This is a genomic window from Enterococcus sp. AZ063 (assembly GCF_051715045.1).
GTDB lineage: Bacteria > Bacillota > Bacilli > Lactobacillales > Enterococcaceae > Enterococcus_D > Enterococcus_D casseliflavus.
On sequence record NZ_JBIOTA010000001.1, the window covers coordinates 2,336,030 to 2,566,715 of the forward strand.

A 230,686-nucleotide genomic window follows, 5' to 3' on the forward strand; every position below is an offset into this window, starting at 1 on the left:
TTGTTCGAAAATCGCTTGGCGATTGCTGCGAATCTCATCTGTCAATTCTTCTTTTGGTTCTTCTGGTTGTTGTGCGGCGTTGAACATATTCATCATTTGTTCATAAGGATTGGTGTTCTTTTTCTGTTCCTTTTTAATACCGGGAACTAAGACTTTTACTAAACGACGATTGGCTTTTTTCTCCGCTTGGATGCGCACGTTTTTATATTGTTCTTTTTTCACGATTTGGATCGCGTTTTCTACAAGGTCACGAACCATCGATTCTACGTCTCGACCGACATAACCGACTTCTGTGAATTTCGTTGCTTCTAGCTTAACAAAAGGCGCATCAACGATTTTCGCTAGCCGTCGCGCAATTTCCGTTTTCCCAACGCCCGTTGGTCCAATCATCAAAATATTTTTTGGTGTGACATCTTGCTGCATTTTTTCATCTAATTGCAGACGGCGGTAACGATTTCTTAAAGCAACCGCCACTGATTTTTTGGCATTGGTTTGTCCAACGATGTATTCATCTAATTCTTTCACGATCTCTCGTGGTGATTTGTTTTGGTTTGTCATATCGTCATCCCTCTTTAAAACTCTTCTACAATGATATTGTGATTTGTAAAGACACAAATGTCTGCTGCGATATTCAAGGCACCTTCAGCGATTTCTTTGGCAGATAGTTCACCGCCATAACGTTTCATCGCACGGGCTGCCGCCAAGGCATAGTTTCCACCTGAACCGATAGCTAAAATCCCTTCATCTGGCGAAATGACCTCACCTGTCCCTGAGACTAAGAGCATCTCCTTGTCATTCATGACGATCAGCATCGCCTCTAATTTTTGCATCGATTGCTGCGTCCGCCATTCTTGTGCCAATTCTACTGCAGCTCGTTGCAAGTTTCCGTTGTATTCATTTAGTTTTCCTTCAAATTTTTCTTCCAAGGTAAAGGCATCTGCCACACTACCGGCAAAGCCAACGATCACTTCACCGTTGTAAATTCGACGGACTTTCCGAGCGGTTCCTTTCATAACGACCTGTTCTCCCATCGTTACTTGTCCGTCACCGGCCATGGCAAACTTGCCATCTTTTTCAACCGCACAGATGGTGGTTGAATGAAATTCTGACTTCATTTACGTTCCTCCTGTACCAATTTTACGCACGTGGATGAAATTGGCGATAATTTTTTTGTAAACTGTCTTTGGTGACATGCGCATAAATCTGTGTCGTCGATAGATTGGCATGCCCCAACAATTCTTGAACGGTCCGCATATCGGCGCCGTTGTTTAATAGATGGGTCGCAAACGTATGCCGCAGCATATGAGGATGGATTTTACTGTCTAAACTGCTTTTTCGGATGATTTGATTCAATACATACTCGATCCCAGTTGCAGTGATCCCATCACCAAGATGATTCACGAAGAGAACCTCGTGTTCCTTGTTCTGCTTTGCCATCAGCTGCTTGCGTCCTGAGGTAAGATAGCGCTTGACTGCCGCTTGTGCGTAACTGCCGAAAGGAACATAGCGATCTTTGTTGCCTTTTCCGTGGATCAGCAAAACGCCGCTTTCCCAATCGATCGCGCCCAGCGTCAGACTGCTACACTCGCTGACCCGCAGACCTGAACCGTAAAGGACTTCTAACAATGCTTGATTGCGCTGTTGTAATGGCTCATCACCAGCCACACTTTGAAAAAGAGCATCCATTTCCTTTTCATAAAAAAAACGCGGCAATTTAGCGTTTTTCTTTTTTAAATGAATGTAGGCGAAGGGATTCTCTTTGACGATCTCATGCTTGGTTAGAAATTGGTAGAATGAACGCAAGCTAGCCATTTTCCGACTGATGGAATTACGGCTATACCCTCGTTCCGTCAAATAGCTCAAATAGACACGAACATCACGATACTCCACCGCTAACGGGTCTTCATTGCCAGACTCTTTCAAGAAGTGAAAAAAATCGCTCATATCTTCTTGATACGCTTTTTTTGTCTTTTCCGAATACCCTCTTTCAACAATAAGATAACGAAAAAACTCTTCTTGTAATTGATCCGTTTGCAAAGTAACCCCCCTTTTCATGATTCGAAATAACTTTAGCATAGACCACAAAAAAAAACAAATGAATTGTCAGAATTTAATCAATATTTCAAAGTTTAGACATAATTGTGAAAACTTTCTAAGAATCTTCGTAAGATTCTTATCATTCTTCAGAAAGATCCGTTAAATGCGCCAGAAAAACGTACCAGCCCCTCTCCTCAAAAGAAAGAGGGACTGATACGTTTCCACTTATTTGCTTTTATTCGATTGGACCAGTTGTTGGCTGAGGCGAACCATTGCTTTTTGAAACAGCTTGAACTAGCTCATTGTTTCCTTGTTTTGTGGACATCGTGTCATTGATCAACGCCACTAAGTCTAATCCGGTGGTTTCTTTGATCGTATCAAAGGTTCGCGCTAAACCAGCTTCCCCCATTGATTGAAGCCCATCGTTGCCGCCAAAGCTGACCACTTTATCGATATTGCTAAGGGGCGCATTGACTTCTTTTGCGATTTCAGGCAGCACTTTGATGAACTCCATCAAAATACCAGCTTCGTTCAGTTTGGTCAAAGCAATCGCCATCTTTTCACGGCTTTCCGCTTCGGCTTGACCGACTTTTGCGATTCGTTCCGCATCGGCACTACCTAATTTTTCAATTCGTTCCGCTTCCGCTTGTGCAGCCAATTTGACTTTTTCCGCTTCGGCTTGTGCTCGGGCGATTTCACGGGCTTTGTCTGCTAATGCGTTTTGTTCAACGACATATTTATCTGCTTCGGCTTTTTTACGGACAGTTGCATTCAATTCTTTTTCTGTCAATTCCGCTTGTTTCTCTTGAATCTCAATATTTTTTTCTTGCTCGATCAATTGCACTTTCATTTGTTCACCGACCGCGATTTGCTCCGCTTTCGCATCCGCAACTTCACGTTCTTGTTTGTACTGCGCTTGTTTCAACGCCATATCTTTTGTCGCTTCCGCGATTTCTGTTTGGCGACGGATCTCTTCATGCTGTGCCAATTGCTCATTCTCAGCTTGCTTGATCCGCGTTTCTCTTAAGGCATTGGATTCTGCTACTTCAGCGTTCTTCTTCACTTCAGCAATCTGGGGACGCCCTAAAGCATCCAGGTAACCATTGCTGTCGCTAACGTCTTTGATCGTAAATGATACGATCTCCAGCCCCATTTTTTTCAAATCCGTAGAGGCAACTTCTTGTACTTGTTCCGCAAAATCATCGCGATTTTTGTAGATGGCTTCCACCGTCATCGTTCCTAGAATTGCCCGTAAGTGACCTTCTAAGACTTCTTGCGCTTCATCTTCCAGTTCACCAGTGGATTTGCCTAAGTATTGTTCAGCGGCTGTCTTGATCGACTCGGTACTGTTGCCGACTTTCACTAATACCGTGGCACTGGCTTTGATCGGTACGCCTTGTTCTGTATAAACTTCTGGTGTCCCAATCTCTAACTTGTGGGTCAGTAAACTTAATTTATGTGCCTTTTGAACAATAGGAATCACAAACGTCCCACTGTTTTTCAAAATCTTGATGCCTTCTTTTCCTAAAAACGACCCCGTAACGATCAATGCTTCATCGGGTTTCCCAATGCGATAGCGTATCATCAAAAAAGCGATCAATAAAACAACGAGGACAACGCCCCATAAAATCGGATTACTTAAAAAATCAACTGCTGATCCTGTATCCACCATAACCTAACACTTCCTATTCTATAAAATTTTTACTTTCAACCACCAACGCGATCCCTTTTTTATCAAAATCGACAATGATGACTTTGGTGCCGACTGGCAATCGAACATTGTTTTCACGATCTTCTTCCCGAAAAAAACGAGCAGGATAAACAGAACGTGCACCTTGACTCCCTATTTCCATGACTTCGCCGATTGTGTCTCCGACAATCTTTTCCGTCAGTTCGCCGATCACAAACTCATTGCGGCTAATGACATTGCTGCGGTTTTTGTCTGTGATGCGATTGTAGAGCCACATAAAGGGGCCCAACAGCAAACTAAATGCAACAAAGACAACGAAAATGCCCCCGACCAAGAGGATCAGCCAACCTAAAAATTGGATCACTGTAGGAAAACGCTGTAAATAGTTTTGAATCAAATGAATCCAATCTCCGATCACCATCTTCACCACCTTCTGTCATTGTTACTGTCTATCATAAGTCACCTTGATTAAAGTTTCAAGACAAATTAAAAAAAAACTTTCTTACCAATTATCAGTAAGAAAGTTTTCGATCATCGTTTTTATAGTTGTTCCTTGGCTTTTTCTAACGCAGCTAACGCTCGATTTGCCAATGCTTCATAACGGGATTTCTTGTCTCTGATTCGCTCTGGAAGTTCTGGTAACAACCCAAAGTTTGCATTCATTGGTTGGAAGTGTTTGCCTTCAGCATGGGTGATATAATACGCCATACTACCAATTGTCGTTTCTTGTGGCATAATGATCGGTGCTTCGCCTTTTGCAAGTTTGGCAGCGTTGATGCCGGCCATCAATCCGCTGGCTGCACTTTCGACATACCCTTCGACCCCTGTCATTTGACCAGCAAAAAAGAGGTCCTCACGTTTTTTCGATTGATAGGTTTGTTGCAAAAGCTCAGGTGAATTCATAAAACTATTCCGATGCATCACGCCATAGCGCACAAATTCAGCCTCTTCCAATCCAGGGATCATCCGGAAAACCCGTTTTTGTTCGCCCCATTTCAAATGTGTTTGAAAGCCAACGATGTTATAAAGAGAAGCCGCCGCATTGTCTTGACGCAGCTGAATCACTGCGTAAGGGCGCTTGCCGGTTTTCGGATCTTCCAATCCAACTGGTTTCATCGGACCAAACAACATGGTTTTCGGACCACGACCAGCCATGACTTCGATCGGCATACACCCTTCAAAGAATTTTTCTTTTTCGAATTCTTTCAAAGGAGCCACCTCTGCATTGACCAAGGCCTCACGAAACGCATAAAACTCCTCTTCATTCATCGGACAGTTCAGATAGGCTGCTTCACCTTTATCGTAACGAGATTTCAAATAAACTTTATCCATATTGATGGTTGATTTGTCAACGATTGGAGCTGCGGCATCATAGAAATAAAATCCTTCAGATCCGTTAAACGCTTGGATCGCTTTTGAGAGCGGTTCAGAAGTCAATGGACCTGTTGCGATCACAGTGATGCCTTCTGGAATTTCAGTGATCTCCTCTTCGATGACTGTAACTAAAGGATGCTCCTTGACACGTTTGGTGACCAACTCTGAAAAATCATCGCGATCCACAGCTAAGGCACCACCTGCTGGAACCGCTGTTTTGTCTGCAGAAGTGATAATCACTGAATCCAAGCGACGCATTTCTTCTTTCAAGACACCGACCGCATTCGTTAAATTGTTGCCTCGTAGTGAATTGGTACAAACAAGCTCGGCAAAATTATTTGTGTGATGGGCTTCTGTCGACTTCTTAGGACGCATTTCATAAAGATTTACTGCGACACCTGCTTGCGCTGCTTGCCACGCAGCCTCGCTTCCGGCTAAACCGGCACCAATAACATTGATTTCTTTCATAGTGCTCTCCTTTTAGTTCAAAAGCTCGTCTCTTTTCATAAGAAACAGCTTGTATTAATCAAAAGGACCGGCGCTTTCTTTTGTCAGCCAACGATGAGGCTGACCGTTCAAGAGAATACGCCGATTCTTTTTTAACAGGATATCCTGCTAGTTATTTTTGCACATTTTCTTCATAGTCGCCTTTGATACAAACGACTTGTTTCCCACCTTTGACTTTCTTTTCGACTAAATAATTATCACACTTCGGACAATTACGACCCACTGGTTTGTCCCAAGAAGTAAAGTCACATTCAGGGTAGCGGGTACAACCATAAAACAACCGGTTTTTCTTCGATTTGCGTTCAACGACTTGCCCTTGATGACAGACAGGGCACTCAACGCCGATTTCTTTCACGATTGGTTTTGTGTTGCGGCAATCTGGGAAATTACTGCAAGCATAAAACTTTCCGTAGCGGCCTAATTTGATCACCATCGGATGACCACAAAGATCGCAATCAAAGCCTGCAGGTTCATCTTTGATTTGAATTTTTTCGATACTTTCTTCTGCAGTCGTCAATTCTTTTTCAAATGGGCGATAAAACTGATCGACAACTTTGACCCATTCTTCTTTCCCAGCTTCAATGCTATCCAAGCTATTTTCCATTTCAGCAGTAAAATGCATATCAACAATTTGCGGGAAGAATTCCTCGATCAACGAATTGACGATCTCACCAAGTTCCGTTGGCTCAAAACGTTTTTGCGTCAATTTCACATAATAACGCCGCTGAATGGTTTCTAACGTCGGTGCATAGGTTGAAGGACGACCCACACCGTTTTCCTCAAGGGTTTTGATCAACGTTGCTTCGCTGTAACGAGCAGGTGGTTGGGTGAAATGCTGTTTCGGTTCGATCGATACGGATTGAACGACATCTCCTTCGACTAACTCTGGCAAGATGTTCTCTTTGTCTTCTTTGCCATCATCGCGACCTTCCACATAGACCTGCATAAATCCTTTGAATTTGATCTTTGAACCATTGGCAATAAAGATGACACCATTTTGATCCAAAGTAACTTTCATCGTATCCAAAATCGCCGGCGTCATTTGACTAGCCACAAAGCGAGACCAGATCAAGCGATACAATTTTAATTGGTCTTTGTCTAAGAATTTCTCCATGGCTTCTGGCGTACGCAAAACACTGGTCGGTCTTACTGCTTCATGGGCATCCTGCGCCCCTTGTGCATTGGCGCGTTTTTTGCCACCGTGAGCGGAGAACTCTGAACCATAGGTGTTTTCGATAAATTCGGCTGCTTCCCCTTTGGCTGTGTCAGCGATTCGCGTCGAGTCGGTACGCATATAGGTAATCAAACCGACAGTCCCTTGTTTGCCAAGGGCGATCCCTTCATAGAGCTGCTGTGCGACCATCATGGTTTTCCGTGTTCGAAAATTCAGTTTGCGGGCTGCTTCTTGTTGCAAACTACTGGTGGTAAATGGTGCAGATGGATTCCGTTTGCGTTCTTTCTTTTCAACCTTTGTCACTTGAAAGTCTTTACCAGAAAGGCGATCGGTGACTTCTTTAATACTTTCAGCATTCGGTAATTTTTTCTTTTTGCCATCTAAGCCCCAAAAATTGGCTTTGAATTTCTTCGTGGCTTTTTTAAAGTTTCCATCAATGCTCCAATATTCTTCAGGAACAAAATCACGGATCTCTTTTTCACGATCAATAATGATCTTAAGCGCCACCGATTGAACACGTCCAGCACTTAACCCTTTTTTGACTTTGCGCCAAAGGATCGGACTCAATGAATACCCGACTAAACGGTCTAAGATCCGCCGTGCTTGTTGAGCATCGACGAGATCCACATCGATCGTTCTTGGCTCTTTGAAGGCTGCTTTGACCGCATCTTTAGTGATTTCATTAAAGACGACACGATTTTTATCTTTTAAATCTAGTCCAAGTAGAAAAGCTAAATGCCAAGCAATAGCTTCTCCTTCTCTATCCGGGTCACTTGCGAGGTAGACTTTTTCAGCTTTTTTCGCAGCAGAACGGAGACTTTTGATCACGTCACCTTTTCCACGGATCGAAATGTAATGAGGCTCATAATCATTTTCGACATCGATCCCCATCTTACTTTTAGGGAGATCACGAATATGACCGACACTTGCGACGACTTTGTAATTTCGTCCAAGGTATTTTTCAATGGTTTTCGCCTTTGCGGGCGATTCCACGATTACTAAATATTTATATGCCATATAAAGAATGGCTCCTTCCTGAATTTTTCCTACTATATATATTCTATCAATCAGTGAACCTATCGTATGCAGATGAAACATACAAATCGTAGCTTATCATAGCTTTCAAGAAAAGGTTTGTCAAGGAAGGTTGATTGGAAAAATCAAAAAAAGGCTAACTCTTGTAAAATATCCGACACGCTAATCGTACATTTTGCACCATCTTGAATCAAGCGGTGACAACCTTTTGACTGATCCGAAATCATTTCACCAGGCACTGCAAAAACTTCTCGTCCATTTTCCATCGCTAACTGTGCCGTAATCAAAGAACCGCTTCTTTCCTTGGCTTCAATTACGCAGACCCCTTTTGAGATCCCCGCAATAATGCGATTGCGCAGCGGAAAGTGGTATCTTTGCGGTTTGGTATCGTGCGGATATTCGCTTAGCACCAGATGTTCTTGACGGATCTGCTCAAACAACCGGTAGGACGATGCCGGATAACAATGGTCCATCCCAGAAGCAATCACGGCAATGGTTTGTCCACGATTTCTGATGGCTGATTCATGGGCAAAGCTGTCGACGCCATTTGCTAATCCACTGACGATCGTATAGTTTTCTGTCACTAAAGGCGGGATCAGCTTTTCGCAAACTTTACGCGCGTAGCGAGAAGCTGTTCTTGCACCAACAAACCCAATCATGGTCGTTTGTAGCAAATGCAAATTCCCTTCATAAAAAAGCATCAATGGTGGGTCTGCAATTTGCCTTAAAAGCATCGGATACTCCGCCGAAAAGAAGGTGAGGTAGTTCTGTGCGCCCATCTTTTGTGCGACGTGTTCGTCCGTCAATTGCTCCCATGATCGCCGAAAAACCGCACGGTGCTGTGGAAGGACCCCGATGGCAATCATCTCTTCCAGCGAACAATTCATCTCTTTTGTTTCCAACCAGTGCCAAATGATCTTCCAACAACCTTGCAGACCAATTCCCTGACAGTAGTACAGTTTTATCAACTGTTTTTCAAAATCTGTTGCTTGTTGATACTTCATAAACAAAGCCCTCTTTTCTTAGTAATCTTACTTATAAGATTCGCTAAAAAAAGAGGGATGGATGAAATTTATAGATATTGTTTTACTGGCGCAAATGTTTTTCGATGAATGGGACAAATTCCATGGGCAGCTAGCCCTTCTAAATGGACTCTGGTTCCATACCCAGCATTTTGATCAAACCCATAAAAAGGATAGACTTCATGAAAATCTTTCATTAAATTGTCTCGATATACCTTGGCGATGATACTTGCTGCGGCAATGGAAATGGAACGGGCATCTCCTTTGATCAAGCTTTGTTGAGGGATTTCCGTATCGATCGTCATCGCATCGATCAGTAAATATTCGGGCTTGACTGCTAAGTCGATCAAGGCTTCTTTCATTGCTAGACGACTGGCTTGATAGATATTGATCCGATCGATCTCTTCTGGACTGACCACACCGATACCGACAGCAACGGCTTTGTTTTGAATTTCGATAAACAGCTCTTCTCTTTTCTTCGCAGAAAGCTGTTTGGAATCATTTAGACCTAAGATCTGACATTCCTTAGGCAAGATGACCGCAGCTGACACAACGGGTCCTGCTAATGGTCCGCGCCCCACTTCATCTAAACCAGCAATAAAACGGGCGCCTTGCTGAAATGCTTCGTTTTCAAAACGCATCATTTCTTCGTATTTTTCCTGCAATAGCTGGTGTTTCACTCGCTGCTTCTCGTATTGTTGCAGCAGCTTTTGGACCCCCGCTCGTTCATCTGCTTGCAGCGCCTGCAAATACGCTTGGTCATTGAAAGCTGGATCAAATAATCGCTCTTTGATTGTCTTAATCGGTTGTTTCATCTTGGCTTTCCATTTCCTCCACTCGATCTAGTGTATATCGGCCCATTTTCCCTTGCCGAATGTCGAAGACAACGAGTTCGCTTCCTCGATCGTAATTGTCTTTATAGCCACGTTTTTCCGTGATTTTCATCAACAGATCGGGCGCTAACAACGCCTCTTCTTCCGCTTTTAGTTGGTAACGATTCGCGATTCTTTCAGGATAATAGCGGGCAAAAAAATCAAGTCCATACAATGCGATATCATCCAAATGGATCAGCTGGTCTTTGATCGCTCCGGTCAATGCTAGCTTCTTGCCGATCTCAGGATCTTCAAATTTTGGCCATAAGATCCCAGGCGTATCTAGAAGCTCTAGATCAGTCCCAAAACGCAGCCATTGCTGCCCTTTCGTCACGCCGGGTTTATTGCCCGTCTGAGCGATTTTCTTCCCTACTAAGCGGTTCATCAAGGTCGATTTTCCGACATTCGGGATGCCAATCACCATTGCTCGAATCGCACGAGGCTTCAAGCCTCTCGCTTTGTCGCGAGCAATTTTTTCCTTCAAGACTTGTTTTGCTGTAGGAACAATGGCTTTAACCCCTTGATTGTCTTGGGCGTTGATTGCCAGTGCTAGATAGCCTTGTGCTTGGAAATAATGCTCCCATTTTTTGGTTTGAACGGGATCTGCGAGATCCGCTTTATTGATCAAGATCAATCGTGGTTTTTGTTGTAATAATTGATCTAACATGGGATTGCGGGATGAAATCGGCAAGCGTGCGTCCACGAGTTCAAAAACGATATCCACGAACTTTAATTTTTCACTTACTTCACGTCTGGCTTTCGCCATATGGCCTGGAAACCATTGAATGGTCATTTGAACGTTTTCCTCCTTGGTACTTCTTCGAATTGATAAAAAAGACAGTCGTTTTTATATTCGTGTAGTCTATAGGTGACAAGAACGAAGGCTACTTGCTTTTTTTGAGTCTGAAAAACCCATCAGTGCAGCAAACTAGCTGAACTGTTTGCGGATCAAGGTTCTTTTTCCAACCTGATGCATAGGAAAAGCTTCGAGCGCGTTTGTTTCAGCGCTCCTTGACTTTTAATTTTGGGGAAGTGGTTGAATGAAGCATCCTTACCGCTTTATTTTGGTTTTTCCTAACACACTCACAATAGTCTGACTGCTTTTTTGCTATCTTTTATCTTAGTTATTGTACCATATTTCACACGACATGTTTCATTCTGACTTAGGTTAAAAAGTCATTTTCTTCTACTTAGTGAGAAAAACAAACGATCCTTACTTTTCATCAATGGAAGTATTCGAATGAAGACGTTTTTTCCGCTGAATCCTATTACTAATCAACAAGAGGAGGATAAGAACAGTGATCACGCCTAGCATCAATCCTACTTTTTGCTGCTGTGCTTTTTTGGCGGCGGCTGTTTCTTTTTCTTCAACATAAGGAATTCTTTTGCCCCGTACCAATAAACGATGGCTATTGACCATATAGGGGGTACAGGTCAACAGCGTGACATAATCGTTGCCTTTCACAATTTTTAATGCCTGAGTATCATCAGGGTCGACCGTTTTTATCTGATCTACTTGATACGCCAATGTATCATCAAACGTTTCGATATAAAACTCATCACCGATCTGCAGCTTAGGCAGATCCGTAAAGAGCGTTGCACTCGTTAACCCACGGTGCCCGCACAGAACGGCATGGGTATCTTCACCACCAATTGGATACGAAGCGCCCTCCAATAATGTTGCGCCTCTTTTTAACAGCGTATCGGTGGTTTGATCAAAAATCGGGAGAACGACACCAATCACCGGGATCTTTAAAACGCCGATCGTATGTCGTTCATAGTAATCAGGTGTATCAACTGATTCTGAGTCCCTTGTTTCTGATAAATCTTGCGTTTCTTTGATTCCAGGATTGCTGGGCTGCTGGGCCAGCTCTTGATTTGCTCGTTCCAACTGGTTCCTTTTTTGTTGTTTTTCTATTTCACTCATTTTTTTGGCTTGGCTTTGGTAGAAACTGATCAACTGTTGATCCAAAAATGTGTTGAGCTGATTACTTACAAAAGGATAACTGATGATCAAAACCCCTAGCAGCAGCAGAACACCCATCAGAAAATCCAATAAAGTTACTTTTCTAGTTGGTGCTTTTACGCCATTTCTTCGTCTGATACTCATCGTGCTTTTTCATCTCATTTACTTACCCTTTCCGTTTTACAAAATAACCCCCTGCTAAACCAACGATCATCACTCCGATTGCGCCCATTAAATACGTGCCGACACCACCAGTTGCTGGTAAGGTTCCTTTGCGGCGGTTAGGAACTTTTTCGGGCTCTCCCAATTGCTCTTTCGTTCCATAAGACGTTTCATGCACTTCAAAAGCGATGCGATTTGTTAGCAGCACGTAATTTTTCGGTGCTTTTACTTCTTCCAAATAGTACGTGCCAAATTTCAACCCGATGATATCAACCAATCCATCTGTACCTGTGGTAAATTTCGTCGCTTCATCCGCTGTTTGCACCCAAGATACCTGTTTGGTTCCCTCTTCGATTTTCAAGTAGTTGGCATCATCACGGTCTTGATCTCGTACAACAAAAACTGCATCTGCCAATGCTTCGGTAGCGGTCACAGCCCCATCGACTTTTAAGAAGCGTTTGCCCCCTGTCAAAACTTCCACGCTTGGGGGCGTTTGATCCGTCATGAAATCCGTTTCTACATTTGCTTCATTCGTAAAGCCATTGATAGGCATAGCCTGTTCATTTAAATACATATAATACACAAAGCGCAATTGATTTCCCGGCGTTAATTGCGGCACAAATTCTGGATTGATGGTTAACGTAAAGCCATGCTCTTTTTCCGTTACTTGATAGTTCGTTGAATCGATTTTCTTTTCTCCATCATACAACGCATAGCCAGTTTCTCCCTCTGCTGTATTTTCAAAAGTCAACGCTGGATCGTGCGCATCGATCAATTGGAACTGTTTGTATTTGTTTTCTGCTCCTACTTTGTCTTGGATACCTAATGGGATATTGACCGTTAGGTGATATTGGATTCTTTCGCCGATTTCCACGTCTTTGCCGTCTAATTGTGGTGTTGTTTTGGTAACATTTGTCGTGTCATTCTTGACTGTTAGCTCAACCGTGACGTCATTGCCTGCTGCGATCGAAAAATCCTTGATGGTTTCTTGTTCGATCAAGGCGGCTTGACTTGGGGCTTTCGTTTCTTCTAATTGATAGGTGCCTGCTTCTAACTGCTCAACTTTTAACTGTCCTTTTTGGTTTTCTTCAACATCGATGGTCGTTTCTCCAGCAGCATATTGTTTACCTGTTAAAAAGCGGTACGCTGCTTGTTTGTCAGTCGTCCACGTATAAAGTCCATCGGCTGCACTTAAAATATATTTCTTGGTCTGTTGGTTTCCTTCTTGCTTTGAGATAACAAATTCCGCATCATTCAGTGGTTCGTTTTCCCCCGTTCCTCGTTTATTCACAAGGAGCGTTCCTTCATTTGTGACAGTATTTTTAGGATAAAGATGAATCGTGTCTAATTCTTCTCCCCCGTAAGCATACGACCCGTCTGCTTGTTGGATCATTTCGTACACAGGAAAGGCGATCACCATGTTCTCAGCAGTGGTAACACCGTCTTTAGGGTCTTCTACAATGGTGTAAACTGCATCCCGATCGGCTTGTTTTTTCGGCAATTCAAGAACCAAATCACCGGCTGCATCTGTTTTCCCGCTAGCTACAGGGGAACCAGGCGTCAAGGTTTGGACTTGACGTTTGGCTTCTTCAACGGATGCCCCTGCAGATCGTTTTTCATAAAATGCTGCGGTCACATCATAGACCGAAAAAGTGACATCGGCTAAGCCTTGGTATTGATCAAACTCTTCCATCTCAGTCCCACTATTTTGAATCAATGAACCTGGCAAATTGACCATTTTCTTTTTATGCAGATGGACCTGTGCCAAATTGCTCTCTGCGGATACTTGCTGATTTTTTGTTCCAAAAAAGACAAATGGCAAAAGTAAAAATAGGAGCCAAACCATTTTCGTATGATTAAAAATCTTTTTCATTGTTCTTTCCTCTCTTCTAATTTTTTTTTCGTTTTTCATTCGCTAATGGAAAAATTACTTTAATGAAGGCTTATCTTTGCGCGTAACGTACAGATAGCTACCTGTTAAAAGGACTAGTAGACCTGCTGAAAGAATCGCCAGCCACCCATGCCAATTCCCTCCTGTTTCAGGAAGAGACACTTTTACTTGATTGGTGACGATCAATTCTATTTGATTGTTCTTTTCTCCAGAAACAAGAAGATTCGGCTGCAATTTTCCGTCAATCAAGACACTGCCATCCTCTTCAATCCTAATTTTCACAGGTGCTGTTAAACCAGCATAGCCTGTAGGCGTAACAATTTCTTCTAAGGTATAGCTGCCTGGTGTTAGATCATGGAAATGAAATACCGCTAGCGATTCTTGGGATTCTGGTAATTCTATCGTCTGACCGTTTCCGCTTAAGCGGAATTTGGCTCCCTCAAGCGCTTGTCCCAGTTCATCCTGTTTATTGACCACCAAATCAAAAGGTTTTAACTGATTACCATGGGTAAGAGTCCAACAGTTGGCATCTGCAGCGACGTTTTCCCCTTGATACTGGATCTTTCCGTCTGAACCAACGACAAACTCATAATCACCAGCAATCGTATCGTATCCAAGCGGACCAGCTGTTTCTGAGATGCGATAAGCGCCCGGCTCAAGGATCGTAAATTCAGCCATCCCCACGTCATTCGATGTTTCTGAGGCAATTTCTTGATAATCCCCCGCTGCTGTTTTTTGTTGCAGAGAAAAGACAGCCCCAGCTAACAGTACTTGCTGCTCTTTTTGTACCGTATATTTTCGAATAGCAACTGGAATTTCTGTAAACGGATTGGTGATCTCCAGCGTAATCGTATGATCGTCCACTGTGACGGGTTGCCCATCGATCGTCGTATTCCCTTGCGCATCGATATGAATTAGCCACTCTGTCTGCTTAGACAAATGATGTCCCGCCGGTGCAGTGACTTCCTCCAAACGATAGGTCTGATCTTTTTGCAACACAGTATCTGCTGGCAGCTCATACGTTCCATCCCCTTGGTCCACAAGGGTCACTGTCTCTCCTGCCCCCGTTAATTCAAAAACGGCACCTGTCAGCTTCACCTCTCCTACAGCGGATTTTTTGATCAGGTTTAATGCCAAGGGCACAAACGCCTTTGTGTTTTTCCATGTATAAGCGTCCACTTTTGTCGCTTCATAACCTGCCACTGCTCGCTCATTTGTGACTTGATAATCAAAAGTTTCTCCTTGATTGTTATACAGCGGTAGTAAACGGGTTTCTTCGTACTCCGTCCCATCCTTTTCAGAAAGCGCGTAAACTTTGCTTCGTTCCCAAGTTGTCTGATCTTGGGCATCGGTCTCAGTAAGTTTGAGATACCCTGTTTGCCAGCTATTCTCATTGCTGACAGGACTCCTGCTTATTTCAAAATAGATCGTTTCAGGACGACTGGAGGTATCGCCATCGTATTCTTCCCAGTGCTTTTTGATCGTCACCTCCTTCCCAGGTGCTTTGGCAGATGGCACACCAAACAATGCCTTTTGATCGGACTGATGATTCGGATAAAACACCGTTTCGCCATTCATTTGATACCAAGTATCTGGTTTAAAATCCGCTGCTTCTGTTTGAATCCGCACTTGATAATGAATTTGCAGTTCTTGCCCTTCGCCTAAATAAAGACCCGAAGCATGGATTGTATTGTCAGACATCGAAATGTCAGGATGCACCGTTAGAGCAGCAGACCCGACACTTTTGACGGACAAGCTATTTTCTTCGTAGACAAATGGCTGCGAAATGGGGTCAGTAATCTCGCCATCGGTGACTGTTGCCGCAATGTGAAGGGCTTTTTTCTCGAGATAGTCGGCAATATCCGCTGCTTCATTGGCTGACTCATAATAAAGATGGCCATCTTCATCAGCAGAAACCATCTGTCTCATTTTTTTCTCGACATCGGCCTTTGTATACCCAGCGGTTTGATCTCCTTGCAGTTGAATCCCCAACCCATGAATCTCGATACCACGTTCTTTTAACGCCATCGCTTCACCAATCGTGGCGATAAAGGTATTGTTGATCCATTTATAATTGTTCTGTTGATCAAACGCAAAATAGCCATTGTAGAGAAACGATGTATTCATCGGCTGGTCTTGAGTAAGAGAAAAGGCGGTTCCATAATAACTGCCGTCTGCCTGGGTATGCACTTTAGACACATGATAACTGTAAGTAGGAACGCCATCCGTTAGCAAAACGATGACTTTCTTATGTCCATTTTGCGTCGATAGCATATCCCCTGCTTGACGTAGCCCCCTTTGTGTAAAGGTTCCCCCAGCTGCTGTTTCTGGCGTCATCGATCGGATCGTCTCTTTGACTTCAGAAAATTTTCCTAATTGGCAGGTTTTGTTTTGATAATTGCTGCCATCACTGGAATAACCGACATAGCCCATGTAGACACTATCCTGAATGCCGCTTCCTTCAATTTGATTCAAAAAGCGATCCACGCCTTTTTTCACTTCTGCGATCCGTCCCATCTCATTCATACTGCCTGACCAATCCACTACCAACACGACATCGATGGGATCAATTTGACGTTGAACATTCCCTCGTACATTTAGGTAGACATCAAATAGTCCTGGGGTATTCGTCTCTTTGGCAAATTTTCGTAGCGCGAAATCTGCTTCGTCTCCTACACCACCATATTCAATATATGAATGGGTCAAATTTGCTGGATCGCCATTCCATGTAGTTATGCCGTCCCACGTTTCGCCTGCATCCTTGTTCCCCTGATGATTTAAGACGTTACTGTTCTCATCAGTTTTCCAGTTCGCCGCAGGATACGTCCCGCTTTGGTCTGTCGTATAATCTGGTTCAATCGAAGCAAAAGTTTGTGAAACAGTCGTTTTTTGATAAAGACGTTCTTGTTTAAATGGTTCAATGAGCGTTTCCTCTTCAGAAGCACTTGTCGCCGTTCCTGTCTCGTTTGTCTCTTCCTTCGTTTCTTCGTTCGAAACTTCTTTTGAACTTTCAGTCGCCGCTTGCTCCGAGGTCGACTCACTCACGGCTTCTGAAGAGGATCCAGTGCCAGAATTGACTTCTGATGTTTCTGAAGAAGCAGAATTTGTGGCAAGTGGGATTTCAAAAACTGATTCATTCGAAGACAGTAGGTTGTACGATTCTTCACCTTCCTTGTCATATTCTTCGATCTGAATCATCAATTTTAGCTTTTTCGTTTCTTCAGGCAGCTGAAAGATTAGTTCTTGTTCCGTTGGTGTTTGCAAGAAATCTTGGGTTGTAAGCCAAGACTGTGCGGAATCATCCTTGACTTGAGTCATCTCTTCATTGCTTGTTTTTAGTAACAACTGTTCCTTCGTTTCATCGATCGCGTATAGTTGTACCCAGAGACGCTGCTGTTTGTTTTTTTGTGGTAGCTGATAGCATAAAGAAAATTGAGTGCCCTCTTGGTGACCAGTCAGCTTGATTTGCTTCGTTTCAGCAATAGTGATCGTGTTTTCTTCTTGTGCACTTGCTGTCCCGTTTATTTGCAAACTCGAATAAATGAAAAATAATATCCCCCCTAACATACAGAAAATGAATGAGAACCAGTGGTGTCTCTTTGTCAAAAACATAAAAAGACCTCCTTTCAAAGAATCAAAAATTACAAGCTGATCATACAAGAAAGAAGCAAAAGACACCTCTTTTTTTTATTTTCTGAAAAATAGAACTAATTGGCACACCTGTAGTTATTCATAATGAAAAAAAGCTGGTTATTTTAAAGTTAATTCATTATCGATATGTTATTTAATAATGTAAAAAAACTATTGTTTTTCACCTGCGATTTCTATTTTTGTTCTTTATGAGACAGTTCTATGAAAAATTTGTCTCAATTTTTCTAAAAAAAAACAAAAGTTTTGAGACGTGTCTTTACACCGTTATATAAATACGTTATTAATAAAACAAGAAGGTGATCATTTGATTGAAAAAATACTCTTAGATACCCGAGCGTTAGACAAAATCGGACTCTACGGAAAACTATTATCAATTGCTCCGGGTGAATACAACCTAGAGTTCGTGAAAAATCTGACCCACTTAAGTGCAACACGATTGAAAAGTTTACTTTCCTCGATCCAAATCGACTTGCAAAACCTCTCCTCAGTGAATCTTTCATTACATAAAAACACCCTGAATCTTCCTAAAAATTTGATTGAATACAACCAATATCAGCAATTTTTAGCGCAAGAAAGTATTTCTTACAAATTATTGTTAAGCATCTTGACCAATCAAGATGAAAGTTTACTGGCATTTTGCCAAAGAAACTATATCAGTCGTTCGACTTGCTTTCGGCAAACAAAGAAGCTGCAAGACCATTTGAAAGAATTCAACGTGACGTTAAATCAGTCCGCTATGGCACTTACAGGTTCGGAGATGGTGATTCGCATCTTATTGTTTAATTTTATCTGGCACATTTCTTTAGGAGATAGTTTGGCGCGGGCATTTGATCAAGAGATCGAAGAACTTTTTGTGACTTACGAAGGAACGAAGTACAAAAGCAAGTATGAGATTGGCAAAAAAGAAGCCTTGCTTCATTGCAAAATCTGTCTATTTCGTATCAAGAATGGCCACGCGACAAATCTTTATCAGTTAACGAACCAGTCCTTTATTCCTAGTGGTGAAAATCTTGATTTCTTTTCAGCGTTTTTTGAAATCATTGATTCAGCGATAGATATTCTTGAGATCAATGCTTTGTTTTTCCTTTTTTATTACTGGCCGATGCTAACTTCAGCGGCAGACGTGCGCCTTCCGATCGTTCAAGACTGTTACAAGCATGAAAAATCGGAGTTAAAGGAACTGATGGCTGAATTTGAAGCACACTGCCAAAAATTTCTCTGTGATTTTGATTTCGACCATCAATCGTTTCTTTATATGAATACATATCTTACATTGCTGAAGTTCTGCATATTCAAGCAAAAAGTTCCTCTTTTAAATTTTTTCGAAGCAACTATAATCAAAGATAAGTACCCATTACATACGGTTTTGACAAATACGATTCAGAGCTTTTGGCGTAAAATAGCAAACCGCAAAGGCTACGAGTGGTTAAAAGCCTGTTATACGGATCTTGCTTTTTATCAAGCGTGTTTGCTTTACCCCATTTACATCGAAAAGGAACAGAAATATAAGCTTAAAGTTGCTTTTGTCTATGTATCCAATTACTTGGTCTCAATGGAAGTGTTTAATATATGTGAACGGTTGCCCTATGTTGAAATTGAACGGATCACGCTGCCAACAGAAGAACCTTTTGACTTTTATATTCTGAGTTCCCCACAGCTTTTACCTCCTTTTACAACCGAGGAAAACACGGCGATCATTGATTTTTGCCGCTACCGTGATTTTGAAACGAATCTATGTCAGAAACTCTTGGCTGCTTTTAATGAAAAAATACAAAGAATAACTGCCAATAGCGCCTAAGTCCACCCTTTTCTCGATACAAACCACATCCTTTTGAAAAAGGATCATTGCTATACAAAATCCCCCCTTGAAATCAACAGATGATTCCAAGGGGGGATGTTTATTAAGAATATTCTATTTTTCTCAGTCTAAATCAGCCGAATATGAGTCAGTGGATAATAAACAAAGCGGGCATTGCCTAAAATCGCATCGCCTGATATAGGACCAAAGGAGCGGCTATCTTTAGAGGCACGTCGATTATCACCAATGACAAAATAACTGTCTTTGCCTAATTTCTCCACGCCTAATAAAGATTCCAAATCAAAATCATTGGTATAAGAGGCAGACTCATGATCGTTGCTGCGGTTTTTCACTAGAAAATCTTCATCTACCGGTTCATTATCAATGTAAAGCTGATCATTGACATATTTCACCGACTCACCCGGCAAGCCAATCACCCGCTTGATATAGGTCGAACCATCTGGCAGCTGGAAAACAACGACATCAAAACGCTGGATCGGTGAAATCTTTTCGATGACTACCATATCTCCTTGTTGCAACGTTCCTTCCATGGAGTTCCCTTCAACAGGAACCGGAATCAGTAAAAATGCCCGAATCAAGAAGGCTGTTGCAAAGGCGATCAAGGCATATTTTACGACTAGCCAAAAACGATCGATCCACTGTTTCTTGGCATTCACAAATCTACCTCCTCTCCGATTTATTCCTTACTTATTTTTCTGAAAGCAAGGACAGTGCTTTTAAGTACGCTGGGTCCTCTGCTTTGAGTTTTTCTGCTACTTCTTTTTCAATTGCTTGGGCAGTGTCGGCATCGACTTCACCAGTTGCCTTTAGGTCATGAGCTTCTTGGAAGGCTTTCACAGCTGCAGTCGTCTCGTCATTGAAGGTATCGCCGCTCGTGGCATACCCTAACGCTTCAAGAAATTGATTCAGATTGTTGACAGCCGTTGACGATTGTCCAGCTTTTAAGGCATTATCACGAGGTAATGGCGGGAAATACGCATATTCTGGATAATCCTCTTCATAGTCTGGCATCACACCTTGATCGTTGACCCAATTTTCATTCGGTGTCAGCCATTTCATGACCGTCATTTTTAATTCACTATTATCCCCCAAATCCTTCACATTTTGAACGGTCCCCTTACCAAAGGTTTCCGTACCAACGACTGGGATATCCGCTGATTCTTGCAAGGCTGCGGCAAAAATCTCAGCTGCGGAGGCACTGCCGCCGTCGACTAAAACAACGACTGGCTCTGTGACTTTGAATCCTTCATCCAATGCTTCGCTCGCTTTGGTCTCACTGACAACCCCTTGATTGTTGGCAAACTTCACGATCGTTTGGCCGTTTTCTAAAAACATACTTGCCATGATCTGGACTTGATCCAGCAATCCACCAGGATTTTGTCTTAGATCAAGAACAAACGACTTCGCACCGTCTTCCCGCAACTCGGTGATCGTTTCTTTCAACTCAGCTGCTGTGTTTTCGGCAAAGGAGGTAATATCAATTCGACCAATCGTATCATCATTTTCAACCAGTTCACCATGGACCGTTTCGATTGGGATCACGTCCCGAGTGATTTCCACATCAAAGGTATCTGCTCCACGCTGAATCGTTAACGTCACCTGCGTGCCTTTTTCCCCTCGAATCTTACTCACGACTTCAGACAATTCCTGTCCTTGCGTATCTTCCCCATCAACTTTGACGATTCGATCATTCATGCGCAGACCACTTTTTTCTGCAGGGGTGTTTTTGATTGGCGCTTGTGCGACCTCGGGATAGTCTTCCACGATCGACAAAGTAGCACCGATCCCTTCAAAACTTCCTGAGAGGGACTGATCCAAGTTATCCGCATCTGATTGGTTCAGATACGTCGTGTAAGGATCGTCAAGCGCATCGGTCATCCCTTGAAGAGCACCCTCAATCAATGCATCCTCATCGACTTCTTGGTAATAATTCGCAAGAATCTGGTCATACAACGACTGGATTTTCTCCATCCCGCTGGCTTCTGTCGTCGTTTCTGTCGCAGGTTGTGTCGTCTGCTGATTTTGCTGGGCTGTTTGCCATAAGTAGACACCGCCTCCCGACAAAATCGCGACACAGACAAGAGAAACGATATATCGGCTTGTCGTTACATTTTTCATTCACAACACCTCTCTGAGAAAAAACAACTTCGTTCTGAGCATTTGTGCAGGCAAAACGAAGGACGTTTTTATTTGTTATTTTCGAGATACTCTGCCCAGATACGATCAAAAATATCCATGGATGGCAAATAATCAACGTTTAGTTCCAGATAAGAAGAGACTTCATCATAATCATCACTGTGCTTTGGAAACTGAATATCATGACTCGCATGAGTGGCAAAGATCTGAGCCTCATCTGTATGACTCGGACCTTTGACTGCCATTAAATAGCTATAAAAACTTTTACGCATGTTCTTGCTCCCAATGATCTTCTAAAAAGGTTGCTCGACGGGCATGATTGCGAGCAAAATTTTCAGGATTCTTTTTGTAGTACTCTTGATGTTCTTCTTCCGCTAAATAAAAGGGTTGCGCTGGTTCGATCGTAGTCACGATCGGATCGGTAAAGCGACCGGAAGCCTGAAGTGCTGCTTTGCTGGCTTCGGCTTTTTTTCGTTGCTCATCGTTAAAATAGAAGATAACCGGACGATAATTGTCGCCGCGATCTTCAAATTGGCCAAAAGCATCCGTTGGATCTGTTTGCTGCCAATAAATCGTCAAGAGCTCCTCAAAACTGATTTTTTCTGGGTCGAAAATGATTTCTACTGCTTCGGTATGCCCTGTTTGATGGCTTTTGACTTCTTCATAGGTTGGATTTTCGGTATGTCCTGCGGTATAGCCAGAAAAAATCGAATGCACCCCTTCGAGTTCATCAAAGGGCTGGATCATACACCAGAAACACCCACCTGCAAAAATTGCTCGTTCCATTATTCATCCTCCGTTTCAGCTGGTAAATATAAGCTCATTTGAATTTCATCATCTACAAGATTGATTTTGTTTGCCTTGATGAACAATCCGTTTTGCATGCGGAATTGATCCAATCGTATCAGTATAATTTGTTCATCGGCATTGACATCGATCCATTCGGGAAATTTAAAACTACGTTTGATCATTTTCATTACTTCACTGGTGGGCAAATCCAAGGTGCCAATCGATAAACTTTTGGCTTTTAATTGGACATTGCCTTCTTCTGTCACATAAGGATCAAAATAGAGATAAAACGTGATAGGAAACCCTAATACTTGAAACTCGCCTGTTAAGAGTGCTTCGTTTCTCAGCTCAAAATTATATTTTACCTCTTGATCCTTTTGAAAATCAGATAGATAAAAATCAATCAATTGATTGACTTGGCTTTTGTTGCTGTTAACGGTCAGAACAGGACTGCCCTCCCGTTGAACAAGTTCAGCACTTTCATTTAAGCCAGTTTCTCGCTGCTGAAAAATTCTTGAAGCAAAGAAAACCGTTGTCCCCAAAAGGATGCCGACCAGAACTAGAAAAGCAATTTTCCAGTAGTTGATCGATTTTTTAGTGCTTGCAGCTGTTTTTTCCGGCTGCTTCTTTGATTCGCTTGGTTTCATTTTGCTTCCTCCTCTAGCAACCAATAGTTTTGTGTTTTGATCACTTCATCGCGAACGGCATTCGCCATCAGTTGATACCCAAGATTATTGGGATGGAAGCGATCGCCTTCATACAGAACATTGTTGGTGATATTATTCCCGACAGCTTGCGATGAGTCGGTAGTCGCCGACGTGCTGCTTTGTGTCTCATCAGCATTTGGCGCCGATGACTCAGGTAAACTTCCAGTGTCGGTTGTTTGTGTTGTTTCCTCAGTTGCGTCTTCTTCTGTATCCGCAATACCGACCTCATCACTTAACCCTTTATAGAGCAAATCGTTGATAGGAATAAAAAAGGCATTTTCTTGCTGATTGACGAACGTTTCCGTCTGTTTATTCCAGTTATCAATGATCGACTGCATGTCGGTGATCTCTGGAAAGTTCAGATAAAATGGATTGTAAATACCCAAAACATAGATTGGGGCATCGCTATTTAGTTCACGGATTTGAGCGAATAAATCTTTTAAGCGTTCATTATATTCTGCCATCGGTTCCGTAAACGTCTCGATACTCAGACCGAAGAAATTGCTTTGGATCACTTTTAAGACGTCATTTCCGCCGACGGTCAAAGTAATCAGGTCCGCTTGACTAAGGTCTTGGCGCAAGTCTTCATCATTTTTGACTCGTTTTAAAATCTGGTCGCTTCGTTCACCAGCGACCCCATAATTTTTGGTTACTAAATTGCTCAGATCATAGCGGTCCTCTAGATCTCCTGCCAAAATAGGCACAAAGCCGCCCCGAGCTGTTTCATCCCCAACCCCCTCTGTCAATGAATCCCCAAGTGCGAGGTATTCAATGGCGGATTTTTTCGAATCATTGGCTGCTAGCTTATCCACAGGGGTCAGCAGTGGTTGCGCTTTGGGAACGGCTAAATGAAACAGTACACCCGTTCCAACGGCTATCAGTCCCACAACGATCAAATAAGTTACTAATTTCTTCCATTTCACAGGTATTCAAACTCCTTTGTAATCTTTGCTATTTTAACAAAATTCTCATAAAATTCCTAGTCGCAATCCTTCAAACTTAAGAAAGAAAACAGCTCCCTACTCTCTGAATAGACAAAGAATCGCAGCTTCATTCTGCTTTTTCTTCCTTTCAGCTTTTCATACACCAAAAAGCGATTCGTCGTCAAACGAATCGCTGAAAGGAAGCACCTTTTTTATTCCGTACTGTAAGTGATCGCAAACGCACCTCTACCTGTATGAGTGGCGATGATCGGTGTTGTGTGAAGCAATGGGATCTCCAAGTCAGGAAACAATTCTGCTAGTTCTTTTTGGAAACGTTCCGTGATTTCTAACCCTTCTGCATGAGAAATACCAATTTTCGTCACTTTTGGCATATTCTTCAATTCTGCTTTTAATTCCTCAAACCATTTATTGAACGTCTTGACGCCGCGTCCTTTGACGACTGGAATCAGTTCTGAATGATCAAAATCCATGATCACTTTCATGTTCAATAAGCTCGATAAAAGACCTTTGGCGCGACTGATGCGACCACCTTTTACTAAGTTTTCTAACGTTGAAACGCCGATAAATAATTTTGTATGCTCACGCACCAGATCCACTTCTGGTAAAACTTCTTCTAGTGTCTTACCGGCTTTAGCCAATTCTGCTGCCCGAATCACTTGAAAAGCCAACGCTTGGTCTGTCGTGTCGCTATCGATCACGGTGACTTTGGCTTTTGATAAATGACTGGCTTGACGAGCCGCTTCCACAGTTCCACTAAGACCTTTGGTCATATGGATCGATAGTATTTCACTGCCATCTTTGCCTAATTCGTCATACAGTTCTACAAAATGACCGATCGGCGGCTGACTAGTTTTAGGTAATTCTTTGGCTTGCGCCATCATTTGCATAAATTTTTCTCCCGGCAGCGTTTCATCATCTGGATAAACGACACCATCGATCATTACAGATAAAGGCACGACATGGATAGCCAAAGCATCACGGACACTTGGTTCCATCGTACTGGAAGAATCTGTCACAATTTTAAGATTTGCCATCATATATTCACTCTCTCTTTAAATCAAGTCTTTTTTCGTGGTAAAATAACCACAGACCATTTATACTAAGTATAACAGAGAGAAAATTTTTTTTCATCTAATTTCGATTCGAAAGGACGGTGCCGAATGCAGCACATGAAGTTTAGTCGCAGATATTTGATCGTCAATGAAGTATTAAATGCAGTAACCCACGGGATCGGATTAGGACTGAGTATCGCAGGACTGGTCATCCTCTTAATCAAGGGGGCAAATCTAGGGTCACCTATCCACATCGTTTCCTATGCCATTTATGGGTCGATGATGATTTTGCTCTTCCTCTTTTCTACCTTATTTCACAGTTTGATTTTTACCAAAGCAAAAAAGGTCTTCCAAGTCTTTGATCATGCCTCCATTTTCTTGCTGATCGCTGGAAGTTATACACCTTTTTGCTTGCTTAGTATCCAAGGCTGGCTTGGCTGGTCACTCTTTGTCTTGATTTGGCTACTAGCAATTAGCGGCATCGTTTATAAGTCACTGACTCTTCATAAAAAAGAGACCGTCTCAAAAATCTCCACCCTGATCTACATCATCATGGGCTGGTTATGTGTTATTGCCTTTAAACCTCTGATCGAACATTTAGGCTACTGGGGAACCTTTTTACTAGCAAGCGGTGGTGTTTCTTATACTGTAGGTGCGCTATTCTATAGTTTAAAATCCGTTCGGTTCATGCATGTGGTTTGGCACTTATTCGTTATGTTAGGTGCTGGACTGATGTACTTTTCCGTCTTGTTGTATACCTAAAAATGAAGCCTGCTTACAAAAAAAGAACAGGAAACTTTCGCTGCAGAAAGCTTCCTGTTCTTTTATTTTCTACGATAAAATTCAAATTGATGGGGATAATGGTTCTTTTCATCGACGATCCCATCGATCACATGATCAAGTTTCCATTGCGTCCAATCAATCTCTGGGAAATACACATCTCCGTTAAATTCCGCAGCGATCACTGTACGGTACAATTGATCACAATCGTCAATCATCGCTTCAAAAACACCTGCTCCACCAGTTAAAAAAACGGGATGCTCTTGCTGCTTCACATACGCCAAAATTTTCTCACGGTCATGCATCACTAAGGCGCCGTTGGCTTGATAATCCCGATCACTCGTCAAAACGATCGTCGTACGCTGTGGCAGTAATCTTTTTCCCATGCCTTCAAAGGTTTTGCGCCCCATTATAATCGTATTATTGATGGTTTGCTCTTTAAAAAATTTCAAATCATTCGGCAAATGCCACGGCAGTGTACCATCCGCTCCGATCAACCCCTTTTGATCTTGTGCCCAAAGTGCGATCAACATAAAAATTACATCCCTTCTGTATAAAATGATTCCGAAATAATAGCAGCAACCTGCAGCCGCTGCATCAGCTGAAAAGCTGATTCATGCTCAAATGGATCTTTGTTGCGCTCCTCAAAGCGCAAGCCATCACAGGCTTGGTAAACAATTGTGCCGGCGCTTCTTTGGACATTTCGCGGCCATTCCCCATCATTTAAATGCGCGTTGTTGTTTTTCAGCAAGGTCGGTATCAGGGAGATTGGAAAGAGAGCACTGCCAGCTGCGACATCAACTTCTTCTATTTGAAAGAAGTCAGCAGCGATCTCGTTGATCAGGCGCTCCGTTCTTTGCCACGTTTGCGGATGACTCGCAAATGCCCTTTCAGTTCGTCCTAGGATACAATACGTATTCGTAGGTAAAGGCTTTTTGCTTATAGCCACTAGTTCTTCTGGATAGGTCTTCATCCACGTCACCACGCGATCAAAATCACAAATATGCAGCGAATCCAAAGCTGGCAGGTGATGCTGGGCAGCAAAAACAAGCCTTCTGCGGGCATCCGCTGCTCCTTTTGCTGGTATAAAAATGGCAGTACACTGCTGATTTGATCGAATGGCTTCCTTTAGCTCTGGCACTGTTTCTTCGGATACGGATAGCCAAACTGCATCATAGTGCTGATGCAAGAAATCGATGACTTGCTCAATGAGCGATGCAGTAATCGATCCAGCATGTCTCTGATGAAAGGTCGCCGCAAAGCCTCGCTTGTGGGTATTTACCATTACGCCTCATTCCTTTCTTTATGAAATGAAACCCAAACAACCACTTAAACTGCGATCGGTGCTTTGATCGTTGGATGCGGATCATACCCTGCCAAGGTAATATCTTCCATTTCAAAATCAAAGATCGACTGTTTTTCAGGATTTAACTGTAAGGTTGGCGCAGGACGTACCGAACGAGACAACTGTTCCTTCATCTGTTCCATATGATTGCTGTACAGATGAGCATCGCCTAATGTATGGACAAAATCCCCGACTTCTAGTCCAGTTTCATGAGCAATCAGGTGCGTTAATAGCGCATAACTAGCAATATTGAAGGGAACGCCTAAAAAGACATCGGCACTGCGTTGATACAGCTGACAGCTTAAGCGACCCTCATGCACATAAAATTGAAACATTGTGTGACAAGGTGGCAACGCCATCGTCGGTACATCTTCAGGATTCCATGCGGAGACGATCAGACGGCGAGAATCCGGCGTCGTTTTGATCATGTCGATCACTTCTTTGATTTGATCGATAAACCCGCCCGTACTTTTTTCCCAATGACGCCATTGATACCCATATACATGGCCCAAATCGCCGAAAGTTTCAGCGAAAGCATCATCGGCTAAGATTTTTTCACAAAATAGTTTCAACTCATGTTGATACTGTTCATTGAAAGTTTCATCCACTAATGAACGGCGACCAAAGTCTGTCATATCAGGACCTGTATAAGCATCACTTTTAATATAGCGTTCAAACGCCCATTCATCCCAGATGTGGTTATTATGTTCCAGCAGGTAGCGGATATTGGTATCTCCCTTTAGAAACCACAGTAATTCGCTTTTGATCAAGCCAAAAGGAACTCTTTTTGTTGTCAGCAAAGGAAAGCCTTGGGACAGATCAAAACGCATTTGATGACCAAAGACACTGCGTGTTCCCGTTCCTGTACGATCACTTTTATCATTGCCTTCTGCTAATATTTTTCTTCCTAGATCTAAATATGCTTGTTCCATCGTTCTCTCCTTTACTCTATACAAATTCGCTCAGATATTCCCAGCGATCCATTTTTTCTGCCAGTTGCGTTTCAACTTCGCTGATTTCTTGCTGTAATTTTTGCAGCTTAGTAAAGTCCGCGCCTTGATGATTCATTTCTTCGGTCAAAGCGGCTGCTTTTTCTTCTAATGCCGCGATATCATCTTCAATCGTCGCCCACTCTTTTTGTTCCATATAACTCAGTTTCTTTTTGACAGACGCTGCAGCAGACGCCTCACTTTCAGCAGAAAGTGAATCGGTTTTTGTTTCTTTTGGCTCTAGTACAATCGAACTAGCTTTATTGGTATTGGCTGCTAGATATTCATTGATGGAACCAAAGTAGGACGTAATCCTGCCATTTCCTTCGAAGATCAGCAATTTTTGGGCAACTTTATCTAAAAAGTAGCGGTCATGGGAAACAGTGATGACTGCACCTGGAAATGTTTCCAAATAACTTTCCAAAATCGTCAAGGTATCAATATCCAAATCGTTGGTCGGTTCATCTAACAAGAGAACATTTGGCTGTCCAATCAATAGCTTGAGTAAAAATAGTCGTCGTTTTTCCCCACCAGACAGCTTGCCGATCTTGGTGCCATGCATGGATCGCGGAAACAAAAACTGTTCCAGCATTTCTGCGACACTGACTTGTGAGCCATCCACTTTTTGCACTTCCTCGGCTGCTTCTTGCAAATACGCAATCATTCGCTGATCAGGGTTCATTGCTTCAATCGTTTGCGTATAATAAGCCATTTTCACAGTCACGCCCATCGTACGCTCCCCTTCTTCTAAAGGTAGGCGACCAGCTAAAATATTGAGCAACGTTGATTTGCCCGCACCGTTTTCTCCTGTGATCCCTAATCGTTCTCTTGATTGAATCAACAAATCAAAGTGAGACAAAATCGTTTTGTTTTCAATCTGGAAACTCGCATCTTTTAGCTCTAAGACTTGTTTGCCTAAGCGTGTCGTAGCAACATCAATGGCCACTTCGCCGTTCCGTTTTACTTGGTGTAGGTTTTCTTTTAAATCATCGAAACGATCGATCCGGGCCTGTTGTTTCGTTGTACGGGCCTTAGCTCCAGTGCGAATCCAAGCCAACTCATGTTTGTACAACTGCTTGCGCTTGTCTTCTTGCGTCTCCTCCACACGTTCTCTTTCTGCTCGAGCATGAAGATACGTCTCGTAATTGCCCTGATATTCATGCAGCTTGCCAAAAGACAGTTCAAAAATCCGATTAACGACTCGATCCAAAAAGTAGCGATCGTGGGTCACCATCAGTAACGCACCCCGATAATTTTTTAGATAGCCTTCCAACCATTGGATCGCATCATAATCTAAGTGGTTAGTCGGTTCATCCAATAACAACAAGTCTGGTTCATCGATCAATACTTGAGCCATAGCCACTCGTTTCTTTTGACCTCCAGATAACTCACTGACCTTTTTTTCTAACTCATTGATCCCAAGTTTTTGTAAAATGATCTTGGCAGTTGTATCTGTATTCCAAGCATCGGCTTTATTCATCGCTTCTTCTGCCAACTGATAATTCCGTTGCGTTTGTTGATCCAAGCCATTATTCTCTAAGGCAATCAGCGCTTTTTCATAGTCACGAACAACGCGAATCAGCGGACTGGTGCCTTGAAAAACAGCATCTACAACAGATAATTCTTCTTGTAACTGATTGTCTTGAGTCAAGAAACCGATGCGATAATCTTGGGCGGCAAATACCGTTTGGCGATCGCCATCACCGCGATCCAAACCGGCCAAGATCCGTAACAAACTCGATTTACCCGTGCCATTGACACCGATCAAACCGATTCGATCTTTTTCATGTATCAGAAAAGAAAGCTGATCAAACAGTGTTTTTTCACCATATGTTTTGGTTAATTCACTTACTTTTAATTCTTTCACAGAATCCCTCCTGAGTTTTTTCTTCGCTCATTGTACCACATTTCATCAGCGGAAACGATGAGAGAAAAAAATCAATTTTTGCAAAAAAAGAATGCCTTCGTCAGTCTACTCCCTCGGATCATCGATGTTGATCATCTTTTAGGAATAACCTGACGAAGACACTCCATAAAACGTGCCTCAAGTTGTGCGCCTCTTGAGACGTATTATCGGCGAAACATTCGCTGCTTCGGCTGTTCTTCTGCTCGAGACATCGCATACGATTCTAACAGATTGACATTGCGTCGGTATTCATTTGCAGAAATCGTTGAGATTTTCTCAGCCACTTCATATTCATCGATCGTCTTGCGCTCAAGGTAATAGCCCCAAAGGACTTTCTTAACAAAAATCGGATCTTGCTCGATCATGATCGTTTCAATGAAATTGCTGTGTTCAAATCGTTTGATGCTCATTTCTCGTTGACGAATAAAGAAATTGATCAGCGAGGAATCATAGACATCTTCTAAATTGCTCAAACTGTGAAAAATATATTCACTGTTCTTTAAGTAGATTTTTTGTACTTCAGAAATGTCTCGTTGCTTCAAGGCAGCTTTTAACTGCTGCTGTCGCTGTAAAAACAAGCGAGGATGAATCAAAATACGGATAAATCGCTGAATAAAGAAGAGCCAAAAACTAAAGAATGAGAGAATTTGTTTTGCGAGGGAATGCTGCTGCTGAGAAATAAACCGTGAATAAAAACGGTAGCCATTTAAGCTGACTTTCCCATTTCGATAAGCTTCATCCAAGCCGTCTTGTTCGATCGATAGGATCAATCCTTGAATTTCTTGGATTTCTTGTTTTTCTGAATCAGTCAAACTATTGCGATACAACTCCCAGCGCCGATTTTCATAGGAATTGATGACAGCATCGATCGCTAAACGGCCTTTATCCGATAGTTCCTGCTTTTCTTCTGCTTCCAATTGTTCGATGACGTCTTCTAAGATCAGCAAGTGATTGAAGTCGACGCTTTCGGCAGCTTCCCCATCTGCCAAGTATGGCAAGACCATCACGCTGATGATCAATGTCAGTAAGATCACACAAGCGGTCAAAAACAGAAGCAAGCCTCTTTCATGAAAAGGTGCATCATGCACCATCACTGGCAAAATAAAGATGGCTGCCAAACTGACTGTTCCCTTGACTCCACCAAAAGTCAACAAGGCGACTTGATTCATAGATACTTGTTTTTTTGACTGTAAAAACCAATAGTAAAACAACAAAAAGAGAAAACGAACGAGGAAGATCACCGCCGTGACCACCAAAATCGTAATCACTAGATGCCAGTTTGCATAATTATTGCTCTCCCAGATTGGTGAAAATACTTGTGACAACTCGATTCCTAGAAAAAGAAACACCAATGCATTCAATGTAAAGACAATGGTCGACCAAGTACTTTCTGAAATGTTCGCCAGCTCTGCATCAAACAACGAGATCCGTCGTTTTCTTTGGGCTTGGGCTACACCTGCCACAACGGCTGCGATGATCCCTGAGACCCCGATCATTTCGGCCAGCAAATAGGCAGCAAATGGCAAGAGCAGCTCGATCAATAAGTATACTGTGACATCTTGTGCCGAGATTTTTTCAATAAAGCGCAAAATTCGACGTTTCAGCCACACGATCAAGTAACCGACAAGCCCGCCGCCGATACTAGAGAATAGTAGCTGGAACCCTGCGTTGGCTGCTGAAAAGCTCCCGGTGGTCAAAGCTACGATAGCAAACTGCAATGCGGTAACCCCTGAAGCATCGTTCAGTAAGCCCTCGCCTTCCAGAATGTGCATAATGTTTTTGGAAATTTTCAAACGTTTTGCTAATGAGGAGACTGCCACTGCATCAGTTGGTCCTAACGCAGCACCAAAAGCGAAACAAGCAGCCAGAGGAATCGTGGGCATCAACCAATGGAGCGTTCCGCCGACAGCAAACAGTGTCATTAAAACGCCGCCAAAAGCCAAAAACAATACGATCTTGCTGTTTTTGAGGATTTCAGGTACATCTGCTCGTTCTCCTTCACGAAACAGCAATGGTCCAATGATCATTACTAAAAACATTTCCGGTTCAAAAGCGATTTCCTGTCCCATTTCTGTTAAACCTAGTAAAATTCCTAAGATGATTTGAATAAAAAAGATCGGTACCGAGGGTAATATTTTGCTCGCCACATTTGATAACGTGACGAGAATTGCAATGATAATGACGAGTTCAATAAATTCCATCCATTACCCTCTTTTCTTTCGAATAGCTAATAACAGCTCAAGAAAATCTTCTTTTTTCAAAAGGATCTTATCGTTTAAAAGATCTAACTCCTTTTCGTTATTTTCAATTTCGCATTGGACACGCCGTGATTCCAAGCGGTAAAGATCGTGTTTCATTCGCTCAAATTTACGAAAAAGCAATGGATTTTTCCGTTGCAAGTATTCACGAATCTCTTTTTTTTCAGCAGGTGTAAATTGTCCCAACTGTTTCATCAGTTCTTGTTTGCTTAAACATTCCTTGTTCATGATTGTGCTTTGGGCCCCTTTTATTATCAGTTTATCTTTTTATTTATCGTATAAATCAAAATTATCTCTTGACCGCTAGTATTCTAAGCCAATCATTCAAAAATAGCAAGTCTTTCTCACTAAAAGGTGGTTTTCTATCAATTTTCTTATAAAACAAAAAAACCGCAGTCTTCACTGCGATTTTTAATGCTTATTTCATATATAAGTCGTAGTAAGCATCCATGATTTCTTTGGCAATTTGAATATTTGGATGCGTATCGGTATCCCCTTTTAATTGAGGCATCACGATCGCAATCGCAATATCCGCATCACTACTTGGCCCGTAGGCAACGATGTTTAAGTTAACTAAGCTGATGGTATTGCCATTACTATCCACGATGGGTGTTTCGGCAGTACCTGTTTTGGCAGAGACTTCCATTTTCGCAGAAGCCAAGCCTTTGGCAGTTGCCCAAGCATCCGTTCCATGAACCGCATCGTAAAAACCATTTTGGATAATTTGCATTTGCGCATCTGATAAACCAACCTCGTTCAATACCGTTGGTTCGATGTCCTCAATCAGCGAACCTAGTCCGCCTGTTTCATCATTGTCGTAGATTCCGTCAACGATGTGAGGCTGCAATCTTTTGCCACCATTAGCAACAGTTGCTGCATATTGTGCCAGTTGCAGTGTCGTATAAGTATCAAACTGGCCGAATGCCAAGTCGAGGATCTTTCCGCCATCACTGACAGGGTCCATGTTCTCAATGGATGTGCTGATACCAGTTGCTTCTCCTGGTAAATCGATCCCTGTTTCAGTTCCCATACCAAAAGAGGCAAAAGAGGCACGGAGTTTTTCGTAGACATCCCCTTGACGATCCACTGTTGGAATCGAGATGCCTGACTGATAATTGATGCCCATCAAACGTAAAGCGACTTGCATCATATAGGAGTTAGAAGAAACTTCCAATGACTGCTCCGCAGAAAGATTGCGATTATTTGCCCCAGTAGGGTTGAAAATAGAAGCTTTTACATCGGAGCCGATTCTGATTGGTTGATCCAGCAGCACTTCGTTGCCGTTTAAGACGCCGTTTTCCCAACCGGCAGCCAAGGTTCCTGCTTTGACGACGGACCCTGGTACAAAGGAATTAATAAAGGTACCAATGGCATTTTCCTGCATTTCATTTGATCCCGTGTCATGATGATACCCGGACATGGAAAGGACACCGCCGGTTTTCGGATTTAACGCCACTGCGTATACCCCTGGGGAATACTCTGCAGCACCAGAATCAATCAGTTTTTGAAAATTGTCTTGCAAAATCTTGTCAACTTTCGCTTGAAATTCAGCATCGAGTGTTAGAACCAGATTATCCCCCTTTGCGCCTGCAAAGGTTTCTTTTTGACTTTCAATATTGTTGTTGTTGTCAAGCGATATTTCAGAGATGGATTTTGTTCCTTGTAAAACTTCTTCATATTGCTGTTCTAAATAACTACGTCCAACGCGATCATTACGTGCGTAACCTTTTTCTAAGAATTCGTCTAGAACTTCTTCAGGTATTCCTTGTTCTTCACTGGTCACCGTTCCGATCAAACTAGCCAGAGAACTTCCTTCAACGATCTTTCGTGTCCAATCGGTCCCGGTGGAGATTCCTGGTAAATCGACCATGTTTTCAGCAACAACTGCCAATTCTTGGTCAGACACATCCGACGTCTTAATAAAGACCGTACTCAAGGATTGTGCGCTGTTCATCCGCTTGAAAATCGTGGCTGCTTCTAATTCGGCATCGGAAAAATTGATTTCTTCTTCAGTCACTTTCTCAACGGTTGCCGCATATTGTTCAGAAGTACCTAAAGAACGCTCTTCATCACTCAATCGTTCAGTTGCTTTTTCAAGATTGTCTTCATCTGCCAACCAAAAGTCCTTAAGATCTCGATCAGACAAGTTTTTGTCGACTGGCATTTCGATCAACTCGCTCAATTTTTTGGCCGTTTCTAAAAGATCTTGAGCGGTCATTTTGTTTCCACGGGTAAAAGTGATTGCTGCATTGGCTTGATTTTCCACTAAAGCTTTCCCAGAAGCATCGTAAATCATACCCCGAGGGGCACTTCCTTTTACTTCCACTACAGATGAAGCTTTCAATTGCTGCTCAATATTTTCGCCATTGACGATCTGTAGATAGCCTAATTGGACAATCAATGATACAAACAAAGCAAATATAATAAAAAACAAAAAGTTCAATCGAAATGGAACATGAGATTTGCGATACGATTTGGCCTTTGGTTCTTCTGGCCCCTTACGTATCCCTTGGACAACTTTATCTTTCAAATTCTTCATCTCATCTATCCTTCCAATCTATAATGACTACTGTCCTATTTTACCAAAAAATTCGATCTGAAACAGAAAAAACAAAAAATATCCATTAATCCTTAGAAAAAACTATAAAAACTCAACGATATCTGCCTGAATGTTTCACAGATAGATTGTTTCATTTTCACTCTTTCATGAAAAAATTGTTTTTTTAAGCTTTCTTCTGTTTTTTCATTTGTTGATTTCGTGAAACAAGATATACATTTCAGTTTTTGTGGAAAACTAGATCGATTGAAGCGATGGGATCTTTCATATAAACGAAAAATCGACACACAAGCAGTTGCCCATGTATCGATTCCGCTATCCTATCAAACAGTTGAAGGAGATGTGTAAAGCGACACACCCTCAAATGATCGAAAGACAGCTATATGGTTTTATTCACTCGCATCCTCACCATCGGAAAACACTGCACTGTCATCATAGAACTGATAGTTCACATAGCCTTGCGTATGTTCATCTCCTTGTGAAAGCTGATTGTTTGGAGGGAGGGCCAGTTGTTCTCTGAGTGTATTTTGCATGTGTAAGAGCTGATTGACCCCTAAAAGCTGATAGTAGACATCATTCAACATTTGCCCTTCCCCTTGCAGCTGCTCTTGATGAATCGTCGTAAAAGCCGGTAAATAGTTTTTTCCGATATCCAGCATATCGTCCCATGTCAGATCCGTCTTTGAATTTTTCTCAACTGCTTTTAATATTTTCTGATAATTATTGACTCCGTCCAAACTCATTATTTTTTTTAGAATTTTTGTTACGACCTCACGTTGTCTTTTCTGCCGACCAATATCTCCTTCTGGGTCTTCTTTACGCATGCGTGCATAAGCTAGACCAGTTTTCCCATTTAAAGTGATTTTTCCTTTTGGAACATGAACCCCCTCTAGCGTAAAGTCGATATCATTCGTTACTTTGATCCCACCAACTGCATCAATCAAATCTCTCAGGCCTTGCATGTTGATTGTCACATAATGATCAATCGGTATATCCAAAAGATTTTCCACAGAATCCATTGCCATGGCTTCTCCGCCAAAAGCATATGCGTGATTTAACTTATCTAGCGTTCCATACCCGACGATTTGAGTAAATATATCCCTATCCAAGCTAACAATCGTAGATTGCTTTTTTTCTGGATTTACTGTAACAACCATCATGCTGTCTGAACGGCCTTGTTCGGTCCTTCCTAAAGCTCCGGTATCAATTCCTAGTAACAAGATGGAAAAAGGTTCTCTTTTTTCAATGTTGACAGTTTCTGAACGCCTTTTTGTTTTTCGATCTACTGGTTTAGAAATATGTTCAAAAGTTGAACTTGTATCTTTATAAACTTGCAAGCCGTACACAGTTAATCCGATAATTCCCAGGACTAAAATCCCTAATGTTCCTATTACTATTCTTTGATATTTTCGCATCTTGCACCTCGTCCGATAAAAATAACAATCGACTAAATTTTCGCATAATTTATATCATACAGCAATCTCATTTGTTATAAAACTTTTGTTTTAATAAAAATGTAATGTAAATGAAACAAAACGAAAGTATCCCTCACTTGAAGGAAAGAAATAATTTTCTCATTCTTTTCCTTCATGGTTTTGCCAGAAACTAGCTAGGACGAAAAAAACCTTGCTTAGCTGCAAGGTTTTCAGTCGATTCTGTAATTAAGTAATTAGACTTTGGTTACTTCCGCTGCCTGCGGTCCGCGGGCACCTTCAACGATCGTAAATTCAACTTCTTGTCCTTCTTCAAGCGATTTAAAACCATCTCCTTGAATGGCAGAGAAGTGAACAAATACATCATCGCCACCGTCAACTGTAATAAAACCAAACCCTTTTTCGTTGTTGAACCATTTTACTTTCCCATGTTCCATAGTGTGTAAAGCCTCCAATAATTATAATCCGACGATTCCGTCGATTTCATTATAGCGGAATATGTAAGCGTTAGCAATAACGAAATTTCTTTCCATCAACAAAAAAGAAGCCCTTAGACAGGCTTCTTCCTAATAGTTTGATTAAGCTTTTGCGAAATATTCGTTCACTTTATCCCAGTTAACAACACTCCAGAAAGCATTGATGTACTCTGGACGAACATTTTTATATTTTAAGTAATACGCATGTTCCCAAACATCTAAACCTAAAACAGGTGTTTGACCATCCATCAATGGTGAATCTTGATTCGCTGTTGAAGTGATTGCTAGTTTACCGTCTTTAACGACTAACCATGCCCAACCTGAACCAAAACGTCCAGTTGCAGCAGTTTTAAATTCTTCTTTAAAGTCTTCAAAGCTGCCGAATGTTTCTTCAATTGCCTCTTTGATTGCCCCAGTAGGTTCGCCACCAGCATTTGGGCCTAAGATTTCCCAGAAGAACGTGTGGTTAGCATGGCCGCCGCCATTGTTGCGAACCGCTGTTTGAATATCTTCAGGTACAGAAGAAAAGTCTGCTAATAATTCTTCAACTGTTTTTTCACCTAATTCAGGATGTTTTTCAATCGCTGCATTTAAGTTTGTTACATAAGTGTTGTGGTGTTTATCATGATGCAAATGCATCGTTTCTTCATCAATATATGGTTCCAATGCATCGTATGCGTAAGGTAAATCTGGTAATGTGTAAGTCATAAAAAAATCCTCCTCAATGATAATGTTTACATAAGTAACATTATCAGACTATCAGACTTTGTTCAAAAAATATGCTTACTTTTTCTCACTTTTTTTCGTATTGAAAATCAAAAATTTACTAAATACATAATTTGCCAAAACAACAACGACTTGGGTGACCAGCTTGGCAACAAGATCGCCGGTAGCTAAAACTGAGATAAAGAAATACATACAGAGCATGTCCAAGCCTAATGATATAACGCGAAAAAAAATGAACTTTCCAAATGCCGCCCAAGACTCTTGCTTCGTTTTTGTTTTTGCTTCGAAGACCCATAACTTATTTGTAAAGTAAGCGAATAAAACTGAAGCGATCCAAGAAATCACATTCGCTGTCTGGTAATAAAAACCAAACCCTTCACGAAAAATAAGATAGACGACAATATTGACTACGGTGGTCAAACCACCAAAAAATAAATACGTGAGTGGCTCCCACAGTTTTTTTTGTTGTAAGATTTGTTTGTATTCAATTAACTTTTGCATACATATGCCTACTTTCATTACTTTATTTACTTATTCAATAGATATTTGGCTCTTTTTTTGTGAATTCCTTGTAATCCTAAGAACCCTTCGTTACAATTACTCTAGTTATACCACAAAGGAGTTTATCAGCAAATGACTATCGTCCAACTATTTAAAATTGCTTTTTTTCGAATACCAGAACTAAAATTCGTCAAAAAAGCAGAGTTTTCCAAAGTGATCGTTTTTCTATTAGGTGCAGCCGTGATGATGGCTTTGCCAATTACCATCAATGTCTTAGGCGTCTTTCGTGATGTGCAAGCAGATGGACAAAAAATCGGAGAAACAATTCCTGATTTCACGATCGAAAATGGACAGCTTTCTGCCGCTCCAAATACGCAAGGATTCATCTATCAAACCGATTCGATCATCTTTACTTTTGATCCTGATGGCAATCGTACACCAGCGGATATTGCATCTGATGTCACCGGCTCGGTGATCGCAGTAGGTTTGTTAAAAGATCAGCTGGTCATTCGTATCCCTTCTTCTGGTTTCTCAACGTCTATGTTAGACTCAAACCAATTAGAATTTGATTATAGTGAACCAGCACTGCGTAATCTTAACGGTCAGGCGATTCGTGAAACCTTATCCAACCAAGCGATCCCATGGCTGATAAAAATCATTGTCTTTTTTGTCGCCTTATATCCCACGTTTGTCAGCTTACTGATCACCTTAATCATGGGAACCTTTATTGCAACGATCTATACGAAATTGAAGCTATTCTCTTATACCTTTTTCGAAAATTTAAAGATTCTCATTGTCTGTGCTGCATTGCCTACACTCATTAGTGTTATTGTACAACTAGCGCTGCCTTCCTTTGATGCTACCACCTTTATTTTGTTTGGTTCCCTATTCTTATTTACACAAGGTGTCAAAGATTCCCCAAAAATACAATTAAAAAAATGATCTATGCCATGTTCAATTCATTGAACATGGCTTTTTTCTCATTCTTTGCTACACTTAAGATACAAGGAGGCTTGGCAATGAAAAAAATAATCTTAGCCACTCGCAACTTTCGCGACACTTATGTGGAACAAATGGAAAAAGACTATCAATTTCTCGTGTACTCAAAGGACCAAGCAATTGATTGGTCACAAGTAGAAATCACTATCGGTTGGAGACCAGCATGGAACGAACACCTGTTAACCGAAAAAACAAATTTGAAATGGGTCCAAGCGATTTCGGCTGGTGTGGACACCTTGCCATTAAAAGAGTTTGCAAAATACGACATTCTCTTATCAAATGGCAGTGGCATCCACGCAGAATCGATTACAGACCATTTATTGGCTTTGCTCTTTATGGAAAACCGCGGGATTTTCCAAGCAATCCAACAACAAAGAAAACAACAATGGGCACCGGATACGATTCCTTATGCAAAGCTATCTGATCAAGAGATTTTGATCGTTGGTACGGGACAAATAGGCCAAAGATTAGCCAAAGCATTAACCTTTTTTGGTGTACATCCGATTGGCATTAATACAAGCGGCCATGAGGTGGCGGGTTTTGAAAAAACGTTTGCGTTATCTGACTTACACGCTTGCGCAAAAACCGCCGATTGCATCATCAATATTCTTCCACTGACAGAAGAAACCACACATTTGTATGAGGAAGCCTTCTTTGCACAAATGAAGCCTTCCGCTTCATTTTATAATGTCGGTCGCGGTCCTAGCGTGGATACTGCCGCATTAACAAAGGCTTTAGAGAAAAAGCAGCTGGCATTTGCCGCACTAGATGTTTTTGAAGAGGAACCTCTACCAGAAAATGATCCGCTATGGCATACCGAAAACCTGTTGATTACTCCTCATATCTCAGGACACACGCCCCATTTTCAAAAGGCATTTATGGATATTTTCTTAGCGAATTTCCAACAATTTTTAACGAAACAAGAACTTGTAAAAAATGAGATAAACTTGAATAAGGGATACTAACAAATTCTTTCCACAAAAAAAGTGTACAGTTGAAGGCAGCCCCTTCAGATTGTACACTTTTATTTTATCGTAGTTTTTCTTGGTCTTTTTCGGTTTCTTTCAAGAAGTACAAAGGTCTATTTTTAGTCTCTAAGAAAATTTTTCCAATATACTTGCCGATGATCCCTAAACAAAGCAATTGCAAACCACCAACAAATAAGAAGATACTGACCATTGAAGGCCACCCTGATGTCGGATCTCCAAAAATAAAGGTTCTTATCACAATAAAGATCAAAGCAATCAGAGAACCAAAACAGGAAAGCGCACCAATAAACGAGGCGATATTCAAAGGCGTATCTGAAAAGTTGACGATACCGTCAATCGAATATTGGAATAACTTCCAAAATGACCAGGACGTCTCACCCGCTACCCTTTCCCGATTCTCATAGGCAATGTATTCAGTGTCAAACCCAACCCAGCTGAAGATCCCTTTTGAAAAGCGATTGTACTCTGACAGCTGTAAAACCGCGTCAACCATATTTCGACGCATCAAACGAAAATCTCGCGCACCGTTTACCATTTCGGTATCGGCAATCTTATTGATAATATTGTAAAAAGCATCTGAGAAAAAACTGCGGATCTTCGGTTCTCCTTTGCGATCTGCCCGTCTGGTCCCCACACAATCAAGTTCCGGTTTTGCTTCTAGCATCGCAAACATTTCCGGCAGTAGAGTCGGGGGATCTTGCAGGTCTGCATCCATTACAGTGACAAAATCGCCTCTAGCAGCTTGTAGCCCCGCATAAAGAGCAGCTTCTTTGCCAAAGTTTCTCGAAAAAGATAGATAGCGAACACTTTTAGGGTGGGCGTGATACAAGTCTCTTAAAACAGACAGAGTTTGATCTGAAGACCCGTCATTAACAAAAATATATTCAAAAGGCATATTTAAGTGTTTCTTCACTTTTTCTGTTTCTTCAAAGAAAATCGGCAAGCTTGCCTCTTCATTAAAACAAGGTACAACAATTGATAACATCGGTTTCATCTCCTAGAGCCAATCGTGGGAAATCGGTCAGCTGTGACCGAATCCACATTATTTTTTATCTTCGCTAAAATCATATTTCGGTTCATCTAACGTTTCATCATAATCTACAGTTAAATCATAGCCTTTGAAAAACCATTCGTCTGCTTCATCAATAAAAAAAAGCAAGCCATCAATGGTTTGTTCGACGATCGGACGTTCTGGTTTATCCACTGACATTCCCACGGAAAATCCGTCATGCACTTGTGTTTTGCCATAAATTTTTCCGAAAAAACGAATCCCGCTTCCTTGGTCTACCACCAATTCTTTTTTAAACCATTGCATTGCTTCAGGACTTATTGTTAAGTTCATTTTCTTCACTCCTAATCATTCATATGTTCATCAAGTATATCTACATCATCTGTATTGCCGATCACGAGTAAATTGTCATTTTCACGCACGATCGCCTCTGCATCAGGCGAAACGATCACTTGTCCTGGTCCCCGACGAATCGCAACGACTGTCAGACCATACTTTTGTCGAAAATTCAGCTCAATCAGGGATTTATTGAAAAAGCGTGGATTGGACACGCGAATCTCTGCTAGAGAAAATTCGTCAGATAGTTCAATATAATCTAAAATATTTTTGGAAACTAGATTATGGGCGATGCGAATCCCCATGTCACGTTCGGGATGAACGACACGGTCTGCGCCGAGTTTTTCCAGTACACGGGCATGGTATTCGTTTTGGGCTTTCGCTAAGATATTAGGAACACCCATTTCTTTGACCATCAAGGTCACCAAAATGCTGGCTTGAATATCCTCACCGATCGCAACAATGACATGGTCAAAGTTACGGATACCCAATGAACGTAACGTCATCTCATCTTGTGCGTTGCCGACCACCGCATGGGTGGCGATATTCATGTACTCATTGACACGATCTTCGTTGCTATCGATCGCCAGTACTTCTTGTCCAGATTCAATCAACGTGCGACAAATACTGCCACCAAAACGGCCCAGACCGATTATTGCATAATTTTGCTTCACCACAAACGCTCCTTTTTTACCAGATCATAATTTAGTATAACAAAAACCTCCTCTGCTTGCCATGAGGAGGTATGATTATTAAGATTTTATTTTATCAAGCCATGTTTAAAAGCATATATCGTAGCTTGTGTACGATCTTCTACTTCTAATTTTGATAAGATATTTGACACATGTGTCTTCACTGTTTTCAGCGTAATGAAGAGTGAATCCGCAATCTCTTGATTGCTCTTTCCTTCGGCGATCAACAGTAACACTTCTTGTTCCCGATTGGTCAAATCTTCATGTAGGATCGGTGTCCGATTCGTCAAACGATCCATCATTTTCGTGGTGACTTCGGGTTCTAAGACCCGCTCTCCTCGCTGGGTTGCACGAATGGCTTCCGCAATCTCATGAGCAGTAGACGTCTTTAACAGGTAACCTGCCGCACCCGCTTCAATAGCAGGATAGACTTTTTCGTCATCAATAAAACTAGTGACAATAATGATTTTTGCTTCGGGCCAATCATTTAAAATCAATTTCGTAGATTCGATCCCATCCATTTCATCCATCACCAAATCCATTAAAATCACATCTGGATGTAATTCCAATGCCTTTTCATACCCGACTCGACCATTTTCCGCTTCCCCAATTACTTCTATATCGTCTTGAATCGACAGATAAGAAGAGACCCCCAGACGAACCATTTCATGGTCATCAACTAACAACACTTTAATCATACCTTATGCCTCCTTCAACAGTGGAACTTTAATTTCAATACTGGTTCCTTGATTTTTAAAACTAATAATTTTCAACGTTCCGCCAACGGCACTTACCCGTTCTCGGATATTCATCAAGCCATAGCTGCCGGCCTTTTGATCTTGTGGATCAAAGCCAACACCGTCATCGATCACCCGCAATAACACGTTATTATCAATACGATGCAAGTAAACTTCCAACTCATTGGCCTTGGCGTGACGCAGTGTATTAGATAAGAGTTCTTGGATCACACGAAAGAGTTGATCTTCAATCGAACTAGGCATCGTAAAGTCTTCAATATCCCAAGTCAATAGAATTTTGATTTTGGTCTCTAATTCTTTTAACAATTGCTCGATTCCTTGCTTTAGACTCTTCCCTTCCAAAGTAACAGGTCGTAGATGAAGCAAGAGCGCCCGCATTTCAGATTGCGAAGCATTGATAATGTCTGTGACCATAGCTAACTGTTTCTTTTGGCTTTCTGGCGCATCTGTTCGAATCGCTTGCTCATTTAGTGCAGACATCATCATCATGGCGGCAAACAGCTGTTGAGAAACAGAGTCGTGCAATTCACGAGCCAGACGCTGCCTTTCTGCTTCTAAAATCTCTTCTTTTGTCTGACCATCAACAAACTGCGGTTTCGCATTCAATTGCTGTAATTCCATCGACATCTGTTTCATCTTCGATTGGATACTGGCAATATCACGATCCACATTCGCAATCAAATGGTTTTCAGACGCATGGGGGATTTTTGTTTCCAATAAAGGGCTATCGATATAGCCGCTGGCTAACAGTCTTAACTTTTCTTCCACCGGACCGTATTGACGGTTGCGAAAAAAAGAAATCAGTAAAAAGACAGCTAAAGCAATCAATGCAGATATTACAAGTAAGTGAAAGACGATTGGGATAAAGAAGAGCTTGATTTGAAAGACTTCTATCAGCCAATTATTTTTCCCACTGGCATACAAATAGGAAAACAGCATCAAAATCATGGTGAAAAAACTTGCTAATCCTGCATAAAAAGCGATCATGCCTCTTGAAAATTTCCCGATCATACCCGAATCACCTCAACATCACCAACAAGGGTATTCGTCAAGATTTTCAAACGCCGACTATTTTCGCCATAATCAGGGCTGTAGATCGTCACTTTTTCATTTTTCAAGCTCGTTTCTTCGCCTTCAAAGATAACGGAGCCAATAAAAGTACTGTGCTCTAATTTGATTGCTATACCAGCAGGCACTAAAATACGAGTTCTGCCAAAGCCTTTTCGTACGATCACGACGTTTTCTTTCTTAGGCAATAAAGTGTTGCCTAAATCGATAAAAGTGTCCCCCGTCAAGATATCTAAATTGATATCGTCCCATTCATAGACTTGACTGCCGATCCGTTCATTACCTAACCATTGCTGCTTTTGTTTCAGTGGATGATCAGCTTTGGGTTCTTCAGTTTCAACGATAATCATTTGTTTTTTGCGCCAGAATGAATTTTTAGTTAAGTCGATTCCGGTAATCTCGACTCCTTTTAAACCAATAAATAAAATCGCAAAAATCAGCATCAGCCACAGTGCTGGACTATTTAACAAACTGATCAAAATAGCAATGGAACTTGAGACCATCAAGAAATTTTTAAAATTGCTCTTGCGCTCACTTCGGTTCACAAGGACCAAGCACGTCACACCAAGTATTAATAAAAATAATAATGGCGGATTAGATAAAATTTGCCATACCGCAAAAAGCAGTAAGAGCGCTTCAACAATAAAGAAAAAACGCCAAGGACTTTTCATTCAAGCTCCTCCTCCTAGTAATTCTACTCTATCATACCTGAAAAAAATGGTTTGTCCATCCGTCGCTGGTCCGAAAAAAGACCCTGTTTGATCAAATTCCCTAAAGGAGAATGAACAACAGGGTCAACTAGATTGATCGAGTGATCAAGCAATTAGCTTTTCTTTACTTCTGTGATTCTTACTTGCATATCTCCGCCTGGCGTTGAGATCGTCACTTCATCATTGACTTTTTTCCCAATCAAGGCACGAGCGATTGGTGAATCATTGGAAATTTTACCAGAAAATGGATCTGCTTCAGCACTACCGACGATCATGTACTCTTCTTCGTCACCATCAGGCAACTCAACAAAAATAACTGTTTTTCCGATGGAAACTTCATCAGAGTCTACACCCTCATTATCAATGATCTCTGCAAAACGAATCATATTTTCTAAAGTAGTGATTCGGCCTTCGACAAACGCTTGTTCATCTTTAGCAGACTCATACTCTGAGTTTTCGGATAAATCGCCAAAACTGCGGGCTACCTTGATACGTTCAATGATTTCGCCGCGTTTTACCGTTTTCAATTCTTCTAATTCTTGTTCTAGCTTTTCTTTTCCTTCAAGTGTCATTGGGTAAACTTTTTCTACCATAGTTCTTTTCTCCTTTTAGTAACTTCTAATAAATCGCAAAAGGTAATCTTTTGCGATGAGTCCACAAAAGATTACCATGCTTTTTTTTAAATGTAAACTATAAACCTATGAAAATTTAATTTGAGGTATTGTTTACATATTGTTCCACTAATTGCATATGCTGTTCATAGGTTTCCGCAAAGTAAACTTCTTGGGTTTGAATGTCAGCAACGAAATAATAGTAGTTGTTCGGTGTTGGATCTAAGACCGCTTGGATCGCTGCTTCACTTGGATTGTTGAATGGTCCAGGTCCGTAGCCAGTATGCACATAGAGATTATAAGGAGAGTCAACTTGAGTGTCCTCATAAGTAACTAGCTCTTTGTGCTCACCTAACGCGTATAGAATCGAAATATCCGATTGCAGCGGCATATCAATCGCTAAGCGATTGAAGAATACCTGTGCGATATTTTTACGATCTTCTAGCTTACTACCCTCTTTTTCAACAAGTGAAGCCAAAGTAAGGACTTCTTGAACCGTCATTTCTTTTTGAGCAATTTGATCGAAATATTTCGACAAGACTGAATTTGATTTATCCACCATTTGGGTAACGACTTCTTCTAGGGTATTCCCTGTATAGTAGTCATACGTCGCTGGGAACAAGTATCCTTCTAGTCGGTAACGCACACCTTGCGCATCGCCGGCACTTGCTAAAAGCTCAGGATAGGTTTCTTTCATTTTTTCAAAGAACTCATCGCTTTCCATCAAAGCTAAGAAATCGTCTTTCGAGATATTCGTTGCTTCCGCTAGAGCATCACCGATTTGATCAACATCAAATCCTTCTGGAATCGTCACTTTTGCATCAGAGGTGACCGAGCCTTCGCCATTTTGCAACTGCTCACTTATCGCTTCCAGTGTCATATTTGGTGAAAAATGATATGTTCCTGCTTGAAAGCCCGTCAGATTATTAAATTTTGTGTAATAATTAAAAATCATTCCACTTTTAATAATGTTCTCATCCTCTAAGATTTCACCAATTGCTTTATTCGAAGAACCGCTTGGAATAACAATCGTCACCTTCTCAGTATCATCGGGATCTAATGGCTGCAAACTTGAAGTAACATATCGATAAGCTGAGAAACCTAATATTCCGCCGATTACTAAGAAAACAAGAACAACAATCAACACGATCTTATTAACTATTTTGTCTTCCTTGCTGCGCTGCAATCTGCGTTGGTTTTTTTCAGAAACAGTTTCTTGCAAACTTTCTGAAGAAGCAGAATGATTTTGTTTCTCTTCTATATGTTTACTTTTATTTAGATGATTACTACGAGATCCCACAGAATCGTCATCCAAGAAGCTGTGTTCAGATATCGATTCTTTTTTTGAACTTGATTCTTTTAAAGACTCCATAACTTTCTCTTTAAAAGAATCTTCTGGATGTTGTTTAGACAAAACAACTCCTCCTTAATTTCTTCTTTTTGACTTGTATCATTATACATGAAAACTCATCAGAAAGAAATGACATTCTTTTTTTTACTTAAGCATTCTGCTCATTTAAAACTTTTATAATTTTTCACCGGTCACGTTTTGCACAATGTTTTTTGCGATATTGTCCAAATTGTTTCTTATTCTCGCAACATCTGAAGGATTGGAGATAAAGCCAAGTTCCATTAAGCGATACTCAATCCCTCTAGATCTGAAAATATTTAAATTCAATAAGTCTTGTCTAAAACTCAACCCATTCGAATTAACAAATGAAGGATGCCAGCCGACATAGGTCCGAATGGTATTCGCTAGCCCGATATTAACTGAATTGGATCCCCCTGGTCTCACTATGACGTGCCCCCCAGAAGCTCCGATACCTCCGCTATCTAGATGAAATTCTGTAACTGAAGTGATTGCATTACTTACAAGGTGTGCTCCTTGTCCGTTTCGAGTGTCAGTAAACATATCGCGTGACACATCATAAAAATTAATTCTGCTTTCTTTCAATTGATTGGCATACTTCCGCAAATATGGAAGCAATTCATTTCTTGTAAAGTCTCGCTCATTTGTCCCGCTTCCCACTGCTCCCGGGTCAATCCCTCCGTGTCCCATTACAAATAGAAACTCTTGCATTTCGATATACGGTTTGGTTGTCGATCCTGGTGCCGGTTGATTTTTAGGCACAAGTTTTATTTCGAGAGACTCAACACGTTTTGCTAACGAACTCGTTCCAGCCCGCTGATCATTTCGAGCCCAATCAAGCCAACCATAAGTCTGGGAATGCACTCGATAATAAATATCATAAAGCAATGAGATATTGCCGGTCAGTCGAATTTGGAGTGCTTCGATCCGTTTCGCCTCACCTGTTGTACCGGCTGTACTCCCATTAGATTGATACCCTTGCCAACCATAGGTTTGGACATGCGTACGATATTCTATTCCACCTGTAACTGGTGAGTTTTCTAAACTTAGCTGGATTGCTTCCAGTCGTTTTGCCTGACCAACTGTTCCAATACTCGCTTGGCCCGGATTAATCGTCGTCGACCATCCAAAAGTCTGAACATGTGCACTCAAATGAATACTTGGTGTTTCAATTGTTTCGTAGGAGATAAACGGCATCGTACTATCTCCTGGCGGCGCCGTTCCTTTTTGCACAAGTTGAACTTCAATTGCTTCTACTCTTCGTGAGAGCGCGACACTTCCCGACATTTGATCGTTTTTCGCCCACCCTAACCAGCCAAACGATTGAATGTGAACCCGATAATAGACATCAAATAATTGAGACAAGGTTCCTGTCAAGCGGATCTGAATTGCTTCTATCCGTTTAGCTTCATTTGTTGTACCTGCAATTGCACCATTCGTTTGGTAGGATTGCCAACCATAACTCTGAACATGTGCACGGTATTCGATATCTCCATCATAAATATTATTATCTAAACGAAGCTGAATCGCTTCTAGTCTCTTTGCTTCTCCAGTAACACCTCCAGAAACAAGACCGCTCGATTGGGACTCTTGCCATCCGTAAGTTTGAACATGCGAAGATAAATGAAGCGAAGGTTGGGTTACATTGTCAGTTGAAACATAAGGTTTATCAGTGTTCCCGGGTGCTGGACTACCTTTTTCCACTAGCTGAATTTGGATAGATTCTAGTCTTTTAGCAAATCCAGAAGTACCCGCTTCATTCCCGTTTTTCGCCCATCCAAGCCAACCAAACGTTTGTGAATGGACGCGGTAATAAATATCATAGTCCTCCTCTAACTCATCGGTCAAATTAATTTTGACTGCCTCAAGGCGCTTAGCTTCACCAATCGTTCCAGAAAATTCGCCATCTCTTTTTTCGCCTAAATCCCAGCCATAAGTTTGAACATGCGTGGAATAAACGATACTACCTTTAAGTTCTGTGCTGTCTGGATCAATAGCGAGCGACATTCCCTCCAAACGCTTCGCCTGTCCAACTGTACCACCAGTAACATTACTAGCTGGTGGTACTTGTGTTTCCCCATCTGTTTGTATATGTACCATTAGTTTCAAGTTGGGTAAACCTTTTGCGGATTTTAATTCAATATCATCCTCTTCACTGGAAGAAGACGTCGTCTGCTCTGTCGTAGAATCAAACGTACTTGAAGATGATTCTGTTATATCTTGCGTACTTGAGTCACTTACTGAAGTTGAACTTGTACTTTCACTATTTGTTGTAGAAGTACTATCCGACATTTCCGTCGTTTCTGTAGATTCGCTTTGATAATTTGAATCAGTACTGCTGGTTTGCTCATTTGTCAAACTCTCTGAAACGTTACTTGTCATTTCTTGTCCTACAACGTTCGTTTCAGCAAGTCCAATGATTGGACTGAAACTGCTCGCAAGGATTACTAGAACCAGAAAGAAATTAGCCAACCTTTTTTTCATATGAATTACTCACTCCTTTTTAATTAGATGCGATTTTTTATTTGAATACCACAAGATTTTCTTGAGTATAGCAAATCTAAAAGACAGATTTTATTTTTTTAACTTCCCCTGTAATCAACAAACATGAAACCAATAGAATTAACCATAAAATACCTTTGATTACCAGTAAGACGAAATAGTTCGTGTCGATCGTGATGAAATGATCGAACAAAAAGAGAGCAGCTGCTAAAACGACACTGATACATACTGGGCTGATCAGCTGCTTCAAAACATCTGAAAGTTTTCCTTCTAAGACTTTTGTCATTAAAATCCAGTAGGAGGTGAAAAAATTTAAGATATACGCTGCACAAACAAAGGCAGCCACATAAGTTATCTTCGAGAAACTGATTCCAACCAATGTTAAACTAAGAATCAAAAAAGTTGAAATCATTCCCGTTTTCAATAATGTTTTTGAATGGTTTCTTGCCATAAATATGCTTCCAGTTGCAGAAGTAAGCATCTGCGCCCATATACTAAATGCCAATATTGAAAAAGGAACGACAGCGGCATACCAGCGAGAACCAAAGAGAAATAGGATAATTTCCTCAGCATTCATTACCATAAAAATAGTTAATGGAAATGCGATTAATCCTAGGACATGGACAATTTTTAAAAACGTTTCTCGTATCAACTTCACATCATCTTGATGATGTGACAAAACAGGTTGCAGAACTGGGGAAATAATACCTAAAAATACCGTATTGGGCATAGTAATCATTTGATAACTCTTTTGATAATTTGCTAAGGGCACGGGACCTAAAAATCGTCCAATTAGTAAATTATCTGAATTACGGGAAAAATAATTTAATATTGTAAAACCTAATTGGTTTTTTGCGAATGACCATAGTACTTTAAAAGGTTGCGGGTCTAAACTTTTTGTGTACTTGATCTTAACTACAGCAAAATTAGCAAACAGCGTAGCAATTGCAGGAATAGCGGCACTTAAAATCAATGCATAAACGCCAAAGCCAGCAAAAGCTGAGGCAATACCAAAGATTGCACCAAAAAGATTACAGAACAAGAGCCTCAAATTAAGGGTTCGAAATCTCAATTCTTTATTTAAAATTGCCGTTGGTACAACGTTCATTCCTTCTGAGAATACAATGATCGACATAAACCAAAATAGCGATTTATAGATAGAATTATTATAGATAATCGCAACAAAATGGCCGAACAACCCAAAACCGACAGCTAACAGAAACGCAAACAGAACTGTATAGTTAAAAACAATGCCATAATCTTCTTCCTTCATCTCTTTGTTCTGAATGATCGCCGGACCTAGGCCAGCTGTCACAAACATTTGGAAAAATACTAGGAAAACTTGAACATTCGCTACCACCCCAAATTCTTCAACTGGTATTAATCTTGACAGTACAACGTTTATCAGCAATTGGATCAAAACATTGCTGTACTGTCCGATTGCTGTAAAAATCATACCTGATCTAAAAGCATTTCTCATCTAGATACTCATCCTTCTCTTTAAGTCTTCATTTGATAACGAAAACAATCCGCTCATTAATGATAAGTTCTTTTTTGAATATCTTAACTTAAAAAGATATGATTTCTTCAGATTGTCATTATATAATAGGTCACTCGAAGCATCTTCTTTGTGGTAAATACTCAACGCTGGTATATACAGTTGCTTGTATCCAAGTCGCTGACAAAGGATTGCCAAAAAATCTTCTTCAAAATAAAGAAATGTTTCCGGGTAAAAGCCAACATAGTTTCTCAAATAATTTTCGGTAAAAAAGATTGCTGCACCATGAAGTGTCTTCTCGTAAGGATCTAGTATTTCCTGGGGCTCTTCCGAAAAAGAAGCTGATTGATTCGTGCTGTTCTGATCTGGCATCAATTTTTTGAGGTGTTGATAGATATTTAATTTCAATGAACTTTCCAACAAAAATAACTTCAATCTAGGGAGAATCAAATCCGTTTTCTTTTTTAGGTTGACATTTAACGTATTTTGGTTCTTTCCGTCTCTGGTGATAATTTTTGTTCCAATCATTCCAATATCCTCGTTGTATGATATTGAAGCTAATCTTTCTAAATAAGTTCTATCTTCAAGGAGAGTGTCACCATTAATAACCAGGACCCTTTCAATTCCTTTCTTTCTAAAAATTGATAGACCAAAATTATTTCCTCTTGCAAAGCCAAGATTTTCTTTCGTCTGTACAACGGTTACCTGTTCTGAATCTTCATAGTTATCTGATAAACGTTTGAAGGAATCATTCGGAGAATCATTATCAACGATTAGGATATCTATCTCTTTAAAGGTTTGATTCATTAAAGATTCCACACACTCAATTGTATCTTGAAAAGCTAAATAATTCAGAATTAAGATTCCTATTGTTTTCTTCATTTCACTGATCCTACTTCTATATGATTTTTTTTATTATTCTTGCCAAAATACTTTTTTTCCCATTCTCTTTATTCTTATAAATCATACTTACTGCAGTGAGAAAGACTTTATAAAGAAAATAGTTTTTATAGAGAATCTGTCTTACGGCATTCTCTTTTGCATATTCTTGATTCATCGAAAATATTTCTCTAATCAACTGATTAGAAAGAGGGGTTTTATCCTGGATACATTTTACTGCAATAAAATCATTCAGATTCAGTGCTTTTTGATAAAAGTGCCCTAATGCTTCAGGATGTTTCTCTTTAAAAAAGTTCTCAGTTAACCTGTTTTTCTTTAACACATCAAAATTCTTCTTGCTTATCTTACTCGTTAAAGTTGAATTTTCTGTTGTTCGGTAATAATAGCTTTTACTATCAACCAATGCAATCTTCGTTATCCTGTCAATCAATTCATAGAAAAACAACCCATCCTCATAAATGATTCCTTCAGTGAATGAAAGGTCTTTGAAAAGTTCCACGTTATACAGTTTTACTGTTGGAGAAACTGCTGGAAAATCAGAATCGTACAATTCGTCAATTAGTCTTAAAAATGTCCCTTCAACAATTTTAGGAGGATTGACCACAGCAAAGTTCAACTCGGTTTCTTCTTTGGTAAACTTGCACATAGCAACTTGAACATCACATGTTTTAATCGCATGCATCAATTCTTCACAATAAATCGGCGTAACAAAATCATCGCAGTCAATGAAAGCAATAAATTTGCCACTGGCATACGAAATTCCTGCGTTTCTAGCGCTTGATTGGCCACCGTTACTCTTACTGACTAATCGAATAACTCTGGATGTGTTTTTCTTTATGACTTCATTAACTACCTCTATTGAATCGTCTGTTGAGCCATCATCAACAACGATGATCTCTATTTTTTTATAGGTTTGATTCATAAGACTAGTGAGACATTCACCTATATATTTCTCTCCGTTATACATTGGAATTATTATACTGATTTTCTCATCCATTATTTTGTACTCCTCAAATAGTCAATTACAGGCTTAAAGGTTTTTTCAAAAGTAAAATGACTAACACCATATTGAAAAATAGCTGCGCTTAATTCCTTTTTTGAAGAATTTTCAAGCATCGAATCGTACCACTCAATTAAGCTTGGAATATCGATTGGTGTATCATCGCTCGGTACACGATAATAAAACGGAAGATCACAATTATCCAAATCAGTTTTCACTCCAGAAACAATCGGTAACCCTTTCGCCAAATACTCTTTTCCTTTTAAACTACTATTATAAGTCACTCCAGATCGATGACGGGCTAAAGAGTCAATCCCAATATCTGCATTCTGATAAAACTGATCCAATTGAGAAAATTCTACTCTGCCTAATAACTTCACTTTTTCTTCTAAGTGGTAATCAGAGACCAGCTTTTTATAGTCCTTTAAGACAGGACCATCCCCGACTAAAGTGAACATGACGTTTCTCTTAACATCAGATGAATTATAGTATTCGTGCAGTCCCTGAATGACGCGATCATATCCATGGTAGAAACAAAGTGCTGCGACCCCTAGTAATCGGATTGCACCATCTCCCTCATTACTGCCTTCAATCGGACTAGCAAAGTCGTATGCATTCGAAAGATTGATACATGGTACATCAAAAATTCTTTCATCATCCGAAAAAGTCAGAACTCGATCAACGTAGTGTTTTAAATATGGTGTCCAGAGATGTTCTTTGGCTTGAATGTCCCATTTTACAATTCCTTTAAATTCATTCATATAAGGATATGTTGGAATTTCTAATAGGACAATAATTGATGGATTCATTCTCTTGATTTTTTTTAATAAATCGATAACACTTTTATCAAAAACCGCACTTTTTCTAATGTAAACGAAGTCGTACTCTTGCCAATTTATTTTCTCTTTTAAAAAAAACTGTCTTGAAAAAAAAGGAACTAGGTTTACAAACAAATGACCTATATTCCTTTTTGGGTTTATTAAGGGTTTCATGGAAAAACCATTTTTTTCAAACTCTTCAATTTGCCGACTGATCTTCTTTTGAATTCCACCAGCATGCGTTAAATCTTGGGAAAAATAAATACCCTTCATTTTTCTCCTTCTTTCATTTCTCTAATTTCCTTTTTCAAAAAAGATAACTCTTGTGTTAAAGTTTTGACTTGTCTTTGCGTATTTATCAATGCAATACTAGTTGTTAAAGTGATAAACAATAAAAAGGCAGTTAAACTATATAATGCTAAAGAAGTGAGTGTACTGATCCCTAGAAAGTGGGCAATCGTCGTCCCTACTTTGGGAAATAATGCACCGATCAACATTATTATTCCCAGTAAAAGCCATTTGTTCATTTGACGTACTTCTGCATGATCTTTACGAATCAAATAAACAGTTAAGACAAAAAAACCTAATGCTAAAAAAATAGCAATAATTTGTAATTGAACAGGCATTAGGATTCCTCCTTTTTGATCAAAGATGCAATCAGAATAGCCAAAGAGACATTAACCATATACGCTGCCGAGTCGAAAAAATGAATACTCGAGCGACCAGTCGTTCTTTCGAACATGTTTACCCCAATCTCTTTCACCCGGATGTTTTTGGCTACTAAATGCATGTAGCTTTCAGGTTCCGGATACTGGCTCGGATATCGATGGGCAAATTGTCTGATTACTTGCCGGTTTCCTGCTCTGAAACCACTCGTTACATCTTTGACGCGCATTTTTGTCAGAAGGTAAATAAGTCCTGAAAGAAGCTTGATTCCTAATTGTCTTGCACCAGTAGATTTAAACGTCGACGTGCTGTCTTCTACAAATCTGGATCCGACGGTAAAATCAGCCTGATTATTGATAATCGGTTCAACCAACTGACTTAAACTTTCAATATCGTGCTGACCATCGCCATCATATTGAATTGCGATATCATAATCGTGTTCTAATGCATACAGATATCCCGTCTGCACAGCTCCTCCAATACCTAAATTGTTCACCAACTCGACATGATGAATATTGTTTTCTAATAATACCGCTTCCTCATTGTCTGTAGACCCATCATTGATAACAAGATAATCTAAATTATATGGTGTTTTTTTTCTATACTCGAGTACCTTGTCGATTACTTGGACAATACCTTCTGCTTCATTATATGCTGGAATAATCAGTAAAATTCTTGGATTCACGATTTACACCCTAACTTTTCTTATAATTGATTGCTTTTTTGATTTTTCACGTAAAATTTCATGAGAAAAGAAGCAATGGTTTTCCCCCAATAACGTTTGTACATTTCCAATTCTTCTGCTTCTCTCGTTTTATCCAGGGTTGTTGCAGTTGTTTCAGATTCTTCGTGAATTCTATGATACATTGCATTTTTTGAGATGTAACAAATGTTTTCCGGCCGCTTCATGATTCGTTCCCATGCATCCCAATCTACTGCCATTCGCATCTGTTCATTAAATTTGAAGTCATTGAGCACCCGCAAATTATATGAAACAGCTGGACAACAAATAAAGTTCCCAAACGCATATATTCGCCTTTGATACCACTTTGATTGTAATAACCCCATTGTTTTTAAACCGAACGTTTTAATTTTAAGATTTATTGATCTTTTTCTAATTTGACTTTCTTGATCGATTTCCTTATAATCCGTAAACACAATACTTGTTTGATTATTATTTTCGAACGCATCAATGACGCTTTCACCATACTCTTTTAAATAGATGTCGTCTTGATGAACGATCGTCGCATATGGCGTATCAACAAAAGACAATGCATTGTTCCAATCTCGTCCGATACTTCCGCCTGAACTAGTAAACATAGGTATCTCATAAGAGTTGGCAATATCTGTTATATAAGTATTTGGTGTACTTGTGTACAAAATCAGCTTGGACTTTCCTTTTTTCATACTTGTCTGATTTAAACAAGAAAGTATACATTCTTCTAAAAAAGAAGACTCTTTATAAGCGCAAATAACAAATGTATGCATGAATATCCCTTTCCATGAATTGTTAAGAGTTTTAAATATCCAATTCTAAAAAATTATACTCGACTTTTTAGTAATTCTCAACAAAAATTAAAATCCCGAAAAAAACTTAAAGAAGACAAACTCTCATTAATTGGCAAAAAATGAAAAAAAATAAGGATTCCACGCCTTTTTTTAAGTTTTTCTTTTGGAGACTTGTTATTATTCTAGTATACTATATATAATATGTATTTGGAGGTACAGGATGCTTTTTTCAATCTTACTTTTTATTCTCATACTCTTTTTAACAGCAAATAGAAGCTTTTATCGGCGAATTTCGCTTTCTCTATTTTGTGCCGTTTCTCATCTCTCATTCACGGCATTTATTGCACGATCACTCGGCTTAACTGAATTAAGAAAAAATCTCTTATCTTTTAGTTTCCTTTCAACCAAGTCCGCTGTCACTGGTGTAAGTATCCTTGTTTTTCTTTTTCTCTTATCAACGGTACTGATTATCAAAAAAACAGGTCTGATTGACAGAATATTTCAATCCTTGACCTGGCGTCTTCAACTTTCTTTTTTTATTTTTTCATTACTAGTATTCATTGGAGCACTTGCGGGAAACAGTGCCGTTTGGACGAAAAATTTTTTTGGTAATGTAGGCATTAGTGAAATTCTATACACTTTGTCTCAACCCTTGACAGGAACAGATGCGGGCCAAATTTATACGTTCATTTTGGGTCCTTTATTAAATTCTATTATTCTCACACTTAGTTTTCTAGTAATCCTATACTTGCTACTCTGTGCTCTATCTTACAAAAAGTTTCAGAAAATTAAGTTAACCAAAAAGACGAGTTTCTTTTTTTCCTTCATTAGTGTAAGCCTCACTATATACGGTTTTTTCTTTGGTATACAAACATTGGGCTATGCAGAACTAAAAGCATATTTTTTTGAAAAATCAACGATTTACGAAGATTTTTATGTGGACCCGAATGATGTTGCGCTTACCTTTCCAGACCAAAAAAGAAACCTTATCTATATTTACGTCGAATCATTAGAATCAACGTACTTATCCATTGACCTTGGCGGAATGCAAGAAGTCAATCTATTACCAAATCTCACAGAATCAGCTTATGCAGATGGACTAAATTTTTCGCACCAAAGTACTTTCGGCGGTGCTCGTCAAGTTCCTGGTGTTGGTTTTACAGTAGGAGGAATGGTTGCCCAAAGTTCTGGGGTTCCTCTGAGAGTCTCTGGTGGCTATAACGAAAATGAATATGGCAATACTTCATCTTTTATGCCTGGTGTCACCACAATCGGTACCATTTTAGATCAAGAAGGATACAATCAAACACTGTTAATCGGTTCCGATGCAAGCTTTGGCGGCAGAGATAAATTTTACTCTCAACATGGAAATTACCAAATAAAAGATTATCAATATGCCATCGATAATCAATGGATACCGTCTGACTATAAAGTCTGGTGGGGATATGAGGATGAGAAACTTTTTGAGTTTGCTAAAAACATACTTATAGAAGATTCACAGTCAGAAGAGCCCTTTAATTTAACGCTTCTAACAGCTGATATGCACTTCCCGGATGGTTTGATGACCGAAAATACACCTAAACTTTTTGAACAGCAATATAGTAATGTCATCCACTATTCAGATTATATGTTAGGTAATTTTATACGATGGGTTCAGCAACAGTCTTTTTATGATAATACTACTATCGTAATTGCCGGTGACCACCTAAGCATGGATCCCTCTTTTTTTAATGGTATCCCTGAAGACTATGAGCGAACTGTCTTCAATCTCTTTATTAACTCACCGGTAACAACCTTGAATAATACCAATCGTTCTTTCAGTACATTGGATTTGTTTCCGACCACTTTATCTGCATTAGGTGTTTCCATTGAGGGAAATCGATTAGGCTTAGGAACAAATCTATTTTCAGAAGAAATGACTCTAATGGAAAAATTAGGGTTTGATGAATTCTCTAATGAACTTAGTAAGACATCAAGCTTTTACAATCAGCAGATTATGCAAGGATCAGACCTTGAAGTTAAATAATAAATTGCTAAATCACACCAATCACTACGATAAATTTTTACTATATAATTGAATATACTAACCAGTCTTTTAGTAGTGTCAGTAAAAACTCAATTATTTTTTACTGACACTATTTGATATGGTCGAGGAAACAACTCAACAATAAATATATCGTAAAATCTGATCATTTTGTTTATGATAGCATTAAATCTCTGACATATTCACCTATCAAGCTATTTTTATTGCTAATAGAATTAAACAACTTTTTAAAGCCTTGTTTGTATTTTTTGCTTTAATACTCGATCCCTACTATCTCTAGGGGTAAGCGGTCCGTGAAATAGTAAACTTTTAACTGAAAAAGTAAAAAGGACAAGGTTGCCATTGTGATATGCTCCCCCTATATAGGACACTGAAATATAAAGTGGCTTATATAGGGGGAGTTTGTATGTCTAGAGGAAAAATGAAATTAAGTTCAGAAGAACGGCTAGCTTTTGTAGAAAGAGCTTTAAAAAATGAAGCTAGCATACACAGCCTGGCCAAAGAAGCACAAGTAAGTTTCAGTACGATAGAAAGGTGGATCACTCTTTATGAGAATGAAGGACCCACAGGTTTACTCCCTACAAAAAGGAATCAATCATACTCAACAGAGTTGAAACTGAATGCGGTCCATGATTATTTAGCTGGAACACACGGTAGCTTAAGAGCTGTCGCCAAGAAATACGGGCTTCGTAACAAAAAACAATTAGAAGACTGGTTAAAGATATATAATACTCATAGAAACTTCAAATCAGAAAGTGGTGGAAGTAGAATGAGTAAATCCAGAAAAACAACATTGAATGAACGAATTAAAATTGTGCATGACTGTATTATCAACGGTCGAGACTATGGGAAAACCGCGATTCAGTACCAAGTCTCTTACCAACAAGTTCGGAACTGGGTGTTGAAATACGACGAGATGGGAGAAAAAGGCTTAGAAGACCGTCGAGGGCAACGAGCGGGAAGTAAACCTGCCAGAACACCCGAAGAAGAAATGCGCGATAAACTGGCTCAACAAGAACGACGGATCAAGTTGCTTGAAATGGAAAATGACCTGTTAAAAAAAGTCAGTGAGTTAGAAAGGAGGCGGGATTTGAATTAGTTCGTCATACGTTTGAATACCAATCGATCAAAGAGCTGCACGAGACAAAAAGCTATCCAATTAACACCATGTGTACCCTGCTCCATGTCACAAGATCGGCCTATTATCGTTGGTTAAAAAATCCCAAACTGCCTGAAGTGGTATTGAATGAACAGTTGGCAGACCTTGTTCGTTATATTTATGAAGCAGACAACGATAAAGGATATCGCAGAATCTGTGAAGATCTCGTGAATGATTATGGCTTTCAAGTGAATGACAAGCGTATTCTTCGAATCTGTCGCAAACTTCAAGTCCAATCAACCATCAAGCATTCAGGCAATAGTATCACTAAGGCATCCAAGACTCCGTATCATATTGCGAAAAATTATTTGAATCGAAAGTTCTATGCGGATCAACCGAATCAAAAATGGCTAACAGATGTGAGTGAATTCAAGTATTATGAAGGGGCCGAAGTGAAGAAAATCTATTTGAGCGCTATTCTCGATCTCGCCGATCGTCGCATTGTTTCATTTGTCATCAGCGACAAAAATAACAATAAATTAGTCTTTGATACCTTCGATCAAGCAGTCGCCGCCGAACCAACCGCTCATCCGCTATTTCAATATACAAGTAAAGTTTTTTGCACAAAGCTAAAGAAAGCGAAAATGAAGCAGAGTATGTCTCGTGTCGCCCGTTGTACCGATAATGGTCCAATGGAAGGCTTCTGGGGAATGCTTAAGCGAGAAAAATATTATCGGCGAAAGTTTATCAGTAGAGAAAGTCTCGTTGAAATGATCGAGAAATACATGAACTATTACAACAATGGTCGCTATCAACGATGTTTGAAGAGCAAAACACCGATCCAAGTTCATCAAGAATTATTAATGGCAGCTTAATCACTCCCCCTCTTGGACAAGCGAATAGAATAAATCCGCTTAACCAAGAAGGAGGCCAGTCGAGCAAAGTTGAGGTTAAACAAAGTAAAAAACATAAAAACTGCCTACCGAATTTCGGCTCTTTGTCAATAAGGACTGATGAGTTGTGCAAAATCAAATCTGGGTCAGAATGAACCACATTCTGGCTCAGATTTTTTGTTATCTTACATTGATTAATTTATTGATCAAAAAGATTCTAATTCTCATGTTCTCGAATGATTTAAATCCGTAGGATACTCGTTTCATTGTCTTTATGTGGGTATTCTTCGCTTCTATTTTTCCATTGGAATAAGGATAGATCATTGCGTTGGTGATGCCTTCTTCATAGGTCAGAAGGTTTTGAAGCTTCTCCCGAAAGCCGTCATCTAACGTTTTGGGAAGTTCTGCCAATATGCAGAAAAATAAGTCAGGGTCTTTGTCTCGAAAGGCTTCAACTAATTCATGAAAAAAGGGATACGCCTCCTTCAGGGGCGTAGAAAACTCAAGCAATCGATCAATCATCATTGCTTCAGTAAGAAATGGGTATTTTGGTGCTCGGAAACTTTTCCATGTTTTGTATTCATAATGGTTGATGTTTGCACGATTTTTTAGCAAAAAGCGCCAGTTCTTTTTCAGTTTTTCTGCCTGGCTTTTCTGTCCTGCTTTACGAAGTTCATTCATTTCACGGATACGCAACTCATTGAACGCTTGATTCATGTGTTTGACAATATGAAACCGATCAATCACTACTTTCGCATTTGGCAGAACACGTTTGGTGAGCTGGAAGTAGGCGGCGTTCATGTCTGTCACCAAGAATTCTACTTCTTCTGGATTGGTACAACCTAAGAAATAGCTTGTTAATCGAGGTAATTTACGCGTAGGCAAAACATCTATTAATTTTCCTGTTTCGCCATCTGCGCAAATAAAGCTCATTTTATCTTCTATGGAAGCATGCGAACGAAATTCATCAACCATCAATACTCTGGGGAGAATCTTCTTGGATTGCTTTGGTAAATAGCTTTTAAACTCTTTCAATGTACGAATAACGGTGGTCAAAGATACCTGACAGCTTTTCGCAATAAAAGATAAAGATACTTTTTCAGTCAGTAAAGAAGCAATTTTATATCTAACATGATTTGCGATTGAATGTCTGGGTTGGACAAAATAACTTTGAGCAGTCCAATGGGTTCGGCAGTTTTTACAGGTATAGCGCTGCTTTTTTAGGCGCATAACCAAAGGCATATGATTGTATTGTTCAAAACGGACAATCGTTTCCTTCTTCCCATTTTTCACTATAATTGCTTTCCCGTTTCCATCTACCACAGTAGAACCACAACTTCTACAAGCACGAGGAGTAGGCGAGAGAACAGCATCGACGACCAACGTCTTTTTCTTCTGAAGGGTCTCGTAAGAGACCTCTGTAATCATCAAATCTTTCTCTATTATTCTCAGCATTTTTTTGATAGAATCATTCATATAGCATATCGTCCTCTCAGTTGTTTATTTTGTGGTGATTTAATCATACTAGAGAACGATATGTTTTTTAATACCTAAAATGAAAATGGGACTGAAGAATCAATTCTGATTCATCAGTCCCATAAATTATAGAGCCCGAATTTCGGTAGACAGTCGTCAAAATAATTTTATTCTATTTCATTGTCCACTTGACGGGGAGCCCAGCATTGTTGCCGGCCTTGTCTTTTTACTTAGAATCATTTGAACTTTATTTAAAGCTTTTCCTTATTTTATACTTAACTCTTTGCAGGAAACTTCTCGTTTGATACTCAAATTGCGCCAGTTTGCTCTTTTTTTCATTTAAGGTCAATAAAGATTTTATATGGCGAATCGCTTTTGGCGAAGCAGTTACGGAATCGATCGCTTCGATTAAGTCTTGATAAACATAATAAATCTGGTACTTCTCTTTTGCTTCAACGGAGAAATTGACTGTTTCGCTTTTGAAGTCATCGAAGTTATCTAATCGATCGCGGATCATTTCTACTAATTTATCTATATCACCTAATGGATAGACACAACCGTGATTAAAAAAATCATATGCTGACATGTGCCCTGGATTATTGGATATAATAACTGGTACACCGTTTAAAAGAGCCTCAACATAAACTAAACCGAATGTTTCCATTGCTGAAGAAAAAACGCATATATCTTTCGATGTCACATGCTCCCATGGATTGTCTACATTTCCTAGAAAAGTTATATTTTTTAAACGATTTTTTTTGATATAATCGAGACATTTTTCTTTATACTCATCATCCCATGCACCAATAAAAACCAACTCAATGTCGTACCTGTTCAACTGATGATATGCTTTTATTAGTTCTAATTGATTTTTTCTTGGGTTGATACGTCCTACTGAAACGATTCTTTGAACATCTCCATTTTTAAGGGAAACTTGTTTTAACTCTGTGTAGGGAGCGAATGACTTGATTTTTTTCCTTGTAAACAGCTCTTGCAAATTATTGCTCAACTCGCCTCTAACAGCAAAAATCTCATCAGAAAATTCTTCTATAAACTCAATTTTATCCTTGTAGTAAGCAAATTCGCCGGAAGGAAATTCATGAATTAACCAGATATGAGAAACGTCTTGAACAGCCGCCGCCATCGCACCTTGGAACATGTTTGCTGTATTTGTGATTACCAACTCAATATCAAACTCGTCTATCTTTTTTGTAATGAGATCGATAGTATTTCTAAAAGATGCCGCTCGTTGTTCTTCACTTCCAAATAACATTCCTGGTGCATCCTCCCACCACCACCGTTGATTTGAAACTAAAAAACATTTGATCCCATTACTTTCAAAAATTCGAGAGTAGTCATTTACTTCGACGTCTCCACTAACCGGTGCAATATTTACTACTTCATATCCTTGCTCAACTAGATATTTCATTAAATTGAATATTGAAATTTCTGCCCCGTTGTCCATCGTGCCAGTTGGTGAAATGAACATAATTTTTTTCATTATAATCCCCTTTTGTGATTTTTATAGAAACCCGTATATTGCAATACAAGAATTCAATACTGTTATAACAAAAACAGATTTAACTATAAAATTAGTTATTTGCTCTTCATTGAGAAATTGAGCAATATTCTCGTTTCTAAATGAAGTCCTTTCTGTAAAGGACTTTATATAAAGAGGAAGAAAGGCCATAAGATAGAAATGATACCTACCTTGTACACCACTCACGTGCAAATCTCCAATATTAAAGACGCGAGTATCTCCAGAAATTGCATAAATTGTACCCAATGTAATAGTTAAAAACAAAATTAATGACCATAAAATCATTTTTTTATCAAGAACTATTTTTAACAAAAAGCTTGCTAAGATTATTAGTAATATATAACTTATACTATTTACATTTCTTAAAACGCCTGTAGACATGATATCAATTTGAGGCATTTCAATGAATTCTATTATATTCTTTGGTATTTCCAGAATCGACCGTAAAAAAACCTCTATCGTGTACCCTATGTTATCCAAAAAATATGAAGTTCGTGATATTTCAGTTGTAGATTCAATACTGGATAAAGAAGCTTGTGCTGTTTGAGGAGTTATGAGCATCGATATCTTTTCTCTAAATATCCAAAGGGAACTTGTAAGTAATGTAAAAAACGAAAGCAGTAAGTAACTATAAAAATTTTTCCGAGTTTCCCACCTTTTAGATGGTATAAAAACAGGTAAAAATATCAATACTAACATTGGGGCTTTACAAAATACTAATCCTAAACAAGTAACACAATATGCTACTATTTTTTTTATCGTTATTTTATTGTTATCTTTAATTAGATTTGTAAATTGGGCAAATAGAAGGAGAGTCAAACCATAGTACAAGTTATCATACGTGTACCCTGCTGAAATCCATAATGTAAAAGGTAAAGTAGAAGTCAAAAACAGTTGAATCTTGTAATACCTACTGACTCTAACAGCTAACCATGCCAGAAATGCATAAAACAATACATTTCCAATACGACCTAAATAATAAGAGACAGCAACTCTATCACTGATTTGTCTTCCTAGAGAAATTCCCAAAGCACTAGGTATATATGCAGGATTGGCTAACGTCTCTGATATATCAAGCAACTCTGATCGATAGTCGGACGGAACGTGTCTTATGTTTATGAATTCTTTGTTATAGAGATTTGTCGCTAATCCATCTAATTTCTTCATTGGAACGCTTGAAATTGCCTGATAATCAGGAGAAACTTCTCGAAAATTTTGTTGCGAAACACGTTTTGTCAATTCACCATCCGCTAGATTAAGCGCATGATAATAATGACTGTATTCATCCAGATTTCCATTTACCGGAAAAATCAATGAATTTAATGAGCCCATAATTGCAATCAAAAGAAAGGTATTTCTAGCAATTTGCTTACTTTCATTTAGTCTGCTAAAAGATAACAAAATTAACAAGGCAGCAGCAGCTATTAAAATATAGAGCTTAGGCCAAGTAGAATCTTTATATTGAAGAAGATATTGGCTTAGAAGGAGAATAATCAAGAAACCTATTCCCATTTTCCAATTCCCCTTCAATTCGGCAATATTTCTACTTATGAACTTCAATTCTCTGCCCCCTAAAGTAATTTGTTAACTCATCTTCTTTATTATTTGTGATACAATTTGATAATACAAACTTCTCAGCACATTTTGCCACACTCTGTACTCGTTCTGGATGCTCAATAATCCATGACAGTTTTTCAAACCATTCATCATCTTTTGCTAAGAATCCTGTTTCATAGTCAATGATCATTTCTTTAAATGCACCAATATTACTTGCTAATGTAGGTACTTGAACCAGAGCTGCTTCCATCCATTTAATTTCTGATTTTGCTTCATTAAAAACTGATGGTACTAGTGGAGCTAAATTTACATCTACGTTTGAAATCAGTTTCGGCAATTCTTTCCAATCAACAAATGGATGAATGACCAGTTGCGATTCTACCCTTTCCATTTCTTTCGGGACATCTAAATGCCCAACTAAATGCAATTCCACTTGCGGAAAAGTTTCTAAGATTTCTAGAATAGCAGGCTTAATCAATTCGAAATTCTCATTATGGGTGATAGATCCCGAAAAGTACCCGATTTTCACCTTTGTACTATCTTCCATCTTATTTTCAACTGCATCATGACTGATCGCCACCAACTCTTGGTTCGCAAGATTTCGATTAAGCAGTACGTTCTGGTGATAATTCAGAAGTTCCTCTTTTAAGACACCTGTGGAAGCTATTGCCCCATCACACATAAGCATCATTTTTTTGTAACTGATAACGCCGCTATCGTAATTGTTTTTTTCAACTTTTGTAAGATTTTGGACGTACGTCAACTGATCCGTGTACTTGGTATCGATCACTAAATCGTCAATATCATACAGCACAGGTTTATGGTACTTTCTTGCTAAACGAATCAGTTCTGCTAATCGCTCATCATATGGTGCACGGTAAATAATGATATGACTTGCGTGTTCAGCTAATCCCATTTGAAATGTAGAAAGATTAACATGCCAGACATCAAAGCCTAGGTTTTTTAACTGTTCAATCTTATTTTGTACACGGTATTTTGTTAACTGCGGAATTGCATTTTCGACACCATCTATTATGAGAATATGTTCTTTGTGCTTTTTATTTTTGATATCCTCCATGATTTGATCGATCACAGCACCTGGATACTCCGTTTCATTTCTAATATATTCAATTAATTCAGGAACTTCTGTTTTCCTCTGAAGTCCTTGCCAAGCAAATTTCTCGTCTGTATCGTTTGCAAAAGCTGTGTATTTAACGATAGGTACACCCTCTCGAACCATTTGAAGGGGATGGATATACATTGGACTATCCGTATTCTTTTCGGTTAAAGCCCCGTGTTTAAAGCCCAAGTCGCTGAAATGTTTTGTAAAAACCGTTTCATGCTTTCCGATTGCTTTTTCTCTTGAGTTTGTATCTCCAAGATTTTTCCAATAGTCATAAAATGATGGATCGTGGAACATTGATTTCTCAATTACTAAAAAATAGGACTGTAAATGAATAGGGATATATCCATACTTGTTATACTTGGTAAAATCAGGTTGCTCTTCTCCATAAGAAATTCCCCAGAAATCAAGTTTTTTAGCTGCCATTTTATTAAATGCTTCTGTTAAATCTGAGACTGGACCAACATTTGTATCATTCACCAATAACAATTCATCATACTTACTTAATTCCTTTTCGCCAAGAAAATCGATACCGTGTTTAAAGGCTGCCGTATCATATCCATCATTAGATCTAAGAACGACCTCCCCAAACTTACGAAGCTTTTCTAAGTCAGACTCCGGTAATTTACCATTCACTACGATTAATACTTTTTCTGAAAAATCTGCTAAAGAGGAAAGAAAAATGAGTTTATACTCTTGCAGCTGGGATTGGCTTTCATAGATAACATATACCAATACTCTTTTTGGATTTTGATAAACATTTCTTTTGCGTGTTGCTTTTCGTTTGCTAGATAAAACTAAAAATTGCAAATTAGGGATTTTTCTGAGTTTAACCAATAACTTTTGTTTTGCTTTATCAACAAGTACTAATCCTTTACTAGGATTTCTTAAAAATCTTAGTCCATAACTGAAAGGCTTCACAATAAGTTTACCAACCCTGTATGACTTAGATGACATCAACGCTTGTTTATCGTTTTCCAGCAACTGAATTAATTGCGCCATAGATAAATTCTGATTTTGCAAGTCATTTTTTTCAAGATTTTCTTCAAGTAATCGCTGATCTATCGCCTGTTTTTCATTGTTTAAGTCTTCCACTGATACTTTTAATTCATTAATTTCTGCAAGCAATAATTCATTATCTTTGTTTTGTTGTTTTATATAATTAGTCAAATCTGCAAGATGATTGATTAATTCTTCGTTTCGGTCTTCCAGTTGCATGATATTATTCTTAATTGCTGAAAGAACCAGTTGCGGATATTGTTCCTGATGCTTGCTCAGGAGATAAAGATAAATCTCATAATAAAATTTTTCGGTCCCATGCTGCCCTTTCCTTGATATTGATTCTTGTAGCACTCGATAATTTAATTTTGTGGAAGAACATTTAACAGCTTTCGCATGGTTGGTAAGAATCAGTCGCATAAAAAAGTCATAGTCGACTAATTTTTTTCTATTTAACGCTAAATCATATGTTAGCTGACCAACAATTTCTTTTCTTATCAACGAGCAATTATCAATAAAGTTACTAGAAAGAAACTCTTCCAATTGGAATGGTTTGGCTTCCATAAACAGCTCACCTGTTTCAACATTTACAAGATCAGTATATACAATATCTGCTTCTTCTTTTTCGGCAGTTTCAACTAGCTTTTCAATATATTGATTATCTAGATAATTATCACTGTCGACAAATAATAGGTATTTTCCGACAGCTCGCTCAAGTCCTTTATTTCGTGTCACACAAACGCCTCGGTTTTCTTGAACCAAATACTCATGTTTTAGCGAAACATGTGATAAATAATCTCTAATAATCTGATCTGAATTATCTGTCGATCCATCATTGATAATCACTAATTCTAAATGTTTATAGGTTTGGGAAGATACACTTTCCAGACACTGACCAACATATTTTTCATGATTATAACAAGTTATAATCACAGAAACTAATGGTTCCAATACGACTCACCTTTTTCTATAAATAGATTTTTCTGATCACTTAAGCTTCTGCCAGCTTCCATTGCTTGTCAAAATACCGCTTGAGGCGATCCGCTCGCTTTTTGATCGATTTTTTCTTGGGGAAACGATTATTACGGGTGAATTTTCTTGATCTGAAAAAGCAAATGGTTCGTCCGCGGCGTTTCGAATTGATACGCCTAACCTTAATTTGCATTCATTGATATGATTTAACTCGCAAGCATATTTAAAAGTCTTTTTACCGATACCTTTTGTCATTTCATCATATGAATTGTCGTTGTACATCCAAATGTTGCGATCGATATCTGTCATTGAAAAAGCAATATACGTCTCCATATCTTTTAACACTTCATAAGAAATCAAAAACTCTACTCGTCGATTCTCATCGGTAAGCATTTCATCAGATAATAAATCTACTGTAAAGTTTCGAATTGTTTCCTCTTCTTTACTTTTTGTTTCAACTTCTTGTGGTTCTTCTATAACCTCTTCCTTTTCAATAACGGTGGAGGTCCCCGTCTGTGTAACATTGTCTAAAGAATATTGATTTGCTACATCATCTGGGGTCCCGATGATTTTTACTTCCCCTTTATCGATCATCAGTGCTTTATTACAGTATTTACGAACAGATTCCATTGAGTGAGTCACGAGGATAATGGTCTTGTTCTCATCTTTGGCCTTCATGAAATAGTCATTGCATTTTCTTTGGAACGCTTCATCCCCGACAGCCAATACTTCATCTAAGACTAAAATATCGCTTTTCGCTTGAATCGCTACAGAAAACGCAAGCCGAACCTGCATGCCGCTTGAATAATTCTTTAATTTTTGATTCATAAATTCAGTTAATTCCGCAAACTCAACGATATCGGAATACATTCCATCCACTTCTTTTTCGGAAAAACCAAGCATAGCGCCATTCAAATAGACATTCTCTCTCCCAGTTAATTCTGGATTGAATCCAACGCCTAACTCGATGAAGGAAACCAATTTTCCGTTCACTTCTACAGACCCTTTTTCAGGTGTATAAATTTGGGAGATAATTTTTAATAAGGTTGATTTTCCACTCCCATTTCTTCCGACAATTCCAAAGAAATCTCCTTTATTCACTTCAAACGAAATATCTCTTAGGACTTTTTGCTCATTGTATCCTTTGATTCCTTTAAAATAATTAACGATCGTTCTTTTTAAACTCGTTGTACTTTCTGTAGGAAGACGAAACGATTTTCCTATATGATCAACTTTCACTGCTATTTCATTATTCATATTAAATAATCTCCGCAAATTTTTTCGAATTTTTATTAAAAATCATGTAGCCAGCAACTAATACGATCCATGGCAAAACATATGGAATTGCGACGATCCAATTCGTATTTATTAATTGCCATACCGTAATATTGCTTGTACTTGTTAAGATATGCCGCATATCTTGAATAATTTGAGCCATTGGATTCATCATCAAAAGTTTGGCAATGTTCACGTCCATATTCATTACAAGTGTCAATGGGTAAATTAACGGTGTAAGGTAAAAACCCGCTTGAAGGACAACCTCCCAGATCGGTCCAATGTCCCGAAACCTAACATAGATTGTTGCCAAAATAAAAGACACGCCCAATGAAAAGGCATAGAGTTCAATCAGAAGCAGCGGTGCTAAAAAAGCATAGATTGAAATATCCGCTCCATTGATCATCGCAAATAAAAGAACGATCACAAGGCTGATTACTAGATTGATTAAGGCGTTGATCGATACAGCAATAACAATGATATGTGTAGGAAAGCTTAGTTTTCTAAGCAGATCGCCTCGTGTGACGATTGATGACATACCTAAATTTGTCGTTTCGCTAAAAAAGCTCCATAGAACGGTTCCCAAAAGTAACGCCACTTCAAAGTGAGGAACATCTTGTCCAAATTTAAGAAAACGTACAAAGACCACATACATGACAGTAAACAGCATCAAGGGCTTTAAAACAGACCAAACATAGCCCATAATACTTCCTTGATATCTTAGTTTAAAATCGGTTTTTACTAATTCTTTCAATAAAATTCTATTTTTACGCTCGAACATCATTTTCTCCTTTAAGGTTCCACTAATCTTTTTTACGGTAAACTTTTTAAAGCTATCCTTAAAAAGTATACTCGACATTCCCCTCTTTCTCAACCTCTACCAGATCATTTCAAAAATTGAGAAAAAAAATTAATGTTTCATTGACAGATTAAACGAAAAAAAGAAAGCCGCATTCAACGAACGAAATTTGGCCTCCTTTTTCTCAAAGTTTTTAGTCTCTTTCAAACAAATCTCTTGTGTATACTTTGTCTTCTACGTCATGCAGTACATCTTCCATACGATTTGCTACAATAACATCAGAGATCTTTTTAAACGTCTCAAAGTCATCAATAACTTCAGAGTTATAGAAGGAGTTCTCTTTTAAAGAAGGCTCGTATACTACTACGTTGATTCCATGGGCTTTGATCCGCTTCATAATTCCTTGAATGGAAGAATAGCGGAAATTATCAGAATGAGCTTTCATAGTCAATCGATAGATGCCCACAACTTTCGGTTGTCGATCAAGGATCTGCTCCGCGATGAAATCTTTGCGGGTCGTATTTGCTTCGACGATCGCTTGAATGATATTATTCGGAACCTTATCATAGTTAGCTAGGAGCTGCTTGGTATCTTTGGGCAGACAGTAGCCACCGTATCCAAAAGACGGATTGTTGTAGTGGGAGCCGATTCTAGGATCCAGCCCGACGCCTTCAATGATTTGTCGTGAATCAAGTCCCCTCACTTCCGCATAGGTATCTAATTCGTTGAAATATGCCACGCGCAGCGCCAGATACGTGTTAGAAAACAGTTTTATTGCTTCAGCTTCAGTCGGATTTGTTAAAAGCACGGGAATTTCATTTTCCCATGCATTTCGCTTGAACATCTCGGCGATCTCTTTCGCTCGCTCACTGCATTCTCCAACAACAATTCTCGAAGGATGCAAATTGTCGTATAAAGCTTTTCCCTCACGCAAAAATTCAGGTGAAAATAAAATGTTCTCTGTGTTAAAACGTGCTTTAAGATCTAATGTATACCCTACAGGAACTGTTGATTTAATAATAAACACAGCATCTGGACGCAACTCCAGCGCTTTTTCAATCACCGATTCTACAGTCGACGTATCAAAATAGTTTTTATGCTCATCGTAATCTGTAGGCGTCGCAATAATTAATACATCCCCAAAGTCAACAGCTTCATCAAAAGCTTTGGTGAAATGAACGGACAAGTCTGTCCGCTCCAAAAATTGGTGAATTTCTTTGTCTTCAAGAGGTGAGATTTTCTTTTGCAATTGATCGATTTTTTCATCCACAATATCATAAGCAAGTACTTCTTCTTTTTGCGCCAATAACAAAGCGTTTGCTAATCCTACATAACCTAAACCAAAAACGGAAACTTTCATCATGATCCCTCTTTTTCTAGTTTTCTTCTTTCTCTAAAGATGCAGTCATATCAGCCAATGCTTCTTCCCAAGTAGGAATAACAAAACCGGTATTCTTTGCTTTTGTAAGATCCAACACCGAGTATTGTGGTCGTTTTGCTTTTTGCGGATATTCTGCTGAAGTGACAGGTGCAACCTCAACATCCGTTTCTTTCAGAATTTCTTTGGCAAATTCGTACCATGAACAGCTATTGTCATTTGATAGATGGTAGATCCCATAGTCTGCATTGTTTTCGATAATATAGACCATAAATTCAGCTAATGTTCGGGTCCATGTTGGACGGCCATATTGATCATCTACGACGGTTAAGCGCGGGTGCGTTTGCGCTAAACGTTTCATTGTATATACAAAATTATGTCCATATTTACCAAAAACCCATGAAGTTCGGATAATGAAGTATTCATCTAAAAGATCTTTCACTGCTTGTTCACCCAACAATTTTGTACGACCGTATTCATTTTGAGGATTCGGCTTATCTGTTTCTTTGTAGACCCCCTCTTTTTTCGTTCCATCGAACACATAATCAGTACTGATGTAAACAAACTTTGCTCCTACCGCTTTCGCCGCTTTCGCCACGTTTTCCGTCCCGTTGACATTGATTTTCTCATCAAGTTCCTTGCCTTCATCTTCCGCCTTATCTACTGCTGTGTATGCAGCACAATGATAAATAACGGTCGGTTTTAATTCTTGAATAAAAGCAAGAGTTGCTTTTTCGTCCGTAATATCCATTTCCTGGGCATCCGTTGAGACATATTTTAATCCTTTTTCATCTAATAGATGTCGCAGCTCCGTGCCCAGCTGCCCATTTCCGCCTGTCAGTAAAATCATATTTCTCATCCCTTCAAAAAAAGCAGGTTTCCCTGCTTTTATTTATTGTCCATTCGCAGCATAATTTTTCTCTACCGCTTCTTTTTCTGTCTTCCACCATTCTTCGTTGTTGCGATACCACTCAATCGTATCGGCTAAGCCATCTCGGAAATTGGTGAATTCCGGTTGCCAGCCCAATTCTTCTTTCAATTTTGTCGAATCAATTGCATAGCGTAAATCATGACCTGGTCGATCATTTACGTGCTCATACGCGTCTTTGGGCTGATCCATTAGTTCTAAAATCAGTTCAATTACTGCTTTATTATCCTCTTCACCATCGGCACCGATGAGATACGTTTCACCCATTTGTCCCTTTGTTAAAATCGTCCACACAGCTGATGAATGATCATTTGTATGAATCCAGTCACGGACATTTTTCCCGTCACCGTACAATTTCGGCTTGATGCCGCTCAAAATATTGGTAATTTGTCGAGGAATAAATTTCTCAATGTGTTGATAAGGTCCATAATTATTAGAACAATTGGAGATCGTCGCTTGGAGACCGAATGAGCGCACCCAAGCTTTTACCAAAAGATCGGAACCAGCTTTTGTTGAAGAGTAAGGACTTGATGGGTTATACGGCGTTTTGTCCGTGAATTTTTCTCCCGCTCCTTCGCCATGTCCCGGAAGATCTTCTCTCAAAGGAAGATCGCCATATACTTCATCGGTTGAAACATGATGGTATCTTACATTATACTTTCGGCATGCTTCTATCAGCGTATACGTTCCAATAATGTTGGTTTGAACAAACGGAAAAGGATCTTTCAACGAGTTGTCATTATGAGATTCTGCAGCATAATGAACGACAGCGTCTGTATCCTGAACCAATCTATCTACCAGCTCCTGATCAGCAATGTCGCCGACAACTAATTCGAAGCGATTCTTTGGAAGACCATTAAGATTGTTCTTATTTCCCGCATAGGTCAGCTTATCTAAAACTGTTACAAAAACATCAGGATGATTATTGATCACATAATGAACAAAGTTAGAGCCGATAAATCCTGCTCCACCGGTTACAATAATTTTTTTCATCACTTTCACTCCTTATACTTCACCATAGACAAATGTATTTTCTATTTCAAATTCTTTCAGTGTTGGATGTTTTTTATCTTTTTCTGATAGAATCGCTTTTTTCACATCTATAGGCCAAGTAATCGCCAAATCGGGATCATCAAATGCAATGCCGCCATCAGCTTCAGCATTATAATAGTTGTCACACTTATACAAGAAGTTCACATTTGGGGTCAGTGTCATAAACCCGTGAGCAAATCCGCGAGGTACTAATAACTGACGATGGTTGTGTTCGGTTAACAAGTACCCTTCCCACTCTCCATAGGTCGGGCTGCCTTTACGAATATCTACGATAACATCAAGTACCGCACCAGTCACCACACGAATCAATTTTGTCTGTGCTGCTTCACCTTTTTGAAAATGCAGGCCTCTTAACACACCTGCTTCAGCAGATAATGAGTGGTTATCTTGAACAAAATCAAAGTCAATTCCTTGTGCTGAAAATTTTTCTTTTGAATAGCTTTCAGTAAAAAAACCTCGATGATCGCCGTAAACGTCCATCTCTATTAATTTTACATCTGTCAATTTTGTTTCTATAACTTTCATCAAAGCGTCTCCTCTTTATTCAGCAGCTAGTCGTAATAAATATTGACCATACTGATTTTTTTTCAATGGCTCAGCTAAAGCAACCAACTGCTCTCTTGTGATATAGCCCATTCGGAATGATATTTCTTCCAAACACGCAACTTTCAAGTTTTGCCGTTTTTCAATCGTTTCAATAAAAGTAGATGCCTCAAGCAATGTTTCATGTGTTCCTGTATCAAGCCAAGCGAAACCTCTTCCCATGACTTCAACAGAAAGTTTATTTTTTTCTAGATAAACTTTATTGATATCGGTAATTTCTAATTCTCCACGCGCAGACGGTTTGATATTCTTGGCTATTTCGACTACTTCGTTATCATAGAAATACAGACCTGTTACAGCATAATTTGATTTCGGCTTCTCAGGTTTTTCTTCAATAGACAAGGCGTGCATATCGTCATCAAACTCCACTACACCAAATCGTTCAGGATCATTTACATGATAGCCAAAAACAGTTGCACCTGATTCTTTTGCAGCAGCTCGTTGAAGCATTTTTGATAGACCGCCGCCATAATAAATATTGTCTCCTAGGACTAAACAAACACTATCAGTGCCGATAAACTCTTCCCCAATAATGAATGCTTGAGCGAGGCCGTCAGGACTTGGCTGTACTGCATAGTCAATTTGCAGTCCTAAGTCTTTGCCATCGCCAAATAACTCTTGAAAGCGAGGAGTATCTTGAGGAGTGGAAATAATTAAAATTTCTTTGATCCCCGCCAACATCAATGTAGACATTGGGTAAAAAATCATTGGTTTGTCATAAATAGGCATCAATTGTTTAGAAGTTGCTTTTGTTAATGGATAAAGGCGTGTTCCTGAACCGCCTGCTAAAATAATCCCTTTCATTCATTACGCTCCTTAAATAATTTACTTGTATTTCTCACCACAGCATTATCTCATTTCTAGAAAGCTTTGTCATTCAATTCAAAGTTTTGAAATGAAAATGTAACTTTTATTTATCAAATACCTTTCTCATGAACAGGCTTCTTATTAAACCCCAGCGCCACACGAATTGCTGGCCAAATGAAGCGGATGTTTTGATTTCACTGGCATTTTTTTCATGTCTTCGATACAACGTTAACTGCTTATCAATAAGTTCGATACGGTTGCCTGCCATTGCACCGATCCACATATCATGCATTGGAATTGCTTGCGGAAACGGAAGAATAGCTGGCTTCAACTCTCTTCGAAAAGCCATGCCTGCTCCGATGTATTTATTTTTAAGCACATTTCGTAAAAATCCGACTTTTACATTCCGATAGTCAAAATAGGAGGGTTCAATCACTTCAAGCTGCTCATCGACAATTCTCAAATCAGAAATGACTACCTGTGTCTCTTTTTTTTCATCAAATTTTGCTTTTGTATCAGCAACTTTATCGGGAAGCCACACATCGTCTTGGTCGGCCAAAAAAATCAGATCGCCTGAAGCCTGCTTAATTGCGTGTTCAAAATTCTTGATAATGCCTTTTTGCGGTCCTTCCAAAAGTTTGATTCGGGGATCTGCGCGATAAGAATCGAGGATATTTCTTGTCTTGTCAGTAGAGAAGTCATCCGAAATAATCAGCTCATCATCAGGTGCAAGTTGAATTAGAATGCTGTCCAGCTGTTCTTGAAGATACTTTTCTCCGTTATAAGTGGCTACACATACTGATATCATAAATGATCCTTCCTAAATGACAAGTATTCTTTCCATGTTCTTCGACTGAATCGGCACATTTTGGGTGAAAGTGCTTGTTTTATTGTTCGAAAAAAAAGCTGTTTTTCATGTTCCTTTTTCTTTTCTTTATCGAAATCCCTATAGAATTTCGATTCACTGGTAAGAATCTGCTCATATCTTTCCCTAGTCATCGTTTTATAATGCATGACTGAAAGATCATGATTCAGCTTTTGGTTTGCGATCAAAAACCGAAAGCCTTCTTGATGTAAGCGAAGAAAAAGCCAATGATCTAAAAAATCCAGCGGAAAAGCATCATTGAATCCGCCGATTTTTTTTATAGCCGCGAGAGTGACTGCGGTGCCGGAATTGATTGCCATAATCCGCTGTTTTTGCTCACCGATAGCAGGATATGCCAGATTTCGATTGATGTAACGATCAGCTAAGACCGGTGATACCTGTGTTGTGCCACTGTAAATCAGCGGCACAACAGCACCTATTTCAGTTCCGATCGTCTCAGTCATAAGAAAGTTTAGGTAGGCTTTTGTCAGCTCCGTATCTTGATCCAAGAGAAGCAGCAAATCAAAATCGCCGCTAGACGCAGACTTAAACCCTTTATTGTATGCTTTGGAGAGGCCGGGATTGGCTGGATCATGGAAATAGGTCACTAATGGATGCTGAAAAAAAGGCTCATCATGACTTTGTGGACTGTTATCATAAACCAGCAATTGGATTTGCTGGTTCTTCACCGCTTTTTCCAAAAGCGGTGAAGCCGACGCTTCTTGCCAGCTTCTTTCATACATTACGATCGTCACAAATAAACGGTTCATCAAAACAGCCTCCAACCCCATTTATTAAAAAATTTCATCATCGAATGCATAAACACCAAAAAGAGTTTTGCACTTCTATGAGCTCCTTTACCGTATAAGTGCACGACTTTTTCAAAGGGCGTATACAAAATGCGGTACCCCGCTTTTTCATATCTCAAACACAAATCATTGTCTTCAAAATACATAAAGAACTGTTCGTCAAAGCCGCCGATTTCTTTAAAGCGAGCGATTTCTACCAACATAAAACAACCAGAGCCCATTCGGATATAACTGGTTTGATCTTGTGGAAGGTCACGGCACTCATAAGCAGACAGTCTTTTTTTAAATACTTTTTTTACCCAATGAAACGGAATAAATCGCAAGAAATAATCGAATACAGCTAATCGTTTTCTTACTAAATACTGAATAGAGCCATCTTCGTTCAAAACCTGAGGAACTACGACAGCTGCTTCATTCTCTTGAATTCTTTTTAATAATCCTTCAATTGATTCTTTCGTGACAAGAATATCAGGATTGCAAATAAATCCGTATTCTTGCGTTGCATTCATTAATAATTGATTGTGTCCATGACCAAATCCAAGATTTTCATTGGCTGAGATGACAGTGACAAATGGATAATCTTGCATTTTAGCAATGTATTCTGCTTTCGAATTATTATCAAATATTTTCACTTCAAAGCGTGGATCCTCTCCTATCTCTTTCTCCAGATGATCCAATGTTTTGAATATATCACGACTATTATGTGTCACAATACTGATGATTATTTTATTCGTTTTTCTATTATCCATAGTGTATTGTCCTTAATGTTATAAAATGAGAGATACTAGTCAATTTGTTATTATATCACATCCCCGCGCGTAAAAAAAGCACACTCGAGCAAGCAAAGCGATTTCTTCTATTCAGTCCCAGCCGCCCGTTGGATTGCTGCTTGCTTCTTTTCTGAAGTAATCCCTCATCATCAAGAGCAGATAAAAACACCAGCCCCGCTAGAGACTTTCTAGCAAGGGATGGTGTGATGAGTGAATCGTTTACGCTTTCGCACAAAATCTTTTTAAATTAAGGATAAATCCGATTCAACAACCGTGGAAACGGAATGGATTCTCTTACGTGCTCGATTCCTGATAACCAGGTAACGGTCCGTTCTAATCCAAGACCAAAGCCGGTGTGAGGAACTGAGCCGTACTTGCGTAGATCTAAATACCATGAATATTCATTTTCATCCAAGCCGTGGGCGCGGATTTGTTCTAGCAGGTATTCATGATCGATGGCACGTTCAGAACCGCCTATGATCTCGCCATAGCCTTCTGGTGCGATCATATCGGCACAGATCACGACATCTTCTCTCGTTGGATGTGGCTTCATATAGAAAGGTTTGATGGCTTTTGGATAGTTTAAGATAAAGACGGGCTGATCGAATGAATTGGCAATAAAGGTCTCATGTGGTGAGCCAAAGTCATCGCCCCATTGAATATCATCAAAGCCGTTCTTTTGTAATAATGCCACTGCATCATCGTAAGAGATTCGTGGGAATGGTAATTTGGTGTATTTTTTCAAGACTTCACGGTCACGGCCTAAGACGTCTAATGCATAGTCACAGTTATCGAGCACATTTTGCACTAAGAATGCCACGTACTGCTCTTGGACTTCCAAGCTTTCTTCTTGGTGCATAAAGGCCATTTCTGGTTCAATCATCCAAAATTCAATCAAGTGACGACGTGTCTTTGATTTTTCGGCACGGAAAGTTGGTCCAAAAGAAAAGACTTTGCCAAACGCCATAGCGGCAGCTTCCATGTACAATTGACCAGACTGAGACAAATATGCTTTTTGATCGAAATAGTTGGTTTCGAATAAATCAGTCGTTCCTTCTGGTGCTGATCCGGTTAGGATCGGTGGATCGATTTTGATGAAGCCATTCTTGTTGAAAAATTCATACGTTGCCCGAATGATTTCGTTTCGGATTTGCATGATGGCGTGTTGTTTTGAGGAACGCAACCATAAATGACGATGGTCCATCAAGAAATCTGTTCCGTGTTCTTTTGGTGTGATTGGGTAATCATGGCTTTCCCCAACAACCTCTAAACCAGAGATACCAATTTCATAGCCGAATTTTGAGCGGCAGTCTTCTCTGATTTCCCCAGTGACCAGTACGGCAGTTTCCTGATTTAGATTTTTCGCTAATTGGAAAACTTCTTCCCCTACTTCACTTTTTACAACGATTCCTTGAAAATACGCTGTTCCGTCACGAAGTTGTAAAAAGGCGATCTTGCCGCTAGAACGTTTGTTAGCAACCCATGCTCCGATTTGAACGGTTTCGCCAACGTGTTTTTTTGCATCTAAAATTTGAATAGATTCCACTTGATTCTCTCCTATCTAATTAATAAAGGCACCATAGAGCATTTTAAGCTTTTTGGCGTTTCTTTTCAACAAAATCATGGATTCGTTTGGTAGCTTCCGCTAACGTGTCCCAATCAGTTGCATAGCTGATGCGTAAATAATCTGGTGTACCAAAACCAGCACCAGTCACTACTGCCACGTGGGCTTCCATCAGCAAGGCCTCCACGAAGGCATCAATGGTTTGATAGCCGCACATCGTCATGGCTTCTTTGACATTTGGGAACAAGTAAAACGCGCCTTGGGGTTTCGTCACCTGAAAACCAGGAATAGCGGCAATTAGCGGATATAGTTTGTTCAAGCGCTCTTCGAAGGCCTGACGCATCACTTCGATCGATTCTTGATTCCCAGTCAGTGCCTCAACTGCTGCGTATTGGCTAGCAGCCGGCGGGTTGCTAGTAGCTTGGGAAGCGATATCGATCATCGCTTTGATGATTTTTGCATCGCCGACAGCAAATCCGATCCGCCACCCAGTCATAGAATAGGTTTTAGAAACGCCATTGATCACGATGGTTTGTTTGCGGATCTCTTCTGATAAGCTTGCGATCGATGTAAAGGTATTGCCGTTATAAACCAAACGACCATAGATATCATCGGCAATGATCCAAATATTATTTTCCACTGCCCAGTTGCCGATTGCCGTTAACGCTTCTTTTGAGTAAATCGCCCCTGTAGGGTTGGCAGGCGAGTTTAAAATGATGGCTTTCGTTTTCTCTGTACGAGCAGCTTCTAATTGAGCCACGGAAACTTTAAAATCGGCTTCTTGCTTGGCTTCAACAAACACAGGTGTCCCTTGCGCTAAACGGACTTGTTCCGCATAGCTGACCCAATAAGGCACTGGAATGAGTACTTCATCCTCTTCATCAAGGAGCGCTTGAAACAGCGTATAAAGGGCAAACTTCGCGCCATCTGTCACGATCACTTGGTTTGAATCATAGTCAGCACCATAAAACTCTTTCATATAAGCAAGAATCGCCTGTTTTAACTCAGGAATCCCCGCAGTTGCTGTGTAAAAACTAGCCTTGCCGCTCTCAATCGCTGCGATCGCTGCTTGGCGAATGTTTTTCGGGGTAATAAAGTCGGGTTCACCGACAGTTAGACTTAATACGTCTACACCTTGGTCCGCTAACGCTTTTGCCTTAGCAGATGCCGCTAACGTTGCGGAGGGTTCCAATTTTTCTGCTCTTTTTGAAAGTACCATGTTTATCATCCTTTCTACGATCCAAAATTCATTCTATCATAAGCGTCTTCCTATAGTTCAGTGATCGCTTTGATTTCTTCGCCATCTTTGAAACCAATCAAATAATAGTTCAAACGACCATCGCCATCTTTCGTCATGACTTCCCAAGTTGGCTCGCCTTCAAAAATACCCAATGCGGCCTTTTGGATTTCCTGACCTTGATGATTGTCGCGAACAAATGCCTTAGCTTGTGCTTCCGTCAGCCCATCCGCTTGATTAAAAACAGAAACCTTCTCACCGCTTTTTGGGATGATCACAACGATCTCATTGTTATTCGTATCCTTTCCAACAATGCTAAAGGAGGTTTCCTCACGGGTAAACCAATAAAATTGTTCGACCTCTGCTAAATCGGTGTATCTTTCTGCTATTTCGATTGCTTCGTTTCTTGCTTGTCGCATTGGACGAGAAGAACGGAGATAGAAAATAGAAGCGAAGAGAATAACGACCAATAAGACTGTGATCGCACTCAGCAAAATAACCACACGCCGATGTTCTTTGTCTTTTGTTTTCACACTTCGTACTCCAATCTTAAATAAAATCCATTATATCAGATGTTCAACTCATTTTTCAAAATCGGCTGCTGCTTTTTCCTCTTGCGCAAAAAAATGTTGGATGTCTTCGGCGATCTCAGTTGGACTTGCTTCAATCAGAGGTAAGTTTTTGGGTAAGCCTTTGACCATTCGTTTGCCATACTTTGTCGATAGCAAGCGTCGATCAAGGACGACCATCACGCCGGTATCCTCCTCGGAACGGATCAAGCGCCCCAATGCTTGGCGCAGCCGTAAAATCGCTTTAGGTAAGGCATCTTCTTTAAAAGAATCAATGCCTTCTGCTTCCAAAAAGGCGTGCCGTGCTTGGACCATGGGTTGTTTAGGGTTCTCAAAAGGCAATCGGGTCACCACAGCGATCTTCAGTGCCTGTCCTGGTAAATCGACCCCTTCCCAAAAACTGCTAGTCCCTAATAAGATACCATTTTCCGCTAATAAAAATTTCTTTAAGATTTTCTCACGGGTTCCGCCAGTCCCTTGAGCAACGATTTCTCTGCCATAATGCAGGGCTTTTTTATTCAATCGATCATAGACATTTTTCAAAGTCTCGTGTGCCGTAAACAACACAAGCGCTGGTTGCGGATTGTCAAACAAAATCGGGACCAACGCTTCGACTAAATAATCCGCGTATTCGGCAGCTGATGCTTGTTGGACCGAGAGACCTTTTTTGATTACATACAGTCGCGTTTGCTTGCTGTAATCATAAAAGGCAGGAATCGTTTTGACTGGCACATCCGTCAAGCCGATCTGATGGGCAAAATATTCTTTGTTGCCTGGGATCTTCAATGTCCCCCCTAGATAAATGATGTGCTGATAGCGTTGGTACCATGTGCTCTCCACGATCGAATGTCCTTCTAGATCAGCTAACTCAATCAAAGCATTTCCTGACTGGGGATGCTTTTTCAGCCAATGAACGTAACGAGGATGCCACCAAGTCAACCACGCGGTCACTGTTTGTTCCTGTGCGTCCATTTGACTAAAGAAATCAAATAAACGGGCAATCACGATCCGTTGTCTTGCATACCACCGATCATTGGTCAACTCGAATCGCTGACGCAGCTGCTTTTGAATCTCATTGATTTCCTGATAATAGAGGCTCAATTTTTGATGTAGCTTGTCCTGCTCTAATGACCCATCATAGAGGTCACGATGCTGAACGACTTGTAATTCTGGGGCATCGATAGATAAGGTGCGAAAATACTGTTCTTGTGTTTCGACCAAAACCGACAATGCATTTCGATACAACGAGAACATGCGTTGCAAAAAATCGTCCTCGGTAATGATCTGGGCAATTTCTTCAAATAGTCCTTCTTCATTCAGCTGTAAAAACTGCCGCTTGAAATGAGCAGAGTCAAAGACATGTTGACTAAAGCCTTCTGCTTGCTGCGGCAACTGTTGGGCTTCATCGATCAACAAATAATCACTCGTTGGCAACAGTGGCTGCGCCCGTCGGTTTTCCTGCATTAAAAAGGCATGATTGACGATCAAAACATTGCTTTGCGACATCCGCCGATATAAATGTCGAACAAAATCTTGTTCATAGAAGGGTTGATCTTTGGCTAAAAAGTCGACCCCGCGATGGCGAATGTCGGCAAATAAAGGATGATCAAGACGAACTAAATTCAATTCATCAAAGTCACCTGTTTCTGTTTTGGTCAGCCAGACTAAGATCCCCATTTGATATTGGGCGTATTGCTTCTGTTCTACCGGTTGATCCAGCGTCGCTTTAAAACGCTGCAAATCAATGTAATGACGATGACTTTTGACCAAAACTGCTTGCAAAGGCTGCTGCAGTACTTGGTTTACCAAAGGAATGTCTTTGTTGATGATCTGATTTTGTAAAAGAATCGATGAGGTGCTAACGATCAATGGATTTTCTGGCGTCGCTAAATAAGCGGCTGGAAACAAGTAACCGATGGTTTTTCCCATCCCCGTTTCTGCTTCAATAATCAAATTTTTCTCTGATTGGGTGTAATGCGTATACACCGCATTCATCAAACGTGCTTGTTGTTTCCGATAGATCAAGTGCTCGCCAAAGCGCTGTTCTTTTTCCGTTTTTACTTTCGGATACGTTTCTTGAAAATGCGTGGCTTCAAAAAGCGGAACAGTTTTTTTTCGCAGGACGACGCCGTCGATCACTTCGAAATCTTCCGCCAACTCTGGTCCTTTTTCTTTCAAAATTCCGTGAATATACTCACTCGTTTGCATCCCCATCTGACCGCTTAAAAGCGCAATCTGTTTAAGAGTCGTCCGTGGTAGCTGTCGCATGATTGCTTCAATGTATAAAAATAATGCTGCGGTCACTTCTGCATCACTATCGGCTTGATGCGGGTTGTCATGACGAAAGCCGATGCTGTCTGCCAGATCACCTAAGCGAAAGCTGCTTTCTGTCGGCAAAAACACTTGCGCCAATTCCACCGTATCGATCCCTGGAATCGATAAAGGCGGCAGACCGCAACGAACAAATTCATTGCTTAAAAAATGATAGTCAAAATAAATGTTATGCGCCACAAAAATCGTATTGCTGAGTAAGTTGTAGATCGTGTCAGCTATGTCTTCGAAATAAGGCGCTTTGCTTACTTGCTGGTTTGTGATGTGTGTCAATCGTTGAATTTGCTTAGAAATTCTGCGGTCAGGGTTGATATCTGCGGCAAAACGATTAATGATCTTGCCATCTTGGACTAAGACGCAGCCAAATTGAATAATTCGATCAATCGTCGAATCGGTTCCTGTTGTTTCAAGATCCACCACAGCGTATATGGGTTTCATTGTATTCCTCCTTGCACACTGTCTGCATTATACTACAAAATCAATGGCGATTACATCTGTTTTCCCATCGGATACGAGGGTTCGCAGGAAGAAGAACCTTACTATCTAGTATCCGTATTTATCAGCTAAAGGAATTTGTCACTCGTCGCTGATCGCTTTTTTCGACAAAAAAAGGGATCTTTTTTATAATTTACTATAAGGAGGCGAAAAAAATGAATGATTTCAAAAACAAACGAGTGATTGTAACGGGGGCTGCTTCAGGGATTGGAAAAGCGGTGGCAGAACAATTTCTAGCCCAGGGTGCTCTTGTTGGGTTGATTGATCGCAACGAGGAGGAGCTGCAGGAGTTTCTTGCTGACTATGACGCACAAGCCCACTATCGTGCCATTGACGTCACTGAAGCAGAGAAGCTGCAAGAAGCGATGAGTGGTCTTGTGGAAGAACTAGGCGGTCTCGATGTACTCCACGTCAATGCCGGCATCAACGGTACTTGGACACCGATCGAAGAATTGACGGTGGCAGAATGGGACCAGACGATCAACACAAATTTACGCAGTACCTTTATTACCGTCAAAGCTGCGATCCCATTTATGAAAGCAAACGGCGGCAGCATTGTCATTACGAGTTCGGTCAATGGAAACCGCATCTTCAGCAATTTTGGTGCGACTGCTTACAGTACATCTAAGGCAGGTCAAGTCGCCTTTACAAAAATGGCTGCGCTGGAACTTTCTGGTTATAATATTCGGGTCAATGCTATCTGCCCTGGGGCGATCGCAACGAATATCGATGCCAGCACAGAAATTGAAGAAGAGGTTGCTCGCGTTGAGATCCCCGTCAAATATCCAGATCGTTCTCGACCATTAAAACAAGAAACAGGCGTGCCAGAACAAGTCGCCAACCTTGTGCTTTTTCTATCTTCAGAGGCTGCGGGCAATATTTCTGGAACGGAAGTCTATATTGATGGAGCGGAATCTTTGCTTTAATACAACAAAAAAACGAAAAATCAAACCTGATCCCCTCACTTGTTTCAAGTAAAACCTGTGAGATGGATCATTTCTTGATTTTTCGTTTTTTCTTTTTGTTTATTTTTCCACCAAAGCTGCGATTTCTTCTAGAAAAGCAGTCTTGCCATAAAAATCTGCATTCAATAACTCGGGAAAAATGGCTTCAAAGAAATAGGTCACACATGGACGATGCTGAAACGCTTTGACCGTCAAAACCGCTTCACGAAACATTTCTTTGAACACTTTGTCGGGGTTGCTTTTTGAGATCTCTTCAAAAGATTCATACAAAAGATCGATCTTATCCGCAATTGCCAAAAGTTGTCCTTCAAGCCTGTTGTCTTTGCCATCCGCCAAGCGTCTGCGATACGTCGTTTGAAAGCTTTGGGGGATTTCTTCTTCGATGAAGGCATCGGTCATTTTTTCTTCAACGGTTGATAACATCGCCCGCAATTCTTTGTTTGCATATTTGACTGGCGTTTTGATGTCGCCGATGAAACGTTCCGTGTAATCATGGTTCAAGGCTTTTTCATAAAGAATTTGCCAATTGACTTGATTTCCTGCTTGTTCTTCGATATCGGCTAAGGTCTGGGCAATCATGGTTACTCGAAACGAATGAGCGGCCACGCTGTGCTCGGTAAACTTAAAAAATCCAGGTGCGCGTTGGATTTTTTCTAAATTAGCCAATCCAAGAATAAATTCATTCAATCCCATCAGTCTGCCTCCTTTTTTTCTAAGAGTATAACAACTACTTTCTCCGCAAGCAAATATCACGCGCACAAAAAAAAAGAGCAGCTAAGCTGCTCTTAAAAGGCATTCACAAATTACGCTTTGTTAACGTTAGTCGCTTGAGGGCCACGTTGTCCGTCTTCGATATCGAAAGTCACTGCTTGACCTTCTTCTAAAGTTTTGAAGCCTTCGCCTTGGATAGCTGAGAAATGAACGAATACATCGTTACCGTTTTCTGCAGTGATGAATCCAAAACCTTTGTCTGAGTTAAACCATTTAACTGTACCTGTTTCCATAATAAAAATCCTCCTTGTGTTTATACACATATTTTGCAATTACTTGTATAAGGTGAAAATGTGGAAGATGTTTAAGATGAAACAAGCTACCATAATTTACCGTAACAAAAACTACACTTTGTATTATAGCACATTATCTTCTTTATGACTAATAGAAAATCAAAAAAAATGAAAACGCCTTTATTTTTTTATGATTCGCAAAAAGACTGCTGCACTAAAGATCTGCAACAGTCTTTTCTTTTTTGGAAACGATTTATTTACGAAGGACACAACTGCGTTTAGTAGCGCAAAATCGCAGTCAAACTTTTTTCTCCTGGGGCATCTTTTTGTTCCAAAATAGATACCTCGCCGCCGTTTTCTAAAACATCGATTGCCAGCGTATTTAACACTTGGCGACGATCGTATTCCGTGTCAGGATCTTCTCCAAACCCATCAGCGAGATTGGAAGTCGCTACAAACAGATTGGCGATCCTGCCTTCTTTAGCTGCAGGTACGATATCAACCAATTGGTCAATAAATTTCCGATCCAACAGCTTGCCGTATTCCCCAACTTCTTTTTGTGTCAACTCCACAATCAGCTTTTGCGTACACGTTTGGATCTCTTTCAAAGATAATGATGCTGGTGAAGAGGAAATGCTTGGTTCTGCTTTGAAAAAGTTCGTTTTTGCCACTTTTTTAAACAGCGTTTGATTTTCTGGTAAAGCAAAAAGATACATTGGTAAATGCTCTTCGTTTGAAAAGTCATTCTTAAAAAATGCATCAACTGCTTGATAGTAGTTGACGTGATCGATCTCGACTTCTTCATCTTTGGCACTAAAGCCGTGATAAGCGACGCCTTCTCCTCCTGAGTTAGGGCCACCTTGGGCACTGTAATTAAAGTTGCCGCCGCCAGTGATTTCTTCCCCCAGCGCTTTTTCGATCGTTGTCGGTGCCTCTTCTGGCAACTCGACTTCACGCACTTGATTGTTTTCAACTTGATAGACTTGCATTGAATCGCGATTCAACGCTAAGAGATAAAATGGGTAATTAAATTGTGCGTTTTTGATGACAGCTAATACATACGGGGTTTCCCCTACGTAATATTGATCATCCACACGAATACTTAACCGATGAACTAGTACATCTTCTGGTGTGATAATCACCGCCACACTCGTTGTACTGTTACGCCAAAATGATTGATCTGCAAGCAGTTCATCAATTTTCGTTTGAAAAAGATCCCAAGAATGTTCTGGGTATTTCTTTTCAAAGCGGCGCTTCGCATCTTTGGCAAAGTTCTTAAATTTGATTTGATCCTTTTCGACATTCTGGTGGCCGACATGCGTATTGAGCATGATCGTGACAAATGGTCCTTTGATTCCGTCAGATATTACCTGCGATAAAAAACTTTTTCCAAATTTTCCCATTCCACATTACCTCCTGCTTAATCAAATACAAATAAAGTGTACCATGCTTATTTTCTTCCATAAAGTAAAACGATTGCACGCGTTTATTTCCTCATTCGTTTTTCTGATTACTCACTATACTGGCTATTTTTCAGCGGATCAGCCAAGGTATTTCTGGTGGCCCATAGAAAGCCTCGTTTGGTCCAAGTCTGAATGGTAGGCTCTTCTAGCTCTTTTAGACTGTGTCCAACGGATTGGAAAAAGACTCTGCCCTTGCCCCATTTTTTGATCCACATCATTGGCAGTATGACTTCTTGGTTAGCTGCATTCGGATGATCTTTAGCGGCAAATGTTGAGGTAGCTAACACAGTGACGGCTGGATCAACCAGACAATAGTATTGCTCCGTCGTCAACTGAGGGATCGATTGCGTATTTGCCGTAATATAGTGATCTGTCGTAAGATCGATGCTATAGGTCGTTTCCAATCCACCAGGATGTGCCAAAAAACAGCCGCCAGTCAGAAACAACCAGCCTTTACTGGCTTGAAAAGCCGAGGCAAAGCCGCCATGAACGCCTGCTAATCCTAACCCTTCTGCTACAGCCTGAGTGACATTTTGCAGCGGCTCATCAGGCAATTCTCCTCGCGTCCAATTCATGATCAACAGATCCAGCCTTTTTAATTCTTCTTTATGATAGAGAGGTTCAAAATCTGAGGCGAGTGTCACCTGATATCCTTCTGACTCCAGCAACGTTTGGTAAAACTGACTGGTTTCTTTTGGGGCGTGTCCTTCCCAACCTCCGTAAATGATCAATGCTTGTTTCATTTTGTGTTTCCTCCTTTCTTTCTAACTTAGCGAAAAAAATGCAAAAAGCGAAGCAGAACGATTCTCCGTTTTCCTTCGCTAGTAATTTTTTCTGATTTAACGGTTGATTGAACGCCCGACACGATTGATCGTATGGCGCATGCCTCTAATTGCAACTGATGTTTCGAAAATATTTTCGGTCGGTGCCATGCCGCCATAGCCAGCATCACCGATATGCTGCAGATCGACCCCACAAGTTTTGTTGATAATGGCTAATTGTCGCAACGTTTCTGGACGCGCGCTCTCTTGACTCGTTCCGATCGCTGACATCGTCAATAAGTCATATTGTTTGGCAATTTGAACAGCTTCGATCAGATCCTTTTCTAGAAAGCCTTGAATCGAGCCCACGGAAGGCAGTAACAAAATATCTGCCCCAGCTTCAGCGTAAGAAATGATGGCTTCTCGATCAACCACAGGTTCATCTGAGCCGGCACTGTGCATTTTTCCAGCGATGATCAAACCAGAGAAATGTTCTTTTGCCAATTTTACTGCTTTAGCGATTTCTCGGTTGGTCACACCCGTTCCAGGATTGCCTGTAAAGCAGAGAAAGTCCACCCCGAGTTCTTGGGCTTTTTTGATGGTGTCCACCGAACTTGTTCGGCCTTGACTGATGCTGATCTTTTCACTCATCATTTCCGTCGTAGCTGGGATCGGCTCAAGATTGATGCCGACAGGTCGTCCAATCAGTTGTTTTAGTTGAGGAATCGGATTTTCAATGGGCTGTGTAGGATCAAGCAGCTGCTCCAATGTGATACCAGGCATCCCAAAAATAGCTGGACGATAACAATCAAAGCCATTCAACAAAATCAAGTCAGCCCCAAAAGCTGCCGCGACTTCTGCGTTGGTGATGTCGCCAGCTTGCGGCATGGTTTGAACCACCGTTTCACAGACGATCACTCGTCCTTCGCTCGCTTTAATGGATTGTTTCAATTCTTGCGCCGACATTTCTTTGATTTCACTATAGTTTGCACTTATCAATCGTTTGACCATGTTTTTCTTCCTTTCTTTTCCTTCTCATCTTGCGAGAAACACGAATAACAGGTAAAATATAGCTATTGTGTTCCCTTAGTTAAATGGATATAACAAGTCCCTCCTAAGGATTAGTTGCTGGTTCGATTCCGGCAGGGAACGTTTAATATATACTTAAATCCCTTATATTATAAGGGATATTTTTATTTCGTGCCAAACATGTGCCAAATATTTTTATTTTGTATCGAATACCATCCATATAATAGTAGTAATCTAATTATACACAAAAATATATGTAAGGATAATTATTTCTGATACAATAAAGATATAAAAATTAATGAAAAGAGGAGTATCATGGAAAGCAAGGGTCAACGCATCGTCACTTGTCCAAATTGTGGAAGCAATAAAGTGAAAGTGACAACAGCAGGCGCAACGGGTTGTGCTGGTTTCGGAATGGGTTTTCTTTTAATCTGTACAGGCATTTGGATACCAGTCATTGGGTGGTTTGTAGTAATTCCACTTGGAGGAATTATAATGTTAGCTTCACTTATTGCTCCTTTGTTCGCCAAAAATGCTTCGGTGACATGTCAAGAGTGCAACCATAAATTTAGCATCAGTAAAGAAAAGATGAAAGAATACAATAGATCAATTTCTGGAAAAGGATGATCAACATGCAAATACCACTTGCAGATAAACGGACGTATGCACTAGAAAGATACTATTACGAGTTCATTCAACGAATGGGACCAGCACATTTTTTTTACGATCAATTCGTGCAAACTATGGAAAACTTCGGTAAGCCTTATTTCACCGTTCCCTCAAGCTACAGCGGCTATCCAGAGGAAATAGCGTTTGTCTTCAAAATCGAAGGCGAAAACTATATTTTTGATCATGTTAGGACACAAGACAAAATATTACGTAAATATGATCCAAGCATTAATTATAAGCCCGGTGGAAATTAGAGCAACAAAAAAGCCCTCCTACTCAACTAAGAGTAAGAGGGTATTTGTTTACCAAGGAAGCTTGTTGTTGTTCAATGCTCGTTGTAATGCTTTGACCATGTCAGATGTTGAGCTGATAATGCCGTCTTGTGTGGTACCCAATCGTTTCTGCAATGCTTTGATTGTTGCTTGACCGAGCAACCCATCTTGCGTAACGCCCAATGTTTTTTGCAACGCTTTGATTACGTTAGACCCTTTTAGAGTCTTATCAAATTGTGCAGCATAAACATTTTGATTGTACTTTTGCTTATACTGGTGGCTGATAACACCATCTTGAGTGGTCCCAAAATATTGCTGCAGCCGTCTTGCTGTAGCTGGACCAAACTTGCCATCTACTGACAAGGTAATATAACTTGGCTTAGTAGCTGGCGTACTTGGTTTTGCAGATGGCGTACTAGGTTTAGCTGCTGAATTAGAACCGTTAGTCTTGCCAAATACCGCATCCTTGAAACGTTCTAGCTCACTCGGTTTGGCTACCCATGGAGCTGGGCAGTTCTTGCCAGTAACATCATAATGGCGCCAAATCTTGTTTCGAGCGACATTTGGATATTTTGCAATCAATTCTTTGACAGCTTTAACGGTGTTCTGGAATGTTTTTTCAGTGATATTTCCATTTCTATCCAAGCACATCTCCACGCCAATAGCCCCATAATTAGCATTGCCGATTTGCGAATACAAAGGTTTGTAGATAGATCCATCAGAATTGTATCTAACCGTATCGTTTGCATGGTAAGCGACTTCGTCTAACGGAATGATACAAATAGCTTCATTGTCATCTACAAACAAATGAGCGGAAGCATAAACGCCATTCAGATTGTTGAAGTAGTCTTTGTGATTTCGGGCAGTACCGCCATTGTTAGCCGTGTAATGCATGATAATTCCTTTGATACCATAGTTCTTGATTCCTGGACGAGAAAACTTGTTGATTCTGATATATTCGTATTTGATGAAACTCATTTATATCATCCTTTCTAAATTAAAAAAGAGCGGCTTATTCAGCCACTCCTTGGTCAACGCCATCTTTCATCCCTTTTACTGCTGATTCGATTAATAGATTCAGCTCGTCTTCAGTGAACTTGATCCCGTTCTTGTTAAACAAGTCTACTAACTGAGCCTTGGCTTCTTGCAACTTAGCATCTCCATTTGCTTCTGCGTATACTTGCTGAACTGCTGATACAACGATCGCCACATAGTTTTTCTTGCTTTCCAACTGAGCTAAGACACCTTTCTTCTTCAAGTACTCTGAACCCTTTTGGCCAATAAATGCTGCCACCAAACCAACCACAACAATCAACAAGTTTAACAATGCTTCTTGTAATGCTTCCATCTAAATTCCACCTTTCAATTGTATCTTCAGCATTTCGTTTTCTTCTTCTAACTCATCACACTTAGTTTCCAACTTTTCAATTTGCAACAAATAACCTTGCTCTTTTTCGGCAAATGTATGCTCAATTGTATCAAGTTTGATTTTCAACTTATTGAATTCATCTTGCAGAGTAAAAACTTGTAGACGTGTTTTTTCATACTCTTCTTTTAGTGTGATATTCTCTTTAAGTTGCGCATCGTATAAAGTCTTCCAACCAGCATAGACATCATCTTTGTTTTCAATCTCAGCCTTCTTATTCTCTAGTTCACCTTTTCGAACCACACTTCGGAAGTCTATTCTATTCGCAATAGTCGTTCCTATAATACCGATCACCCCTGTTAAAACAGGCAACCAACTATCCAACCAACTATCCTTCATTCCAAAACCTCCCTAACTGCGATACCTAGGGCAATCCAAGCATACCCAAAGGTTAAGATCCCCACTGTATTAGGAGGGCCATTGAAGAAGAAAGAAGTACTGAATACTAGCCATAGTCCGACAAGAAGCGAAAGACTAACTCTTTTAATTACTCGATTATTTGTAAACACACCAAACAACTTCATTGCGCCAAGAATCATGAAAGAGCTGCTGATTATACGCTGATCAAATATTTCATTTAACGTCTCATACATTTCATAACTAATTAATATTTCTGGGTTCTTAAACAGAATCAAACCGTAGCAGAAACTCACTACGGCTAGTCCGATGCTATACCACTTCAGAATCACAATCCTTGCAAATCTAAGCCACAAACTTCTGGTTTTATCCCACATATGCCACCTACTTCCCTAAAATATAATCCACAACACGATTAGCCAAAAAAGCGGACAACCAAAATAAGAGCAAGCCTAAACAGCCTACTCTCATGACATTATGACGTTTCATTATTCTCCTTTCCGCAAGTTAAAAGAGACCAACCGAAGTTAGTCTCTAGCTTTCATTGATACTTTCATTTACCGCGCCTTATGGTTCAATGAGCGCTTAAAATTTCTGGTACATCAACAAGCATTTTGCTAGCCAACTGTTACGTTAGCACTTCCCTTTATTTAGCAATCAATAGTATAATTATTGAAAAAGGAAGTGGGGAAAATGAAAACTTTTTTAATATTAATTTTAACTTCTATTATATTGGGCATAATAACTTACTTATTGAATCTTGACTTTTTCGATAGAGCTTGGAATTTTTACAAAAGCCTACTCGAAAGTGATCCTACTTCTGAGGAAGACGATGACGATGACTATCCTCCGAAAGACAGTTGGTAACGTATTAACCGTTCCAAATATGTGAACGAATTTATGCAATTTTCGTAATACTCTCGTTTGATTTTTGTCTTTCGTTCCTTATCAGTTCTTTAATAAAAAATAAAGTCAAGGCAGTCCAAATGATTGATGATGAATTAAAATAAAATATTTCAAACATAGCATGTACTACTACGGATAAATAAGCTAATAAAGCAGCAATTATCCGTCTATTATACATAAAAACTCTTAAATTCAAAAAACTAAACAAAGGCTTTATAAGGATAAACATATATATTAACCCAAATAATATACCTAAATCTCTAAAAGATTTTAATACTAAATTATGAGGATCAAAATTCGTAATAACGCCAATACCAAATGGGTTATCCTTAATTTGTTGAATTGCCATACTCCAGAGAATGTTTCTACCTGCTGTGTTACCGCTTGTTAATGCATATTTTACACCGTTAATTAATTCCATTCCTAACGTTGAGTTGTTTAAAAAATACCAAACCGAAACTCCCATTGTACTTAATATTATTATTGATTTTGTCTTCTTTAGATTTCTATTGAAAAGAAGTAAAATCATATATACTATCAGAGAAATAGCGATTGAAAGAAATGCGGCTCTGGACAAGGTAATGAATATTCCTATAAAACTAATGACAGAAAAAATGATCCATTTCTTTTCACGAGCAATTATTTCATACAAAAAAACAAATGAAAGATAAATAGAAATATAGTTAGAGTTCCCTAATAGTGTAGATGCTTGTTCTTTTATAGCATAAAACCCCACCAAAGAAGTATCTGAGTTAATAAATCCATTAAAAAATAACTGAATAGCCAAACTAAGCATAAAAACCCTATTGCCTATAATATACCCTTTAATATAATTACCTTTATATTGAGTAGCTAAAAAGTATGTCATTAATCCCACTAATATACTTAACGCTCCTGGAATCGTTGATATCCCATACTCTGACCAATAGAAAATCGATAAAGAGTATAAAAAGCAAGTATACCATATAAACAAAATATTAATATCGTTTTTTTCGATTTTAAAACTATTATCGTGAGTTGATACTGCTTTTAAAAAAACCATTAAATATCCAATTACTAATGCAATTTCAGAATATTGAAGGTTATAACTACTCGAACCAAAAGGAATTTGAAATATTGTACCTAAGCTTAGCGAAAACATAATTAATATAATAAATCTCATTGAGATAACCCCCATTATAAAACAATATCATTTATAATGGGATTTATCAATATTTACTTTTTTCCGACAGTATTAGCTTATGTTGCTAAATCACCAACTCGAATGTTTATGACAACACGAAGGTTATAACGATACATACTCAACTTGAACTACAACTTCACCCGCACCAATTTTTCCGCCAGGTGTAGATACAAATATAGGGTTATTTGCATTAAAATTTGTCAATGCTGGAGTAAAGCTAACTACTGAGTTTATCGTTTTATTTGTTTCGCTAATAGTATCAAGGTATGTTGTGATGTATGGGGCTACTTCACTCATAACTTTTATTTGCACTCCAACATCAGCACTTGTTGCTTCAGTATATATTAGCTTTATATTTGTAATCCTACCATTGTTATTTGGGCAGAATAAAAGTTGCTTTTGATAATTTCCCGATAAATCAATAACTTTGCTTACTTCAAAGCGTTCCTTAGATGGATTTATAATTTTACTTGTTGAACCAGAACCACTTTTGTCAACAACAGATTGCGGAAATGACCCGTCTAAACTAATGACTTTTGTCCCGCTCGTGATCCCAACGTGTTTTATGTTAGATAGTGATCCACCTTGACTACAAGATTCAAATGTTACACTTGCTGTATCTTTAACGAAAACTTCAAACCCTTCAACATCACCTACCGTTGAAGTGGGGCCGAATCCGCAACCAATAAACTTAACTACGCTTCCTGATCGGATTAAAATTGGCGAATTAAGCAAAGCGTCAGTAGGAGATAATATACTTTCAAAATTACAACTATCAAAGATAATCTGTCTACAATTTGAATCTAATGTCATATATCGAGCGGTTCTGTCGTTTCTCCCCCCAAAATTACAAGATATGCAGTTCAATCTTGTAACTCCCGCCAATTGAAAACCTAAATCAGATGCGTTGCTATATACATAAATGAATGTGTTATTAATGGATTGACCGTTTGATTGTATGCTTACAGATGTATTACATTCATTTATTTTCACATTTTGAAGAATGTTACCCCACCAAACATTCCCAGCTCTTATCCCATAGTAAAACTGATTGATTTTAACATTTAAAAATAGTTGTTCTGCTCCACCGTTTGATAAATTCAGTGAAATAGCAGTGTTAGAAGTGCCTATACCTTTTAAAGATGTGATATCCAAATCCATTATTTGTACACCACGAGCATTTGAAACTACTGTTATTGCGTTAAAAGTATTTTCGTTCGTTATTATAGACGTAACGTTCATACCTAATCCAACAAGGATGACATTATCATATAATGTTAGTGTAGATGATATTAAAAATTTAAAACCATTTAAAACAACTTTACCTCCACCTATTGAATTCACATAATTTATAGCTGACTGTATAGCTACTGTATCATCAGCGACTCCATCTCCTTTGGCATTGTAGGGTTTCTCAGTTACATCAACCCATCCACCTAACTTTTTCGCATTTTGTGCCAATTGCGCGTTAAATTCCTGTTCTTTATCATCTAATCTTGCTTTTAAATTAGGATGAGTGACCCCATCGGCGGAATCTCGTGCATCAATTAATTCTGTCAAAATTACACCGCCGGGGTCAACACTTTCCAATATTTCGCGGTTTTGTTCCACGAACTCTTCCCAAGAAATTTTTCCCGAATCTTGGTAATCCAAAAACTTACGATACAATTCTTTAAACGTCCACCAATAGTTTGAATCTTTAAATGGCTGTGTATAAATAGATTTCTCAACTGTATAGAAAAATGATCTAGTACTAAATTGTTCGATCCATTCGCCGTTAGAAAGTTCTTTCCTGAAACTGAAGTAAGCTTCATTTCGTCCTACCATCTGCATTGCATTCGCTGATAATGTGTATTTTAAAGCGCCTTTCGCACCATCGTATGCGGTTACCGGTTCTTCTGATACTCCTTGCCCTGTAATTTCTCTTGCCATAAGACAAAAAAATGGTTTTAACCCTGCGAAATTTTTAATTGTTCCATTCTCTAGCACAGTTACCTCAAATAACTGTGTTTCGTCATCAGCTTGTCGTACTTTAACTTCACCAACTAAATTATCTTCTGTTGTCGATAGCATTAATTTGTATGTGATTGTAGCCAAATCCATCACTCCTAAAAATTATTTCGGCGGAATAACGATAGATGAAATACCTGCAGGGCTTGTGTACTGCCGGTCGAATTTCCCTATAATCATTCCTTGTTCCGTGTTTTGTTCATACGTTTGAATGCGTCCATTTTCTAAGTCACGAATGATTCCAGTATGTCCATAGGTATCATCTACTGTTGGCCAGTTTGCCCACAATGCTCCTCTGGTGATATTGATAATCGCACCGACAACTAATTGATCGTAGGTTGGGTTAAGAATCACAGACCAACCAACAGCTGCCCAGTCATAGGCTATCCCGATATCACTTGCAGCACTTGTATTGCCGATAACATGAGTTAATCCATAGCGTGTGCCTGCGCCTAAGCCGCAACCGCCAAGGAATCCGCTATACTCTGCTGAAGCGGCGTAACACTGACCGTTCCCGATTCTTCGACCAACTAATGTTTCTAAATGCGCTAAACCAGCTGCGCCGACTTCTTGCGAAGCTTTTAGCCCGTGTAATTTGTTGTACCATGTCCTTGCAAAGCCTTGTCTTTCGGGATGTGCTGCGGCTGGTCTTTCAAAGTTTAATTCGAATGCTGTAGCGGCTTGTTCTACATTAGTGATAGCTTTAAATCCGGCAACGCTAGTTGGTGGAACTTGTCCGATCCATTGTCCGTTGTACATACACCACTCAATCAATTTTGCTTGTGCTAACGAAGATGTGTAATCATCTTTGATATTTGCGGCAACCATCAAGCGTTGCACGTATTCTCGTCCGTCATAGGTTGGTGATCCAACTAATGGATATGCCGAGCCATCCCATTGGACCCAACCAAAAGCAGGACCGCCTACTTGCGCAGTGTTCGGATTCATTGAAGCGCCAACTTCACCTTGGATATTGCCCAAAATACCGGCTGTGGCTTCTTCTGAGTATCCGTTTGCCAATGCGTAACTCCACCAATCCCAAGCGAATTTCTCAGCATCGGTTGTTAGTTCAGGAGGATAGCCGCCAGTGCCTGTTCCACCGCCCGGTGAAGGTCCACCATTTTGACCAGGGATAACCTTTTGACCGCCGATATAGATTTCTTTTGCATCGACACGTCCTTTGAATTCAACGTTTGCATTAAATACCACATCGTCTTCAAACGTAATTTTCCCATTACGAAAAGTCCCTTCACCGCTAAGTCTATATAACGGTGCGTCAGGTGTACTTTCTTTTGGAATTTGAAAGACTGCAACTGATTTTCCATCGCCATCGCCAGTATTGATTGAAAAGATGTAATTCGGTTCTTTCCAAATAGCAAATCCATTGATATTCTTGTTAGCGCCATAAGTAGCAGTAATCGCTCCTAATGATTCTCCATGAACATCATCTAATCCAGTAGAAACAACCTGTTTTTCAAAAGAAACCTTTCCACCTTCAACCACAACTTGGAAGTCTTCATCATCTAATGTCTTCAAAGCCACCCCTTGAACGAGGATGCCTGATAGAATACCTGCAGTGATAAAGTCAGCCACAATCGCTCCGTCTTGAGTCATTGCCAATCCATAAGGACCATTCACACCGTTTTTCGAATATCCTAGTCCACCTAAGTTCCATCGCCAAACTTTTTGAGCATCTGCAACAGACGGCTTATCCATGATTAAGATTTCACTAGGCGCCTTTTCAGGTCGCATACGAACGTAGCCACCTTTTGTTCCAGTGATCCAACTAGAAGCATTTCGAACGGCTTCAACCAGCAATTCAGTGCGACTTTCAACCTTTTGACGAAGCTTTGCCGTCTCGGTTGCCGTTGCATTGGTGTAGAACTCGATATCATTGCCTAAAGTCACGCTCTTGTATTTGCCAAGCGTTGGGTACCAAGTGTACTCAATCATTCGTTCGGCTACTTCAATGCCTAATTTTGCAACCGTACAATAGCAAGTATCACCGAAATGAAGTTTAGCTATTTGTTCATAAATGTTTTCTTCCTGACTTTTCTCATCGTTACCGTCTTCGGCATCTTTTTTGTATTCCAATGTATGCTCAAGTTGGACCATTGAAACCGTATGAGTGATTGAAGGCTCATGTACCCGATCGACATCAAATTTTGTTTGACCCCATTTTTTCAAATCTGCAACAGTGGTTAGTTCTGAATTTTCGTATTTACCAATGCGGCGGTTTTTGTCAGTTACTCCTGTCAATTCGAGATATTTGTACGTGATAGGCTCTTTATCTTCATCGTAATCGCGTTCTGGCACCCCGCCGATTAAATACAAGCTATTGTAATAGTTGCCGTCTATCTCTTCCTCAATCGATTCTAGGTTCACTCCTAAATCAACACGATAGCCATTGTCTTTCCCGATTCGAGATAGCAATCTAAAACGATAGTTGTCCATATCCAATTCGCCAGCAGTGATACTCGCTAGATTCTCGTTACCATTGTTTGAACCAATCACAGCATCAACTGGATTAGTCTGTTTTACAGTGAATTGGTGGACAGTTTGAATATCTGATTCAAATGAAAAAGGCTGCTCAAATGCTAGGGCAGCCTTTAATCTACTCATGATAATTGATCCAGTACCATTTTGAGTGAAACTACTCTCAATGAAATTCCGACTCAACATGTAACCGATCGCTCGTCCAGTAATAGAGAAAGAATTGAGATTTTTTGTTACCTTTTTAATCTCAAAGTATTTCATCTTGCCGTCTTCATCTTCTGCACGAATGAAGTTATCTTCTTTGAGATATTCCACATTTTGACCATCTAATGAATAGTTGCCATAAAAAGTATAGTCACCATTTAGAATACGGTTGATTTCAGGTAAATCAGCCCAATCGATCAAAGCGTGACCGTTCGTTTCTAAGTCCGCTGGCATTTCTTCATAAACATAAACTAAACTCACAAATACACGCTCCTTCTTAAAATTGTGCCGCTAGAAACACCTGTGGTAGTCAGTTTGTTTTCTCCCGGACGAACCAACGGCCATTCTCCTTTGCTGAAAAGTGTTTTCGAACCTTGAATAATTTTTCCGTGTTCGCAATCGACTTTGATTACTTCGGTACTGCTGTTTGTAATCGTCAACGAAGTATTGTTGATTGTCAGTTTGACGTTGCCGCCTGTTGGTTTCAATTCAAGGTAAGGTTTTGCTGTTTCATCGCCCGGATCATGAAAAACAAGTGAAGTAGCGAATGGCAATGATTGCTCATTAACTTTCCGTTTAAAAGGTTGGCATCGAAAGGTTAAATCGAAGGTATAGAAAAACCCCCACTCGTTTTCAAACTCAGTAGGGGAATCCATCATGCAAATAACGTCTCGATAGGTATTGTAATCATTATGAGTAATCAACTGCCCACGACCTCGCAACCATCGTTTTACTTCACGCAAGCGATCATAAGGGACTGTGATTGATTCGACTTCAAGATTGTAAGGTTCATAATCATCAAATGTTTCGTGTAACGATCCGCTTCGTCCTAGTACAGTGATTTCTTCGTAGCGTTTGTTTGGAGAGATCTCAGGAAGTTCAGTTTCGATAATACAATCCATATCCATAACTGCGTTGATTCCTTTGAATATAAAATTCGGTGTATCAGCATCCATGAACATTCCTATCACCCTCCCACTCCACCAAGTGCTTGTTTGCTTGCTTGGTAAATTTTACGATTCATTTTGTTTAGCTCGCTTGGGTTATTTGCGTCTACATTGCCAATGTGGATATGTTGTTCCACTTTGGAAGGCTGTACTTTACCACCAATACCTTTGCGTTTTTCTTCATCTGATAATGGAGTAACGGTTGTCTTACCGTTTTTATTCGTAAGCAATTCGGGACCTGCTTCACCTACGATCGCTTGGCCATTCAGTACATGACCGCCATCTGCCAAATAAGGCAAAGTAGAAATGCTAAAGCTTTTTCCACCAACACCAGGAACCCATTTCGGAATTTTAATGTTATTGAGACCACCTAGAAAAGCATTGATTAATCCAATCATTCCATTGAATGGCGCCTTTGCCATGGCTGCAATACCGTCAAAGATACCGCCAAAAATATTTACAACACCATTCCAAGCTCGTTCCCAATCACCTGTAAATATGCCAGTTATAAAATCTATAAATCCGGTGAAAATTCTCTTGCCTGCATCGAAAAAGTTTTGGAAATTTTGTATGATTCCTCCGAAAATATTGCTAATATATCCGCCCATGAAATTAAATACTTCCACCGCTATATCAGAAACGCCTTGGAAAAATGCATTAACTCCATTTCTAAACCATTCCACTTTGTTGTAGGCAAGAACTAACCCTGCTATGAGCAAAGCAATACCGGCAATTACCAGAACAAAAGGATTTGCTGCTAGTAATGCCGTCATTCCAGACCATACTCCTTGTAAAACCCTTATTCCAGTTGCGATTTTGGTAACCGAACTCATTAGCGTTCCTAAAACAACTAATACAGGACCAACTGCAGCAATGATACCTGCTATGGTTATAATCCAAGTCTTCGTGCCTTGATCCAGAGAATCCCACCAGCCTTTAAAACTCTTCAAAGCATCAATCGCTATTTCAAAGAAAGGTAATAAGCTGATTTGGACGGATTCACCTACGCCAGCTAAAGCTAATTTCGCATTGTTCATCGCTTGGTTAGACTTATCAATTGGATCTAGCGTGGCTTCAAATGTTTCTCCCACCGAACCTTGACTTTCATCGGCGATTTTTGCCAAGTCTTCTAGGTTTAACGTTCCTCTTCGAATTGCATCTGCCATTCTCGGACCGCCTTTGGTACCAAAAACTTCTGCAGCTGCGTTGATTGCATCAGTTTCTGAACTAGCATTCTTAATTTTATCTTGAAGTTCACCTAAACCCTCAGACAGAGATTTCCCGTCTTTAGCATAGGCAACCGTAGCTTTCGATAAACTACTCAATGCTGCATTTCCATCAACACCGGCTTGTTCGAATTGACCCATCAAAGTAACACCCTCGCCAAAACTTAGACCTAGCTGTTTGATTTGCGGGGCACCTTTGATAGCCGAATCAAACAGACTATCTACTGCTTGACCTGTATTTTGAGACGTTTTTGTTGTAACATCTAACACTTTGTTCAAATCATCATAGGACAAATCATAGGCTTCGATCGCCTGTCTTGCATAGATAGCGGATTGAGAAACGTCTGTGCCATTAATTTCAGCAAATTGAAGAATATAGTTGGTCGAATCCTCTAATTTTTTATCCATGAAACCAAATTGGGTATTCACTTCTCCAATTGCTTCTCCGACCGTTTGTAGCTCTAAGTGAGTGTTTGAGCCAACATTTTCAAACGAAGTTGCCAAACTGTCAGCAACATCGCCGGTTGCTCCCGTCTTGGTTATGATCGTATCTAGCGCTTCATCAACTTCTGAGAATGCAGCTAGCCCCGCCGCTCCGGCAGCCACGATTGGAGCTGTAACGCCAATTGACATCTTCTTGCCGACATCAGAAACCTTTTCACCAGCTTCTTCGATTTTTTGTAACTTTTTGGCTGTATCAATAGATACATCACCTTGTTCTTTTAACGCTTCATTTGTTTCATCCAAAGCGGCTTTTAATTTGTTTTGGCCAGTTTCAGATTCAAGCATCTTCTTATAAAGTTTTTCAGATTCTGCCGAATACTTGCCAGTTTCTTCAACCGATTTTTCATATTGTTCACGCAAAAGTTCTGTTCGCTTTTCAGCGAGCGATAATTGATTTTCGAGTTTCTTTTTCGCAGCAGTTAGCTTTTCAGTTGCCGTTGCGTCTTTATCCATAGCAGACACTTGGTTTTTGTACTCAGTAGCTGCTAAGTTCATTTCACGATTGATTTCCTTGATCGTTTTAGAGTAATTGACTTCTCCATTCGTCTTGAAATTCAAGACTGTGTCTACCTCTCTTACGGCCATCTTAGCACTCCTTTCCTACCACCAAGGGCTTTGATCCATTGTTCTCGTTTCCGGTGGTTCAAACTCCGTATTACTTTTCAACCACTGGATATAAGATTTAAGCCACAAGTTAGGTGTTGCTTTTAAAAAAAATTCCTCACTCCAATTAAGTAGAGTGAGGGCAACATAGAGATAGAAGCTCCATGGAGTTCCTATCTCTTGTGTTTCTTCTTGTTTTTTCCTTTTTTCTTTTGAGGAGTTTGATAATCTTGTGGCTTCTTCGATTTTTTTAAGTCTTCAACCTGAAACTTTTGATTACTAAAAATTTCCATGCATGCGCCATAAGCCTGTAATACATCGCCGTTCATACCTAAAAATTTGAAAATAGTTTGAGGATCTTCTTCTAAACCACCAGTACGTAGCATTCCATAAATCAACGAACGCATGATTTTTAAATCTGCAGGTGTCAAGTTACGAGAATTAATTTCCCCGTCACTTTTATTGATCAAAAGATTCATGTCATTTTCAAATTTCGAGTAATCTTCCCCATATACATCTGCAATATATTCCATCGTTTCCATTGTAAATACAACGGGAAAGTCATGCCCTTTAATATTAACCACACGAGAGTTTCCTAAGTCGTCAATATTAATTCCGTAGTCAACTAATCTAGCCATTACTCGCCACCACCTACTGGAGGAATAGCTGCAACAATTGTTTGCCATTGCTGTTCAGAATAGATTGGTTGAGCAATGAATTTTTCGAACAATTCAATTGATCCAGTAGTTCTATTTGAATCAAAGCTTGAATACATAACGTTGTTATAATTCAAGGCAGTTGCTACTAAGTTTGCCGTCACATCATCGATCTTTGTTTCATCTTCTTCAGTTGCGTACTCTTCATCAATTACATTAGATAACTGAGTTTTCGGATACCAGACTGCTTTCCGACCGCCACCTTCGATTTTGCCGATAAATCCAAATGCAAAAAACGGGAATTCACGAGCGATATTTTTCGAGAAGGTTACACCGCTTTGAGCGATTAATCCTTTCAATTCATCCATGACATCAATCGGAATGCCCACATGATCCAATCCTAATTCGTGTTTTGTTTCTCGTGATACACGGCGGAACATCTTGCTTGATGCCCATTTTTCTAACGTTGAACCGTTCCCTTTTACAGCCAACTTAGTAGCGATAGGTAGTCTTACAATTTCGCTATATTCTGGCGCTTTATTTACGCCATCTTGTGCAGCAGGAGACATCATAGCGATCAAGATGTCTTCAAGGCCTTCAAAATACAATACATCTGTTTTGCCCAAATTAATTACCTCCCCAAAGATCCATGATTTTCTGAGTCATGATTTCTTCGATTTTATTTTTGTTCTGTTCGTAAGTCCCACTAGCAAAATTCTGTGCCCTTTGATTAGTGGTTCCATTCTCTGCGAATCGCCAATAATATGCTGTATCTTCGAAAGCAACTCTTACTCTGTCCTTCTCGACCACAACTTTTATTTGATCTCGCATATGCTTTCTTTTCATTAAGCTTTTAGGTATACGTGGCAACATTTTGTCGACATAGAAGTTTGCGGCTTCTTCCAATGATTCCAAAGAAACTTTGACAGGATCTACTCTACTCAACTCGCCCAATATATCTGACATTTCAGCAAATCCGTTTTTGTTACTAGGCATCTTCAACACACCTCACATAAGTATAAAAATTTGTGATTGTATCATCGTTTTCATCGCCTTGGATACCTATAAAATCCGTATAAAGTATACCGGCATTTTCCAAAGCTAGTTCCAGAACTCTTAAATCTTGTTCTGTACCTGCCGTAAATAATGACACTTGATAATAAGGCGTTCGTTTATGGACTTTTGAAGAAGCCATTTTTTTGCCATTGCTAACATTTGAATAAACGATATACGGATAGTTTGTACCTCTCGCTGCTTTATCACGAGTAACTGGCAAGTTTGTTGATTTGAGGGCGGTTTTTAAGTCATCCAAATTAATTAACATACGTCAAACTCAACTCCATTTCCCTACTCTTTGGCAGCGTATAAATGCGTGCTATGTTATACGCAACACCGTCGATTTTAACGCCGTTTGTTTTCTCTGTGATAGATTTATCCCAACGGCATTTAATGCGCCTTACAACGTCCGTCTTGGCTTGCTGTGATAGGTATTTTTCTTCTGCCGTTATACCGATTTCTATATAGTACAAATCACGAACTTTCGTTCTAACTTCGACAGGTCTGTCGTTGTCATCTACGAGTTCTTCAATCTTTTGTAACTCAGCGATCCACTGTAAATCATTAAGTAGGCTCATCAGTCAACACCTCCAAAGCGAAAATAGGTTCTAGAGCCATCAACGCTTCTTTGAGATCATCAGATGAAAGTCGGTGTTCAAACATGACGGTTGTCACCATGATTTCTAAATACTCTTGCTCATAGCCGATTTTCTTTTTTACGTATCGTTTCGCTGCTTCAGCATAAAAAGAGAGCATAGAATCATCCATGCCCTCCTCTAATCGGATATGTTTTTTTAGGTTATCTAACAAATTACTTTCCAATCTATTCACCTACCAATTCCAATAATTCTGATTTAGTAGCATTGGATTTGTAAGAAATACCAACCGTATCTAAATAGGCTTTTATTTCCACAACAGTATTGTCACTAGTCGGCTTTTCTAAGTCGGCTACCCCTAACGAAGTAGGGGAAATTACTCCCCCGCTGTTACTTTCAAATGAGCAAACGCTTGAGTGTAAGTTACAGCCCAATCAAGTACTGTGTACCCTTGATAGCGAGTTTCACGATCTACTACACTACGTTCAGTTTGGATAGAGAATGGCTCGTTTGTATTTTGTACCACACCTGCAGCTGGGTTGCCTAATACAACTTCGCCCGCTGGAACACCATCATCTTCTACAACTGGAATGCCAAAAATAGTACCCACACCACCATCAACTACTTCTCGAATGAAGATAGGTCGACCAGTACCATCTACTACTGTTGCCAAATCGTTCCATACAGTTGTAGATTTAGCATAAAATTTAGCACCTGCAGCAAATTGAGAGACTAATTTAGAACGTAAATTGGTAAGATCTGCATATTTGATAGTATCAGTTGCAGTCACAACTTGTGGAGTTCCTGATTGCTCAGACAATACCGTCAAAACACCTTTAGGTTGTTTTACACCAGTTCCAGTGAAAATAGCTTTACCTAAGGTACGTCCTACACGATCAGCAATTTCAGCTTGGATATAAGGAATGAATTCCTCGATAGACATAGCTTCTAATTTGAATGAAACACGGACAAGTTTTGCTACTTCAAATCCAGTCAAGGTGATTTCAGCAAATGTGTTTTTCTCGTCTTCTGCTGGAGTGCCTTCATCGACAAAGTCTGCATCCCCTGCGTCAATAGAAACATGTTGCTTGATTGTCAGATTACCTCGAACATTCAATTTGCGAATCGCTCCATAAAATGGATGTTGCTCTTCGATCATGCCCAAAATTCCAGCCATAGTTGTTTCTGGAATCAAAATAGGTTGGTTTGCTACTTGGTGAGTATACGCAGCATTGTTTACTTTTTCGTAAGCAACTTTATCCTGCGGATCAAGTTCACGACCCATTAAAATCTTCGCAAATACATCTTCATATTTTGGTGTTGCCACATCTTTCACTTCTCCGACTTTTTTCAAATTTGCCACCTCTTCTGGTTTTTTATTTTCCAGTGATTTGTTTTCCACTGCTTCTGTCTTTGGTTCTTCAAAGATCGCTTTAGCTTCTGGATTGTCTTTCATCAGTTGATCCAATGCTGCGTTTGCTTCTGCTGTCTTGCCTTCTTCTAATAATTTTTGGATTTCTTCGAAATTCATTTTTTATCCTCCTTGAAACGCAAAAAACGCAATTTAGCTTCTGCCAAATCCCGCTCTTCTTTGTCCTTCATATTTTGTAGTTTTTTGATAAATGACGAATTGGCTAAATTCTCAAAACCAGCTACTAAAAGCAACTCGTTTTCTGAATCTTCAACCATTCCATCAGCAAATCCATAATCAATTACTTCTTGTGCGGTCATGAATGTTTCTTTGGCCATTAAATCTGCCAAGCCTTCTTTGTCTAGTCCTGTTTTTGCTACATAAGCATCTAGCAAAGAATTTTCAACGGTCGTTAATAGTTGAGCCGCTTTTTCCATATCCTTTTTCTCGCCACTAACATCAGCTAACGTTGGATTGTGGATCATAAACGTAGCTACTGGACTTACAAGCACCTCATCAAATGCGCAGGTAATCAATGTACCGATACTGGCCACCAAACCACTTAACTTAACAGTCGTTTTGCCTTCGTGGTTTTTAATAATGTCGTAAATCTCTTGTCCGGCAAATACAGATCCACCGTTTGTGGTCAATGTAATTTCTACATCTTCACTTCCAGCGTCTTCTAATGCCCGTTTGACGTTTCCCGGATAAATTGAATCTAAATCAAACCAATCGAACAATTTACCCACATTGTCGGAAACGACATCGCCTTTAAGCTGAATCTTCTTCATTTGCACCCCCCTCTCTTATATTGTTTTGCCCAATTCTGTCAGTGTCTTTTCGAAGTAAGCGCATATCTCCACCTTCGACAGGCTCTAATCCCAATGCAATTGTTCTATATTCATTCACAGTCATCACACCACGATCTAGCCAGCCAACCATTTGTAACTTCGTTTGCATGCTTGCAAATTGAAGATTGTTGGATTCAAACATAATTGAATTACCCAATGCTCTTTCTCGCCTACTAAAAAAAGCCTTTGTAAATCCATCTGATAGTTGGATCAACACTGGCTCGATTTGAGTTTCATAATAGGCAATCCACTGGTTTTCAGTGAAATTAGATTGAATAATTGAATCATTGGAGTTGAAAAGGTCTAAAATACGCTGTCTCGTTGCGGCTGACTGTTCTTTTTCAGGAACATATGAATAAGGTTGCACCTGAACTGCATCAGCCTTAGAATCGACACCAGCGGCTCCAATACCTTCTGAATCTGTCCGAAGAAAATCTTCAACAAACTGCTTCGTATTTTCTTTGATATCTTCAGGCCGCAATGTTTGATTGAATTTAAGCAGCCATTTAACAACGTTTGAGTTTCGAATCGCTGCTATGATCCCTTGGTCGGTTGTTTGGACCACTTCAAGCAGTGGCAAAAGTGACGGTGCTAGACTATCACCCAATATTTCATTTGAAGTAAAGTCATTCCTAATGTGAATGAGGTCCCGATATCTAAAGGTATAGGATTTGCCATCACGTAGAACGAACTTAATGAAATACTCGCCACTAGGGCTAATTAATAACTCCAGAGAGTGAGAAACGATTGGATAAAGCGCAATAGGCTTTCCGTTATCATCTTTTTCCACATAAATAAAGGCATTCCCATTTACCCGATATTGCCAAATCGTTTTTTCGAGCAGCATTTGCATGCTCATTAAGGCGTTGGGTTCCTGAAGCACCATCGATACAGCAATATTAGGATTAATCTTGTCACCAAACCTATGTTTAGGCACTGTCTTCCCAACTGCATTTGCAAGTGGTCGCACAGCGCTTCGCACAATATCGGCTTCATAAACATTCCCACTAAATCCAACAAATCCAGAACTAGGTTCGTCAATCATTTGAAACTTCGTTACAGTTTTCGGAGTTTCGTTTACTTTTCGATTAAATAATTTCAATTTCTCACCCCTTTCTATTAAAGGCGGTAGCCTATTTGGTCGACTTCAATTTAACAAAGTCGTTGCCATTTAAATTGTTGTACATTTCTTGTGCTTTTTTCTTGCTAAAGAAACTAACAATTTTAATTTGTAAGATTTTCAAATAAATTGTTTTCTTAATCTTTAAGTGGATTGTCACATTTCCGTGATTCTTTTCTTCTGCCACAAAAATCACCCCTTTCTAAATCAATCCAAGGTATTCTTCCATATAGCGCTCATAGGTTGCATAAGCGTCCAAAAGACTTGCCAAACCATCAATACGTTTTCTCGGATTGTTGCCCTTAACAGGTTTTATATTGGCATTCTCGTCCGTTTTTATACGTGTGTTAGAGATACACCATTTCAATAACCCGTTATTGTTGTAATTGATATTGTCACTCATTAAATCAGCGCCCAACGCTTTCATAGGAGCAGAGAGAGATTTGAATCCTTGGTAAACTGCTTCAGGAACAGAGGGTCCAAACGCATTCTTCAATTCATCGATCAGATATCCCGAACTCCAAGCATCATACCCAATTTTGAATGGATAAATATCGTATTCCATCTGCATTTTCAAGAACCACTTTGTTATATCCTTGTAATCCACTTTACTGTCACCGGAAAGAGTGATAATTCCTTGGTCTTTCCACTTATCGTATGGCACCTTATCGTCCTTCATACGCTCTTCGAACAAGTCACTTGGCATAAAGTACTGTTGCATGACATAAAGCTTGTTAGGCTCGTCCTTGATGCCAAATATTGCAGTCGCACAAGTTAAGTCAGTGGTTGCTGACAAGTCAATACCGCCAATAAAATACCTTGGCTTGAGTTCAAGCACATTGAAGGTTGATTCATTGTTGAAATCGTTGAAGCTTAACCATGCGTCAGTATCGGATTCATTAATATTGAACTCTTTACAAAGCATGTTGCGCACCATACGAGGATTTTGTTTCGCAAGGTCAACTTTTTCCTTTAATGATTGCAATTTCTTGATAACGCCGATTCCCGGATTAGCTTTGACCCACATTTCTTCGTCTCGCCACTCCTCTGGATCGTCTAATTCGTACATGAATGGAATTGTGCGATCGTCATGATAACCTTCAGCATTATCCCATCCATCAATGATATCTCCCATTTCCTCCCGAAGTTCATCGAAGATGTCTTCACGAGTTGTACCAGAAGTTGTAGTGATCAAAATCAAAGGTTGTTCACGAGCGGACATACTATCAACGATTACGTCATACAGTGGACGTCCGCCACGCCCTTTCCACGAATGAATTTCATCCATCAATGAGCAATGAGCGTTTAACCCGTCCAAACTATCCGAATCACTAGCCAAAGGTTTAAATTCAGCGTCGTTAAATTCGGCTACCATGTCGGCCACTCTAGCTTTAATCATTTTTCTAAGCGTTGGTGATTTTTTAACCATCAATTTCGCTTCTTGCCAAATGATTTTCGCTTGATCTTTCTTAGCAGCCGTTGCCAAAATCTGAGAACCGTTTTCCTGATCGGCAATCATCATGTAAAGTCCGATTGCTGAAGCGATTGCCGACTTACCATTCTTACGACCTATGAGTAGAAATACTCGCTGATACTTTCTATTGCCCTCGATATCCACAAATCCAAATATCGCTTCAATCATTGCCTTTTGCCAAAGCATCAATTTCAAAGGCTTGTTCGCTTGCTTCCCTTTTGACGGGTGGCAAAACTTTTCTATGAAGTCAATCGGGTGTTTCGCACGTTTTGGATCAAAATAATAGTCGCTTTCTGTATTTTGCAGATCAGCGACTAGTTTTTTATATAGTTTGAATATCTTTAAAGAGACTGCTATGCTTCCGCCATTTTGCCTGAAGCTTTTCCAGTATTTGAAAATGTTCGTTTCTCGATAGTCCACATCAATCCGCCCTCTCGCTTAGAAAGGCGCTGAATTCAGATAAACCATCGTCATTTCTAGGAGCATCTTTAGGCAACAAGCCAAGAAGTTTCTCAGTAACTGTCGTATATCGTTGGATAGTTGTGTTGTATGACTTCAAAGCAGGGTGTTCACGCATGATTGAGTACTCACCTTGCGGCATTTCGTTAATTACGCCTTCATTTTGAATGATTTCTTTTAATTCGAGCAGCGTTGCTTTCATAAACGCTGATTCTTCAATCAAACCCTTAATTGTTCGTTGCTTCTTACTATCAACTTCCTTGAAGATATCCGTTAGTCGCTTTATCTCGTTCGTTACTAGACGCTTCCTCTTCTTATCGTCCATCTAAATCCTCCTTTCTTTTGGGGTGGGGGTTATATGAAATTACCCTGTGTGTTTTTCGGAGTTCCATCCCCGATTCCTAACCGATTTATTTTTTTCGATTCGAACGGGGGATAAGGTTGCCGTTGCCATCGAACATTACATCATCATTAATTATTTTTTCTTTTTCAAAATGTTCTTTATTATGACAATCAAGACATAAGTATTCTAAGTTACTCCATGCCAGTGATACATCTGGATCATGTATAGTCTCCTCTGTTAGGTGTTGCTTATGATGGACTATATATCCTTTGACGATCTTGTTCTTCTTTATACATCTCTCACACAATCCACCAACTGATTTAATATATCCTGCTCTACAGTTACGCCATGCCTTAGACTTATAGAATGGTTGTGATATGTGTCTAGGTACCACATCCATACCTCCTTAACCTCTCCACAATATGCAGGTCACTCTTCCAACCATGCCCAATGTATATCAACCTATGCTGATCGATATACTCGTCGCTAAACTGCTGATAGCATTCAAGCAACGTGTGCTTTGGTTTCAACTCCGCTTGTCGGATGTTCTTATGCCTTAGTATTCCTACTGATAGTTGGATGTAATAGTAATGCATATCAGTCACTAACTGCGGCCGCAATCACCGCAATGATTAAAATCAGTATTGTTAGTCCTACTCCAATTAGAACTGGAGTAAATACTAACCACCAACTCCAAGCAATTACTCCAAATAATTTAGCAACGACAAAAATTAATGTCAGGATACTCAAGAACCCCAAGCCACCACTCTTTTCTTTATTCATTATTATTTCCTCCTTTGGATTTAATATGCTCATTCCAAGACTCACGCACATAGTCTTCTCTAAAGCAATACCAGTCATCGTAGCAAGCCTCTTTAACGAGATCTTCTACATTATTAAAAGATCCAATATAGTCATCTGAATCTCCACACATAGGGCAAACTCTTGAAGTGATTTCTTCGTCATATTCATCTAAAAAGTAAATATCGCTTAAGCAACTCACGTATACATAGAACGTTTTATTTTTAGATGTCATACGTCACCCTCAACCTTTCGCTATCATATTCAAACAACTGCAGCACCTTCTTGCCCATAGTCCAACCATTCTCTATCTCGTAGCTGTCATTCGGCTTAATGGTCCCTAACTGACGATGTATCACACCTTGATAGTCGTTCGTCTGTTGTGTGTGGAAATGACCTGTGATTATCTCCCGTGTAGTTGCCTTACTCCACATATCAGAGAATTCAGTAGCAAATAACATCGGCAAATCCTTCCGCTTGCCATACTGCCCATGAGTAATCATGATCGCCACGTTATCCAACATGAACGCTTGTCGGTACTTATTGTGGTAATTTACTTTGATGTCTGGATACTTGGCTTCTAGATAAAGGAGAAACATGTATTCGACGGATCCGCTGTGATTTCCTTCAGCATGTTCCACAGTCACTTGCTTCGAATGTCTCACACACTCAGTAATCAACATATCGAAAAACGCTCTTGCATCCTTGATAGCTGTTTCCATATCCACATCGTCTAATACTGTGCCAGCCATCGTGACCGACTTCTTGATTTGGCTGCTATGGAATAAATCTCCTAGCTGACCAATAACAATCTGCTTATAGCCTTTTGAGATAACTTCAATCATTCTCACTAACTTATCTTGCAAATCCTCTAGCTTAGTGATGCCAAAATGCCAATCAGCCAAACCGATGAATAAGTTTCTGTCACCCGTCTTGATTGCGGTTAGTTTTACTGGCTCGATTGATTCGGTGAAGGCAGATGTGTTAAATGCCTTGTGCTTTGGCTTGACCACAAACTTCAACTGCTGATTCCATTTCTGGATATCCGCTGTGGTAGTCGTCCACTCATTAGTTGTTACTTGAGATATTTCCCATTCTTGCGGATCATAGCCTTTGTATTTGAGGATATCCTCTGGCGTTTTACTGTCCTTCTGGTAGAAAGCCATCTTCACATCGAATTCAGCTTGGGAAATAGTACCATCTATGTTGTAACGCTTGTTTTCGTTGATTGATTGTCCATCAATTTTGCGAGGTGGCGTTACTTTGTTCAATCGTTGACGTTTGCTTTTTACACTGATCTTGGTAAACTCTCTTCCGCACTCGTTTGATAATATGATTGCTATTTCTTTATTGGTATAACCTTCATTGATTAATTCTTTGAGCCTATCAATTTCTTGTTCTGTCCAGTTTATGTCTGCCACCTCGCTTTTCTGCAAAATAAAAAGCCACTCGCAATGAGTGACTAAAAGTACTATGTAACAAGTTTTCACTGACTAGCAGTCGGGATAACTATAAACCCTAAAATTGTATCGCCCACAGAATAATTTTTCGTATCAAAAGGAGGTTGAATGCCGTTGTGCTTGTGGGCGATATCTGATAATACTAATTTACCACGTTTTTATACCTCGAAAGTTTGAAAATCGTTTAAATATCAAGGCTTCTATCCAATTCTTCAAAGAATTTGTCTCTTAAAGTGAATGCTTTATTCCTGCCACACTTGATAACCAGATTATCAACTAAACCTTGCATCGTGTATTGCGGAAATCGCTTGATATACAACTCTCGAATGATCGTCTCAGTGTCACTGCCGCACTCATCGAGAAGTTCTTGTACAATCTGCTTATTGCGTTTCAACCGCCGAATCTGCTTATCCGTCTCGATGGTCCACAATGTGCCGAACATCAAATCGCTGTCGCTTCTTGTTCCCTTGATGTCCCCGTTAACATCTTCTTCTCGATACGGAACCCGAATCTCTTCTTCAAGCTTCCTGACGTACTTATCCGTATCTCGGTAATCTTTCAACACTGCCTTGACTCGTTCAACACGCCATTTCTCCAATCACTTGCCCTCCTAGCTCCTAAATTTTCCAATCAACCAAGTAATACACTCTATTATTCCGAATAGAAGACCAGATGCCTTAAAGCGCAATCTACTAGACTTATCTCTGATTTCAATTCCTGGTCCAAATATCAATAGCATCAAAACTATCACTTGAAAGTCTAACACTCACTTGCCCTCCTCTTTATCTTCTTTACCAAAAATCACGCTTGCAACCACTGTCGCTACGACTGCGAGAAAAATCGCTACTGCAAAGTCCATCATTCATCCTCCCGCTTCCATCGCATCCCTGACTAACGGATCGTTGATAATAATCTTGTACTTCATTTGCTCATACTGCAGCTGTTGTTCTAGCTTCAAGATTTGCTGTTGTTGGTCCACTATTGTATAGGATAGCCAACTTAGACCTGCGATTGTCAGCAGTATTGATACAATAGCTAGTACTGTATAATGATTAACTTTCATTAGCTTGCTCCTGAACTAACACAAGTAATTCATTCTCTACTTCATGAATCTGCTCAAACAAATCACTTTTCGCTTCGTTGATTGCTTTCGCCATAATCTTACGAGGCACACCAAAATGCTTATTGTTTCCCTCAAAAGCATCCCAAAAACACAACTCACAATCGCTAGACTTAATTTCGCCACCGTGTTCTCTGCGGAATGCATCGCCAAAACGTTCTCCATGTTCTAACTCACTATCAAGTTTTTTCAACTTATCAGACAGTTCACTTACTTTTTTACAAAAATCAGGCCAATTCATTCTTATCCCTCCTGTTTGCTATCGCTGACGATTGCGGAATTAATCTTTTGGTGATAAGACCCATTGACTGAAAATAATTAGGACTTTAAGAGATTCATCATCAGACAAGCTCTGAAAATTACGTATTGTATCGTCTTCAAACATAGACCTATCACTATCAACCAAATAGTAAAATAGATCCCAAGCATGGCTGTGTTGCCAGCTGTAAACGTATTTTAAATCATCTAATAGCTCTTGCTGACTATTGTTGAGTTGCGGTTGTTTTAACATTTCAACGGCTTTATTAAATTCACTAGCGGTATAGCTTTTCCCATCAACTATTATTGACGGTTCAATATCTATACTTTTAAAAGTCGCACCACTGATTGTACCTGCAGTTATTTTGCGTTCTTCACTCACATTCATCACTCGCTTTCTGCTATTTCGTCGGATTATCAACTAAACTACCTGAGCAAGTCCGTCAAACGACCCATCTCCGTTTTCCCAAACCTCAATTTGAAAAACAGCACCATTTTCTAATTTCTGCTTCAATTTGTAATATCCATCAACAAGATCTTCAACTTCCTCAATATCTTCTGTCGCATAAATTTTTTCATGTTCAAGATTATTTTGTTTTAGGTAATCAACGTAGTGCAATCCCCAAGATTCATCTAAAAATTTCGTATAGGCATGAGATAGAGAATTAGCTCGGAACTCTTTATTCTCGTATTTAAACATTTCTTATTCCTCTTTTCTTAGTTGTGTATTTCTGTCATTAATGGAATGAAACACATCCACTGTCACTGGCTAATTCAAAAGCTTTTTTGAAATCCAAATATAATTCGAAATCACTTTGACCTAATTTTTCCTTAGCATCCTGTTCCAGATCTTGAAAATCTTTTGCTAATTTTTTTGAAACAACAGATCCTATAAAACCATCACAATCAGAGAACATAATTAATTCAAATAATTGTGAATTTGAAGCAATCTGTTCAAGCTTATCTCTGAAACGATTGTAGTATCCGTAACCCCCTGCTCTAAAACCATATTCAGATTCATAGGAATACACGCCAGCCTTCAAACCTTGTGTACGCCCCTTAAAATGTTGCTCGGTATAATCTAATGACGCTTGGTCAATATCAACCAAGCTTTCCCAATTTACTAAATCTCCGTCTTCGTCTCTTTCTGGATTATTAACTCGTTTTAAATTCTTATATGCTGTAATATCTAAACCCATCTTCATTCCCCTCCAATTTGGTAATTTCTTTCCTTACTTCTTTCTCGTGCTATCGCCATATCTATTATTTTTTTGAAAATATCCCACTCCTCGAAAGTCATTTCGATGTCGTGCTCCTTGATGGCATGGGCATCCCAAACCTTTATATACACGTTTTCTGACGACACTGTCACATCTAGTTCATGTGTATCACCTACGTATTCACAAGTAATTTTTAATTCTTTGATTTCTGCTGATAATGCCATCTTTCCACCTCATTCCGTAATTTCTTCCGATTGCTGACTCAATATCTCGACCGTTGCACCTGCAAAATTGCCTTTCTTCAAAGGTATCTGCAATCTGCATGCTCGATCCAAAGTCCATTTGTTCAGTCCTGACATCTCTGAGGCTTCACGCTGTGTGCTGAATTCTTTGACTTCACCATCTGGAAAAGTAAATCTGACCGGCGTTGAGTTGTATCTATTCTGCTTTGGTCGATCGTAACTCTTTCCCCACAAAGCCTTTCTCAAAACTCTGATTTTGTCTTCATCAGCACCTGGCGTATTAACTAGCTTTTCCAACCGATATAAATCTTCTTTGTTAGCCATCATTCCACCCTCTTCATATCTCGCAATCTAACAACTGTCCGATCGCTGCCAAACGTCACAATAGCTGAATTCTCAAGTACTTTGACACACACTGCTTTGAAAGGTGTTTTAAAACGTTCGGTCACGCACCAATACTCGATACCTGCTTTTACTCTCCGTTGCTTTCTGACTACTCGTGGCGGCGGGCTATACTTGCCGTCCTGCACGCCTGTTATTGTGTCTGCTAGTTTCATGCTTTACTCCTCCGTTCCATTTCCTCGGCTAGCCATTCTTGTTGCTTGAGCAATCTCTCGACATGGCTGTCGATCACTTTCTTTCTCCATACTAGGTCCTTATCTGACATGTTTCTGATTTGGATTTGTGTTGGTGTCATCTGCTCACCTCTTAATATTGATAGTTATTTTCCCAATAAAATACGGTGTAAATCCCCTCGTTGCGTACGATCGCTTGTATATCGCTTTGTTTTATTTTTCTGTTGTTAATGAATTTAATTAACGAGCTCGCCTTTAAAAATTCCGCCTGTTTCAATTCCATATCTACTCACCTCTCAAAATGGAAGGTCTTGACTATCAATATCGATATCTATTGATGAGTTGCCAAACGGGTCTGATTCATCGTTGTTGCGGTTTGGTTGGTTGCGAGTGTAATTATTCGTTTGACTATTTGAAACGCCGCTACCTTGTGTATTTTGGCTAGAATCGGCTTTCTTGCTTTCTAACAACTGGAAGTTGTCCGCAATCACTTCGGTGACATAAACTTTTTGTCCTTGTTGGTTATCGTAAGAACGCGTTTGAATCCGCCCTGTTACTCCGATCAATACGCCTTTTTTCGCATAGTTCGCTAATGTTTCAGCTGGCTTTCTCCAAATAACACAATTGATGAAGTCCGCTTCTCGCTCTCCGCTCTGATTCGTAAAGTTGCGATTCACAGCTAATGTGAAGGTGGCAACCGCGGTTCCGTTGCCTGTGTATTTCAAATCAGGATCTTTCGTTAGTCTTCCGACCAAAGTTACGTTGTTTATCATTCTGAGTCCTCCTCGTTTACGAATACATCCAACAAGCCATCTTTTTTTGGCAAAGCGACTATCGTATCCATTACTTGAACCTTAACTGTTCGTTCTTCCTCTTCCACCACGCTAATGATAATTCCATGTCCATCATCGAATTGTTGCACGATGACGTATTCATCGGTTTTAATATCAATTCCTAGTTGATTTAAATATCTTTTAGCGTTTTCGAATGCCTCGTTCACTTCTTTATTCACATCTAATTTCAATTTTGCTCCTCCAATTCATTTTCAATCGTTCTAGTACCTTGGATTATTTCGATTGCTTCAACCAGATTCCTAGCTACTCCATTGAGACAACCTTTCCGATTTTTATCTAAAAGGAATTCTTTTTGCTCTTGTTTTAATTTCCCTTTCGGCATTTTGATTTCTATAAAGAAAATCCGTTTATCATCTTTTCGGAATCCAAACAAATCAGGGAATCCTTTTTCAAGATTCATTTGCTTATGGCTAGCTCGTTTGACTGGCCCTGTATCAACCTTCCAGCAATCATGCCCGATTACCTTGAGTGAATTTCTGATTTGCTTTTGTAAATCGAGTTCGTTCACATCTTTCCCCTCGCATTCAGATATCTTTCGGCAATCTGTTCTTTGGTTTCATTGCCATTTAGGAATGGATAACCTTGTGCTTTTTCTTCCTCAGCTATTTCGATCGCCAACCACTTAGCTTCTTCTGCATTCGCTGGCATATTGTTTTCTTGAAACACCTTAACTTGATGTTCCAATATTTTGACTAAGTCCGATCGCACAAGGCCGTTTTCTTTGAAGATAGCCAGATAGGTTTGTCCGTCCATCTAACCTCTCCATTCGTCAAAGTCTACTGAGAAATCCATAAACTTCTTGTCGAAGATAAACGGTGCAACTCCTGTCATGCCTTCTCTGTTTTTGGCTACATCGCATCGAATCTTGCGACTGTCTTTATCGTCAGCAGAAAGCAAGAGTGTGACATTCGCATCTTGTTCTAATGATCCAGATTCTTTCAAATCACTGAGCATTGGCCGCTTGTCTTGTCGCTGCTCGACTGCCCTACTTAACTGAGCTAGCAGCACAATGGTGATTCCGTAGTCTGTTGTGAGCTTCTTCAACTCTCGTGTGACTTCGTTCATCACTTGACGCTCATTTTTGCGAGTATCGTTCACTGTGATCAACCCTGCATAGTCTACAAACACGACATACTTCTTATCACTCAAACGCTGCTTAATTGCGTATTTGATATCGTTCAAGTTTGAGTACTCGGATGTATAGACACGTAGATCAAATGTATTTTTCATTTCCTCATAAGCTTTGCGCGCTTTGACTTTATTTTCCTGTGACAGCTTATCCTTCCCCACGAATAGAAGTGAGTTGATATGTGTCTCTTTTGAAACCAGTCGTGTCATTAGCTCGTTTTGGCCCATTTCAAAAGTGAAAAAGTCGCACTGAACATTTTCATTATCTGTAAACAATTTGTGCATGATATTCAAAGCAAACGCCGTTTTCCCTGTAGCTGGTCTCCCAGCTAAGACAATCAACTTGCCACCAGTTAGCCCGCCACCAAGAAATGCATCTAGCGGTTTGTATGTCGTCAGAACATCGCTTGGTTTATCTAAGTTCTCCGAGAATTCAGAGAAAGCTTTATCCAACTTGCCATCAGACTTAATATGGTTCACGTCACGCTTTTCTTCTAACAAGCGTGTTAACTTATCGCCATCTGTCTTAGAAAGCGTCTCAGCGTATTTTATGGACGCTGAGTGCAGCTTGCGATCAAGATAATCATTGTGTATGATTCGTGCTAGTTCTCTTTCGATTCCAAGCTGATTAGCAGAATTCTTCAAGATGTCTAATTCATCTACTGTCCCTGATTTGAAGTAATCAATGGTTCGCATTTCTCGGTGAACCTGTTCAGTGCTGTATTTCATTCCTCGCAGTCTAGTCATTGACTCTACAATCAATTTGCACTGAGGACTTTCAAACCATTCTGAATCGATATCAATGTTTGTAATGATTGATGGATTGTTTAGCATTTCAGCCACAAGTTTTAACTCATTGTTCATAGGCTTCAGACAACCTCCTTTGAGATTCAGCAATTTCATCGGAGATTGAAGAATTAGCTTGTGGACGATACTCATTCAAATAATCATCAAACTTATTTCCAAAAAGTGTTGCTGGTCTTAGGTACTTATTCATTTCTTGGTTGTTCAACCATTGGTTTGTTTTCACATCAATTACTTTTTTGAAATCATCTAATCGTTGACCTTCGTTCCATCTTGCTTTGATAAGGTCTTTCCATTTCTGAGTAACCTTGAATGATTTATTTGTTGCTTCGTTCAAGTATTTGATGATGTCGCTATATGGTATTTTCTCTTTATCTATATCTCTTTCTTTATCTAATTCTTTATCTATATCTGTACCGTCACGTGACGTCACGCTAACGTCACGCTCTAATAGAAGCTTTTCTTGTTTCTTCCGTTCACGATATTCCCTGTTTCTTATGGCGTTTTTCAACCTTACTTGTTCCATGCCTTCAACGTTTTGGTGTTTTTCCCAATTGCTAATTGCTATTAAGCCATCGTTGCTAAGATCGATCATGTTGAAACTAGCTAAGGTCGTCAGTGCTAATCTAACTGTGTTGACGTTTTTACCAAAAAGGGTTGCCAGCATTTCTTCTGAATAGGGCATATTTCTTTGTATATAGATCAAGCCATCATCATTAGTCTTCCCTGCTAATACGAGAAGTCTTATCCAAATGACTAAGATTGCATCTGACTCAGGAACAGCTTGAATTAACCTTATTTTTTCATCATCAAACATTGTCGTCTTAAGCTTAATCCAACTTATTTCTGCCACGTTATCCCTCCTTTGAATCGGACAACAAATGCTTCAAGTAGGATAATATTGCTAAGGTATCTTGAGTTGTAAGTTCATAACCATCTTCATACATTTCATCAGCGAATCTAATTTGTGCCCGCTCGTGTGCGTAATTTTCTCCCACAGATCTGCCAATTACTCTAGAATATCCTGATTGAAATCCACTGTTATACCAATATCCAAAAACTTCTCTATTTGAAAGCAGTTCTGGCAGATATCCACTTTCAATCTTGCTGATGGCAAAATTCAATAGATCCTTAAACTCTTTTCCCCAATCTTCGTACTTTCTGCAAATCACAAGTTGCATTCCAACAGCTGTTTTTTCATCACGCTTGCTAAATTCTTCGATATATTTTTCTTGTAATTCAATTTCTTGCAATAGCTTTTTCTCTTGCCTGGTAAACGTCTCTCTAAGGACTTTTAGTTCATTTTGTGAGTCTTTTAAACGTTTGTAATTGTCATTAATCGTTCTCAAGGTCATCCCCCTATCTTTAATTTCTTTATCTCGTCTTGATTCAGTTTGATGCCAATAACGTGATACTTGTTTTTAAACTCTGTAATCCCCATCTGATGCTTCTCGGTATGATGGGTTCTGCAAAGTGCTGCAAAAGTAAATTCTGTGTGATCTACTTCTTTCCGCTTACGTCTTCCCAAGGCTTTGTCAAAGTGATCGATGTCAGCGTTCTTTTTACCGCAAATGCAGCAGGTTCGATTCATTACACATTTATAGAAAAAGTACTGTTCATTTTGTGGCGGAATCTCATAGCCTTCACGAAATGGAATGTCATTTGCGAAGATAAAATCTAGTATCAATTCATCTAATGTTGAGACTTCATCGACTGTGTTCTCCGAATGATTCGATAAGCTGATGTTCTTCCCTGTGAAGTATCGAAATTGCCAATAGAACACGTCTTTAAGGCTCTCTAATGGTTCGCCAGTGTAAATGTATATGTCTTGCATTAAAGCGAACGTGAAGCGTCTCTGTTCGACTGTGAACCCTCGTGGGTCTTTGATGAATATTTCCGCTTGTCTCTCGCCGTCATATCCATCAAAGATTGTTTTAAGTCGTTCGATGTTTAGCGACTCTTTGAGCTGAAATGTGACTTTGTCCCCATCAACATTTGTTATTTTTGCTAGATACGAAAGATTGTTCATTTACATCACTTCTTACTGTTTAAGTAGTTTAAAAGTTGACCCATTTCTTCTGCGCTTAAAGATTCAATTGATTTTCTTTTTAATCCGATATATTTAAAAGCTGCTTGTTGAGCCTGATCGAAAGTCATAGCATTTTCATCAGCAAGAGTTTGTATCTTTGTTTTGGCAACTTGAATATGAGTAGAAGAAGCATTCTTTGGTGCATTTTTTCCGCTAACTTCGTTTGCATCATCGTCAATATCACTAGCTACTCCGAATGCCGCAGCCAATACATACCGTCTTGCATAAGTTTCAGCTGATCCAAATGCCTGAGCATCAGCTTTGGTTGTCGGCACTGTTAATGGTTCAAATAATAAGTATTGCCCAGATTCATGTAAGATGTATGTTGCTACTGATACAAAGTTCCCTTCGCTTGTTGCTTCTTGGGTGTAGGTGATTCCTGTTCCTTCAAGAGCATCATCTATGGCTTTAATAACACCGTCTAATGTCACATATTTGCTTTTGAAAAATGGATTGTTTGCATCTTTTTTAGGCTGTACAAGCTGTTGTCTGAACTTAACCAATCCTTTTACAATTTCATCAATACTTTCACTTAATTTCATTTAAACTCCCCCTGTCTTTGTTTCAACCATTCTTCGCCACTTACAAGCCGCAATGTGCTAATCATTAGTGATTCGGGTCCAAATTCATCAACCATTTTTAAAAAGTTATCTTGTTGTAAAACGTATTTTGCCATGGTTCCGTTGCTGTTTTCTCGATAACCTATAAACATCCAGTCTGATTCGTGTACGATCGTTTCGTTGTCGTCCTCGTTCCAATGTGCAGAGGGATCAACATCATCCTCTAATTCATTAGATGAATGGATATTAGGCATAACATGACTGGTTTCGTCTTGTAATAATCTGTCGTAATCTGTTGCGATATAATCTGACATCTTCCCACTCCTCTCGATTTGTGGTAAACTTAGGTAAATATTTTTTCGTTTCTGACTGACTATAGCTTGCCTGCTAGTCGGTCTTTTTGTCGTTCAATATTCTGCCTTGACTGAATCAACGGCTTGTTGTGCTTGTACCAGCGATCAGCAATGATTTTTCCGATACGTAGCGCTTCAGCTCTGGTCATACTACTTAACCCTCGTGATCCAAATCAGGACTACCAACAGAACAACATTCAAGCCGAGACTTGCATAAGAAATTGCCTGCAATTGGCGTGCTTTATAAAATAAGTCAGTTGTTAAACTTGCCAACCATATCTTGTTCACTTTAATCCCTTCTTTCTTATTTCATCTAAATGATCATCAAAAGCCTTGCGGCGACGTTCTATTTGCTCATCCATTCGTTTATATTCTTTGTGCATATGCACCAACATAACTATGGTAAAGACAAGCAACAGGATCACCCAAGTAATTGCTAAGATGAAAATTACATTTACTAATGTCATGCTGACTCCTCCTTGAAGTATCGATCGATCAAAGCGAGTGCTTCTTCTCTTGTTGAGACGGTATGCTGCATTGTCGATTCGTTCGTTTCTATTGAGATAGTGATTGATTTAATCATTTTGTATTCACTCTCCTACTCTGGTTTGTGCGCAATAATTTCAACACCAACAATATAATCGCCTAGACTGTCGAATTCATCTTGTACAAGTGTAGTGTCGCCTTTATCGTTAGTAAGCTCCATAGAGAACCAATCTTCATCAAGGTCGCGAAAATTAACTGGGTTATCCTCGAAATTAGCATCATATAGATCATATGAATCAATAGCTATTAATGATAAACCCTTAGTGTTACCGCCCACTTTGTAAGTAACGTATCCTTTGTAATCCCAAATCATAAAAGAAACTTTAATTGTGTGTTCAGCCCATGAAATATTCGGGTCATAAATAGTCAACTCTTTCATTTCCCCAACTCCCCTACTTTTTGATCCGTATACTGTCTTAACTCGCTCACACGCTGTTCTAACTGTTCCTTGTCGTTTTGCACTGTGTTCAACTGTTGACGCAAGCTATCGGCTTCCTGTTGCTTTGTAGCGATCTCCTGTTGCTTTTGTTCGATTTCTCGTTGCTTGGCTTCGATTTCCTTCTGCTTGTCCGATTTGATTTGTTCGATTTCAGCTTTCAGCTGATCCTGTGTACGAGTGTTTTTGGATAGCTGTGATTCAAGTTCCGACACACGCTGTGATTTCGTTTGTCCGTATTGCAAGACAGTGTTGAAGTTCGCCTTGATCGTGTCCAAATCCTGAAATGCGTTACTTGCTGCATATCCGATAACTCCGCTACCTAGTGCTAGTCCGATGATTGCTGTTGTTTTTGCTAGTTTGTTTTTCAATGTGTTTGCTCCTTTTATTTAAGAATTTCTACGAAGTTTTCTTCTAAAAAATCTAATGTTTTTGATTTCAAAAAAAGATACTTGTCATTGCCTTCCCCTGGGTAATACACAAACCCTTCAGATGATTTTGAGATGTCGATTCGATTTCTATATCTAGGATTTTTCAAAACTTTCTGACTAAACCAATCATATTTTCTATTTATGCGATCAAGCACTTCTTTTAATGTCATCCACCGACCTAAACTATCCGCTTGAAGTAACTCCTCATACTCAACCTTAGAAATGATCACATAATCTTCTGGCACAGGTATCTTTGCTTCCAAAAATTGTTGCACGGGATCACTCTCCTATCATTAAATTACATATTTAAAAAATAATGTAATTACCACTTGCGTAATTTTAAATTACGTTTTATAATAAAAAAAGAAAGTTGTTAGTCCGAAAAATCATTTTCCCATAACTTTTCGAATGATGTTTCAAGCAATAAAGTTAGGTTGATCGCTAATTTAAAGCTTGGGTCTACTCTGTTGGCTTCAATATTTCTGATGGTCGTTTCTGTTACACCAGACATTTCAGCTAATTTGCGCTGAGTAAGAGATTTAGATTTACGTGCCTCTCTAAAAGGCAATCTAGGGTTACACATTTTATCACCTCTATTCATATCAAATTTACGTAACTGCTAATTACACTTTTGATTATAAATGGTAAATGATAATTACGCAACCCTTTTCTTTATTTTTTTGTTAAAAATAACTAAGAGGAGATTATTATGAGTACATTTGCATTGAGATTAAAGGAATTAAGATCGAATAAAAAAATGTCACAAAAAGAACTTGCTGACTTTTTAGGAATGAAAAGAGAGAATATATCAAATTATGAACGAGGAACCGTAACTAAAATCCCTAGTGATGTATTAGAGAAACTTTCATCGCTATTTGGCGTGTCAGTTGATTATTTATTGGGTAGAGAAGACTTTGAGAGAAAATTAGGTGCCCACGGAGAGCTTTTAGCCGCTCATATTGACGATGATGTTTCGGAAGAAGATATGGATGATATTTTAAGATATATAGAATTTAGAAAGAATAATCCTTTATAAGATAAGCAGGTGGAATGATGCAGGTTTATGAAGAGTTAATGGCTAATTATCCATACTTAGATTTCAAGTTCGACCCTCTTATGCCGGCTAAACATAAAGGCATGATTATGGGGAAAACTGTTTATATAAATCCAAATCAGGAATACAAAGAGTTAAATGTTACCGTTGCTGAGGAAATAGCGCACTACTTAACTGGATCAGGGAATATAATCGCACAAGATTCAATCGAGAAACGTAAGCAAGAGCGATTAGCGAGAGATATAGGTGCTGCAATACTAGTAACACCTAAGGATATAATTGATTGCTTTGAAACTGGATGTAAAAGCGTTTGGGAATGTGCAGAACATTTGAACATTACTGACCAGGCATTCAAAGATGCTGTGAAGTTCTACGCTAGGAAGTTTAGAGGGATTATGACAGAAGATAATCATATTATTATTTTTAGAGAAGACGGAACTGTAAGTGTATTTAAATCAGTTCAATAAAAATGCACGCTCCACTTTCGACGGGAGAGCGCGCAAAAACAAATAAACAGTAGGCTTATTTGGTCATGCCTATTGTATCAAAGTTGAGGAGTTGAATCAATTGGCAGTAAGAAAGCGTGGCAAATCATGGCAATTTGAAATATCATATAAAAAAGCTACTGGTGAATATAGCAAAATAAGAAAAGGTGGCTTTAAAACCAAAGCTGAAGCCAAGGAAGCAGAAATAGAAATGTCTTACAACCTAGGCCGAGGATATCAGGCTGACAAAAATAGCCTTACGTTATATGACTTTTTTAAGAACTGGATAGAATTGTATAAAGAAAATTATGTATCTGAAATAACTTACAGGAAATATTTAAACACATTGAGTGCTATCAAAGAATTGTTTCCTTATACCACATTATCGAGCCTAGATAAAGCCAACTATCAAAAATCGTTAAACAGTTACGCCAAAACACATGCCAGATCTACAACCGCTAAATTAAACAATCATATAAAATCAGCGCTAGATGATGCGGTAGAACAAGGATTAATTCTCAGGAACCCCACTTATAACGTAGTGATAAAAGGTCTTCCCAGCAAGCCTGCAGAGAGTAAATACCTTAACTACCACGAGTTTCAGGCACTAATGCAACTCTTAGAAACTCGAATAAATCCCACCTACGCATCCCCATTCTTGCTTTTCTTTGCTGGGGCAACAGGTATGCGATTAGCTGAACTCATGGGATTAACATGGTCTGATATAGATCTTGATAAGGGAATAGTAGATGTTAATAAGACGTGGCTTTATAAATTAAACAAATTTGGACCAACTAAAAATCCATCATCAATAAGAAAAATTTCGATCGACAACAAAACATTATCCATACTAAAGAAATATAAAAACGATCAGGAACAACTTATCAGCAACATTGGGATTGATAATCCTAAAAACTTCATATTTTTTAATATTAAAAACGGTCCAGTCTCGCAAAATGCTGTAACAAAACAACTGCGGGTAAGATTGAAAGAGCTTGGTATAGATAAACCACTTAGCATACACGGCTTGCGCCATACACATGCTTCGGTGCTTTTATATAAAGGAGTAAACATACTATCAGTTTCAAAAAGATTAGGACATGCTGATATCAACACAACTATGAAAACATATTTGCATACAATCAAAGAGTTAGAAGAAAAGGATAATGCCGCTATTAAAAACATCATGGAAAATATCTACTGATTATGTGCCAAATTCGTGCCAAATATTTCCGATTGCTATCTTTTTCTAGCTAACTAATTATTAATAATAAAAGCAAAACGTCCCCTGCCGACCACAGTCGAATGCTGTGATCGTTGGCAGGGAACGTTTTTTGAAGAAAAAGATTCCTTATTTTTAAGGAATCTTTTTTTGTTGGAAAGCAAATACCTCTGCCTCGATTTGCTTAGAAATAATCTTCCAGAATCGGCTTTCCGTCTGGTAAGTTTTCCTGAATCATCACTGCAGCTTCCTTCTCCGTTTCCATTTGCTGGAAAAAGACCAAGGAATCAAGGGATTGTGCCTTAAAGAACAGTTGCACAAAACGCTGAATCGACAAGGTTGCTTTTGGCAGCTGGGTGTCCGTCGTTTTCGTGACATGATGCTGAGCGTTTTCGATCGTCACTTCATAACACCCATTATTCCATGGGGCATATGCATCCCCTTGAATTTCTATGGCAAAACGACCAGCTTTTTTCAACGTAAATGGATAGCTTTTTAGAAACCCTTCCACATCGACGACTCGTGCCATCATGTCGGGGCGCACTTGGTAGTGAGCCAATGGTTTGGCTGCATTTACTTGCAGGACTTCCCCATCAAACCCTGGTCGATAATGGATCTGCGCTACTGAATCTGCATGGGAAACGATAAACCGATTGAATCCTTGATATGCGTCAGCGGTCAAATAGCCCCACTCTTGAATATCAAAGCGTCCTCCTTCAACAAAGTAGATCAAATACCCTTCAGGAACGCCCGCTTCATTGCGATAAATCGCAAACGTATACGGTCTGCGCAAAACAAACTTGATTTCTTCCCACCAGGCTTGGCGAATCAGCCCACCTTTTTGATGGCGAGGCAATTGATGATAAATCTCGTGAATGATCGGCTGTGCTTCCTCCCAATTCATGCGTTGAATCCTTCCGTTCACTTTCTTCCCATCGGGCCATTGATGCGCATCAACTTCATAAACGGTGCGTTCAAAGGTATATTCAAACCCATATCTGCGATAAAACGCAAAGGAGAAAGGTGCCAGATAGGACAGAACGATTTTTTGTTCATAGCAATCTTTAATGATTTGTTTCATGATCCGATCGATCCGACCTTGGCTGCGATACTCTGGATACGAAGCCACAAAACCGATCCCTGCCATTGGATAAGTCGTTCCATGAAAATTCACATCAAAAATAGTTGCCATGATTTGGCTCGCTAGTTTTCCACCCTCGTCGTAGGAACCATAATTCCATGAATTCTCCGCAAGCTTGCGATAGCGCTTGATATTTGTTTCATTCAACTCCCACTGAAAGGCATAAGAAACCAATTCCAGTACTTCTTGCGAACCGAATTCGGTCATTTTTTTGACATCTGTCATTCCTTCATCTCCTCTACTTGAAAACACGCAAGAAACGCAAAAAAGGCGTCAGTCGACCCCTTAATATGCTTCTTCCATCATACTCAACATTTTTTTAAATTGCTTGCGTTTGAAATATCCTAGAATGGTGCCTAAGAGCATGTCATTCAATTGCTGCATGAAGCCATGTGATTTCATGGTTTCCGTATAAATGACTTTACTGCTCTTTTCATCAAGCGGCGCTACTTCATAGCGAGCGACAAATTCATTTTTCGTCGTTTCTGTTTTGAATTGATAAACTTGATTTTCAATGATTTCTTCGATCTCTATCTTCGCACGACTCGTAGTAGAAAATTCCTTTACATATTGAAATCCTGCCAGTTGCTTTCTAGAAAGTGTTTTTCCAGTTGCTTTTCGTACGTCAAAGATAACAGAATCCATAATTTGATCGTAAAAGACATTTGCTGGAATCGATAAATCTTTTTCAATTCTCATTAAGACTTCCTCCTATCTGACTCTTCGGCTTTCTTCTTTCCTTTCATGAATAAAAGACTGCCAGAAATAAGCAAGAAAATACCTGTTGTAAAACTGAATATATCTAACTGCTGATTACTTGGATTCATACTGTATAGGACTACGAGTAGACCGATACTACATATAAACAAGCCGTTTTTTATCATTTTCAATCATCCTATCTATTCGTTGATCCACAGAGAACCTACTCAAACACCGACTGCTTGAAAGTATAAAACAGAACCCCAAGGCTGTGCTTTGATCAATTCTTTTGCTTTTTTTGCCGCCGCTTCTGAATCGGAAGCTGTGGTAGTAAAAATAAGTTTAATCCCTTGTTTTTCTTTGAATGTAAAAGAAATTCCATCTTCGTTATATCCTTCAAGTAATTCTTTGATGGCATCTTGCTGCATTGCGCTTGCTATTGAAATCATATTCTTTTCCTCCTAAATAATCAATAATAAAAGGAGGAGCTGCTTTACTTCAAGCGAAGCCATAGCAGTTCCTCACAATCTACAGGTCTATTCGCCTAGTTTTGGATCAATTTTATTTGCTGAAATAACGAACGGCGCCCAAATGAAGAATGTAACGACCATACATACCAACGTTACGATTGGGGCACGCCAGTCAGCTCCTGTTGCCAAGAATGATAGCAACATTGGTGGAACGACCCACGTTACTTGTTGTGAAACAGGTGCTACTAAACCAAAGTATGTTGCTAACCAGCCGATTGAAGTGGCTACTAGCGGTGCGATAATGAACGGAATAAACATGATCGCATTCAATACGATTGGCAGACCGAACATTACCGGTTCATTGATGTTGAATACACCAGGTCCGATTGACAATTTTGCAACAGTTAGATAATCCGCACGTTTTGATAGGATCAAAATAGCAATCAGCAATACAATTGTACCGCCTGAACCGCCAAACCAAGCAAATGAGTCAAAGGATCCGCGTACCCACATATATGCCTTGCCGTCTTCGATTGCGGCAAGGACCGCGTTTGTCCCAGTTTGTCCTTCATATCCTTTTTGGAAGATATCGATATTGATCAACTGCGCTTGTCCCCAGATACCTTCTAAAACTGGAGCCAGTACGTTTGGACCATGGATTCCGAAGAACCAGAAAATTTGAACAAAAACAGTTACGATCAATACTGCGCCAAGTCCTTGAGACAAGCCCAGGAATGGTTCTGCAATATATTTTTGGACAAGGTCAATAATTAATTGTCCATCAGTTAGTTTACCGACAATAAAGTTAATAATAGCAATGACATATAAGGCGATTGTTGCTGGCAAAATCGCAGCGAACGCTTTCGATACTGCTGGCGGTACTGAATCAGGCATTTTGATAGTGATATCAGCTAACATCAATTTACAGAAAATAATAACTGAAATAGCCCCCATGATCATTACGGTAAAATAAGCGTTTCCGTTTAGATGATCGAGTTTCAACCAACCCCATCCACCTGCTGTAATTGCATCTGCTGTTGCAGACCATCCGGAAGTTGCTGACCCAGTATTGATTTCATCCATCAAAGCTGTTGGAACAGCTGTCGCCACAGAAGTGCTGTATGAAAAAGCAATCCCTTGAATCAGTGTCGCTACCCCAACGATCCCACCTGCGAGATCATTCACTCGATAAGCACGAGCCAGATTATATCCCCAAGAAAAGGCAAATACTAAACCAGCAACAGCCAATGTACCATTCCATACGAAGCCATTGATACTAATAATTTCACGAATAACTGGAATGGTACTGGCATCATAACTCGGCCAGAATTGCGGTGGTAAGTCACGAATGATCGCGTTGATCATTACTGCGATCGAACCAGCCATAGTAGCGGGCATTGTTCCGATAAAGGCATCACGTAATGCAACTAAGTGCTTCTGGGCTCCAATTTTTGCAGCTACAGGGAGAATATACTTCTCCATCCAACTTGTTAATCCATCCATTCTTAATTCCTCCTATAAGTTCTATTCGTCAAAGAAGATTTTTTGATTCATCGACAATAACTACTTCTATCCGTTCAAAGATTATTCGTTATTTAGACGTCGATAGACATCAATGATTTCTTTCGCTAAATCGGTAAATGCGATTGACGTCATTAGGTGATCTTGTGAATGCACTGTCAACAATGTCACGGTCATATGATTGCCTTGCGCTTCTTGTGTCAATAATCCTGTTTGCGAATGATGCGCTTCCACAAGAGATGCTTCAGCATCTTTGATTTTTTGGTCAGCTAATTCGAAGTCCCCTTCTTTTGCTGCCGCGATTGCTTCCATTGCGTCACTTTTTGCATTACCACCATACATGATCAATCCCATAATGGCTTCCAAATTTTGCTCATCCATCTTTAAAAATCCTCCTTACACTTCGATCCTAAAAATCTTAGTTCATTAATGTTTCTGCTTGTTGCAATACTTTTTCGCCGTTCATCATGCCATAGTCTGCCATGTTGATCACGTCCAAAGGAATGCCTTTTGGTGCTAGTTTTTGTTCAAATTGTGATTTCATGAATCGTACTTGTGGGCCTAATAATAGAACATCGACTGGTTTCGACTCCAAATGTTGGTCGGCTTCTGAAGCTGAAACAGCAAAGATATCTGCTTCCATTCCTTTTGCTTCGGCTGCTTTTTGCATTTTCGTCACCAATAGACTGGTACTCATTCCTGCTGAACAAACAAGCATAATCGTTTTTTTCGCCATCGCGTATCCGCTCCTTTCTGTTGTAAGTTACACTTTACTATAAAGCAAAAAGCGTGCCAAAAAAAAATAAGTCCAGACCTTTATATATCAATGGTCTGAACCAATTTTTCTTTTGCACACTCACGGATTTATCATTACACACTAATATTGTGTGCGGATTCATCATAACTTTTTATTTCATTTTCTAAGAACATTTGTGTTAAATAGGCGATCTCATCTTCAGAGATTTTGATTTGATAGTTTTTCTCTATCTGCAATAAATGAGTTCGCAACACATCTGTTTCGATACGATAGCGTTTTTGGAAGGCCGCCAAATTGGGGAAGGTACGGGAATGTTCCTTCTTCAATAAACTTTCCACTAGAAAGGCTAAATGAATCACTAAGCCCGCATCAACGGTAGGTTCAACAATCACATGCAATTGATTTTGAATTTGATGAACGATTCGCTGCAGACTTTCGATCAGATGATAGACGGACCCCACATGCGTTAAGGTATTTTCTAATGAACGTACGATTTTTTCAATCGGCACTTCATCTGAAACGATCCGCTTCAGCACATTCAACCGATTGTCATCAAAGACATCATAGGCGGAAAAGAACGGGATATTTTGATAATCGATCTCGACGGTGCCCGCAATGGCTTTGATCTCATATTCTTCTAGCAAGCCATCAATATGTTTCTTGAAGGTTTCTTTTTCAATAAATTGCATTTGAATGATCTCGACTTTTGATTGATCGACGACGGGATAAATTCGTTGATAAAGTTTGGCAGCGACACCTTCTCCAGTAAAGCAAGTGACGATGACTGCTTTTTTATTCCCCTTCGCTTCGCGAACTGTGCGGAACTGTTCTTGCACGATGGTTTCAAAAGAACGCTGAATGTTTTGATAAATGTCTTCTAAACTTCGGCCACTTTCCGCCATTCGCAAAGCCTCTAAGACGATCATCGTACTGACCATCGAGATGGCTTTCGTACGAATCCCGGTCTCTTCAGAAATCAAATTCGCAAATGAATTGAGGGAACCCATATCAGTTAAAAGCAATAAGCCGTTGCTCATCTTTTCCTTATTGTCAGTGACATAGTTCAATAGCTGTTCATACATTTGACCGACTTCCATATCTAAAGACATATTCATCGCTTTGCCGTGGTCAGTTTCAAGCAGCTCTTGTGCCGTTTCCAACATACTGCTGGCAGTCGCCTTGCCGTGCATCAAGACAATGATCTCGACTTTTTCAAGGGGGAGCTGTGAGGGTTGTTTGACTTGAATCGCTAAAAACATACTGATAAAGCCGATCTCATCGAAGGGGATCTCGACATGGCGTTCTTCTTCGATGATGGTCGATAGATCCATTGCCACCTGGAACTCGGATTTCAAGTTTTTTCTGACTGTATTCAAATCTGGGTGAACGATCATATGTCCTTCCTTGACACGTTCCAGTGTACTTTGCAGATGCAGTGCAAAGGCAAAGCGGGCTTTTTCACTATAGGTTCGAGACAATCTTTGCCCAGCTAGATCATAAAGAACATTTGTCAGTTTCCAAATGTCTTCTGGAATCAGTTCTTTATGAACGGGATTTTGGATCAATTCTTCGACATACTTTTCAAAGTACGCATCGACATCTTTAGAGATCAAATTTTCTAGATCGACATTGGCTACGCCCGTTTCAATCAGTGAGCTGACTTTTTCTTCGATCTCATTATACACTTGCATATTCCGTTGTGGATCACGAGACCAGACGACATCTGGGTCGCCAGGTTCAAAACTTAGAAAGTCGCCTTTGCCATCTAAAAACCGATCCAAGCGTTCCGACATTTCTTTGATCTTCAACAAGCCTTTTTGAACTTGCAAGGAGCAGTCGCCTTTTCGTATCAGCAAGTGTTTTTTTCCATAGGTTCGATAATGCAAAAATGCTTTGGCACAGACGAGTTTAAGGTCTCGCTTGATTTGACCAATGTTGCCTTCTGCATCATAGAGCATAAAGGCCAATATCGCATCTCGTTCGACATCGATTCGTTGATTTAGACGGGTCGCCTCTTGCTTGATAAACAACGAAATGATTTCATACCGTTCATCTAAGGAACGACTTTCCACATTTGGCAAAGTAATAGCCATGGGAATTCGCCGATTGAAGGTCGTTAAAAAGGTTTCTGATGATTCCGTGGTGGCACCGATGATCTGCACGGCGGCTTCATGAACTTGATTACTTTCCCCTAATGGACGGTAGATCCCTTTATCAATGAAGGTAAAGAGCATTTCTTGGCCTTCTGGCGGCAGTCGATGGATCTCATCTAAGAACAGGATGCCGCCATCGGCTTTTGCCATAAGTCCTGGACTATCTTCTGCAGCACCTGTGTAGGCGCCTTTTTTGATGCCAAAGATGTGACCAAACAACAATTGCGGATTTTGTGCATAATCCGCACAGTTAAAGGATACGAATGGGGCATCTTTTTCTAACATATTTGATTCAACCGCAAAGTGATACATACATTCGGCAAATAAGGATTTACCGGTACCTGTCTCACCAAAAATAATGGTATGGAGTCCTCTAGGTGGATATAAGATCGCCGCTTTGGCTTGCTGGATACTTACTTTCAAGGAAGCTTGGACTCCAACCAGACTTTCAAAACTAACTTCAGAAGAAACATCCACATGGACCGTTTCTTCTAAAGGCTCATAAACAACCGGACGGCCGGAACGTTTGCCGATTTTCTTTTCTTTATAAAGCTCACTGAGATAACGGCTTGCATTGCTGCGATCGATTTGTAAGATTTTAGCGACATCAACTGCGGTCAACCCTTGCTTATGCAGTTCGATCGTTTGAAAAATCTCTTCTTTTCGCGAATTCATTCGATAGCCTCCTCATTTTTTTACACACTAATAATAAACAACGTTAATGGTAACACAAAAAGACGCTCAATGGCGTCTTTTTCCTTTGTCTTTTTGCTTTTTCGTCTTTTTCTTGCTCTTTTTAACAGGAGTGTGTAAATTTTCAGGCGTTTTCTTGGAAATTTTCTGCACACTTGTTGTTTTCGTTTCTTTCTTGCTTTCTTTTTCGATAACAGGTGCTTCTGTGTGTAACTGTCCCCCATGCAGATAGACTTCCTTGAGTTCTATAGACAACTGATTGGCGATTTTTTTCAAATCCTTCAACGAATGGTCTTGAACGATCGTGACGACAGTTCCTTCTTTGCCCATTCTCCCAACGCGTCCTGCGCGGTGTAAATAGGATTCTTTTTCTAGAGGGACTTCTGTATTGATCACGTAAGGCAGATCCACGACATCTAAGCCGCGAGAGGCGACATCGGTCGTCAAAAGTTCCACTAGTTTGCCTTGACGAAAGCTCTCTAATGCGCCTTTTCGTGCAAGTTTGTTTTGATCAGATGCCAGAGAGGCCACCGGCAAGCCATGAAACAATAGCTTTTCTTCCGCATTCCCCATTGTGCTTAATTCATTGAAGAAAACCAAGGCTTGAAAGTTTGGTAAATGAGCAAAGCGTCTTAAAGCATCCACGATTCGTCGTTGCGGATAGTTCAAATAGTAATGATGGATGACGCCTTTGCTCTGATCTTCTTGGGTAACATCAATGATCAGCGGCTCTTTTGACACGAATGGTCGAATCTCATCGATCACTTCGTTCGCGGTTGCTGAAAAGAAACTATGCTGGATTTGTTTTGGTAATGTTTGATTGATCTTGGCTGCCAGGGTGAAGGCACCCTCTTTCAATAATTGGTCAACCTCATCCAATACCAACGATTGCAGCTGCTGGGTCTTGATTTTTTTGGCTTTGATCAACTCTAACACACGGCCTGGGGTACCGATCAAGACCTCGGGTTTGTCTTTTAGTTTTTCCACTTGGCGTTTTGTACTTGCGCCGCCAATTAGCGGCAGAACGGTCAAACCAATGGCTTGGGCCCATTCCCGTGCTACTTCTGTGACTTGCATCGCTAATTCTTGTGAAGAAGTCAAAATCAACAGCTGGTTGCCTTGCTTTTTTTCAACCTTTGTTAACAATGGCAAAAGATACGCCAAAGTTTTACCTGAACCGGTCGGTGAGATTCCTATGACAGACGCGCCGTCTTTTAAAGGACCAAAGGTTTTTTCTTGGATCAAGGACGGTGCGTGATACCCAGCCGCTTGCCATTTTTCCTGCCAGACGTCTGGCAATTGTGTCAATTCAAATACTGTCATAAATGTTCCATTCCTTATTTTTTATCTGCATCAAAAATGATGTCGGCCTGCTTACGCATCAAAGAGACGGTTTCATTGACACTGCGGGCAAGTTCCACCCATTCCTCATAGCGTTGTCCTTGTTTAGGATCATCTTTGTTTTCAATGATGTCTGCAAAGTCTTGCGCTTCTTCGATCATCGGATTGTCTAAAGCAGCGACTGCTAATGGATGCGTTTGTTTTGTTTGGCGTTCATAAAATGCTGCTTCTTCAATAGCATTGACGGCATTCAAATCTAATGTCCCGTCTTCAAAATAAATTTCTGATCGTAACTCTGAGTCAGCGATTTTGCCTGTTTGGATCGTGACATCAAAATCAGCATAGCGCAGCACAGCAGTCCCGATACCATCTACACCGGTCGGTAATTTGCGCGCAAAATAATGAACGTCCTGCGGTTTACCAAACCAAGCGACCGCCGCATATACTGGATACACACCCAAGTCGGCTAAAGCTCCGCCAGAAAAATGCGGAGAAAAGATATTTGGTTCCTCCCCAGCTAGTACAGCGTCATAACGAGACGAGTATTTCATATAAGAAAAGTTCGCCCCAAGAATGGCACCGCGTGTTGGTAAGAATTCGGCTACGGTTGAAAAACTCGCTTCATGAATGTTGCGAGCTGCTTCAAAGAATAAAACCTGTTGCTGATTTGCCAATTCGATGATCTCCGCCATTTCCTCAGGCGTTGAAAAGGCTGGCTTCTCCACAATGACATTTTTTCCTGCTAAAATCCCTTGCTTGGCTTGTTCAAAGTGCAAACTATTCGGAGACGCGATGTAGACCGTGTCCATATGAGCTAACCCAAAAAAAGTGGCCAAATCGGTCGCATATTCGATGTCTCCGTATTTTTCCCCAAAGCGTTGCGCTGTGGCTAATTTCCTTGAGTATACGGCTACCAATTGATACCGTTTGGTTTCGTGGGCTGCTTGTACAAATTGATCGGTGATCCAATTTGTGCCGATAATCCCTAAATGAATCATGTGTTTTCCTTCTTTCTTCTATAGATTGGGGTCGTCAAATTCGACGTTCAAATCAAAAGGGATCGGTTCTTTGACCGCGATCATCCCTTGGTTTACCTGGCAATTATAAGCAAACACTTCGACACCTTTGCTTTGCGCTTCAGCGATCTTATCGGCCAGATCCGGCTGCATCTGCCGATGGATCGTGGCGCTTTGCACCACTTCAAATTGGATCATGAACAAAACCGCCGCATAATAGCCTGCTTCTTTGGCATGGATCAATTCATTGACGTGTTTCAAGCCGCGAATCGTTGGCGCATCTGGGAAAGCGCCGATTTGCTTGTTTTCAAGTGTCATCCCTTTAATTTCTATAAACCCTTTTTCTTGTTCGTCTGTTTCAAAATAAAGATCAAACTTAGACATCCCATAGACGACTTCACGCCGCAAGAGGGCAATTTTCCCTTTGATATTTGGCAACTGGATCGTGCCATCCAAAAGGCCTTCATAGCCTAACCGATTGGGTACTTGACTATCAATATTGATCCATTGGTCTTCTTTCTTGACTGAGATCAAATCGTAATTGGTTTTACGCTTCGGATTGTCCCAATATTGGAGGGTCACGAGTGCCCCTTTGTGCAAGAGTTCTTTTCCTCGTCCCGTATTTTTCACATGGACGATCTCTTCTTGCCCATCGACTAGACATCGGGCAATGAATCGGTTGTCTCGAACGAGAAACGTGGCTAAGAGGGTATTCGGATAATTCATTTTCTCACCTGCTCTTTTGAATCATAGCATATTTTGATAAAAACTTCTAAACTTCAAACTAAAGTACCATGCTTTTTTACCTTCTCATGGTATACTTATGGCAATTATTTTCTAGTGTGCAGAAGCGGGCATCTTGTTCACAAGGTGCAACTAGATGAATCGTAAGTGATAGGACGTGTATAAATGAAGAAAAGGTCTCTATTGATTGGTTTATCTCTAGCAACGGGCGTGGTCAGCTCCTTGCTGTTGCGAAAGGAAAAACAAAAAAATGAAAACCGCCAAAATTTCATTGGAAATTGGCGTTTTACTTCAAAGACAAAAGAAGATGTCATTTTAGAAATTGCCAATGATTATTCATTGACCATCGAAGGCAAACCGTTGCCTGTTTCCATTGTTGAACTGACTCCGATGCGATTAGTGTTACTGGACACATTTGGCTATCATTTAGTCCTGGAACAAAAAAGCTCCGTTATTACTTTATATGATGAAGCAGAAGATTGCCACTATTCTTTGACAAAAATCGCCTAAGGGACATGAGAAGATCGAGTTCATGTTTTCTTCACATTTTCTTCGGTCAATTCTCAGACTTTTTATCAGCATTTCCTGGCAATCCATGCTATCATTAACTTAACAAGTGGTTGAACAAGGTGTTCCGTTGAGTGATGTTTGATCGTTCATAGATTAAGGTGTAGGTTCGATTCCTACCTTCCACATTTATTTTAAACAGAAAGAAGGGATTTTTATGTTAACGACCTTTATTTCACTCTTTTCCATCTTTGCTTTAGCTGCGTTACTAGCTGGGACATTCTTTTTAGCAAAATTGGCCATGCAACAAGAAACGAGAGCAGTGAAAGTTCCCGTCAGAGCCCAAAACCAAAACCCGAGAATCCATTCCAATCGTCGCTAAGTGAAATCGTTTGACCCGATGTCAATTCAGAAAAACTTGTCTTCTTTATTAAATAGGAAGGCAAGTTTTTTTTGCTGTCTGTTGCCCTTAGGTCTTCTAAGTTGAAATGGTTTAACAACGCCCATTCCCCCTTTGAGCGGTCTTCTCGCAATTAAATGCTAAGTTTTCTCTTAGAGTATTGCAACAGCGGATACTCTTTGTTAAAATTTTTGCTTAGATACAACTTAAAAGGAGCTACTACATATATGCAGAAAATAACCAAGTTCGGGTATTCCTTCGTTGCTGCTTTGGCAATCCTCTTTGCTGCTGTCGGCATCCCCCTCGTTTCATATGCTGATGATACAGCAATGAGCATCGAAGAGATCCAAGATTTTTCGATTGACGCCAAAGCCGCCTACTCCATTGATTTTGACACAGGGAAAGTATTGTATGATCAAGATGGCGAGACAGCCATGGGTATTGCCTCCATCACCAAGATCATCAGCCTCTACCTTGTCGCTGAGCAAGTAGAACAAGGAACGATCGCTTGGGATGATCCTGTGCCGATTTCCGATTATGCCGCAAATCTCAGCGTGTCCCCTAACTTATCAAATGTCCCTTTGCATCAAGACGTTACCTATACTGTAAAAGATCTGTATGATGCCAGTTATATCCAATCTGCAAATGCTGCAATCGTCGCGCTCGCGGAGCTGATTGCTGGGTCTGAAAGTGCCTTTGTGGATTTAATGCAAGAAAAAGTGCAATCATGGGGCATCACCGATGCAAAGATCGTCAATGCTTCTGGCTTAAACAATGCTTATCTTGGGGAAAATATTTACCCAGGATCAACTTCAACTGATGAAAACGAACTATCCGCAAAAGATGTGGCATTGATTGCCCGTCATTTGTTACAAGACTTTCCAGATGTTTTGGAAGTAACCAGCCTTTCAACAAAACAATTTGGTGAAGGTTCCTATTCGCCTGTCGAGATGGTCAATTGGAACTGGATGCTTCCAGGTTTTACGAATACGAAAGATGGTGTCGACGGTCTGAAGACTGGTACGACAGATATGGCAGGTGCCTGTTTTGTCGGAACCGCCGTCAAAGATGGCCAACGAATCATCACCGTGGTGCTAAACGTCAATGGTCATGCAGAAAATCCAAGTGTTCGTTTTATTGAAACAGGCCGTTTGATGGATTACTCGTTTGATGCTTGGGAACAAGTAGAGATTTTACCAGAAAATGCGCAATTAGAAGATACCCAGACGGTTGCAGTCAAAGATGGGAAAGAATTGAGTGTGCCCGTTGCCTTAAATCAAGGTTTGACCTTATGGGTACGTGGAGATATGGATGCCACAGCCTTTGAAACAACCATTGACTTTAATGAGCATTATCGTGATTCTGCCCTGCAAGCGCCATTGACTGAGGGCACAGAAGTCGGTACCGTAAGTGCTTCGATTCCAGCTGATACGCTTGGTTATATTGATGATTCCGATCATGACGAGACTGCAGGATTGATCACAACACAAACGGTGGAAAAAGCCAACATCTTTGTTCGTGCTTGGCGCGGCGTGTCCAACTTTTTCAGTAATCTTTTTTAACCTAAACAAAAAAATCTGTCCGAAGCAAAGACTGCTTCTCGGACAGATTTTTTTATTCTACTGTTTCCACCGTTGCTGTTGCCAATGGCTCCACAGGGAAAAACAATTCAACTTCCCCCTCCTTAAAATGAGGAAGATACCTTTCTTGGATGGCAGCTGACAACTGGACGTTGTTTTCTGGTAAAACTTCCATCAGCATTTTTTCAGTCATCATCGTTAAGTTTTTTTCATCCGTTTTTACAACGAGATAGGTCATTGCGGGCATTTCCCAACGGACCCAACCGACAGGAGGAAAATTTTCTGTCTGGACTTGAACGCCTGCCAAGTAGCGACCGGTTTCTTGCCAAGGCTCTAACCAATTGGTGCCATCACTCATCAAGCCCCAAAATTCCAGTTCTTCTGCCTTTTGATCACTTACGAGAAATTCGATCTCTTCAAAATCCTTTGTTGCAAGTTCCCAGAGCGCTGGTACCCAAGAAGCACCTTCTTCTGCTAACCCCTTGCCCTCTTTTCCAATCACATAAAAAGCGGGTCGTTCGACGCGAATCACTTCACCTAATTGCATGTTCCTTCCTCCTTCTTTCCTTCATTTTAGCGAATTGCAAGAAATTCAGCAACTTTGACCTTAGCAACAAGCAATTTCTGTCATTTTTCGGTATACTAAGTGTATCGTTAAAGGAGTGAAAAACATGGATTTTACGCAATTGCTGATTTTTGCCATCAGCTATGTGTCGGGCGTGATCGTCGTTCAAAAATGGCGCAAGAAAAAAGATGATCCGGATATTTTCTTTTTTGAATGTTGTTGGACGATCTTAGCCCTGCTAATTTATTTAGCTGTCTCAGAATTACGGACAGGTAGTTTCTTTATTCTGATACCCGTCGCCTTCGCCGGCCTTTTTTTATTTTCTTATCGGCGCAACAAGCATCAACTCGTAAATGGCTTACTCTTTAATATGTTTGTGTTGGCTTTTGGCGGCTATTTAGTCATTAATTTATACCGAACCCAAGATATTCTTGTAGGTGGCCTATTGGCTGTTTTACTAGCGATTTTCTTTGCTGTACTATTATTCGGTTTGGCAACGCTCGTGGTCTTTCTTTACTGGAATTCCATTATTGTTCTACGAAGAGAATCGCGATCGATCGCCAATCTATTGACCCTGATCTTAGCGGTGGTTTTGACTGTATTACTATTTTCAGATACCCTTTTGCACTTTTTCCCAGATTGGATCCGAACCTTATTCGGCATTGTTCCCCTAAGTCTTTTGTATCTGTTTGTAGTCTTTTTGAACTTTTTATCCATTTCAGTCATTTATCAGTTCAACCATCCTCGCTATAATCAGGACTTTATCATCGTCTTAGGAGCAGGCCTTTTGAATGGCACCACGGTCTCCCCTTTATTGGCAAAACGCATCAATACAGCGATCTCGTTCTACGAAGCGCAATTTAAAGCCAAAAAAACCGCTCCTCGATTACTGATGTCAGGCGGACAAGGAAGCGATGAGCAGCTGCCGGAAGCTGTTGCTATGAAAGACTATGCGATTGCCCAAGGCGTACCAGAAGGTGAGATTTTATTGGAAACAAATTCCACGACTACTTATGAAAACATGAAATTTTCGAAAGAAATCATGGATTCGCTTAAGCCAAAGGGCTACAAAGCAATCTTTGCCTCAAACAATTACCATATTTTTCGTGCCGGTCTCTATGCGGATCAAGCCCAACTTAAAGCGGATGGCATCGGAGCACCTACTGCCTTTTACTATTTACCGAATGCCTTTTTAAGAGAATTTGTGGCAATCCTTTTTATGCACAAACGACGACATTTAACGGTATTGATCACCTTACTGATTCTCTATGCAGGAGCAGCGATCCTCCAACTTATTTTTGGCTAAACAAACAAAAAAAGTTCTTTGAACCAGTTGGTTCGAAGAACTTTTTTCTTATTGAATCGTGCGATGTTTCTTCCAGAAGCGTTGTTGCCATTTTTCTTTCATGCTGTCTGTAAGGGGTTCTGATGCTTCTTTGATCGCACAATATTTGTCCACCATCGTGACGATATAGCTTTCTTTATAGCGTGGCGGTGCAATCGTTGCTCCCCACATATGTTTCAAGATGATATCTTTTTCAAGATCACTAAGTTCAGTGATTTTTTCGGCATTTTTTACTGCGATTCGTGGATGCATGTACGCATGGGTACCTTCGTCAAACTTTGTAGTACGCCAATCGTAATAAAATAAATCATGAAGGAGTCCTGCACGAGCTGTTGCACGAGCATCGCCGCCCCATTTCTTGGCCAATTTGTAACTATAATAAGAGACGCTGATCGAATGTTCCAAACGTGTGGAGTTCATATGCTGCACAAAATTGGCTAATTTTTTTACAGCTTCTGTTTCTAACAGGTCAGCCACGTAAGACATATATTCGCTATCTTCTTGCCATTTTTCTGTCATAAATTTTTGTCTGCCACCTTTTTTTGATCTGCTTGATTGTTACAAGACAAAGTATAGCACCTATTCCTGCAAGTTTCTAGGTGAGGTGCAATAGATTCAAATAGTTTAACAGTTCCTTAAAAATCTAGCTGACAGCAAAATACATCAAAATACCTGCCGCAATGGCGACGTTCAATGATTCCGCCTGACCATAGATAGGAATATATAGATTTTTATCGGTCAATGCCAACAGTTCCTGATTGACCCCTTGCCCCTCGTTGCCTAAAATGAAGGCAGCCGCTTGTTCTTTAGGAAGCTCGGTATAAGGGACTGCTTCTTTGTTTAACTCGGTACCATAAATCGCCACACCAGCTGCCTGCAGCTGCTTTAAAAATGGCGGGATCGCTCCTTCTACGATCGGCAGATGATAGTTGCTACCTTGCATGCTGCGCAAGACTTTGGTGCTGTAGAGATCGGCTGTTCCTTCGCCGAGAAAAACCCCGCTGAATCCAGCGGCATCCGCTGTTCGAATCATGGTGCCAACGTTTCCAGGATCTTGCACATTATCTAAAATCAGCCAATTGCCCGTCAGTGTCTGTAAGTCTTGTTCTTGCTTTTCCACCACGGCAAAAATCCCTTGTGGTGTTGGCAAATCAGAAAGCATCGCTGCGATCTCCTCTGTGATCAAATAGCTTTCTTCCTGATAATCATCGAGTTGCCCGTTGGCTTCACTTAACCCTCGCGGGGTCACCAACAATGCTTTGATGGGTACTTGTGCATGCAATGCTTCTTGCACCAAATGCCAGCCATCAATCAAATAGCTATTGGTTTGTGTCCGATGTTTTTTTTGTGTTAGTTTTTTGATTTCCTTGATAAAGGTATTTTTTTTCGATTGAATTTCTTTCATCTTGTCACCTCGATTCATTATAGCATGAGTCAATCGATCTAACTTGTTCTTTTACTGAAAAAACGCTATCATATAAAGCAGAGGAGGGATTGTCCATGAAGAAACTACGAATCCATGTGCAAGGACGTGTCCAAGGCGTCGGCTTTCGTTATACCACAAAAATGCTTGCCGATCAGTTGGGCGTCACCGGATCTGTAAAAAACGAAGCGGATGGTTCTGTTTCGATTGAAGCAATTGGCGATGACAATGCCATCGATGCCTTTGTTGCTGGGGTTAAGGATTCTCCTTCACCCGCTGGGAAAGTAAATCAGATCGACATCCAACCAGACGATGCTATCAAAGAGCGTAGGAGTTTTGATGTAGTGTACTATTAACAATTGAATGTTTTCTAAGTCGAAAGATTGATTTTTCAATGAATTTCTCTTTGTACATTGAAATAGTCGGTCTTTTTTAGTATAGTTATTTTTGTCTAAATTTATTGTGAAGAGGAAGAATAGAATGTCTAAAATGAATAAATGGCTGCTTTCATCAGGATTATTTGGCCTGTTATTAGCATTATCAGGCTGTGTCAGTACCAATGCTGATGGTACGCCGAAAGAAACAGGAATGATTTATCGCTTTTTGGTGAAACCATTAGGGGATATGATCACGATGCTCGTAGAAAACTTCAACTGGTCTTACGGCTGGGCGATCATCGCGGTAACGATCGTTGTCCGTGTCATTATCTTACCATTAGGGATCCATCAGTCTCGAAAAACGATGGTTCAAAGTGAAAAAATGCAGTTTCTGAAACCTCAAGTGGATATTGCGCAAGCCAATTTGAAAAAAGCAACCACTCGGGAAGAACAAATGCAAGCGCAAGCGGAGATGCAAAAAATTTACTCTGAAAACAACGTCAGTATGTTTGGCGGTATCGGATGTCTCCCTTTGCTGATTCAGATGCCGATCTTCTCTGCTCTTTATTTCACCGCTCGTTACACACAAGGAATCCAAAACTCTGAATTCTTTGGCGTATCATTAGGCGACCCAAGTATCCTCTTTGTGGCGATTGCTGGTCTTTCCTACTTGGCACAAGGATATATCTCAACCATCGGGATTCCTGAAGAACAGAAAAAAACGATGAAAACCATGTTGATCGTTTCTCCATTGATGATCGTTTTCATGTCCATGAGTGCACCAGCTGGTGTGACACTTTACTGGGTAGTTGGTGGGGTCTTCAGTTGTATCCAAACGTTTATCACGAATGTCATCATGAAACCAAAAATTCGTGCCCAAGTCGAAGCGGAAATGAAAGCAAATCCGCCTAAAACGGTAGTTACGCCTCGTAAAGACGTAACGCCTGAAAAAACAGAAGCTGTCAAAAAAGCGTTGAACACGACAAAGCCTAACGGAAAAGGTCGTAACGCTGGCAAGCAGCAACGGAAGTAATTCTTGACCAAATCGCTCATTGAGCGGTTTGGTTTTTTGTTGTTTTCAAATGGGAATCAGTTGCTTCTTCTATTGCCTTTCGCTATAGTAAATGAGAGGTGAGCGCATGTTTCAAGCATATATCAATATTTTTGTCATTTTCAGTCTCATGTTTATCGGTTATTGGTTGTCTTACAAACAATGGTTTTCTAATCGAACCGCCGATACGTTTTCAAAACTGGTGTTAAATGTCTCATTACCCGCCAATATGTTTTTGACGATCATTAAAAACTTTACGAAAGACGAGTTTCTCTCATTAGTTTCCGGGATGATCATCCCTTTGCTTTCCATGATGATCACTTACTTCGCCGGTTATTTATGGCGCCGTTTCGCGCAAGTTGAAACCAAACACCAAGGGGCATTTTCCGCCATGTTTACCTTTTCCAATACGATCTTCATCGGCTTACCGATCAATTTAGCTATTTTTGGTGAAAAAGCCGTTCCCTATGTATTGTTGTACTACATCGTAAATACGACATTATTTTGGACCATCGGTATTTTTGAGTTAGCAAAAGATAACCCCGATTTCGGCGAAGCCCGCATTTCCTTTCATCCATTGGTCATGCTAAAAAAGATTTTTTCGCCAGCCTTGATTGGTTTCATTATCGGCTTGATCTGGATGCTGTTCACATTACCACTGCCCTCCTTTGTTGATGGGCTTGGAAGCTACCTAGCAGATTTAACGACGCCTCTATCAATGTTTATTATCGGGATCATCGTGTACTTTGGCGGGCTCAAGAACTTGCGAATGACCAAAGACATTGCTGGTGTCTTGTTTGGTCGCTTCATTCTTTCGCCCCTCGTTGTATGGCTATTAAGCAGAATCATCCCTGTTCCTGAATTGATGCTTTCTGTGTTTATTATTCAAGCCTCTATGCCCGTCCAAAACTCTGTCCCGATCCTTGTACGAAACTACCAAGGGGATGAAGAATTTGCAACTTCATGTCTAGGCTATTCCGTCTTACTGTACATGGTGTATCTGCCTGTTTTGCTTTTTTTCTTTTTTTAGCTAGTTAACGAACTTTGTCGAAAAATACTCGTTACCAAAGGCATTCGCTTCTTTCGGTAACGAGTATTTTTCTGATTTTCGCCAGATTGTGGCTGCTTGGGTCGATTTAACAAACAAGACAAAAAAGCCCATCATGCAGAAACTAGCTATACTAGATGCTGCAATGATGGGCTTATTTTTTTAAGTGAACAGCCGTTGGCTTACAACATATCGAACAACGACAACTGATTTTCATCTGGTAGATCTTTTAGAACACCGTTATCCGTCATGTATTCAATCAATGTCTTAGAAACTTTCCCGCGATTGGCGAGGTCTTCTTTCGATAAGAAGGGACCATCTTTTCGTGCTTCCACGATTTGTTTCGCTACGTTCAGCCCTAAACTCGGTACTGCTCGGAACGGTGCGATCAATTTTTTCCCATCGATCACGAAATTTTCTGCATCGGATTTATACAGATCGATCATTCCAAATTCATAGCCGCGCTCCAGCATTTCATTGGCTAATTCCAGAACCGTCAACAGATTTTTTTCTTTCGTTGACGCATCCATTCCTTTGTCATTGATTTCTTGCATCCGTTCTTTTACGGCATCTTTTCCTTTTGACATAGCAATCAAATCAAAGTCATCCGCCCGGACAGAGAAATAAGCACAGTAATAGAGAATTGGGAAGTACACTTTAAAGTAAGCCACCCGCAACGCCATCAAAACATACGCCGCCGCATGGGCTTTCGGGAACATGTACTTGATCTTCGAACAAGAATCGATATACCATTCAGGGACATTGTTCTCCCGCATCGCTTGCAAGTAAGTATCCCGCAAGTCGTCAGGGATCTTGTTCCATTGTCCTTTACGGACCGTCTCCATGATTTTAAAGGCCATCCCGTCATCTAAGCCGGCATGGATCAAATACACCATGATATCATCCCGACAGCCGATTACTTCCGCTAGGCTGGCATCTCCGCGACGGATCAATTCTTCCGCATTGCCCAACCATACATCGGTACCATGGGAAAGACCAGAGATCTGCAAGAGCTCAGCAAAGGTCGATGGATGGGTTTGATCCAACATCCCCCGCACAAAGCGTGTACCAAATTCTGGGATGCCTAATGTACCTGTTTTTGAGTAGATCTGCTCTTCAGTCACACCTAGCACATCCGTACCACCAAAAATACGCATCACTTCCGGATCATCCGTGGGGATCGTTTTAGGATCGATTCCTGATAAATCCTGTAGCATCCGAATCACCGTCGGATCATCGTGTCCCAGGATATCCAGCTTCAAGATATTGTCATGAATCGAATGGAAATCAAAGTGGGTCGTTTTCCACTCTGCATTTTGATCATCCGCTGGGTATTGGATTGGGGTGAAATCATAGACATCCATATAGTCTGGAATAACGATGATCCCCCCCGGATGCTGACCAGTCGTCCGTTTGACGCCAGTGGCGCCTTTTGCCAGGCGATCGACTTCGGCTGCTCGATAATGAAGATTATGATCGCGCTCAAAGCCTTTTACGAAACCAAAGGCTGTTTTATCGGCTACGGTACCGATCGTTCCTGCACGATAGACGTATTCTTCACCGAAGAGTACTTTCGTATAGTTATGGGCTTCTGGCTGATATTCCCCTGAGAAGTTCAAATCGATATCGGGTACTTTGTCGCCATGGAAGCCAAGAAACGTTTCAAAAGGAATATCATGGCCATCTTTGTTCAGACGAGTGCCGCATTTTGGACACTTTTTCTCTGGCATATCATAACCAGAACCATACGAGCCGTCTTCATAAAACTCAGAATACTGGCAATCGGGACAATAATAATGAGGAGCTAATGGATTGACCTCAGTGATCCCCGTCATGGTTGCCACGAAACTAGAACCAACTGATCCCCGTGAGCCTACTAGATAGCCGTCTTCATTGCTTTTATGAACCAGTTTTTGTGAGATCAAATAGATCACGGAAAAGCCGTTCCCAATGATCGAATCAAGCTCTTTTTTCAAACGTTTTTCTACGATCTCTGGCAATGGATCGCCGTATAACTCTTTGGCACGGTTGTAACTTAAGTCGGTGATCTCTTGTTCAGATCCGGGAATCTTTGGTGTATACAGATCATCTTTTACCGGAATGACTTTTTCACAGAGATCAGCGATTTTATTCGGGTTCGTCACTACAATTTCTTTCGCTACTTCTGGACCTAAAAACTGAAAAGCGGTCAGCATCTCATCGGTTGTTCGGAAGTGTACATCCGGTAAACTATGTCGATTCAAGGGATTGGCGCCCCCCATCGAATTGATCAAGACCTTACGATAAATGGCATCTTCTTCGTTCAGGTAGTGGGCATTCCCAGTAGCCACAACGATTTTCCCTAACTCTTCCCCCATCTTTACCAGATTCCGAATGATGTCTTCTAGGTCTTTTTCGCTTTTCACGAGCTCCGTTTCCAGAAGATGGGCATAAACTGCTTTGGGCATGACTTCGATATAGTCATAAAACTTGGCAAGTTCCCGCGCTGCATCGACCCCTTTTTGCATCATTGCGACAAAGACTTCTCCTTTATCACAAGCGGTTCCGACTAACAATCCTTCCCGCAATTTCACCAATTCTGAACGTGGGATTCGTGGGACTTTATCATGGAAGTACTTCACATTCGACATCGAGATCAGCTTGAATAAATTTTTCAATCCTGCCTGTGTTCGAGCTAAGATCGTGGCATGGAAGGGTCGAGCTGCTTTGTAGGAGTTCTCGCCCCCCACGTGTCGGTTCAAATCTTCGTGAAGTAGCATGTCATGTTTTTCCATCGCTTCTTTGACAAAGATCCACGCTAAATGACCGGTTGCCTCGGCATCGTAGATCGCTCGGTGATGTTGCTCCAAACTAACGCCGAATTTTTTGGAAAGGACACCTAAACCGAATCGCTTAAACTCTGGATACAAATAACGAGCGAGTTCCAATGTATCAATGACGGGATTTTCCGCTTCTGGAATACCGTATTTTCGATAACTGGTATTTAAGAAGCCCATATCAAATGACGCATTGTGGGCAACTAAAATGGCTCCTTCAGAAAACTCACGGAACAAACGTAAGACTTCTTCTTCTGATTTTGATCCGCGAACCATTTCATCGGTGATTCCCGTCAGTTCTACGGTCGTTCGTGATAACGGATGACCTGGATCGATAAATTCATCAAAGGATGCCTCCACGTTGCCTTTATGCATCCGCACAGCAGCCAACTCAATGATGGTGTCGTATACTGCAGACAACCCAGTGGTCTCCACGTCAAACACGATATAAGTAGCATCGGTCAATGGAACAGGCTGAGGATTGTAGGCAACCGCTACGCCGTCATCCACGATATTGGCTTCCACACCGTAAAGAATTTTAACACCAGCCTTTTCTCCTGCATGATGGGCATCAGGGAACCCTTGTGCGCCACCATGATCGGTGATCGCAATCGCCTTATGGCCCCATTTGCCTGCTTGAGCGACAAAATCCGCCACGTTGTTGGTGGCATCCATCGTACTCATATTGGAATGCAGGTGGAGTTCGACCCGTTTCTCGCCTTCAGGTGCATAGTCTTTGCGGGCTTCGTGTTTGACTTCCAGCAAATCTTGCGCATTCATAACGAGATCTCGCATGAAGGTATCTTCTTGGACGCTACCGCGTACTTTGACCCAACTACCTTTGGCGATGGCATCAAAGACTTGTTCATCTTTTTCATTGTTGGAGAATTTTTTCACACTAAACGATGACGTATAGTCGGTGATTTTTAAGATCAAAATCTTCCGTTTTGAGCGCAGTTCGCGGACTTCTTTATCAAAGACATAGCCTTGGATCGTGACCCGACGTTCTTCCTCAATGATATTGATCATCGGTGTCACAGGTTCGTCTGCGGGAATATTACGTCCAAGCGCGATCGGTCCGTCAAATTCGACTGTTTTGACTTCTTTTTTGCGTTGCTCGTGCGCCATTAAGTTCTCAGCAGCTTGTTGTTGGAACGCTGCTGTTTGCTCTTCCTTGCGTGCTTCAAGTTCTTTTAAGGCCGCCTCCGCTTGCTCTTGATCTAGCTGCGGCAAGATCCGAAATTTTTGAAAGCCGAAGGTACTATAATTTTCCTCAATGATCGGCAAGTACTGCTGCTGCAAAATCGTGATGACCGCATCATTGTTGACTGGCAAAATCACTTTGTTCTCTTGCAGCACAGGCATTTGGTTTTTGATCACTTGATGAACCAATGGCCGATCACAATTTTGATTGGCTAACGCCAATGGCCAATATTCTTGAATGAATTGCTCATCAAAGGAACCATCTTGAGCTTCAATGATGATACGAACTTCCGCAATCTCTTTAAACGCCAATTCAATATGTTGTTTAAAGGACTGATACACCATCACCGGTACTAAACGTTCAAATTGGAAATAAAACGTCCACGCTTTTGATTGTCGATGCACGGTCACTTGTTTGATTTGGGCAGTCTGCATCAACGGATGCTGCCGAAGATTTGGGGCAGCTGCAATTTGGTCTAATAATATCTCAAAGGTCTCTCTTTCTTTTGACAATTGAAGATCCTCCTTTTCTCAGTACTCACTAGTATACCTCTTTTTGCCCTCATTTTCATTAAAAAATCGAGAAAGGATTTCCTCTCTCGATCTACTATTCATTCTTGTTCGTTCCTGTTTATTCCTGATTGGCTAACAAAATCGTCAGGGTCGAAGCGACTTCTTCTTTTCTCACTTCAACGGTCGCACCAGTATGCTTGATTTTGATCTCTACGATGCCTTCTACGGCTTTTTTACCGATAGTCAAGCGAATCGGACAGCCAATCAAATCGGCATCTGCAAATTTGACCCCTGCACGTTCATTGCGGTCATCTACCAGCACTTGATAGCCTACTTGGTTCATCATTTCTTCTACTTCTTCACTTAAGGCATTTTGATAGCTATCTTCAATCGACGTTTGAATGATATGCACATCAAATGGGGCAATTTCTTGGGGCCAATCGATCCCAAACTCATTGCCGTATTGTTCGACGATCGTTGAAAGCAGCCGAGAAACCCCCAGCCCATAACAGCCCATGATGATTGGTTGCTCATCGCCGTTTTCATCGACAACCGTCGCTTCTTGCGCCTCACTGTACTTGGTTCCTAACTTGAAGATATGCCCAACTTCGATTCCTCGCGTAAAGGTTAAGGTTCCTTTTCCATCTGGGGAAGGATCACCTTCTTGAACCAAGCGAAAATCGGCAAAGGCTAATGGTTGAAAATCACGCCCCACATTCGCATTGAGATAATAGCTTTGTTTTTCTGCCGCTGGAACGATCAGATTCGCCATATCTTGGACATGCTGATCGGCGTACAACTGGATCGAATCAGCAAGCGCAATGGGACTACGCAGCTGCGTCTCACTCGTCAGATAAGACTCCGCTTCCTCAACAGTCAGCACCTTCACTTGATCAGCAGCTAAATAATGCTTGACCTTTGTTTCATTGAGGCTGTGATCGCCTCGTAATAACACCATAATGACTTGCTCGTCAACGAGTAATAAAGAAACTTGAACGATTTTTTGCAAGTCTGTTTCGTATGCCTGCGCCAGCGCCTCTAACGTTAAAGGCTCATCCTGTACGACTTTTTGTAATTCTAAATAGGTCTCGTGAGATTTTTTGGCGATGTATTGACTGGTTGCTAATTTCCAATTGGCGACATAATCGCTTTCGGTCGAGTAGCAGATCAGCTCTTCGCCGATCCCCGACAATGCCAAAAATTCTTTCGAATCTCTGCCACCCATCAAGCCATTATCCCCAACCACTGCCCGATACTCGATCCCACAGCGTTTCAATATTGCATGATAAGCCATTTCGTAACGATTATAGGTTTGATCTAAGCTGGCTTCATCGGCATGAAAGGAATAGCCATCTTGCATGATAAATTCGCGGCTGCGGATCAATCCAAAGCGCGGCCGCTGTTCGTCCCGATATTTCGTTTGGATCTGATACAAGCTCAATGGCAGCCGTTTATAAGACGTGATCTCGTTTTTGATCAATGTCGTAAACGGCTCTTCATGAGTAGGTCCTAAAACGATCTCTCGTTCGTTTCGATCGGTTAATCGATACAAGGATTCACCATACAATGAGGCACGTCCTGACTCCTTCCATGGCTCATACGGAAGCAAAGAAGGCATCGCCATCTCTACGGCATCGATTTGTGCCAATTCTTCACGGATGACCCGCTTGATCTTTTCTAACACCCTTTGTGCTAGCGGCAAGTAAACATAAATGCCTGCCGCCACTTGTCGAATATACCCTGCCCTAACTAACAGTTGATGACTTAACGTCTCCGCATCGCTGGGGGTTTCCCGCAATGTCGGAATCAAACATTTTGACTGTTTCATTTTTTTCTCCTTTGCTACAAAAAATCATGTTCACCCGATCAACAATTGATTTGCTTGTGCGTCTTATTTTTAAAAGAAGAAACGTTGAATATCATTCCAGGTAACGAGAACCATCAGCAGCATCAAAAACCCAAACCCAATCAGAGTAATGATGCCTTCTTTTTCTTGGCTGATTGGCTTGCCTCGCAAACCTTCTAAAATATTTAAAACCAGCTTACCGCCATCCAATCCAGGAATCGGTAATAAATTAAAGATCCCCAAGTTGATAGAAATCATCGCCATCATCGCGATCACCGTTGTGACACCTTGCGATGCGGCTTGAGAAGACAGTTGGAAAATCGCAACCGGTCCACCCAATTTATTGATATCTGGTTGGGCAATCAAGTTGCCGACTGCTCTAAAAATCACCAGTGAATTGTCAATGGTCGTTTGCAAGCCACCCAGTAAGATATCTCCGATCCCAGTTTTTAAGGAAGCGGTGATCCCTAAGAAACCAATCGTGGTCTCCCCTGATTCTTGACTCGCAGGAGTTGCCGTCAAATCAAGTGTTTCTGATCCTCGTTTGACTGCTAGAGCAATCTGAGTATCTGGGTACTTTTGGATCTCAGTCGTTAATTCTGACCAGTTGGAAACATCGACACCTTCGACAGCTAAGATTTCATCGCCATTTTGCAGCCCTGCTTCAGCTGCCGGTGTTCCTGCTTCGATTCCTGTCACGATGGTTGCATCTTGATTCGCAACACCACCTTGTGCAAACACCAACCCAGTGAATAAGACCAAGGATAAAATAAAGTTGTTCATCGGTCCAGCAAAATTCGTCAACATTCGCTGCCAAAGCTTTGCGGACTGGAATTGAACGTCTTTAGGTGCGATCCGAACTTCAACGCCATCTTCATGAATGATCGTTGCATCATGATCCACAGCGTACGTAACCGCTTCTTGTTCATTGCCATTGATGAACCCTGTGATCGTCAACTTCTCCTCCAAGTCAAAGTCGGTCACTTCCATAGGGATCGCTTGCGGCAATTGGATCTTTTTGCTCGTATTGATTTTGATAACTTTGCCAGTTGCATCTTGAACCAAGGAGACTGGCATACCTGGTGTTAATTCTGTTTCATCTTCACCCCAGCCCGCCATTTGGACATACCCGCCTAATGGCAGCATCCGAATCGTGTAGGTCGTCCCATCTTTCGCTTGATGCGCGAACAATTTAGGCCCCATACCGATGGCAAACTCTCTTACTAAAATACCTGCCCGTTTTGCAAAGAAGTAGTGTCCAAACTCGTGAATCACTACCACTACGGAAAAGATAATGATAAATACAAGTATCGTTTTCATGCTCGTTCCTCTCTTTCACAGCATCCCTCTCATTCAGGGCAGCCTTTCCTTATTTTATCACACCGATTCCCGTTGAGGAACTCACATTCCCGTTGTAACAAGAATTTAAAAAAAGAAGCGCAAGCCAAGCCTGCACTTCTAAATAATTTCTAAAAAACACCGAATAAATACATGATTGGAAACACAAACAGCATGCTATCGAAGCGATCCAAGATCCCGCCATGTCCTGGCAAAAGATTGCCTGAATCCTTCACGCCATAATGACGTTTGATTGCCGATTCCACTAAATCCCCGAATTGACCAGCGATCGAAAAGAGGACAGTCAATAAGATCATGATGGCACTACCATGTCCAAAATAATCTTTCCCTGGAAATGCTAGCAGATACAGACCGGCTACGACCACCGCAGCAGCAATCCCGCCTAGGGCCCCTTCGATCGTTTTATTAGGGGAAATCTCTGGCCATAATTTTCGTTGTCCGTAACGCCGTCCCACCATGTAAGCCCCAATATCCGTTGCCCACACGATAAACAGACCGAAAACTAAAACGACTAAGCCATCCGTTGCTGAACGTGCCGTCAAGAAACGTTCAAACCCGACACCCGTATATAAGCTGACGATCACTGGAAAACCAGCTTCATCGATAGTATACGTATTTTTAGAAATAACCGCGATCCCTAGTAATAAAAGGACGATTACATAATACAGGGCACTTTTATCTGTGCCCTCTGGCAAAAAGAAAAACCAGCGTTCTTGAGGTAAAACTAAAATCACCGCACCGATGATTGAAAGAATTCCTTCAAAACTGAAAACAGCTAGTCCTTTCATCCGAAATAATTCATAAACACCAATCCCTGCCATCGCTGCTGCCAGCAATTCGACGGCAATGCCGCCAACGTAAATAATTGGCAGGAAAAAGGCTAATGCGACGACCGCAGTGATTACACGTTGTCTCACTCTTCTTCCTCCTTCGTTTTCAAACCGCCAAAACGCCGGTTTCGTTGTTGAAAGCTCCCGATCGCATCTTCTAGTAAAGCAGCATCGAAATCAGGCCAGAGCGCTTTCGTAAAGAATAATTCGCTGTAAGCAATCTGCCATAACAAGAAGTTGCTGATACGTTCTTCGCCACTCGTGCGAATCACCAATTCAGGATCACGTAACGCGTTTGGCAAAAAACCAGTCATCAAATGTGTCGCCAGCATGTCTTCCGTGAGCTTGGGCAGGGCTTCCTCCGAAGCTGCAAGCTCTTCATAAAGAGCTTGGACAGCAGTCAAAATTTCTGCGCGGCTGCCGTAATTTAAAGCAAAATTCAAGATCATCCCGGTATTATCTTTGGTTTGATCAATCGCTCGCTTGACCGCTTCTTGTGTATGCGCGGGTAAAGATTCCGTGAACCCCATCACTTTGACTTGAACATTTTCTTTGATCAGCTCAGGAACAAACGTGTCGAAAAAGTCGACGGGCAGTTGCATCAAAAAGTCCACTTCTTCGTTTGGCCGTTTCCAATTCTCTGTTGAAAACGCATAAAGAGTCAATACTTTCACACCAAGGTGTGAAGCATGTTTCGTGATCTTTTTTACCGTCTCCATGCCTTCTTTGTGACCAGCTACTCTTGGCAAGCGCCGGTTTTGCGCCCATCTGCCATTGCCATCCATAATGATCGCGATGTGTTGGGGAATCGGCAGTGATGGATCAAATTCATGTTCAGCCGCTTCTTTGATATATTTGTCTTTTTGTGGAAAAAAACGCAGCATCGTATTCGCTCCTCTTCCAATTCTTGAAATTCATCTTTTACATTATAACAATAATCAGATTTCTTGCCTATGAAAACCAAGAAAAGATTTCCATATTAAGAAAAAACAAAAAAACAGTCGTGATATTCAAGTACATAAGGCACTTTCGACCATAAAAAAAGAGCCGCTGAAGCGACTCTTCGTCATTCCTTTTAAACCTCAAGTAGCTCTTGCTCTTTTTCAGCTGCGATCGCATCGATTTCTTTGATGCTGTTATCTGTAGCAGTTTGCACTTCTTTTTCAGATTCACGCAAATCATCTTCTGTAATATCGCCAGCTTTTTCTTGTTTCTTGTAAGCTTCCATCGCATCACGGCGAATGTTACGGACCGCGATTTTCGCATTTTCAGCTTCTTTTTTCACGTCTTTGGCTAATTCTTTACGACGTTCTTCCGTTAATTGAGGAATCACCAAACGAATGACGGTTCCGTCATTGGCAGGCGTGATACCAATATCACTTTGCATGATAGCTTTTTCTACTTCTTGGATCATTGTTTTGTCAAAAGGTGTGATCATCAAAATTCTTGCTTCTGGAATCGTAATTGAAGCCATTTGGTTCAAGGGTGTTGGTACACCATAGTAAGTAACCATTACGCGGTCTAAGATGCTCGCGTTCGCGCGGCCAGCACGGATTTGTCCTAATTCCCGCTGCAAGTTTTCTGCTGCTTTTTTCATTTTGTCTTTTGCTTCTGTTAAAATTTTGTCAGCCATGTTATTTCCCCCTTACTGTCGTTCCAATATGTTCACCTAAAATGGCGCGGCGAATGTTTCCATGCTCATTCAAGTTGAATACGACTAATGGAATATCGTTGTCCATACTTAATGAACTTGCGGTTGAATCCATTACTTGCAATCCTTTAGAAATGACTTCTAAATGGGTCAATTCTTCAAATTTCACAGCACTTTGGTCCGTTTTAGGATCTGCTGAGTAGACGCCATCAACATTGTTTTTCGCCATCAAAATGACATCAGCGTTGATTTCAGCTGCCCGTAAGGCTGCGGTCGTATCAGTTGAGAAATAAGGGTTTCCGGTTCCGCCTGCAAAAATGACGACCCGCCCTTTTTCTAAGTGACGTTCTGCTCTGCGACGAATATAAGGCTCTGCGATTTGACGCATTTCGATCGAAGTTTGGACACGCGTTGGTACACCAGCATTTTCTAGCGTGTCTTGTAATGCTAAAGCATTCATCACAGTCGCTAACATGCCCATGTAATCAGCTTGTGCTCTTTCCATTCCCATTTGCGCGCCGATTTGTCCACGCCAAATGTTTCCGCCGCCGACCACGATCGCCATCTGTACGCCTAATTCGTGGACTTCCTTGATCTCTTTAACGATCTCTTGGATCGTCGGTGGTTTGATCCCAAAGCCTTCGTCACCCGCTAATGCTTCACCACTTAATTTTAATACAACACGTTGATATTTTGGTTTGCCCATCATGATTCCTCCGTACATTCTCCAATACTATTGTAGCATATTGGTGCTCTTTCGTTGAAAATTATCTACACTATTTCTTCAAAAACCGTTTTTGCTTAAAAAAAGGGAGCGCACTTCCATGCGTTCCCATCTGTTCGAGGAACAGAATTATTTTTTCACTTGGCTCATTACTTCTTCAACGAAGTTGTCTTCGCGTTTTTCTATACCTTCGCCGACTTCAAAGCGGACAAAAGATTTCACAGTTGCGCCTTTTGATGCAACGTATTTTTCAACCGTCATATCTGGGTCTTTAACGAATGGTTGGTCAACCAAAGCGATTTCTGCTTTAAATTTCTTCAAGCGTCCTTCAACCATTTTTTCAACGATGTTCGCTGGTTTTCCTTCGTTCAATGCTTGTTCTGTCAAGACTTGTTTTTCATGATCCAATTCTTCTTGAGAGATTTGTGCTTCGTTCACGTAGCGAGGGTTGATCGCTGCAACGTGCATTGCAACATCTTTCGCAACTGATTCGTCAGTTGTTCCTTCAAGAACAGTCAATACAGCAATACGTCCGCCCATGTGTAGGTAACCGCCGAATGCAGCATTGTCATCTTTTTCAACAACTTCAAAACGACGGAAGCTGATTTTTTCTCCGATTACTTGTGTTGCTTCGATCAACGCAGCATCCATTGTGCCTTTAGAAGTTTCTAATTTTAAAGCAGCATCCATATCAGCTGGTTTGTTTGCTGCGATTACTTCAGCGATTTCTTTTACTAAGTCTTGGAACATTTCGTTTTTAGAAACGAAGTCAGTTTCTGAGTTCACTTCAACGATTGCTGCTGTGTTGCCGTTGATCGCTACAGATGCTAAACCTTCAGCAGCAATACGGTCGTTTTTCTTCGCAGCTTTTGCCATACCTTTTTCACGTAATAAGTCTACGGCTTTTTCGATGTCGCCTTCTACTTCAACTAATGCACGTTTTGCGTCCATCATTCCTACACCAGTCATATCGCGTAATTCTTTTACTAATTTAGCTGTTACTTCTGCCATTTTTTGTTTCCTCCTAAATGTTTTTAAACAAGATTGCTTGTCTTTAAAAAAAGCTGTTTCAAAGGAGAGTGAGGCTTGGCGCCTAGCCTTTGAAACAGCTCCATCATTTATTATTCAGCTGATGCGTTGTCGCCTTCGACAACATCAACGATTTCTTCGATTGAAGTTGCGTTTTCTGTTGATTCAGCAGCAAAATCTTCTTCTGCTACTTGGTCTTCGCCTTGGTTACCTTCGATGAAAGCATCTGCCATTTTCGCAGTGATCAATTTAACGGCACGAATAGCGTCATCATTTGATGGGATAACAACATCGATTTCGTCTGGATCACAGTTTGTATCGACCATAGCTACGATCGGGATATTTAATTTGCGTGCTTCTTGGATCGCGATACGTTCTTTACGTGGGTCAACAACGTACATTACATCTGGAATTCTTGGCATATCAGCGATACCGCCTAAGAATTTTTCAAGACGTTCGCGCTCTTTGTTCAAGCCAACGACTTCTTTTTTAGGAAGAACAGCAAATGTGCCATCTTCTTCCATTTTGTTGATTTGTTTCAAACGAGCAACACGTTTTTGGATTGTTTCCCAGTTTGTCAAAGTTCCACCTAACCAACGATGGTTAACATAGTATTGACCTGAACGGATTGCTTCTTCTTTGATTGCTTCTTGTGCTTGTTTTTTAGTACCTACGAACAATGCAACGCCGCCTTCTTCAGCAACATTTTTCATGTAGTCGTAAGCTGCGTCTACTAATTTCACTGTTTTTTGCAAATCAATGATGTAGATGCCATTTCTTTCTGTGAAGATATATTTCTTCATTTTTGGGTTCCAGCGACGAGTTTGGTGACCAAAGTGTACGCCGGCTTCTAGTAATTGTTTCATTGAGATTACTGCCATGTTGTGTTTCCTCCAATTTGGTTTTTTTGTTTTCCTCTCTTGCTCTTTTACTCCTTGAAGAACTGAATCGATCAGCACCGCTTCGCAGATGGAACAAGATGTGGGATTGACGTGAAAAACTCACGCCTTAAACAGTATACAGTAGCTAAAAAAGAAATGCAACTGATTCAAATGAAAAAACTACGATACGTGCTCCAGCTTTTTTTTAACGTTCTAATTCTTTTCTTATTATATCTAGGTTTTTTCGGCTTTATCTGCTATGATAAGGCTGACTTAATCAATCATGCTTAAAGGAGTTTACCTATGCGAAAAGCTGATCGCCATTTACTTATTAGACAAATTATTACTGAACATACTGTACGCACGCAAGAAGAATTATTGCAGCAATTGGAAGCCCAAGGCGTCTCCGCCACGCAAGCGACCATCTCTCGCGATATTCGTGATTTGAAAATCGTGAAAGTGCCCGATGAAACAGGTCAGACGAAGTTTGTCATTTTTCAAGGAATGCAATCGTCAGAAGATGAAAAAGAAGAAGAGCAGCGTTTGATACAGATGATCGAAGACGTTGTCACTAAAGTAGATCGTGTGCAATTTATGACGTTGATCCATACCGTTGCGGACAATGCGCCTTTGCTTTCGGCTGCGATCGATGAAGTGACTATGCCAGAAAAAGTGTGCTCGTTGGCGGGCTTTGATACAGTAGCGGTGATTTCCCGCAGCGACGAAGATGCCGAAACTTTTTATCAATTTATCAGAAACCACGCGGTCTTATAAAACACCGGACAAATGTGACCTATCTGTATTTTTACTACAAAAAAGCTGTGCCCTTATCAAAACAAGGAGCACAGCTTTTTTTGTTACATTTTGTCGGGTGCGTGTAAACCAAGCAACCGTAAATCTTCTTTTAATAAGGTCGTTACTGCATAAACTAGAGCCAGACGTGCGTCTTTTTCCGCATCTTCAGCCAAGATTTTCACATTAGCGTAATACTTATTAAAGGCCTGTGCCAATTTGATGGCATGTTTGGCAATGACGGATGGTTCATATTTTTCCGCCGCTTGCATGACCGTTTCTGGATAGCGTTGAATCAATTTGATGACTTCCCAGCTCTCAGTATCTGCCAATGACAGACTGCTGACAGCAGCAGGATCAAAGTCGGCTTTTTCAAGAATGCTCATGGCACGGGCATGAGAATATTGCACATAGGGTCCGGTCTCTCCTTCAAAACGGACAACTTCTTCTAGCGTAAAGTCGAAATTATTCAAACGGTCATTTTTCAAGTCGTGGAAAACGACTGCCCCGACACCGACTTGTTTTGCAACTTCTTCTTTGTTTTCAAGGGTTGGGTTCTTTTCAGTGATTTGTTCTTTCGCTGAATCGATCGCTTCATTCAATACTTCTTCTAAAAGAACGATCTTCCCTTTTCTCGTAGATAATTTTTTCCCATCTTTGGTGATCAACCCAAATGGTACGTGGGTCATATCATCTGCCCACTCAAAGCCCATTTCCTTCAAAACAGCTTTTAACTGCTTGAAGTGATAACTTTGCTCATTTCCTACCACGTACAATGATTTAGCAAAATTGTAGGTCCGTTTGCGGTACAGCGCTGCAGCCATGTCCCGGGTGATGTAAAGAGTCGCACCATCGGATTTGCGGATCAAGGCTGGATTTAAGTCATACGCAGCCAAATCAACGATCTCTGCCCCTTGGTCTTCTTTCAGCAAGTGTTTTTCCTCTAATAATTCCACGACTTCTGTCATTTTATCATTATAGAAAGCTTCGCCATTCAATGAATCAAAGGAAACTTCCAACATATCATAGATTTTATTGAATTCTTTTAATGATTCATCACGGAACCATTGCCACAAATCCATTGCTTCTTGGTCACCATCTTCTAGTTTCTTGAACCAAGCTCTCGCATCATCTTCTAATTGTTTATCTGTCTCGGCAGCTTCATGAAAATCAACATACAAACGTAGCAGTTCGTTGATTGGTTCCGCTTTGACCGCTTCTTCTGACCCCCATTTTTTATAGGCAACGATCAATTTCCCAAATTGTGTGCCCCAGTCGCCTAAATGGTTGATGCGAATTGGCTGGTAACCGATTTTTTCTAAAATAAAGCCGATCGAGTTACCGATCACAGTGGAACGCAAATGCCCCATTGAGATGGGTTTGGCAATATTTGGTGAAGACATATCGATGGGTACTGCTTGCTGATTGCCGATGGTTTGATCGCCAAAATGATTTTTTTCTTTGAGAACCATCTCTAAGACATGGGCAGAGATTGCTTTTTTATCCATAAAGAAGTTTAAATATGGACCGACCACTTCAATTTTTTCAAAAGACGCTTGATCGATTTTTTCTGCTAAGTCTGCGGCAATTTGCTGCGGCGCTTTCCGATAGACTTTTGCTAGCGAGAAGGCTGGGAATGCCACATCCCCATGGTCGGCTGACTTTGGATTTTCCAGTAATTGCTGAACTTGTTCGATCGATAGATCTTCTTTTACTACTTGATGGATGGCTTGTGCGACGATTTCTTTGTTATTCATAGTATCCCTCCTATAATGACTGAGCCCATGTTTTGATGAAAAGTTGTTTGAAGCAAGCAAACAGCTGTATGTTTTTAACGCAAGAAATGATTGATAAAAACAAAAAAAGCCTCTAGCGCATAGCATGCACTAGAGACGAGATTTCCCGCGGTACCACTCTGATTGTCCTTTTCGGACCTACTTTTTTCTGATAACGGCAGAATTCCGTTTGCTTGGCAAATTCTCACAAGTGCGTTTCACAATCTGATCAATTCGGCTTCCACCACCCCGAACTCGCTAACTGATACTCGAATCGCTACTTCTCTTGTTTCATCAAATCAAGGCTATTTACTTCCCAGAAAGTATAGCAAAGAAATGTTTGTTTGGCTAGCGAGATTTTGGCATTTTCAAAAAAAATTATTTTATACTTTAGGAATAAATAGATCTCCAGCAGTCACTGCCATGATCGCTTTGATTGAGTGCAAACGATTTTCGGCTTGATCAAATTGACGGGCATACTTACTGCGAAAGACCTCATCAGTGACTTCCATCTCAGAAATTCCATACGCCTGCGCTGCTTTTTTGCCATACGTGGTCTGATCATCATGAAATGCTGGCAAACAATGCATAAAAATCACTTGATCGTTTTGTGTTTTTTTCATCAACGATTGGTTGACTTGATACGGCAGCAGCTGTTCAATCCGCTCTTGGAATTTTTCTTCTTCACCCATTGATACCCAAACATCGGTATACACGACATCAGCGCCTAGAACACCTTGATCCACATCATCAGTCACCAAAATCTTTGCGCCTGATTGCTTGGCATAGGCTTGTGCCTGTGCGATGATGGTTGCTTCTGGCTGTAAGGCTTTCGGAGTGACGACATGAATATTGACCCCTAAAATCGCACTGGTCACTAACAAAGAATTGGCGACATTGTTGCGCCCATCCCCACAGTATGCGATGGTCAAGCCAGTCAGCTCACCGAAGTTTTCTTGAATGGTTAAAAAGTCAGCGATCATTTGCGTTGGATGCCATTCATCCGTTAAGCCATTCCAAACAGGTACGCCTGAATAGTTGGCCAGATCTTCGACAACCTGCTGACTAAAGCCGCGAAACTCGATCCCGTCAAACATGCGGCCGAATACTTTGGCGGTATCTTCAACGGATTCTTTAGACCCCAACTGAATATCATTGGCCCCTAAAAATTCCGGATGTGCCCCCAGATCCACCGCTGCAACCGTAAAGGCTGCTCGCGTCCGTGTCGAATTCTTTTCAAACAAAAGTGCAATGTTTTTGCCATCTAAATAACGATGTGGTTGATTGTTGGCCTTCATCCCTTTCAAGTGCTGGGAAAAATCAATCAAATATTGTAGTTCTTCTTTTGTAAAATCCTTTTCTGCTAAAAAACTGCGTCCTTTAAAAACCGATGTCATTGCATACCCGCCCTTCGATTAACTAATAATTATACATTATAATATCAAATAATGAAATAAAATACAACGAAATCTTCTGTTTGCTCATATAGAAACCCAAAAAAAACACCTAAGAACGGATCTTAGGTGCAATCATCTTAAGAAATCGTATGGGCAAAGCTGACACTTGGATCAGCATTCAATGAAAGATCTGCTAAGCGCTGCTTTTTCAACGCAACATGGGCATAGGCACCAATCATGGCCGCATTATCTCCGCAAAGACGCAACGGTGGAATCAACAATTCCACTTCCGGCAATTCCTGCATCGCTTTTTGTAAAGCGTCACGCAAGCCTTGATTCGCCGCGACTCCCCCAGCAACGATCAGCTGGTTTACAGGATAAGCTTGGCACGCCCGCAACGTTTTGTGAACCAATACTTCGACAACGCTGGCTTGGAAACTAGCTGCTAGATTTTCTACTGACAAAGCTTCCTCTCTTTGCTGTGCATTATGCACAAAATTGATAAAGGAACTCTTTAAGCCGCTGAAACTAAAATCAAAATTATCTTCTTGTATCATTGCTCGAGGAAAGTGATACGTATCACTGCCTTGATGCGCAAGGCGATCAATTTCTTTCCCACTAGGATAAGGCAACCCCAGAACACGACCGACTTTGTCATAGGCTTCACCAGCGGCATCATCTCTCGTTTCACCGATGATCTCAAAAGAGCCATCTTCTGCCATATACACCAATTCGGTGTGGCCACCGCTGACCAATAATGCCATTAAAGGAAAAACCAATGGCTTCACTAGGCGAGCTGCATAAATATGTCCTGCCATGTGATTGACCGGAATCAACGGTAAGCTGTGGGCCCACGCAAAGGCTTTTGCTGCAGAAAGCCCAATCAACAGTGCCCCAACCAACCCTGGACCATAGGTAACAGCAACAGCTGACAACTCTTCAGGTTGGGTGTCGGCCTGTGTCAATGCTTCCTCGATGCATAAAGTAATCTGTTCGACATGGTGACGACTAGCGACTTCTGGTACGACACCGCCGAAGCGTTGGTGGCTCTTGATCTGCGAAGCAACAATGTTACTTAAAATGGTGTCGCCGTTTTTAATCACTGCCACACTGGTTTCATCACAACTGCTTTCAATGGCTAAAATCAATTCATTCATTTGATTTTTGTCCGCCTACTTTCTTTTCCATAATCAACGCATCCTCTTCTGGATGACTGTAATATTTTTTTCTACGACCGATGACTGTATAGCCCATACGTAAATAAAGAGCTTGTGCTTGCAAATTCGACACACGCACTTCAAGATAGATGCGCCGACCATCGGTTTGTTCCACGAGCGATTCCATTTGTTTCAACAATTCTTTCGCCAAACCACGACCTTGATACGCTGGTAAAACCGCTACATTAAACAGCTCTGCTTCATCCAGCACTTGCTGAAAACAGAGAAACCCAATCAGCTCTTGGTTGGTTTTTCCATAACGGAACAAATAGCGACTGTTGCTGTTTTGCAAATCTTGTTGAAATTGCTGCACATTCCAAGGTGAGCCAAATGGATAGCTCTGATCTGCCAATGACCAGAGCATTTGCGGTGTCGGGATCGTTTGCTCTACTTGTTCGTTAGTCATTTAAAAATTTCACCATATCCAATGCGTCTTCATTGCCTTCGGTGTAGTACGCCGTTTTGATCGCCTGTGAAACAAACCCGAGGGTCCGATACAAGCGTTGCGCATCACGATTGCCCAGGCGCACTTCTAATGTCAAACGGTCGCATTTGTTTTTCCTTGCATAACGTTCGATTTCTCCTAGCAAGAAAGAACCGATCCCTTTTCCTTGATAATCAGGAATGATCGCGATATTGGTGATATGGGCATCAGCGCCTAAAATCCGCACCCCGATAAACCCAATCATCCGCTCATTATGCAAGATGCCCAAATAAAGATGTTTGACCCGTGAATAAAGCTCTGACAAAAAGGCGCTCTTGGTCCAAGGCAGTTCCCCAGCATACACGAGACGCTCCACCTGCAGCAGCTCTTTAATGTCATCTCCGACTAATTCACGAACAACGTACGTTTCCCCTCGTATCTCTTTTTTACGCTCTGGGTATTGAATCTGACGGAAAAGAGCCAGCTTTCCCGTCATCGTTTTAAATTTTTTCAACATAGGCATCCACTCCCGGTTCATGCGAGGCTAACCATTTTTCTTCGGCTTCAACTAATTTTAAATAGTCTGGTACAAAATCATGGATCGAAGCGACCGGAGCTTCTTCTTTCGCAATAGCAGCTAAAACAACGCCATTCGGGTAATTCCATAACGACACTTGATTGATATGGGCTGTCGGCAGTTCCGCCTCGATCATGTCTTTAAATTTGATGGTATCGGCGCCGACAAATAGCACTTCTTGACCATCGACTGCTTTTAGCTGGGCCAATAACTCAGACAGTGAGATATGCTGGTCTTTGATCCTTGTTTGTAAGGTCCCATTATGCCATTGGTAGGCACCTGTGTAGACATTTTGACGGCGAGCGTCAAACAACGGGACGATCACTTGAGATACGCCCACGCAATTGGCAGCGACTGCTTTCAAACTGGAAACACCAATCAGCGGGATGTTCAATGTTTGCGCCAGCGTTTTTGCTGTTGTGACGCCGATTCGCAAACCCGTATACGAACCAGGACCTTTCGCAACAACGATTTGTTCCAGCTCTTTAGGTGCCATCCCCACCGCTTGCATCAATCCATCAATGGCAGGCATCAATGCTGTGCTGTGGTTTTTGATCGCCATCGTCTGGCTTTGTCCCAACACTTCTTGACCATCGACCACCGCAACCGCCAGTGTCTGGTTTGAGGTATCAATCGCTAATGTTTTCATCTATCTTCTCCCCATTCAAAAAACTCTCTCATATTCTACCATATTCTAATCAAATGCCCAACCAAGTCTCCCAAAAGATGCCTGCGTTTAGAAAAAAAGCAATAGGACAACAATACCCGAACCTTTGAAAAAAGCAAGCACGGCTGCAGCTGCAAACCGACGAGGCTGTTTAAAGGTTCGGGTAAGACGATAGTCATTTTTTTGTTATTCTATTAAAACTCAGTTGACGTGTGTAACGACATCCTTCGGTGATTCAACTGGTTGCTAGGAGGATTGGCGCGTGATCAGTTCCGTTGCGATTGTAACTTTGCGAGGAACGGGGGCTGCATTCGTAATGATATCCAGCAAGGTCGTCACTGCCAGCTCCCCCAGCCATTCCGTATGAACTTTGATGGTTGACAGAGTGGGAAAGACGTACTTTGCAACACTGACATCGTTGAAGCCGATAATTGCGATCTCCTCAGGAATCTTGATGTTTTTTTCTTGCAAAGCACGCATAGCGCCAATCGCTAAGGCATCACTGGAAGCAAATAAAGCACTTGGCAACTCTTTGTTTTGCTGCAAATACTCTTTCATCGCCTCATAACCGCCCTCTACTGTAAACGGTGCGCTGAGGTGATATTGCGGGTGGTGCAGCTTCAACCGACGGAGCCGTTCCTCAAAAATTCGGCGCCGAGGGTCTTCGATTTCTTGGTGATGATCCTTGGTAAACTCAACGCCTGATAACAAGCCGATCCTTTGGTGGCCTTTTGCAATAAAGTCATCGATCACTAAATCCACCGCTTGTTGAAAGTCCACCACCAGAGAATTGACGCCCTGAGCCAATGCGTCAAAATCGACCATCAACAAATTGGCTTGGCTTTTTTTCAATTGTCGAATCTGGTGATCATCAAATTTCCCTAGTGCAATCGTTCCATCGACTGCGGTATCAGTCAATCCTTCGTAGGGTTCTTTCAGCAAACGAATCCCTAATTCTTCGGTTTTGTTTTCAATCCCGATACGGATCGCTAAATAGTAAAGATCTGCTAATTCTTCCTCGGTATCAAACCATTGGATCAAGCGCATACTACTGGTTTCTGGCTGACTCTTTTTTTTATGTTTTGTGTAATTGAGTGCTTCTGCGGCTTTAAAAATTTTCTCTTTGGTTTCAGAACTGACCGATAATTCTGAATCGTAATTCAGCACCCGTGATACAGTGGCTGGCGAGACGCCAGCCTGTTGTGCAATATCTTTAATCGTTGCCATCTTCCAGCCTCCTTTTTTTGCGGGGAACTTTTTTATAAAGTAGCTATAAAGCGAGCAAAGGCCGCTTGCCCTGTCTGGTCTCGCTTGAAGACGCCTGCATGCGTCAATACTTGTGTAAAGACTTCCCCTAATGCATTACGTAAAATCTGCGACACGTTATCGGCATTGCATTCTGGGTGCTGGGCTTTGATCGCATCTGCCCAAGGAATATGGTATGCCGCGATCTGATTGGGCTGATCCAATAGATAAGCAGTCACTTCTTCAAGTTCCGGAGCTAAACGCGGCGGGAGAACTGCCAAGCCCATGACTTCAATCAATCCGATATTTTCTTTTTTGATATGCTGCACTTCTTGATGCGGATGAAAAATGCCGTCAGGATGTTCTTTGGAAACATTATTATCCCGCAAGACTAAGTCCATTTCAAACAGCTCTCCTTGCTTGCGTGCGATCGGTGTCACCGTATGATGAGGCGTTCCATCTTCTGAAAAGGCATTGATCGAAACACTTGGATCTGAGTACTGTTGCCATTGGGCTAACACATATTGGCAAGCAGCGGCTAATTTTTGTTTGTTTTTCGCTTGTAGTCGTATCACCGACATTGGCCACTTCACGATCCCCGCAGCGACATCAGGAAAACCAGTTAAAGAAAAGCGTTGCTCGATCGGCGCTTTTGCCATGGCAAACGTGTGCCGTCCTCCTTGATAATGGTCATGAGACAAGATCGAACCCCCAACGATCGGCAGATCGGCATTGGACCCGACAAAATAATGCGGCATCACTTCAATGATCTGCAACAAGCGAGCGAAGGTTTGCAAATTGATTTTCATAGGACGATGGTCTAAAGAGAGAAAAATCGAATGCTCATTGTAGTAGGCATAGGGCGAATATTGAAAGCCCCATGCTTCATTATCCAAATTCATACGGATGATCCGATGGTTGGTCCGTGCTGGATAATTGACTCGTCCTTGGTAGCCTTCATTTTCCAAACACAACATACATTTCGGATAATCTACAGAAGCAGCAGCTCCTTCTTTCGCTATTTGCTTGGGATCTTTTTCAGGTTTTGATAAATTGATCGTGATCTCGATCTCCCCATATTCGGTATCAACTGGGAACACGATATTCTTTGCGATGGCCCGAGTCTTGATGTAATCATTTTGACGGCACAGCTCAAAGAAATAATCCGTCGCTTCTTTAGGATCATTGGCATAATGCTGCGCAAAAAAAGCATTGACTACTGAAGGCGGTGGCGTCAAAAAGTCCATCAACTGTGCTTCAAAGATTTCTCTTTCTGCGTGAGAATCGCCAATTTGCTGATTGCTCAAAGCGCATGCCACCAGCTCGTCCATCAAATCAATGGAGGAACGAGCAACAGAACGAATTTCGCTGGGCTCAAAAACAGCTTCCCCGATCATGGCTAGTACCCGGTTTTGCAAATAAATACGATCCATTTCCATCCAGCCGCCAGCCTTGATTGCTAAAGTGACGAAATCGCTGATTGTTTGGCTGATCGTCATTGGTTATTCCTCCTGCCCTTGATACCCATTTGGATGGCTGACATGCCAATTCCAAGCAGTCTCGATGATTGCTTCGACGTCGGTATAGACTGGTTTCCAGCCTAAAACCTTTCGTGCTTTTTCACTCGATGCCACTAAGGTACTTGGATCACCGGCACGGCGAGGCGCCACTCTGGCTGGGATCTCTTTTTTCGTTACATTGCGAGCAGCTTCCACCATTTCTTTCACAGAGTACCCATGATTGCTGCCTAGATTGAAGACATTGCTCTCATTGCCTTTTTGTAAATATTCTAATGCCAACAGGTGAGCAGCGATCAGATCTTCAACATGGACATAATCGCGGACACAAGTACCATCTGGAGTATCGTAATCCTCCCCAAAAATCGCTACCTCTTTGCGTTGTCCTAAAGCAGCTTGCAAGATGATCGGTACTAAGTGTGTTTCTGGATCATGGTCTTCACCGATCGAAGCATCCGACTTCGCGCCAGCCACATTGAAATAACGCAATGCGACATACTTCATTCCATAAGCTTCATCGCACCAACGCATCATTTTTTCCATGATCAACTTGCTTTCGCCATATGGATTTTTAGGATTTGTTGGGGTTTCTTCCGTGATTGGACTATGGTCAGGTTCCCCATAAGTTGCTGCTGTAGAGGAAAAGACGATATGTTTCACTTGATGTTCCTTCATCACTTCTAAGAGGACCTGCATCCCATACACATTATTGTTGAAATACTTCAATGGTTTTTCCACAGATTCTCCCACCAAAGAGCTGGCAGCAAAGTGAATCACGCCATCGATCGTTTCTTTTTCAAATACCGATTGTAAAAATGCTTTGTCGCGAATATCTCCTTCATAAAAGGTTGCTGCTGGATGGATCGCTTGGCGATGTCCTGTCAGCAAATTGTCAACGGCAACCACTTGTTTTCCTTGTTCGATCAATTGATCGACTGCATGAGAACCGATATAGCCGGCTCCTCCTAATACTAAAATCGCCATATTTTCAGCCTTCTTTCTTCATTCCTTCATCGTTTCTTATTCTACAGTTTTCGTGCACCATCATCAATACTTGCTTGATAAATGTCGGTTGCGTAGCCGATTTCTGCTAAATAGGCTGCTTTGACTGACGCTTCGAAATCAGCCCATTCACTTGCTTTGACCAATGCGATCCCGCAACCGCCAAAGCCCGCACCCGTCATCCGCGCACCTAGAACAGCAGGGTGCGCTTGAGCGGCTGCGACTAGTGTATCTAGTTCATGCCCTGTCACTTCATAATCATCTCGCAATGAAGCATGGGAGGCATTTAATAACTGGCCGAATTCTTCAAGATCACCAGCAGTCAAAGCAGCTTTTGCTTTCAATGTCCGTTGGTTTTCCGTCACCGCATGTTTCGCCCGTTTGATCAAGCGTGGATCATCGATCAATGCTGTATTTGCAAAAAAGGTTGCTTCGTCTAATGCGCCCAATGAATCAATGGCTAATGATTTTTGCAAACGAGCCAATGCTTCTTCACATTCTGCACGTCGTTCATTGTATTTAGAATCAGCCAATTCGCGTCGCTTATTGGTATTCATGATCGCTACGACATAATCGCCAAATGCCGCTGGTACGACTTCATAATTTAACGTGTTCGTATCTAAAAGCAGTGCATGGTCTTTTTGACCCATTCCGATCGCAAATTGATCCATGATCCCTGAGTTAACGCCAATAAACTCATTTTCGACTTTTTTGCCAATTTTAACTAAGTCCAAGGTCGTCAGGGTTAAATCAAAGAGATCTTTTAGACAAACCCCCGTCAGCAATTCAATCGATGCCGAAGAAGAAAGACCTGCGCCATTCGGAATGTTGCCATAAAAAGCGATGTCAAAGCCTCGATCGATCACTTGCCCCGCTTCTTTTAGGAAACGAACGACTCCTTTCGGATAGTTTGTCCAATCATCTTCTTTTCGGTAATCCAGCTCATCTAACGAAAAGGAGATCACGCCTTTTTCTGGAAAGTTCTCTGAATAGAGTTGGATCAACTGGTCTTCACGTTTTCGCGCTACTGCATACGTCCCTAATGTGATCGCCGCCGGGAAAACATAACCGCCATTGTAATCCGTGTGTTCACCGATCAAGTTGATTCTCCCTGGTGCAAAATACATGCCTGTGCCTTCTGTTCCAAATTTATCAATAAATATCTGTTGCAATTGCTCCATTTCTCTCACTCCCACTTTCTTTTTAGTAAACTTATTGTAAAATATTTACTAAATTATTTCAAGCGTTTTCAATCCCAAAAGTGATTTTTTTTGATATTTTTTCCGTTTTCATTCATAATGAACCTATAACTAAAGGCGAGGTGTTTAATGATGAAACGATTTCTTTCAGGATTTTTAGTAGGAACAGTCGCAACGGTTGCTGCAGCTGCAAGTGTTGTTATGACGGTCAAGAAACAAGTGATTGATCCAATTGATGAACAACAAGCGGATCATGATGAAAAACGGAAACGTGCGATGCGTAAAAGCGTTGCCCGTTAATCATTTGCTACAAAAGAGCCGTCAGCCTTCAATAGGCTGGCGGCTCTTTTAGGTAATCATTCTTCCTTCTCCAGTAAGTCCTGCAAAATCACGGCTTGATTTTGTTCTTCATTTTTCGCTCCGTATAGTAAGGTAACGGTCTCTTGTTCAGCAACCAACGCGTTTAACTGTGCCAAGGCATCTTTAGCGGGCGCTTTCTCTAATTCTTGTAGATAGCGGTCTTTAAACGCATCAAAACGTTCAGGATCATGCCCAAACCATTTGCGCAATTCAGTACTTGGTGCGACTGCTTTGAGCCATAGATCGATCTGAGCTGTTTCCTTTTTCATCCCTCTAGGCCAGATGCGATCCACCAATACCCGATAGCCATCTGTCGTTTCCGCCGCTTCATAAATTCTTTTTCGCTTGATCAACGCACACTCTCCTTATTGATAGACCTAAGTTCAAATAAAGGCAAAAGCCCACAATGTAAATTGAACAATGACTTACTTGAAACACTCCGTTTGGTGTTTCGTCACTCATTCAAATTTGCTTGTGTTCTTTTGCCTTGAGTTCTCTGTTTTATAAACTATTTTTCTTTTTCGTCTTGCCGCTCCAGCCTTCATATCCTTCTTTTAGGATATAGACATTGGTAAAGCCTTCTTTACGTAATTTATTCGCTGCGCGAATACTCAACGATTTACGCGTGTCATATAAGTAGATCGGTTGATCTTTACGAAATGCGCTGAAGGAATTGGTTAAAACAGTAAAGGGAATATTACGCGCCCCTAAAATATGTCCACTGTCAAACTCATTTTTTTCCCGAACATCGATCACTTGGGCTTTCTTCATTCCTGCTTTGAATTCATCTTCTGAGATGATCGTTGCTGAACGGCGTCCCATGATTTGAAAATACGCCCAGTTCAAAGCGATTGCTAAGATGATTAATCCCAAAACCAAGTTTAGCCACATAATTGGTGTCATTTCTTCTATTCCTCTCTATTGTAACAATCATTCTTTTTTTGATTTATGCTGCTTGAATGTATCATTGCCTAGCAGCTTGGCATCTAAGCTTTTGCTGCAAATTGCAAAGCTAATGATGCTGCCCCGATCACACCGGCATCATTCCCAAGTTCTGCCAATTTGATTTCGGTACTTTCCGTTACCTGTGGGAAGGTAAACTGAGCAAAGTAGGCAGCAACCCGTTCACGTAAAAATTCACCGGCTGCTGATACGCCTCCACCTAAAACGATACTTGATGGATTTAATGTGTTTCCTAAATTTCCGCATGCCAACCCAAGGTAGAAGCACACTTTATCAACGACCATCAAGCCAAATGGATCGTTTGCTTGAGCCGCTTCAAAAATATCTTTACTTGAAACATCTTCCCCATTGTCCAGCTGCTGTTTCAATGCCGAATCGCCAGCATATTCTTCTGCCAACTGTCGAGCAACTCGCACAACACCCGTCGCACTAGAAACCGTTTCTAAACAACCACGTTTGCCGCAAGTACATTCAAACCCTTCAGGATCAACAGTGATATGACCGATTTCTCCAGCACAACCCGCAACCCCATGAAGCAATTGCCCTTCCATGATGATACCACCGCCAACACCTGTACCTAGTGTGATAAAGATGACATCAGGATTGTTATCCCCTGCCCCTTTCCAGCGCTCACCTAAAGCTGCTACATTGGCATCGTTATCGATGGCAAAGGGGATTTTTGTGCCTTTTTCAATCAGTTCTTTGACTGGCTGAAGTGTTTTCCAGTTCAGATTGTAGGCACCGATGACGGTTCCTTTGTCACGATCGACACTTCCTGGTGTCCCCATACCAATACCGATAAATGCTTCTGGCTGTAAGCCATATAATTCTAGGCGATGATTGATCGATGCCACGATTTCTGGCACAATATGTGAGCCTTCATCAAGAATATTGGTGTCAATACTCCATTTTTGCTGAATCTCGCCTTCGCTCGTTAAAATAGCGAATTTCACCGTTGTTCCGCCTAAATCAATTCCGATGATTTTTTTGTCCATCACTTGTTTTCCTCCCGGCTTTCTTCAATTCGATGCTCCCGCGTAAGAATTCGCCGGGCAGTCAGATATACATCCCGATCTATCAAGCGACTGTCATAAAAGTTTTTCAGCTCGATTTGCATCAGTTCTATATCGTAGATCCGCTTGCCGACATATACGTAAACACCAAATTGTTTCAGTAATTGTTGTACGTCATATAACGTTTCCATTTAACCACTTCCTGCTTATTATACAAGTAATTAATATTTTTTAAAACCATATATCACAAAAATAGCCAATAAGAAAACAAAGAGTACGCCAGAGAGGATTCTGGTGTGTATCGAATATTTTCCATAGTTCTTTGGCAATGCCAAAAGATTCCCTAACAATAACCCGCCGAGGATCCCCCCAATGTGTCCCCACATATCGATCGTTTGATCAAACACCCCAAAAACCAGATTCAATCCAACGAATAGGGCAAATTGCCGTACCATTGCTTGGATGCGGTAATCATTTCTAAAATGCCAACCTAAAATCAAAAATGCCCCGAAAAGTCCGAATAAAGAAGTACTCGCGCCTGCTGATTGAACCCCTATTTGGTTGAAGGCAAAACTCATGGTATTGCCCATGATGCCGCTTAGCAAATACAAGGCAAAAAAACGGCTATGACCATAGATGGCTTCTACTTGCTGCCCCATATAATACAGAATCACAGAATTGATCGCAAAATGAGCCAAACCGAAATGTAGAAAGATCGGGGTAACGAAACGCCAATATTCATTTAAATAAACGACAAACGGACCAAACATCACCCCGCCTGATTGAATAGAGGGACTAAAATAACCTAAGATAAACACAATTGTTTGGATAGCTAAAAACAGATACGTGAAGACCGGCTGATTCAGCCATCTTTTCATTTGAGAATTCATTGACGTGCTCCTTTACGTGCGAATAAGAGAATCCGTATAGATTTTATCGATTGGGATGTCGAATACATCTGGTGTCCATTGATCGTTGAATTGCTCTCCGAAGACCAAAGAAACGGTCTTGCCATCGAAAGCTGACAAGAAACGATCATAATAGCCACCGCCAAAGCCGATGCGATAGCCGTTTTTAGAAAACGCCAAACCGGGAACAATCAGCAAATCCAAGTGATGGGCTTCTTGCTCACTGATCGGCTCTTCAACTCCAAATGCCGACGCTTCATAACGTGTTGTCGGCTCCACATGATAAAACTGCAATTTTTTCTGTTGTGCTTTCGGCACTGCGATTCGTTTGTTTTGTTCAAATCCTTTAGCAAAAATAGCCGCTGTATCAAATTCAAATGGCAACGAACGGATCACACCTACTGACTCAGCTGTTTGCCAAATCTGAGAAGAAAACAGCAACTGCAAAATCAGCGTTTCTTTCTGCTGCTTTTGTTTGATTGGCATTTGTTTTAATGTTTGGATCATGTGCTCTCTAATGACTGGTTTTTCCATTGGATCACTCCTCTCAGAAATAGTACCAAAAACTGTGTCCAAATAGCAAACTAGAATCGCAGATTTCTTGACAAGATCATGACTAGTTGCTCATCCTTCTTTACGTCGGATCAGCAAAAAGACAAAGTACGGTGCCCCCACGATAGAAATGATGATACCAGCTGGGATCTCGCCGCTTGTCAATAGCAAACGACCGATCGTATCACTGACTAAGACTAGCAGACTGCCAATCATTCCCGCTAAGAAAAAGGCACTGCGAGATTCTCTGCCGATGAGTCCCTTAGCGATATGAGGCGCCAATAAGCCCACAAAGGCTAAGTTACCAGTATAGCCAACCGTACTGGCAGCTAAACCAACCGCGATCACTAAAAACCACGTCCGCAAACGGGTCAAAGAAACCCCTAAGCTAATTGCCTGCTCCTCGCCAAAGCCAAGTAAGTTAAGCCTTGGTACGGTCCAGAAAGCTGCGGCAGACAATACGATGACCCAAGGAAGCAGACTGGTGATTTGCTGCCAAGAAGTTCCCCAAATCGAACCAGAAAGCCACGCTGTTACAAAGCGATAGCGGTCTTTTGATAATTCCACCGTAAAGAGTAAGGTAGCCGCCGCCAGCCCTGCATTGACGGCGATTCCCGCCAGCAGTACTCGCTCCATCGATAACAATTGGCGGTGCTTATAGGCAATCAAATAGACCAGTACAGCAGCTAATAAACCACCGATGATCCCAACGACAGGTAAAAGCTGCGATCCTTGGGTATAAAAACCTAAGTAGATCATCACAAAGAGCCCTGCCCCATTGTTGATTCCTACGATACTTGCATCAGCCAACTCATTTCTCGTCACTCCTTGCAAGACAAACCCAGAAAAACCAAAGGCACCACCAGCGATCAGCGCTAGACAAGCCCGTGGTAGTCGAAACTCAGTAAAAGTCAGTACTTGGCTCGAAGATGCCGTTCCTTGAAAGATTTCCCCTAATGCCTGAAAGGATAAAATTGTTTTTCCCACCATGACACTTCCTAAAAAAGCGACCATCAGCAGTAGGAAAAAAACAGAGAGTGTTTTTTTCATCAGCCTTCCCTCCGTATCTTGATCAATAGAAAAGGCACACCAATCAATGCCATCAGTATCCCAAAGGGTGTCTCAAAGGGCGGATTGATCAGGCGGCCAGCCAGATCAGCGGCCATCACCAGTGTTCCCCCTCCAAGAATCGTCAAAGGTAAAATCAGTTGATAGTTTTTGCCCACCATTCCCCGCACGACATGAGGAACTATTAAGCCGACAAAACTGACCGGTCCAACAAGCGAAACCGCCATTCCCGCCAAAACTACGACTAACAGTAAGGCAGATGCCCGAATCAGATGCGGGTGCTTGCCTAATGAAATGACGGTGTCATCTCCTAGCGCTAACAGATTCAACGCTTTTCCTAGACGTAGCACAAAAACGATGGCAATCAGATAGATGGGGCCCACAAAACGCAGTTGCTGGCAAGTCACATTTGCGGCACCACCGATAAACCAAAAGGCTAACTCTTGATTTAAATCAAATTGCAGTGACAGGGTCTGACTGATGGCTGAGAAAAAAGAACTTAGTGCCACACCAGCCAAAATCAAACCTGTAGGTGACATACCCAATTTGGCATAGCGAGTCAATAAAAAAAGCAGCGCAGTTGCCGCAAAGGCACCAAAAAACGAAAATAGCGCCGCTTGACTCGGTTGAATACTAGGAAATAGGATAAATGCGATCGCTAATCCCATCGCAGCCCCACTGTTGACACCTAAAAGACCGCCATCTGCCAGAGCGTTTTTCGTAATTCCCTGCATGATAGCTCCCGTAACAGCAAAACAACTTCCTACTAGAAAAGCAGCCAACACACGGGGCAATCGGATATTGCGCAAGACTTGATGCAGCTGATTCTCATAGTCAAAAGCAAAAATAGCATCCCAGATCGTTTCAAAGGAAAGGTCGGCCGCTCCTTGGGTGATCGCCAAAAAGAAACAGATAATAAAGCAGCCGCTAAAAAGCAGCAGCAACCAAGAAAACTTTTTCATGCTTGGGCTCCTAACTCATAGGTCAAGACCAATGGCTTTGTGCTATTAGGAAAGGTTCCTAACATGGCGTCGATCTCAAACAAACGCTGCAGCCACTCTTTGGTCAGCACTGTTTCTGGTGTACCAGAGACCAACAGTTCTCCACCTTTTAATGCATAAATATAATCAGAAAAACGTGAGGCATGATTCAGGTCATGAATCGACATAATGATCGTTTTTCCGTAGGTTTTATTGATTTGCTGTAATAAGAGCAAAATTTCTAATTGATGCGCTGGATCTAAAAAGGTCGTTGGTTCATCTAAAATCACGATATCCGTATCTTGCGCAAGTGCCATGGCGATCCAAACGCGCTGTTTTTGTCCCCCTGACAGCGTGCTGATCGTTTCATCTGCTAGTGCTGTCAAACCCGTTGCCTGCAAGGACCAGTCGATCGCCGCAAGATCTTGTTCCGATAAACTATTTAGTCCTTTTTGATAGGGAAAACGACCATAAGAAACAATTTCGCGAATCGTCAAGCCAATCGATGAATCGCTAACTTGTGAGAGCAGCGCAATCTTTTTCGCTACTTCTTTGGTTTTGATGTTTTGCAGATTTTGTGCATCTAAGAGGACCTCACCAGACAATGGCTGTAAAATTCGGGCAAGTGCCTTTAAAAACGTCGATTTCCCACTGCCGTTCGGACCAATCAAGCCGATGATTTTCCCTTCTGGCATCTCAATTGTTAGATTTTGCACAATTTTTTGTTTTTGATAGCCGACACTCAAGTCAACTGTTCGTAATTTCGCCATATTCGTCCCCAAAATAAATGATTGATAATGCTTATCAATTATGAATGTAATCCTACTATTCGTCAATAGTTCTAAAAAAAGGAAATAAAAAAATAAGATTGACAAAGGCGCGTTTCTTCGTGATAATAGCTATCAGCAAATGAGAACTATTCTCAATTAAAATAATAAGTGCTCAACATGTAACAAAGGAGGAAGTGTTTCTATGAAACAATGGTCAAAAAGAAGTACTTGGCTTACCCTGCTAGCTGCCTGCTCCCTTACCCTACTGGGTGCTTGCAGCACGAATAATGACTCAACGGATAGCAGTGGATCAGCCACTACTTCTTCAGAAATAGCAACAACCTTTACCGATGCGATGGGAAATGAAGTCACTGTTCCCGAAAACCCACAGCGGGTGATTGGTAGTTATTTGGAAGATTATTTGGTCGCTTTAGGGGTAACACCGGTTGCTCAATGGACCGTCGGCAATGACAGTGATCAAGCATACTTGCAAGACAAACTGGCGGAGGTTCCAAGGATCAACTACGATCTGCCCTTTGAAGATGTCTTGAGCTTTGAGCCAGACCTGCTGCTGATGGATAGCAATTCCATGGTGGAAGGCGACAAATATGATCAATACAGTAAAATCGCGCCGACCTATGTGGTCACAAATGGCGAGGACGTGACTTGGCGGGAACGTCTGACAGATATTGCAAAGGTGTTACACAAAGAAGAGCAAGCTGCCCAAGTAGAAGCTGATTATGATGACTTAGTCGCTGCTACCAAGGAAACGTACGCTGATCAAATCCAAGGCAAGTCGATCGCTGTTTTATGGGTGGTCAATAACTCTGTCTTCATGGTTTCAGAAACAAAATCAAGCGGTCAACTGCTGTATCACGAACTCGGGTTTGAAGTTCCCTCCCTTGTTTCAGAAATCAGTGAAAGTGCCACTGCTGACTGGTCTGCCGTTTCTCTGGAAAAATTGGCAGAATTGGATGCCGATTACTTGATTTTAGTGAATAGTGATAAAGGCGCTGATTTTTTCAGCGAACAAGTCTGGCAAAATCTTGATGCAGTCAAAAACAATCATTTATGGGAATTCAGTCCCGAATCAAGCTGGCTCTACAACGGTCCGATCGCCTATACCAAAATGATCGAAGATATCCAGAGCAAATTGGACTAATGCGTTTCAAGTAATTCGTCAAGTAAAACTACTTAACGAATTTCAGGAAAAAGCTAGCATTCCCGCACAAAACATGCTATTATATTTTAGTCTGAGAGATTTCTTAGAGGATTCTTGTATCGTTAGGGGGGAAAATCATGCGCGTAAACATCACATTAGAGTGCACTTCTTGTAAAGAACGCAACTACTTATCAAACAAAAACAAACGTAACAATCCTGATCGTTTGGAAAAGAAAAAATATTGCCCACGTGAAAGAAAAGTTACTTTACACCGCGAAACAAAATAATGCTATTTAAGAAGTTCGCAAACGCTGATAACCAAGGCGTTTGCGAACTTCTTTTTTTTGTAAAAACTAGCTTTGAGGTGATAGTTTTGAATCGAACTCCCCTTCTATTAGCCCTTGTTCTTTCAAACTTAGATAGTAATTGCACCGTCTCCTTGATTGCTCTTTGTTTTAGCTGCTTCTTCACTTCTCTTCTTTAGACTTTTAGGCCATTTCTTTGTAAAGTCACAAAAATAAATTTTAATGTATAATGTATAGAAAAAAGGAGAAATTAAATGTTTAACAAAGAAGAAAAAGAGTTTCGTTGCAACCATTGCAAAAAAGTGATCGACACAGGGGAAGTCGTTTGGACAAAATGGCCGTTTCCGCCGAAAGCTTCTGCTTACCAACTAAAACCCAGAAAAGAATTAGCACTGATAAACGCGCCGATCCTTTGCCTAAATTGCTCAGAAAAGCTTCTCCTGGAACACCTCGAATAACTATTCTTTTCATCGTTTTATTGTCTCTCTTTGTCCATCATAAAAAAAGCAGGCAGTAGCCAAATTCACTTAGTGAATGCACTGCTGCTTTTTTTCTGGCGGAAGAATAAGGCGAACCCATGAGCAACCACAAAAGTTTCAGGGGCGATTAGCGGCAGCTTTATTTTCCGAAATTTTTTGCAGTATCTCTCCCGCGATTATGCGCGAGATGATTTTGGCAATAACCATAATATGAAGCCGCTCTCTCCCGTTGCCGCCTTTTCTGTATACTTTGATCTCCGATCGACCCTTTCATGCTATACTGCCTATAGGAGGTGAACCCATGCTTGGCAATTTTACGTATCTACCTAGTAACTATCGTCTGTTTTATGGCGCTTTTCTTTTTGCACTTATTGGAAATATGATTTTCATTTTCATCAAACACCCTGCTTGGACCTTTAGCCTACCGACGGTGATTGTCCTCTTCTTAATAAATGTCTTCTTTTGGACAAAATACAAGAAGAAACTTATTCCTTGCGCAACAGATGCACTGTTTTATGTTCTGCTCTTCCTCTTGGTATTTCACAATCACTAATATAATGCTTATTTTGATACTGATTGTTTCTCTTTCCCCTATTTCGTCATAACAAAGGAGTGTTGATGCGATGGAGATTTCCCATATCACGTTGCTCGTACAGAATTTAGCAAAGACGACAACGATGCTGGAAACATTGTTTGAAGCAGAGGAAATTTATGATAGCCGAGACCAGCCCCATTCTTACTTCCCAGAAAAATTCTTTTTGATCGATGGCTTATGGCTTGCTGTTATGGAGGATGCCTCCCAAAAGCTGCCGAAAACGTATAACCATATTGCCTTTAAAATCGATCAATCTCAAATCGATTCCTTGATTACGCGCATCCAAGGACTAGGATTGAAGATCGAAAAAGATCGTTCTCGCATCAAAGGCGAAGGTGCTTCTATTTATTTTTATGACGATGACAACCATTTGTTTGAACTACACACTGGTACGTTGGCTGAACGGTTGCACCATTACCGTCTGACAGAAACAAGGTGATCATCATTACTAGCAACTGCATTGACTGTTATGCAAAGAACACCCACATGAAAGGAAGAAAACAATGAAACTAGATATGGTCGGTATTATCACAAAAAACATGGAACAGGCACTGGCTTTTTATCAAGTACTTGGCTTCACGCCATTAGGTCAGCACTCAGAAGATTATATGGAATTAGCAAACGACGGGGTTCGCATCTCCTTGAATAGCCGCAAGATGGTTGCTGGGATCTACGGACATGCACCAATGACTGTGGGTGATACGATTGAATTAGCCTTTTTATGTGATTCTCCTGAAGAAGTTGATGCCCTTCATGCAAAAGTCGTTGCTGCCGGGTATCAGTCTTTCATAGAACCTTGGTCTGCCTTTTGGGGGCAACGCTATGCCATTGTCAAAGACATAGACGGCAATCTCTTAAGTTTGTTTGCAACCCTACCTGCCGAAAATTGATTTAAGCTACGACAGTCGGTCCAATGGAGCGGCTGTTTTTTTATCCGTTTTTCGGGTAAAAAGACAAAATCCCGTATTTATGTCCAATCGAATTCTGATAATCTGAAATGAATGTATTCCTTATAAACCAACATTTCCCATCATTATAAAATAAAAATAATCTCTCTATAAAAAAACAAATCCCCCTCATCCACTCCTGTTCGCTTGACAAAAAAGAACAAACGTTCGTATAATCTCGGTAAGGAGTGATAAAAATGGGTGGTTTTAATTATGCGCTCGAGCCAAAACGCGATATCTTATTTATAGATGTCAAAAGTTTTTATGCTTCTGTCGAATGCATCTCTCGCGGGTTAGATCCTATCCAAGCGATGCTGGTCGTCATGTCACATTCTGACAATACTGGTAACGGCTTAGTCTTAGCAGCTTCCCCAAAGGCAAAATCGGTATTGGGGATTTCAAATGTGACTCGCAATGACAACCTGCCGACACATCCCGATTTGTACAAAGCATCGCCGCGTATGAGTTTTTATATCAAAGAAAACACCAAAGTCAATAATGTCTTTCGCAAATATGTTGGACAAGACGACTTGCTGCTCTATTCGATCGACGAAACGATGATGGATCTGACCCGTACACTGGATCTTTTCATTCCCGATAAAACGATCTCTCGCGAAGAAAAACGTTGGTTGATTGCCCAGCAAATTCAAAAAGACATTTACGAAACAACGAAATTGTATGTCACCATCGGCATTGGCGATAATCCATTGTTAGCAAAACTAGCTTTAGATAACGAATCCAAACACAATCGTTCCTTGATCGCTGAATGGACCTATGACGATGTACCGACAAAAGTTTGGCAGATCGCCCCTATGACAGAGTTCTGGGGGATCGGTCGGCGCACAGAAAAACGACTTCACTTGATGGGGATTGAAACGATCGAACAATTGGCTCACGCCAGTCCTGATCTTTTACGCAGTCGCATGGGGATCATTGGCGAGCAGCTCTATCATCACGCCCACGGCATTGATCGCACGATTTTATCTGAACCGACACCACAAGTGATGGAAAAAAGCTACGGCAATAGCCAAGTTCTACATCGCAATTATTATTTACAAGAAGAAATCGAGATCGTCATCAAGGAAATGGCGGAGCAAGTTGCCGCTCGAATTCGCCGCCATCATTGTCAGACCGCTTGTATCAATGTTTACATCGGCGTAGCCTTTGGTGAAACTGCTTCTGGTTTTTCCCGGCAAATGAAAATCCCGCCAACTGACAATACCCGTAAACTTGTCGCTCATTGCCTATTTCTCTTTCGAAAATTTTATACCGGGCAAGTCGTTCGCCACATCGGTATTACCTATTCAAAATTGGTTTATACAGAAAATGTCCAGCTGGATCTTTTTGAGCAAGCAGAAGCGCAGTTGCGCCAGCGTAAATTAGATTTGATCATCGATAAGATTCGTGAGAAATATGGCTTCACTTCGATCGTTCACGCCACAAGCCGAATGGAAGGCGCTCGCGCCATTGCTCGCAGCAAATTAGTCGGCGGACATGCCGGTGGTCTAGATGGGATCGCTAATATAGGACCCGTCCATCAGAAAAAGGAAAAAGAACCGTTTGCTGATGGTTCGAAAAATACTGGCACTTGATTCGTTTTTCTTTCCTTTTTGCTGACAAATCTTAAGATAACATTAACAAACGGTCCATTTTTTAAAGATTTATGTAATTTCGATTCGCCCACCTCCCCCTTTGTTCTTTTCTAAGGTACTTTAATAGCAAGGAGTGTGAGCAGATGAAAATTGACAAAATCGAATACAAACGAGTCATCAACGGTGCGGGACACCTTGAGTACGATTTGCTGCAATATTTAGAAAAGAATCGGGCGACTGCTGCACAAAACCTGAAACAGTCTGAGATCGATTACCTTTTAGAAAAAGATATTCAGCATCGTATCATCCAACATGCACGTAAGAGTTTCTTTGGCGATACGATCGTTTTAAAAGATGAATATGCCGAAGATTATTTTTTATTAAAAAAGTATACGGATATGTTCCAAGAATCATTCTAAAAAAAACGCAGAACCAACTGGTTCTGCGTTTTTCTTATTCTTCGAAATGTTCTTTATAAACATCATCGACTGTCTGGTTCGGGTCGATCACGATATAAAGGCTCTTCGTTTTCTCACTGATTTTTGTTGATTGGTATACGTTATCCAATCCTTCCGTATCTTTGTCCTTATATGGGAAATACACAAGATCCGGTGTACCGTTACGGTAAAGAATTTCCATCCGTTCGATATCTTCATATTTCAACGCACGGGCAAACATCCCTAATTCAAGCCCACCTAAGTTGATGTCATGCGTTGCCACATGATCGCCTTCTTGGAATATTTCAATTTTGAACCCAGCACATGGATGAATCTCAACAAATTCGCTTCCGTGGATGCGGCCAAAACTGGTCGTGATTTGTTTGATCCACAAGTCACCGATGTAACGGCGCTCAATCGTCCATGTTTCTCCATTACGGAAATAAAATTTTAAAGCTTTCATTTCTCTAGCCATGACAAAACGCTCCTTTTTATTAGTAATACACTTTAATTCTAACACATAGTCGCCATCGGGACACAAATTAACTTTGTTTTTCGTTGACTTTTTTCATGAACCGAGAGATTTCCACTGCCGCTCGTTGATGCGTCCCATTGGCAATGATCTGTTGTTTTTCGTCTATTACCTGATAATGAAATTGGAGCCCCTGTTCTTTTTCCCACTGTACAAGAACTGTGATCGTCGCTCCAACTGGTAAAGGCTTCAAATGATTGATCGAAAACTTTGTACCGACGGTAGTAAACCCTTTATCTAAAGTAGGCTCAAGGGCTTCCCAACAGGTGTTTTCCACCATTGCTACCAATCGTGGGGTTGCTAAAACGTCTAATCCCCCAGAACCCAAAACAGCCGCAGTGTCTTGCTGTCCCACGATAAATTCTTTTTTGCTTTCCATTTTTCAGTTATCCCTCCTTTGCTAAATACGCTTGGACAAACGCTAATAGTGCTTCTTTTTCATTAGGGATTTTTCGTGTGATGACTGCAGCTTCGGCAGCGGTCAAGACTTCTTTGAGCCACGGACCAGAAGAACGATCGATCGTTTGTAGTAAATCACGTCCATTGATCGCCAACTCCTTCAGTGAATGGATCGGCAGCTGCTGATAGCGCTGACTGATTTTTGCTGGATCGTTGGGCTGATTGTCATAACGCAATAATCCTTCGGCTAAACAGGTTGCTTCTAGACCGAACTGATACAACACTAGGTCATTCCATTCGCCGTTTCGACGCGCGAGCAGTGCTTGATAAGCCGTGTGTACTTGGCGGATGCAGTCATTGGAACATTTCCAAGCTTTTAAAAAGCTGCGGACTGCCTCTGGCGCTAAACCCATTTGGTCAATGAGCAAAACCCAGGCCGCCGTTTCGTTTTCTAATGGGATCGCTGGCAGGTCTGCCATCCGCAGTAACGCCTCACCGTATTCCCGCAAGCCTGGGCAATAGATATAGCATTCGGTTTCTACTAGCGCCCGTAGTGCTTGGTTCCGATGATTGCCTAACAGCAATTTCACGAATTCAATCATGATCCGTTCAACAGAGATTTTTCCCAACAAGGCATGATTCGCATGGATAGCAGCCAATGTTTCTGTTTCTAAAACAAAGCCCAATTGACTGACAAAACGCAGCCCCCGCATCATTCGTAGGGCGTCCTCATGGAAACGTTCCTGGGGGTGACCCACTGCTCGTAAGATTTGATTATCGATATCTGCCAGACCATCGAAAAGATCAATGATGACACCATCTTCTTGAAGTGCCAACGCATTGATGGTAAAGTCCCGCCGTTTTAGATCTTCTTTCAGGGAACGGACAAAATCCACTTTGTCGGGTCTGCGGTAATCTTGATAGGCTGCTTCCGTTCGAAACGTAGTGATCTCATACTGCGCCTGCTCCCACAAAACCAACACCGTCCCATGCTCGATGCCAATGTCAATGGTTCGAGGAAAAAGCGCCTTGATTTCGGCTGGAAATGCACTGGTAGCAATATCGACATCATGAATCGGCTGGCCTAAGATCGTGTCTCGCACGCTGCCGCCGACAAAGTATGCTTCATATCCTGCGGCTTCGATTTTTTTTAAAAGCGGTGCAGCTTCTGCAAATTCTTTTGGTAGTTTAGTCAGTTTCATTTACTTTTCCATCTTTTCTTTCAAAACGATACGCATCCCGCTGATTGAATTTTGCCATATTTTCCTCAAACACTTCAGTCAGGTCGATGTCTAGTGAATTGGCCATGATCATCGTCACAAAGAGTACATCACCGAGCTCTTCTGCCACTGTTTTTTCAACTTCATCGCTTTTTTTATTTTTTTCCCCGTAATAGTGATTCACTTCTCGCGCCAATTCGCCGACTTCTTCGGTCAAACGAGCCATTTGGGCGAGGGGGCTGAAATAGCCAGTTTTGAATTGCTGAATATACGCATCGACTTCTTCTTGCATCGATGCCAAAGAACGTTTTTCTGTCATTTTCTCCACCCTTTCTCGTTTATCTTACCAAAAGAATGGCTGCCTGCCTAGATAGAGCCCCCTTCAGGATTTGTTGTGCATTCAATGATTTCGTGCTACATTGATACTTGTGGAAGTTGAATAACGGAGGAAACAGGATGCGGGCATTTTTTTCATGGCGAACGATTCGCGATATTGTTTTGATTATTTTTGGTACAAGTATCTATGGCTTCGGTCTAGTCTATCTAAATATCCCAAATGACTTAGCAGAAGGCGGTGTGACGGGGATCACCTTGATCCTGCGAGCCTTATGGGGAATCAATCCTGCCATCAGTACACTGATCTTAAATATTCCGATCATTTTGATCGGTGGCAAAATTCTTGGTCGACGCTCATTAGTGTATACGATTTTAGGAACTTTTGGTTTGTCTTTTTGGTTGGCATTTTGGCAGAGTGTTCCCCTGTTGATCGATCTGCAGCACGATCTGCTGATCGTTGCGCTCTTGGCTGGTTTGATTGCAGGGATCGGTAGTGGGATCGTCTACAAAGTCGGGGGAACGACTGGTGGAGTCGATGTATTGGCACGTATTTTAGAGAAAAACTTTGGTGTGACGATCGGTCGTTCGCTTTTGATCTTTGATGTGTTCGTCCTGTTGCTTTCTTTGACTTATATAGATTTGAACCGCATGATGTATACCTTGATTTTTTCTTATGTCTTCACGCGCGTGATCGATTCGATCCTAGATGGCGGCTATTCAGCCAAAGGGATCTTAGTGATCAGCAATCACAGCGAAGAGATGGCTCCTGTTTTAATGGATGAATTAGAACGAGGCGTCACGTTTTTACAGGGCGAAGGGGCTTACTCAAGAGTGTCGAAACAAATCATTTATATGGTGGTCAGCGGGCGGGAGATTTCTGAAGTCAAGCGCATCGTTCATGACTTTGATCCGCAAGCGTTTGTTTCTGTCATTAATGTCCATGAAGTCGAAGGTGAAGGCTTTACCTACTTAAGACCTAAGTCGCGGTTCTTACAGCGCAAAACCGCTGTTTCTAAAACAAAATAGAGACTGAAAAAAGCAGCCCCGGTTAAAGGGCTGCTTTTTGCTTGTTACCGGCTTTCTTCTTTTTGCTGGAGCAAGTGTCGATTTACTTCATCGGAAAGTTCTAAGAAGGCATCACGATCCCCATTTTCCAAGGCTAGATCGATTTGCCGATACAAGGTATCGATTTTGGTTTTTGTTTCTTCTTTTTCAAGATACTGGGTAACATGTTGGGTCATTTCTTGATCCAAGTGGTCGTTCCAACGTTCATAAGGATTGTCTTCTAAAACTGCTAAATAAAAGGATTGCGACCAAGAATCTGGGAAGAGACATTCAAGATACAAGGGTTGTTTCCAATTCATGCGAATCTCATGAAAAATCTGATCAATGTCATAAAAGGTCTGCCCTTCGATGCTCAAGACAAACGGTTCGCCCCCAATTTCTGTACTGCGGACACTCAAGCCCCGTTTGGCTGCGGCTGCCCCTTCTACAAAATGAACATTGGTCAAGATCGCTTCATGGTTCGCCAGATAGTTTAACACCCAAGAGACTTCTCGGCGGCTGAAGGAAACGGTCGAAACTAACCAATTAAGAAACTTTTTCTTTTCTTGTACATTGATGTTCATTTCTCTCACCTATCTTTCTAATAAGTCCTCCACGATCGACTGTACTTCTAAATCACCTGGCTCATGCGCCAAATAATGTTGCAGCAAATGAAGTGCTTCAGGTAAACGCCCTTCTTCACGTAAGAAAATGCCATATTCTTTCATAAATGCTGGCTCATGGTGCAAATCAGCATTGGCTTCTTCGTAATAGTTTGCTGCTTTGTCAAAATCTTCCAGCGCATTATACGCTTGCGCCAAATTCCAAAGGGCATGCGGCTGTTCATTGTCTTCCATTCGTTCGATGGTCAAGATCGCTTCTTGCCAACGCTCTTCATTCAAGTATAAATTACTTAAGGTCAGTAACGTATCATCTTCTTTGTCACCAGTCTCCAATGCTTTTAGTAAAAATGATTCTGCTGCTTCACTGTCATGAAGTCGGTAAGCATTCTCGGCAGCAAAATGATAGAAATCCACTTGATATGGATCTTCATGAATCCCTTCTTCGATCACACGCTGCGCTTCTTCCAGCTGCTCTTCTTCTTGCAATGCTTCTGCAAGATAAAGATACAAGGCACGGTATTGCGGATTCATGACCCGCAACTGCTGCAAGTAGCGAATCGCTTGTTCATTTTCTTTTAGCTGCAAATAGACTAAAGCTGTTTGAAAAAGACGCTCATCGGTCTGTTCGTCTTCTAGGCTTGCTTCAAAATATTCCAATGCCTCTTCAAACTTGCCCGCCATACTCAATGATGTACCAGTCCGTTCAACGATCGAGATCCCCGAAATATCCGTGATTTCTTCTTCCAGCAATCCTTGATAAAGGTCAACGGCTTCTTGATAGCGATCAGTCGAAAAGGCTAACTCAGCTAAGGCAAACCGTATCAAAGGTTCATCTGGCACAATGCTTTGCGCTTCTTTTAGTTTGGCTTCACTAACTTCAGGGATACCGATCAATTGGTAAAGATCCGCACTCAATAGCAAGGCTTGCAAATACGCTTCACTGGTCGGTGGTATTTGATCAATATAGGCAAAAGCCGTCTCGATCTGGTCTTCTTCCATCGCAATTTCTGCTAAAGGAAGCAGCAAAGCTTCATTATCAGGATGTCGTTGCTGCAAGGTTTCAAATAACGTTTTCGCCTCTTCCAAAAAGCCGATCTGCAATAGTTCATCACCTAAAGCGCCTAATGTCTCATCATCATCTTTTTGCAGAGCTTCGGTAAAATTTAATTGTGCTTCAGCCAGTTCTTCCGCGGCTAATGCTTTTAACATTTTTTCACTATATGTTTCCATTTAAACCCCTCGAATCTCATTGATTAATCGCTGATAAGTCTCCATCGTCTGGACGAGATCTTTTTCCTCGATTTTCGTTCTGCCCCCTATTGTACCAACTTTTGCCAAAAATAACAGTTTTTTTTCTTTTTGCTGCAATTCTAGTACATGACTGAAATATTCGCTTAATGAAAAAGACTCGGGCAATTCGATGGGAAAGCCTAATCGGGCAAGCCATTGGCAGAACACGGGCAGATCGACAGTCAATTGCTGCTGCTGGACGGTCCACATAAAATGAAACAAAAAGCCAAAGAATAATTTCATCGCATCAGACAGCAAGTGCCCATTTTCCGTTCGATAAGCAGCATCAGCAAAGAGTTGGCCAAACTCCTCCAATTCGCTGCCTGATTGCTGGTATAGTTGGATCAACCGATCGGTATACGCAGCCAACGAATGTCTCATCAACGCCTGATGACTGGGATAGGTTCGATAAAGCTCTTTTAAAAACTCACTATCGGCAAGCACGCCACAACGAATCAGAGTCAAAAAATCGACCAATTTCCCATCGATCTGTTTTTCTGCGATCGTCTGATCGTAAATAACAAATTCGGGTGTATTAGGATTTTCCAGCATCGGGATATCTGGCTTTTTCACAACGATCGCTATTTCTTTCACACTTTTAGCTAAGGCCCGCAAGGAAACGGGAATCAGCCAAAGCTGTGTCGTCAGAACCGACGTCGCGTGGATAAAACTGCTCAATGCCAACACGCCTTCATTCCCAAAGCCGACGATCAACAGCGGCTCTTGTTTTGAAAAGCGACCGAAGAAATCCATTGCAGCTTTAAACTCGCTAAAGTTGTTGCAATACATTTGATTGGTACAAATATACCAATTGACCTCTCGTGGCAAAAACAGGCGGGTCAATTTTTCTGAAAAGCGGTCATAATAGCGCTGATTCGTCAAAATGATCACCTGCTGCGGCTCGATCGACTGTTCTCTCATGACCGATGCTAGTGTTTCACCATAAGAAATTTGGGTTTCTTGTTCATTTCGGAAAAAAACAGCTTCCATCGGCTCACTCCTTTGCTACTACTTTCTATTATAACAAGAAGCCGCTTAAACACCTACTAAATCGCTAATGATTAGGAAGTATTTTCCTGTGATTGGTTCAATGATCCGATAAAAAGCAAAAAACATGATTTCCTCTTCTTCCAAAGGAAAATCATGTTTTTTCTTAAACCAAAAGTGAGTAGAGTGATTGATTTTGCTGAAGGTTGATATAGTTTTGGTCAAACTGTTCAATTCGTGACAGTAATGCGGGGAGATCTTTTTTGTGTTTCAACAAGATCCCCAGCATTACTGGTCCTGTTCCACGATTGATTTTTTTTGTATATTCAAACCTAGTGATATCATCATCAGGCCCTAATACATGGCTAACAAATTCCTTCAACGCACCGGGACGTTGCGGGAAGTTGACGATAAAATAATGTTTCAATCCTTGATAAATCAGTGATTTCTCTTCGATCTCAGCCATGCGGGAACTATCATTGTTGCCGCCACTCACAATACAGACGACTGTTTTGCCTTTGATTTGCTCTTTGATCAGATCCAAAGCTGCCACACTCAAGGCACCAGCTGGTTCAGCGACGATCGCTTGCTTGCTGTACAATTCCAGAATCGTTTGACAGATTGCGCCTTCTTCCACAGCTACCAATTGATCCACGTAGCGTTTGGCATGGGCATAGGTTTGAGCTCCGACTTGTTTGACCGCTGCACCATCCACAAAGGTTTCAATATGCTCCAGTGCCACTGGTCCTTGATGATCAAAGGCGGCTTGCATCGAGGCTGCCCCTACAGGTTCTGCTCCAACAACTTTTATCTTCGGTTGCTTTTCTTTCAAATAGGCTGCGGTTCCACTGATCAAGCCGCCCCCGCCAATCGCTGCCACGACCAGATCGATCGTTACTTGTTTTTTTTCAGCATCCGCCAGCATCTCCACAGCAACGGTTCCTTGTCCTGCAATAATATTAGGATCGTCAAAGGGAGCAATGAAGGCCATTTGCTGTTCTTTTGCAAAGTGTTTAGCCGCTTGGGCTGCCGCATCAAACGTATCTCCCACCAATTCGATTTTGACATAATCTCCACCGAAAAAGAGGACTTGCGCGATTTTTTGCTGTGGCGTCGTTGTCGGCATGAAAATAACCGCTCGGATCTGCTGTTCTTGACAGGTATAAGCAACACCTTGCGCATGGTTCCCGGCACTGGCACAGACGACGCCACGACGAGTCAGTTCAGGATCTGCCTGGGTGATCGCATAGTAGGCACCGCGTAATTTGAAGGAGCGGACTTTTTGCAAGTCCTCTCGCTTCAACAAGACCGTCGCTTGATACTTCTCAGATAAAAAGCGATCATACTGCAGCGGCGTATGACTAACTGCTCCCCGCAGTCGCTCGTAGGCTTGTTCGATTGCAGAAACTGTCACCAACAAACGCGTCCCTCCTAATCTTTCGCAACAAACGGCATCATTTTCCGTAACTCGCTGCCGACTTTTTCAATTTGATGATTGCCGTTTTCCTCACGCATTTTATGGAATTCAGGGAAGCCGTTTTGATTGTCTTCAATGAATCCTTTCGCAAATTGGCCGTTTTGGATGTCTGTCAATACGGCTTTCATGTTTTCTTTGGCTTGTGCAGTGATCACCCGAGCACCAGAAACGTAGTCACCATACTCAGCCGTATTCGAGATCGAATGGCGCATTTTTTTGAAGCCTCCTTCATAAATCAAGTCAACGATCAGTTTCAATTCATGACAAACTTCAAAATAAGCCAATTCCGGTTGGTACCCCGCTTCTACCAATGTTTCAAAGCCCGCTTCGATCATACTGGTCAAACCGCCACAAAGTACGGCTTGCTCACCGAAAAGATCGGTTTCGGTCTCTTCTTTAAAGGTCGTTTCCAAAACGCCGACCCTTGTGGCACCAATGCCTTTTGCATAGGATAAAGCCGTTGCTTGTGCGTTACCAGTCGCATCTTGATAAACTGCAAACAAGGCTGGTACCGCAAACCCTTCGGTAAAGGTTCGACGCACCAAATGACCTGGTCCTTTTGGCGCAACTAGAAAAACATCCACCTCTTTTGGTGGCGCGATCACATCAAAATGAATATTGAAACCATGAGCAAATGCTAATGCATTGCCCGCAGAAAGATTCGGTTCGATCTCATTTTTATACAACGATCCTTGGATCTCATCGGGTGCCAAGATCATGACTACATCCGCTTTTTGAACGGCTTCGGCTACTGGGAAAACCTCAAATCCATCGTTTCTTGCGGCTTCCGCTGATTTTCCTTCACGAATGCCGATAAAGACTTCATGACCTGTGTCCCGTAAATTTTGAGCATGAGCGTGCCCTTGAGAGCCGTAGCCGACGATCGCAATCTTCTTGTCTCCTAAATTATCTGTAACTTCCTCGTTGTAATATACTTTTACCATACTTGTTTCCTCCGAATTCTTTCTTTATTTTAAGCAATTCAAAATTGCACTTACCCTCTTGTAAAGCCAGTGACACCAGTCCGTGCCAATTGTTTGATGCCGTATGGACGTAAAACTTCGATGCACGCTTCTACCTTTTTCGTATCGCCAGCAACTTGCACAACGATTGTTTTTAGTGCCACATCGACAATGTGTGCTCGAAATGGATCGATCACTGCTTGGATCTCCGAACGACTTGTGGTTGGCGCATTGACTTTGATCAGCACCAGCTCCCGTTCGATATGAGGAACTTCTGTAATATCAGAAACCTTCAAGACATCGATCTGCTTGTTCAGATGCTTAGTCACTTGTTCTGTTTCTGCCAAATCGTTCACGTTGACAATGATCGTCATACGTGAAAACTCTGGTCGTTCTGTCGTACCGACAGAGATACTCTCGATATTGACTTGACGACGGTTCAAGACACTCGTGATACGGCTCAAAACACCTGCTTCATTATGGACGATTGCTGCTAATACCCGTTTCATCCCCTTAGACCCCCATCATTTCATGATTGGCTTTCCCCGGTGGGATCATCGGCAGCACATGCTCAGATGGCGAGACCATTACTTCGATCAGCTGCGGCCCTGCTTGAGAAAAAGCTGCTGCCAATTGATCAACCAGTTGCTCTGGGGCATCGATCCGACAGCCTTCAATGCCATAAGCCTGTGCCAGTTTGACAAAATCAGGCTGCTGCGCAAAAACGGAGGCAGAGCGCCGCTTGCCATGGAATGTTTCTTGCCATTGGCGAACCATTCCTAAAGAGCAGTTGTTCAATAACACAAATTTGACATTCAAGCCATACTCATTCAAAATCGCAAATTCTTGGTTCGTCATTTGAAATCCACCATCGCCAACGAACACCACGACCATTTTTTCTGGATGAGCAAATTGAACGCCGATTCCTGCAGGGATGCCATAGCCCATCGTCCCTAGTCCGCCACTGGTGATCAATTGTTTGGGAAAGCGAAAAGGATAATACTGCGCGACCCACATTTGATGCTGACCAACATCGGTGATGACGTAAGCCTCTCCTTTGGTCAAACGCCCTACTTCTTCGATGACTTTTTGTGGTTTGATCTCTTGTGTCTGAGTGCGATCATAGCGATAAGGTTTTTCCTTTTTCCGTTTTTGGCATAGATCCAACCAAGTCGTCCAGGTTCCTCTTGTTGGTGGGTACCGCAGCATTTGCTGCAAAGCAGCCTTGGCATCGCCGACGATTGGGATCTTTGTTTCTACGATCTTGCCGATCTCCACTGGGTCAATATCGATATGAGCAACGATGGCCTGCTTGCCGAACTGACTGCCGGCCGTTGCTAAGCGATCATCGAAGCGAGAGCCGATATTGATAATCAAATCGGCTTCTGATAAAGCCATGTTCGCCGCATAGGTGCCATGCATACCGCCCATGCCTAAGAAAAATTGATGATCACTTGGCAGTAAGCCTAAGCCAAGCAACGTTGTCACTGTCGGTAACTTGTACTTGGCAATAAATGCATTTAGTTCAGCTGCAGCTTCGGCAGCGATCACGCCTGCACCCGCCAGTACCACTGGTCGCTGAGCTTTTTCCAAGACTTGCATCAGTTTTTCGATTTGCAGACGGGATGGCTCTGCCGTCGGCTGATAACTTTTCCTTGTGATCGGCAATGAGCAGGTTTCAGCGGTTTCTTGTAAGGTAATATCTTTCGGAAGGTCGATGACAACCGGTCCTTTTCGCCCTGTGGAAGCGATATGGAAGGCTTCAGCGATCACTTTTGGGAGCTCATCGACACAGCGGACTTGGTAGTTGTGCTTCGTGATCGGCAACGTGATACCCAGAATATCCGCCTCTTGGAAGGCATCTTTGCCAATTCCTGGTACCGCCACTTGTCCCGTGATAACTACCAATGGTACGGAATCACTCATAGCATCGGCAATGCCCGTGACGACATTTGTAGCACCTGGTCCGCTCGTCACTAAAACGACCCCAACATTGCCAGTAGCTTTGGCATAGCCTTCAGCGGCGTGGATCGCGCCTTGCTCGTGACGCGTCAAAATATTCGGAATCGCTGCATCATATAATTGATCATATAACGGCAGGACGGCGCCGCCCGGATAGCCAAAGATCATTTCGACGCCTTGCTCTTGTAAGCTGTCCACTAATACTTGTGCGCCAGTCCTTAGATGCGATGCTTGATACTCGATATTTTCCATTGCTACTCCTCCTCATCAGGTACTCGCATAATCCCGCCCGTATTGGCAGAGGTCACTAAAGCGGTATAACGTGCAAGCCATCCTTTTTTCACTTTTGAACGAAAATTCGGTCGTTCTTGCGCACGCTGGGCAAGCTCTTCATCGGATACTTGCAGATTCAGCGTTCGATTTGGTAAATCAATAATGATTTCATCGCCATCGTTGACAAGGCCTAAGGGACCCCCTGCAGCGGCTTCTGGCGAAATATGGCCAACGGCGATTCCTCGGGTCGCTCCTGAAAAGCGACCATCGGTGATCAAGGCGACATCTTTGCCTAACCCACGTCCAACGATGCTTGAGGTAGGCGCCAACATTTCTGGCATACCTGGTCCTCCTTTTGGTCCCTCATAGCGGATCACTACAACATGTCCTTTTTGTACGGTATGATTGTCGATCGCAGCAACTGCTTCATCATGTGAATCAAAACAGATCGCTTTGCCTTTGAACACTTGGACACTTGGATCGACCCCACCGACCTTGATGACACTGCCTTCTGGGGCGATATTACCATACAAGATCGATAGCCCCCCCACAGGACTATACGGGTTTTCTTTGGGATGAATAACTTCTTCGTTGTGGATCTTCGCTTCAGCGACATTTTCTCGTAATGTCTTGCCTGTGACAGTCGGTCGATCAGGATGAATCGCTCCCTCGATATCACAAAGCTCCCTTATGATTGCCGAAACGCCGCCAGCTTCATGAACATCGTGCATCGAATAGGCTGATGATGGCGCGATTTTTGAGAGATAAGGCACTCTTTTAGCGATTTCATTGACCCGTCTTAAGTCATAGTCGATCTCAGCTTCATTGGCGATCGCTAAGGTATGCAGCACTGTGTTGGTGGAACCCCCCATCGCCATGTCTAAAGCGAAGGCATCATCAATAGCTTCTTTGGTCACGATGTCTCGAGGTTTCACTTGTTTTTCAACAAGATCCATCAACTTAAAGGCGGCTTGTCTAACTAGTTCTCGTCGTTCTTCAGACACGGCGAGGATCGTACCATTGCCTGGCATTGCCAATCCTAAGATCTCTAAGAGACAGTTCATTGAATTGGCAGTAAACATCCCTGCACAGGAACCGCAAGTCGGACAGGCATTTTGCTCCATAAATTCAAAGTCTTCTTTCGTCATGTTGCCAGTCTTGTAAGTCCCCACGGCTTCAAACATGGAAGACAAGGTTATCTGGTGGCCCCGTGGATCAATACCGGCTTTCATCGGACCGCCAGAACAAAAGATCCCCGGTACGTTCGTCCGCATCGCTGCTAAAATCATGCCAGGAGTGATCTTGTCGCAATTCGGGATATAAAATACGCCGTCAAACCAGTGAGCATTGATCACGGTTTCTGCGGAATCAGCGATCAATTCTCGGCTGGGTAGCGAATAACGCATGCCAATATGGCCCATCGCAATGCCATCATCCACACCGATCGTATTGAACTCAAAAGGGATGCCGCCAGCTTCACGAATCGCTTCCTTAGCGATATCTGCTAACTCCCGTAAATGCACATGTCCAGGCACAATATCGATATAGGAATTACATATCGCAATAAATGGCTTGTTCATGTCATGGATATTTTTTACTTGTCCTGTGGCATAGAGCAGACTCCTAGCTGGCGCTGCATCGATCCCTTTTTTAATCTGATCACTTCTCACACTCATCATCTCCTGCATTTTGGAATAAAAAAAAGCATCCCGGTTATAAAAAACTGGGATGCTTTGCCAGAATCCCATTTTACTTACGCAAATAGGACTCAAACAAACGGATAATTTTTGCTTCCGTGTTCTAAGTCCTGGTATCAATAATAATGACTAATAAATATTGATTAAAATTGCGCATAGAAAATGGCTCCTTCATTAGAAATAGTAACGTTCTTGTAATTGTTTACCAATATACCCTTTGCAAAATCACTTGTCAACGAATTTTCTGAATTTTTTTTCAATAATGACAATTCCCAGGACCCTTTCCTCACATCAGATGTCATTTAATCGCTTGCTTCTTTTGATAAAAATGACTTTTAAATCACCTTTAATCTTGCCTGAAAAATAAGGTGTGTCAGCAACCCATGTTTTTTTTTGATCAAAAGAAAAACAAAAAATATTTTTGAATTTTCTGACAATAATAACCGTTTCTTTTCCCATTCGCTCCGCCTGCATGGTGGCAGTTCCTAGTTAGACAAAAGAAAAAACCCTTGATTACTCAAGGGTTTCTACAAGACTCAATTATTTCACTGCGTCTTTAAGAGCTTTACCTGGTTTGAATGCAGGTACTTTGCTAGCAGGGATCTTGATTTCTTCACCAGTTTGTGGGTTGCGTCCTTTGCGTTCTGCACGAGAACGAACTTCAAAGTTACCAAAGCCGATCAATTGAACTTTTTCACCGTTAGCTAAAGCGTCTTGAATTGTTGAGAATACAGCGTCTACTGCTGCAGTTGCGTCTTTCTTAGTTAAGTCAGTAGCTGCTGCAACTTTTTCGATTAATTCTGCTTTATTTGCCATGGATGGTTTCACCTCCTGATATTTTTTTTGATGTCATGCATCAACAAAAATCTTGAGTGGTCCAAGGTTTTTGTCAAATATTGATTACCATCAATATTCTGATATAACGTTATCATAAGAACCTTGTAATATCAAGGATTTTAACGTTTTTAGGGGGTTTTTTTTTGGTTTTTTCCCATTTTTCTAGAAAAGGACAGATTTCTTTGTAAAAAGAAACAAAGTATGATAAAATCTCTATTTTCTTCTGCGAGGAATGATTCGAATCGGCGTTCCTTCAAAAGTGAATGCCTTGCGGATTTGATTTTCTAAGAAACGTGCATAAGAGAAATGCATCAGTTCTTCTTCGTTGACAAAAATAACAAAAGTTGGCGGTTTGACAGCTACTTGCGTCGCATAAAAAATCTTCAAACGTTTGCCTTTGTCTGTTGGTGTTGGGTTGATCGCCACAGCGTCCATAATGACGTCATTCAGCAACGCAGATGGAATACGCATGTTTTGATTCATGCTGACTTCTTCAATCAATTGCGGCAGCTTATTCAAGCGCTGTTTCGTCACTGCGGAAACAAAAATGATTGGCGCGTAATCCAAATATTGGAATTCGTCTCTGATTTCTTCTTCAAAATCACGCATCGTATTCGTTTCTTTTTTCAATGTATCCCATTTATTGACAACAATAATGATTCCACGGCCTGCTTCATGGGCATAGCCAGCGATCCGTTTGTCTTGCTCGCGAATCCCTTCTTCGGCGTTCAAGACCATCAAGACGACGTCTGAGCGTTCAATGGCCCGCATCGCCCGCATGACACTGTATTTTTCAGTAGACTCGTAGACCTTCCCTTTTTTACGCATGCCGGCGGTATCGATCATGGTAAATTCTTGACCGCTTTCGCTGGTAAAATGGGTATCGATCGCATCACGAGTCGTTCCTTCGATATCAGAAACGATCACTCGCTCTTCCCCTAGAATTGCATTGATCAAAGAGGATTTACCGACATTTGGTCGACCGATCAAACTAAACTTGATGATGGAATCATCTTCTTCTTCTGCTTCATTGGTGAAGTGTTTGACAGCTTCATCAAGAACATCCCCGATCCCTAATCCATGACTTCCTGAGATTGGGTATGGATCGCCTAGACCCAAACCATAAAATTCATAGATGTCGGTACGCATCTCGGGATTATCAACTTTGTTGACGGCTAAAATCACGGGTTTGTTGCTTTTGTACAGCAAACGAGCCACAAGCTCATCAGCATCGGTTACTCCTTCACGAGCACTCGTAATAAAAACAATGACATCTGCTTCATCAATGGCGATTTCTGCTTGATGCTTGATTTGATCCATAAACGGCTCATCACTTAAATCGATCCCACCTGTATCGATTACGCTAAACTCACGGCCTAGCCATTCACCGGTGGCATAAATACGATCTCTGGTCACTCCTGGAGTATCCTCAACGATCGAAATTCGTTCTCCAGCTATCCGGTTGAAAATGGTCGATTTCCCCACATTCGGACGTCCAACGATCGCTATTGTTGGATTTGACATTTTTTACCCTCCATTTAAAAAAGCAGTCCTTGTACGCTGCTTCTTGTATTCAATCTTACTTAGTTTACCTAAAGCCATGGAAAGTTGCAAGCTTTCCTGGCAAACAAAAAACCAGCTTATAACAAATTCAAACATCGAATCGTTATAAGCTGATGGCATACAATTACTCTTCGTCGCTGTCTTTTAAGGCATCGCCTAAGATATCACCCATGGTAAACCCAGTTGATTCTTCTGGCAATTGATAGTCGTCCTCTGAAACCTCTTGTGTTTCATTGGTATTTTCGGCTTTTTCTAATGCTTTGATACTTAATGCGATTCGGTGTTCTGAAGGGTTCACTTCAAGCACTTTCACTTGCACTTCATCGCCTTCTTGTAAGACTTCATGTGGTGTCGCAATGTGTTTATGGGAGATTTGTGAAATATGGATCAGCCCTTCAACACCTGGGAAGACTTCCACAAACGCACCGAAGCTTGTCAAGCGTTTAACAGTCCCTGTCAAGACACTGCCAACAGCCGCTTGCTCTTCAATATTGGTCCAAGGTCCAGGCAATGTGTCTTTGATTGAAAGTGACACACGTTCTTTGTCTGCATCAACAGATAAGATCCGGACATTGACGGTATCGCCAACAGATAAAACGTCACTCGGTTTGCCAACATGCCCATGTGAAATTTCAGAGACATGGACAAGTCCATCGATGCCGCCTAGGTCTACGAAGGCACCAAAATCGGTCAAACGAGCTACTTTTCCTTCTACTTCTTGTCCTTCATATAAATCAGCTAATAAAGCTTCTTTTTGTTTTGCTTTTTCTGCTTCGACAACTGCTTTATGAGAAAGGATCAAACGGTTTTCTGAAGGCTCAATCTCAACGATTTTGAAGGTCAATGTTTTCCCTTTGTAATCTTCGAAATCCGCAACAAAATGGTCTTCGACCATTGATGCTGGGACAAATCCACGAACACCTACATCAACCACTAACCCGCCCTTAACGACGTTGGTGACTGGTGCTTCAATGATTTTTCCTTCTTGGAAATCTTTTTCGATATCTTCCCAAACTTTTTTCGCGTCTAAGCGACGTTTAGAAAGGAGATAGCTGCCGTTTTCTTTGTCTTTACCAATTGCTGAAATCACAACCAATTCTAAGACATCCCCAACTTTGACTGCTTCGTTGATGTCTTCAACAGGTAAAGTTGATAATTCTTTTGCAGGAACAACGCCTTCAACGCCGGCGCCTTCGATCCCTACGATCGCTTGTTTATCCTCAATGGCCAATACCTCACCTTTAACGATATCTCCAACTTTTACTTCTTGGAAATTGTCTAAAGCGGCTTCCATTGATTCATTTCCACTCTCAACCTGATTATTTTCAAATTCTGTCATCTCTCATGTCCTCCTAACCAACAATTCTGCAATAATTGCACTACATCTTTTAGTTTAAAATAGAATGAAAAAAAAATAAAGCGATTTCTCTTATTTTCCTAAAAAACTACGGTTTTTTCGTTAAGAAAGTCTTTTCACCTCTGTTTTCTTACTCACTTTCATCTTTTGGTTTCAAAAAATAAAAAAACAATGGGGAACACCCATTGTATTTGTTAATCAATTTTTTCTTTGATGGTTTTTTTGATTGCTTCGACGACTTGCTCGATCGTTAAACCAGACGTATCGATTCGAACCGCATCCTCCGCTTGTTTCAAAGGGGAGACTTCTCTGTGAGAATCCAGATAATCTCTTTGCTGGATCTCTTCTTTCAACGTCTCATAATCGGTTTTGATCCCTTTTTGCTGATTTTCTTTAAAACGGCGCTGTGCGCGTTCTTCCACACTTGCTACCAGAAAAATTTTGACTTCTGCTTGTGGTAAAACCGCCGTACCAATATCGCGGCCATCCATCACGACACCGCCATCTTTAGCGATCATCTGCTGTTGTTGGACGAGTTTTTCGCGGATCGCAGGGTATGCCGACACCTTCGAAACTGCGTTGGTTACTTCTGGCTGACGGATCGCTTCTGTGACTTGCTCTCCTCCCGCAAAGACCTCTTGACCGTGTTCAGTCGGTTCAAAAGTGATGGGGTATTGATCGATCAAAGCAGCGATCGCCGCTTCATCTTCAAGTGAACAGCCCGTTTTTAAAGCTAAATACGTGATGCTTCGATACATGGCACCGGTATCCGTATAAATAAATCCCAGGTCATTCGCGATGATTTTTGCCACTGTGCTTTTCCCAGATGACGCAGGACCATCAATAGCGATGTTGATTTTTTTCATTTTTCTTACTCCTCGTTTCCCAACGATGTGTATTCCTTCATCGTTTCTGCTTATCGTCCACCTTGGCTTCTCTCTTTCAAGAAAAAAAACCGCCAAAGCGGTTTTTTATTTAACTCTTAACGTGTCGCCAGGGTAAAGCATGTAGTTGTTCGGATCAATCCCATTTAATTGATATAGGGTTTCAACTGAGATACCTGTACGAGCTGCCACTTGTTCAGGACCTTCACCTGCTTGCACAGTGGTATACTGTTCATTACCAGCAGCGCCTTGCCCTTGGTTATTTTGGGTAGTATCTTGTCCAGCATTGTTTTGTTCTTGTGCCGGCTCACTGCTTGAAGGTGTTGATGAAGCTGGCGCAGAAAAACTGCTAGAAGAACTTGATTCACTTGTTGACGAACTCGTTTCACTTGTCGATTCCGTAGTGGATGATTCCGTCGTTGATGATTCGGTTGTTGAAGACTCTGTCGTACTTTCTACAGTACTGCTCGAACTTGCTGTGGTTGGGGCATCATTGTTATGGTTCAATACCCAAATACCGGCACCAACCGGAATTGCCACGATCAAGAAAAGCAAAACTAAAACGATCGTCAAAAAGAGTGAATTCCCACGCTTTTGTTTTCTTTGTTGGGATCTTGATGCAGAATCATCGTATTCTGTATCATAGATTGGTTGTTCCCACGGTTCTTGATTTTCTGAATTGTAGTCATTGTCTTTCTTGCTCACTCGTATTCCCTCCTAGTTTCCTTCCGATGTATTATACCATAGGTAAATAAAAACTGTCCTACAAAATACGATTCAATTTATATCTTTAAAAATTTTTATTAAACGTTCCTGCCAATGATGGGCTTCCTTTTTCTCGGGCAGCTGTTCTTCACCCGCTATTTCGATCCCGTCATTGTCGCAACAATAAGGATTCTCCTGGGCTTCCTCTCCGAAATGCGCCAGTAAAAATTGTCGGCGACAACCTGTAAAATGAATATAAGCCAACATTTTCTGTAATTGTTCTTGTTTTTGCTGTTCATTGCGTTTTAATGTTTCCAGCCAAAAGGAAGTTCCCAACTCTTTCATTTTTTGCTGCCACTTTTCTTGCAACGGTGTCAAGGGTTCTTTCCTCTTCTCCTGAACCATTCGTTCTAAAGCAAGGCGTTCTTCTTTGTTTTCTCGCTGAAAGAAGTAATGGATCTGCTCATCATGTTCCTGATAAAGCAAAATCGCATTGCTTTGTTTGCCGTCACGACCAGCTCGCCCGATTTCTTGACTGTAATTCTCTAATGAATCAGGTAGATCATAATGGATCACAAAGCGAATATCTTCCTTATTGATCCCCATCCCAAACGCATTGGTAGCAACGAGTAATTTTAATTTATTCTGAGAAAACTGCTGCTGCAACGTTTTTCTTTGATCACTCGCGAGACCACCATGATAATAGCCTACCAAATAGCGCTGACGCAGTTTGTTATAGACTTCTTCGACTTTGCTTCTTGTGGAACAGTAGATGATCCCAGCCCCGCCTAAGCGGCTGAGATAGTCTGCTAATGCCGCATCTTTGTCTGTCGTTTGCTCTACGAACAAGCCGATATTGCTGCGGTTCATCGAATAACGGTAGACATTGGCGTTCTTTGCTAATAATACTTGCCGTATGTCTGCTTCCACTTGTGCTGTTGCTGTAGCCGTCAAGGCTAACGTAACGGGTGCCTTCAAGCGTTTCTTTACTTCACCAAGCTGCAAGTACTCTGGTCGAAAATCAATGCCCCATTGCGAAACACAATGGGCTTCATCCACCACGAGCATGGCGATCTTAACCTGTTCCAATTGATGCAAAACAGCTTCTTGTACGATCATTTCTGGACTTAAAAACAAAAACTTGTACTTCTGCAAATGCTGCATCACATACTGGCGATCAGCAAGGTCCAATTGACTATTAAACGCAATCGCGCGTTTTTCCCCTTGCTTTTGTAAGCCGTAGACTTGATCTTCCATCAAAGAGACTAACGGCGAGATAATGATCACGATCCCGTCTACTAGGTACCCTGGCAGCTGATAGCACAGACTTTTGCCATTCCCAGTAGGCAGAATCGCTAACGTATCTTGCTGTGCTAAAACACTTTCGATGACTTCTTTTTGTCCTTGGCGGAATGTTTTGAAACCAAAATACTGATTCAGTGCATCTTCTAACATCGAATCCCCCGCTTCTGAGCAATCTGTAACAAACGAATCGTCAAAAAATCAGTCGTAAGAAGCGCCTGTAATTCTTGATAGCTATTTTTCCAAGAAGCTTCTGGCAGCTTTTTCAACAACGCTGTATCAAAGCGCTGAAAAGGAAACGTTGGATCAAGCAATGCCCACTCAATCAAATGATCATTAACAGTTCCTCGTTTGATCCTTCTTTTTTCCATAATCTGCTCGACAGAATCGCCTCGCAAAAACAATGCTCGGCTTTCCACCATGCTTTGGTTTAAATTTCTCTTTAGAAAAGGCGACAATCCTCGAAACAGGATCGTCAGGGGCGTTTTTTCGATCAAGGTTAAAAATTGATGGATCGAAGCTCCTACATAAAGAGTGTCCCAAGGCTTACTTTGAACATTTTCTGGTAAAAGCTGAAAAAACGCCTGCCCTAGAATATCTGGACCCGATAAGGTGCCCGCTAAAAAATCTGCCACTTCTGCGGGAAGCTGGTCAAAAATTGCTGATAGCTCTTGATACAGGCACTTTTTGATGTCAGGATTGTGACGGATCAGCTGACGGACAGGTTCTGTATAGAGTGGCGTGTTTTCAACGGGAATATACTGATTGGTCACACCTTGATACGCAGCTGCTTGAACCAGCAGCCGAACAAAACGCCAAGCCTCCTCCGTCGTTCGTCCATAACGAAAGTAATTCGCATACCGCAACAATCGTTCACCTGGCTGCTGGCTGTTTATAGCGGTCGTTTTGAGCAGCAGACCATCTGAATCTCGACTTAGAGCCCCTCGTTGGATCAAGTCAGCGAGCGTCTGTTGATACGCTTTCTCATTCAACTGGGGCAACGATTGAAAGAGACCTAAGCGATCATAAAAAAAGGCATAACTCAAGACAGAGCTAGTACGCTTACCAATAAGAATTTGATAAAGTGTCGATGGGCGCAGCTTGTCAGTATCAGAAAACAGCGCTAAAATAAAAGAATCCATATTTCCCCTCCAGAAAGGACTAAAAAATGTCACAACGCTGTAAAATTATTCCTGAGCGCTGCATTGCTTGTGGCCTATGTGCGATCTATGCCCCCGAGATCTTCGATTATGATGAAGACGGGATCGTTTTATTTGCCCAAGAACCGAATGCTCGGCAACAGTTTATCATAGAAGACCAACAAGAAAAAGTCAAAACTGCTTATCGCAAATGCCCTACCCGTGCGATTATCATGGAAAAATAAAAAAAGCCGACCTGCCATTGACAGACCTTTCGTCTGCAACAGCAAGTCGGCTCATTTTTTTATTTTCCTATAGCAGAATGATGGGGCTGCTTACGAGCCAACCATGGCAGCAGTTTGGCGTGAAGTGCTAAAAAGACGGCACTGACGATTGCGCCTTTGACCAAATTGAAAGGTAAGATCCCGATCGCCACATATTGCGGCAAAGACATTCCTAAAAATTGATCGGCTGTGACCCCGAAAAAGCGCAGGTAAAGCGGTGTGATCACAAATAGGTTCGCCACACTCATAAAAATCGTTACCGACAAGATACCGCTGATGACACCAACCATTTTGTTTTTGGTGTGAATACCTTTGCGGAAAAAGTAGTACATTGGCAAAGTAAAGGCACATGATGCTAAAAAGCTTGCCGTATCCCCCACCATATCAGCAGGTGAAAAACCAGATAAGAACAAATGCAGCACCGAACGAATGAAAGCAGTCAATACCCCGCTCCAAGGACCAAATAAAAACATCATGATCATCACGGGAATATCACTAAAATCGATCTTTAAAAAGCTGAATGCTGGGAAAATCGGAAAAGCGATAAATTGCAAAATTGTTCCCATAGCAGCACACATGGCGATCGTCACCATTTTTCTTGTTTTGTTGTTCATCAGTATAAATCCTCCTAAGTTCAGGATTCCTCTTCAAACGAACCTATTAAATTTCCTCGGCTTTCTTGTCGGCGCCAGACAAAAAATGCCCTCTTTTTTCCACAGGGAAAAAAGAGGGCATTCGAAATAGCCATAAGCAAATCAAATACGCTCTATCTTCTTTATCCAGACTGTACTGTCGGTATCGGAATTTCACCGATTCAGCTATTTCCGAAGAAATAGGTCGTGGACTATAACCACCGGTCGGGAATTGCACCCTGCCCCTGAAGACGAACCTTTATTCTATTTATTACATGTTCTATTATACACAAAATCTAAAAATTAACAATAGTTACGTTTTCAGATACTTTTCAATTATTTTGCACTGTTTTTCAGCTGGCTGACTTCCTTCTTCGTCAGCTCTCTGTATTCCCCTGGACGAAGACCTTTCAAATCTAACGGACCATAATTTTCCCGTTTTAATTTTTGCACAGGCAAACCAACTGCTTTTAACATATTTTTGACTTGATGGTTGCGTCCTTCGTGGATCGTCAATTGCACAATACTAGATTGCGCTGTTTGGTCTGTCGACAAGATCTCAAAGCGAGCAGGTGCCGTCTTACGACCTTCGATCCGAATCCCTTTTGTCAATGGGAGCAGCTGCTTTTTATCCGCAATCCCTTTGACTTTGGCAACGTACACTTTGTCGACTTCGTGTTTCGGATGCATCAGTGTCTGTGACAATTCCCCATCATTTGTCAGCAATAACAAACCAGAGGTATCATAGTCCAAGCGCCCGACGGGATACACCCGTTCAGGAACTTCAGCAAAATAATCCAAAACGACTTTGCGCTTTTTATCATCCGTTACAGCTGAGATCACACCACGAGGTTTGTAGAATAGATAATAGACGTGTTGTTCTTGTTCGATTGGTACACCATCGACTTCAACAACATCTTTTGAGCTAACTTGGACCCCTAATTCTTTGATCACTTGCCCGTTGACACGCACTCGGCCTTCGGTTATCAATCCTTCAGCTTTTCTTCTTGAGGTGATGCCAGCATGGGCAATCACTTTTTGCAAACGTTCCATCTTCATTCTCCTTCTGTTTCTGCTTGTTTGTAGCGGTCGTAAAAAAGATCAAACGGTGCATCTTCTTCAAGTTCATCTTCCATGGATTGGATATCGGGTAATTCAGCCAAACTTTTTAAGCCAAAATAATCCATAAAGTATTCCGTCGTACCATATAGGATCGCTCGTCCTGGTCCGTCAACGCGGCCTTTTTCTTCAATCAGTCGTTTTGCCACCAATTTTTGAACCGATCCGCTAGATTGGACGCCGCGGATCTCTTCTACTTCCATCCGAGTGATCGGCTGCTTGTAAGCAATGATCGACAACGTTTCTAAAGCGGCCTGAGACAACGAGTTGCCCATCGGTGATTCAGCATATTTCTTCAATAAAGGGGCAAATTGTTTCTTGGTGGTCAAAATAAAATGATTGCCCACTTCAAGAATATGCAACGCAGTATGTTCATTTTCTTCATATTGCTGATTTAGTTCCTGCAAATGCTGATAGACACTGGCAGTATTGCTTTTGACTAAGTAACTCAATTCTTCAAGTCCGATCCCCTCATCACCGACGACGAATAAGATCGCTTCTAATTCACTATATTTACTCATCTTCTTTACCTGTTGGATAGAGCAGAATCGACGCATAATTGTCTGTTTGCTCTACTCGAATCGTTCCTTTTTTCATTAATTCTAATAGTGCCATAAAAGTTACCACAACTTCTGTTTTATTGTAGGTCGTAAAAAACGAATCAAAGCTGCGGCCTTTTTTGGCACTGACATGTTGCATCTCCAGCTGAATCGCCGCCATCTTTTCATCGATGGTGCTTTCATCAGGAGAAATTTTGGTTTCTAGTACTTGGCGATTTTTCTTTTTCTCGATCATTTTTTGAAAAGCCAAAAAGAGATCGATCGTATTGAATTGATTGGCTCTTAACTGATCTTCTTCCTCTTTGTATTCATCGACATCCATCGGATCTTTCGTATAATACAAACTGCGCTCTTCCGCTTTTTCGGAAAGCTGCTCGGCTGCATACTTAAATTTGCGGTATTCTAGCAGCTGTGCCACTAGCATATCCCGTGGATCTTCTTCGTACTCTTCCACTTCAGCAATCAGCTCTTGTTTCGGTAACAGCATCTGGCTTTTGATCGCCATCAGAGTTGCCGCCATGACTAAATATTCACCAGCGACTTCTAATTCTAAAATTTTCATGGCATGGATATACTGCATGTATTGTTCGGTGATGGTTGCAACTGGAATGTCATAAACATCGATTTCCAGTTTTTTGATCAAATGAAGCAGCAAATCCAACGGTCCTTCAAAGACAGCTAATTTTATTTTGATTTCTTCCATTCCATCCTCGATTTCTAGGCGCGCGGAAAGTGCTGCTTGTACACTTCCGTCATCCGTTTCTTCGTTATATGCGTGTAAATCTGAGTGGTCGAGATATCTGCGTGTCCTAACAGCTCTTGAACCGTTCGCAGATCTGCGCCGTTTTCTAATAGATGAGTCGCAAAACTATGGCGCAACGTATGGGGAGTCACATTTTTGGTGATCCCAGCTTGTCGAACCAAGGCTTTTAAATTTTTCCAGATTCCTTGACGAGACAGCTGTGTGCCATGGTTGTTTACAAACAGGTGGCTTTCATCCGGTGTTTTTCTCGTCAAATACGGACGTGCATCGCTGAGATACGTTTCGATCCATTGAATCGCTAAATCCCCTAATGGGACGATCCGTTCTTTGTCGCCTTTCCCGGTTGTTTGCAACAAGCCCATACTTAAATGCAAATCATTCAATTTCAAACCGATCAACTCGCTGACGCGCAAACCTGTCGCATACATCACTTCCAAAATCGCTCGATCGCGAATGCCCAACACCGCTCGAGTATCTGGTGTTTCGATCAAGCGCTCCACTTCCTGCAAACTCAAAGTGTCAGGTAGCTTCTGCTGTTTTTTCGGCGAATCAATATGCTGCATCGGATCATGATCTGTCAACCGTTCTTGACGCAAATATTGATGGAATCTTCGCAAACTGGAAACCATCCGAATCACGGTTGCCGAGGATTTTCCCGCCTCTTGCAGATTTTGCAAAAAAGACAAAACGATCACTCGGTCGATCTGTTGCCACTGCGTCACTTGTTTTTTTTGTAAAAACGCAAGATACTGTTGCAGATCCCGCTGGTAGCTGGCACGGGTATTTTGGGATAGCCCGCGCTCAATGGTCAAATAATGAAGATAATCAATAATTTGTTCGTTCATGGGGCTTCCTCTACTTTCAGCTTTTTTATCATATCAAATTCTGGCTCGTTTAGATAGTAGCTTGCCAACAAAAAGGAGGCATCTACCCGTATCTTTTGCCCAAGGAAACACCCGAATCATAGCAGATTTTTTGGTTTCTTTCAAATCGGAAAAAAGGACACTCTTCCTATTGAAACCATCTGACTATCATTCGGGTGATAACAAAATCTTTTCAAATTGCCCAGCTACAGACACTAGGCTTTGTTTTGGCATTTTTGGCAGACACCATGAAATGTCAACCGATGATCCTTTACTAAAAAATGGTACTTTTGTTCGACGATCTCTTCGACACTGCCCAACAGATCCTCTTCAACCTCTTCAATATTGCCGCATTCCAAACACAACAAATGATGATGGAAATGTTTGGCGCCTTCTTTACGTAGATCGTAACGAGCGACACCGTCATTAAAGCTGACTTTATCGACGATTTTCAAATCCGTCAAAATCTCCAATGTTCGATAGACGGTTGCTAAGCCAATCTCAGAATTTTTTTTGCGCACAAAGAAGAAAATCTCTTCGGCGGATAAATGATCTTTCTCATTTTCTAATAAGACCAACAACGTCGCTTCTCGCTGAGGAGTTAATTTGAACCCCGACTCGTGCAATTGTTTCTTGGTCTTTTTTAACGCTGCTGTTGTGTTCATAGTTGCCTCCGTATGCCGCTAATTTATAACGATTCTAATTTGAGTGAGAATCACTCAAGACAAACATTGTAATCATTATAAATTAGAACAGCAAAAGAAACAAGTATTCTCAATTAGGTTTTTTAACAAGAATCGTAAAGCCGTCTTTTTGCTCAATTAAACGCTGTTTCATCAAGGTTCCTAACGCCCGTTTAAATTGGCCTTTACTAATACCAAACGTTTGTAAAATCTCTTCTGGTGCTGATTTATCGGTAAAAGGAATTTTATTTTCTGGCGCTCGTTCTAAAAAGGTTAGGACCATGGCGGCATCATTTGAAATCGCCTCGTGGGCTCTTGGTTTCAATGAAAGGTTCAAGACGCCATCTGGACGAACCCCGATCACTCGTCCTTTGACAGCTTCCCCAAGACGCGGCTCTTGGTAGCGCTCTGATGGGTGGACGAAGCCAATATAAAAATCATCCGTCAATAAGTAGGTTCCCGCTAGTTTTAAGCGATACACGGTACCTGTAACATCTTGATTCTTCATCTGTTCCGTACCATTCTTACTCAGTGCCTTGAAGATTTTCTCATCTGCTAACGAAGCCCATATACGCTCTTTGTCATCGACGCGCAAGCTGACCATCAAACGGTCGCCTTTTTTGGGCCAAAGTTCCCGCATTGTTGGCAATTCATCTAATGAAACCACCATATCCTTGTCTTTTAAACCGATATCGACGAAAACGCCTAAGTCGCGACGGCTTCCTGTGACTGTACCAAAGGCATAATGCCCTTTGCGGCTTTTCGGAATATTCGTAGTGAGCACATTTTCTTGCTTTTGGTTTTGATAGCAAAACCCTTCGACGGCTTCACCTAAATGATGTTCGCCTTCTTCCTTGGCTAGTCGGAAGGTAACCCCGCCTTTTTGAACAAAATAATTCTGTTCATTTTCATCAATGATCAATCCGCTAAATACGGATGCTAATAAGTCTTTCATCTATTCTCTCCTTCTTCATAAAAACTGCCCGTTGCTAAAAAAAGAAACGCAGCAGTGCCATAGCAATAACGCCTGTGATAACGATCTTCATCAAATCTTTTGTATAATACCCCACCAACAATGCTGGGATACAGGCAACAGTTTCTTTGACTTTCAAGATGGGAAACTGCCCTTCTCGAAAGATCAGCAAATTTTGAACCAACAATGCCGCCAAAATACACAACGGCAAGTAACTCAAAAAGATGGTGAAAGGTTTTGGAAATACGAGCTTTTTAGAAAATAAAAAAGGAACGATCCGCGGAATCCAAGTAACCAACCCACATGCTAGCATTAGTATAACAAAATTAGTCATGATGTGTCACCGTCCCAACCAAACATCCTGCCAAGGTCGCAGCAATTACCGCGATCTCAGCAGTCGAAAAACGCATAAATAAAATCAATGTCCCCACAACTGCCCCGAGTACTAAGAGCGTTTGCTGGGTTTTCTTCTTGAGGGGTCGCTCTACTTGAAATAAAAAAAGACCAACAAACATGGCTACCAAGGCAAAATCTAAGCCTAACGCTTCTGGATCTGGAATAAACGAGCCTAATAGTCCGCCCAAAAAGGTTGCGAAGATCCAACTCAAATACGCCATCACGTTCAACCCATGGGTCCATTTCGCTGTGACTGGTTTGTCTTGTTGCAGTGCCGTCGTCAAAACGCCATAGGACTCATCAGTCAAAAGCGTCCCAATCCCAATAGCAGAAAGCAAAGGAGTCTTTTTAAAATAGGAAGCCACTGATAAGCTCATTAAGAAATGTCGTAAATTCACTAAAAAGACGGTTGCGACGATCGTCGTGAAAGGTGCTTGAATCGCGAGTAATGCACAAATAATAAATTGAGCACTACCTGCATAGACAATAATAGACATTAAAATAATTTCAAGAATCGACAACCCAACACCTTTTCCTACGACCCCCATCGCAAAACCAATCCCTAAGTACCCAAGAATCGTTGGTACACAAGCAATGACCCCATCTTCAAAGCGATCATATCTTTCTATTTTCTGCACAAAAAACCCTCCCTGTTTGAACGATTATCTTTCATCATATCGAAAACAGGGAGGGGAAACAAGTATTTTTCACATGTGCATGTAATAACTCTGAAAGTTTTCTAGTGACTCAGGAGACTTAGCGAACGGTGTGATCGTTCCCATTGCCTCTGAAATAGCCAGTTTTGGCGTTTACCGTAAATAAGTATAGCGGGAACGCTGAATCATCCGTTCCTTTAAGCAAGCTGCCTTGGGCATTTGTCGCATAAAAATTGTAATAGCCTTCGCCGTTGACGATCCGCACGCGTTCAAAAGTATAACCACCATCAACCACGTAACCACGGGCAATCGCTGTGGCAATGATTTTTTCTTGGACACCATCTGCCCACACCCAAGCGCTATTGTTTACATCATTCAAATCACTTTGACGGGCTGGAATAATTGGCTGATTATTGGTATTTGTTGGCGTATTTGGCGAAAGCACATACTCTTCTTCAGACGTGCTTTGTGCGGGCGTCGCAGCGCTTGTAGAACCGCCGCTTGAAGCGGAAGCGTTGTTCTCGGAAGCCGCCGCTTGTGCTGCTTCTTGGGCCGCTTGTTGTTGTGCCGCTGCTTCTTGCGTAGCGGTTTCACGCTTCGTCAACGCAGTATCGACTTTGCGCAGATCAGCAGTGAGACTTTCCACCAATGAATCGATCGGTAAAGCTTGGACTTTTTTCATCAAGGCATTGTAGTTCTCACGGGTGACACTTGCAGGTGCTTCACCATCACCACTTAAAGCCACCATGCTCTTCACCGCATTTTGAACTTCCTCGATCGCACTGAACTCTTTTTGTCCCATGTCGATGGCTTGATTGATCAACTCATCAAAGGCATCCCCGTTCTCACGCTTCGCCATTGTGACGGCAGCCGCTTCTTTCAATGAGACTTCTTCCAATTGATCTTCCACAACGGCAGGACTGCTAAAATAGCTGTTGATCTCGGTCAAAGTTGCTAGTTTGTCAGCGATCGTCGCAGCTTCTTGTGACAAGGCATCGTACCGTTCATGGTCTTGAAACTCTGCCAACTGATTCGTCACAGCCGTCAGCTGTTCTGATGTTTTGTCGTTTTTAATGAACACTCGTTCATCATTTGTATAAAAATCATTCAGCTCATTTTCAATTTGATCGAGTGTACGGTTTTCCTGCGCCAGTTGCGTTTCTCGGGCAGTTTCTTGTTGCTGCTGTTGATAGTAATACGCCCAACCGCCACCAGCTGCCACTAATAAACAAGCCGCTGTAATATAGAGTGCTTTGCGAGGACGCTTCTTTTTTTCGCTAGGCGTCGACGTTTTTTCTTCAGTAGTCGCCTTTTTCGGTGCTTCATCCGCTGCGGTGATCGGCTCAGGAATTGGATCGATCACTGGTTCTGGCTGCTTCTTCGCTTCTTCAATGACTGGATCCGTCACTGGTTCATCTTCGCTTATCAGTAGAGGTTCCTCACTGGCTTGTTCCTGACTTTCTTCTTCAGTAGCAGACAAATCATCAGTGGCGGCTTCTGCTTCTAGAGCAGCGGCTTTTTCTTCTTCATCAAGTTTGTGTTGGCGGATATAAGCAGCCAAAATATCAGCGTCATGCTGTTCCTCCGTACTTAATGCATCGGTTTCACTTGCTTCCTCACTGGCTGATGTCGCATGCTCTTGCGTTGCGCTAGAACTTTCTACTTCCGTTTTTTCCTCAGCTTCTTTCTTAGAGGCTGATGTGGAGGTTACATGTTGCTCATCGGAAAAAGTCCCTTGCTGCGCGAGGTCGATCGTTTCTTCATTTGAGGATGGCCGATCACCTAAGTGCTCCTCCATTTTTCCGATCGGGACGTTTTTAAAGTCTGACCAGCGAATATCATCATTTTTATTCTGTGGCTCTTCTGGCGTAACGGAAGAGTCAGATGTTGGTTCCAGTTCATTCTCCTTTGCCTGGTTCCATTGGAACCCGCAATTGGGACAAACGGGTGTTTCTTCTATTGCTTGAAATCCACATTCAGGACATGTCTTCTTCATTGATTCAAACTGACTCCTTTTGTTTTTTGCATTTCCTTTTATGAAGCAGTCGCCTCTTTCATCAGACGCTTGCTGTACCTACTGCTTCTTTTTTTAGACCAGCAAATAATGGGTCTTTTTTGACACTTCGTTGTTTGTTACGTTTTGATGCAGATGCACAAAATTAAATTTATCACATTCTTGGCAATTAGCCAACACTTGCTTGGTTACGTTTTTATTAAGTTCTTTACCAATCTTGTGTCGAGAGGACAGAATCTGAATAAAAAAGACTTTCCAAAGGGTTCCTTTGGAAAGTCGATAAACCTTGATTATTCTAAGAAATCTTTCAATTGTTTTGAACGAGATGGATGGCGTAGTTTCCGTAATGCTTTTGCTTCGATCTGACGAATCCGTTCTCTCGTTACCCCAAAGACTTTGCCGACTTCTTCTAATGTCCGAGTACGACCATCATCGATTCCGAAACGCAAGCGCAGCACGTTTTCTTCACGGTCAGTCAACGTATCCAGTACATCTTCTAGCTGCTCTTTCAACAGCTCATAAGCCGCATGCTCTGCTGGACTTGTGGCATCTTGGTCTTCAATAAAATCACCTAGATGAGAATCGTCTTCTTCACCGATCGGTGTTTCTAATGAAACAGGTTCTTGAGCGATCTTCAAGATTTCACGAACTTTTTCCGTCGGCAGATCCATTTCTGCGCCGATTTCTTCTGGTGTCGGTTCGCGCCCTAAGTCTTGCAGCAATTGCCGTTGAATACGGATCAATTTGTTGATGGTTTCCACCATATGCACAGGAATACGAATGGTTCGCGCTTGGTCAGCGATCGCACGGGTGATCGCTTGACGGATCCACCAGGTCGCATACGTCGAAAATTTGAACCCTTTGCGGTAGTCGAATTTCTCAACGGCTTTCATCAAGCCCATGTTTCCTTCTTGGATCAAATCAAGGAATTGCATTCCTCGACCCACATAACGTTTGGCAATACTAACGACCAAACGTAGGTTGGCTTCTGCCAAACGCTGTTTTGCCTCTTGATCGCCTTCTTCGATTTTCAGTGCGAGCGCCACTTCTTCTTCTGCGGTCAATAACGGCACACGACCGATTTCTTTCAAGTACATCCGAACGGGGTCATTGATTTTCACACCAGTTGGTGCAGACAGATCTTCTTGAGGTTGTGTTTCTTGTCGTTTTTCATTGCTCTTTAGACTATGGACTGAAGGCTCTCCATTTTCATCCACGACACTGATGCCTGAATCCTCCAGTTTTTGAATTAATTTGTCCATTGCATCAGCATCCAAAGTATACGGCGTTGCTAAACGATTCGTAATGTCATCGTAAACAACTTGCCCCTTTGTTTTGTTTTCTCGGATGTATTCGGCAACTGCTTTGTCATACGTTTTTTTTGTTTCTTCTGCCATGAAAGAAAGCCCCTTTCAGTTCGCTATTTAGCTTGTTTCAACCGTTTGGTCAAATCAATGATTTCGATCGCAAGTTCAAGTTCTAATTGCTGGTTTCCTTTTTGTCTTGCTTCTTGCTGCTGGATTCGTTTTTGATTGATTTCTTCAGCAATGCCCGACTTTTGAAATACCTGCAGAATGTCCTGAAATTCTTGTTCAGTCCCTTCCTCAGAAGCTTTAAGATCTGCAATATCGATCACCATTTTTTTCATTGAATCTTCTTTTAAAAAATCTAAGAACTTTGCTAAAACAAAGTGTTCTTCTGTTTCCATATACGCATCAAACAGCAGATAAAGCTGTTGGTAACGATCATGGATAAAGGATATGCCACTCGCTCGAAAGCGATGGTTTAACGTACTGTCATGAAACAAACGGTACAATAATAATTCTTGTGCTTTTTCTACCTGTGTTTTGGGCTGCTGCCGCGTTGGCGGCGTGAAGACCACAGGATTGGTTGTTGGCGCAGGCGGCGGTGCATCTTGCCGCGGCTGCTGCTCTTGCCGGTTTTGCTTGAGCTGCTGCTGCAAGGTCTCACGGCTCAAGTTGAACTCTGTGGACAACTGAGTCAAATAACGGTCTTGCTCCAGCAAAGAATCCACCCGCTGTAATTCTTTTAATACTACTTGGACATAATCTAGCTGCTCTTTCTCATTGGCCAAATTTCGATTCGCTCGATGGTAATCCATTTTGAAAGCAAAGACGGTTTCTTTCCCATGTACAGCTAATTTATAAAAAGCTTCTGTCCCATATTTGCGCAAATAGTCATCTGGGTCCATCCGTTCCGGCACTCGAACCACAGATAATTTCAAGCGGCTATTGTTTTGCAAAAGATCGATCCCACGGTTCGTGGCTTCAACCCCTGCACTATCTCCATCGTAACAAAGAATCACTTCTTGTGCCACTCGCTCGATGTGAGCGATCTGCTGATTGGTCAGGCTGGTCCCCATCGAGGCGATCCCATTTTCGATCCCTGCTTGCCAAGCGGCGATCACGTCCATAAATCCTTCAAATAAATACACTTGGCCATCTTTACGCATCGCTCGTCGCGCTTTGTCAAAGTTGAAAAGAACCTCGCGTTTATTGAAAAGAATCGTTTCAGGACTATTTAAATATTTTGGTTGGTCTTGATCACCGACTTTTTCGCTTGCTAACCAACGACCAGAAAAACCAATCGTTTTTCCCTGAGGATTGCGGATCGGAAACATGATTCGCTGGTAAAAGCGATCCGCCAGTGAGCCATCGTTGCGCTGAACAAAGAGTCCTGTATCAGGAAAAAACTCTGCTTTGGCTTTTTCATTCAAAAAAACTTTCTCCAAAAACGAGCGTTCATTCGGTGCAAAGCCAATATTGAACTCTTCGATCAGTGCCATCGTCAAGCCACGATCTAATAAATAATCAAGCGCTTCTTGTCCAGCAGCCGTATTCACCAACATGTGATGATAGACTTCGGCGGCTTTTTCATGTAACGCAATCAATTGACTCGTTTGTGAGGTCGCTTCATTGATGCCTTCAGACTGCTGATATTGCGGATCAAGAGGAATATCGTTCATTTCTGCTACTTTGACGACTGCTTCTGGAAAACTGATCCCTTCAAGCTCCTGTAAGAAACCATACACATTTCCACCACGACCACAACCAAAGCAATGAAAAATTTGTTTGTCCTCTGCAACGGAAAAAGAAGGTGATTTTTCATTATGGAACGGACACAAACCAAAATAATTTTTTCCAGACTTCTTTAACTGGACATACTGTCCCACGATATCGACGATATTGCTACGTTCGCGAATGTCGTCAATGACCGTTTGAGGAATTCGTACCATCCACTCACCTCCATTTGGTAAGTATTCATCGGTTTACTAGGTAAAAAAACGCACTAATAGATATCAGTGCGAAGAATAATTAGACAGAATCACTCATAATGATTTTACCATATTTTATTTGTATTTCAAGCTTTTTTGTTTCACTTATTTTACAACGCTTATGAAAAGAAACGCGCCGTAACATTGATCTTCCATTGATTCATTTTTATTAAATCAGCGTAGAATAAATTGCCGCCGTTATGATACAAGTGACCACCATTATAAAAAACGGATTGGATGCCCCAATAACGATAGGTTTGTTCTGTATCATTGCCTAACAACGGGGATAAAACCTCTCTGGAATATGTTTCTGCTAATTCTAAGGTGTTCATGCCACCCCGTTCAGCGACATAATCAATATAATCTGTCCCAAAATTATAAGCCTGGACTGCGGTCCAAAGATCACAGTTCATTTGCTCGGCTTTTTCGATCAACTCGGCTAAATAAGAAACCCCTTGTTCGATGCTTTGTTCTGGCGTATCAAATTGATTTTGTTTTCCATATACACTTTCAGAACTTTGCATCGGGTCATTGCCTTGTCCTTTTGACTCCGTCAGCATGATGCTCATGGCTAATGACTGATATTCAGAGATGTCGTGGGCTTGCGTCTGTTGCGCGATTGCTTCTTCATACGCATAGACAGCTTTCAATGCCGTGTAGTTTCGATAGACCCAAACCCCTGCCCCGATCAGCAGCAACACGAGGGCCAGCTTCAGTATAAATCCTAGGAAACGTCGAATTTTTCTCATCAAATACATCCCATCTTTTCTAAGTCAGAATCTATCGTACTATGAAATGAACGGGCTGACTAGAATTTTTTCTCTCCTAAAAAATCCTTAATAAAATCACAAGATTATTTAGAAAAAAACAAGCAATCCTAAGCTGACTGAGGGATTGGCGATCTTTTGACAAGAAAAAGGAAACAGCGCTTCTTCAAAAGGAAGCACTGTTTCACTCATCATTATTTTTCGATCGTGGTGACAATACCAGAACCGACTGTTCGTCCACCTTCACGAATCGAGAAGGTCGTTCCATTTTCTACAGCGATCGGATGGATCAATTCCACATCGATCGTTACGTTGTCACCAGGCATCACCATTTCCGTTCCTTCTGGTAAAACGATATTCCCAGTTACGTCCGTTGTACGGAAGTAAAATTGTGGGCGATAATTATTAAAGAATGGGGTATGGCGACCGCCTTCTTCTTTTGTCAACACATAGACTTCCGCTTGGAATTTCGTATGCGGTGTGATAGAACCTGGTTTTGCTAACACTTGGCCACGTTCAATTTCATCACGGGTGATGCCCCGTAACAATACCCCTACGTTATCGCCAGCTTCTCCGAAGTCCATCGTTTTGCGGAACATTTCTACCCCTGTCACGACTGCTTTTTGTGTTTCAGGTTTGATTCCGACGATTTCTACTTCATCCCCGACTTTTACCATGCCGCGATCGATCCGACCAGAAGCAACGGTCCCCCGTCCTGTGATCGAAAAGACATCTTCGATCGGTAACAACAATGGTTTGTCAGTATCACGTTCTGGCGTTGGGATATATTCATCTACTGTATCCATCAGCGTTAAGATCGCTGCTTCAGCATCTGGGTCCCCTTCCAAGGCTTTTAACGCAGAGCCCTTGATCACAGGAATGTCGTCGCCAGGAAAATCATATTCAGTCAGCAATTCTCTGACTTCCATTTCAACTAAATCGATCAACTCGTCATCATCGACAAGGTCCGTCTTATTCAAAAAGACGATCAAATATTTCACACCCACTTGACGAGAAAGCAAAATATGCTCCCGTGTTTGTGGCATTGGGCCATCTGTCGCTGATACGACCAAGATTGCGCCGTCCATTTGAGCAGCCCCTGTAATCATATTTTTCACATAATCCGCGTGTCCCGGTGCATCGATATGGGCATAGTGCCGTTTTTCCGTTTCATATTCCACATGAGCAGTATTGATTGTGATACCACGTTCGCGTTCCTCAGGAGCCGCGTCGATACTTGCGTAATCTTGCGGATTGGCAAGCCCTTTTTTCCCAAGAACTGTGGTAATTGCAGCAGTCAAGGTGGTTTTCCCATGGTCGACGTGTCCAATCGTTCCGATGTTGACATGGGGTTTGCTACGATCATAATGTTGTTTTGCCATATTGTTTCCCTCCTAGAGAAAGTTGAGTCGTTGGTTGACTCGAATCATATTTTTGCGATTTACGCTTCCAAAGAGATAAGGATTAACTTATTTTTTGTAAGTTTAAATCTACCCTTATTATAGGTCAAAATTAGTCAAAGTCAAGCAAGAGGTCTCGGCAGCTAATCCCTAAGAATTTCTTTGCTTTTTGTGATCCATTGGACGCAAGCCTGGTTTTTATGAATAATAGAAGATGAGGTGAGAAATGTGAAGAAAATCATTGCAGCGCTGGTTTTTACAGCAATTTTTCTTGGCGGCTGCTTCCTTACTTATGACTATTACTATGGTGGAAGTGACTACTATACAGTTATCAACGATGCGGGGGAACACGATACCGAAGTCAGTGACGAGGGGGTCGTTGAAAACATCTATCGTTATACACAAACAGCCTACAGCGCCTCTGGTGACGTCAAAACGGTCAAAATGAATGAACACCGTTCCGCTCCTTTGAAAGAAGGCGCCTATTTGAAACTATTGGTCAATCCAAACAAAGGCGTTATAAGCTGGGAAGAAGTTTCTGAAGAAGACGTTCCTCAAGCGGCTCTTGAAAAGTTGACCCCTCAATAATTGCTGCTATCAAGCAAGCGTCTGTAAAAAAGCAGGCCGTCCTCTTTCTAAATGAGGACGCCCTGCTTTTTGTACTTGTTCTGCCATCGTCTGCTTAGAAACAGCTCTTGTTACATCCGATTAATCACTTCTTCTACATTTTTGATCGTTACGGAAATCGTGCCATCGGGGTTATTGATAAATTCGATCAAATTCGGATCTCGGTAAACATCCAAAGGAACGATCAATTCGATTCCATTCGATAATTTTAGTTTTTGCTTACCAAATTTTTTCTCCGAGATCTCACGAACATCCCGCATCATCGGTGCTTGATTGACGAATCCTTTTTCAACCACTTCTTCTTGAAATGAAAGCTGAGCAGTAATATTGTCTTTAAAGACTTTTTGCGCCACTTCACTCACATCGATATGACCAGACTCTTCGATCGTATCGTAGACCGCTTCTTTCAAATCGGCAACAACGTTATAGGTGGATGTTTCAAATTTCTGACCAATTTTTTCGGCTACTTTTTTGATGACTTTGACATTTTCTTCTAAAGATGGGATCGGTTCGGCATCAATGACTTTTGTTGAAAAGTAGGCGTATTTTTCACCTGAAAAGCTATATTTCTTTTCAATCAGTTCAAAGTCTAAGCTCTCCACATCGATCGTGATTCCTTCATCTGCCTTTTGGGTTTTACCAGCTAGTAAGGCACGATGCAAAATCAAATTATTTTCGATCCCAGCCTCCCCATTATCAATAAAATGCGTATAGCCATCTTGATAATTGACCTTCAAAAAAGCCAGCTGCATTCTTGTATCTAATTCATATAAGACGACAAACGCATCCGCACTTGGCGCATCTTCACTTTCCTTGTACGCTTCATACCAGCGTTGCACGATCGCTTCACTGGCTGCGATAAAGTCGTCTGGTGCTTGTTTGACCAATTGAGCGATCGTTGAAGTTTCGAGTAAACGACCTGTTTTGGTTTGCGGTGTAGCAAGTTTCTGTATTTTCTTCGTCAAATAATCACGAATGTATTCCGTTGTTAAATCAAGTTCAACTTGAGAAAAAACTGGATCGCCTGTTTGACGGTCCACAATGTGTAAAATCGCATGTTTCAAATAAATATCCATTGGTTACGCTCCTTATCCATTTGTCTAGTGTACAAAATAAATAGGCGAACTGACAAGAGCGAATCGGCATTTTCCTTCAACATTCGCTTTCTTTTTAAAAGGTGCAATCATTGGAAATTCCTGCCTCGTCTGCTAAACTAGAAGTATCACAGAAAACGGAGGAATGAACATGAACAGCTATACGTTATCAAACAATGTGGCCATCCCTGAGCTAGGCTTTGGCACATGGCAAACACCAGACGGCGACGTTGCCGTAGCATCAGTCAAAAAAGCACTAGAAGTAGGTTACCGCCATATTGATACAGCACAAGGCTATAAAAACGAAGCCAGTGTTGGTCAAGCGATCAAAGAAAGCGGCATTCCCCGCGAAGAGCTTTTCTTGACTACAAAATTATGGAATGCGAACCATTCTTATGATCTTGTGATGTCCTCTTTTGAAGAATCTTTAGAAAAATTACAAACAGACTATATCGATCTTTTCTTGATCCATTGGCCAAATCCAGTGGCTTTTCGCGACAATTGGCAAACAGCGAACGCAGAAACATGGCGTGCTTTTGAAGAGTTGTATCAAGCAGGCAAAATCAAAGCGATCGGCGTCAGCAACTTCTTACCACATCATTTTGAAGAATTGAAAAAAACAGCGACTATCTTCCCAATGGTCAATCAAATTTTCCTTGCACCTGGCGAGTTACAAGAAGAAGTCGTGACTTATTGCCAAGAACACGATGTATTGCTTGAAGCATACAGCCCATTAGGTACTGGGAAGATCTTTGATGTACCAGAAATGAAAGCATTAGCTGAAAAGCATCAAAAATCAATCGCTCAAGTTGCATTACGCTGGTCTTTACAACATGGTTTCTTGCCATTACCAAAATCAGTCACACCAAGTCGGATCGAAGAAAACATTCACGTCTTTGATTTTGAGCTATCTGAAGAGGACATGAAAACGATCGATCAATTAGATGGTGTGGTTGGGAAAGCGACCAATCCAGATACGACAGGGTTTTAATTTCACTCTCTATAAAGGAGAAGCCTATGAAAAAAACTGATTTGAATCATCTCTCCCCTGCTGTTCAAAAAGCCTTACATGCTGATTTTGTTTTTCTCGTTTGGCCAGACAAAGTCCAACACTTTCCAGCACGTCAATGGACGACCAGCGACTATCAGCAGATGCTGACCGAGAAACTTACTGGGGAACCACGCTTTTTTCTTTGGGAAAACTACTTAGTCGCCACTGGAGAAAATGACCTTTTGGTCCTGATGCCTAAGTACCATCAAATCAATGATCTAGTAGAAACACCAGCGCCGCTTTTTTAGCAGCGTTGGTGTTTTTTCAGGAAGTATATAAATTTTTTTGTATTTTTTCATGAGAATCACTGTTCTTTTCTGCAAATTTTCCTTATAATCGATAGTGATCGAGAGGAGAAGATTATGAAAAAGAAACAATTAGCAAAATTGAAACAACAATTCCGCCCGTCTTATGAAACAGCTCGCCAACAGTTGTTTACAGCGATCGAGCGCAAAACAGCAGATAAGTTTGACCTTCCGACGACAGTGTATATCAATCCTAAAAACCAAGAGGAATTATTGATTGAATTGTTGAAGGAAACGCCAAAAGAACAAAAAATCGCTGTTCCTTTAGATGAGAACTTCAAGATCGTCGTGAAACGAATCCAACGCTTAGAAGCTGGTTTGCTTGATCGTTTCAGCGATAACTTAGTTGATGAGATCGCTGCTTACTGGTTGCCGACCAACCCGCAAGAAAGTACGGCACCCGCTCCTGCAAAAGAACCAGCGAAAGTGAAGGAAGAATCAGCACCAGCTGAAGCGGCTGCACCGACTACCTCTGCATCAACTAAAGAAGTAGAAAAAGCAACTGAAACAATGGCTGATACTGCTGACAACACAATGACTTTTTCAGCATTTGCTGAAAAAATCGCAGCATTCCCTAAATTTTCTGCCAAACAATCTTCAGGAGAAACGATCGTGATCGAAGCTTCCCCGAAAGAAGATCGTGTTCTAGCAACGATTTCTGAAACAGAAAGTGATACTTTTACCATCGAAACTGCGCTAGAGCGCAAATACAAAGTAAAATTAGAAGTCATTCCATTGATCGAGGCGTATGCCCACACGGCGATTTCGAAACGATAAACAAAAGGTTCTCTAGACAAATGCCTAGAGAACCTTTTTTAATTGCGTATTTCGGTTAAAAATTTACGGGCTTGCTCTTGGTTCATTTGAGTCGCAGCTCGCAGCTTAGCTGCCAGCTGTTCAATCTCGTTTCCTTTTGCTCCAACTGAAATAGCTAATGAACGGGCTTGCATGCTCATATGGCCTTGCTGGATACCTTCTGAAACCAATGCTCGCAACGCGGCCAGATTCTGAACCAACCCGACACTTGCCGCCAGCGAAGCTAACTCACTCGCCGTTTCAACACCAGTCAATGCCAACGCAGCTTGGGCTTTTGGCAATATTTTTGTGGCACCCCCGACTGTGGCGATCGCCAACGGCAGTGTGATACTACCAATCAAACGGTCTTCGATGATGGTCCAGGAAGTCAACCCTTGCATGCGGCCATTACGGGCAGCATAGCCATGACAAGCGGCAGAAACGGCGCGAGTATCGTTTCCGGTAGCCAAAATCAGCGCTTCAACCCCATTCATGATCCCTTTGTTATGGGTAGCGGCACGATATGGATCGATCTTGGCAAAATCAGCTGCATGAACAATTTTTTCGGCAACTTGTCTGCCATTTCCGGTCTTGCTCAATTTGTCAAAAGGCACCGAGCAAGTGGCTGTTACTAACGATTCCGTAGCGAGATTGCTTAAAATACTAAAGAGAATTTCTTCTTCTGGGAACCATTTGCGAAAAAGCTCTGCCACTCCTTCTAAAATTGAATTGATGATATTGGCGCCCATCGCATCTTTGACATCAACCATTAAATCGATCGACACATAAGCGGTTGCTAAGTCAGATTCTGCTGGCGAGAAGTTCCGACCGATCACTCTTCGCAATCCACCGCCGCGTTTCACAATGGAAGGATACGTCTCATTCGCCACTGCAAAGATCGTTGCTTGCTCGGATTCAACTTTTGCCAAAATCGCTTCCGGATCCTGAACATCCATAAAGACGATCTGGCCTCGAAGCAAACGTTCTTGACTGGTCGTCGTAATGGGCCCAGCCATTTTTGCTCCATTGCTCATCGCTGCGATCACCGAGGGTTCTTCTGTGGCTAACGGGACATTGTATGCTTTGCCATTCACCTGCAGGTTCAGCCCTACGCCTAACGGGATCTCTACTTCACTGATCTGGTTTTCGATCAAGTGATTAGCCGTTTCCTTGTTTAGTGTCATTTCTTGAAAAACTAAGGATTGTGCTGCTGTGATCGCTCCTTGTGCTTCAAGAAAGGCTAATCGTTCATTAGGCGCGAGGGCGTAGAACTTTTTTTTTTCTGTTTTTTCTGATGCCGACTCTTCATCAAAATTCGTTTGACTTACTGTCGCCGAAGGATTTTCTAACAGCATCGCTAGCCCTAATCCGCCACCGACACACAAAGAGGCGATTCCATAGCGCTCTTGGGTGTCTTTTAGCTGATAAGCGACGGTCGTTGCGATCCGCGCGCCAGTCGCTCCAATGGCATGTCCCAGTGAAATGCCCCCGCCGTAACGGTTGACTTTCTTCGGATCCAAACCAAGTTCACGTTCTACTACGATCGAAGAAGCTGCAAAGGCTTCATTGATCTCAAAAATACCGATATCTTCAATCGTCAGTGCTTGGTTTTTCAGTAACGTATCGATTGCTTTGATTGGTGAGATTCCCATGATCTCTGGGGCGAAACCGACTTCGACGATCTCTTTGATCACTGCCAGATAAGGAATCTGATGCTCTTCACAATAGCTTTTTGACGCGATCAAGACCATGGCCGCCCCATCATTGATGGTTGAGGCGTTCCCAGCAGTCACCGTACCGTCTTTTTTGAAAACTGTTTTTAATTCAGCTAATTTTTCGACTGTCGTAGCGGCGCGAATGCCTTCGTCCTGTAAAACGGTTCCTGATTTTTCAGTCAACGGCACGATCTCTTGATCAAATTTCTTTGCTGCTTGCGCTTTGGCAGCTTTCATTTGTGAGTGGTAGGCAAACTCATCTTGCTCTTTGCGAGTGATCCCGTATCTTTCTGCTACCGTCTCAGCCGTCAGTCCCATTGGCTTGCTACTGAATGCATCTGTTAATCCGTCATGCATCATTGTTGACACCGGAGCTGAATACTGATCTTCCGCCTTGTTATAATAACTAAAGAGCGGCGCATTCGTCATACTTTCAATCCCACCAGTCAATACGACGGATGCCTTGTTCAATTGAATTTGCTCCATCCCCATTAGAATCGCTTTCATTCCCGAACCACATACTTCGTTGATCGTTGAGGCTGGTATATCTGAGGAAAGCCCACTTTGCAAGGAAACTTGGCGTCCTGGATTTTGACCACTGCCTGCTTGTAGCACATTTCCGATAATCACTTGTGCGATATGTTCTTTTGCTTGTTGGTTTCTTGCCAACAAGGCTTTTGCAGCGACTGTTCCTAATTCTACCGCTGTATATTCTTTTAATGACCCATGGTATTTGCCAATTGGCGTTCTTAGTGCGTCGATAATGACAACTTCTTCCACGTACGTCACCTCCTCTTGAAATATATCATTAAATCCTCCAAAAAAGAATACCCCACATTCGGTTGTCGCACCCTTTTCTACTTTCTTTAATAAAGTTTAAATTCTAATCAATTCTTTTTCATTTTTTTCAAAAAATATGATACCTTAGAACGTGTAGCCTACTAAGTATGTAGAACATAAAGGAGCGACGGAATGAACGTTGGTATTGATAAAATAAATTTTTTTGTCCCCCCCTATTTTATAGATATGGTTGATCTAGCTCACGCCCGAGAGGTAGACCCGAATAAATTTACGATCGGGATCGGTCAAGATCAAATGGCGGTCAATAAAAAAACACAAGATATCGTCACCTTTGCCATGCACGCGGCAAAAGATATCCTTACGAAAGAAGATTTACAAGCAATTGATATGGTGATCGTCGGAACAGAATCTGGCATCGATGAATCAAAAGCTTCGGCAGTGGTTTTGCATCGCCTATTAGGTATCCAGCCATTTGCACGGTCCTTTGAAATCAAAGAGGCGTGTTACGGCGCAACGGCGGGCTTACAATTTGCCAAAGCCCATGTACAAGCCAATCCACAAAGCAAAGTTTTGGTCGTGGCTTCAGATATCGCCCGTTATGGCTTAGCTTCTGGTGGCGAGCCCACTCAAGGTGTGGGCGCTGTTGCTATGTTGATCTCGGCGGATCCAGCAATTTTGCAGCTTGAAAATGATAATTTGATGTTGACGCAAGATATTTATGATTTTTGGCGTCCAGTAGGACATCAATATCCAATGGTAGATGGTCATTTGTCAAATGCCGTTTATATCGATTCATTCAAACAAGTTTGGCAAGCCCATTGCGAAAAAAATCAGCGGACAGCAAAAGATTATGCGGCTTTGAGCTTCCATATCCCTTATACAAAAATGGGTAAAAAAGCCTTGTTGGCTGTTTTTGCCGAAGAAGATGAAACAGAACAAAAACGCCTGATGGCTCGCTATGAAGAATCGATCGTTTACAGCCGTCGTACCGGCAACTTGTATACTGGTTCACTGTATCTGGGCTTGATCTCTTTATTGGAAAATTCCTCTAGCCTGCAAGCAAATGATCGAATCGGATTATTTAGCTACGGATCAGGAGCGGTTGCTGAATTTTTCAGCGGCTTGTTGGTACCTGGCTATGAAAAACAGTTGGCGCAAGCGGCACACCAAGCGTTGCTCGATGACCGTCAAAAGCTAACGATCGCTGAATACGAAGCGATGTTCAATGAGACGATCGATATCGATCAAGATCAATCCTTCGAAGATGATCTGCTTTATAGTATTCGTGAAATCAAAAATACCATTCGTTATTATAAAGAAGAAAACGAATGACCCTGAAAAAAACTTTGCTTCTTTTTTAGCTAAAAAGCTTGAAGGAACAAAGTTTTTTTCTTTCTTTGAAAATGATTGAAACGAAACTTGTTTTCCAAACATTTTCTGCATGTTATTCAAAAATTTTCAGATAATTCAGGAAAAACATTTGACAGTCCGCTTTTTTTTGTCTATACTAAAATCAATTCAAGTTTGGAGGAACTTTTTATGTTAAACACGACCGTATCCCCACAACTGAATACCTTTTACTTTAGCTACTTTAGATAGTTTGTATTCATATCACATTATGGATGCAAACCAAAAACGAGTTTTGTTTGTATCTATGATGGCTAAAGCATTTTAACTTGAACTTGCAGCCATGTAGAAAATCTTCTAAATGGTTGCCAATAGACGTTTACGCTTGGTATAGGATCGAATCCATTTAGACGATTGTCTGAATGGATTTTTTTGTTCAGGTAAACCCCCATAAAAAAAGAGACGATCATAGGAGGAATTACAATGAAAATGAAAAAATGGATCACGACTGGGTTACTGACAGCTTCCCTACTGGCATTGGCAGCTTGCGGAGAATCAAGCAACACTTCGGAAGAAAACGACGGAACAAAAACAGTCGGTGTCTTACAATTGGTCGAACATGGCTCCTTGAATGCAGCCTATGAAGGGTTCAAAGAAGGCTTAGCAGAAGCGGGCTACACGGAAGGTGAAAACCTAACGATCGAATACCAAAATGCGCAAAACAGTCAAGACAATTTAAAAAGTATGAGCGAACGCCTAGTGAATGCCTCACCAGATCTTTTATTGGGCATTGCCACTCCTGCTGCTGTATCTTTAGCAAATGAAACCAACGACACCCCAATCGTAGTTACCGCAGTCACTGACTTAGTTGGAGCGAAATTGGCCGATTCAAATGAAGAACCTGGTCGCAACATCACCGGTACTTCAGACATGGTGCCGATTGAGCAACAGATCAACTTGCTGTTAAGCATCGTGCCTGATGCCAAAACGATCGGCATTATGTATAACGCAGGTGAAGCCAATTCAAAAATCCAAGCTGACTTGGCAGAAGAAGCCTTAAAAGCTGCGGGCGTTGATGTAAAAGTATTGACCGCCAATACAACCAATGATGTGCAACAAGTAACCACCAGCCTTGCAAAAGATGTTGACGGCATTTATGTTCCAACAGATAATACCTTTGCCTCTGCTGCTGCAATCGTCGGCGAAGTGGCCAAAGAAACCAAAACACCGATCGTCGCTGGTTCCGTAGAACAAGTCGATGATGGTGCCCTAGCAACTTACGGTATTGATTATAAATCCCTTGGCATTCAAACAGGGAAACTAGCAGCGAAAATTTTGGATGGCGATGCAGAGCCAGCAACGACGCCCGTTGAAACAGCGGATAATTTAGAGTTAGTCGTCAATGAAGAGATGGCTGCTGCTTTAGGGATTGATCCTGCCAGCATCACTGCACCAGAATAACCATACTAACTTAGATTTGAGGAAATCATATGAATTTAGTCGACACATTCTTGCTCTTACTACAATCTGCCACCTCTCAAGGGATCCTTTGGGCATTGCTGGCGATTGGTGTATTTTTAACCTTTCGTATTTTAGATATCGCTGATTTAACTGCAGAAGGGAGTTTCCCCTTAGGCGCTGGGATCGCAGCAATCAGTATTACGAATGGTCTCTCGCCTATTTTAGCGAGTCTGATGGGCTTTGGCGGCGGCATGGTAGCCGGCTTAGTATCTGGTCTGCTGCACACAAAACTAAAAATCCCTGCCTTATTGGCGGGGATCATCACGATGACTGGACTGTATTCCATCACAAATCGTGTGATGGGTGCTCCCAACATCGCCTTGCTGGGGCAAGACACGGTCTTCACCCAATTTCAAGCCATGGGACTGACCAAAAACAATGCCGTGATTCTTGCAGGCTTTCTCTTCGCGGCAATCGTCATTTTGTGCTTGTTCCTCTTTTTCCGTACAGAGATCGGCTTAGCATTGCGAGCGACGGGCGACAATTTAGCTATGAGCGAGGCCAACGGTATCAACACTGATAACATGAAGATTATCGGCTATATGATCTCTAATGGCTGTATCGCCCTCTCTGGTGCCCTCTTAGCCCAAAACAATGGCTTCGCTGATTTGAACTCAGGGATCGGTACGATCGTGATCGGTTTAGCATCGATCATTATTGCAGAAGTTTTATTTGCCAATAAATCTTTGCTTTTGCGATTGATCACCATCGTGATCGGGGCAATCGTTTATCGCTTTATCTTGGCCGTCGTATTCGAATTCAATGTCGAGGCCAACGATATCAAATTGGCATCTGCAATCGTCTTAGTCATCTGCCTCTCCTTACCGCAGCTTCGTTCAAAACTAGGACTCAAAAAGATGCTGCCAAAAACCAAAGGAGGCCAATCCTAATGACTTCAGTCTTAACAATCGAGAATCTACACCAAACCTTTGAAAAAGGAACGATCAATGAAAACCATGTCTTGCGAGGCATTGACCTGACGATGAATGCCGGTGATTTTATTACGATCATCGGTGGGAATGGTGCTGGAAAATCGACCCTCTTAAACAGTATCGCAGGAACGATCCCAACAGAACAAGGAAAAATCACCTTAGATGGGAAAGACATTACCCGTTTATCCGTGACCAAACGGTCAAAAGATATTAGTCGGGTCTTTCAAGATCCACGTATGGGGACCGCGGTTCGTTTGACCGTTGAAGAAAATTTAGCATTGGCTTATAAACGCGGCCAAGTCCGCGGATTTGCAACAGGCGTCAAAGCGAAAAACCGCGCGTTTTTCCAAGAGAAGTTAGCCAGCCTAAACTTAGGCTTAGAAAATCGCCTTTCTGCTGAGATCGGGTTGCTATCAGGCGGACAGCGGCAAGCCATCACCCTCTTGATGGCAACGTTGCAGCAGCCTAAATTGATTTTATTAGATGAACATACCGCGGCCCTTGATCCTAAAACCTCATTGACGGTCATGGCATTGACCGATCAGTTGATTCGGTCCCAACAGTTGACGGCTTTCATGGTCACTCATGACATGGAAGATGCCATTCGTTACGGAAATCGCCTGATCATGCTTCATCAAGGCAAGATCGTCGTAGACATTGCCGGTGAGCAAAAGCAGCATTTGACGGTCCCTGAATTGATGGAAATGTTCCATCAAAATAGTGGTGCTGAGTTGAAAGATGACCAACTGCTCTTACGCTCTTAACAAGCAAAAAAGGCACGTAGAAAGAATCCTCCTTTCTACGTGCCTTTTGCTGTAATCACACTGCTTGCAAAAGCCTTACTTCGCTTCATTTTCTGCAATGATGTCCGTTACCTTCATCAAGCGAGTCAATGTTGCTCGTTCGTCTTCTGCCAGATTGCTTTCGATGTATTGAATGGTTTCTGTCAGCTTGGGAATCGTCATATACTCTAACGCATTGACTCTTCGTCTCGTCCGTTCAATCTCATTGGCCATCAGTTGACAGGTTTTCTCGATCTCGGCCAACTGCAGCATCACTGGCAGCATTTGATCCAGATGGGACAACGAGAGATCCAGCTCACTGGTGGTACTCACAAAACCGTAGGAAAAATCATCATCCGAGCTTTCTTCTTCGTAAACAGGGTTCAACACTGGCACATCCATATTCATGATGGTTCGGCTTTGCACATCTAAGGTCACTTTATTCAAAGGGATCATAAAGGCTTCTTGCAAAACGACATCGGGAATACTACTAGAAGCCAGCACATACTCTTCCATTCCTGCTTGCAATGCGGTCTCCATCTTTTTACGAAGTTCCTGGTTTTTCTTTACTAGCTGAATGAACTGACGTACTAGCTCATCTTGCTTGTCTTTCAATAATTTGTGACCACGGGTTGCCGTCGTCAGCCGCTTTTTCAAACGACTTAGTTCCATCCGTGTCGGATTGACATTTAAGATCGCCATTAAGAACTCACATCCTCGTCCGTTGGGTAATAGGCGTCGATAAATTCTTCTTTGATACGGCTCAACTCTTGTTTTGGCAAGGTAGCTAATAGCTTCCAGCCTAAATCTAACGTTTCTTCAATCGTCCGATTGGTTTCAAATCCTTGATTGACGTACTCTTTTTCAAAAAGATCAGCAAAGCGCGCGTACTTTTTATCAAGGTCAGATAAGGCAGACTCCCCTAAAACGATCGATAGCTCTTTGGCAGCTTTCCCATCGGAATAGGCGGCATAGATTTGATTCATCGTTGCCGCATGATCGGCACGGGTCTTACCTTCTCCCGTTCCTTTGTCCTTCAACCGTGAAAGACTTGGTAAAATATCCACTGGCGGGTTGATATTGCGCTTGTAAAGGTCCCGCGACAAAATAATTTGTCCTTCTGTGATATAGCCGGTCAAATCAGGAATCGGGTGGGTTTTATCGCCATCTGGCATCGTTAAGATCGGTATTTGTGTGACCGATCCTTCTTTGCCCATCAAACGTCCTGCCCGTTCATACAGCGTCGCTAAATTGGTGTATAGATACCCTGGATAGCCGCGACGTCCCGGAACTTCTCGGCGGGCAGCGGAGATTTCTCGCAACGCTTCACAGTAATTCGTCATATCAGTCATGATCACTAAGACGTGCATGCCTTTTTCAAAAGCCAAATACTCTGCTGCGGTCAATGCCATCTTAGGTGTAGCGATCCGTTCGATTGCTGGATCATTGGCAAGGTTCATAAACAAAACAGAACGATCTAACGCACCGGTTTTGCGGAATTCATCCACGAAAAATTCAGCTTCTTCAAAAGGGATCCCAATTGCTGCGAAGACGATCGCGAAATTGCCTTCTTGGCTAGGTACTGTTGCTTGTCGTGCGATTTGAGCAGCGATCTCTTTATGAGGCAAACCAGACGCAGAAAAGATTGGTAGTTTTTGTCCTCGAACTAATGTATTTAAATGATCGATCGTTGAGATCCCCGTTTGGATAAATTCATCTGGGAAGTCCCGCGCCATCGGATTGATGGCTTCACCGTTTACATCGATGCGTTTTTCTGGCAAGATTCTCGGGCCATTATCTTTTGGTTTTCCTAAACCGTCAAACACCCGACCCATCATATCTAGAGAAACTCCTAGAGTCAAACCAGTACCTAGAAACCTTGCTTTGCTTTCTTCTGCACTCAAATTACTGGTACCTTCAAAGACTTGGACAACAGCATTGTCATCACTGACTTCCAGTACTTGTCCTTGACGGATCTCGCCTGTGTCCATGCGGACCTCAACGAGTTCGTCGAATTTCACGCCTCGAACATTTTCGACCACCATTAAGGGGCCAGCAATTTCGGAAACTGTACGATATTCTTTTAACATCAATGAACACCTCCAGTTTCAATGATTCGTTGTAACATTTCTTTGATGTCATGCTTGATCGTATCCAAGCGAGTCAATTCTTCTTCAGGAATGTATTTGCTGCGGGCGATGCGCTCACGCAGATCGACCGTTCCTTTAGTGATCTCATCTAAGTAAGCACCTAGCTGCAATGCACGCTGTGCTTGTTCATTAAAGTAGAGAATATTTTCCAGCATTTTGAACTGCTTGTTGCGGGAAGTGTACGTATCAACGTCATCGAAGGCGTTTTGCTGCAAGTAGTCTTGTCTTAAAGAACGAGCAGTCATCATCGTCAAGCGGTCTTTCTGGGAAAGAGAGTCCATCCCTACTAGCTGAACGATTTCTTCTAATCGGCTTTCCTCTTGGAGAATCGCCATTGATTCATTGACTAGCTCCGACCAGCGATCACCTAATAATTGATCCAAATAAGAATTGATTTGATCCTCATAAAGGGAATAGGAATTCATCCAGTTGATGGATGGAAAATGCCGCTTTTGCGCCAACATACTATCCAATGCCCAAAAGACTTTCACGATTCGCAAGGTATTTTGAGTGACCGGTTCTGAGATGTCTCCTCCAGCAGGTGAAACCGCACCAATTGCGGTAATGCTTCCTTCCCGAGGTTGCGTGCCTAATGAATGGAAACGCCCTGCTCGCTCATAGTATTCCGCAATTCGACTTCCAAGGTAAGCCGGATAGCCTTCATCTCCTGGGATCTCTTGCAAGCGTCCACTCATTTCCCGCAGTGCTTCTGCCCAACGAGAAGTTGAATCTGCCATGATGGCAACACTATAGCCCATGTCACGGTAATATTCCGCGATCGTGATTCCTGTATAGATCGAGGCTTCCCGAGCAGCAACTGGCATATTCGACGTATTGGCGATCAATACCGTTCGTTCCATGATCGACTTGCCGGTATTCGGATCGATCAACTCAGGAAATTCGTTCATGACATCCCGCATTTCGTTGCCCCGCTCACCGCAACCGACATAGACCACGATATCCACATCTGACCATTTAGCGATCTGATGCTGAACGACTGTTTTTCCAGCACCAAAAGGTCCAGGAACAGCAGCTGATCCGCCTTTTGCCACTGGAAAATAGGTGTCGATGACTCGCTGTCCAGTGACTAGCGGTTCGCCTGGATTTAATTTAGCAGTAACTGGCCGCGGTTGACGCACTGGCCATTTCTGAACCATCGTCAAGGTTTTTTCACCATCGATGGTTTCTAAAACACAGATCACTTCAGTAATCGCAAAATTTCCCACCATGATTTCTTTGACGGTTCCTTCATAGTTTGGTGGCACCATGATCTTATGCTCGATCACCGAAGTTTCTTGTACTGAACCTAAAATATCACCGGCTTGTACAGTATCGCCGACTTGTACTTGTGGGACGAAGGTCCATTTCTTTTGGCGATTCAGTGGATCGATGGTGACCCCCCGCTCCAAAAAATCACTCTCTGTTTGCGACATAAATGTATCTAATGGTCGTTGGATCCCATCAAACATCTGAGTCAACAAACCTGGTGCTAGTTCGACAGACAATGGTGCGCCTGTCGTTTCTACGGGCTCGCCTGGTCCGATCCCCGCTGTTTCTTCATATACTTGGATCGAAACCAGCCCTTTTTTGATCTCAATGATCTCACCGATAAGGCCCTTGTCACTGACTTTGCAGATTTCGTGGATTTTTGCGCCACTTAATCCTGAGGCGGTGACCAGTGGTCCCGATACTTTTTCAATTGTGCCAAATGCCACATTTATTCCTCCTAGCTGGCTGACTTGTCTGTTATGAATCTAATATATTCATTCCTACCGCTTTTTCCACATTTTGCTGAATGCGTGCCATGCCGATCCCTAAACTACCCGTACTACTTGGAATCGGAATGATCGCTGGTGTCGGTACTTCTTCGTAACGACGAACGATCGGTTCTAATTGCTCGATCAACCGCTCGGTCAAAAAGATCACACCATACGCTTCAGCCATCTCTTCTAATTGTTGGGCGGCTTCATCCAAATCGCTGACTGGAAAGATATCGATCCCCAGCCCTTTGAAAGGCAAGATCGAGTTCTTACCACCCATCATTGCTATTTTTTTATGCATAACTATCACGCACCCGACTTCTTAAAATCTCTTCTGGCACCTTATTGATTTTACCAATCAAGAGAATACGCAAATTCTTGCTTTCAATTTCCTTGGCATACAGATACCCTGCCAATGCTGACGGCCCAAAAGGCACGATTTTTTGTTCTTTGAGCTTCGCCATTAGAAAATTGTCTTTGCGTATATCAAAGGTATTCAAGGTCTTCTTTTCTACCAATTCTTCATAACTATGATTGATCAGCTCTTTATAAGGGGTTCCTTGCAAGTATCCCACAAACGCCTCAAGAGAAGTCGTGATTTCTGCTAACAACTCACTTGCAGGTAAATTCCCATGGTCGGCTAAAACTGCGCTGATAAAGCCGCGCTTGCGTTTCATCGCGTAACTGCGCAACGTTGTTGAAATATTGAAGATATCGATTTGACGGCGAATCAAGCTTTGCAGCAACTCGTCTTGGTATTCTTTACCGATCGTCCATAATTGCTCCCAATAATGGTTGTCAAAGATGATATCGATGGACTGGACTTCATGATAGTTCTCAATATAAGAAAAGACTTCTTCCACACAGGCAACCATTTCTTGCGCGACCTGAGTACTTTTTCTGGTCTTGACCAGATCTTTAAGGACGGAAAGTGGCTGGGTGCCGATTGGGACGAGATACGCCGAAAAATCTTCTTGCATATACGCCGCTTTTACTAAAACTTTCAGATTTTGATAGTCATATTTCAAAGCAAAGAAATCAACGATCGCTTTTTCTGGTGTCAACTGATACATCGTTTCGTATACCCGTTTCAACTCAGCCATCAGGACTTGTTCAAAATCGTGTACACGATCATCTT

The 230,686-nt window shown here is 41.3% G+C and carries 241 protein-coding genes, 1 tRNA gene, 1 pseudogene, 1 riboswitch and 1 other annotated feature (2 of these 245 cut by a window edge); of the genes and pseudogenes, 41 read left to right on the forward strand and 202 right to left on the reverse strand.

Translation table 11 applies throughout. From position 1 onward, the window contains the following. From hslU to IGK61_RS10815, 13 genes are all read right to left on the reverse strand, one after another. On the reverse strand, positions 1 to 558 hold the start of the coding sequence (gene hslU, locus IGK61_RS10755; protein ID WP_010749393.1) for an ATP-dependent protease ATPase subunit HslU. 840 nt of this gene lie to the left of the window's left edge; 558 of the gene's 1,398 nt are visible here — the first part of the coding sequence; its start codon is at positions 556 to 558; its stop codon lies beyond the left edge, outside the window. Positions 559 to 572: 14 nt separating this feature from the next. Next, complete coding sequence (gene hslV, locus IGK61_RS10760) at positions 573 to 1,115, reverse strand: ATP-dependent protease subunit HslV (protein WP_005229630.1); 543 nt, start codon at positions 1,113 to 1,115, stop codon at positions 573 to 575. A gap of 22 nt (positions 1,116 to 1,137) precedes the next feature. After that, positions 1,138 to 2,076, reverse strand: coding sequence for a tyrosine recombinase XerC (gene xerC, locus IGK61_RS10765; protein WP_081091721.1), 939 nt, complete (start codon positions 2,074 to 2,076; stop codon positions 1,138 to 1,140). A 196-nt stretch (positions 2,077 to 2,272) separates the two neighbouring features. Next, positions 2,273 to 3,709 (reverse strand): flotillin family protein, encoded by a 1,437-nt coding sequence (locus IGK61_RS10770; RefSeq protein ID WP_074535150.1) that lies wholly within the window; start codon positions 3,707 to 3,709, stop codon positions 2,273 to 2,275. Positions 3,710 to 3,722: 13 nt separating this feature from the next. After that, positions 3,723 to 4,148, reverse strand: a complete 426-nt coding sequence (locus IGK61_RS10775) for a hypothetical protein (protein ID WP_074535149.1) — start codon at positions 4,146 to 4,148, stop codon at positions 3,723 to 3,725. A gap of 119 nt (positions 4,149 to 4,267) precedes the next feature. Beyond that, on the reverse strand, positions 4,268 to 5,569 hold the full coding sequence (gene trmFO, locus IGK61_RS10780) for an FADH(2)-oxidizing methylenetetrahydrofolate--tRNA-(uracil(54)-C(5))-methyltransferase TrmFO (RefSeq protein ID WP_005229622.1): 1,302 nt from the start codon (positions 5,567 to 5,569) through the stop codon (positions 4,268 to 4,270). A 151-nt stretch (positions 5,570 to 5,720) separates the two neighbouring features. After that, a complete protein-coding gene (gene topA / locus IGK61_RS10785; protein WP_005229621.1) occupies positions 5,721 to 7,799 on the reverse strand; it encodes a type I DNA topoisomerase in 2,079 nt (692 codons plus the stop codon). A gap of 143 nt (positions 7,800 to 7,942) precedes the next feature. Further along, on the reverse strand, positions 7,943 to 8,821 hold the full coding sequence (gene dprA, locus IGK61_RS10790; protein WP_074535148.1) for a DNA-processing protein DprA: 879 nt from the start codon (positions 8,819 to 8,821) through the stop codon (positions 7,943 to 7,945). Between the two features lie 68 nt (positions 8,822 to 8,889). After that, the gene (locus IGK61_RS10795) at positions 8,890 to 9,654 is read right to left on the reverse strand and encodes a ribonuclease HII (RefSeq protein WP_074535147.1); all 765 of its coding nucleotides are present in this window, start codon (positions 9,652 to 9,654) and stop codon (positions 8,890 to 8,892) included. Next, positions 9,638 to 10,504, reverse strand: a complete 867-nt coding sequence (ylqF, locus tag IGK61_RS10800) for a ribosome biogenesis GTPase YlqF (RefSeq protein ID WP_074535146.1) — start codon at positions 10,502 to 10,504, stop codon at positions 9,638 to 9,640. The genes IGK61_RS10795 and ylqF overlap by 17 nt, the downstream gene beginning before the upstream one ends. A gap of 420 nt (positions 10,505 to 10,924) precedes the next feature. Next, the gene (locus tag IGK61_RS10805; RefSeq protein ID WP_074535145.1) at positions 10,925 to 11,821 is read right to left on the reverse strand and encodes a class C sortase; all 897 of its coding nucleotides are present in this window, start codon (positions 11,819 to 11,821) and stop codon (positions 10,925 to 10,927) included. A gap of 22 nt (positions 11,822 to 11,843) precedes the next feature. Next, positions 11,844 to 13,712, reverse strand: a complete 1,869-nt coding sequence (locus tag IGK61_RS10810) for a SpaH/EbpB family LPXTG-anchored major pilin (protein ID WP_074535144.1) — start codon at positions 13,710 to 13,712, stop codon at positions 11,844 to 11,846. Positions 13,713 to 13,766: 54 nt separating this feature from the next. After that, entirely contained in the window at positions 13,767 to 17,342 is a 3,576-nt protein-coding gene (locus IGK61_RS10815) for a SpaA isopeptide-forming pilin-related protein (RefSeq protein WP_074535143.1), read from the reverse strand. Positions 17,343 to 17,685: 343 nt separating this feature from the next. Between IGK61_RS10815 and IGK61_RS10820 the strand changes: the two genes are divergently transcribed. Beyond that, on the forward strand, positions 17,686 to 19,179 hold the full coding sequence (locus IGK61_RS10820; RefSeq protein WP_074535142.1) for a helix-turn-helix domain-containing protein: 1,494 nt from the start codon (positions 17,686 to 17,688) through the stop codon (positions 19,177 to 19,179). 128 nt (positions 19,180 to 19,307) lie between these two features. Here IGK61_RS10820 and lepB read toward each other — a convergent pair whose 3' ends face one another. The 7 genes from lepB to IGK61_RS10855 all read right to left on the reverse strand — a co-directional run bounded on the left by lepB (position 19,308) and on the right by IGK61_RS10855 (position 24,810). Beyond that, the gene (gene lepB, locus IGK61_RS10825) at positions 19,308 to 19,856 is read right to left on the reverse strand and encodes a signal peptidase I (RefSeq protein ID WP_074535141.1); all 549 of its coding nucleotides are present in this window, start codon (positions 19,854 to 19,856) and stop codon (positions 19,308 to 19,310) included. 31 nt (positions 19,857 to 19,887) lie between these two features. Then, positions 19,888 to 21,318, reverse strand: coding sequence for a S41 family peptidase (locus IGK61_RS10830; RefSeq protein WP_060792211.1), 1,431 nt, complete (start codon positions 21,316 to 21,318; stop codon positions 19,888 to 19,890). Positions 21,319 to 21,386: 68 nt separating this feature from the next. After that, a complete protein-coding gene (locus tag IGK61_RS10835; RefSeq protein WP_005229600.1) occupies positions 21,387 to 21,608 on the reverse strand; it encodes a YozE family protein in 222 nt (73 codons plus the stop codon). Further along, positions 21,601 to 22,122, reverse strand: coding sequence for a peptide-methionine (S)-S-oxide reductase MsrA (msrA, locus tag IGK61_RS10840; RefSeq protein ID WP_074535140.1), 522 nt, complete (start codon positions 22,120 to 22,122; stop codon positions 21,601 to 21,603). The genes IGK61_RS10835 and msrA overlap by 8 nt, the downstream gene beginning before the upstream one ends. Further along, on the reverse strand, positions 22,122 to 22,772 hold the full coding sequence (locus IGK61_RS10845; protein ID WP_016610785.1) for a YpmS family protein: 651 nt from the start codon (positions 22,770 to 22,772) through the stop codon (positions 22,122 to 22,124). Before IGK61_RS10845 ends, msrA begins: the two co-directional genes overlap by 1 nt. After that, positions 22,769 to 23,755, reverse strand: coding sequence for an SGNH/GDSL hydrolase family protein (locus tag IGK61_RS10850; RefSeq protein WP_074535139.1), 987 nt, complete (start codon positions 23,753 to 23,755; stop codon positions 22,769 to 22,771). Before IGK61_RS10850 ends, IGK61_RS10845 begins: the two co-directional genes overlap by 4 nt. Before the next feature lie 212 nt (positions 23,756 to 23,967). Beyond that, complete coding sequence (locus tag IGK61_RS10855; RefSeq protein WP_026008095.1) at positions 23,968 to 24,810, reverse strand: DegV family protein; 843 nt, start codon at positions 24,808 to 24,810, stop codon at positions 23,968 to 23,970. A gap of 126 nt (positions 24,811 to 24,936) precedes the next feature. Between IGK61_RS10855 and trhA the strand changes: the two genes are divergently transcribed. Continuing rightward, positions 24,937 to 25,590 (forward strand): PAQR family membrane homeostasis protein TrhA, encoded by a 654-nt coding sequence (trhA, locus tag IGK61_RS10860; RefSeq protein WP_005229593.1) that lies wholly within the window; start codon positions 24,937 to 24,939, stop codon positions 25,588 to 25,590. Positions 25,591 to 25,652: 62 nt separating this feature from the next. Here trhA and IGK61_RS10865 read toward each other — a convergent pair whose 3' ends face one another. From IGK61_RS10865 to IGK61_RS10915, 11 genes are all read right to left on the reverse strand, one after another. Continuing rightward, positions 25,653 to 26,141 carry a dihydrofolate reductase gene (locus IGK61_RS10865; RefSeq protein ID WP_074535138.1) on the reverse strand — a complete coding sequence of 163 codons (489 nt, stop codon included), beginning with the start codon at positions 26,139 to 26,141 and terminating at the stop codon, positions 25,653 to 25,655. Between the two features lie 5 nt (positions 26,142 to 26,146). Further along, positions 26,147 to 26,893, reverse strand: coding sequence for a hypothetical protein (locus tag IGK61_RS10870; protein WP_074535137.1), 747 nt, complete (start codon positions 26,891 to 26,893; stop codon positions 26,147 to 26,149). Positions 26,894 to 26,937: 44 nt separating this feature from the next. Beyond that, on the reverse strand, positions 26,938 to 27,885 hold the full coding sequence (locus tag IGK61_RS10875) for a thymidylate synthase (protein ID WP_074535136.1): 948 nt from the start codon (positions 27,883 to 27,885) through the stop codon (positions 26,938 to 26,940). Positions 27,886 to 27,901: 16 nt separating this feature from the next. Next, positions 27,902 to 29,809, reverse strand: a complete 1,908-nt coding sequence (locus tag IGK61_RS10880) for an ABC-F family ATP-binding cassette domain-containing protein (RefSeq protein WP_074535135.1) — start codon at positions 29,807 to 29,809, stop codon at positions 27,902 to 27,904. A 203-nt stretch (positions 29,810 to 30,012) separates the two neighbouring features. Next, positions 30,013 to 32,049: a cation:proton antiporter gene (locus IGK61_RS10885; protein WP_010749376.1), complete on the reverse strand. Its 2,037-nt coding sequence runs from the start codon at positions 32,047 to 32,049 to the stop codon at positions 30,013 to 30,015. A 3-nt stretch (positions 32,050 to 32,052) separates the two neighbouring features. Then, positions 32,053 to 32,334: a hypothetical protein gene (locus tag IGK61_RS10890; protein ID WP_010749375.1), complete on the reverse strand. Its 282-nt coding sequence runs from the start codon at positions 32,332 to 32,334 to the stop codon at positions 32,053 to 32,055. Between the two features lie 190 nt (positions 32,335 to 32,524). Further along, positions 32,525 to 34,645 carry a peptidoglycan D,D-transpeptidase FtsI family protein gene (locus tag IGK61_RS10895; protein WP_074535134.1) on the reverse strand — a complete coding sequence of 707 codons (2,121 nt, stop codon included), beginning with the start codon at positions 34,643 to 34,645 and terminating at the stop codon, positions 32,525 to 32,527. A gap of 407 nt (positions 34,646 to 35,052) precedes the next feature. Beyond that, a complete protein-coding gene (locus IGK61_RS10900) occupies positions 35,053 to 36,078 on the reverse strand; it encodes an LCP family glycopolymer transferase (RefSeq protein ID WP_074535133.1) in 1,026 nt (341 codons plus the stop codon). A gap of 254 nt (positions 36,079 to 36,332) precedes the next feature. Beyond that, complete coding sequence (locus tag IGK61_RS10905; RefSeq protein WP_005229578.1) at positions 36,333 to 36,533, reverse strand: cold-shock protein; 201 nt, start codon at positions 36,531 to 36,533, stop codon at positions 36,333 to 36,335. 141 nt (positions 36,534 to 36,674) lie between these two features. Further along, positions 36,675 to 37,280, reverse strand: coding sequence for a superoxide dismutase (locus tag IGK61_RS10910; RefSeq protein WP_060792203.1), 606 nt, complete (start codon positions 37,278 to 37,280; stop codon positions 36,675 to 36,677). A 75-nt stretch (positions 37,281 to 37,355) separates the two neighbouring features. After that, positions 37,356 to 37,799, reverse strand: coding sequence for a GtrA family protein (locus IGK61_RS10915; RefSeq protein ID WP_010749371.1), 444 nt, complete (start codon positions 37,797 to 37,799; stop codon positions 37,356 to 37,358). A 132-nt stretch (positions 37,800 to 37,931) separates the two neighbouring features. On the opposite strand from IGK61_RS10915, the gene IGK61_RS10920 reads away from it, so the two are divergent. Continuing rightward, positions 37,932 to 38,741, forward strand: coding sequence for a DUF1189 family protein (locus IGK61_RS10920; RefSeq protein ID WP_074535132.1), 810 nt, complete (start codon positions 37,932 to 37,934; stop codon positions 38,739 to 38,741). Between the two features lie 26 nt (positions 38,742 to 38,767). After that, positions 38,768 to 39,763 (forward strand): phosphoglycerate dehydrogenase, encoded by a 996-nt coding sequence (locus IGK61_RS10925; protein ID WP_081343853.1) that lies wholly within the window; start codon positions 38,768 to 38,770, stop codon positions 39,761 to 39,763. Between the two features lie 64 nt (positions 39,764 to 39,827). On the opposite strand, the gene IGK61_RS10930 is transcribed toward IGK61_RS10925, so the two are convergent. From IGK61_RS10930 to IGK61_RS11005, 16 genes are all read right to left on the reverse strand, one after another. Then, positions 39,828 to 40,772, reverse strand: a complete 945-nt coding sequence (locus IGK61_RS10930; protein ID WP_074535130.1) for a glycosyltransferase family 2 protein — start codon at positions 40,770 to 40,772, stop codon at positions 39,828 to 39,830. 57 nt (positions 40,773 to 40,829) lie between these two features. Next, positions 40,830 to 41,129 (reverse strand): HesB/YadR/YfhF family protein, encoded by a 300-nt coding sequence (locus IGK61_RS10935; RefSeq protein WP_005229567.1) that lies wholly within the window; start codon positions 41,127 to 41,129, stop codon positions 40,830 to 40,832. Positions 41,130 to 41,140: 11 nt separating this feature from the next. Next, positions 41,141 to 41,806: a potassium channel family protein gene (locus tag IGK61_RS10940; protein WP_005229566.1), complete on the reverse strand. Its 666-nt coding sequence runs from the start codon at positions 41,804 to 41,806 to the stop codon at positions 41,141 to 41,143. Between the two features lie 86 nt (positions 41,807 to 41,892). Further along, entirely contained in the window at positions 41,893 to 42,522 is a 630-nt protein-coding gene (locus tag IGK61_RS10945; RefSeq protein ID WP_074535129.1) for a response regulator transcription factor, read from the reverse strand. Between the two features lie 3 nt (positions 42,523 to 42,525). Further along, positions 42,526 to 43,593, reverse strand: a complete 1,068-nt coding sequence (locus IGK61_RS10950; protein WP_005229561.1) for a sensor histidine kinase — start codon at positions 43,591 to 43,593, stop codon at positions 42,526 to 42,528. After that, positions 43,590 to 44,321, reverse strand: coding sequence for a cell wall-active antibiotics response protein LiaF (liaF, locus tag IGK61_RS10955; RefSeq protein WP_010749367.1), 732 nt, complete (start codon positions 44,319 to 44,321; stop codon positions 43,590 to 43,592). Before liaF ends, IGK61_RS10950 begins: the two co-directional genes overlap by 4 nt. A 152-nt stretch (positions 44,322 to 44,473) precedes the next feature. Beyond that, positions 44,474 to 44,953: a transcription elongation factor GreA gene (gene greA, locus IGK61_RS10960; protein WP_005229556.1), complete on the reverse strand. Its 480-nt coding sequence runs from the start codon at positions 44,951 to 44,953 to the stop codon at positions 44,474 to 44,476. 115 nt (positions 44,954 to 45,068) lie between these two features. Beyond that, complete coding sequence (gene mltG / locus IGK61_RS10965) at positions 45,069 to 46,343, reverse strand: endolytic transglycosylase MltG (protein ID WP_373193034.1); 1,275 nt, start codon at positions 46,341 to 46,343, stop codon at positions 45,069 to 45,071. A gap of 153 nt (positions 46,344 to 46,496) precedes the next feature. Further along, positions 46,497 to 48,824 carry an N-acetylmuramoyl-L-alanine amidase gene (locus IGK61_RS10970; protein WP_074535127.1) on the reverse strand — a complete coding sequence of 776 codons (2,328 nt, stop codon included), beginning with the start codon at positions 48,822 to 48,824 and terminating at the stop codon, positions 46,497 to 46,499. Positions 48,825 to 48,900: 76 nt separating this feature from the next. Next, positions 48,901 to 50,322 (reverse strand): lipopolysaccharide biosynthesis protein, encoded by a 1,422-nt coding sequence (locus IGK61_RS10975; RefSeq protein WP_074535126.1) that lies wholly within the window; start codon positions 50,320 to 50,322, stop codon positions 48,901 to 48,903. Next, the gene (locus IGK61_RS10980; RefSeq protein WP_074535125.1) at positions 50,323 to 51,222 is read right to left on the reverse strand and encodes a glycosyltransferase; all 900 of its coding nucleotides are present in this window, start codon (positions 51,220 to 51,222) and stop codon (positions 50,323 to 50,325) included. A 16-nt stretch (positions 51,223 to 51,238) separates the two neighbouring features. Then, positions 51,239 to 52,237, reverse strand: coding sequence for a glycosyltransferase family 2 protein (locus tag IGK61_RS10985; protein ID WP_254777429.1), 999 nt, complete (start codon positions 52,235 to 52,237; stop codon positions 51,239 to 51,241). After that, on the reverse strand, positions 52,237 to 53,331 hold the full coding sequence (locus IGK61_RS10990) for a glycosyltransferase (protein ID WP_074535124.1): 1,095 nt from the start codon (positions 53,329 to 53,331) through the stop codon (positions 52,237 to 52,239). The genes IGK61_RS10985 and IGK61_RS10990 overlap by 1 nt, the downstream gene beginning before the upstream one ends. Next, positions 53,328 to 53,684, reverse strand: a complete 357-nt coding sequence (locus tag IGK61_RS10995) for a DUF2304 domain-containing protein (protein WP_074535123.1) — start codon at positions 53,682 to 53,684, stop codon at positions 53,328 to 53,330. The genes IGK61_RS10990 and IGK61_RS10995 overlap by 4 nt, the downstream gene beginning before the upstream one ends. Next, entirely contained in the window at positions 53,684 to 54,409 is a 726-nt protein-coding gene (locus IGK61_RS11000; RefSeq protein ID WP_005229540.1) for a glycosyltransferase family 2 protein, read from the reverse strand. The genes IGK61_RS10995 and IGK61_RS11000 overlap by 1 nt, the downstream gene beginning before the upstream one ends. 20 nt (positions 54,410 to 54,429) lie before the next feature. After that, entirely contained in the window at positions 54,430 to 55,212 is a 783-nt protein-coding gene (locus IGK61_RS11005) for a glycosyltransferase (RefSeq protein WP_074535122.1), read from the reverse strand. Positions 55,213 to 55,453: 241 nt separating this feature from the next. Between IGK61_RS11005 and IGK61_RS11010 the strand changes: the two genes are divergently transcribed. The 3 genes and pseudogenes from IGK61_RS11010 to IGK61_RS11020 all read left to right on the forward strand — a co-directional run. Next, on the forward strand, positions 55,454 to 57,259 hold the full coding sequence (locus IGK61_RS11010) for an LTA synthase family protein (RefSeq protein ID WP_074535121.1): 1,806 nt from the start codon (positions 55,454 to 55,456) through the stop codon (positions 57,257 to 57,259). A 424-nt stretch (positions 57,260 to 57,683) separates the two neighbouring features. Beyond that, entirely contained in the window at positions 57,684 to 58,376 is a 693-nt protein-coding gene (locus tag IGK61_RS11015) for a transposase (RefSeq protein ID WP_438844826.1), read from the forward strand. Positions 58,377 to 58,387: 11 nt separating this feature from the next. Beyond that, positions 58,388 to 59,251 (forward strand): annotated as a pseudogene (locus tag IGK61_RS11020) (IS3 family transposase); the annotation flags it as partial. 198 nt (positions 59,252 to 59,449) lie between these two features. Here IGK61_RS11020 and IGK61_RS11025 read toward each other — a convergent pair. The 18 genes from IGK61_RS11025 to IGK61_RS11110 all read right to left on the reverse strand — a co-directional run bounded on the left by IGK61_RS11025 (position 59,450) and on the right by IGK61_RS11110 (position 82,362). Further along, positions 59,450 to 60,745, reverse strand: a complete 1,296-nt coding sequence (locus tag IGK61_RS11025; RefSeq protein WP_074536952.1) for an ISL3-like element ISEfa11 family transposase — start codon at positions 60,743 to 60,745, stop codon at positions 59,450 to 59,452. A gap of 247 nt (positions 60,746 to 60,992) precedes the next feature. Beyond that, positions 60,993 to 62,246: a glycosyltransferase family 4 protein gene (locus tag IGK61_RS11030; protein WP_016621272.1), complete on the reverse strand. Its 1,254-nt coding sequence runs from the start codon at positions 62,244 to 62,246 to the stop codon at positions 60,993 to 60,995. A gap of 21 nt (positions 62,247 to 62,267) precedes the next feature. Further along, complete coding sequence (locus IGK61_RS11035) at positions 62,268 to 63,845, reverse strand: DUF2142 domain-containing protein (protein ID WP_081343907.1); 1,578 nt, start codon at positions 63,843 to 63,845, stop codon at positions 62,268 to 62,270. After that, complete coding sequence (locus IGK61_RS11040; RefSeq protein WP_074536752.1) at positions 63,829 to 66,915, reverse strand: rhamnan synthesis F family protein; 3,087 nt, start codon at positions 66,913 to 66,915, stop codon at positions 63,829 to 63,831. Before IGK61_RS11040 ends, IGK61_RS11035 begins: the two co-directional genes overlap by 17 nt. A gap of 36 nt (positions 66,916 to 66,951) precedes the next feature. Further along, complete coding sequence (locus IGK61_RS11045) at positions 66,952 to 68,193, reverse strand: ABC transporter ATP-binding protein (RefSeq protein ID WP_074536753.1); 1,242 nt, start codon at positions 68,191 to 68,193, stop codon at positions 66,952 to 66,954. A gap of 1 nt (position 68,194) precedes the next feature. Further along, on the reverse strand, positions 68,195 to 68,995 hold the full coding sequence (locus tag IGK61_RS11050) for an ABC transporter permease (RefSeq protein ID WP_005229524.1): 801 nt from the start codon (positions 68,993 to 68,995) through the stop codon (positions 68,195 to 68,197). A gap of 208 nt (positions 68,996 to 69,203) precedes the next feature. Further along, positions 69,204 to 70,370 (reverse strand): nucleotide sugar dehydrogenase, encoded by a 1,167-nt coding sequence (locus tag IGK61_RS11055; RefSeq protein WP_074536754.1) that lies wholly within the window; start codon positions 70,368 to 70,370, stop codon positions 69,204 to 69,206. A gap of 16 nt (positions 70,371 to 70,386) precedes the next feature. Further along, positions 70,387 to 71,238, reverse strand: coding sequence for a dTDP-4-dehydrorhamnose reductase (rfbD, locus tag IGK61_RS11060; protein WP_010749350.1), 852 nt, complete (start codon positions 71,236 to 71,238; stop codon positions 70,387 to 70,389). A gap of 42 nt (positions 71,239 to 71,280) precedes the next feature. Next, on the reverse strand, positions 71,281 to 72,309 hold the full coding sequence (rfbB, locus tag IGK61_RS11065; protein ID WP_060792923.1) for a dTDP-glucose 4,6-dehydratase: 1,029 nt from the start codon (positions 72,307 to 72,309) through the stop codon (positions 71,281 to 71,283). A 12-nt stretch (positions 72,310 to 72,321) separates the two neighbouring features. Then, on the reverse strand, positions 72,322 to 72,894 hold the full coding sequence (gene rfbC, locus IGK61_RS11070) for a dTDP-4-dehydrorhamnose 3,5-epimerase (RefSeq protein WP_060792922.1): 573 nt from the start codon (positions 72,892 to 72,894) through the stop codon (positions 72,322 to 72,324). Between the two features lie 15 nt (positions 72,895 to 72,909). Then, complete coding sequence (gene rfbA, locus IGK61_RS11075; protein WP_016621264.1) at positions 72,910 to 73,776, reverse strand: glucose-1-phosphate thymidylyltransferase RfbA; 867 nt, start codon at positions 73,774 to 73,776, stop codon at positions 72,910 to 72,912. Between the two features lie 106 nt (positions 73,777 to 73,882). Continuing rightward, positions 73,883 to 74,587 (reverse strand): glycosyltransferase family 2 protein, encoded by a 705-nt coding sequence (locus tag IGK61_RS11080; RefSeq protein ID WP_010749346.1) that lies wholly within the window; start codon positions 74,585 to 74,587, stop codon positions 73,883 to 73,885. After that, positions 74,584 to 75,414 carry a glycosyltransferase gene (locus IGK61_RS11085; RefSeq protein ID WP_060792919.1) on the reverse strand — a complete coding sequence of 277 codons (831 nt, stop codon included), beginning with the start codon at positions 75,412 to 75,414 and terminating at the stop codon, positions 74,584 to 74,586. The genes IGK61_RS11080 and IGK61_RS11085 overlap by 4 nt, the downstream gene beginning before the upstream one ends. Continuing rightward, the gene (locus tag IGK61_RS11090; RefSeq protein ID WP_005229506.1) at positions 75,414 to 76,202 is read right to left on the reverse strand and encodes a glycosyltransferase family 2 protein; all 789 of its coding nucleotides are present in this window, start codon (positions 76,200 to 76,202) and stop codon (positions 75,414 to 75,416) included. The genes IGK61_RS11085 and IGK61_RS11090 overlap by 1 nt, the downstream gene beginning before the upstream one ends. Before the next feature lie 268 nt (positions 76,203 to 76,470). Then, positions 76,471 to 77,769 (reverse strand): asparagine--tRNA ligase, encoded by a 1,299-nt coding sequence (gene asnS, locus IGK61_RS11095; RefSeq protein WP_074536755.1) that lies wholly within the window; start codon positions 77,767 to 77,769, stop codon positions 76,471 to 76,473. Between the two features lie 43 nt (positions 77,770 to 77,812). Next, on the reverse strand, positions 77,813 to 79,006 hold the full coding sequence (locus tag IGK61_RS11100; protein ID WP_005229502.1) for a pyridoxal phosphate-dependent aminotransferase: 1,194 nt from the start codon (positions 79,004 to 79,006) through the stop codon (positions 77,813 to 77,815). A 50-nt stretch (positions 79,007 to 79,056) separates the two neighbouring features. Beyond that, complete coding sequence (locus IGK61_RS11105; RefSeq protein ID WP_010749344.1) at positions 79,057 to 79,557, reverse strand: cell wall elongation regulator TseB-like domain-containing protein; 501 nt, start codon at positions 79,555 to 79,557, stop codon at positions 79,057 to 79,059. Positions 79,558 to 79,605: 48 nt separating this feature from the next. Next, the gene (locus tag IGK61_RS11110; RefSeq protein ID WP_074536756.1) at positions 79,606 to 82,362 is read right to left on the reverse strand and encodes a helicase C-terminal domain-containing protein; all 2,757 of its coding nucleotides are present in this window, start codon (positions 82,360 to 82,362) and stop codon (positions 79,606 to 79,608) included. A 212-nt stretch (positions 82,363 to 82,574) separates the two neighbouring features. Here IGK61_RS11110 and IGK61_RS11115 point away from each other — a divergent pair, with 212 nt between their 5' ends. Continuing rightward, positions 82,575 to 83,345 (forward strand): SDR family oxidoreductase, encoded by a 771-nt coding sequence (locus IGK61_RS11115; protein WP_074536757.1) that lies wholly within the window; start codon positions 82,575 to 82,577, stop codon positions 83,343 to 83,345. Positions 83,346 to 83,444: 99 nt separating this feature from the next. Here IGK61_RS11115 and IGK61_RS11120 read toward each other — a convergent pair whose 3' ends face one another. The 5 genes from IGK61_RS11120 to IGK61_RS11140 all read right to left on the reverse strand — a co-directional run bounded on the left by IGK61_RS11120 (position 83,445) and on the right by IGK61_RS11140 (position 87,623). Beyond that, on the reverse strand, positions 83,445 to 84,077 hold the full coding sequence (locus tag IGK61_RS11120; RefSeq protein ID WP_074536758.1) for a YfbR-like 5'-deoxynucleotidase: 633 nt from the start codon (positions 84,075 to 84,077) through the stop codon (positions 83,445 to 83,447). A 110-nt stretch (positions 84,078 to 84,187) separates the two neighbouring features. Continuing rightward, a complete protein-coding gene (locus IGK61_RS11125; RefSeq protein ID WP_003126918.1) occupies positions 84,188 to 84,388 on the reverse strand; it encodes a cold-shock protein in 201 nt (66 codons plus the stop codon). A 278-nt stretch (positions 84,389 to 84,666) separates the two neighbouring features. Next, positions 84,667 to 85,791 carry a baeRF6 domain-containing protein gene (locus IGK61_RS11130; protein WP_074536759.1) on the reverse strand — a complete coding sequence of 375 codons (1,125 nt, stop codon included), beginning with the start codon at positions 85,789 to 85,791 and terminating at the stop codon, positions 84,667 to 84,669. A 107-nt stretch (positions 85,792 to 85,898) separates the two neighbouring features. Continuing rightward, positions 85,899 to 86,594, reverse strand: coding sequence for a ThuA domain-containing protein (locus IGK61_RS11135; protein ID WP_074536760.1), 696 nt, complete (start codon positions 86,592 to 86,594; stop codon positions 85,899 to 85,901). A gap of 96 nt (positions 86,595 to 86,690) precedes the next feature. Beyond that, a complete protein-coding gene (locus tag IGK61_RS11140; RefSeq protein WP_074536761.1) occupies positions 86,691 to 87,623 on the reverse strand; it encodes a DUF7916 family protein in 933 nt (310 codons plus the stop codon). Positions 87,624 to 87,692: 69 nt separating this feature from the next. On the opposite strand from IGK61_RS11140, the gene IGK61_RS11145 reads away from it, so the two are divergent. The 3 genes from IGK61_RS11145 to IGK61_RS11155 all read left to right on the forward strand — a co-directional run bounded on the left by IGK61_RS11145 (position 87,693) and on the right by IGK61_RS11155 (position 88,564). Next, positions 87,693 to 87,764: transfer RNA gene (locus tag IGK61_RS11145), tRNA-Arg, on the forward strand. 192 nt (positions 87,765 to 87,956) lie between these two features. Next, positions 87,957 to 88,268 carry a hypothetical protein gene (locus IGK61_RS11150; protein ID WP_438844827.1) on the forward strand — a complete coding sequence of 104 codons (312 nt, stop codon included), beginning with the start codon at positions 87,957 to 87,959 and terminating at the stop codon, positions 88,266 to 88,268. Positions 88,269 to 88,273: 5 nt separating this feature from the next. Beyond that, positions 88,274 to 88,564 carry a DUF5960 family protein gene (locus IGK61_RS11155; protein WP_438844828.1) on the forward strand — a complete coding sequence of 97 codons (291 nt, stop codon included), beginning with the start codon at positions 88,274 to 88,276 and terminating at the stop codon, positions 88,562 to 88,564. Between the two features lie 48 nt (positions 88,565 to 88,612). Here IGK61_RS11155 and IGK61_RS11160 read toward each other — a convergent pair whose 3' ends face one another. From IGK61_RS11160 to IGK61_RS11400, 49 genes are all read right to left on the reverse strand, one after another. Continuing rightward, a complete protein-coding gene (locus IGK61_RS11160) occupies positions 88,613 to 89,560 on the reverse strand; it encodes a peptidoglycan recognition protein family protein (protein ID WP_438844829.1) in 948 nt (315 codons plus the stop codon). Positions 89,561 to 89,594: 34 nt separating this feature from the next. Next, positions 89,595 to 89,930 carry a phage holin, LLH family gene (locus tag IGK61_RS11165; protein WP_195957136.1) on the reverse strand — a complete coding sequence of 112 codons (336 nt, stop codon included), beginning with the start codon at positions 89,928 to 89,930 and terminating at the stop codon, positions 89,595 to 89,597. Beyond that, positions 89,931 to 90,347, reverse strand: coding sequence for a hypothetical protein (locus IGK61_RS11170; RefSeq protein WP_438844830.1), 417 nt, complete (start codon positions 90,345 to 90,347; stop codon positions 89,931 to 89,933). 916 nt (positions 90,348 to 91,263) lie between these two features. Continuing rightward, positions 91,264 to 92,433 carry an O-antigen ligase family protein gene (locus IGK61_RS11175; RefSeq protein ID WP_438844831.1) on the reverse strand — a complete coding sequence of 390 codons (1,170 nt, stop codon included), beginning with the start codon at positions 92,431 to 92,433 and terminating at the stop codon, positions 91,264 to 91,266. A gap of 123 nt (positions 92,434 to 92,556) precedes the next feature. Beyond that, complete coding sequence (locus IGK61_RS11180; protein WP_438844832.1) at positions 92,557 to 94,551, reverse strand: BppU family phage baseplate upper protein; 1,995 nt, start codon at positions 94,549 to 94,551, stop codon at positions 92,557 to 92,559. A gap of 18 nt (positions 94,552 to 94,569) precedes the next feature. After that, on the reverse strand, positions 94,570 to 97,398 hold the full coding sequence (locus IGK61_RS11185) for a phage tail tip lysozyme (protein WP_438844977.1): 2,829 nt from the start codon (positions 97,396 to 97,398) through the stop codon (positions 94,570 to 94,572). 23 nt (positions 97,399 to 97,421) lie between these two features. Beyond that, positions 97,422 to 98,120 (reverse strand): phage tail protein, encoded by a 699-nt coding sequence (locus IGK61_RS11190; protein WP_438844978.1) that lies wholly within the window; start codon positions 98,118 to 98,120, stop codon positions 97,422 to 97,424. A gap of 11 nt (positions 98,121 to 98,131) precedes the next feature. After that, on the reverse strand, positions 98,132 to 100,426 hold the full coding sequence (locus IGK61_RS11195; RefSeq protein WP_438844833.1) for a phage tail tape measure protein: 2,295 nt from the start codon (positions 100,424 to 100,426) through the stop codon (positions 98,132 to 98,134). Positions 100,427 to 100,617: 191 nt separating this feature from the next. Beyond that, positions 100,618 to 101,082: a hypothetical protein gene (locus tag IGK61_RS11200; protein ID WP_086269598.1), complete on the reverse strand. Its 465-nt coding sequence runs from the start codon at positions 101,080 to 101,082 to the stop codon at positions 100,618 to 100,620. Further along, on the reverse strand, positions 101,082 to 101,726 hold the full coding sequence (locus IGK61_RS11205; RefSeq protein ID WP_438844834.1) for a major tail protein: 645 nt from the start codon (positions 101,724 to 101,726) through the stop codon (positions 101,082 to 101,084). Before IGK61_RS11205 ends, IGK61_RS11200 begins: the two co-directional genes overlap by 1 nt. A 1-nt stretch (position 101,727) precedes the next feature. Further along, positions 101,728 to 102,096: an HK97-gp10 family putative phage morphogenesis protein gene (locus IGK61_RS11210; RefSeq protein WP_137264644.1), complete on the reverse strand. Its 369-nt coding sequence runs from the start codon at positions 102,094 to 102,096 to the stop codon at positions 101,728 to 101,730. Continuing rightward, positions 102,089 to 102,424: a hypothetical protein gene (locus IGK61_RS11215; protein WP_438844835.1), complete on the reverse strand. Its 336-nt coding sequence runs from the start codon at positions 102,422 to 102,424 to the stop codon at positions 102,089 to 102,091. Before IGK61_RS11215 ends, IGK61_RS11210 begins: the two co-directional genes overlap by 8 nt. Further along, positions 102,414 to 102,734: a phage head closure protein gene (locus tag IGK61_RS11220; RefSeq protein ID WP_438844836.1), complete on the reverse strand. Its 321-nt coding sequence runs from the start codon at positions 102,732 to 102,734 to the stop codon at positions 102,414 to 102,416. Before IGK61_RS11220 ends, IGK61_RS11215 begins: the two co-directional genes overlap by 11 nt. Then, positions 102,721 to 102,987: a head-tail connector protein gene (locus tag IGK61_RS11225; protein ID WP_260603757.1), complete on the reverse strand. Its 267-nt coding sequence runs from the start codon at positions 102,985 to 102,987 to the stop codon at positions 102,721 to 102,723. The genes IGK61_RS11220 and IGK61_RS11225 overlap by 14 nt, the downstream gene beginning before the upstream one ends. A gap of 141 nt (positions 102,988 to 103,128) precedes the next feature. Further along, positions 103,129 to 104,283 carry a phage major capsid protein gene (locus IGK61_RS11230; protein WP_438844837.1) on the reverse strand — a complete coding sequence of 385 codons (1,155 nt, stop codon included), beginning with the start codon at positions 104,281 to 104,283 and terminating at the stop codon, positions 103,129 to 103,131. After that, a complete protein-coding gene (locus IGK61_RS11235) occupies positions 104,280 to 104,954 on the reverse strand; it encodes a head maturation protease, ClpP-related (RefSeq protein ID WP_438844838.1) in 675 nt (224 codons plus the stop codon). The genes IGK61_RS11230 and IGK61_RS11235 overlap by 4 nt, the downstream gene beginning before the upstream one ends. After that, a complete protein-coding gene (locus IGK61_RS11240; protein WP_223132570.1) occupies positions 104,935 to 106,116 on the reverse strand; it encodes a phage portal protein in 1,182 nt (393 codons plus the stop codon). Before IGK61_RS11240 ends, IGK61_RS11235 begins: the two co-directional genes overlap by 20 nt. 220 nt (positions 106,117 to 106,336) lie before the next feature. Then, the gene (locus IGK61_RS11245; RefSeq protein ID WP_438844839.1) at positions 106,337 to 108,028 is read right to left on the reverse strand and encodes a terminase large subunit; all 1,692 of its coding nucleotides are present in this window, start codon (positions 108,026 to 108,028) and stop codon (positions 106,337 to 106,339) included. A 1-nt stretch (position 108,029) separates the two neighbouring features. Next, entirely contained in the window at positions 108,030 to 108,392 is a 363-nt protein-coding gene (locus tag IGK61_RS11250) for a hypothetical protein (RefSeq protein ID WP_257601796.1), read from the reverse strand. 85 nt (positions 108,393 to 108,477) lie between these two features. Continuing rightward, positions 108,478 to 108,810 (reverse strand): HNH endonuclease, encoded by a 333-nt coding sequence (locus IGK61_RS11255; RefSeq protein ID WP_156233202.1) that lies wholly within the window; start codon positions 108,808 to 108,810, stop codon positions 108,478 to 108,480. 197 nt (positions 108,811 to 109,007) lie between these two features. Next, positions 109,008 to 109,193 carry a hypothetical protein gene (locus IGK61_RS11260; protein WP_438844840.1) on the reverse strand — a complete coding sequence of 62 codons (186 nt, stop codon included), beginning with the start codon at positions 109,191 to 109,193 and terminating at the stop codon, positions 109,008 to 109,010. Continuing rightward, positions 109,186 to 109,446: a hypothetical protein gene (locus tag IGK61_RS11265; protein WP_438844841.1), complete on the reverse strand. Its 261-nt coding sequence runs from the start codon at positions 109,444 to 109,446 to the stop codon at positions 109,186 to 109,188. Before IGK61_RS11265 ends, IGK61_RS11260 begins: the two co-directional genes overlap by 8 nt. Beyond that, positions 109,436 to 110,632 carry a helix-turn-helix domain-containing protein gene (locus IGK61_RS11270; protein WP_438844842.1) on the reverse strand — a complete coding sequence of 399 codons (1,197 nt, stop codon included), beginning with the start codon at positions 110,630 to 110,632 and terminating at the stop codon, positions 109,436 to 109,438. Before IGK61_RS11270 ends, IGK61_RS11265 begins: the two co-directional genes overlap by 11 nt. 223 nt (positions 110,633 to 110,855) lie before the next feature. Further along, the gene (locus IGK61_RS11275; RefSeq protein WP_074934690.1) at positions 110,856 to 111,269 is read right to left on the reverse strand and encodes an integrase; all 414 of its coding nucleotides are present in this window, start codon (positions 111,267 to 111,269) and stop codon (positions 110,856 to 110,858) included. Between the two features lie 264 nt (positions 111,270 to 111,533). Then, complete coding sequence (locus IGK61_RS11280; RefSeq protein WP_438844843.1) at positions 111,534 to 111,734, reverse strand: hypothetical protein; 201 nt, start codon at positions 111,732 to 111,734, stop codon at positions 111,534 to 111,536. Then, positions 111,724 to 112,032 (reverse strand): hypothetical protein, encoded by a 309-nt coding sequence (locus IGK61_RS11285; protein WP_438844844.1) that lies wholly within the window; start codon positions 112,030 to 112,032, stop codon positions 111,724 to 111,726. The genes IGK61_RS11280 and IGK61_RS11285 overlap by 11 nt, the downstream gene beginning before the upstream one ends. Positions 112,033 to 112,071: 39 nt before the next feature. Further along, positions 112,072 to 112,437, reverse strand: a complete 366-nt coding sequence (locus tag IGK61_RS11290; RefSeq protein WP_438844845.1) for a hypothetical protein — start codon at positions 112,435 to 112,437, stop codon at positions 112,072 to 112,074. Positions 112,438 to 112,470: 33 nt separating this feature from the next. Next, positions 112,471 to 112,749 carry a hypothetical protein gene (locus IGK61_RS11295; protein WP_438844846.1) on the reverse strand — a complete coding sequence of 93 codons (279 nt, stop codon included), beginning with the start codon at positions 112,747 to 112,749 and terminating at the stop codon, positions 112,471 to 112,473. A gap of 37 nt (positions 112,750 to 112,786) precedes the next feature. Then, complete coding sequence (locus tag IGK61_RS11300) at positions 112,787 to 113,248, reverse strand: hypothetical protein (protein WP_438844847.1); 462 nt, start codon at positions 113,246 to 113,248, stop codon at positions 112,787 to 112,789. A gap of 2 nt (positions 113,249 to 113,250) precedes the next feature. Beyond that, entirely contained in the window at positions 113,251 to 113,493 is a 243-nt protein-coding gene (locus tag IGK61_RS11305; protein WP_438844848.1) for a hypothetical protein, read from the reverse strand. A gap of 9 nt (positions 113,494 to 113,502) precedes the next feature. Continuing rightward, positions 113,503 to 113,835 (reverse strand): hypothetical protein, encoded by a 333-nt coding sequence (locus IGK61_RS11310; protein WP_438844849.1) that lies wholly within the window; start codon positions 113,833 to 113,835, stop codon positions 113,503 to 113,505. Next, positions 113,835 to 114,068, reverse strand: a complete 234-nt coding sequence (locus tag IGK61_RS11315) for a hypothetical protein (protein ID WP_438844850.1) — start codon at positions 114,066 to 114,068, stop codon at positions 113,835 to 113,837. The genes IGK61_RS11310 and IGK61_RS11315 overlap by 1 nt, the downstream gene beginning before the upstream one ends. After that, the gene (locus IGK61_RS11320; RefSeq protein ID WP_010747487.1) at positions 114,065 to 114,208 is read right to left on the reverse strand and encodes a hypothetical protein; all 144 of its coding nucleotides are present in this window, start codon (positions 114,206 to 114,208) and stop codon (positions 114,065 to 114,067) included. The genes IGK61_RS11315 and IGK61_RS11320 overlap by 4 nt, the downstream gene beginning before the upstream one ends. Before the next feature lie 174 nt (positions 114,209 to 114,382). Then, the gene (ssb, locus tag IGK61_RS11325; protein ID WP_438844851.1) at positions 114,383 to 114,859 is read right to left on the reverse strand and encodes a single-stranded DNA-binding protein; all 477 of its coding nucleotides are present in this window, start codon (positions 114,857 to 114,859) and stop codon (positions 114,383 to 114,385) included. After that, positions 114,856 to 115,110 (reverse strand): hypothetical protein, encoded by a 255-nt coding sequence (locus tag IGK61_RS11330; protein ID WP_153883196.1) that lies wholly within the window; start codon positions 115,108 to 115,110, stop codon positions 114,856 to 114,858. Before IGK61_RS11330 ends, ssb begins: the two co-directional genes overlap by 4 nt. Next, on the reverse strand, positions 115,107 to 115,448 hold the full coding sequence (locus IGK61_RS11335) for a VRR-NUC domain-containing protein (RefSeq protein ID WP_438844852.1): 342 nt from the start codon (positions 115,446 to 115,448) through the stop codon (positions 115,107 to 115,109). Before IGK61_RS11335 ends, IGK61_RS11330 begins: the two co-directional genes overlap by 4 nt. Continuing rightward, on the reverse strand, positions 115,445 to 115,693 hold the full coding sequence (locus IGK61_RS11340; protein WP_153883198.1) for a hypothetical protein: 249 nt from the start codon (positions 115,691 to 115,693) through the stop codon (positions 115,445 to 115,447). Before IGK61_RS11340 ends, IGK61_RS11335 begins: the two co-directional genes overlap by 4 nt. Beyond that, a complete protein-coding gene (locus tag IGK61_RS11345) occupies positions 115,694 to 116,932 on the reverse strand; it encodes a DnaB-like helicase C-terminal domain-containing protein (protein ID WP_438844853.1) in 1,239 nt (412 codons plus the stop codon). Next, entirely contained in the window at positions 116,922 to 117,725 is an 804-nt protein-coding gene (locus IGK61_RS11350) for a phage replisome organizer N-terminal domain-containing protein (RefSeq protein ID WP_438844854.1), read from the reverse strand. Before IGK61_RS11350 ends, IGK61_RS11345 begins: the two co-directional genes overlap by 11 nt. 1 nt (position 117,726) lies before the next feature. Further along, positions 117,727 to 118,221: a hypothetical protein gene (locus IGK61_RS11355; protein WP_438844855.1), complete on the reverse strand. Its 495-nt coding sequence runs from the start codon at positions 118,219 to 118,221 to the stop codon at positions 117,727 to 117,729. A gap of 2 nt (positions 118,222 to 118,223) precedes the next feature. Then, entirely contained in the window at positions 118,224 to 118,901 is a 678-nt protein-coding gene (locus IGK61_RS11360; RefSeq protein WP_438844856.1) for a putative HNHc nuclease, read from the reverse strand. Positions 118,902 to 118,906: 5 nt separating this feature from the next. Beyond that, positions 118,907 to 119,503, reverse strand: a complete 597-nt coding sequence (locus tag IGK61_RS11365; RefSeq protein ID WP_010747478.1) for an ERF family protein — start codon at positions 119,501 to 119,503, stop codon at positions 118,907 to 118,909. Next, positions 119,500 to 119,835, reverse strand: a complete 336-nt coding sequence (locus IGK61_RS11370; RefSeq protein ID WP_438844857.1) for a hypothetical protein — start codon at positions 119,833 to 119,835, stop codon at positions 119,500 to 119,502. The genes IGK61_RS11365 and IGK61_RS11370 overlap by 4 nt, the downstream gene beginning before the upstream one ends. A 59-nt stretch (positions 119,836 to 119,894) precedes the next feature. Further along, the gene (locus tag IGK61_RS11375; RefSeq protein WP_255200964.1) at positions 119,895 to 120,023 is read right to left on the reverse strand and encodes a hypothetical protein; all 129 of its coding nucleotides are present in this window, start codon (positions 120,021 to 120,023) and stop codon (positions 119,895 to 119,897) included. A 135-nt stretch (positions 120,024 to 120,158) separates the two neighbouring features. Further along, positions 120,159 to 120,341 carry a hypothetical protein gene (locus tag IGK61_RS11380; RefSeq protein ID WP_438779403.1) on the reverse strand — a complete coding sequence of 61 codons (183 nt, stop codon included), beginning with the start codon at positions 120,339 to 120,341 and terminating at the stop codon, positions 120,159 to 120,161. A gap of 131 nt (positions 120,342 to 120,472) precedes the next feature. Beyond that, entirely contained in the window at positions 120,473 to 120,799 is a 327-nt protein-coding gene (locus IGK61_RS11385; RefSeq protein ID WP_438844858.1) for a DUF5406 family protein, read from the reverse strand. Further along, complete coding sequence (locus IGK61_RS11390; protein ID WP_438844859.1) at positions 120,796 to 121,227, reverse strand: hypothetical protein; 432 nt, start codon at positions 121,225 to 121,227, stop codon at positions 120,796 to 120,798. The genes IGK61_RS11385 and IGK61_RS11390 overlap by 4 nt, the downstream gene beginning before the upstream one ends. Positions 121,228 to 121,241: 14 nt before the next feature. After that, positions 121,242 to 121,562, reverse strand: a complete 321-nt coding sequence (locus IGK61_RS11395; protein WP_438844860.1) for a DUF771 domain-containing protein — start codon at positions 121,560 to 121,562, stop codon at positions 121,242 to 121,244. A gap of 98 nt (positions 121,563 to 121,660) precedes the next feature. Beyond that, entirely contained in the window at positions 121,661 to 121,870 is a 210-nt protein-coding gene (locus IGK61_RS11400) for a helix-turn-helix transcriptional regulator (RefSeq protein WP_438844861.1), read from the reverse strand. Between the two features lie 126 nt (positions 121,871 to 121,996). Between IGK61_RS11400 and IGK61_RS11405 the strand changes: the two genes are divergently transcribed. The 3 genes from IGK61_RS11405 to IGK61_RS11415 all read left to right on the forward strand — a co-directional run bounded on the left by IGK61_RS11405 (position 121,997) and on the right by IGK61_RS11415 (position 124,030). Beyond that, positions 121,997 to 122,323, forward strand: a complete 327-nt coding sequence (locus IGK61_RS11405; protein WP_081116258.1) for a helix-turn-helix domain-containing protein — start codon at positions 121,997 to 121,999, stop codon at positions 122,321 to 122,323. A 17-nt stretch (positions 122,324 to 122,340) separates the two neighbouring features. Continuing rightward, on the forward strand, positions 122,341 to 122,808 hold the full coding sequence (locus IGK61_RS11410; RefSeq protein ID WP_081116259.1) for an ImmA/IrrE family metallo-endopeptidase: 468 nt from the start codon (positions 122,341 to 122,343) through the stop codon (positions 122,806 to 122,808). A 100-nt stretch (positions 122,809 to 122,908) separates the two neighbouring features. Further along, on the forward strand, positions 122,909 to 124,030 hold the full coding sequence (locus tag IGK61_RS11415; RefSeq protein WP_270274328.1) for a site-specific integrase: 1,122 nt from the start codon (positions 122,909 to 122,911) through the stop codon (positions 124,028 to 124,030). 202 nt (positions 124,031 to 124,232) lie between these two features. On the opposite strand, the gene IGK61_RS11420 is transcribed toward IGK61_RS11415, so the two are convergent. The 11 genes from IGK61_RS11420 to sfsA all read right to left on the reverse strand — a co-directional run bounded on the left by IGK61_RS11420 (position 124,233) and on the right by sfsA (position 134,565). Next, positions 124,233 to 125,414, reverse strand: a complete 1,182-nt coding sequence (locus IGK61_RS11420) for a GNAT family N-acetyltransferase (protein WP_074536762.1) — start codon at positions 125,412 to 125,414, stop codon at positions 124,233 to 124,235. Between the two features lie 60 nt (positions 125,415 to 125,474). Further along, the gene (locus IGK61_RS11425; RefSeq protein WP_015510041.1) at positions 125,475 to 125,888 is read right to left on the reverse strand and encodes a DUF3284 domain-containing protein; all 414 of its coding nucleotides are present in this window, start codon (positions 125,886 to 125,888) and stop codon (positions 125,475 to 125,477) included. Further along, entirely contained in the window at positions 125,888 to 126,073 is a 186-nt protein-coding gene (locus IGK61_RS11430) for a DUF3188 domain-containing protein (protein ID WP_010749336.1), read from the reverse strand. Before IGK61_RS11430 ends, IGK61_RS11425 begins: the two co-directional genes overlap by 1 nt. 42 nt (positions 126,074 to 126,115) lie before the next feature. After that, positions 126,116 to 126,337, reverse strand: a complete 222-nt coding sequence (locus IGK61_RS11435) for a hypothetical protein (protein ID WP_010749335.1) — start codon at positions 126,335 to 126,337, stop codon at positions 126,116 to 126,118. Positions 126,338 to 126,424: 87 nt separating this feature from the next. Then, positions 126,425 to 127,861, reverse strand: coding sequence for a PTS sugar transporter subunit IIC (locus tag IGK61_RS11440; RefSeq protein WP_074536763.1), 1,437 nt, complete (start codon positions 127,859 to 127,861; stop codon positions 126,425 to 126,427). An 81-nt stretch (positions 127,862 to 127,942) separates the two neighbouring features. Further along, positions 127,943 to 128,260: a PTS lactose/cellobiose transporter subunit IIA gene (locus IGK61_RS11445; RefSeq protein WP_005229473.1), complete on the reverse strand. Its 318-nt coding sequence runs from the start codon at positions 128,258 to 128,260 to the stop codon at positions 127,943 to 127,945. Between the two features lie 37 nt (positions 128,261 to 128,297). Next, entirely contained in the window at positions 128,298 to 128,615 is a 318-nt protein-coding gene (locus tag IGK61_RS11450) for a PTS sugar transporter subunit IIB (RefSeq protein ID WP_005229471.1), read from the reverse strand. Positions 128,616 to 128,749: 134 nt separating this feature from the next. Next, complete coding sequence (locus IGK61_RS11455; protein WP_010749333.1) at positions 128,750 to 131,464, reverse strand: sigma 54-interacting transcriptional regulator; 2,715 nt, start codon at positions 131,462 to 131,464, stop codon at positions 128,750 to 128,752. A gap of 66 nt (positions 131,465 to 131,530) precedes the next feature. Next, positions 131,531 to 132,805: a DEAD/DEAH box helicase gene (locus IGK61_RS11460; RefSeq protein WP_074536764.1), complete on the reverse strand. Its 1,275-nt coding sequence runs from the start codon at positions 132,803 to 132,805 to the stop codon at positions 131,531 to 131,533. Between the two features lie 14 nt (positions 132,806 to 132,819). Continuing rightward, the gene (locus tag IGK61_RS11465; protein ID WP_074536765.1) at positions 132,820 to 133,821 is read right to left on the reverse strand and encodes a Gfo/Idh/MocA family protein; all 1,002 of its coding nucleotides are present in this window, start codon (positions 133,819 to 133,821) and stop codon (positions 132,820 to 132,822) included. Between the two features lie 18 nt (positions 133,822 to 133,839). Further along, entirely contained in the window at positions 133,840 to 134,565 is a 726-nt protein-coding gene (sfsA, locus tag IGK61_RS11470; RefSeq protein WP_074536766.1) for a DNA/RNA nuclease SfsA, read from the reverse strand. Positions 134,566 to 134,748: 183 nt separating this feature from the next. Between sfsA and IGK61_RS11475 the strand changes: the two genes are divergently transcribed. From IGK61_RS11475 to IGK61_RS11485, 3 genes are all read left to right on the forward strand, one after another. Then, positions 134,749 to 135,093, forward strand: a complete 345-nt coding sequence (locus tag IGK61_RS11475; RefSeq protein WP_074536767.1) for a DUF4828 domain-containing protein — start codon at positions 134,749 to 134,751, stop codon at positions 135,091 to 135,093. A 214-nt stretch (positions 135,094 to 135,307) separates the two neighbouring features. Further along, positions 135,308 to 135,472, forward strand: a complete 165-nt coding sequence (locus tag IGK61_RS11480; protein ID WP_005229460.1) for a hypothetical protein — start codon at positions 135,308 to 135,310, stop codon at positions 135,470 to 135,472. Between the two features lie 245 nt (positions 135,473 to 135,717). Then, positions 135,718 to 137,052: a serine hydrolase gene (locus tag IGK61_RS11485; protein ID WP_010749328.1), complete on the forward strand. Its 1,335-nt coding sequence runs from the start codon at positions 135,718 to 135,720 to the stop codon at positions 137,050 to 137,052. A gap of 52 nt (positions 137,053 to 137,104) precedes the next feature. On the opposite strand, the gene IGK61_RS11490 is transcribed toward IGK61_RS11485, so the two are convergent. Further along, complete coding sequence (locus IGK61_RS11490; protein ID WP_010749327.1) at positions 137,105 to 137,617, reverse strand: GyrI-like domain-containing protein; 513 nt, start codon at positions 137,615 to 137,617, stop codon at positions 137,105 to 137,107. Between the two features lie 124 nt (positions 137,618 to 137,741). On the opposite strand from IGK61_RS11490, the gene IGK61_RS11495 reads away from it, so the two are divergent. Continuing rightward, a complete protein-coding gene (locus tag IGK61_RS11495; RefSeq protein ID WP_074536768.1) occupies positions 137,742 to 138,941 on the forward strand; it encodes a YdcF family protein in 1,200 nt (399 codons plus the stop codon). Positions 138,942 to 138,989: 48 nt separating this feature from the next. On the opposite strand, the gene IGK61_RS11500 is transcribed toward IGK61_RS11495, so the two are convergent. Together IGK61_RS11500 and IGK61_RS11505 are read right to left on the reverse strand one after the other, a co-directional pair. Then, positions 138,990 to 139,499: an HD domain-containing protein gene (locus IGK61_RS11500; protein WP_005229452.1), complete on the reverse strand. Its 510-nt coding sequence runs from the start codon at positions 139,497 to 139,499 to the stop codon at positions 138,990 to 138,992. Between the two features lie 124 nt (positions 139,500 to 139,623). Then, positions 139,624 to 140,385, reverse strand: a complete 762-nt coding sequence (locus tag IGK61_RS11505; RefSeq protein WP_074536769.1) for a TrmH family RNA methyltransferase — start codon at positions 140,383 to 140,385, stop codon at positions 139,624 to 139,626. Positions 140,386 to 140,480: 95 nt separating this feature from the next. Between IGK61_RS11505 and IGK61_RS11510 the strand changes: the two genes are divergently transcribed. The 3 genes from IGK61_RS11510 (at position 140,481) to IGK61_RS11520 (ending at position 142,861) form a co-directional block, all read left to right on the forward strand. Further along, positions 140,481 to 140,759, forward strand: a complete 279-nt coding sequence (locus IGK61_RS11510; RefSeq protein ID WP_074536770.1) for an acylphosphatase — start codon at positions 140,481 to 140,483, stop codon at positions 140,757 to 140,759. 124 nt (positions 140,760 to 140,883) lie between these two features. Beyond that, complete coding sequence (yidC, locus tag IGK61_RS11515; RefSeq protein WP_010749323.1) at positions 140,884 to 141,813, forward strand: membrane protein insertase YidC; 930 nt, start codon at positions 140,884 to 140,886, stop codon at positions 141,811 to 141,813. A gap of 106 nt (positions 141,814 to 141,919) precedes the next feature. Then, positions 141,920 to 142,861, forward strand: coding sequence for an AEC family transporter (locus IGK61_RS11520; protein WP_010749322.1), 942 nt, complete (start codon positions 141,920 to 141,922; stop codon positions 142,859 to 142,861). 200 nt (positions 142,862 to 143,061) lie between these two features. Here IGK61_RS11520 and IGK61_RS11525 read toward each other — a convergent pair whose 3' ends face one another. The 9 genes from IGK61_RS11525 to rpsB form a co-directional block, all read right to left on the reverse strand. Next, entirely contained in the window at positions 143,062 to 147,411 is a 4,350-nt protein-coding gene (locus tag IGK61_RS11525; protein ID WP_074536771.1) for a PolC-type DNA polymerase III, read from the reverse strand. A gap of 118 nt (positions 147,412 to 147,529) precedes the next feature. Beyond that, positions 147,530 to 149,239, reverse strand: coding sequence for a proline--tRNA ligase (locus tag IGK61_RS11530; protein WP_074536772.1), 1,710 nt, complete (start codon positions 149,237 to 149,239; stop codon positions 147,530 to 147,532). Positions 149,240 to 149,308: 69 nt separating this feature from the next. Beyond that, positions 149,309 to 150,577, reverse strand: a complete 1,269-nt coding sequence (gene rseP, locus IGK61_RS11535) for an RIP metalloprotease RseP (RefSeq protein WP_074536773.1) — start codon at positions 150,575 to 150,577, stop codon at positions 149,309 to 149,311. Positions 150,578 to 150,726: 149 nt separating this feature from the next. Next, positions 150,727 to 151,533, reverse strand: a complete 807-nt coding sequence (locus IGK61_RS11540; protein ID WP_010749318.1) for a phosphatidate cytidylyltransferase — start codon at positions 151,531 to 151,533, stop codon at positions 150,727 to 150,729. After that, positions 151,530 to 152,330, reverse strand: coding sequence for an isoprenyl transferase (locus tag IGK61_RS11545; protein ID WP_010749317.1), 801 nt, complete (start codon positions 152,328 to 152,330; stop codon positions 151,530 to 151,532). The genes IGK61_RS11540 and IGK61_RS11545 overlap by 4 nt, the downstream gene beginning before the upstream one ends. Before the next feature lie 191 nt (positions 152,331 to 152,521). Further along, positions 152,522 to 153,079 (reverse strand): ribosome recycling factor, encoded by a 558-nt coding sequence (frr, locus tag IGK61_RS11550; RefSeq protein ID WP_005229434.1) that lies wholly within the window; start codon positions 153,077 to 153,079, stop codon positions 152,522 to 152,524. Position 153,080: 1 nt separating this feature from the next. Continuing rightward, complete coding sequence (gene pyrH / locus IGK61_RS11555; RefSeq protein ID WP_005229433.1) at positions 153,081 to 153,803, reverse strand: UMP kinase; 723 nt, start codon at positions 153,801 to 153,803, stop codon at positions 153,081 to 153,083. Positions 153,804 to 153,950: 147 nt separating this feature from the next. Further along, positions 153,951 to 154,832 carry a translation elongation factor Ts gene (gene tsf, locus IGK61_RS11560; RefSeq protein ID WP_005229432.1) on the reverse strand — a complete coding sequence of 294 codons (882 nt, stop codon included), beginning with the start codon at positions 154,830 to 154,832 and terminating at the stop codon, positions 153,951 to 153,953. Between the two features lie 110 nt (positions 154,833 to 154,942). Next, entirely contained in the window at positions 154,943 to 155,731 is a 789-nt protein-coding gene (rpsB, locus tag IGK61_RS11565; protein WP_005229426.1) for a 30S ribosomal protein S2, read from the reverse strand. Positions 155,732 to 156,034: 303 nt separating this feature from the next. Between rpsB and IGK61_RS11570 the strand changes: the two genes are divergently transcribed. After that, on the forward strand, positions 156,035 to 156,505 hold the full coding sequence (locus IGK61_RS11570) for an arginine repressor (protein ID WP_005229424.1): 471 nt from the start codon (positions 156,035 to 156,037) through the stop codon (positions 156,503 to 156,505). An 83-nt stretch (positions 156,506 to 156,588) separates the two neighbouring features. Here the strand turns inward: IGK61_RS11570 and argS are convergent, their stop codons facing one another. The 10 genes from argS to IGK61_RS11620 form a co-directional block, all read right to left on the reverse strand. Beyond that, the gene (gene argS, locus IGK61_RS11575; RefSeq protein WP_074536774.1) at positions 156,589 to 158,280 is read right to left on the reverse strand and encodes an arginine--tRNA ligase; all 1,692 of its coding nucleotides are present in this window, start codon (positions 158,278 to 158,280) and stop codon (positions 156,589 to 156,591) included. A 128-nt stretch (positions 158,281 to 158,408) separates the two neighbouring features. Next, positions 158,409 to 158,602 (reverse strand) — a binding site (T-box leader). Between the two features lie 79 nt (positions 158,603 to 158,681). Then, the gene (gene argF, locus IGK61_RS11580; protein ID WP_005229421.1) at positions 158,682 to 159,695 is read right to left on the reverse strand and encodes an ornithine carbamoyltransferase; all 1,014 of its coding nucleotides are present in this window, start codon (positions 159,693 to 159,695) and stop codon (positions 158,682 to 158,684) included. Positions 159,696 to 159,832: 137 nt separating this feature from the next. After that, a complete protein-coding gene (gene tsaD / locus IGK61_RS11585; RefSeq protein WP_074536775.1) occupies positions 159,833 to 160,852 on the reverse strand; it encodes a tRNA (adenosine(37)-N6)-threonylcarbamoyltransferase complex transferase subunit TsaD in 1,020 nt (339 codons plus the stop codon). Beyond that, a complete protein-coding gene (gene rimI, locus IGK61_RS11590; RefSeq protein ID WP_074536776.1) occupies positions 160,845 to 161,318 on the reverse strand; it encodes a ribosomal protein S18-alanine N-acetyltransferase in 474 nt (157 codons plus the stop codon). Before rimI (IGK61_RS11590) ends, tsaD begins: the two co-directional genes overlap by 8 nt. Then, complete coding sequence (gene rimI / locus IGK61_RS11595) at positions 161,311 to 161,853, reverse strand: ribosomal protein S18-alanine N-acetyltransferase (RefSeq protein WP_005237007.1); 543 nt, start codon at positions 161,851 to 161,853, stop codon at positions 161,311 to 161,313. The genes rimI (IGK61_RS11590) and rimI (IGK61_RS11595) overlap by 8 nt, the downstream gene beginning before the upstream one ends. Next, positions 161,837 to 162,562: a tRNA (adenosine(37)-N6)-threonylcarbamoyltransferase complex dimerization subunit type 1 TsaB gene (tsaB, locus tag IGK61_RS11600; RefSeq protein ID WP_074536777.1), complete on the reverse strand. Its 726-nt coding sequence runs from the start codon at positions 162,560 to 162,562 to the stop codon at positions 161,837 to 161,839. The genes rimI (IGK61_RS11595) and tsaB overlap by 17 nt, the downstream gene beginning before the upstream one ends. A 264-nt stretch (positions 162,563 to 162,826) precedes the next feature. Then, positions 162,827 to 163,807, reverse strand: a complete 981-nt coding sequence (locus IGK61_RS11605; RefSeq protein ID WP_005229404.1) for a LacI family DNA-binding transcriptional regulator — start codon at positions 163,805 to 163,807, stop codon at positions 162,827 to 162,829. Between the two features lie 32 nt (positions 163,808 to 163,839). Further along, entirely contained in the window at positions 163,840 to 165,324 is a 1,485-nt protein-coding gene (gene galT, locus IGK61_RS11610; RefSeq protein WP_074536663.1) for a UDP-glucose--hexose-1-phosphate uridylyltransferase, read from the reverse strand. Positions 165,325 to 165,327: 3 nt separating this feature from the next. Further along, entirely contained in the window at positions 165,328 to 166,326 is a 999-nt protein-coding gene (gene galE, locus IGK61_RS11615) for a UDP-glucose 4-epimerase GalE (RefSeq protein ID WP_074536664.1), read from the reverse strand. A 41-nt stretch (positions 166,327 to 166,367) separates the two neighbouring features. Then, the gene (locus IGK61_RS11620) at positions 166,368 to 167,525 is read right to left on the reverse strand and encodes a galactokinase (RefSeq protein WP_010749309.1); all 1,158 of its coding nucleotides are present in this window, start codon (positions 167,523 to 167,525) and stop codon (positions 166,368 to 166,370) included. A 150-nt stretch (positions 167,526 to 167,675) separates the two neighbouring features. Between IGK61_RS11620 and IGK61_RS11625 the strand changes: the two genes are divergently transcribed. Further along, positions 167,676 to 167,843: a DUF3042 family protein gene (locus IGK61_RS11625; RefSeq protein WP_017144401.1), complete on the forward strand. Its 168-nt coding sequence runs from the start codon at positions 167,676 to 167,678 to the stop codon at positions 167,841 to 167,843. A 56-nt stretch (positions 167,844 to 167,899) separates the two neighbouring features. On the opposite strand, the gene IGK61_RS11630 is transcribed toward IGK61_RS11625, so the two are convergent. From IGK61_RS11630 to IGK61_RS11670, 9 genes are all read right to left on the reverse strand, one after another. Then, entirely contained in the window at positions 167,900 to 168,256 is a 357-nt protein-coding gene (locus IGK61_RS11630) for a DUF488 domain-containing protein (RefSeq protein ID WP_010749308.1), read from the reverse strand. 148 nt (positions 168,257 to 168,404) lie between these two features. After that, positions 168,405 to 168,806 (reverse strand): rhodanese-like domain-containing protein, encoded by a 402-nt coding sequence (locus IGK61_RS11635; protein ID WP_005229396.1) that lies wholly within the window; start codon positions 168,804 to 168,806, stop codon positions 168,405 to 168,407. An 83-nt stretch (positions 168,807 to 168,889) separates the two neighbouring features. Then, positions 168,890 to 169,861, reverse strand: coding sequence for an ROK family glucokinase (locus IGK61_RS11640; protein WP_005229395.1), 972 nt, complete (start codon positions 169,859 to 169,861; stop codon positions 168,890 to 168,892). Then, the gene (locus IGK61_RS11645) at positions 169,861 to 170,070 is read right to left on the reverse strand and encodes a YqgQ family protein (RefSeq protein WP_005229394.1); all 210 of its coding nucleotides are present in this window, start codon (positions 170,068 to 170,070) and stop codon (positions 169,861 to 169,863) included. The genes IGK61_RS11640 and IGK61_RS11645 overlap by 1 nt, the downstream gene beginning before the upstream one ends. Before the next feature lie 30 nt (positions 170,071 to 170,100). Next, the gene (locus IGK61_RS11650) at positions 170,101 to 170,769 is read right to left on the reverse strand and encodes a rhomboid family intramembrane serine protease (RefSeq protein WP_005229393.1); all 669 of its coding nucleotides are present in this window, start codon (positions 170,767 to 170,769) and stop codon (positions 170,101 to 170,103) included. 12 nt (positions 170,770 to 170,781) lie between these two features. Continuing rightward, positions 170,782 to 171,321, reverse strand: coding sequence for a 5-formyltetrahydrofolate cyclo-ligase (locus IGK61_RS11655; RefSeq protein WP_010749307.1), 540 nt, complete (start codon positions 171,319 to 171,321; stop codon positions 170,782 to 170,784). A gap of 90 nt (positions 171,322 to 171,411) precedes the next feature. Next, entirely contained in the window at positions 171,412 to 172,389 is a 978-nt protein-coding gene (locus IGK61_RS11660; RefSeq protein WP_074536665.1) for a FecCD family ABC transporter permease, read from the reverse strand. Beyond that, positions 172,389 to 173,369, reverse strand: coding sequence for a FecCD family ABC transporter permease (locus IGK61_RS11665; RefSeq protein WP_438844862.1), 981 nt, complete (start codon positions 173,367 to 173,369; stop codon positions 172,389 to 172,391). The genes IGK61_RS11660 and IGK61_RS11665 overlap by 1 nt, the downstream gene beginning before the upstream one ends. Then, positions 173,366 to 174,157, reverse strand: coding sequence for an ABC transporter ATP-binding protein (locus IGK61_RS11670; RefSeq protein WP_015510060.1), 792 nt, complete (start codon positions 174,155 to 174,157; stop codon positions 173,366 to 173,368). Before IGK61_RS11670 ends, IGK61_RS11665 begins: the two co-directional genes overlap by 4 nt. 202 nt (positions 174,158 to 174,359) lie before the next feature. On the opposite strand from IGK61_RS11670, the gene IGK61_RS11675 reads away from it, so the two are divergent. From IGK61_RS11675 to IGK61_RS11710, 8 genes are all read left to right on the forward strand, one after another. Beyond that, the gene (locus IGK61_RS11675) at positions 174,360 to 175,319 is read left to right on the forward strand and encodes an ABC transporter substrate-binding protein (RefSeq protein ID WP_074536667.1); all 960 of its coding nucleotides are present in this window, start codon (positions 174,360 to 174,362) and stop codon (positions 175,317 to 175,319) included. A gap of 137 nt (positions 175,320 to 175,456) precedes the next feature. After that, a complete protein-coding gene (gene rpmG, locus IGK61_RS11680) occupies positions 175,457 to 175,606 on the forward strand; it encodes a 50S ribosomal protein L33 (protein ID WP_005229384.1) in 150 nt (49 codons plus the stop codon). A gap of 272 nt (positions 175,607 to 175,878) precedes the next feature. Further along, positions 175,879 to 176,082, forward strand: coding sequence for a hypothetical protein (locus IGK61_RS11685; RefSeq protein ID WP_074536668.1), 204 nt, complete (start codon positions 175,879 to 175,881; stop codon positions 176,080 to 176,082). Positions 176,083 to 176,404: 322 nt separating this feature from the next. Next, complete coding sequence (locus IGK61_RS11690) at positions 176,405 to 176,656, forward strand: hypothetical protein (RefSeq protein WP_074536669.1); 252 nt, start codon at positions 176,405 to 176,407, stop codon at positions 176,654 to 176,656. A 70-nt stretch (positions 176,657 to 176,726) separates the two neighbouring features. After that, complete coding sequence (fosX, locus tag IGK61_RS11695) at positions 176,727 to 177,137, forward strand: FosX/FosE/FosI family fosfomycin resistance hydrolase (RefSeq protein WP_074536670.1); 411 nt, start codon at positions 176,727 to 176,729, stop codon at positions 177,135 to 177,137. Between the two features lie 64 nt (positions 177,138 to 177,201). Continuing rightward, positions 177,202 to 177,588 (forward strand): VOC family protein, encoded by a 387-nt coding sequence (locus IGK61_RS11700; RefSeq protein ID WP_074536671.1) that lies wholly within the window; start codon positions 177,202 to 177,204, stop codon positions 177,586 to 177,588. 254 nt (positions 177,589 to 177,842) lie between these two features. After that, positions 177,843 to 179,237 carry a Y-family DNA polymerase gene (locus tag IGK61_RS11705; RefSeq protein ID WP_074536672.1) on the forward strand — a complete coding sequence of 465 codons (1,395 nt, stop codon included), beginning with the start codon at positions 177,843 to 177,845 and terminating at the stop codon, positions 179,235 to 179,237. A 143-nt stretch (positions 179,238 to 179,380) separates the two neighbouring features. Next, a complete protein-coding gene (locus IGK61_RS11710; protein WP_074536673.1) occupies positions 179,381 to 179,656 on the forward strand; it encodes a hypothetical protein in 276 nt (91 codons plus the stop codon). 34 nt (positions 179,657 to 179,690) lie between these two features. Here IGK61_RS11710 and IGK61_RS11715 read toward each other — a convergent pair whose 3' ends face one another. The 4 genes from IGK61_RS11715 to IGK61_RS11730 form a co-directional block, all read right to left on the reverse strand. Next, the gene (locus tag IGK61_RS11715) at positions 179,691 to 180,149 is read right to left on the reverse strand and encodes a hypothetical protein (RefSeq protein ID WP_005229368.1); all 459 of its coding nucleotides are present in this window, start codon (positions 180,147 to 180,149) and stop codon (positions 179,691 to 179,693) included. 67 nt (positions 180,150 to 180,216) lie between these two features. Next, positions 180,217 to 180,585 (reverse strand): thioesterase family protein, encoded by a 369-nt coding sequence (locus tag IGK61_RS11720; protein ID WP_438844863.1) that lies wholly within the window; start codon positions 180,583 to 180,585, stop codon positions 180,217 to 180,219. A gap of 7 nt (positions 180,586 to 180,592) precedes the next feature. After that, the gene (locus IGK61_RS11725; RefSeq protein WP_005229364.1) at positions 180,593 to 181,807 is read right to left on the reverse strand and encodes a CCA tRNA nucleotidyltransferase; all 1,215 of its coding nucleotides are present in this window, start codon (positions 181,805 to 181,807) and stop codon (positions 180,593 to 180,595) included. Further along, positions 181,794 to 182,144, reverse strand: coding sequence for a nucleotide pyrophosphohydrolase (locus IGK61_RS11730; RefSeq protein WP_005231912.1), 351 nt, complete (start codon positions 182,142 to 182,144; stop codon positions 181,794 to 181,796). The genes IGK61_RS11725 and IGK61_RS11730 overlap by 14 nt, the downstream gene beginning before the upstream one ends. 137 nt (positions 182,145 to 182,281) lie before the next feature. Between IGK61_RS11730 and IGK61_RS11735 the strand changes: the two genes are divergently transcribed. Further along, positions 182,282 to 183,187: a YitT family protein gene (locus tag IGK61_RS11735; protein ID WP_010749295.1), complete on the forward strand. Its 906-nt coding sequence runs from the start codon at positions 182,282 to 182,284 to the stop codon at positions 183,185 to 183,187. Positions 183,188 to 183,231: 44 nt separating this feature from the next. Here IGK61_RS11735 and IGK61_RS11740 read toward each other — a convergent pair whose 3' ends face one another. From IGK61_RS11740 to IGK61_RS11815, 16 genes are all read right to left on the reverse strand, one after another. After that, complete coding sequence (locus IGK61_RS11740; RefSeq protein ID WP_005229358.1) at positions 183,232 to 183,789, reverse strand: YpiB family protein; 558 nt, start codon at positions 183,787 to 183,789, stop codon at positions 183,232 to 183,234. A 9-nt stretch (positions 183,790 to 183,798) separates the two neighbouring features. Further along, positions 183,799 to 185,058 (reverse strand): tetratricopeptide repeat protein, encoded by a 1,260-nt coding sequence (locus IGK61_RS11745; protein WP_005229356.1) that lies wholly within the window; start codon positions 185,056 to 185,058, stop codon positions 183,799 to 183,801. Further along, entirely contained in the window at positions 185,059 to 186,108 is a 1,050-nt protein-coding gene (locus tag IGK61_RS11750; RefSeq protein WP_074536675.1) for a hypothetical protein, read from the reverse strand. It abuts the gene before it with no gap. A 163-nt stretch (positions 186,109 to 186,271) separates the two neighbouring features. Next, positions 186,272 to 187,525, reverse strand: a complete 1,254-nt coding sequence (gene ilvA, locus IGK61_RS11755; RefSeq protein ID WP_034695989.1) for a threonine ammonia-lyase IlvA — start codon at positions 187,523 to 187,525, stop codon at positions 186,272 to 186,274. 11 nt (positions 187,526 to 187,536) lie between these two features. Further along, positions 187,537 to 188,526, reverse strand: coding sequence for a ketol-acid reductoisomerase (ilvC, locus tag IGK61_RS11760; RefSeq protein WP_005229350.1), 990 nt, complete (start codon positions 188,524 to 188,526; stop codon positions 187,537 to 187,539). A 50-nt stretch (positions 188,527 to 188,576) separates the two neighbouring features. Further along, the gene (gene ilvN, locus IGK61_RS11765) at positions 188,577 to 189,053 is read right to left on the reverse strand and encodes an acetolactate synthase small subunit (protein WP_005229349.1); all 477 of its coding nucleotides are present in this window, start codon (positions 189,051 to 189,053) and stop codon (positions 188,577 to 188,579) included. A 4-nt stretch (positions 189,054 to 189,057) separates the two neighbouring features. Then, positions 189,058 to 190,758, reverse strand: coding sequence for a biosynthetic-type acetolactate synthase large subunit (ilvB, locus tag IGK61_RS11770; protein ID WP_074536676.1), 1,701 nt, complete (start codon positions 190,756 to 190,758; stop codon positions 189,058 to 189,060). A gap of 2 nt (positions 190,759 to 190,760) precedes the next feature. Further along, the gene (gene ilvD, locus IGK61_RS11775; protein WP_074536677.1) at positions 190,761 to 192,449 is read right to left on the reverse strand and encodes a dihydroxy-acid dehydratase; all 1,689 of its coding nucleotides are present in this window, start codon (positions 192,447 to 192,449) and stop codon (positions 190,761 to 190,763) included. A 318-nt stretch (positions 192,450 to 192,767) separates the two neighbouring features. Continuing rightward, positions 192,768 to 192,935 carry a hypothetical protein gene (locus tag IGK61_RS11780; RefSeq protein WP_167827107.1) on the reverse strand — a complete coding sequence of 56 codons (168 nt, stop codon included), beginning with the start codon at positions 192,933 to 192,935 and terminating at the stop codon, positions 192,768 to 192,770. 81 nt (positions 192,936 to 193,016) lie between these two features. Next, complete coding sequence (locus IGK61_RS11785; RefSeq protein ID WP_003126821.1) at positions 193,017 to 193,292, reverse strand: HU family DNA-binding protein; 276 nt, start codon at positions 193,290 to 193,292, stop codon at positions 193,017 to 193,019. 234 nt (positions 193,293 to 193,526) lie between these two features. Further along, positions 193,527 to 194,837: a ribosome biogenesis GTPase Der gene (gene der / locus IGK61_RS11790; protein ID WP_005231911.1), complete on the reverse strand. Its 1,311-nt coding sequence runs from the start codon at positions 194,835 to 194,837 to the stop codon at positions 193,527 to 193,529. Positions 194,838 to 195,000: 163 nt separating this feature from the next. Continuing rightward, a complete protein-coding gene (gene rpsA / locus IGK61_RS11795) occupies positions 195,001 to 196,215 on the reverse strand; it encodes a 30S ribosomal protein S1 (RefSeq protein ID WP_005229333.1) in 1,215 nt (404 codons plus the stop codon). Between the two features lie 212 nt (positions 196,216 to 196,427). Next, on the reverse strand, positions 196,428 to 197,099 hold the full coding sequence (gene cmk / locus IGK61_RS11800) for a (d)CMP kinase (protein ID WP_010749236.1): 672 nt from the start codon (positions 197,097 to 197,099) through the stop codon (positions 196,428 to 196,430). Between the two features lie 105 nt (positions 197,100 to 197,204). Next, complete coding sequence (locus IGK61_RS11805; RefSeq protein WP_010749235.1) at positions 197,205 to 197,822, reverse strand: LysM peptidoglycan-binding domain-containing protein; 618 nt, start codon at positions 197,820 to 197,822, stop codon at positions 197,205 to 197,207. A 72-nt stretch (positions 197,823 to 197,894) separates the two neighbouring features. Beyond that, entirely contained in the window at positions 197,895 to 199,277 is a 1,383-nt protein-coding gene (locus tag IGK61_RS11810; RefSeq protein ID WP_010749234.1) for a RecQ family ATP-dependent DNA helicase, read from the reverse strand. Then, positions 199,271 to 200,266, reverse strand: a complete 996-nt coding sequence (locus IGK61_RS11815; protein WP_074536679.1) for a helix-turn-helix domain-containing protein — start codon at positions 200,264 to 200,266, stop codon at positions 199,271 to 199,273. The genes IGK61_RS11810 and IGK61_RS11815 overlap by 7 nt, the downstream gene beginning before the upstream one ends. Positions 200,267 to 200,292: 26 nt before the next feature. Here IGK61_RS11815 and IGK61_RS11820 point away from each other — a divergent pair, with 26 nt between their 5' ends. Beyond that, a complete protein-coding gene (locus IGK61_RS11820; protein WP_005229322.1) occupies positions 200,293 to 200,508 on the forward strand; it encodes a ferredoxin in 216 nt (71 codons plus the stop codon). 59 nt (positions 200,509 to 200,567) lie between these two features. Here IGK61_RS11820 and IGK61_RS11825 read toward each other — a convergent pair whose 3' ends face one another. From IGK61_RS11825 to tuf, 14 genes are all read right to left on the reverse strand, one after another. Next, positions 200,568 to 201,161, reverse strand: coding sequence for an ECF transporter S component (locus IGK61_RS11825; protein ID WP_010749232.1), 594 nt, complete (start codon positions 201,159 to 201,161; stop codon positions 200,568 to 200,570). Positions 201,162 to 201,311: 150 nt separating this feature from the next. Further along, positions 201,312 to 201,436: riboswitch (FMN riboswitch) on the reverse strand. 79 nt (positions 201,437 to 201,515) lie between these two features. Continuing rightward, positions 201,516 to 202,232 (reverse strand): pseudouridine synthase, encoded by a 717-nt coding sequence (locus IGK61_RS11830; RefSeq protein WP_074536680.1) that lies wholly within the window; start codon positions 202,230 to 202,232, stop codon positions 201,516 to 201,518. A 2-nt stretch (positions 202,233 to 202,234) separates the two neighbouring features. Further along, positions 202,235 to 202,819, reverse strand: a complete 585-nt coding sequence (gene scpB, locus IGK61_RS11835; protein ID WP_074536681.1) for an SMC-Scp complex subunit ScpB — start codon at positions 202,817 to 202,819, stop codon at positions 202,235 to 202,237. Next, positions 202,812 to 203,561 carry a segregation/condensation protein A gene (locus IGK61_RS11840; RefSeq protein ID WP_005229314.1) on the reverse strand — a complete coding sequence of 250 codons (750 nt, stop codon included), beginning with the start codon at positions 203,559 to 203,561 and terminating at the stop codon, positions 202,812 to 202,814. The genes scpB and IGK61_RS11840 overlap by 8 nt, the downstream gene beginning before the upstream one ends. 14 nt (positions 203,562 to 203,575) lie before the next feature. Then, a complete protein-coding gene (gene xerD, locus IGK61_RS11845; protein WP_010749228.1) occupies positions 203,576 to 204,466 on the reverse strand; it encodes a site-specific tyrosine recombinase XerD in 891 nt (296 codons plus the stop codon). 233 nt (positions 204,467 to 204,699) lie between these two features. Continuing rightward, on the reverse strand, positions 204,700 to 205,149 hold the full coding sequence (gene fur, locus IGK61_RS11850) for a ferric iron uptake transcriptional regulator (RefSeq protein WP_010749227.1): 450 nt from the start codon (positions 205,147 to 205,149) through the stop codon (positions 204,700 to 204,702). Positions 205,150 to 205,258: 109 nt separating this feature from the next. Continuing rightward, complete coding sequence (locus IGK61_RS11855; protein ID WP_438844864.1) at positions 205,259 to 206,122, reverse strand: CvfB family protein; 864 nt, start codon at positions 206,120 to 206,122, stop codon at positions 205,259 to 205,261. 34 nt (positions 206,123 to 206,156) lie between these two features. After that, positions 206,157 to 206,474 carry an AzlD domain-containing protein gene (locus IGK61_RS11860; protein ID WP_010749225.1) on the reverse strand — a complete coding sequence of 106 codons (318 nt, stop codon included), beginning with the start codon at positions 206,472 to 206,474 and terminating at the stop codon, positions 206,157 to 206,159. Beyond that, on the reverse strand, positions 206,467 to 207,174 hold the full coding sequence (locus IGK61_RS11865) for an AzlC family ABC transporter permease (RefSeq protein ID WP_010749224.1): 708 nt from the start codon (positions 207,172 to 207,174) through the stop codon (positions 206,467 to 206,469). The genes IGK61_RS11860 and IGK61_RS11865 overlap by 8 nt, the downstream gene beginning before the upstream one ends. A 118-nt stretch (positions 207,175 to 207,292) precedes the next feature. Continuing rightward, the gene (locus IGK61_RS11870; RefSeq protein WP_074536682.1) at positions 207,293 to 209,188 is read right to left on the reverse strand and encodes a cell division site-positioning protein MapZ family protein; all 1,896 of its coding nucleotides are present in this window, start codon (positions 209,186 to 209,188) and stop codon (positions 207,293 to 207,295) included. Between the two features lie 308 nt (positions 209,189 to 209,496). Beyond that, the gene (gene rpoD, locus IGK61_RS11875) at positions 209,497 to 210,603 is read right to left on the reverse strand and encodes an RNA polymerase sigma factor RpoD (RefSeq protein ID WP_005229298.1); all 1,107 of its coding nucleotides are present in this window, start codon (positions 210,601 to 210,603) and stop codon (positions 209,497 to 209,499) included. Between the two features lie 23 nt (positions 210,604 to 210,626). After that, positions 210,627 to 212,462: a DNA primase gene (dnaG, locus tag IGK61_RS11880; RefSeq protein ID WP_074536683.1), complete on the reverse strand. Its 1,836-nt coding sequence runs from the start codon at positions 212,460 to 212,462 to the stop codon at positions 210,627 to 210,629. Between the two features lie 158 nt (positions 212,463 to 212,620). Continuing rightward, positions 212,621 to 213,250, reverse strand: a complete 630-nt coding sequence (locus tag IGK61_RS11885; RefSeq protein WP_074536692.1) for a lysozyme family protein — start codon at positions 213,248 to 213,250, stop codon at positions 212,621 to 212,623. Between the two features lie 212 nt (positions 213,251 to 213,462). Continuing rightward, positions 213,463 to 214,650: an elongation factor Tu gene (tuf, locus tag IGK61_RS11890; protein ID WP_074536684.1), complete on the reverse strand. Its 1,188-nt coding sequence runs from the start codon at positions 214,648 to 214,650 to the stop codon at positions 213,463 to 213,465. 246 nt (positions 214,651 to 214,896) lie between these two features. Here tuf and IGK61_RS11895 point away from each other — a divergent pair, with 246 nt between their 5' ends. After that, positions 214,897 to 215,256, forward strand: coding sequence for a YxeA family protein (locus tag IGK61_RS11895; protein WP_015510082.1), 360 nt, complete (start codon positions 214,897 to 214,899; stop codon positions 215,254 to 215,256). Between the two features lie 110 nt (positions 215,257 to 215,366). Here IGK61_RS11895 and IGK61_RS11900 read toward each other — a convergent pair whose 3' ends face one another. After that, positions 215,367 to 216,371: a nucleoid-associated protein gene (locus IGK61_RS11900; protein ID WP_438844865.1), complete on the reverse strand. Its 1,005-nt coding sequence runs from the start codon at positions 216,369 to 216,371 to the stop codon at positions 215,367 to 215,369. 163 nt (positions 216,372 to 216,534) lie between these two features. On the opposite strand from IGK61_RS11900, the gene IGK61_RS11905 reads away from it, so the two are divergent. The 3 genes from IGK61_RS11905 to IGK61_RS11915 all read left to right on the forward strand — a co-directional run bounded on the left by IGK61_RS11905 (position 216,535) and on the right by IGK61_RS11915 (position 218,522). Beyond that, the gene (locus tag IGK61_RS11905; RefSeq protein ID WP_416242385.1) at positions 216,535 to 217,380 is read left to right on the forward strand and encodes an aldo/keto reductase; all 846 of its coding nucleotides are present in this window, start codon (positions 216,535 to 216,537) and stop codon (positions 217,378 to 217,380) included. A 26-nt stretch (positions 217,381 to 217,406) separates the two neighbouring features. Continuing rightward, positions 217,407 to 217,688 (forward strand): hypothetical protein, encoded by a 282-nt coding sequence (locus IGK61_RS11910; protein WP_015510084.1) that lies wholly within the window; start codon positions 217,407 to 217,409, stop codon positions 217,686 to 217,688. 114 nt (positions 217,689 to 217,802) lie between these two features. After that, positions 217,803 to 218,522, forward strand: coding sequence for a hypothetical protein (locus IGK61_RS11915; protein ID WP_010749217.1), 720 nt, complete (start codon positions 217,803 to 217,805; stop codon positions 218,520 to 218,522). 38 nt (positions 218,523 to 218,560) lie between these two features. Here the strand turns inward: IGK61_RS11915 and IGK61_RS11920 are convergent, their stop codons facing one another. Further along, entirely contained in the window at positions 218,561 to 221,035 is a 2,475-nt protein-coding gene (locus IGK61_RS11920) for a hydroxymethylglutaryl-CoA reductase, degradative (RefSeq protein WP_074536686.1), read from the reverse strand. Between the two features lie 192 nt (positions 221,036 to 221,227). Here IGK61_RS11920 and IGK61_RS11925 point away from each other — a divergent pair, with 192 nt between their 5' ends. The 4 genes from IGK61_RS11925 to IGK61_RS11940 all read left to right on the forward strand — a co-directional run bounded on the left by IGK61_RS11925 (position 221,228) and on the right by IGK61_RS11940 (position 225,620). Then, the gene (locus IGK61_RS11925; RefSeq protein ID WP_074536687.1) at positions 221,228 to 222,388 is read left to right on the forward strand and encodes a hydroxymethylglutaryl-CoA synthase; all 1,161 of its coding nucleotides are present in this window, start codon (positions 221,228 to 221,230) and stop codon (positions 222,386 to 222,388) included. A 498-nt stretch (positions 222,389 to 222,886) separates the two neighbouring features. Then, a complete protein-coding gene (locus IGK61_RS11930) occupies positions 222,887 to 223,864 on the forward strand; it encodes an ABC transporter substrate-binding protein (protein ID WP_074536688.1) in 978 nt (325 codons plus the stop codon). Between the two features lie 29 nt (positions 223,865 to 223,893). Next, positions 223,894 to 224,814 carry an ABC transporter permease gene (locus IGK61_RS11935; protein ID WP_005229245.1) on the forward strand — a complete coding sequence of 307 codons (921 nt, stop codon included), beginning with the start codon at positions 223,894 to 223,896 and terminating at the stop codon, positions 224,812 to 224,814. Continuing rightward, positions 224,814 to 225,620 carry an ABC transporter ATP-binding protein gene (locus IGK61_RS11940; RefSeq protein ID WP_005237149.1) on the forward strand — a complete coding sequence of 269 codons (807 nt, stop codon included), beginning with the start codon at positions 224,814 to 224,816 and terminating at the stop codon, positions 225,618 to 225,620. Before IGK61_RS11935 ends, IGK61_RS11940 begins: the two co-directional genes overlap by 1 nt. Positions 225,621 to 225,695: 75 nt before the next feature. Here the strand turns inward: IGK61_RS11940 and IGK61_RS11945 are convergent, their stop codons facing one another. The 5 genes in view from IGK61_RS11945 to IGK61_RS11965 are tightly spaced (at most 31 nt apart) and all read right to left on the reverse strand, a layout consistent with a single transcriptional unit that may run on beyond the window. Next, entirely contained in the window at positions 225,696 to 226,340 is a 645-nt protein-coding gene (locus IGK61_RS11945; protein ID WP_005229243.1) for a V-type ATP synthase subunit D, read from the reverse strand. Then, positions 226,340 to 227,728 (reverse strand): V-type ATP synthase subunit B, encoded by a 1,389-nt coding sequence (locus IGK61_RS11950; protein ID WP_005237151.1) that lies wholly within the window; start codon positions 227,726 to 227,728, stop codon positions 226,340 to 226,342. Before IGK61_RS11950 ends, IGK61_RS11945 begins: the two co-directional genes overlap by 1 nt. Continuing rightward, positions 227,728 to 229,503: a V-type ATP synthase subunit A gene (locus IGK61_RS11955; RefSeq protein ID WP_074536689.1), complete on the reverse strand. Its 1,776-nt coding sequence runs from the start codon at positions 229,501 to 229,503 to the stop codon at positions 227,728 to 227,730. The genes IGK61_RS11950 and IGK61_RS11955 overlap by 1 nt, the downstream gene beginning before the upstream one ends. A 31-nt stretch (positions 229,504 to 229,534) precedes the next feature. Further along, positions 229,535 to 229,849: a V-type ATP synthase subunit F gene (locus tag IGK61_RS11960; RefSeq protein WP_005229240.1), complete on the reverse strand. Its 315-nt coding sequence runs from the start codon at positions 229,847 to 229,849 to the stop codon at positions 229,535 to 229,537. Beyond that, positions 229,842 to 230,686: the 3' portion of a V-type ATP synthase subunit C gene (locus IGK61_RS11965; protein WP_005229238.1), read on the reverse strand. 157 nt of this gene lie beyond the right edge of the window; only the last 845 of its 1,002 coding nucleotides appear in the window; the start codon falls outside the window, past its right edge; its stop codon occupies positions 229,842 to 229,844. Before IGK61_RS11965 ends, IGK61_RS11960 begins: the two co-directional genes overlap by 8 nt.

What these genes read in the sequence shown, in the direction of transcription:
- hslV (WP_005229630.1), bottom strand. Translation starts at nt 1,115, where the DNA reads ATGAAGTCAGAATTTCATTCAACCACCATCTGTGCGGTTGAAAAAGAT.
- xerC (WP_081091721.1), bottom strand. Translation starts at nt 2,076, where the DNA reads ATGCTAAAGTTATTTCGAATCATGAAAAGGGGGGTTACTTTGCAAACG.
- IGK61_RS10770 (WP_074535150.1), bottom strand. Translation starts at nt 3,709, where the DNA reads ATGGTGGATACAGGATCAGCAGTTGATTTTTTAAGTAATCCGATTTTA.
- IGK61_RS10775 (WP_074535149.1), bottom strand. Translation starts at nt 4,148, where the DNA reads ATGGTGATCGGAGATTGGATTCATTTGATTCAAAACTATTTACAGCGT.
- trmFO (WP_005229622.1), bottom strand. Translation starts at nt 5,569, where the DNA reads ATGAAAGAAATCAATGTTATTGGTGCCGGTTTAGCCGGAAGCGAGGCT.
- topA (WP_005229621.1), bottom strand. Translation starts at nt 7,799, where the DNA reads ATGGCATATAAATATTTAGTAATCGTGGAATCGCCCGCAAAGGCGAAA.
- dprA (WP_074535148.1), bottom strand. Translation starts at nt 8,821, where the DNA reads ATGAAGTATCAACAAGCAACAGATTTTGAAAAACAGTTGATAAAACTG.
- IGK61_RS10795 (WP_074535147.1), bottom strand. Translation starts at nt 9,654, where the DNA reads ATGAAACAACCGATTAAGACAATCAAAGAGCGATTATTTGATCCAGCT.
- ylqF (WP_074535146.1), bottom strand. Translation starts at nt 10,504, where the DNA reads ATGACCATTCAATGGTTTCCAGGCCATATGGCGAAAGCCAGACGTGAA.
- IGK61_RS10805 (WP_074535145.1), bottom strand. Translation starts at nt 11,821, where the DNA reads ATGAGTATCAGACGAAGAAATGGCGTAAAAGCACCAACTAGAAAAGTA.
- IGK61_RS10810 (WP_074535144.1), bottom strand. Translation starts at nt 13,712, where the DNA reads ATGAAAAAGATTTTTAATCATACGAAAATGGTTTGGCTCCTATTTTTA.
- IGK61_RS10815 (WP_074535143.1), bottom strand. Translation starts at nt 17,342, where the DNA reads ATGTTTTTGACAAAGAGACACCACTGGTTCTCATTCATTTTCTGTATG.
- IGK61_RS10830 (WP_060792211.1), bottom strand. Translation starts at nt 21,318, where the DNA reads ATGAAAAATGTAACGACAAGCCGATATATCGTTTCTCTTGTCTGTGTC.
- IGK61_RS10835 (WP_005229600.1), bottom strand. Translation starts at nt 21,608, where the DNA reads ATGCGTAAAAGTTTTTATAGCTATTTAATGGCAGTCAAAGGTCCGAGT.
- msrA (WP_074535140.1), bottom strand. Translation starts at nt 22,122, where the DNA reads ATGGAACGAGCAATTTTTGCAGGTGGGTGTTTCTGGTGTATGATCCAG.
- IGK61_RS10845 (WP_016610785.1), bottom strand. Translation starts at nt 22,772, where the DNA reads ATGAAACCAAGCGAATCAAAGAAGCAGCCGGAAAAAACAGCTGCAAGC.
- IGK61_RS10855 (WP_026008095.1), bottom strand. Translation starts at nt 24,810, where the DNA reads ATGGCAAATCTTAAAATTGTGACAGATTCTTCCAGTACGATGGAACCA.
- trhA (WP_005229593.1), top strand. Translation starts at nt 24,937, where the DNA reads ATGCAGCACATGAAGTTTAGTCGCAGATATTTGATCGTCAATGAAGTA.
- IGK61_RS10865 (WP_074535138.1), bottom strand. Translation starts at nt 26,141, where the DNA reads ATGTTGATCGCACTTTGGGCACAAGATCAAAAGGGGTTGATCGGAGCG.
- IGK61_RS10870 (WP_074535137.1), bottom strand. Translation starts at nt 26,893, where the DNA reads ATGGTAAATACCCACAAGCGAGGCTTTGCGGCGACCTTTCATCAGAGA.
- IGK61_RS10875 (WP_074535136.1), bottom strand. Translation starts at nt 27,885, where the DNA reads ATGGAACAAGCATATTTAGATCTAGGAAGAAAAATATTAGCAGAAGGC.
- IGK61_RS10885 (WP_010749376.1), bottom strand. Translation starts at nt 32,049, where the DNA reads ATGGAATTTATTGAACTCGTCATTATCATTGCAATTCTCGTCACGTTA.
- IGK61_RS10890 (WP_010749375.1), bottom strand. Translation starts at nt 32,334, where the DNA reads ATGAACAAGGAATGTTTAAGCAAACAAGAACTGATGAAACAGTTGGGA.
- IGK61_RS10895 (WP_074535134.1), bottom strand. Translation starts at nt 34,645, where the DNA reads ATGAAGAATTTGAAAGATAAAGTTGTCCAAGGGATACGTAAGGGGCCA.
- IGK61_RS10900 (WP_074535133.1), bottom strand. Translation starts at nt 36,078, where the DNA reads ATGCGAAAATATCAAAGAATAGTAATAGGAACATTAGGGATTTTAGTC.
- IGK61_RS10905 (WP_005229578.1), bottom strand. Translation starts at nt 36,533, where the DNA reads ATGGAACATGGGAAAGTAAAATGGTTCAACAACGAAAAAGGGTTTGGT.
- IGK61_RS10910 (WP_060792203.1), bottom strand. Translation starts at nt 37,280, where the DNA reads ATGACTTACACATTACCAGATTTACCTTACGCATACGATGCATTGGAA.
- IGK61_RS10915 (WP_010749371.1), bottom strand. Translation starts at nt 37,799, where the DNA reads ATGCAAAAGTTAATTGAATACAAACAAATCTTACAACAAAAAAAACTG.
- IGK61_RS10920 (WP_074535132.1), top strand. Translation starts at nt 37,932, where the DNA reads ATGACTATCGTCCAACTATTTAAAATTGCTTTTTTTCGAATACCAGAA.
- IGK61_RS10925 (WP_081343853.1), top strand. Translation starts at nt 38,768, where the DNA reads ATGGCTTTTTTCTCATTCTTTGCTACACTTAAGATACAAGGAGGCTTG.
- IGK61_RS10930 (WP_074535130.1), bottom strand. Translation starts at nt 40,772, where the DNA reads ATGTTATCAATTGTTGTACCTTGTTTTAATGAAGAGGCAAGCTTGCCG.
- IGK61_RS10935 (WP_005229567.1), bottom strand. Translation starts at nt 41,129, where the DNA reads ATGAACTTAACAATAAGTCCTGAAGCAATGCAATGGTTTAAAAAAGAA.
- IGK61_RS10945 (WP_074535129.1), bottom strand. Translation starts at nt 42,522, where the DNA reads ATGATTAAAGTGTTGTTAGTTGATGACCATGAAATGGTTCGTCTGGGG.
- IGK61_RS10950 (WP_005229561.1), bottom strand. Translation starts at nt 43,593, where the DNA reads ATGATCGGGAAATTTTCAAGAGGCATGATCGCTTTTTATGCAGGATTA.
- liaF (WP_010749367.1), bottom strand. Translation starts at nt 44,321, where the DNA reads ATGAAAAGTCCTTGGCGTTTTTTCTTTATTGTTGAAGCGCTCTTACTG.
- greA (WP_005229556.1), bottom strand. Translation starts at nt 44,953, where the DNA reads ATGGTAGAAAAAGTTTACCCAATGACACTTGAAGGAAAAGAAAAGCTA.
- mltG (WP_373193034.1), bottom strand. Translation starts at nt 46,343, where the DNA reads ATGGAGTCTTTAAAAGAATCAAGTTCAAAAAAAGAATCGATATCTGAA.
- IGK61_RS10970 (WP_074535127.1), bottom strand. Translation starts at nt 48,824, where the DNA reads ATGAAAAAAAGGTTGGCTAATTTCTTTCTGGTTCTAGTAATCCTTGCG.
- IGK61_RS10975 (WP_074535126.1), bottom strand. Translation starts at nt 50,322, where the DNA reads ATGAGAAATGCTTTTAGATCAGGTATGATTTTTACAGCAATCGGACAG.
- IGK61_RS10980 (WP_074535125.1), bottom strand. Translation starts at nt 51,222, where the DNA reads ATGAAGAAAACAATAGGAATCTTAATTCTGAATTATTTAGCTTTTCAA.
- IGK61_RS10985 (WP_254777429.1), bottom strand. Translation starts at nt 52,237, where the DNA reads ATGGATGAGAAAATCAGTATAATAATTCCAATGTATAACGGAGAGAAA.
- IGK61_RS10990 (WP_074535124.1), bottom strand. Translation starts at nt 53,331, where the DNA reads ATGAAGGGTATTTATTTTTCCCAAGATTTAACGCATGCTGGTGGAATT.
- IGK61_RS10995 (WP_074535123.1), bottom strand. Translation starts at nt 53,684, where the DNA reads ATGCCTGTTCAATTACAAATTATTGCTATTTTTTTAGCATTAGGTTTT.
- IGK61_RS11005 (WP_074535122.1), bottom strand. Translation starts at nt 55,212, where the DNA reads ATGCATACATTTGTTATTTGCGCTTATAAAGAGTCTTCTTTTTTAGAA.
- IGK61_RS11010 (WP_074535121.1), top strand. Translation starts at nt 55,454, where the DNA reads ATGCTTTTTTCAATCTTACTTTTTATTCTCATACTCTTTTTAACAGCA.
- IGK61_RS11015 (WP_438844826.1), top strand. Translation starts at nt 57,684, where the DNA reads ATGTCTAGAGGAAAAATGAAATTAAGTTCAGAAGAACGGCTAGCTTTT.
- IGK61_RS11025 (WP_074536952.1), bottom strand. Translation starts at nt 60,745, where the DNA reads ATGAATGATTCTATCAAAAAAATGCTGAGAATAATAGAGAAAGATTTG.
- IGK61_RS11030 (WP_016621272.1), bottom strand. Translation starts at nt 62,246, where the DNA reads ATGAAAAAAATTATGTTCATTTCACCAACTGGCACGATGGACAACGGG.
- IGK61_RS11045 (WP_074536753.1), bottom strand. Translation starts at nt 68,193, where the DNA reads ATGAATAATGAAATAGCAGTGAAAGTTGATCATATAGGAAAATCGTTT.
- IGK61_RS11050 (WP_005229524.1), bottom strand. Translation starts at nt 68,995, where the DNA reads ATGATGTTCGAGCGTAAAAATAGAATTTTATTGAAAGAATTAGTAAAA.
- IGK61_RS11055 (WP_074536754.1), bottom strand. Translation starts at nt 70,370, where the DNA reads ATGAAAGTTTCCGTTTTTGGTTTAGGTTATGTAGGATTAGCAAACGCT.
- rfbD (WP_010749350.1), bottom strand. Translation starts at nt 71,238, where the DNA reads ATGATTTTACTGACAGGCGGAAATGGGCAGCTGGGCACGGAGCTGCGA.
- rfbB (WP_060792923.1), bottom strand. Translation starts at nt 72,309, where the DNA reads ATGAAAAAAATTATTGTAACCGGTGGAGCAGGATTTATCGGCTCTAAC.
- rfbC (WP_060792922.1), bottom strand. Translation starts at nt 72,894, where the DNA reads ATGAAAGTTATAGAAACAAAATTGACAGATGTAAAATTAATAGAGATG.
- rfbA (WP_016621264.1), bottom strand. Translation starts at nt 73,776, where the DNA reads ATGAAAGGGATTATTTTAGCAGGCGGTTCAGGAACACGCCTTTATCCA.
- IGK61_RS11080 (WP_010749346.1), bottom strand. Translation starts at nt 74,587, where the DNA reads ATGATATCAGTATGTGTAGCCACTTATAACGGAGAAAAGTATCTTCAA.
- IGK61_RS11085 (WP_060792919.1), bottom strand. Translation starts at nt 75,414, where the DNA reads ATGAACCGTTTATTTGTGACGATCGTAATGTATGAAAGAAGCTGGCAA.
- IGK61_RS11090 (WP_005229506.1), bottom strand. Translation starts at nt 76,202, where the DNA reads ATGGATAATAGAAAAACGAATAAAATAATCATCAGTATTGTGACACAT.
- IGK61_RS11100 (WP_005229502.1), bottom strand. Translation starts at nt 79,006, where the DNA reads ATGGTACTTTCAAAAAGAGCAGAAAAATTGGAACCCTCCGCAACGTTA.
- IGK61_RS11110 (WP_074536756.1), bottom strand. Translation starts at nt 82,362, where the DNA reads ATGAAACCCATATACGCTGTGGTGGATCTTGAAACAACAGGAACCGAT.
- IGK61_RS11115 (WP_074536757.1), top strand. Translation starts at nt 82,575, where the DNA reads ATGAATGATTTCAAAAACAAACGAGTGATTGTAACGGGGGCTGCTTCA.
- IGK61_RS11120 (WP_074536758.1), bottom strand. Translation starts at nt 84,077, where the DNA reads ATGGGATTGAATGAATTTATTCTTGGATTGGCTAATTTAGAAAAAATC.
- IGK61_RS11125 (WP_003126918.1), bottom strand. Translation starts at nt 84,388, where the DNA reads ATGGAAACAGGTACAGTTAAATGGTTTAACTCAGACAAAGGTTTTGGA.
- IGK61_RS11130 (WP_074536759.1), bottom strand. Translation starts at nt 85,791, where the DNA reads ATGGGAAAATTTGGAAAAAGTTTTTTATCGCAGGTAATATCTGACGGA.
- IGK61_RS11135 (WP_074536760.1), bottom strand. Translation starts at nt 86,594, where the DNA reads ATGAAACAAGCATTGATCATTTACGGAGGTTGGGAAGGACACGCCCCA.
- IGK61_RS11140 (WP_074536761.1), bottom strand. Translation starts at nt 87,623, where the DNA reads ATGGTCAAACGATTGATAAGTGCAAACTATAGTGAAATCAAAGAAATG.
- IGK61_RS11150 (WP_438844827.1), top strand. Translation starts at nt 87,957, where the DNA reads ATGGAAAGCAAGGGTCAACGCATCGTCACTTGTCCAAATTGTGGAAGC.
- IGK61_RS11155 (WP_438844828.1), top strand. Translation starts at nt 88,274, where the DNA reads ATGCAAATACCACTTGCAGATAAACGGACGTATGCACTAGAAAGATAC.
- IGK61_RS11160 (WP_438844829.1), bottom strand. Translation starts at nt 89,560, where the DNA reads ATGAGTTTCATCAAATACGAATATATCAGAATCAACAAGTTTTCTCGT.
- IGK61_RS11165 (WP_195957136.1), bottom strand. Translation starts at nt 89,930, where the DNA reads ATGGAAGCATTACAAGAAGCATTGTTAAACTTGTTGATTGTTGTGGTT.
- IGK61_RS11170 (WP_438844830.1), bottom strand. Translation starts at nt 90,347, where the DNA reads ATGAAGGATAGTTGGTTGGATAGTTGGTTGCCTGTTTTAACAGGGGTG.
- IGK61_RS11175 (WP_438844831.1), bottom strand. Translation starts at nt 92,433, where the DNA reads ATGAGATTTATTATATTAATTATGTTTTCGCTAAGCTTAGGTACAATA.
- IGK61_RS11185 (WP_438844977.1), bottom strand. Translation starts at nt 97,398, where the DNA reads ATGCCAGCGGACTTAGAAACGAACGGTCACGCTTTGATCGATTGGGCT.
- IGK61_RS11190 (WP_438844978.1), bottom strand. Translation starts at nt 98,120, where the DNA reads ATGGATGCTGATACACCGAATTTTATATTCAAAGGAATCAACGCAGTT.
- IGK61_RS11195 (WP_438844833.1), bottom strand. Translation starts at nt 100,426, where the DNA reads ATGGCCGTAAGAGAGGTAGACACAGTCTTGAATTTCAAGACGAATGGA.
- IGK61_RS11200 (WP_086269598.1), bottom strand. Translation starts at nt 101,082, where the DNA reads ATGGCTAGATTAGTTGACTACGGAATTAATATTGACGACTTAGGAAAC.
- IGK61_RS11210 (WP_137264644.1), bottom strand. Translation starts at nt 102,096, where the DNA reads ATGCCTAGTAACAAAAACGGATTTGCTGAAATGTCAGATATATTGGGC.
- IGK61_RS11215 (WP_438844835.1), bottom strand. Translation starts at nt 102,424, where the DNA reads ATGTTAATTAATTTGGATGACTTAAAAACCGCCCTCAAATCAACAAAC.
- IGK61_RS11220 (WP_438844836.1), bottom strand. Translation starts at nt 102,734, where the DNA reads ATGAGCCTACTTAATGATTTACAGTGGATCGCTGAGTTACAAAAGATT.
- IGK61_RS11230 (WP_438844837.1), bottom strand. Translation starts at nt 104,283, where the DNA reads ATGAATTTCGAAGAAATCCAAAAATTATTAGAAGAAGGCAAGACAGCA.
- IGK61_RS11235 (WP_438844838.1), bottom strand. Translation starts at nt 104,954, where the DNA reads ATGAAGAAGATTCAGCTTAAAGGCGATGTCGTTTCCGACAATGTGGGT.
- IGK61_RS11250 (WP_257601796.1), bottom strand. Translation starts at nt 108,392, where the DNA reads ATGGACGATAAGAAGAGGAAGCGTCTAGTAACGAACGAGATAAAGCGA.
- IGK61_RS11255 (WP_156233202.1), bottom strand. Translation starts at nt 108,810, where the DNA reads ATGGATGTGGTACCTAGACACATATCACAACCATTCTATAAGTCTAAG.
- IGK61_RS11260 (WP_438844840.1), bottom strand. Translation starts at nt 109,193, where the DNA reads ATGAATAAAGAAAAGAGTGGTGGCTTGGGGTTCTTGAGTATCCTGACA.
- IGK61_RS11265 (WP_438844841.1), bottom strand. Translation starts at nt 109,446, where the DNA reads ATGACATCTAAAAATAAAACGTTCTATGTATACGTGAGTTGCTTAAGC.
- IGK61_RS11280 (WP_438844843.1), bottom strand. Translation starts at nt 111,734, where the DNA reads ATGAAAGTTAATCATTATACAGTACTAGCTATTGTATCAATACTGCTG.
- IGK61_RS11285 (WP_438844844.1), bottom strand. Translation starts at nt 112,032, where the DNA reads ATGAATTGGCCTGATTTTTGTAAAAAAGTAAGTGAACTGTCTGATAAG.
- IGK61_RS11290 (WP_438844845.1), bottom strand. Translation starts at nt 112,437, where the DNA reads ATGAATGTGAGTGAAGAACGCAAAATAACTGCAGGTACAATCAGTGGT.
- IGK61_RS11295 (WP_438844846.1), bottom strand. Translation starts at nt 112,749, where the DNA reads ATGTTTAAATACGAGAATAAAGAGTTCCGAGCTAATTCTCTATCTCAT.
- IGK61_RS11300 (WP_438844847.1), bottom strand. Translation starts at nt 113,248, where the DNA reads ATGGGTTTAGATATTACAGCATATAAGAATTTAAAACGAGTTAATAAT.
- IGK61_RS11305 (WP_438844848.1), bottom strand. Translation starts at nt 113,493, where the DNA reads ATGGCATTATCAGCAGAAATCAAAGAATTAAAAATTACTTGTGAATAC.
- IGK61_RS11310 (WP_438844849.1), bottom strand. Translation starts at nt 113,835, where the DNA reads ATGGCTAACAAAGAAGATTTATATCGGTTGGAAAAGCTAGTTAATACG.
- IGK61_RS11315 (WP_438844850.1), bottom strand. Translation starts at nt 114,068, where the DNA reads ATGAAACTAGCAGACACAATAACAGGCGTGCAGGACGGCAAGTATAGC.
- IGK61_RS11320 (WP_010747487.1), bottom strand. Translation starts at nt 114,208, where the DNA reads ATGACACCAACACAAATCCAAATCAGAAACATGTCAGATAAGGACCTA.
- ssb (WP_438844851.1), bottom strand. Translation starts at nt 114,859, where the DNA reads ATGATAAACAACGTAACTTTGGTCGGAAGACTAACGAAAGATCCTGAT.
- IGK61_RS11340 (WP_153883198.1), bottom strand. Translation starts at nt 115,693, where the DNA reads ATGGACGGACAAACCTATCTGGCTATCTTCAAAGAAAACGGCCTTGTG.
- IGK61_RS11345 (WP_438844853.1), bottom strand. Translation starts at nt 116,932, where the DNA reads ATGAACAATGAGTTAAAACTTGTGGCTGAAATGCTAAACAATCCATCA.
- IGK61_RS11360 (WP_438844856.1), bottom strand. Translation starts at nt 118,901, where the DNA reads ATGAACAATCTTTCGTATCTAGCAAAAATAACAAATGTTGATGGGGAC.
- IGK61_RS11365 (WP_010747478.1), bottom strand. Translation starts at nt 119,503, where the DNA reads ATGAAATTAAGTGAAAGTATTGATGAAATTGTAAAAGGATTGGTTAAG.
- IGK61_RS11370 (WP_438844857.1), bottom strand. Translation starts at nt 119,835, where the DNA reads ATGTCAGATTATATCGCAACAGATTACGACAGATTATTACAAGACGAA.
- IGK61_RS11375 (WP_255200964.1), bottom strand. Translation starts at nt 120,023, where the DNA reads ATGACCAGAGCTGAAGCGCTACGTATCGGAAAAATCATTGCTGATCGC.
- IGK61_RS11380 (WP_438779403.1), bottom strand. Translation starts at nt 120,341, where the DNA reads ATGACATTAGTAAATGTAATTTTCATCTTAGCAATTACTTGGGTGATC.
- IGK61_RS11385 (WP_438844858.1), bottom strand. Translation starts at nt 120,799, where the DNA reads ATGAAAGAGTTGACTATTTATGACCCGAATATTTCATGGGCTGAACAC.
- IGK61_RS11400 (WP_438844861.1), bottom strand. Translation starts at nt 121,870, where the DNA reads ATGTGTAACCCTAGATTGCCTTTTAGAGAGGCACGTAAATCTAAATCT.
- IGK61_RS11405 (WP_081116258.1), top strand. Translation starts at nt 121,997, where the DNA reads ATGAGTACATTTGCATTGAGATTAAAGGAATTAAGATCGAATAAAAAA.
- IGK61_RS11410 (WP_081116259.1), top strand. Translation starts at nt 122,341, where the DNA reads ATGCAGGTTTATGAAGAGTTAATGGCTAATTATCCATACTTAGATTTC.
- IGK61_RS11420 (WP_074536762.1), bottom strand. Translation starts at nt 125,414, where the DNA reads ATGACAGATGTCAAAAAAATGACCGAATTCGGTTCGCAAGAAGTACTG.
- IGK61_RS11425 (WP_015510041.1), bottom strand. Translation starts at nt 125,888, where the DNA reads ATGAGAATTGAAAAAGATTTATCGATTCCAGCAAATGTCTTTTACGAT.
- IGK61_RS11430 (WP_010749336.1), bottom strand. Translation starts at nt 126,073, where the DNA reads ATGATAAAAAACGGCTTGTTTATATGTAGTATCGGTCTACTCGTAGTC.
- IGK61_RS11435 (WP_010749335.1), bottom strand. Translation starts at nt 126,337, where the DNA reads ATGATTTCAATAGCAAGCGCAATGCAGCAAGATGCCATCAAAGAATTA.
- IGK61_RS11440 (WP_074536763.1), bottom strand. Translation starts at nt 127,861, where the DNA reads ATGGATGGATTAACAAGTTGGATGGAGAAGTATATTCTCCCTGTAGCT.
- IGK61_RS11445 (WP_005229473.1), bottom strand. Translation starts at nt 128,260, where the DNA reads ATGGATGAGCAAAATTTGGAAGCCATTATGGGATTGATCATGTATGGT.
- IGK61_RS11450 (WP_005229471.1), bottom strand. Translation starts at nt 128,615, where the DNA reads ATGGCGAAAAAAACGATTATGCTTGTTTGTTCAGCAGGAATGAGTACC.
- IGK61_RS11455 (WP_010749333.1), bottom strand. Translation starts at nt 131,464, where the DNA reads ATGAATTCGCGAAAAGAAGAGATTTTTCAAACGATCGAACTGCATAAG.
- IGK61_RS11460 (WP_074536764.1), bottom strand. Translation starts at nt 132,805, where the DNA reads ATGACAGTATTTGAATTGACACAATTGCCAGACGTCTGGCAGGAAAAA.
- IGK61_RS11465 (WP_074536765.1), bottom strand. Translation starts at nt 133,821, where the DNA reads ATGATTCATTTAGGGATTATCGGCACAAATTGGATCACCGATCAATTT.
- sfsA (WP_074536766.1), bottom strand. Translation starts at nt 134,565, where the DNA reads ATGAATTATCCGAATACCCTCTTAGCCACGTTTCTCGTTCGAGACAAC.
- IGK61_RS11475 (WP_074536767.1), top strand. Translation starts at nt 134,749, where the DNA reads ATGAAGAAAAGGTCTCTATTGATTGGTTTATCTCTAGCAACGGGCGTG.
- IGK61_RS11480 (WP_005229460.1), top strand. Translation starts at nt 135,308, where the DNA reads ATGTTAACGACCTTTATTTCACTCTTTTCCATCTTTGCTTTAGCTGCG.
- IGK61_RS11485 (WP_010749328.1), top strand. Translation starts at nt 135,718, where the DNA reads ATGCAGAAAATAACCAAGTTCGGGTATTCCTTCGTTGCTGCTTTGGCA.
- IGK61_RS11490 (WP_010749327.1), bottom strand. Translation starts at nt 137,617, where the DNA reads ATGCAATTAGGTGAAGTGATTCGCGTCGAACGACCCGCTTTTTATGTG.
- IGK61_RS11495 (WP_074536768.1), top strand. Translation starts at nt 137,742, where the DNA reads ATGGATTTTACGCAATTGCTGATTTTTGCCATCAGCTATGTGTCGGGC.
- IGK61_RS11500 (WP_005229452.1), bottom strand. Translation starts at nt 139,499, where the DNA reads ATGACAGAAAAATGGCAAGAAGATAGCGAATATATGTCTTACGTGGCT.
- IGK61_RS11505 (WP_074536769.1), bottom strand. Translation starts at nt 140,385, where the DNA reads ATGAAAGAAATTCAATCGAAAAAAAATACCTTTATCAAGGAAATCAAA.
- IGK61_RS11510 (WP_074536770.1), top strand. Translation starts at nt 140,481, where the DNA reads ATGAAGAAACTACGAATCCATGTGCAAGGACGTGTCCAAGGCGTCGGC.
- yidC (WP_010749323.1), top strand. Translation starts at nt 140,884, where the DNA reads ATGTCTAAAATGAATAAATGGCTGCTTTCATCAGGATTATTTGGCCTG.
- IGK61_RS11520 (WP_010749322.1), top strand. Translation starts at nt 141,920, where the DNA reads ATGTTTCAAGCATATATCAATATTTTTGTCATTTTCAGTCTCATGTTT.
- IGK61_RS11530 (WP_074536772.1), bottom strand. Translation starts at nt 149,239, where the DNA reads ATGAAACAGTCAAAATGTTTGATTCCGACATTGCGGGAAACCCCCAGC.
- rseP (WP_074536773.1), bottom strand. Translation starts at nt 150,577, where the DNA reads ATGAAAACGATACTTGTATTTATCATTATCTTTTCCGTAGTGGTAGTG.
- IGK61_RS11545 (WP_010749317.1), bottom strand. Translation starts at nt 152,330, where the DNA reads ATGCTGCGTTTTTTTCCACAAAAAGACAAATATATCAAAGAAGCGGCT.
- frr (WP_005229434.1), bottom strand. Translation starts at nt 153,079, where the DNA reads ATGGCTGACAAAATTTTAACAGAAGCAAAAGACAAAATGAAAAAAGCA.
- pyrH (WP_005229433.1), bottom strand. Translation starts at nt 153,803, where the DNA reads ATGGGCAAACCAAAATATCAACGTGTTGTATTAAAATTAAGTGGTGAA.
- tsf (WP_005229432.1), bottom strand. Translation starts at nt 154,832, where the DNA reads ATGGCAGAAGTAACAGCTAAATTAGTAAAAGAATTACGCGATATGACT.
- rpsB (WP_005229426.1), bottom strand. Translation starts at nt 155,731, where the DNA reads ATGGCAGTAATCTCAATGAAACAATTACTAGAAGCCGGCGTACACTTT.
- IGK61_RS11570 (WP_005229424.1), top strand. Translation starts at nt 156,035, where the DNA reads ATGCGAAAAGCTGATCGCCATTTACTTATTAGACAAATTATTACTGAA.
- argS (WP_074536774.1), bottom strand. Translation starts at nt 158,280, where the DNA reads ATGAATAACAAAGAAATCGTCGCACAAGCCATCCATCAAGTAGTAAAA.
- argF (WP_005229421.1), bottom strand. Translation starts at nt 159,695, where the DNA reads ATGACATCGGTTTTTAAAGGACGCAGTTTTTTAGCAGAAAAGGATTTT.
- tsaD (WP_074536775.1), bottom strand. Translation starts at nt 160,852, where the DNA reads ATGAATGAATTGATTTTAGCCATTGAAAGCAGTTGTGATGAAACCAGT.
- rimI (WP_074536776.1), bottom strand. Translation starts at nt 161,318, where the DNA reads ATGACTAACGAACAAGTAGAGCAAACGATCCCGACACCGCAAATGCTC.
- rimI (WP_005237007.1), bottom strand. Translation starts at nt 161,853, where the DNA reads ATGTTGAAAAAATTTAAAACGATGACGGGAAAGCTGGCTCTTTTCCGT.
- tsaB (WP_074536777.1), bottom strand. Translation starts at nt 162,562, where the DNA reads ATGAAAACATTAGCGATTGATACCTCAAACCAGACACTGGCGGTTGCG.
- IGK61_RS11605 (WP_005229404.1), bottom strand. Translation starts at nt 163,807, where the DNA reads ATGGCAACGATTAAAGATATTGCACAACAGGCTGGCGTCTCGCCAGCC.
- galT (WP_074536663.1), bottom strand. Translation starts at nt 165,324, where the DNA reads ATGACGATCAGCCAAACAATCAGCGATTTCGTCACTTTAGCAATCAAG.
- galE (WP_074536664.1), bottom strand. Translation starts at nt 166,326, where the DNA reads ATGGCGATTTTAGTATTAGGAGGAGCCGGCTATATCGGTTCTCATGCA.
- IGK61_RS11620 (WP_010749309.1), bottom strand. Translation starts at nt 167,525, where the DNA reads ATGGAGCAATTGCAACAGATATTTATTGATAAATTTGGAACAGAAGGC.
- IGK61_RS11625 (WP_017144401.1), top strand. Translation starts at nt 167,676, where the DNA reads ATGAAACGATTTCTTTCAGGATTTTTAGTAGGAACAGTCGCAACGGTT.
- IGK61_RS11635 (WP_005229396.1), bottom strand. Translation starts at nt 168,806, where the DNA reads ATGACACCAATTATGTGGCTAAACTTGGTTTTGGGATTAATCATCTTA.
- IGK61_RS11640 (WP_005229395.1), bottom strand. Translation starts at nt 169,861, where the DNA reads ATGGACAAAAAAATCATCGGAATTGATTTAGGCGGAACAACGGTGAAA.
- IGK61_RS11645 (WP_005229394.1), bottom strand. Translation starts at nt 170,070, where the DNA reads ATGGAAACGTTATATGACGTACAACAATTACTGAAACAATTTGGTGTT.
- IGK61_RS11650 (WP_005229393.1), bottom strand. Translation starts at nt 170,769, where the DNA reads ATGAATTCTCAAATGAAAAGATGGCTGAATCAGCCGGTCTTCACGTAT.
- IGK61_RS11655 (WP_010749307.1), bottom strand. Translation starts at nt 171,321, where the DNA reads ATGGAAAAACCAGTCATTAGAGAGCACATGATCCAAACATTAAAACAA.
- IGK61_RS11660 (WP_074536665.1), bottom strand. Translation starts at nt 172,389, where the DNA reads ATGAAAAAAACACTCTCTGTTTTTTTCCTACTGCTGATGGTCGCTTTT.
- IGK61_RS11665 (WP_438844862.1), bottom strand. Translation starts at nt 173,369, where the DNA reads ATGAAAAAGTTTTCTTGGTTGCTGCTGCTTTTTAGCGGCTGCTTTATT.
- IGK61_RS11670 (WP_015510060.1), bottom strand. Translation starts at nt 174,157, where the DNA reads ATGGCGAAATTACGAACAGTTGACTTGAGTGTCGGCTATCAAAAACAA.
- IGK61_RS11675 (WP_074536667.1), top strand. Translation starts at nt 174,360, where the DNA reads ATGAAACAATGGTCAAAAAGAAGTACTTGGCTTACCCTGCTAGCTGCC.
- rpmG (WP_005229384.1), top strand. Translation starts at nt 175,457, where the DNA reads ATGCGCGTAAACATCACATTAGAGTGCACTTCTTGTAAAGAACGCAAC.
- IGK61_RS11685 (WP_074536668.1), top strand. Translation starts at nt 175,879, where the DNA reads ATGTTTAACAAAGAAGAAAAAGAGTTTCGTTGCAACCATTGCAAAAAA.
- IGK61_RS11690 (WP_074536669.1), top strand. Translation starts at nt 176,405, where the DNA reads ATGCTTGGCAATTTTACGTATCTACCTAGTAACTATCGTCTGTTTTAT.
- fosX (WP_074536670.1), top strand. Translation starts at nt 176,727, where the DNA reads ATGGAGATTTCCCATATCACGTTGCTCGTACAGAATTTAGCAAAGACG.
- IGK61_RS11700 (WP_074536671.1), top strand. Translation starts at nt 177,202, where the DNA reads ATGAAACTAGATATGGTCGGTATTATCACAAAAAACATGGAACAGGCA.
- IGK61_RS11705 (WP_074536672.1), top strand. Translation starts at nt 177,843, where the DNA reads ATGGGTGGTTTTAATTATGCGCTCGAGCCAAAACGCGATATCTTATTT.
- IGK61_RS11710 (WP_074536673.1), top strand. Translation starts at nt 179,381, where the DNA reads ATGAAAATTGACAAAATCGAATACAAACGAGTCATCAACGGTGCGGGA.
- IGK61_RS11715 (WP_005229368.1), bottom strand. Translation starts at nt 180,149, where the DNA reads ATGGCTAGAGAAATGAAAGCTTTAAAATTTTATTTCCGTAATGGAGAA.
- IGK61_RS11720 (WP_438844863.1), bottom strand. Translation starts at nt 180,585, where the DNA reads ATGGAAAGCAAAAAAGAATTTATCGTGGGACAGCAAGACACTGCGGCT.
- IGK61_RS11725 (WP_005229364.1), bottom strand. Translation starts at nt 181,807, where the DNA reads ATGAAACTGACTAAACTACCAAAAGAATTTGCAGAAGCTGCACCGCTT.
- IGK61_RS11730 (WP_005231912.1), bottom strand. Translation starts at nt 182,144, where the DNA reads ATGACAGAAAAACGTTCTTTGGCATCGATGCAAGAAGAAGTCGATGCG.
- IGK61_RS11735 (WP_010749295.1), top strand. Translation starts at nt 182,282, where the DNA reads ATGCGGGCATTTTTTTCATGGCGAACGATTCGCGATATTGTTTTGATT.
- IGK61_RS11740 (WP_005229358.1), bottom strand. Translation starts at nt 183,789, where the DNA reads ATGAACATCAATGTACAAGAAAAGAAAAAGTTTCTTAATTGGTTAGTT.
- IGK61_RS11745 (WP_005229356.1), bottom strand. Translation starts at nt 185,058, where the DNA reads ATGGAAACATATAGTGAAAAAATGTTAAAAGCATTAGCCGCGGAAGAA.
- IGK61_RS11750 (WP_074536675.1), bottom strand. Translation starts at nt 186,108, where the DNA reads ATGGAAGCTGTTTTTTTCCGAAATGAACAAGAAACCCAAATTTCTTAT.
- ilvC (WP_005229350.1), bottom strand. Translation starts at nt 188,526, where the DNA reads ATGGTAAAAGTATATTACAACGAGGAAGTTACAGATAATTTAGGAGAC.
- ilvN (WP_005229349.1), bottom strand. Translation starts at nt 189,053, where the DNA reads ATGAAACGGGTATTAGCAGCAATCGTCCATAATGAAGCAGGTGTTTTG.
- ilvB (WP_074536676.1), bottom strand. Translation starts at nt 190,758, where the DNA reads ATGGAAAATATCGAGTATCAAGCATCGCATCTAAGGACTGGCGCACAA.
- IGK61_RS11780 (WP_167827107.1), bottom strand. Translation starts at nt 192,935, where the DNA reads ATGGGAAAAGAAACGGTTATTATTGTCAGAAAATTCAAAAATATTTTT.
- IGK61_RS11785 (WP_003126821.1), bottom strand. Translation starts at nt 193,292, where the DNA reads ATGGCAAATAAAGCAGAATTAATCGAAAAAGTTGCAGCAGCTACTGAC.
- der (WP_005231911.1), bottom strand. Translation starts at nt 194,837, where the DNA reads ATGTCAAATCCAACAATAGCGATCGTTGGACGTCCGAATGTGGGGAAA.
- rpsA (WP_005229333.1), bottom strand. Translation starts at nt 196,215, where the DNA reads ATGACAGAATTTGAAAATAATCAGGTTGAGAGTGGAAATGAATCAATG.
- cmk (WP_010749236.1), bottom strand. Translation starts at nt 197,099, where the DNA reads ATGAAAAAAATCAACATCGCTATTGATGGTCCTGCGTCATCTGGGAAA.
- IGK61_RS11810 (WP_010749234.1), bottom strand. Translation starts at nt 199,277, where the DNA reads ATGTTAGAAGATGCACTGAATCAGTATTTTGGTTTCAAAACATTCCGC.
- IGK61_RS11815 (WP_074536679.1), bottom strand. Translation starts at nt 200,266, where the DNA reads ATGGATTCTTTTATTTTAGCGCTGTTTTCTGATACTGACAAGCTGCGC.
- IGK61_RS11820 (WP_005229322.1), top strand. Translation starts at nt 200,293, where the DNA reads ATGTCACAACGCTGTAAAATTATTCCTGAGCGCTGCATTGCTTGTGGC.
- IGK61_RS11825 (WP_010749232.1), bottom strand. Translation starts at nt 201,161, where the DNA reads ATGAACAACAAAACAAGAAAAATGGTGACGATCGCCATGTGTGCTGCT.
- IGK61_RS11830 (WP_074536680.1), bottom strand. Translation starts at nt 202,232, where the DNA reads ATGGAACGTTTGCAAAAAGTGATTGCCCATGCTGGCATCACCTCAAGA.
- scpB (WP_074536681.1), bottom strand. Translation starts at nt 202,819, where the DNA reads ATGAGTAAATATAGTGAATTAGAAGCGATCTTATTCGTCGTCGGTGAT.
- IGK61_RS11840 (WP_005229314.1), bottom strand. Translation starts at nt 203,561, where the DNA reads ATGGAAGAAATCAAAATAAAATTAGCTGTCTTTGAAGGACCGTTGGAT.
- xerD (WP_010749228.1), bottom strand. Translation starts at nt 204,466, where the DNA reads ATGAACGAACAAATTATTGATTATCTTCATTATTTGACCATTGAGCGC.
- fur (WP_010749227.1), bottom strand. Translation starts at nt 205,149, where the DNA reads ATGAACACAACAGCAGCGTTAAAAAAGACCAAGAAACAATTGCACGAG.
- IGK61_RS11855 (WP_438844864.1), bottom strand. Translation starts at nt 206,122, where the DNA reads ATGAAAGACTTATTAGCATCCGTATTTAGCGGATTGATCATTGATGAA.
- IGK61_RS11860 (WP_010749225.1), bottom strand. Translation starts at nt 206,474, where the DNA reads ATGACTAATTTTGTTATACTAATGCTAGCATGTGGGTTGGTTACTTGG.
- IGK61_RS11870 (WP_074536682.1), bottom strand. Translation starts at nt 209,188, where the DNA reads ATGAAGAAGACATGTCCTGAATGTGGATTTCAAGCAATAGAAGAAACA.
- rpoD (WP_005229298.1), bottom strand. Translation starts at nt 210,603, where the DNA reads ATGGCAGAAGAAACAAAAAAAACGTATGACAAAGCAGTTGCCGAATAC.
- dnaG (WP_074536683.1), bottom strand. Translation starts at nt 212,462, where the DNA reads ATGGTACGAATTCCTCAAACGGTCATTGACGACATTCGCGAACGTAGC.
- IGK61_RS11885 (WP_074536692.1), bottom strand. Translation starts at nt 213,250, where the DNA reads ATGAGAAAAATTCGACGTTTCCTAGGATTTATACTGAAGCTGGCCCTC.
- tuf (WP_074536684.1), bottom strand. Translation starts at nt 214,650, where the DNA reads ATGGCAAAACAACATTATGATCGTAGCAAACCCCATGTCAACATCGGA.
- IGK61_RS11900 (WP_438844865.1), bottom strand. Translation starts at nt 216,371, where the DNA reads ATGGATATTTATTTGAAACATGCGATTTTACACATTGTGGACCGTCAA.
- IGK61_RS11905 (WP_416242385.1), top strand. Translation starts at nt 216,535, where the DNA reads ATGAACATGAACAGCTATACGTTATCAAACAATGTGGCCATCCCTGAG.
- IGK61_RS11910 (WP_015510084.1), top strand. Translation starts at nt 217,407, where the DNA reads ATGAAAAAAACTGATTTGAATCATCTCTCCCCTGCTGTTCAAAAAGCC.
- IGK61_RS11915 (WP_010749217.1), top strand. Translation starts at nt 217,803, where the DNA reads ATGAAAAAGAAACAATTAGCAAAATTGAAACAACAATTCCGCCCGTCT.
- IGK61_RS11925 (WP_074536687.1), top strand. Translation starts at nt 221,228, where the DNA reads ATGAACGTTGGTATTGATAAAATAAATTTTTTTGTCCCCCCCTATTTT.
- IGK61_RS11930 (WP_074536688.1), top strand. Translation starts at nt 222,887, where the DNA reads ATGAAAATGAAAAAATGGATCACGACTGGGTTACTGACAGCTTCCCTA.
- IGK61_RS11935 (WP_005229245.1), top strand. Translation starts at nt 223,894, where the DNA reads ATGAATTTAGTCGACACATTCTTGCTCTTACTACAATCTGCCACCTCT.
- IGK61_RS11940 (WP_005237149.1), top strand. Translation starts at nt 224,814, where the DNA reads ATGACTTCAGTCTTAACAATCGAGAATCTACACCAAACCTTTGAAAAA.
- IGK61_RS11945 (WP_005229243.1), bottom strand. Translation starts at nt 226,340, where the DNA reads ATGGCGATCTTAAATGTCAATCCGACACGGATGGAACTAAGTCGTTTG.
- IGK61_RS11950 (WP_005237151.1), bottom strand. Translation starts at nt 227,728, where the DNA reads ATGTTAAAAGAATATCGTACAGTTTCCGAAATTGCTGGCCCCTTAATG.
- IGK61_RS11960 (WP_005229240.1), bottom strand. Translation starts at nt 229,849, where the DNA reads ATGCATAAAAAAATAGCAATGATGGGTGGTAAGAACTCGATCTTGCCT.